Here is a 230686-nt window from a genome sequence, read left to right on the forward strand (position 1 = left end):
CGCCCCGCGTCCCTGTCAGGAAGTACCGGACTTGAACCCTGCGCCGCTTGCCGACACTCTTGGCAGCATGGTCGACATGCTCCCACTTCCCCATTGGACCGCGCTCGCCAGCCTGGACGACGATGCGGTGCCGTTGATGTCCACCGCGCTGCTGATCGCGCGCGACGAGTATCCGCAGCTGGATGCCGAGCTGTACGACACGCTGGTGCAAAGCCACGTCGAGCATCTGCGCCGCGAAGTGGACGCAATCGATCTATGGCCGCTGAAGATGGCCGCGGTCAATCGCTACCTGTTCGACGAGCTGGGCTATTCGGGCAATCACGACGAGTATTACGACCCGCGTAACAGCTACCTCAACCAGGTGTTCGAGCGCCGGCTGGGCAATCCGATTTCACTGGCGATGGTGCAGATCGAAGTGGCGCGCCGGCTGGGCATCCCGTTGGCGGGGGTGTCGTTTCCCGGCCATTTCCTGGTGCGTCTGCCGGTGGATGACGGCGTACTGGTGATGGACCCGTTCAACGGCGGCCGTCCGCTGGGCGTGGATGAGCTGCGCGAACGTGCCCGCCCGCACCTGGGCGGCGAAATTCCCGACGACCGCGCGCTCGCGCAGATTCTCGACCCCGCCCCGCACCGCGCGATCTTGATCCGCATCCTGCGCAACCTGCACGGCGTCTATGCCGATGCCGAGCACTGGGACCGCGCTGCCCGCAGCGCCGACCGCATCCTGAAGCTGGTGCCCGACCAACCCGAGGCCCTGCGCGACCGCGGCATGGCCTATCTGCATCTGGGCCACCGCAACGGCGCACGCCACGATTTATCGCGCTACCTGGTGCTCAACCCGGGCGCGCAGGACGCGGCCCATCTGCACGAACACCTGGTGGAATTGAATAGCCAGCGCGCGCGGGCGCATTGAGCGCGTAGACGCGCCGGCTGGCTAGGCCAGTCTGCCCGGATAGGCCACCGCCGCGTGGTTCTCGGCAACGCAGGCACTGGCCGGCCCGCATTGCAGCAGCATCGTGGTCGCCGACGCTGCCTGATTGCACGCCGTTGGCGGCGCTCAGTCGATCTCCACCATCTCGAAGTCCTCCTTGGTCACGCCGCAATCGGGGCAGGTCCAGGTGTCGGGGACGTCCTGCCAGCGGGTACCCGGGGCGATGCCTTCTTCGGGGATGCCGTCGGCCTCGTGGTAGAGAAACCCGCAGACGACGCACATCCAGGTGCGGTAGGTGGTCGTGGATGTCTCGCTCATCGGATAATCGCGGTCATGCAACAGTGGGCCTGCATTGTCCCATCCCATCCACCGCTTTCGGAAGCGTTGCCATGCCCAACCGTCTCGACGTTCGCGGCGTCTATCTGATCACCCCCGACGAGCCCAACACGCAGCGCCTGCTGCTGCGCACGGCGCCGTTGCTGGGGTCGATCACCTGGCTGCAATACCGCAACAAGCAGGCGGATGCGGCGCTGCGGCTGCGCCAGGCCGGCGCCTTGCGCGAGGCATGCGCGGCCCATGGCGTGCCGTTGATCATCAACGACGATGCGCAGCTGGCGGCGCAGGTCGGTGCGCAAGGCGTACATCTGGGCGAAGACGATGGCGATGTGGCGGCAGCGCGCGCACTGCTGGGCGAGCAGGCCATCATCGGGGTGTCGTGCTACGACGAAATCGAGCGCGCGCGCGCCGCAGCGGAAGCGGGCGCCAGTTACGTGGCCTTCGGTGCGTTTTTCCCGACCACCACCAAGCAGACCACCCGGCGCGCAACGCCTGCATTGCTGCAGCAGGCTGCCGAACTCAACCTGCCGCGCGTCGCGATCGGTGGCATTGCGCCTGCGCAGGTGCCTGCGCTGGTGACTGCCGGCGCCGATCTCATTGCGGTGGTCAGTGGCGTGTACGCGGCGCCGGATCCGGTCGCAGCGGTGCAGGGGTATCGCGCAGGGTTTGCGGCTCAGCGCGGCAAGCTTTGAAAGTTGTTCATCCAAGCGCTTCAATCGATTTGAAGACAGCGCGTTTTTCATTTCGCTGCATCGCTTGGGTGAAAAACCAGGTGCGTCGCGCGCGCGATGCCCTCGCCGCACCGGACAGTCGGCTGGCGGCCAACCGAGCGGGTCGTTGCGTGTTGCGTGGGCGGCCACGCTGCTGCCGATTGCTTCGTGATGGCACTTGCCAGGCACGACGAGAGAATCACCAGAGAAGCGGGGGATTGACCGATGTGGAAAGCGCCTCGAGCGCTGCTCCCACATGCACAGCAACCAACGCGACAGGCCCTTGCCCGCCTACCGTCGCCGGACCTTACGCGGCACGGATGCCGCGTAAGAGCTTACAGGGACGTACTTGCAGCGTGTCCGGCGATGGTAGGCGGGCAAGGGCCCTGCAGCCAAGAAGCAGATCTAAGGCTCCCAGGCTTGGCCATACAAACCGTCCAATCCACTTCAAGACCGCGACATGTATTTCACTGCATCGCGTTGCCTCGAACATCGCGTGCGCGGTGCCTTCGCCAGACGGTTTGCTGGCAGTTTTATTGAAAGCGATGCAGACACGCGATCATGACGTACCCCTGCTAGCCGAACGCCGAGATCAAGTGCACTGCGCTCAGCCAAGTCGTCGCTCAGGCGGCGTGTTCCCGCTCATCAGAATGATGTCGACTTGAGCGCCATCCCCAAAAAAAAACAGCGACGCGTGCCATCACGCGTCGCTGCCGGGACTGCCGTTATCGCGTGGCGCGATTAAAAGTCGTAGCTCAACGTCACCCGACCCGAGCGCGGCGCCTGATAGGCGACGACCTGGTCCCATAGCGGGTTGGTGGTGTTGTCGGGCAATTGCGAGAACGGGTAGATGTTGGTCGCGGTCTGCTCGTTGGTGATGTTGAATACGTCCAAGCGCAACGCCAGCTTGCCATCTGCAAATGCCGGCTTGTAGGTCACGCCCATGTCCAGCTGCGCGATCCAGCCCAAACGCCCCTGCGAGCCGGGAGGCGATGCCACGCCGGTGCCGGTCTCCGGGTTGTAGCAGTAGTGATACGGGCCGCCGGTAATTGCGCTGCCGCCGTAGCCGGCCGGATCGCGGCCGCTATATTCGGTCCCGTAGTAGTTGCCCAGGCAGTTGTGCGGAGCACCGGAAATCAGGCTGAAATTGGCCGATGCGCCCCATTGCGGAGTGAATTGGTAGAAGCCGAACAGCTTGAGCTGATGGCGATGATCGTTGGATTGATCGCCATTGAAGTGTTCCATCAACGCAGGGTGGTCCCAGCTTTGCGTGGTCGAGACCGAGGCCTGGCCCTGATAGCTGCCCAGCGCGCCGCCGGTGCGCCACAGATCCGAACGCACCTGGCCCTCGGTGGTGCCGTAGCTATGCGACCAGACGTAATTGACCTTGGCATACCACTTGCCGTCGAACGGACGCTCCAGATTGAACTCCACCGCCGAATAATTGCGCTTGAACTTCGGGAAACCTGCAGCCTCGCGGCTCACCGATATTTCGTGGAACTGGCCATCGGTGCCGATCACCCCCCAGGTATTGGTCTGGCCCGGATTGATCAACGATGCGCCCGCCACCTTGGAGAAATCGATGGTCACGCCTTGCGCCGCTGCCGCATCGATCAACGCGGTGTTGGAGACGTCGTAGTTCTGGTCGTCGATGCCGGCATTGAGACGGCGATGCGTGCCGCGCACGCCCAGCACCCAGCCGCTATCGAGTTGCTTGGTAAATCCGAGAATGAGTTCGTCCTGGTTTTCGCCTTCGATGTCCTTGGCCACCGCGGTGCGTACATCGGCGATGCGACCGAAGCGCGAATTGGCCGACACCGCCGAACCCAGCTGCTGCGCCAGGATCGGCGTGCCGTCGGCATTGATGCCGCTGTAGGTGAAGTAGGTATCGGTAGTCGTGGCTGGGGTGAACAGACTCACCGCCGATAGCGGCAGACCGAGGTAGTAACGGCCAAGGTTACCGAACACCTTCAAGCTGGAATCGCCATTGACGTCCCAGCTGAAGCCCAGGCGCGGCGCCCACGCGTTGTCGATTTCGATGTAGGGATCACCGAACGGGGTGTAGTTGGTGAACTCGTCCTTGCGCAGGCCCAGGCTCAGCAGCAGATTGTCGGTGACCTGCCACTTGTCTTCGATGTAGTAGGCGCGTTGCTTGGCCTCGTACGAATACAGGCTGGTGTTGATGTTGCGCACCACGTAGTAGCCACTGGATCCATTGACCGGATCCACCAAACCCGGGCTCGGCGCACCGATGCCGCCGGCTTCGTTGGCCGACTGGCTGACCAGGCCGCCGGTGGCCAGCCCGTACGGGTCATTGGTCTGTCCGTAGGTCCAGGCAAACCCGGGGCCAGAGAGGATCGAGCCGACATCGATGCCTTCTGACTTCTGGTTATCGAGACCGAAGTTGAGCGTGTGGTGGCCGATGCGCCATTCCAGATTCAGGCGCTGGTTGTCTTTTTTGTACTCGCGGTCCGGCGAGCTGACCGAGGTGACCAGCTGGTTGCCGATGCGCGGTGTGCCGCCGGTGTAGGCAGGGTTCTGCAATGCGGCGCTGTTGATCACCGGACCGCCAGCCGCGTCGTAGTTGAACGGCGTCAGTTCGTCCGGGGTTCTCATCTTGCCGTACAGGGCGGTCACGGTGAGGTTGTCGCTCAGATAGCCGGTGTACTTGCCGGTGAACAGCGTCGGCCCGGTTTTCCAGGTGGATTCGTCGGTGAAGTAGGCGCCACGCTGTCGCGTAACATAGTCGTAACGATAGATCGAGCCATTGGTTTCGGCGACGTCGCTGGCACCGGTCACCTCGATCAGGTGGTTGTCGGTGACGTTCCAGTCCACCTTGGCGTACCAGCGCTGCTGCGTGTAGTCGTAGTCGGTGAGGCCGCCGGTGCGGCCGTTGTCGGTGTCGCGATTGGTGCCCACGCGCAAGCCGTCGGAGTTCACCTGCTCGGCGGCCAGGAAGAAGAACAGCTTGTCCTGGATGATGGGTCCGCCGACATAGGCGCTGTAGGTGGTCTGGCTGGCCTCGGCCTCGCTGGCGGGCTGGTACAGGCCATTGGCCGCACGCGCATAGCGGTAGGCGGCGTTGTTGATGGTGCTGCCCTGGCTGTCCGGGCGCCAATAGATGTCGCGCTGCTTGGCCTTGAGGCCGTTCGGCTCCCAGATCACTGCAGCGCCGAACTTCCACTCATTGGTGCCGCGCTTGCCGATCTGGTTGATCACGCCGCCGTTGGCGCGGCCGTACTGCGCGCCGTAGCCGCCGGTAAAGATTTCCTGCTGGTCGATGGCGCCGTACGGCAGGGTCAGGCCGCCCAGGTTATTGCTGATGGTGGTGGTGTTGAAACCGTTGAGGTAGTACGCGTTTTCGCTGGCGGCCGAGCCGCCGAAGCTGGGGAGCGAGCCGCCGAGCGGGCCGTTGTCGAAGCCGCCGCTGTTGACCACCACCCCCGGTGCCAGCAGCGCGATCGCTTCGGCGGTGCGGCCCAGCGGCAGTTGCTGCAACTGTTCGGCGGTGACCACGGTGCGCGTATCCACGCTGCTGACGTCGATGGTGGTGAGGCTGGCGGCGCTGACGGTGACGCTGTCCAGCGTCTGCACGCCGCTCCCCGCGGCTGCGCTGGCAGCGAAGGACACGTCTGTATTGGCCCCGACGGTGATGGCGACGTTCTCGCGCGTCTCCACCACTGCGCCATCGCGCTTGACCGTCACCTTGTAGGTGCCCAGCGGCAGATTGCCGGCGGTGTAGCGGCTGCGTGCGTCCACCGGCACCTCGCGGCTGAAGCCGCTGTTGTTTTCCACGAGCACGCTCGTGCCACTGCCCTGCCCCACGCTGCCGACGATGCTGCCGGTGGTGGACTGCGCGTGGACGCTGCCCATGGCCACGACCAATGCCAATGCCAAGGCACGCTTCTGGATACTACGGTTCATGCTCTCTCCCCAGGTCTTGAACTGTCGGCAAGGCGACAAACGAACGGTGCCAATGGCTACCGAAATCACACTTTCTGAACATCTGCAGCGCGATGCCAATGACTGCGCGCCATCAGCTCATTCCAAACTGTCGATCACGTCGCGTTCGATCATAGGCAGCCAAGTTCCCCCATCCGCCCACTTCGACGGGTAGGCGGGTGTCCGACGGGTAGGCGCGCAAGGCCGCAGGCCTGACAATGGCGCACGCGATGCCCGCCGCCGGGCGTCGATGCCCCCAATCGGTATTCCTCAAGGATCTGCGCATGAACCATTCCCGCTCCCACGCCCTGTTCGCCCAGGCGCAGACCTTGCTACCCGGCGGCGTCAACTCGCCGGTGCGGGCGTTCAAGTCGGTCGGCGGCGAGCCGTTCTTCGTGGCGCGCGCCGATGGCCCGTATCTGTTCGATGTCGACGACAACCGCTACATCGACTACGTGGGCTCGTGGGGGCCGATGATTGCCGGACACAACCACCCGGCCGTGCGCGAAGCGGTCGAGCGGGCGATCGGCAACGGGCTGTCGTTCGGTGCGCCGTGCGCAGCCGAAGTGACGATGGCGCAGACCATTACCCGGCTGGTGCCCTCCTGCGAGATGGTGCGTATGGTCAACTCCGGCACCGAAGCCACGCTGTCGGCGGTACGCCTGGCGCGTGGCGCCACCGGGCGCAATCGCATCATCAAGTTCGAAGGCTGCTATCACGGCCACGGCGATTCGTTTCTGGTCAAGGCCGGCAGCGGCATGCTGACCCTGGGTGTACCGACCTCGCCCGGCGTACCCGCAGGGCTGAGCGAGCTGACCGCCACGCTGAGCTTCAACGACTTCGAAGGCGCCACCGCGCTGTTCGACGAGATCGGCGCGGAGGTGGCGGCGGTGATCATCGAGCCGGTGGTCGGCAACGCCAACTGCATTCCGCCGCAGGCCGGCTATCTGCAGCATCTGCGCACGCTGTGCACGCGGCACGGCGCGCTGCTGATCTTCGACGAAGTGATGACCGGCTTCCGCGTCGCGCTCGGTGGTGCGCAGGCACATTACGGCGTGACCCCGGACCTGACCACCTTCGGCAAGATCATCGGCGGCGGCATGCCGGTGGGCGCTTACGGCGGCCGCCGCGACTTGATGGAGCAGGTTGCTCCGGCCGGGCCGATCTACCAGGCCGGCACCTTGTCGGGCAACCCGGTAGCGATGGCCGCCGGCCTGGCGATGCTGGAGCTGGTGCAGGAGCCGGGCTTCCACACGCGCCTGAGCGAGGCCACCAGCATGCTGTGCGAAGGCCTGGAAGATGCCGCACGCGCGGCAGGCATTGCCGTCACCACCAATCAGGTCGGCGGCATGTTCGGATTGTTCTTCACCGACGACATCGTGGAAAGCTACGCACAGGCCACGGCATGTGATATCACCAGCTTCAACCGCTTCTTCCACGCGATGCTGCAGCGGGGCGTGTACCTGGCACCCTCGGCGTACGAAGCCGGCTTCATGTCCAGTGCGCACGACCAAGCGGTGATCGAAGCCACCTTGGCGGCGGCGCGCGAGGCGTTTGCGGACGTGGCGCGCTGATTGGTTGGGAATTGGGAATTGGGAATTGGGAATTGGGAATCGGTGAGCGCGGAGGCGTCGCTGGTTTGCTGCTTTGCGGTGCGGCGTGATCGTGCCGCACTGGCAGTGGCGCAGGACATTGGCGAGGTAGGCATCACCGGAACTGCTGGTGAGCCTGCGCGTGCGTGCAGCGGTTTCGTTCGTAGCAACGGCGACTGCACGGCGGTGCGCGTTGCCAGACTGCGCGCCATGCTCGCAGCGAACTGTGGATGGCGCTGTCTTTGCATAGGAGCGGCTGCCACAACCCAGCGGGGAGTCGTCAGCCGGGCCTGGGCGGGGCGCAGGACCGCGGTGCGTGGTCCACGCCGCATCGCGCATCGGCCGCGGCTGTGTGGTAGCGAGCGTAGTCGCTTTGGCAATTGCTTTTGGAGCGGCTAACAAAACTACTGCGCAGCCGCCAGGTGGGCGCGGCCGGTGCTCGGAATCCTCATGTACCACTCGTACACTCCGGTTCCTGCGCGCCGTCCGCGCCCACCTGACAGCTGCTCGCTACGTCTTGTTAGCCGCTCTTAGTCGCTGCTCTCTCACCACCGCGGCCACGAGCAGGCGACCTCTAGCGCTCCTTGACCGAGTGCACGGGCCGGCGCTTCGGCCGCAATGCCTCCTCGACTCGGCGCAACACGCTTTGCTTTTGTCGTGTGGCTGTCATACCTTTCTGAAAAAGGTGCTCAGGGACGGGCATGGGTGGGGACCCTCGAAGCAGCCGCTGCACCTGCGTCGCCGAATCCGGCGATGACGCTGCATTGCCGCTGTTTCACCCCGATCTGCAGCGTGTCGAGTCGGCACGCTGTCGACGCTCGATACGGCCGCCCTCGCCTCATGCTCAAGCCTGTTGCGCTGCTCACCCCGCGCCCGACACCGTCGCGCGACCCCGTGAATCCCGATTGGCTGCTTGCCGGCAAGCTGGAGCCTGCGTTGCCGCCCCCCGGCGCGGTGGTGCGTGGCGCACTGCTGGCTGCGCTGGATCAGGCGCAGGCACGTCCGCTGACGCTATTGCTCGCCCCGCCCGGATTCGGCAAGACCACGCTGCTGGCGCAGTGGCATGCGCACCTGAGTACGCGCGAGCAGAGCGCGGTGGCATGGCTGTCGCTGGACGAAGAAGATGCCGACGCCGGGCGTTTTCTCGGCCATCTTGCGTATGCGCTGCAGAACGCAGGCGCCGACCACGCGCTGTGCGCGGCCGTGCTGCACAACCGCGATCACGACCCGCGCGACGCGGCGGCATTGCTGATTCGCGCGCTACGCGCAGCGCCCCGGCGCATCAGCGTGATTCTCGACGACTACGACCGACTCGGCAGCAGCCCTGTCGATGAACTGGTGCTACGCCTGATCGAACACAGTGGCGGGCGTTTGCATCTGGCACTCGCGACCCGCCGCGTACCCAATCTACCCCTGGCGCGGCTGGATCTGCACGCGCAGCTCAGCCGCATCGGCAGCACGCAGCTGGCGCTCGACGACACCGAAGCGCAGGCGTTGCTGGGCCCGCACGTGACCGCACCGGTGGCGGACGAACTGCGGCGCTACACAGAAGGCTGGCCGGTGGCGCTGCAACTGGCACGGCTGTGGTTGGAAGGCGATACCCAGCGTCGGCAGGAAGTCACCGTACGTTTCTCCGGGCGCAGCGCGCAGATTGCCGCGTACCTGGCCGAACAAGTGGTCAACGATCTGGACCCAGACACCCGCGAACTCCTGTTGCGCACCAGCCCGCTGGAACGCTTCAACGCCGCGCTCGCCGACGCGGTGCGCCAACGCCAGGACAGCGGCCGCTTGCTGGCGCGGCTGGAGCATTTCCATGGTCTGCTGGTGCCGCTGGATGGCGAGCGCGAATGGTTCCGCTACCACCCGCTGTTTGCCGACTTTCTGCAGCAACTGCTCGACCGCGAACATCCAGGCCTGAGCGTGCAGCTGCATCAACGCGCAGCGCGCTGGTTCGGCGATCATCAGCAGCTTGCCGAAGCAGTGCGGCATGCTTGGCGCGGCGGCTGCGGCGATCTTGCCGCCAGCTACATCGCGCGCGCCGGCACCTGGCAGCTGCTGTTGACTCACGGCACGCATGAAGTACGCGCACTGCTGCGCCATTTCGACCACCGCACCATCCGCGACACACCCGCGCTCAATCTCACCCAGGCGCACCTGCACATCAAGCTGGGCGAATTCGCCCACGCACGCCTGTTGCTGGAGCGCTTCCGCGATTTTCCGGCTGCGTTACGCGAGCCGCTGCAGCGCGACTACACCGTGGTCGTGGCGCTGCTGCGCGACCGTCTGGATGAAATCTGCGGCAATCCGCATGGCCTGACCCAGATTGCCGCCCAGGCTGGCGCACTGGACGAAGACGACCATCTGGGCCGCGGCATGTTGCTCTGCATCTGCGCCACCACCGCGATTGCGCAGGGCGCGTTCGCGGTTGCCGAGCGCTACGCGCGCAACGCGCGCGACACCATGCAACGTGGCGGCAGCGAGGTCGGTGCCAGCCGGGCCATGTTGTCGCTGGGGCAGAGCCTGTTCTATCGCGGCCGGCTCAGCGATGCGGAAGCCTGCTATCAGCAGGCACTGAGCTGGTGCGCACGTACCCCGCAGCCGGATCGGGTGCTGGAAGCCGCCGCTCAGTGCCTGCTTGCGCAGTTGCACTACGAACGCGGCCATCACGACGACGCAGCCGACCTGCTGCATCCGGCGCTGGAATTGCTGGAGCAGCACGATGGCGGCGTGGACGTGCTGGCCGCCGGATACGGCACTGCGCTGGGGCTGGAACGCGTGCGCGACCATAGCGGACGCAGCGCGTTGCTGTTGCTGGAGCATATCGAACAGATCGCACACGGACGCAAATTGGCGCGCTTGTCGGAACTGGCTGCAGCATGGCGGCTGATGCTGTTACTGGAACATCCAGGCAACGCCGCCATCGATGTGCTGATCGCACGTACCGGCGGCGAATCCGGCCTGGCGCATACCTTGCGCTCGCCACACCGCTGGCACGATCGCGCGGCGATGGGCTTCGCACTGGCCCGCTGGCATCGCCTGGCCGGGCGCAGCAGCGCCGCGCTGAGCATCCTCGGACAGATCGAGCAAGCCTGCCTGGCCAACGACAATGTCTGCCATCTGGCGCGCGCCCGTGTACGCATCGCGCTGGTACTGCAGCAACGTGGCGAACTGGTTGCCGCCCTGCCGTATCTGTACAGCGCATTGGACCATGTCGCGCTCACGCAAAGCTGGCAGGCGATCGTGGAACTGGGCTTGCCGGCCAAGGCGATGCTGCGCTCGCTACGCCAGCACGACCCGCAGACCGTGGGCGGCACCACGCGTGCCTTGACCATCCAGGCCTTGCTCGAACGCCTTAGCGGCGACGACGACCCGGCCGGTGACATCTTCAGCGAGCGCGAACTGGAAGTGCTGGCGCAACTGGCGCGTGGCTATTCCAACAAGCAGATCGCACGCTGCCTGCACCTGTCGGAAAACACGGTCAAATTCCATCTGAAAAACCTGTACCGCAAGCTCGACGCGCGCAGCCGCGAAAGCGCGCTTGCGCAAGCATTGCAGCGCGGGTTGTTGCGTGGAAGCGGCCCGCATGCAGATCAGCCGCTGCGACCTGGCTGAGCCAGGTCGCATGCATCTTGCGTTCAACGCAGGTTTGCACGTGTGGCGGCCAGGCCTGACAGCGTTGGCCGCCCGCACGCATCACCCGAACGTCAGCGTGCCCTTCATCATCGCCCAATGGCCGGGGAACGAGCAGAAGAACGTGTAGTCGGCGCCCTTGCTCAGTTTGCTGGTGGGAAAACTCACCGTGGTGCTGTCGCCGCCGCCAATGACCTTGGTGTGCGCAATCACGCGTGCGTCGGCCTTGGGGAGATAGCTGTCGGCGATGGTCGAACGTACGCCGGCATTGGCCACCGCCTGGAAATCGGCAGACTTGGTCAACACCCAGTTGTGCCCCATCACGGTGGCAGCCATCTTGCCGGAATGCTTGAGCGTAAGCTCCACCTGCGTGCACTCGGGCGCTAGCTTGATCGCGCTCTGGTCGAACTTCATTTGATCGTTGCCGGTGATGGTCACCGCGCACGTCCGTGCCCATGCCGTCGGCGCCATCAGCGCCAGCGCACACACAGCAATCGTGGAAAACAGCTTCAAGAGAACACTCCTGCGTTGGGAAGGTGCAGCACATCGCACGCGGCGCACCGTTGCAACAGCGACGTGGTCAGAGGTGCTGATAGTGCCAGAGTAACGCGGAGTCGCAATCAACAGGGCATCACGCGCGAGCCCACTGCATGCGCTCGCGCATCGACCAACGATGCCAGGCGCCCTGCTGATTGCAAGCAGACCTTCCGTCGCATGCGTGCTTCACGCGTAACGGAAAAACGCATCCATCGGATCTGCTGCTGCGGACGCGATGGCCGGCACCGGCAACGGGCCGCGCTTACCGGCGATCACTTGTACGAACGCCTGCTTGAAACGCGCCATCTCCGCATCGGTGCCCACAGTGATCCGCGACCAGGTTGGCCACACCGGCCAGCTGCGGCCGATGAACACGCCATGGGTGGCCATGTCGTCCTTGAAACCGGCGGCAGGCCGCTTTACATCCACCATGAAGCAGTTGCTCTCCGAGGCAGTGCATGCATAGCCCTGCCTGGCGAGAAACTCCATCACATCCGTGCGCGTCGCGGCCGTACGTGCGCGCCGTTGCGGCACCAGTGCAGGATCACGCAGGCTGGCCAGCCCGGCAGCGGCGGCGGTGACCGGCAAGCTGTTGACGCTGTAGAACTTCAGCTTGGCCAGCAGGTCCGGACGCGCGGCCGCATAGCCCAGGCGGATGCCGGCCATGCCATAGAGTTTGGAGAAGGTGCGCAACACCACCACGTCTTCGCCTGCAGCCACCATGTCGACCATGCTGCGCGTGTTTTGCGCGAAGTGGATATACGCCTCATCCACCACCAACACGCTGCCTTTGGGCTTGTGCGCCAAAGCGTAGTCCAGATCCTTGCGTGCGGTGACCGAACCGGTGGGATTGTTGGGGTTGCAGATGTAGATCACGCCCGCGTTGGCGTCCGCCGCGCACATGGCCTGTACATCGTGCGAAAAGTCCTTGCGCAGCGGCACCTTGATCAGGCGCGCACCATTGCGGGTTGCCGCACGCCAACCGGATTCGTAGGTGGGGTCGGCCGTGACCAACGCGGCACTGGGCGAAGTGAATGCCAGCATCGTGTAGTCGAGCGGTTCGGTGGAGCCGGCATACGCCATCAGGTGATCGACCGGCAGCGTGAGCTCGGCAGCCAAGGTGGTCATCAATTCCATTTGTACCTGCCGCAAATACCGCCCGCCTTGCGGGGCGATCTGCGCGATGGCCTTTACTGCGGCTGCCGACGGTCCATCCGGAAATTCATTGGAGTCGATCATCACCGGTGCCAGCGCCGTTGCCGGTGCGGGCGCGATGGCAGTGGCGCGTTCGAAGCCGCTGGCCAGCAGCGGCAAGCTGCCGGCACTGGCGGCGCCGGCAAACAACGCAGACTCGCGTAGAAACGTGCGGCGCGAAAGAACAGTGTTCATGACAACCTCCAGCAGGATGACGACGCGGATTCAGGGACGCACGGCAACCACTTCGATCTCGACCCGGTACAGCGGGTTACCCAGCGCTGCGATCTGGAATGCCGAGCGCGCCGGCAGGTTGGGTTGCTCCTTGGTGCCGAAAAACTGGCGATAGCCTTCCATGAAGCCGCTGAAATCCATCTTGCCGCCCATCGCCGGATCGCCGACCAGAAACACCTGCATCTTCACCACATCGCCCATGCCCAACCCCAGCGTGGCCAGCTGCTGCTTGATCTGGTTCAACACGCTCACCGTCTGCGCCTTGGTGTCGCCATAGGCGGCCGCCGAATCCTTCGGCGCACTGGTATCGATCACCGCCGGCACCTTGCCACTGACATACACCGTGGCCTTGCCGGCCGGAATTTCCACCGCGGCAGCAATGGGAAAATCGCTGTTGGGAATCTTGTGGCGGATCACCTCGGCCGCGTGTGCGGCACCGAGACTGGAAGACCAAAGCACTGCGGCGGTGAGAACGGTCGTGATGGAACGGAGCATGGCAATTCCTTGTAGGAGAGAAGATCAGCGGCGGAGTGATCTGACATCGTCGATGGTCACGCGCTCGGCATAGTCGTTACCGAAGTGCGTGCGCACATAGCTCACCACTTCGGCCACCTGGCGGTCGTCGAGCATGTCGGCGAAACCCGGCATCCCCGCGTGGCCGTCGAGCACCATCATCGTCACGTACGGGCCGGCGGCCAGTTTCGGGTTGCTGGCAAGCGCAGGATAGTCGCCGGCACCTTGCGCGCCACGCCCGGCCGGCATATGGCAACCCTGGCAGATCGCCTGGTAAACGTCCTGGCCGGAGGCCTTGGCGAAGCCTTGCTGCGGAAACAGCTGGGTGGCATCGGAACTCTGCGCCTGCGCATCGCGCACGTTGGGCGGCAGCAACAAGGCGAGAATGGCGAGCGCAACAGTGGCGCCGCACGCTCTTGGCAGCAGACTCATGCGCGCGCTCCCTGGGCAATGACCTTGCGATGCAGGCGGCCAACGACATCGTGCGCCGACAGAATGGCACCCTCCTGCCAGGCCGGAATGTACGACACGTGCTCGCCGGCCAGTGCCAGCCGTCCGTCGATCTGGCACAGCGGTTGGTAATGCTCGGCGCGCGCCTGCTCGCTCCACATGCCGAAGCAGCCATGCGTGAACGGCACGCGGTGCCAGCCGACCGCAATGCCGTTTTCGAATTCGCGCGGATACTGCGGATGCAGCTGGGTGCCGTATTCCACTGCTTTACGCACGCGCTGCTCCGGGGACATCGCGGTGAACTGGTAGGCATCCAGCCCCCACACATAGGCGCCGAGCAGCACGCCTTTGCCAGGGCTGTGGTAGTTGGTGCTGGGGTAGCTGATCAAGGTGATCGGCAGATCGGTGTAACTGATGCCGCCGTAGATCGCTTCGTCTTCTTCCCAGAAACGGCGCTTGAATTGCAGCCCCACTTTCACCGAGGCCGCATACGGCACCTTGCCGATCGCCGTGGTCATCGCATCGCTGGCGGTGACCGGTATGCGGCTGAGCACCGACAACGGAATGGTGCAGATGCACCAATCCGCAGTGGCGAGACGTTCTTCGCCACCACGCGCCGCATCCTGCCAGGACACGCGCACGCCGCTGCCGTCTTGGTCGATCTTGGTGACCTTGGCGTTATAGGTGATGGCATTGCCCAGTTGACGCGCGAACGCCTTGCCGATCTGGTCCATGCCTCCCACCGGCTGGAACATGGTGGTCTGCATTTCATAGTTGTTGCCGGCTGCCAGTGTGGTCCACAGGCGCGAGCGCAGCACGTCCTGCACGCTGAAAGGATCGGAGAATTCCGGCTTGCCCGACAAGCCACCGCCGGGATAGCGCGCAAACCCGCGCCGCTCGCTGCTGTCCTTGCCTTTGACATATCCGAACTTCTGGTCGAGCGCGCCCCAGGTACGCAGTGATTCCAGCAGCAGTTCCTGATCCTCGCGGCTGACGGCCGTGTCCAGGGCGCGTTGCTGCGTGCACTTGGCCAGCAACTCGGACACATGGCCCTTGTAGTCGGCGTCGATGGCACGAAAGCGCTGCGGTTTGCCGCCGAAGCCGTTCTGGCTGTGCAGCAGCGCGTTGTAATTGACCTGATTGAACGCTTCCAGCGCCACGCCGAACTGCTTGCAGTAACTCAGCACCGCCTTGTGGTGATGCGGAATGCGCCACGGCCCGGGATTGAGATACAAACCCTCGTCGAACTGGCAATGCTGCCTGGCCCCGCCCAACTCGGCATAGCGGTCGCCGCCGCGCAGGGTCCAGTTACGCCCGCCGGGGCGGTCGTTGTATTCGAGCAGTTGCACGCGGTAACCGGCCTTGCGCAACTCGAACGCCGCGCTCATGCCGGCCAGCCCGGCACCGAGGATCAAGACCGATGCCCCCTTGGGGTCGCCATCCAGTTGCAGTGGGCCTTTGAAACTGGATTCGGCCGCCATGCCCAGGCTGCTCATCGCCTGATACATCATCGCGCCGCCGGCGGTCATACCGATGCGCGCCAGCAATTGCCGCCGCGTCATCGCTCCCGTGTGATTGCCTTGCATCAACGCACGTCCCCTGCATGTCATGGACAAACGCACGCGACCGGCAACCCTGCCGGCTGCGGCTGCACTTCAGAATGTGTAGGCCAGGCTGGCGAACAGCTGCCGTGGTGCGATCAACTGATACGAGCCCGAGCTTTCGTTGGGAAATACCGCCCCGATCGCATCGTCCTTGTCGAACAGGTTGTAGACCGACAACTGCAGCCGGCCACCGGCAAGAAACCCGCCGTCTTCGCCCTGATACCCGACGCTGCCGTTGACGATGAAGGTGGCATCTACCCGATCGGTATTGAGCGTATCGCCGTAGCGCTTGCCGGTGTATTTGGCATCGAGGTTGGCAAAAAAATGTGTGCCTTCCCAACCGCCGTTGACGCTGAACATCACCTTCGGCGCATCCGGCACCTCGTTGCCTTTCACCTGTACCAGGTTGCCGCTGACCGGGCCGAAATAATTGTCCTGGAACTCGGAGTTGTTCCAGGTCAGCGATGCGCCCAGCCGCCAGCCCGGCGCCGGCTTCCACATGCCGGACACTTCGGCCCCGTACGTCTGCACGTCGCCGACGTTGGCGTAGACGGTGGGCGCCACCACCAGCGGGTCCGGGTCGGTCAGCGCGATGATGCGGTTCTCGTAATCGATCTTGTAGGCGGCGATGTAGCCGCTCCACTGCGTGGATTCGGCGCGGATGCCGATATCGATGTTGGTGGACTCTTCCGGTGCGATATCCGGGTTGAACGCACCGGAGGTCAGCGCCAGCCGCGGCGCCGAGCTGAAGTTTTCCGCATAGTTGGCGAACACCTGCACGCCCTCGGCAAGCTGGAAGCTGGCGCCGACCTGGGGCTGGAACCAGTCGCTGTTCTTGATGGTGACATCGCGGCGCACGCCGACATTGAAATCATCCAGATTGGCGATGCCGTCGTAGTCGCGTTTGACATCCAGCCCCTTGGCACCGAACTCCATCGTCAAGCGGTCGTCGAGCAGGCGCAGCGTGTCCTTGATGTAGAGCTGCTTCACTTCGGTGGAGAAGTGGTTGTCGTAGTAGATGACGATCGGCAGCGCGCCCTTGAGCAGCGCGCCGGTGGCCGGGTCCAGGTTGTACAACGGACGCACCTGATCGAAATCGTAGTGCTCGTACCACGCGCCGACTTCGAGCTTGTTGTGCTCGGTCTCCCATGACACCGCCGTGGTGAGGCCATAGCGATCGCCCCCCATGATTTCTTCGCGCCGCGTCATCGCACCGACGTGGGTGACAGTGCCGGTGGCATCGACGATCTGCGGGTCGTTGATGGCGATGTCGGTGCGCCCCGGCGTGCCGGCGATGGCATCGTTGTACAGGCCTGTCGCCGTGCTCGGCGGAGTGCCGCCGACGCCATACCCATGCTTGTTCTCGTAATAGCCGGTAAAGGTGAAGCCGATTGCATCGTTGAACAGGAAATTGCCGTGCAGGCTGAGCAGCGAGTCGCGTCGCCCGTTCTGCCACTCGCTGTAATGCTCGGCATCCACTTCCGGGTTGCCGGTGATGCGCTCATGCAGGTCCCACGCCACCGAACCGTCGGAGTTGTACGACTGCACGTCGTAGTCCTTGCGGTTGTTGTAGATCCATCCCAGCGTCAGGCTGCCAGCGTCCCAGGCCTGGCGAATCTTGGCTTCGAAGTGATCGCTCTTCTGCGTGGCCGGCTCCATGTCCCACACCCCGCCTTGCGTGCGCGAGGCGGACAGATACGCGCTGGGGCCGCCTTTCCACCAGTCCGGCGTATCCAGGCGCACGAAGCTGCGCACCAGATCGTCCGAACCAATCGTCTGGGTGAGATTGCCGCTCCAGCTGTCGCCGCCCTTCGGTGGCAGGCTGGTGTAGCGGATCGCACCGCCCAATGCGTGGTACGACGGCTGGGTGACGTCGCCCGAACCGGCCGACACCGTCACATCGAGCAGGTTTTCGCTGGAGACGTAGCGCGTAATTGGCCCGCCTTCGCGGGTGTCGAAGGTTTCGATCGGAATGCCGTCCAAGGTCACGCCGATCTGGTTGGCGGAAAACCCGCGGATGGTCATCGAATCACCGAACTCATACAGCCCGAACGGGTCGGTGGTCTGCACATTCACGCCGGGCAGGCTGGCCAACAGCTGCTGCGGCGCTACCCCGGGCACCTGCGCCTGGATCTCGTCCGCCGAGATGGACGCGGTGGTGCGCGTGGAGCCGGTGCCCACCACGCTGACCGCATCCAGCGTGCGTGCGTCTTGCGCCAGCGCAGGCAAGCTCTGCGCGCCGGCCAGCAGCAAGGTCATTGATGCCAGCGCGCGGCGCGGGCGGGTGGTGGCGAGGATGTCGGCGACCGAGGCCGCCAATCGATCGGTGTTCGAGCACTTTGGCATGCAATCAACCCCTGGAGACGTGTGGCGTGCTGAGTGACCGGGCGCTCCCCCGAGACCGGCTGATACCGCGGATGCGTGCAGTGACCATAACCAGCGCGATTGCTGCCTAACCTGGGTGCGGCGGGTGGGCTCGGCGCAGGCGGGTAGGTCGCTACCGAATTCAAAACTCTGAATAGGTAGCGCAGCCACCTACCTGCGCGAATGCCCTGCATTGCAGCTCTTGCGCGCTTGCCATGCCGCGCCGAATCGACAACGCTGCGCAGCCGCCGTACGAGCACGGATATGTCGCCCGCACCACCATCGCTGCTGTTGCTGGATTTCGACGGCGTGCTCGCGCACTACGCGCGGCCACGGCGCATGGCCGCGCTTGCCGCAGCCGCGCAATGCTCACCGCAGCGCGTGCATGAGGTGTTGTTCGTGCAAGGTCTGGAGCGCGCCTACGATGCGGGTGCGATCGACACGCAGGCGTATCTGGCGCGTCTGAGCGAAGGGCTGGGGCAGCCGATCGATCGCACTACCTGGATCGATGCGCGCGTGGCGGCCTGCCGCGCCGACCCGTCGGTGGTGACACAGGTGCTGGCGGTGTCGACGACCACGGCGGTGGCGGTGCTCACCAATAATGGCCCGTTGATGGCAGAAGCGATCGAGCGGATCGTGCCCTCGCTATTTCCGTTGTTGCGGGGCCGCGTGCTGTGCAGCGGTGCACTGGGCGGCCGCAAACCGGATGTGCCGGTCTATCAGCGCGCGCTTGCGCAACTTGAGCAACGCGCCGAACGCACGTTGTTTGTCGACGACCTGTTCGTCAACGTGCGTGGCGCACGCGCGGCCGGCCTGCACGCCGACACCGTGCGCGATGCGCGTGCACTGCGGCGAGTGCTGAAGCGATACGGACTTGCATGAAACCAAGCCCCTCTCCCGTCGGGAGAGGAGTTGGGGGTGAGGGTACGGCGGAAGACAGCCATCCCCTCCGGGCAATGGAAAGACCGGGCACTGCGTCAGCGCGCTACATGCCACACACCACGCATCTCCAATGCCCTTCCAGCCGACATGGTGCCGGCCAGAGGGCGCGCAAGCACCGCCCGACATCACGCCTGGGCGACATACTCGGCAATGGCCAGACGCAAGCGCGCCAGGCCATCGGCCAGTTCGGCATCGGTGAGATTGAGTGCCGGCACGAAGCGCAATACATCTGGGCCGGCCTGCAGCAGCAGCAAGCCATGCGTGGCCGCCAGGTCGAGGATCGCCCCGGCCTGCCCCGCGTGCGCAGGAGCCAGTACCGCGCCCAGCATCAGGCCACGCCCACGAATCTGCGCAAACAGGCCAAAGTCGGCATTGAGCGCTTCCAGCCCGGCGCGCAATGCCGCAGATTGCCGCACCACGTTATCGGCAATCTGCGGCGAGGCCAGCTTGCGCAGCGCCACGCGCGCCACTGCCGCGGCCAGCGGGTTGCCGCCGAAGGTGGTGCCGTGCGCGCCGAACTGCATGGTTTCGGCGACCTTGGGCCCGGCCAGCATCGCGCCGATCGGGAAACCGCCACCCAAGGCCTTGGCCAGGGTCACGATGTCCGGCGTCACCTGCTCCTGCCAATGCGCAAACAGCGTGCCGGTGCGGCCCATGCCGCATTGAATTTCGTCCAGCACCAGCAGCGCATCATGCTGGTCGCACAGCGCGCGCACGCGGCTCAGAAAGCCCGGCGCGGCCGGCATCACGCCGCCCTCGCCCTGGATCGGCTCGACCATCACCGCCGCCACATCGCCGCCGGCCATCGCCGCTTCCAGCGCCGCGACATCGTTGAAATCCACATAGCGAAATCCACCCGGCAGCGGCTCGTAGCCTTCCTGGTACTTGGGCTGCGCAGTGGCGGTGACCGATGCCAGCGTACGGCCATGAAAACTGCCGCGGAAGGTGACGATGACACGCTTGTCGGCCGGACGGCCCTGGCTGCTGGCCCACTTGCGCACCAGCTTGATCGCCGCCTCGTTGGCCTCGGTGCCGGAATTGCACAGGAACACCTTGTGCGCGAAACGCGAGGCGCTCACCAGTTCTTCGGCCAGTTTCAGCGGCGGCGCGCTGAAAAACACGTTACTGGTGTGCCACAGCTTGCCGGCCTGCTCGGTGAGCGCAGCCACCAGATCGGGGTCGTTATGGCCGAGTCCGCTCACCGCGATGCCCGACGACAGATCCAGATATTCGCGCCCGGCATCGTCCCACACGCGACTGCCCTGGCCGCGCTCCAGCACCACCTGGCGCGGGCGATACACCGGCAGGTAGTAGTGCGCGAGGGACAGGGGCGAATCGGCAGCGGTGCTCATGAGGATGGGTCGCAGAAGCGGAGGGAGAAGCGGCATTCTCGCGCATTCGCCGGCCTGCGGCACAATGCGCGCATGCGCCCCTTCTCCGATCCGCAACTCACTGCCGCCACCGACGATGGCTGGCGCCGGCAGTGGTTCGACATCATCTACCGCCACGACACCCGCCCCTCGCGCAATTTCGACCTGATGCTGGTGGTCGCGATCCTGGCGAGCGTGGTGGTGATCATGATCGACAGCGTGCCGCGCATCCATTCGCATGCCGCGGACTGGCTGGTGCCGCTGGAATGGGCGTTCACGGTGATCTTCACCATCGAATACGCGCTGCGCCTGGCCGTGGTGCGGCGCCCGCTGCATTACGCGCTCAGCGTGTGGGGCGTGATCGACCTGCTGTCGATCCTGCCCAGTTATCTCTCGTTCTTCGTGCCCGGCGCACAGACGCTGTTGGTGGTGCGCGTGCTGCGCATCCTGCGGCTGTTCCGCATTCTCAAGCTCACCCGCTACATCGAAGAAAGCGGACAGTTGCTGGATGCGCTGTGGCGTAGCCGTCGCAAGGTGTTGGTGTTCCTGTTCACCGTGCTCACCATCACCGTGATCGCCGGCGCCACGATGTACATCATCGAAGGCCCGCAGCACGGCTTTACCAGCATCCCCACCAGCATGTACTGGGCCATCGTCACCATGGCCACGGTGGGCTTCGGCGATCTGGTACCGCAGACCACGCTGGGTCGCTTCGTCACCTCGGCCCTGATCCTGATCGGCTACAGCATCATCGCCGTGCCCACCGGCATCTATACCGCCGAACTGGCCAGCTCATTGCGCGAAGGAGGCCATACCGGCAAACGCGATGCGCGCAACTGCGCCCGCTGCGGGCTGGAAGGCCACGCGGCCGACGCACGTTATTGCCGGCAATGCGCCGAGCCACTGCCGGAGCTGGGCAACGGCTAAGGCGCCGAGCAGCCAACGCCACGGCGCCGCCGTCAGGCGGACGCGGCCGTTACTCGGCAGGGCGTGTGCCACGCGTACACTGCGGTTGCGCCGTGCCGTCCACGCTCACGACAAGTGCGTACCCTGTGGTTAGCCGCTCTCAGTCCAGAAACAGATCTGGCAACAGCGCGCGCGATGGATCCATTGCATAGCCGCTCAAGTCGGTGATGCCAGCCTGGGCGAGCACCTCGTCATCGATCAGGAACCGGCCGTAGAACCCGGCTGCGGCGCGCGTCAGCACCGCATGCGCGGCGTCGGCCATGATCTCCGGCCGACGGCAGGCCGCCGCGTCCACGCCGACAAGCATGTTGATGGCATCAGTGGCGATCACGGTACGCGGCCACAACGCATTGATCGCCACGCCTTGCGGGCCGAATTCCGCGGCCAGCCCCAGGGTGACCAGACTCATGCCCATCTTGGCCAGCGTGTAGCCGGTGTGCGCCCCCCACCACGCCGGGTTCAACGACGGCGGCGGGGCCAAGGTGAGGATGTGCGGATTGGCCGCCTGCAGCAGATGCGGCAGGCACGCCTGCGCGCACAGGAAACTGCCGCGCGCGTTGACCTGCTGCATCAGATCGAAGCGCTTCATCGGCGTGTCCAACGTACCGCGCAACCAGATCGCACTGGCGTTGTTGACCAGGATGTCGATCCCGCCGAACGCATCGACCGTTGCCGCCACTGCCGCACGCACCTGAACTTCGTCGCGGATGTCGCACTTGAGCGCCAGTGCCTGCCCACCGGCCGCCGTCACCGCCGTGGCCGCGCTATGGATGGTGCCAGGCAATTTGGGATTGGCCACCGCCGACTTGGCCGCAATCGCCACATTCGCCCCATCGCGCGCCGCCCGCAACGCAATCGCCAAGCCAATCCCACGCGAGGCACCGGTGGTGAACAGGGTTTTGCCCGATAACGTCATGGGATTAGAGAGTCGGGATTGGAGATTCGTAAGAGCTTATTCCTTCATTGCTACCACCAACCACCCACCGCTCAAGCAATACGCTCTTGCGAATCCCCAATCCCGAACAACCAATCCCAGCCCCTCAGGGCTTGGGCCCCTGCCCTTCGTTGTCTTCCCAGTGCAGTACGCGGCGGGTCACGAAGCGGTAGACCGGTTTGCCGGTGGCAAACCACAGCTCGCGGACCCAGGAGGTGCGCTTGAGCACGCGGCGTTCCACCGGGGTCAGTGCGGCCGGGCAGTACATGCGCTTGTGTTTAAGCAGGTGGCGCAGATCCTCGCGGGCAAGCAGACGCATCCAGCGCGCGCGCGGGTTGCCGCGCACCGCCAGCTGGAAGTCGATCACCGCCGGGCTGCCGTCCTCCTGCACCAGCCAGTTGGCTTCCTTGGCCAGATCGTTGTGGGCCACGCCGCGGCGATGCAGCTGTTGCAACAGCCGGCGCGCGCTGCGGAAGTAGGCCAGATCGCCGCGCGGCGGTCGCTGGTACATCGCAGCGCCGTCCAGATAGCTGCGGTCCAGGTGCCGCCCGTCCCAATGCAGCAGCCGCGGTGTGCGCGGCACGCCATCCAGCTGGCGCAAGGCCAGCGCTTCGCGGCGTGCCAGCCACCAGGCCACGCCGCGCAACAGCCACGGCGCCACGCTCAGGTCGCGACGCACGAACATGCGTTGGCCATCGCGGATCAGCAGAATGCGTCCGAACGTATCGGACTTCAGCGGCAGATTGGCTGCAGGGTCGTGAGTCATCCCCCATTGTAGGCGGCAGGTCTGTCTCGCTGCCCACCTTTGCGGCGCGCGCGCGTGCGGCAGCTGCATGGCCGCAACCTCAGGTGAAGCCGATCCCCCGATGTGAGGACGATGCAGGTCAGGCGCCGCCGCGCCCACCTATAATTCAGGTATGAACTCATGGATCGACGCCACGCTGGAGTGGATCGGACACCACCCCACCTTGGCTGGCGTGGTGATCTTTGGCATCGCATTTTGTGATGCGGTGATCGTGCTGGGCGCCATCGTGCCTGCGTTGCCGTTGCTGTTCGCCATTGGCGTGCTCATCGGGCTCGGGCAGATCAACGGCCCCTATGCGGTGGTGTGCGCCACCCTGGGCGCCTTCGTTGGCGATGCGCTGAGCTTCTGGGTCGGCCATCGCTGGGGCCATCAGCTGCACACCTACTGGCCATTCCGGCGTTACCCGCAACTGCTGGAACGCGGCGAGCTGCTGTTCCGCCGCAATGCCTTCAAAAGCATCCTGATTGCGCGCTACGTGGGGGCAGTGCGCCCGTTCGTGCCGGCGATTGCCGGCATGTCGCGCATGCCCTTCAAACGGTATCTGGTCGCCAGCGGCCTGGCCTGCGTGTCGTGGGCGTTGTTGTTCCTGGTGCCCGGCTGGGTGCTGGGCACGGCCTACGACGCAGTGGCCGCAGTGGCCGGGCGCCTATTTGTGGTGGTTGCCTTGCTGGCGGCCGTGATCGGGCTTGCCTGGGCGGTGGTGCTGTATTCGTATCGCTGGTCGGCCGGTCACCTGGATGCCTTGCTGGCGCGCCTGCTGGAGTGGTCGCACCGGCATCCGGTCCTGGGGAATTGGTCGGTCGGCGTCTTCGACCCACGCCGTCGCGAATCGGTGCCGCTGGCCATGATGGCCTTGATGCTCTTGCTGCTCGGCTGGGGCTGGTTTGTGCTGCTGATGGTGGTGCTGGCGCATGGCGAGCCGCTGCGCGTGGACCTGGCCGTGCACGACCTGATGCTGGCGCTGCGTAACCCGTTGGCCGACTACCCGATGGTGGCGCTGGCCTCGTTGGGCGACTGGCAGGTGCTGTTGCCGGCCATTGCCGCCGCGATGGGCTATCTGGCCTGGCGCCGTCGCTGGATGGCCGTGGCCCATTGGGTCATCGCGCTGGCGTTCGGCCTGGCGCTCACGCAGCTGCTTGGCGCCACCGTGCAGGTGGTGCGCCCGCCTGCGGCCAGCAGCGGTTTCGGCTTTCCGTCGGTTGCGGTCACCATGGCCACGATCGCCTTCGGCTTTTTCGCGCTGTTGATCGCGCGCGAGTTGCCTGGCCGCCGCCGCGTGTGGCCGTATCTGGTCAGCGGCGCCATCGTCTCGCTGATCGGTTTTGCGCGTTTGTACCTCGGTGCGCACTGGCTCAGCGACGTCGTCGGCGGCATGTTGTTCGGCATCTTCTGGCTGCTGGTGCTGGGCATTGCCTACCGTCGCCGTGCCACGCGCGCGTTCTGGGTCAAGCCGGTGTCGTGGATCTTCTACGGGGTGTTCGTGAGCTGCGCAATTTATTTTGCGCCGCGCAACCTCGACCTCAAGCTGGCCAAGTTCGAACCGCCGCCGCCGGCAGTGATGGAGTTACCCGCAAACGCGTGGTGGGAAGACCAATGGCGCCTGCTGCCGGCACGCCGCAACGAATTCGATGACGATCAGCGTTGGCCGCTGGACGTCCAGTTGGCCGGCCCGCTCGCCCCGTTGCAGCGCCAGCTTCAGGCGCGCGGCTGGCGGGTCCAGCCGCAGGCGGGCTGGGAACAGGCGCTGCACCTGCTCGACGTCAGCGGCCGCCCGGACGAAGTGCCGATTCTGCCGGCCACGCTGGATACCCAGGTCGAGGCCCTGTTGATGGTGCGCCACGCCGCGCCCGGCCACGTGCATGTACTGCGCCTGTGGCCGGCGGCCGCACGCCTGGAGCCGGATGCACAACCGCTGTGGGTGGGCAGTACCCAGACCTTGCGCTACAGCCGCCATTTCAGCCTGATCGGGCTGTGGTACCCGCTGCGCGGCGTCGATCCTGCACTGAGCGCGTTGCGCGAGGCACTCGGCCCGCTGCCCCATCGCATGGAACAGCGTCGTCGCTCGCAGGTGCCGGTGATCCTGATCGACAGCACCTCGGGCAGTGCAGTGCGTGGCGAGAACAAAGACAACGCCGCGCCGGGGACGGATACCGCTGCGTCCGATCCTGCTGCATCGGGTCCGCCACAACAACGCCGTTGATCGATTGGGCAACAGGCGATTGGCCGGCGCTCGCGCGATTGGGTCGAGATGGGGTGTCAGCAACAGCTGTTGAGCCCTGTCTCGATGGTGACGTGCTGGCGCCGTCTGGAGGCTGCTGAATTTTCAGGGTGAACGCTTAGTTCGTCGAGCGCGGCGCCCTCGCCGCTTGCGGGACACGCCGTGAACCCATCCGTGGGGCTCGATGGCGGCATGGATGCCGCGTAAGAGCTTACAAGGACGTGCTTGGCAGCGTGTCCCGCGATGGTGGGCGGGCAAGGGCCCTGCGGAAAACTCGCCGTTGGCTGCTCCACAACTGCTTGCACCGTTCAATCGCCTCTCAAGGCGAACGACAAGATGCGAATCAGTGCAGTTCGGCGATGCAAAGGCCGCATTGGCCTGGCGCGCGACACCTCACCACAACACGCCATCCACTGGCTGCATCGGCTCCGGCGCTTGCTCACCAATTGCCTGAAGCGCATCGATCTCCACCGTGCGGCACATGGTATCCAGCGGCAGGTCGTGGATGGTGTTGGCGAACGGGTCGACCAGTTCATCGCCGATCTTCAGCACCGCCAGAAACATCAGGCCGGCCACTGTCGATCCCACCGGCGTGGCGTACTGCAGCGTTTCCACCAAGCCGATTGGCAGCAGCACGCAGAACAGCCGCGTAAACAGGTTCGGATAGAAGCGATATTGATACGGCAGCGGCGTATTTTTCAGGCGCTCCATGCCGCCTTGCGCGTTGGCGATGTCCACCAGAATGCGTTCGACGCTGGCCTGCTGGATGCTGTCGATCCAGCCCTCACGACGCGCCTGCTCGACGCTGCGCCCGGTGGTATCGAGCAACCCGTTTGCCACGTTGGTGCGCACCACCACCGCCGCCGCTTCGTCGGCATCCACATGCGGGGACAACGCCATCGCCACCGGCAACCGGCGCAGTTGGCAGCGCAGCGCGTTGACATAGGCAATCTGGCGCAGCGCAATGGTGCGCCCAAGATCGCCGGCTTCCGGTGTGGACAGGATACTGACGCTCAAGCGCACCAGATTACGCGAGGCATTGATCATCTGGCCCCACAGCACCCGCCCCTCCCACCAGCGTTGATAGGTGGAATTGGCGCGAAAGCCCAGGAACAACGCCAGCGCAGAACCAAAGATGGTCAGCGGCAACGCCGGCGCACGGAACGGCAGCACGTAGTAAATGATGGTGATCAACACATCCCATACGAACAACACCGCCAGGGTCCGCCAGACCTGGCTGATCACATCTGCCACACGCGGCTTTACATCGACAATCAAAGGCACACTCCATCAAAAGAAACGAGTGACGCCATTGCGCGCATCCAGTGCATGGATGCGGTCGGTAGCGCACTCAAGCGTGCGCAGTGTGCCGTTGCCACGGTGCAAGCACGGTGATGGGGCCGATCGAAACCATTGCCCCACGCGACCGGCGTGATGGAAGGCGTCGCGAGCGGCCATCCGTTGGGTGTGCACGGCGTGCGGGAACACAGTGCACACGTGGCGCATGAAAGTTCGGAGCGCAGCCCGTACCCATGTGGCGGGCGCAAGCAGCCGCTCTTAAGGCATCCAGGCCAGCAATTGATCCAGCCGCCGATGCGGATCGTCCTGCTGCAACAGCGAGAGCCGCTGCTGCTCGGTCAATGGCAGCAGCTCGGCCAACCGCCAACCAACCCAGGCGGCCTGATCCATCAACCCCGGTCCCACCGATGCAAATTCACCACCCACCTGCTCCAGCATGCGCTCCAGCACCGTGGACAGCAGGCCGTGCTCGGGCCGCAATTCGTCGTCCGGATCCGGTTCGCGCCAGGCGACATCTCCCACCACCAGACCGTTATCGCGAATGCGCGAGCGCTGTACGTGGAAACGCCGCGTGCCACGCAAGCGCAGCACCAGCACGCCGTCGGCGCCCACATCGAAATCCTCGATGCGTACTTCGGTACCGAACGCGGCCGGCGTAGCCGGCACGCCGACTTCGTTGCCTTCCAGGATCAGGCACACGCCGAAGCTTGTGCCGTTACGGCCGCATTCGCGTACCAGATCCAGATAGCGGCGTTCAAACACGCGCAAGCCCATCGCCGCGCCAGGCAACAGCACGCTGTGCAAGGGGAACAGCGGCAACGCGCTGGTGTCTGCAGTGGCGGGGATCGGCACCATCAGGACAACTGCGCCAGGAAACGACGCGGCGCACCGTCGAAGCCACCGTTGGACATGAACACCACATGGTCTCCGGGCCGGGCAATGTCGCCCAGCGCGCGCAGCAAGGCATCCACGTCCTGCACCACGCGCGCCTCGCCGCGCACCTGCGCAATGATCGGTGCCGCGTCCCAGGCCAGTTCCGGCCGATGCAGAAACACCACTGCATCGGCATCGTGCAACGACGGCGCCAGCGCCTGGGCATGCGCGCCCAGCCGCATCGAATTGCTGCGCGGCTCCATTGCCACCACAACACGCGCCGCACCGACCTTCGCACGCAGACCCTGCAACGTCGTCGCGATGGCGGTGGGATGGTGCGCAAAGTCGTCGTACACGGTGATCGCGCGCGCGCTACCGATGACTTCCAGCCGCCGCTTGACGCTCTGGAACTGTGCCAATGCCGGCATCACCGTCGCCGGATCCACGCCTACCGCCTGTACTGCTGCCAGCGCCGCCAACCCGTTCAGGACGTTATGCCGCCCAACCAGGGGCCACTGCACCTGGCCAATTTCCACGCCACGGTGCAGCACCGCAAACGCGCTGCCATCGGCCGCGATCAACCGCGCGCTCCAGTCCAGCGACGCATCGAACCCGAACCGCTCCACCGGCGTCCAGCATCCCATCGCCAGCACCTCGGCCAGGTGCGCGTCTTCGCCGTTGACGATCAGGCGACCGCGCGCGGGCACCGTGCGCACCAGGTGGTGGAACTGGCGCTGGATGGCCGCCACGTCCGGGAAGATGTCGGCGTGGTCGTATTCCAGGTTATTGAGGATCGCCACCAACGGCCGGTAGTGCACGAACTTGCTGCGCTTGTCGAAAAACGCGGTGTCGTATTCGTCGGCTTCCACCACGAATTCGCGCCCCTGGCCCAGTCGCGCCGACACGCCGAAATCTTCGGCCACACCACCGATCAGAAACCCGGGCGCCCGCCCGGCCGCCTCCAGCAGGTAGCTCAGGATGGTGGTGGTGGTGGTCTTGCCGTGGGTGCCGGCCACGGCCAGCGTGTCGCGGCCGGGCAATACGTGCTCGGCCAGCCATTGCGCGCCGGAGGTATACCGGCGGCCGGCATCCAGCACCGCCTCCACCGCCGGATTGCCGCGCGAAAGCGCATTACCGACAACCACGTCGGTCGCATCCGGCGAAATATTGGACGGCGCATAGCCCTGCGCCAACGCAATGCCCAGCGTTTCCAGCTGTGTGGACATCGGCGGATAAATGGCCTGGTCGCTGCCTTCCACCTGCCAGCCCAGCTCACGCGCCAGGGCGGCCACACCGCCCATGAAAGTTCCGGCGATGCCGAGAATGTGGAGTTTGCTCATGCCGCCCATTGTCGCCGATCGCCGCAGTTGCCGGACATTCCATTCCAGCGCACGCCCAAGTGTCGGGGATTTCCTACCGTACTGTCGGGAATTTCCCGATGTGCGAACCCGGTCACATCCCTCACTATGCTGAACGCCAGTCGCGGCATCCCTTTGGTCCTACTCCCCAAGAGGCCAAATCCCCAGGGAGCTCATGCTGTTGGGGCTCTGAGCAAGCCTACTACTGGCGTTATTCTGCCCCGGGCGTCTTGTACGTCCGGGGTTTTTCTTTTGGCACCACTGCCCGGGCGATCACGGCGAGAACGCGGCGCGACCAGACGCCGCGCCTGCCAACGGCCGGGCCTTGCGCCCGGCCCATTGCCGACTCAGCGGCCGAGCGCCTTGCTGATGCGTTCCAGCACTTGGTCCAGCGAACCCACGCCGTCTACGCGCGCCAACTTGCCGCGCTGCTCGTAGAAGCCGATGACCGGTGCGGTGGAATCGGTATAGACCTGCAGCCGCTTGCGCACCGATTCGGGGTTGTCGTCTTCGCGGCCTTCGGCCTTGGCACGACCGGCGATGCGCTCGACCAGCAATTCGCTGGCCACATCCAGCTGCACCACGGCATCCAGCGGCTGGCCGATCTTGCCGAGCAGCTCGTCCAGCGCATTGGCCTGGGCCACGTTGCGCGGGTAGCCGTCCAGGATGAAACCCTTGGCAACATCGGCCTGGCCGAGGCGCGCCTCCAGCATGCCGAGCAGGATGTCGTCGGACACCAGGTCCCCGCGTGCCATCACTTCCTTGGCCTTCAACCCCAGCGGCGAGCCAGCGGCCACTTCGGCGCGCAACAGGTCGCCGGTGGAAATGTGCGGAATATCAAACGTGTCTTTGAGACGTGTCGCCTGGGTGCCCTTGCCCGAACCGGGCGGTCCCAATAGAACCAATCGCATCAGTGGACTCCACTTTCGAATAAAAACGCGTTGCGGTGGGCGGCGTTAGACTCACGTCTTCGCCGGCGCTGACCGTATGGTCGTGCAGCTTACCGCATCCGGGGAATGTCCCGGCACTGTCCCCTGCGCCATGTCCCCATGTGAGGAGTCTGTCCCCCTATGACCACTGGCAACCTGCTCTATGCCCAATCCGGCGGCGTCACCGCCGTCATCAACGCCACTGCAGCCGGCGTCATCGCCGAAGCGCGCGCACGCAAGATCAAGGTGCTGGCCGCACGCAACGGCATCCTGGGCGCCTTGCGCGAGGAGTTGATCGACACCTCCAAAGAGTCCGCTGCCGCCATTGCCGCCCTGGCGCAGACGCCCGGCGGTGCATTCGGCTCGTGCCGCTACAAGCTCAAATCGCTGGAAGAAGACAGCGCCAAGTACGAGCGTCTGCTCGACGTGCTGCGCGCGCACGACGTCCGCTGGTTCCTCTACAACGGCGGCAACGACTCGGCCGACACCGCGTGGAAGGTCTCGCAGCTCGCAAAGGCCTATGGGTACCCGCTGCACTGCATCGGCGTGCCAAAGACCATCGACAACGATCTGGCAGTGACCGACACCTGCCCCGGCTTCGGCTCGGCGGCCAAGTACACCGCCGTCTCGGTACGCGAGGCCGCACTGGATGTCGCCGCCATGGCCGACACCTCCACCAAGGTCTTCATCTATGAGGCGATGGGCCGCCATGCCGGCTGGCTGGCCGCAGCGGCAGGCCTGGCCGGGCAAGACCCGGACGACGCCCCGCAGATCATCCTGCTGCCCGAACGCGCCTACGACCAGGCTGCATTCCTGGCCAAGGTGAAACAGGTGGTGGACAAGGTGGGCTGGTGCGTGGTGGTGGCCAGCGAGGGCATCCAGGACGCACACGGCAAGTTCGTCGCCGATGCCGGCGGCGCGACCGACTCGTTCGGCCATGCACAGCTCGGCGGCGTGGCCTCGTTCCTGGCCGCACAGGTCAAGCAGGAGCTTGGCTACAAGGTGCACTGGACGCTACCCGATTACCTGCAGCGCTCCGCGCGCCATCTGGCATCGAAGACGGACTGGGAACAGGCGCAAGCAGTCGGCAAGGCCGCCGTGCAGTACGCGATCAAGGGCATGAACGCGGTGATCCCGGTGATCGAACGCGTCAGCGACGCACCATACCGCTGGAAGATCGTGCCTGCGCCCCTGCACAAGGTGGCCAATCACGAAAAGAAGATGCCGCCCAGCTTCCTGCGCAAGGACGGCTTCGGCATCACCGAACGCGCCCGCCGCTATTTCGCCCCGTTGATCAAGGGCGAAGCCCCGCTGGCCTACGGCAGCGATGGCTTGCCGAAGTATGTGAGTTTGAAGAATGTCGCGGTGGCGAAGAAGTTGCCGGCTTGGGAAGGGTGAGATCGAAGCCGCGTGGGATGCACAGCGATGATCAACTCTCCACTGAGGTGCAGCAAATCGGGCAACTTACGCGCGTGGCTTGCGCCCTAACGAAAGGTGGCGCTGGGGGCGTGTGTCATTTCGAGAGGATCATGAAAGCGAGTTGCATAGGCAATTGTCGAAGTAACTGATCCACCTGTGCATGCACTGAAAGCGAACCCCGGCCTGGCCGGGGTTCGTCGTTACGGATGAAGAGCAAATCTCGACTTACTGACACGCCTTGCCTTCCACCGTCATCTGCGCAGCGAACATGGGCACCTGCGGGATCTTGCCGGCAGCGGCTTGTTGCTTGGCGTCTTCCAGATAGATGCGCGACTGGCCCTGGCCATCGAGCTGCGGTTTGGCATCCACCGGCTTGCGCCATACGCGTACCACCGCTTGCTGTGACGGGCAGGCTGCGCTTGGCACGCGGATCACATCGTTGAAGATCCAGCCCGAGGCGACACTGGGCGCGGCCTTGGCGAAATCCACGAAGCGTGCGCGTGGTTGACAGGTGGGGCTGCTGCGGACCACCGACAATGTATACGGCTGTGCAGCATTTCCGGTAAACACGCCTTCCAGTCGTGCGCAGGCTTCCGGGATCTGACGCAAGGTGTGCACAGCGCCGACCGCTTGCGCGGTGCCGGGTGCGCGCGGCTTGAGTTCGGGCGTGGGATCGGCCGCAAACGCTTGGCTCGTCAGCAACAGCGTTGCGAGCATCGCGGCGTATTTTTGCGCAACATGGTGGGACATGGACACTCCTGGGTCGACCGAATCACGTTGGCCGCAGGCTGTCACGCCGCAACTGAACGACGCGCCAAAGCCATAACGCTGGTCGCCACGCAAGGCGCGGCGCATACTCGGTCGCGATCCGGCCACCTGAACATTCGCGACGCGCATTACGGCCCAGGCGGCCGTCGAGTCCGTATTCGTCAGTCCACTCGTTGTGTGCATCGCCCTTGGTTCGTCCCGACCGGACGACATCCATTCTCTTGGGAGGGGTCATGCTGGAACACTATGGGTTGTGGCTTGCGCTGGGTTGTGCTGTCTTGGCAATCGTCTATGGAATCGTGTCGGCGCGCTGGGTGGTCGCGCAGCCGAGCGGCAATGCACGCATGCAGGAGATCGCCGCCGCGATCCAGGAAGGCGCGCGTGCCTATCTCAACCGGCAATACCTCACCATTTCGGTTGCTGGGGCAGTGCTGTTCGTGTTGGTCGGGCTGTTCCTGAGTTGGTACACCGCGATCGGGTTTGCACTGGGTGCTGTGTTGTCCGGGTTAGCCGGCTATATCGGCATGAACGTCTCGGTGCGCGCCAATGTCCGCACCGCCGAGGCGGCGCGGCATGGCATCGGCAAGGCGATGGATGTGGCGTTCCGCGGCGGCGCGATCACCGGCATGCTGGTGGTCGGCCTCGGGCTGCTCGGCGTGGCCGGCTACTTTGCTGTGCTGCAGGGTATGGGGCTGCCACTGGAGCAGAACCTGCATGCGTTGGTGGGCTTGGCATTCGGGTCGTCGTTGATCTCGATCTTTGCGCGCCTGGGTGGCGGAATTTTCACCAAGGGCGCAGATGTGGGCGCCGATCTTGTCGGCAAGGTCGAGGCCGGCATTCCCGAGGACGATCCACGCAATCCGGCAGTGATTGCGGACAATGTCGGCGACAATGTGGGCGACTGTGCCGGCATGGCCGCCGATCTGTTCGAAACCTACGCAGTCACCGTGATCGCCACGATGCTGCTCGGCAGTCTGACGCTGGCCGAAACAGGTCCGCATGCCGTGCTCTATCCGTTGGTGCTCGGCGGAGTATCGATCATCGCTTCGATCGTGGGCGCGGCCTTCGTCAAGGTCAAAGATGGCGGTTCGATCATGGGTGCGCTTTACAAAGGCGTGATCGTGTCGGGCGTGCTGGCGGCGTTGGCTTACTGGCCCATCACCCAATCGCTGATGCGCGACAACACCCACGGCGCCGCGGCGTTGTACGCCTGCGCATTGATCGGCCTGGTGCTCACCGGCCTGATCGTGTGGATTACCGAGTACTACACCGGCACGCAGTACACCCCGGTGCAGCATGTTGCATCGGCCAGCACCACAGGGCACGGCACCAACATCATCGCAGGGCTCGGTATTTCGATGAAATCTACCGCGCTGCCGGTGATCGCGGTCTGCGCAGCAATCTGGGGTGCGTTCCACTTCGGCGGCTTGTACGGCATTGCGATTGCAGCAACGGCCATGCTGTCGATGGCCGGCATGATCGTTGCGCTGGATGCGTATGGACCGATTACCGATAACGCCGGCGGCATCGCCGAGATGGCCGAGCTCCCTCCCGAGGTCCGCAACATTACCGACCCGCTGGACGCGGTGGGCAACACCACCAAGGCAGTGACCAAGGGCTACGCGATCGGATCGGCGGCGCTGGCGGCGCTGGTGCTGTTTGCCGACTACACGCACAACCTGCAGGCGGCCAATCCCGACCAGGTGTACGCCTTCGATCTATCCGACCACACGGTGATCATCGGGCTGCTGATTGGCGGGCTGATTCCCTATCTCTTCGGCGCGATGGCGATGGAAGCGGTCGGCCGCGCCGCGGGCGCCGTGGTGGAAGAGGTGCGCCGCCAGTTCCGCGAACTTCCCGGCATCATGGCCGGCACCGCCAAGCCGCAGTACGACCGCGCCGTCGACATGCTGACCCGCTCGGCGATTGGCGAAATGATCGTGCCTTCGCTGCTGCCGGTGGTGGTTCCGATCATTGTCGGGTTGCTACTGGGTCCGCGTGCACTGGGGGGCTTGTTGATCGGCACGATTGTCACTGGTTTATTCCTGGCGATTTCGATGACCACTGGCGGCGGCGCGTGGGACAACGCCAAGAAATACATCGAGGACGGCCACTTCGGCGGGAAAGGCAGCGAGGCGCACAAGGCTGCGATCACCGGGGACACGGTCGGTGACCCGTACAAGGACACCGCGGGGCCGGCGATCAACCCGTTGATCAAGATCATCAACATCGTGGCCTTGTTGCTCGTGCCCCTGCTGTAACGCTGCGATGACCGCAGGTCACGTGACCTGCGGTCATGACGTCGGGAAGCAGCCGACCGACCGAACGCGTCGCGGCAAGTCCGAACCGGTCACTGCGGAAAGCGGCAACTGGGGCATAGGGACCGGGCCAATAAGGCGTCGCCGGGCCGGGGCATTTGCCCTTCCCAGCTCAGGATCGGCATCGCGCCGGGGCCCGCTGGCGGCCCCCATCGTCGACACGAAGATGGCGCCATCAGGCAGAAGGGGCTGGCCTGTGCCGGCAAGCACCGTCCCGCCCGGCCTACGATCACAGGCAGCCGATCAGGCCGTCATAGATCGGCGGCGCGCCGCCCGGCAGTGGCTTGAACAGCGGATTGGCCACCGCAAGCGTGCGATACATCTCATCCAGGCGGGTACCGGCCTTCAACGGTGCCGTGCAGCGCCACACCCGGCTGTCCGACCGCAAGTAACCGCTACGCGGGTCGACGCTGACCTCACTGGCGCCGAAGGTCCAGATGCAGCTCCGCACCACCCCGGTGACGCGATGCACCGAGCAGCGGAAGCGCAGCGGCTGGTAGTCGCTGAAGTCGCCGCCACAAAAGGTGTCGCCGCAGATATTGTCGAAATCGCGGTCCAGCCGCTGCTCCAGATCGATGAACGCCTCCCAGCCCTCGCCATTGGCGGGCCAGTCCACCGCATCCACGAAGGTGGGCGGAGGCGTCGCGGCGGCAGCGAACTGGGCGGTAAGGGACAGCAGCAGGAGAACCAGCAAACGCGCAAGCCTGGACATGGGCAATTCCTATGCGGTGGATGAGCCTGCAGCGTGCGCCTCCGGCCGGGCCGCAACGATCAGGCAGCCACCCGCGATGAACGCGGGCTATGCCGCACGCAGCGGTCAGGACATTGCCCATTCAGTGTCGCTGCAGCGCAACAGCCGAACGCGTAGAATCGCGCTCCACACACTGCTGACGCCTCGGAGCTACCCGCATGGGCCTTGAACTGGTCACCTCTGGCAAGAATCTGCCGGAAGAAATCAACGTCGTCATCGAGATCCCCAAGGATTCGGAGCCGGTCAAGTACGAAGTCGACAAGGCCAGCGGGGCGATCTTCGTCGACCGCATCCTGTCGACCCCGATGCGGTATCCCTGCAACTATGGCTACGTGCCCAACACCCTGTGCGGCGATGGCGACCCGGCCGACGTGCTGGTGGTGCTGCCCTTGCCATTGGTGCCGGGCTCGGTGGTGCGCTGCCGTCCGGTGGGCGTGCTGCGCATGAGCGACGAGGCCGGCAGCGACGAAAAGATCCTGGCTGTGCCGATCGAGAAGATCTTCTCCGGTTACGCGCACATCGAAGACATCAACCAGGTGTCCAGCCACTGGATGGAACGTATCGGCCACTTCTTCGAGCATTACAAGGACTTGGAGAAGGGCAAGTGGGTCAAGCTGGACGGCTGGGGCGGCGCGGCCGAGGCCAAGCGCATCCTGACCGAGTCGGTGGAACGCTACAATTCCGACGCACCCTGATCCATCGATCGTGATGCTGCCCTGCGTGTAGGGGGCGATCGGGATCACGCTTCTGGCGTGATCCCGGTGACCGCAGTCGGCAGATTGGGTACATTGCCGAAAGCGTTTGGCCGGTGTCTGTCACCGGTGACTTCTGGGGAAGTGTCTTGCGTATTCTGTTTGTTGGGGACGAAGCCAGTCTTCCGTCCGACCTTGTCGACTACGTCGCCGACCTGGGCGACCAGTGGCAGGCGCAGCAGGTGGCCGATGGCAATTCGGCGATCGAAGCTGCCGCGCTGTCGCCGTTCGACGCCGTCATCGTTGCCCCGGTCCTGCCGGACCTGACTGCCGCCACCTTGCTGGGGCAAATCCGCACGCTGCGCCCGGACACCATTCGTATTGCGTTGATCGATGCGCAAGGCGGCCAGCGCACGCCGCCGGCCCGCATCATCGGCGTGGCGCATCGCTTCTTGCCGATGCCGCTGGCGCCCGAAGTGCTGCTCGAGGCGGTCACCAGCCTGGAGGAACTGCGCGAGCTGCTCAGCAATCCTCGCCTGCGCGCGGCGATCGGGCGGATCGAAAAGCTGCCCTCGCCCCCGCATTTGTACCTGAGCCTGATGCATGCGCTGGAAGAGGACGACGGCGCCGACGCGGCCGATATCGCCAAGCTGATCGCCGGCGACCCGGCGATCGCGGCAAAAGTGCTGCAATTGTGCAATTCGGCGTTCTTTTCCGGTGGCCGCAGCATCACCGACCTGCGCACGGCGGTGACCCGCCTGGGCGTGGCGACGCTGCGCGACCTGGTGCTGGCCAGCGAAGTGTTTTCGGTCCAGACGCTCACGCCGGCCGAGCGCAACGCGATGCAGCGCCGCGCCCTGCTCTCTTCGCGCCTGGCGGCCAAGGTGCTTCCGCCGACCAGCGCAGAACTCGGTTCCACCGCCGCATTGCTGGCCGACATCGGCTTGCTGCTGCCGGGCGTACGCGACGAGCGCGAGGCGCCGGCCGAAGGTGGCGACGAACGCCTGGGTCACACCGAAGCCGGCGCCTACCTGCTCGGCCTGTGGGGCTTGCCGATGCCCATCATCGAAGCGGTGGCCTTCCATCGCCATCCGCTGCGTTCCAGCATGCGCAGCTTCTGGGTCACCGGCGCAGTGCATGTCGCCACGGCATTGGCCAGCGGCGAAAGCGTTGACGAAGAGTACCTGACCAAGGTCGGCGTCATCGCCCGCCTGCCGAGCTGGCGCGAACAGGCCGATACGTTGCTGGGGCTCGCCGAGGCGTAAGGCACTCGCTTGCGGCATCCCGAAAGAAGCGCGGCCAAGGCCGCGTTTTTTTATGCCGTTTCTTCGACCGCCCTGCCTGGGGCCGTTGCGCCAGGGCCGCGCATTGCAAGCCTTGGTCTGGGCGATGTGTCACGGCACTCACCCCAAGCGCACCGCACTACACGCTCAAGCGCTGTGGAAGCTGTCCGAGAAGAAAGACTGCAGTTCTTTGCGAGCGGAGTCGCTGAGCAACTTCCACATCCTGCGCGCGTTTTTCGCGGAACTGCCGCACCGCTTGAGTCGCGCAGCGCATCTAAATCACGCGCCGCATGCGCATTGCCTCATCGCAACAGGGCACTGCATAAAAAAAGACGGGCCTTGCGGCCCGTCTTTCATTTACTACGCGCGTCGATGGATCAGAAGCGCTGGGTGTACTTCATGTACATGAAACGACCGATTTCGAAGCCGCCGTAGTAGGCAAAGCTGCTGTTCGGTGCCGAGTACTGCAGCGGACCGCGGTGATCGAACACATTGTTCGCGCCGAGTGCGATCGTGGCGTCCCACGGCGCCTTCCAGTTGACCTGCAGGTCGTGGAAGGTGTTGGCGCCGGTGTGACGCAGCGGGTCGGACTCGCCGTTGGCGATATGGTCCGGCGCATCGCAATAGCCTTCGGCCAGCGTGATGCAGCTTTCCTTCATGCCCGAGTAGTAACGCAGGGTGTAGTTGACGCCGAAATCACCCAGCGACCAGTTCACGCCAACGTTCGAACGCACGCGGAAGATGCCCGGCTCGCCGACACGGCCAATCATGATGGCGTTGCCTGCGCTGTCCTGGCCGGCTTCGTCGTACTTGCTGACGTAGCTGGTCTGCCAGTCGAAGGTGAAGGAACCGATGGCCGTTTCCGGCAGGCGGTACTTCACACCAAGGTCGTAGCCTTCGGTTTCCATCTGACCGAGGTTGGCCACGCCGTAGCTCATCGCCGAGATGTGACCATCGGCTGCACGTGTGACATTGGCGCAACGTTCAGCGTCGCCGAGCACATAGCAGTCGCGCAGGATGCGGTCGACGCTATCGGCGATGATCATGTCGTTGATCTCGTAGCGGTACCAATCCAGCGAGATGTCCAGACCCTGCACCCAACGCGGGCTCCAGACCAGACCGGCGGTCTTGCTCGTGGAGGTTTCCGGCTTCAGGTTCGGATTGGCGCCGCTGATGAATTCATCAGGCGTCTGGCACGGATAGGTCGTGCAAGGCACGAAGCCCTGGCCGAGCTGGGTGTAGCCCAGCGGCACGCCAGCGTTGGTGCAGGCCGCGTTGCCGTTGACGCTGTTGGGGGCGCCGACGCCGCAAGGATCGATGTAATCCTCGAAGCTGCTGCTCAGGCCGCCGTACAGGTCGCTGATGGTGGGCGCACGGAAACCTTCCGCATACGTCGCACGCACCAGCAGGTCTTCCAGCGGACGCCAGGTCAGGCCGAACTTCGAGTTCAGCGTGTTACCGAAGTTGCTGTAGTCCGAGTAACGCGTTGCAGCGTTGAAGGTCAGTTCCTTGGCGAAGGCGACATCGCTCAGGAGCGGAACATTCAATTCGAGGTAGACCTCGTCCAGCGAGTACTGGCCCTGCGTGGTCTTGGCACCCAGACCGGTGCTTTCGCCCGACTGCGCAAACGCATCCGGAGAGAAGCGACCTTCTTCCTTACGGTGTTCGTAGCCCACCGCAACGCCCAGATCGCCAGCCGGCAGCTCAACCACCGAACCGGACAGGTTTGCGGTGAAGCTGGTGGTCTTGGTCAGGCCGGTATCGGTGAAGGTCGGGAACAGGAATTCCTGCAGCGCCGGGTCGGCAAGCGAGCCCTGACCTGCAACGTTGTACGGCAGCAGCGGATTCCACGGACGGCAGGCCGACAGCGAGATCGGGTCTGCAGCGGTACCGCACTGCGCAACGCCCTGGCCGTTGATGAAGGACGGGCCCAGTGCCTGACGCGACGCGATGAGGCTCATGTCGCCACGGCTACGCTTGGTGTTCTCGTTGCGGTTCCACAACGCACCCACATCCCAATCCCAGGTCTTGCCGCCGATGTCGAAGTAGCCACTCAAGGTCGGCGCGAAGCGCAGGGTCTTGAGCTGGTTTTCGCTGGCGCGCGGCACTTCCCACAGACGACGACGGAAGTCGACATCCTGGCCGATCGGATTGAACGCGCTGCTGCCTTCCAGCGGAGTGCCGAAGGAACCGGACTGATACGGGTAGCCCGCGATCTGCCCGTCGGTCGTGCGCTCGTTGTAGGCAATATCGGCGTTGAAGGTGATGGCATCGGCAACGTCGTAGTTGACGTTTGCAAATACCGACTTCCGCTCGATACCGGTCTGCACCATCATCTGCTGGTTCGAGTTGGCGTACTCGGCCGGCGTGATCGGGTGATAGTCGGCCGGGTTGTTCGGGTTGCCGCCGGCATTGAGCGTCTGCCACACCGCGGTGTCCGGATCATCGCAGTCCACCTGCAGCGGATTGCACCACGAACCGTTCTGGCTGATGGGGCTCCAGCTGTTCGGGGTCGAGTTGGGACCGCGCGAACCATCGCGGCTGAACCAGCGGTTCTTGGCGAACACCGGGTCCTGCTTGGAATATTCGGCAGACAGCGTCACGCCACCGCGCTCGCCCTGCGAGCCAACAGTGAAGGAGTACTGCGTGGTGTCGCCGTCGCCCTGGCCGAACTGGCCGAACTGCACGCTGGCTTCAGCGCCGTCGAAACGCTTACGCGTGATGACGTTGACCACACCGGCGATCGCGTCGGAGCCGTAGATGGACGAGGCGCCGTCCTTCAGCACTTCAATACGCTCGATTGCCGACATCGGAATCTGGCTGAGATCCTGCAGACCGGAGGTCGACGCACCCAGACGCTTACCGTTCACCAGCACCAACGTACGCTGCGCGCCGAGGTTGCGCAGGTCGACGTAGTAACCGCCAACGTCTTCGCCGGACGACAGCGCGTCGGCGCGCGAGATGGCCGGGGAGCCGGCGGAGGTCAGGTTCTGCAGCACATCGGCAACAGACGTCAGGCCCTGCTTTTCCAGCGCTTGACGATCAAGGGTCAAAATCGGCTGCTGCGTTTCGACGTCGGCGCTGCGGATGCGCGAGCCGGTGATCTCGATACGGTCAAGCGTGGTGGTCGACTCTTGTGCGGCGGCAAAAGCCGGCGTCAACGCGATCGCAATACCGGCGGGCAACAGGCCCAGCCGCACTGCGGAGGTGCGAAGGTTCATCAATCTCTCCAGGGTTCGTTAGTGGCGCGTTAAGCGCCCCTGTGCAAATTACGATTGCGTGAACGCCGTCGCTTTGCGCGTCACGTTACGTGGCTTTGCCGAATCTGGCGGATTTGCCGTTTGGTCGCGGTAGTGCGATGCGGAGACACCGAAGCGCGCACGAAACGCACGCGCGAAGCTGCAGCAATTGTCGAAGCCGCTTGCGGCTGCAACCTCGCCGATCATCATCGAGGTATCGCGCAACAAATCGGATGCACGTTCCAGACGCAAGCGTGCGGACAACGCCTGCGGGCTTTCTTCGTACAAACTCTGAAACGTCTTGGAGACGTACCAACTGGAAAAGTTGGTCAGCTGCGCCAGTTCGCTGATGCGCACCACGCGGTCGCTGTTGCCTTCCAGGTACAGCCGTGCACGCTGCATACGCCCGAACACCTGACGCCGACGGCTGCGCGAGCGGCCTGGGCAACGCTGTTCCTGCGCAATGAAATCGCGCTGCATCGCGGCCAGGTGCAACAGCAACGGCCGCGCGGACGCACTGCCGCTTTGTGCGGCGGCATTGCGCCACAGGCGCAAGGCAATGCGCAGATCGCTGCGCGACAACTGGGCGCGGCCGGGATACAGCGTGGCATCGGTCAGTTCGGCAAGCGACTGCAGGCTCTCGCCATCCAGACCGACGCCCACGCATAGCGCGCTGCGATCTGCCTGCACGGTGGGATGGGAATCCTTGTCGAAGGCGATCCAGTCGCCGGCACGCAGACGAAAGCGGCCCTCCTTGGATTCCACCCATGCGCGTCCGCGTAGCTGTATCCACAAGGTGAATGTCGCCGCGTTGATACGGATGCTGCCGAGCCGCGAGACCGCCAGACAGGTAGTCGATGTCGACTCGTTGGCGTTATCGAGCGCGAGCGCAAGCCCACGATCCGCGGTGATGACCTGTTGCATGTTGGCAGCCCCCTGTACAAAAGAGGGCGTAGTGTTTTGCCGACTGTGGCGTCAGTCAGGAAGTTTTGACGAAACTGCGCCGAAATTGCCACGAAGCCTTCCCGAAGAACTTACGAGGCGATTTTTCTCAATACCGACAATAAGTTAGCAATGACGCCAATAGGCGCCACGGAATGCTGTGGCAATGGCATATACGCGATGGCGCTGCCATCTTCTTCGGCCAGCGACACATACAGCGTCCCATCGCGCTGGTTCAGGCTGAAACCGTTGATGGTGGTGAACTTGACCGCATCCAGGCACTGGCCGCGGCCGCTGCGCAACTCGCGATCGTAGGCAGCGCAACTGTCGGTGGACGACAGGTAATGCAGCTGGCCATTCACGCCCGGCGCCCAACTGCGATACCGCCAGCGCGATGGCTGTTGCGGATCGACAGCATGCAAGGTGTCGGCGGCCAGCGATGGAGCGACCTGCCACACACCGCCCCCGCTGAGGCGGGTCAGCAAGACCTGTCCGCTGGCGCGGTCCAGTCGCAATTGCGAGACGTCCTGCAGCGTCGCCAGCGCACGCCATGGGCTGCTGCGCCGGTCGTACAGCGTTGCGAAGGTATGCCCGTCGTCGGCAGCAGCAAGGACAAGCAGCCGGTCCGGATCGGGAAGATGGATCGCCTGCAGCGGGCGCGGCTGCGGCACGGGTAGTCGCACTACCTGGCCGCTACTGGGGGTCACTTCGAATAGCGCCGCATGCCCGGCCGCATCGCTGCCGCTGACCAGCACGCGTTGCGAATCGGCTGACCAGTCGGCGGCCTGGCGCGAATCCGGGCGCAGCCCTTCGATCAAGCGCACCGAACCGGGCTTGCTGACATCGCCCCACCACAGTGCGTACGCACCGGATCGATTGGATGCAAAGATCAGCTGGCGCCCATCCGGCGCAATCATCGGCTGATCGTCGCGCCCGCTGGATGGAAACAGTCGGCGTCGAATGTAGCCACCGTTCATCGTGTCGCCAATGACCTGATAGACGCCAAACTGCGGTTTGCGTTGCACGAACACCAGATGCCCATGCGCCACGTCCGGTGCTTGCGCATCGTCCACGCCCACATCGTGCAAGCTGTGGTCCCGCAGATCGAGGCGATACAGCCGCGCCTCGCTGTCCACGCGACGCCCGAAGATCAAACCGCTGCCATCGGGCAGCCAACTCCATCCACGGATATCGGCGTTGTCATGAGTGAGCCGTTCGGCGACGCCGCCTTCGGCAGGAATCCGCCACAGGTCTCCGAGCTGCGGATTACGCAGGAACACGATCCAATTCCCATCGGGCGAATACCGCGGCGCGTAATCGAAATCACCCGCCTGCGCCGGATAGTCCAGCGTCTGCCACTGCCCGGTTGTCAGATCCAGGCGACGCATGCGGGCCGCACCGTGCGTGCCGGTCATGCTGCCGAACACCAGCGCGCGCCCATCCGGCGACCAGCTGAAACTCAGCATGTCGGCACCATCGCACCGCATTACCTCGCGCGACGCCGCAGGCCCGGTGGCTGCGGCAATCATGACCCGGCAGCTGCCATCGGGCGCCTGCCTGGAAAACGCGATCTGCCGGCCATCCGGCGACCACGCCGGCAAACGATCGGAGACGCCGGGCGCAGGCGTCTCCAGTACCCGTGGATAGGCGTTGTCGGTGGTCTTGACCAGGATCGAGGTGCCGGTGCGATCGCTGGTCAATGAGGCGTACGCCACCCTCGCGCCATCGGGCGACAGGCTTGGCGTGAGATCGAATCCACCGCCTGCGGTAATGACCTGATACGGCCGTTTGGGGCTGCCCAGCACCGCATGCGCTTGCGCGGTCTCAGGTGCCGGAGCAGGTCGCCATGAGGTCCATACCGCAAGGCTCAGCACGACCAGCAACGCCACGCTGGCGACTGCCAGCGCCATCGAGCGCCGGTGTCGTGGCGCGGCCGGCGCCGCAACGACGGGCGCTACAGGCTGGCCAGGCGCGGTGCGGACGGGCGATGCGGTAGCGTCGGACTCGTCGGGGACGGACGCCACGCCTTGGTCTGGCTGCGCCGGCTCGAGCGTATCCGGACCCAGTGCTTCACCAGGCAGCGTCGCCGATGCAGGTGCCTGCGCTTCCCACACAACCGCCGCCATCAAGCGATACCCGGTCTTGGCGATGGTCTCGATGTGCTCCGAGCGCTGCCCGCCGTGGCTGGCAAACGCCTTGCGCAGCTGCGTGACCGCCTGGGTCACCACATCGTTGGTCGGCAAGGTATCGGGCCAAACCTCGGCAAGCAGTTGCTCGCGCGTGACCACCTGGCCCGGCTGCCGCGCCAGGGTCAGCAACACCGCCAGGGATTTGGGCGCCAGCCGCAGCGGACGCTTTGCGCCAGGTGCGTGCACCTCGCGCGAGGCAATGTCGACCACGCACTGGCCGACACGCAGCCGGCCCGATGGCATTGCAATAGCGGGAGGAACACTCATCGGCAAAAACACGCGTCGGCATGCAAGAACAACAAAGAGCGCCCCGCGCCTTCCGCGAAACGCCAAATTCAGCAAAGGACGACGACCAACTGTGTCATGCATCCATTTGGTGCAAATTTTACGCTATGCCCCGTTGCTTCCTAAGACAGGCGGCAGCGTCAGGCTCTCTCTCTCTCGCCGACGAATTCGAATAATTACGACGTACCCTTCGCGCCTTCTGGCGCGATTTTTTTATCTGCGATTCAGCTAAATCAGCTGAAACCCTTATTTACTGGAATCGCTTGCAACCCTGCCATAGCGCGGCACTTGCGGACCGCGCCGTAATCTGTTCAGTACAAAACTGAACTTTTCCTAAGCAGGCGCTACATCACGTTTTATGAAACGCTGCCATGTAACGCGTCACGTGGCGCGATAGACCTGCGCGCCCTGCGCGACAAATTGCGCGGACTTTTCCTGCATGCCCGTCGACAGCGCTTGCGCCTCGCTCATGCCGTGCTCGGCCGCGTAATCACGCACGTCCTGGGTAATCTTCATCGAGCAGAAGTGTGGCCCGCACATCGAGCAGAAGTGCGCCAGCTTGTGCGCGTCCTTGGGCAGGGTTTGGTCATGGAACTCCTTGGCCTTTTCCGGATCCAGGCCAAGATGGAACTGGTCGTCCCAACGGAATTCGAAACGCGCCTTGCTCAAGGCGTTGTCGCGCACTTGCGCGCCCGGATGCCCCTTGGCCAGGTCGGCGGCATGCGCGGCGATCTTGTAGGCCATGATGCCGTCGCGCACGTCCTGCCGGTTGGGCAGGCCCAGGTGCTCTTTCGGAGTGACGTAGCAGAGCATGGCGGTGCCGAACCAGCCGATCATCGCCGCACCGATCGCGCTGGTGATGTGGTCGTAGCCCGGCGCGATGTCGGTAGTCAGCGGCCCCAGGGTGTAGAACGGCGCCTCGCCGCATTCGCGCAGCTGCTTGTCCATGTTTTCCTTGATCAATTGCATCGGCACATGGCCGGGGCCTTCAATCATGGTCTGCACATCGTGTTTCCAGGCGAGCTGGGTCAGCTCGCCCAGCGTTTCCAGCTCGCCGAATTGCGCCGCGTCGTTGGCGTCGGCGATGCAGCCGGGGCGTAGGCCATCGCCCAACGAAAACGCCACGTCGTAGGCCTTCATGATCTGGCAGATGTCTTCGAAGTGCGTGTAGAGAAAATTCTCCTTGTGATGCGCCAGGCACCACTTGGCCATGATCGAACCGCCACGCGAGACGATGCCGGTCACGCGCTGTGCGGTCAGCGGTACGTAACGCAGCAACACGCCGGCGTGGATGGTGAAGTAATCCACGCCCTGTTCGGCCTGCTCGATCAAGGTGTCGCGAAAAATTTCCCAGGTCAGCGCCTCGGCGCGTCCATCGACCTTCTCCAGCGCCTGATAGATCGGCACCGTGCCGATCGGGACCGGCGAGTTGCGGATGATCCATTCGCGCGTCTCATGGATGTGCTTGCCGGTGGACAGATCCATGACCGTGTCCCCGCCCCAGCGGATCGACCACACCAGCTTCTCGACCTCTTCGGCAATGCCTGAAGACACCGCGCTGTTGCCGATGTTGGCATTGATCTTGGTCAGGAAATTGCGGCCGATGATCATCGGCTCGCTCTCGGGGTGATTGATGTTGTTGGGCAAGATCGCGCGGCCCCGTGCGATCTCTTCGCGCACGAACTCCGGTGTAATGCGTTGCTGGATCGAAGCTCCGAACGCCTGGCCCGGGTGCTGCCTGCGCAAGCTTGCATCGGTCACCGCTTCCAGGCGCTGGTTTTCGCGGATCGCCACGTACTCCATTTCCGGCGTGATGATGCCGCGGCGCGCGTAATGCATCTGGGTGACGTTGGCGCCCTGTCGCGCTACCCGCGGCAGACGCCGCGCCGGAAAGCGCACTGCATCCAGACGCACATCGTGCTCGCGGCCACGCCCGAAGCTGGAGCTCAGCCCGTCCAGGGCGACGGTGTCGCCACGCTCGGCAATCCACTGCGCACGCAGCGGTGCCAGACCGGCTGCCAGATCGATCGCCACCCGCGGATCGGTGTAAGGCCCGGACGTGTCGTAGACGCTGAGCGGCGGATTCTCTTCGCCGCCGAACAAGGTGGGCGTGCGCGTCAAGGCGATCTCGCGCATCGGCACCTGCAGATCGGCGCGCGAGCCTTGCACGAAGATCTTGCGTGAACCGGGAATCGGCTGGGTGACAGCCTCCGACAACGACTGGGCTTGTTGTTGCAAAACGGTGGGCGCGGCATTCATGGCATTCGTCCTGTGTGCTGGCCCTGCGAAGGAGTCGCAGTGCGGACGAAGCGGCGGCGCTCGATACCGACTGCCCGTGCACGCACGAACCATCGCATCTAACGAAGCTTCCCTACGCCGGTATCAGCCGGATCAGGTTCGAAGGGACTATCTCAACCGCAGCACGCTGCGGTACCCCCACTTCGGCGGCGATTAAACCACATCGCACCTGCGCAGCTAAACAAAATCCGCCACAGACCCGCAGCGCGCACGGCCCGCGCTAAACCCGTAGGGCATACCGCACTGACGCAGCGGCCGCGCCGGCCTGCTGTTGCGCGTCGCAAGGTTGTCGCGTTCGGCGGCGACATATGTCCGCACAGGTCATCTCACGTCGCTGCAGCACACGCCCAGCGTCGCCCGGGCATTACATGGCGCGCCGATGCATTGCGCGCGTCGCCACGCAACAAGGCGCCGATTGACGAAAAACGGCGGCGAAACCCGCTCGTTAAATTCCCGCTAAGCCTGCGTGGCGTGCCGAAGACGCCGCACGCATGCAGGTGTCATTCACGGGGATCGCGCTGTCGCTCCTCCTCTACCGGGAACCGCCGTACATATGACTAAGACAACGCTCCACCCGACGATGCGTCGGGGCTCGCTCGCGATCGCCATCAGCCTGTGCGTCAGCACGAGCGCCATCGCCCAGGAACAAACCGACAAGAGTCCGACCAACCTGGACAAGATCGAAGTCACCGGCTCGCGCATCCGTTCGGTCGATGTGGAAAATTCGCAACCGGTACTGGTACTGACGCGCCAGGACATCGAAAAGCAGGGCCTGACCTCGGTTGCCGACGTTCTCAAGCGCATTCCCTCCAATGGCGCGACGATGAACAGCACCGTCAACAACGGCGGCGACGGCTCGGCCACGGTGAGCCTGCGCAACCTGGGCGCCTCACGCACGCTGGTGCTGGTCAATGGCCGGCGCTGGGTCTCGGGCCTGTCCGGTTCGGTGGATCTGAACACCATCCCCTCGGCCATCGTGGAGCGCGTGGAAGTCCTCAAGGATGGCGCCTCGTCGATCTATGGCTCCGATGCCATCGCGGGCGTGGTCAACATCATTACCCGTACCAATTTCGATGGCGCCGAAGTCAACGCCTATGTTGGCCAATACGGCCAGGGCGACGGTCAGCGCACCTCTTTCGACGCGACCGTGGGCGCCACCAGCGAGCGCGGCAATCTGGTCATCGGCTTGTCCAGCGTCAAGGAAGATGCGGTGATGGCAGGCGACCGGGAGATCTCCGCCGAGCCGGTGTACGGCGCGGGCTCGTCGGCCTACAGCAGCTACTCGGCAAGCGGCCGCCTCCGTGCAAATGGCACCAGCGGCGCCTGGACGGTATTGCCCGACAGCGCCACCGCGAGCGGCGACAGCAGGTATCCGCGCTATGGCCTGGACCAGTACACCGCCTTCAACACGTCCGAATATGGCTACAACTACGCCAAGGACAATTACCTGGTCACGCCACAGAAGCGCGACGCGTTGTACGTGCAGGGCAACTACGCACTCACCGACAACGTGCGCTTCAAGTTCGATGGACTGTATAACCGCCGCCAGTCGTCGCAGCAATTGGCAGGCTTTCCGCTGGCCTCCGTCAACACCGGCATCCTGTTGAGCGGCGAGAGCTACTACAACCCGTACAACACTGCCTACGGCGGCGACGGGCGCGATGTGGGTTGGTCGCACCGCTTGACCGAATTCGCACGCACCTATCAGCAGGACGTCAAGACCTCGCACGTGTACACCGGGCTGGAAGGCGACTTCCAGTTTGCCGACAGGCAGTTCAGTTGGGATGTGGGCTTTGCGCACAACCAGACCGACCAGACCGAAACCCAGTATGGCGATGTCAATCTGCTCAACCTGGGCAATGCGCTCGGTGCATCGGGCATCGTCAATGGCACCCTGGCGTGCCTGGACAGCGGCGGCGCCGTCATTGCCGGCTGCGTACCGTTCAACCCCTTGTCGCCGGCCGGTGGCGTGACCCAGGAAATGCTGGACTACATCCTGTTCACTGCGCACAACACATATCAATATAAAAACAGCAGCTTCACCGCCAACCTCACCGGCGAGCTGTTCGAGCTGCCCGCCGGCTGGATGAGTTTTGCCGCCGGTGTCGAACATCGCGAGGAAAGCGGATTCTCCTCACCGGATGCCTTGATTTCGGCCGGCTATACCTCGGGCAATTCGTTTACGCCCACCTCTGGCTCGTACACGCTCAACGACTACTACACCGAAGTGGCGATTCCGCTGCTGAAGGATGTGCCCGGTGCGCAGTTGCTGGAATTGAGCGCAGCAGTGCGTTATTCGGACTACAACACCTTCGGCAGCACCACCAATAGCAAGTTCGGCTTCAAGTGGAAGCCGGTCGCCGACCTGCTGATTCGCGGCAATTACGCCACCGGTTTCCGCGCGCCATCGATCGAAGATCTGTATCTGGGCGCCTCGGACAGTTTCGACACCTATTCCGATCCCTGCTCGACCAATAGCACCTCCTACACCAGCGCGATTGCGGCCGCATGCGCAGCCCGCGGCGTGCCTGCCAATTACGTTGCCGAATACAACAGCGCCAGCGGCAACTCCGGCCAGACCATCTATCCGTTCACCTACACCAGCAACGCCAACCTGCAACCGGAAAAATCCAAGAACACCACGCTTGGCTTTGTCTACAGCCCGGCTTCGGTGCAGGGCCTGGACGTGTCGCTGGACTGGTGGAAGATCGAAATCACCGACGCCATCACCGAATTCAGCGCCAATCAGATCCTGTCGCAGTGTTACCAGTTCAACGTCTCGGCGTTCTGCGATCTGGTGACCCGCGATGCGACAGGGACCATCACCGGCCTGGTGATCCAGCCGGTGAATGTCGGCGAGCAACGCATGCAAGGCTACGATTTCACCGCGCGTTACAAACTGCCGCAGACCGCAATCGGCCAGTTCATGCTCACGCTGGATTCGACCTACGTGGCCGTCAACGAGCAGAAGCAGGACGACAATTCTGCGTGGGAAAGCTACAACGGCATCTACCACACCAACAACCCGAACTGGCGCACCCGCGGCACGCTCACCCTGGACTGGAGCTACGGCAATCTGGCCGCCAACTGGGCCGTGCGGTACTACTCGGGCATGAAGGACTACGATTCGGAACTGGACGACAACGGAAACTATCGCCACGTTGCGGCGACTGCGTTCAACGACATGCAGGTGTCTTACCAGCTTCCATGGAATGCGACCGTGCGGTTGGGTCTGAACAACGTCTTCGACCGCGATCCGCCGGTCGCGCTCAGCGCCTCGGCCAACTCGTTCGATCCGGCCTACGCCATCCCGGGACGCTACAGCTACCTGCAGTACACGCAGCGCTTCTGAGCACGCTGTCCTGATCCACGTGTTGTCACAACGACCTCCTTCGGGAGGTCGTTGTCTGTGTGGCACGGCTAACACGCAATCAAGCGCTTGGCACACGGCACGGCGATGGCGACATGCACAGACATTTCCAGGGCACATCGCACCGCTAGCCTGCAGCCACTACAACAAGAAACCTGCTCTCTCTCCCTGCCGCCGATCTTCGGCGGCTTTTTTTTGTTGTCCGGGTGGAGGCGCAGCAGCCAAACCCCGGCCGGGCGACGCCATCACTCCAGCGTATAGCCCACCCGCAAGCCGCCCCAGTGCTTGCCGCCGACGAAGATCGGCGTGGACAGGTCGAACATGATCTGGCCGGTATCGCGGCGATAGACCTGCAGACGGTAAGGATCGGTATGCGCGCCCACGCTGCGCCCAACGCGGTCGGTGAACTTGCGCTTGGTGCGGTTGCCGACCAGATCGCGCTTGGCATCGCCGGTCAACGGTTGGGTGAAGCGCAGGTTGTGCGTGGGCACATACCCATCGGGGTTGGCGCAGATGGCGAAGACGATCCACGGGTGCGCGTCCAGCAGCGGCTCCTGCAAAGCGGGCAGTAGCTGGTCGCAGAGCGCATCGAAGTCGGTACTGAACTTGGGCGGCTCCACGCCGGCGATCGGCGTATAGGTGCGCGCGAACAATGCGGCTTGCTCGATCTGCCCGCGCGCAATGGCTTGCGCCAGCGCACTGCCGATCTTGCCGGCCGTGGCAACGGCCAGCTCCTTGACCCGCGCGTGCCTGGGCACCTGCAGCGGGTCCGGCGGCAACCGGAACAAGCCCACGCAATCGCGCAGGGTTTCGGTGCCGCGCTCCAGCGCTTCGCTGCGTTCGGCCACGTGCGCGGCATGCTGCAGATTGCTGCGGCCCAACGCCACCACGCCATCTACCGCACGCTCGATCCCGCGAATTTCCCCGTCCTGCGCCTGGATGCGCCCGGCCACGGTGGTCATCGCGCTGCTGGCCTGCCCGAGCACACGGGTGATGCCATCGAGCACCGCTTCTGTGCCACGTGCAGAGGCTGCGCCCTCCCCTACGGCGGCGCTGGTTTCGGCCAGGATCGCGCGTACGTCGCGTGCCGCCGCTGCGGCGCGTTCGGCCAGCCGCCGGATCTCGGTGGCCACCACCGCAAACCCGCGCCCGGCATCGCCGGCATGCGCGGCTTCGATGCTGGCATTGATCGACAGGATATTGGTCTGGAACGCCACCGAATCGATGACTTCGATGACTTCGCCCGCACGTGACGCTCGGCGCTCCACTTCGTGCATTGCTTGGCCCAGCGCATGCGCGGCAGCCACACCTTGCCGCGCACTGTCGTCGGCGCTGGCGGCCAGCGCAATCACCTGCGCCAGCTCGGCATTGACGTCCTGCAGGCTGGACGACAGCCGCTCCACCGCGGTGCGCGCACCGTCCAACGCCTCGTTCTGCGCCTGCGACTGGCGCACCATTTCATCGTTCTCGGCCACCAGCGGCGGCACTTCGGCAGCGATCTGCACCGACAAGGCCACTGCCTGGCGGATGGCCTCGGCCAGATTGCCGAACCCGGCTTGCAGGCGCCGGCCCATCTCGGTTTCCGCCAGTCCCGGCGGCAACAGGAGTTCGAGTTCGCAGCCGGCCAGCGCCTGGGCAGTGCGCTCGAGCACCGTGCGGTCTTCGTGCTCGGCCTGCAGGCGTGCAACCAGCGGCTGCAGCAGGGGCGAGATCGGCACCGGCCGGCTGCCGTCGGCCAGACGCGTGGCCTCGCGCAGCAGGATCGCCGTTTCCACATGCGGCAGCGACAGCATCCAGCCGCCATGCGCGCGGTCGCGCACATAGCGCACGCGCCGCGCCGGGTCGTCGCCCGGGGCAGCCCAGACGCCGTCTTCGCCAACCAGATCGGCCGCGCTCAAGCCCCACACCACCGAGGCCGGCGCGCCCTGCAGCTCGAGCGCCGTTTTGCCCAGCACATCCAGGCCGACGCGGTTGCAGGCCACCACACACGCCTCGGCGGACAACCGCAGCAAGGCCACGGGCGCATCCGGGAGCACGGCCGTCTGGGTCTGCGACGGCGGGTCGGGCTGTTGCATCGAATTCATGAGGGGCTCCTGCTCCATCCCGTGATTAGCGGCGTGCGGCGGCCGGAGTTGAGCGGCAACCTCAACCGTGTCGCGCGCTCAGTATCCGGCCGCCTGGCCGTCCTTGCGGCTCTCCGACGCACCGTAGTACACGCCGCTGGCCGCATCGCGGGCGATGGCCTGATACCCGCCGTACGGACCGTCGGCAAAGATCACCCGGTGGCCTTTGCGCATCAGCGCGCGGATGGTGTCGTAGGAGAAGCCGGTTTCCAGATTCACCTCGCCGCCATCGCGCATCGCGGTGGCCTGCCCGGTCGGTTCGGTGGAGCCCTCGTGCTGGATACGCGGCGCGTCGCCGGCTTCCTGCAGGTTCATGTGGAAGTCCACCAGGTTCATCACGATCTGCACGTGCCCCTGCGGCTGCATCGCCCCGCCCATCACGCCGAAGCTCAGCCAGGGCTTGCCGTCCTTGGTGACGAAGGCCGGGATGATGGTCTGGAACGGCCGCTTGCCCGGCGCGTAGCCGTTGGGATGATCCTTCTTCAGCACGAACATCTCGCCGCGGTCCTGCAGGATGAAACCCAGCCCCGGCGGCGCCATGCCGCTGCCCATGCCGCGGTAGTTGGACTGGATCAGCGAGACCATCATGCCGTCGGCATCGGCCACGGTCATATAGATGGTGTCGCCCTCTTCCAGTTGCCTGGGTGTCCCCGGCTGTACTTCCTTGAGCGCCTTGTCCATCGAAATCAGCGCGCGCCGCTGGTTGGCGTAGTCCTTGGAGATCAGCCTGGCCAGCGGTGCCGGCTGAAACGCCGGGTCGGCGTAGAAGCGCGCGCGGTCGGCGAAGGCCAGCTTCTTGGCCTCGGTGAACAAGTGCACGTGCTCGGCCGAGCCGAACGGAATCTTGGAGAAATCGTAACCCTCCAGGATATTGAGCATCTGCAACGCGGCGATGCCCTGGCTGTTGGGCGGCAGTTCCCACACATCAACGCCGCGATAATTGGTGGACACCGGTTCGACCCACTCGCCCGTATGGCTGGCCAGGTCCTCATAGCTGAGGTAGCCGCCGTTGGCCTTGAAGTAGGCACCGATGGTGCGGGCGATGTCGCCCTTGTAGAACGCGTCACGGCCGCCGTCGGCGATCTGCTGCAGCGTGTTGGCCAGGTTCGGGTTCTTCCACAGCTCGCCCTTGCGCGGGGCGTGGCCGTCGATGGTGAACTGCTCCTTGAACCCGGGGTATTGCGACAGGCGCGGCACCGAACGGTCCCAGTAATAGGCGATGGTCTCGGCGACCGGATGGCCTTCGCGCGCGTAGCGGATCGCCGGCGCCAGGTTCTGTGCCATCGGCTTGCGCCCGAAGCGCGCGTGCAGCGCGAACCAGCCGTCCACCGCACCCGGCACCGACACCGGCAACGGGCCGGTCGGCGGAATGTCCTTCAAGCCACGGCGCTGGAATTCGGCCAGGGTCAGCGATTTGGGCGAGCGGCCGGAGCCATTGTAGCCGTAGAGCTTGTGGGTCTTGGGGTCCCAAACGATCGCAAATAGATCCCCTCCCACGCCATTGCCGGTGGGCTCCATCAGGCCCAGCGCGGCATTGGCCGCGATCGCTGCATCCACCGCCGAGCCGCCATCCTTCATCACGTCCAGCGCGATCTGGGTGGCCAGCGGTTGCGAGGTCGCGGCCATGGCATTCGGCGCAATGACTTCCGAGCGGGTGGCAAACGGCTGCCCGGTGACGCGGTCGGCAGCGCCGAGGGGCGGCGCGAGCAACGCCAGAGCAGACACCAACAACACAGGTACGCGACGCATCACCGAGGGCCCCTGACACTGAGAATGAGGTGCCAACCATACCAGCGGGCCGCGTCCTGCCGTCCGATCGACACTTGGCAGCGCGCTCAATGCCGCGCAGATGGTGATCCCCGTCGGCGCTTGTCGTGCCGTCCCGATCAGGTTTCAGCAGTAACCATGCAGCTGCGACGGGGCTTTGCACGCGACTCGGCCCATCGATGCGGATGTTTCAAGCGCAAGGGTTGACACCCTGGTTGCCGCGGTGGTTATCTCAGGCCCATGCCGCACCACTTCACCACCTCGAACGCCCCACTGTCCGCGCCCTCCGGCGCGTTGGCTGCGTCGCTTCTCGTGCTCGTACTTATTACCTCGCCAACCGGTGCGGGACGAGACTTCGTGTAGGCAACAGACACACAAGGCTTCGATCAGACCCCGCACCGGCAACGGCGCGGGGTTTCGCGTTTCAGGGATCACCAAAAGTTTCGAATGACATGAACGACATCACTGCCACATCCGCAACATCGCCATGCGCCCAGCCGCGCATGAGTGCCTGTGGTTGCCTGCGCACTGTCATCGCGCGTCCCCGCCTTGCTCAGCCGGCCAGTGCACGCACTGCCGGCTGATCCATTTATCCACTGCCCATCTCCACTGCCAACCCCGCAAGGACATTCCATGAGCAACGACACCCAACCGAAAATCGCGATCATCGGCTACGGCAGCCAGGGCCGCGCACATGCGCTGAACCTGCGCGATTCCGGCTTCGACGTCACCGTCGGCCTGCGTGCCGGCGGCCCGACCGAAGCCAAGGCGCAGGCCGATGGCTTCACCGTCGTGGCGCCGTCCGAAGCGGTCAAGAGCGCGGACCTGGTCGCCATCCTGACCCCGGACATGGTGCAGAAGAAGCTCTACGAAGAGGTCATCGCCCCGAACATGAAGCAGGGCGCCTGCCTGCTGTTCGCGCATGGCCTGAACGTGCACTTCGACATGATCAAACCGCGCGCCGATCTGGACGTGGTGCTGGTCGCGCCCAAGGGCCCGGGCGCATTGGTGCGTCGCGAATATGAAATCGGCCGCGGCGTGCCGTGCATCTATGCGGTGTACCAGGACACCAGCGGCAAGGCCGAGCAGTTCGCGCTGACCTATGCCGGCGGCCTGGGTGGCGCGCGCGCCAACATCATCAAGACCACGTTCAAGGAAGAAACCGAAACCGATCTGTTCGGCGAGCAGGCCGTGCTGTGCGGCGGCGCCTCCTCACTGGTGCAGGCCGGTTTCGAAGTGCTGGTCGAGGCCGGGTATCAGCCCGAAATCGCATACTACGAAGTGCTGCACGAATTGAAGTTGATCGTGGACCTGTTCTACGAAGGCGGCATCACCCGCATGCTGGAATTCGTGTCCGAAACCGCACAATACGGCGATTATGTCAGCGGCCCGCGCGTGATCGATGCCGGCACCAAGGCGCGCATGAAGGACGTGCTGACCGACATCCAGAACGGCACCTTCACCAAGAACTGGGTGGCCGAATACGACGCCGGCCTGCCGAACTACAACAAGTTCAAGCAGGCCGATCTGGAACACCCGATCGAGGAAGTGGGCAAGAAGCTGCGCGCCAAGATGGTGTGGCTCAACGGGCAACAGCAAGCCGCTGCCGCACCTGCGAATCAACAGGCGGCATAACGCCGCCGCCTCCCCCACCGCTTAAACCGAAGGTCCGCAACGCATGAACACCTCCGCACACAGCACGCCCCGCAATGGCGCGCGCTGGCTGACGCAGGCCCTGGAAGCCGAAGGCGTGGAAACGCTGTTCGGCTATCCGGGCGGCACCATCATGCCGTTCTACGACGCCCTGGTGGATTCCAGGCTCAAGCACATCCTGGTCCGTCACGAACAGGGCGCTGCACTGGCTGCCAACGGCTATGCCCGTGCCAGCGGCCGGGTCGGCGTGTGCGTGGCCACCTCAGGCCCGGGCGCGTCCAACCTGGTCACCGGCATCGCCGACGCGATGCTGGACTCGGTGCCGATGATCTGCCTGACCGGCCAGGTCGCCACGCCGCTGCTGGGCACCGACGCCTTCCAGGAGCTGGACGTGTTCGGCATGACCATGCCGATCGTCAAGCACAGCTTTCTGGTGCGGCGTGTGGAGGAGCTTCCGGAGATGGTGCGCGAGGCATTCCGCATTGCGCGCGAAGGACGTCCCGGGCCGGTGCTGATCGACCTGCCCAAGGACGTGCAGGTGGCCGACGCCTCGCATCTGCCCCTGCATGTTCCGGCAGCGGTGCAGCCGCCGCCGGCGCCGGCGGACGCAAAGCTGGCCGAAGCACTGGCGGCGATCGCCAGTGCCGAGCGCCCGGTGGTGTACGGCGGGGGCGGAATCGCGCTGGCCGGCGCGGTGGAGGCGTTCCGCCGTTTCGTCGAAGCCACCGGCATCCCGACCGCGCTGACCTTGCGCGGCCTGGGTGCATTGCCGCATGCGCATCCGGACTACCTTGGCATGCTGGGCATGCACGGGACCCGTGCGGCCAATATGGCCATCCAGGAATGCGATCTGCTGGTGGTGGTCGGTGCGCGTTTCGACGACCGTGCCACCGGCAAGCTGAGCGAGTTCGCTCCGTTTGCGCGCGTCATCCATCTGGATGCCGACGCGTATGAAATCTCCAAGCTGCGCACTGCCGATATCGCGGTGCCCGGCGACGTGGCAGTCAGCTTGAAGGCCTTGAGTGCGGCGCGCGGCAACTGCCAGGCCTGGCGCACGCGTTGTTTTGCCAACCGCGAAAAGTTCGGCGCGCGTTACGACGCGCCCGGCACCGATATCTACGCACCGGCGCTGCTGAAGCGCCTGAGCGAAGTGGCTCCGGCCGACACCATCATCGCCTGCGATGTGGGTCAGCATCAGATGTGGGTGGCGCAGCATTGCCGCTTCAACGATCCGCGTAATCACCTCACCAGCGGCGCCCTCGGCACCATGGGCTTCGGCCTGCCGGCCGCGATGGGCGCACAGTTCGCCTGCCCTGACCGCACCGTGGTGCTGGTCTCCGGCGACGGCAGTTTCATGATGAACGTGCAGGAGCTGGTGACGATCGCACGCTGCAAGCTGCCGGTGAAGATCGTGCTGCTGGACAACAGCTCGCTGGGCATGGTGCGGCAGTGGCAGGAACTGTTCTTTGCCGAGCGTTACAGCGAAATCGACCTGTCCGACAACCCGGATTTTGCGGCGCTGGCGCAAGTGTTCGGCATTCCGGCCAAGCGCATCATCGCCCGCGGCGACGTGGATGCGGCACTGGCCGAGCTGCTGGCCCAGCCCGGTCCAGGCCTGCTGCATGTCGCGATCGACGCGCGTGCCAATGTGTGGCCGCTGGTGCCGCCCAACAACGCCAACAGCACCATGCTGGACAGCAATCCCGCACATGCGGCCAAGGAGACATCGCATGCGTTACCGGCTTGATCTGGTGCTGAAGCCGGCAGAAGGCGCGTTGGTGCGGGTGATCGGCATGACCGAACGCCGTGGCTTCCGCCCATGTGCGATCCAGGGCGCAGCAGCGCCGGACGATGCCGGGCGCTGGCATCTGCTGCTGGATGTGGACAGCAACCGTCCGCCGGAAACGCTGCGCCTGCAGCTGGAGAAGGTCTACGACTGCGAATCGGTGGTGATCACCGCACTGGAATCGGTCGAGGCTGCGGCATGAGCATGCAGACCTCGCGCGACCATCAGACTGCCGTCCGGAGGTGTCTTCTTCCGGATCGGCCGCGCGCGTGCCGCAATGCCTGATTCCGGCCGCCCTTCCGCACAGGAGCCAGAGGTAGGCGACGTGGCCGTCAGCGTGGCCGACGTGCTGGCCGCACAGGCGCGCCTGCGCAAGTACCTGTCGCCCACGCCGCTGCACTACGCCGAACGCTTCGGTGTGTGGTTGAAGCTGGAGAATTTGCAGCGTACCGGCTCCTACAAGGTGCGCGGCGCATTGAATGCGTTGCTGGCCGGGCTGGAACGCGGCGACGAGCGCCCGGTGATCTGCGCCTCGGCCGGCAACCACGCGCAAGGTGTGGCGTGGTCGGCGTACCGGCTGGGCGTGCAGGCCATCACGGTGATGCCCTACGGCGCGCCGCAGACCAAGATTGCCGGTGTCGCGCATTGGGGCGCCACCGTGCGCCAGCATGGCAACAGCTACGACGAAGCGTTCGCGTTTGCGCGCGAGCTGGCCGACCAGAACGGCTATCGCTTCCTGTCTGCCTTCGACGACCCGGACGTGATCGCCGGCCAGGGCACGGTGGGCATCGAGCTGGCGGCGCATGCGCCGGACGTGGTGATCGTGCCGATCGGCGGCGGCGGCCTGGCCTCCGGCGTGGCGCTGGCATTGAAGTCGCAAGGCGTGCGCGTGGTCGGGGCGCAGGTGGAAGGTGTGGATTCGATGGCGCGCGCCGTCCGTGGCGATCTGCGCGAGATCACCCCGGTGCCGACGCTCGCCGATGGCGTGAAGGTCAAGATTCCAGGCCTGCTCACGCGCCGCCTGTGCTCGAGCCTGCTCGATGACGTGGTGATCGTGCGCGAGGCCGAATTGCGCGAGACATTGGTGCGCCTGGCACTGGAAGAACACGTCATTGCCGAGGGCGCCGGCGCCCTCGCCCTGGCCGCCGGTCGCCGGGTTTCCGGCAAACGCAAATGTGCGGTGGTCTCTGGCGGTAATATCGACGCAACCGTGCTGGCCACACTCTTGTCCGAGGTGCGGCCGCGTCCGCCACGCAAGCCGCGCCGTCGCAATACCGAGCGGCTGCGCAACGAACGCAGCGCCAATCCGCCACCCGCCACACACGTTCATTCCCGCCCATCCGCAGTCGCTTCAACGCCTGTCACCGCCATCGCCGTAGAGGAGTCTTCCTGGTGAACACGACCGTATCCAACCAGACCCCGCGTATCCGAATTTTCGACACCACCCTGCGCGACGGCGAGCAATCCCCCGGCTGCAGCATGACGCCCCAGCAGAAGCTGGTCATGGCGCGCGCGCTGGACGAACTCGGCGTGGACATCATCGAAACCGGTTTTCCCGCCAGTTCGCATTCGGACCGGGAAGCGGTGGCGATGATGGGCCGCGAACTGCGTCGCCCCACCCTGGCGGTGTTGTCGCGCTGCCTGCAGGCCGACATCGAAACCTCGGCCAAGGCGCTGGAAACAGCCGCAAACCCGCGCCTGCATGTGTTCCTGTCCACCAGCCCGCTGCATCGCGAGCACAAACTGCGCATGAGCCGCGAGCAGGTGCTGGAATCGGTGCATAGGCACGTAACGCTGGCGCGCGGCTATATCGACGATGTGGAATTTTCTGCCGAGGATGCAACTCGCACCGAAGAAGATTTCCTGGCAGAGGTCACCCGCGTGGCGATCGCCGCCGGCGCCACCACGATCAATTTGCCCGACACGGTCGGCTTCACCACGCCGGAAGAAATCCGCGGCATGTTCTCGCGTCTGATCGCCAGCGTGGAAGGTGCCGACAAGGTCATCTTCAGCGCGCATTGCCACAACGATCTGGGCCTGGCGGTGGCCAACTCGCTGGCGGCCATCGAAGGCGGTGCGCGCCAGGTGGAATGCACCATCAATGGCATCGGCGAGCGCGCGGGTAATTGCGCGCTGGAAGAAATCACCATGGCGCTGAAGGTGCGCGGTGCGTTCTACAACATCGATTCGGCAATCAATACGCCGCGTATCGTCTCCACCTCGCAATTGTTGCAACGCCTGGTCGGCATGCCGGTGCAGCGCAACAAGGCGGTTGTGGGCGGCAACGCATTCGCGCACGAATCGGGCATTCATCAGCACGGCATGCTGCGCCATCGTGGCACCTACGAAATCATGCGCCCGGAAGATGTGGGCTGGGAATCCTCGCAAATGGTGCTGGGCCGCCACAGCGGCCGCGCCGCGGTCGAGCAGCGCCTGCGTGCGCTGGGTTATCTGCTGGAGGAGGAAGAGGTCAAGCTGGTGTTCGAACAGTTCAAGGCGCTGTGCGAGAAGCAGCGCGTGGTCACCGATGCCGATCTGCAGGCATTGATGCAGGACGCTACCGTGCAGGAAGGCTACCGCCTGGCGTCGATGACCATCAGCGATGTGGGCAGCCGCGCGAATGCATTGGTGGAGTTGTCCGACCCGGAAGGCAATCGCGTGGCAGAAACCGCACAGGGCAATGGCCCGGTGGATGCGCTCTTCGGTGCATTGGCCTCGGCCACTGGCGTGAAGCTGGAGCTGGACAGCTACCAGGTGCACAGCGTGGGCATCGGCGCGGATGCGCGCGGCGAAGCCAGCCTGAGCGTGCGCCACGACGGCGTGGAATACGAAGGCACCGGCACCAGCAAGGACATCATCGAAGCCAGCGCGCTGGCGTGGCTGGATGTGGCCAACCGCTTGTTGCGTCAGCGCGAACGTGGCGTGGTCGCCGGCAAGACGGCTGCGGTGGCGTAACGCTGCGCATTGGATCGATGATGCAAGCCTCACGGCCAGCAGAGTGATCTGCTGGCCGTTTCGGTTTTTTGCGTGCGAACATTTTTACAAGTGTGTCGGTTGGCTGCTGGCGCGCTTGCCGACGTGGCAAAGCTCCGGCCTGCTACAGGCACTTGCACGCATACCGGCCTGGGACACGCCGCAAGTACGTCCATGTAGGCTCTGCCGCGGCATCCATGCCGCTCAAGGTCCCATAGCGGTACGCGCTCAAGCACCAGCGATTGCTGTCGGCAGCTGAGGACACGGATGCGTTATTGCGCTGGCGACCATTCCCGCGCACTACAACGCTTCGGGACTGCGAGCGCTTTTACAGCGCAGCCACCACCGCATCGCCCATTGCCACGGTGCCCACCTTCGTGGTGCCTTCCGACCAGATGTCGGCGGTGCGCAGGCCTTGATCGAGGACCTTGCCCACGGCGCGCTCGATGGCGTCTGCGGCATCGGCCTGCGCGAAGGTGTAGCGCAACATCATCGCCACCGACAGGATCGTGGCCAGCGGATTGGCAATGCCCTTGCCGGCGATGTCCGGCGCCGAACCATGGCACGGCTCGTACATGCCTTTGCTGTTGGCATCCAGCGAGGCCGACGGCAGCATGCCGATGGAACCGGTGAGCATGGATGCCTGGTCGGAGAGAATGTCGCCGAACATGTTGTCGGTCACGATCACATCGAACTGCTTGGGCGCGCGCACCAATTGCATCGCCGCGTTGTCCACGTACATATGCGACAGCGCGATATCCGGGTAGTCCTTGGCCACTTCCTCGACCACTGCACGCCATAGCTGGCTCGATGCCAGCACGTTGGCCTTATCGACCGAACACAACTTCTTCCCGCGCAGGCGCGCCATCTCAAAACCTGCCTTGGCGATGCGACGAATCTCGCTCTCGCTATACGGCAAGGTGTCGTACGCCTGGCGTTCGCCGTTGTCCAAGGTGCGCGTACCGCGCGGCTGGCCGAAATAGATGCCGCCGGTGAGCTCGCGCAGGATCAGCAGATCCAGCCCGGCCACGACCTCGGGCTTGAGCGTGGACGCATCGGCCAGCTGCGGATACAGCAATGCCGGCCGCAGGTTGGCGAACAAGCCCAGCTGCGAGCGGATCTTGAGCAAACCGCGCTCCGGGCGCAGCGACGGGTCGATGGTGTCCCACTGCGGGCCACCCACCGCGCCCAGCAACACCGCATCGGCGGCGCGCGCGCGCTCCAGTGTTTCATCGGCCAACGGGCTGCCGTATTTGTCGTACGCAGCGCCGCCCAGCTCGTCATACGCCAGCTCGAAACCCAGACCGTGTTGCGCGTCGATGCGTTTCAACACCTTGACCGCTTCGGCCATGATCTCCGGGCCGATCCCGTCGCCGGGAAGAATCAGAATCTGCTTGCTCATGCCACCCTCGTGAAGTGACGCCGCAGCGTCATTGAATTCAATGCAATACACGCACGCGGCATGATCGACGCACGCGCGTGCGGCTCAACCTCACTGCAGCGCGCCAAACAACCACGGCTGGCGCGCGCGATGGTCTTGCTCGAAGCGCCCGATGGCATCGGCGTCCTGCAAGGTGAGGCCGATATCGTCCAGCCCGTTGAGCAGGCAGTGCTTGCGGAAGGCATCGATGTCGAAGCCGTACTCCACGCCATCGGGGCGGCGCACGCGTTGTGCGGCCAGATCCACGGTGAGCTGGTAGCCCTCGGTCGCCAGGCATTGTTCGAACAACGCATCGACCTGCGCTTCGGCCAGCACGATCGGCAGCAGGCCGTTCTTGAAACTGTTGTTGTAGAAGATGTCGGCAAAACTCGGCGCGATTACGGTGCGAAAGCCGTACTCGTCCAGCGCCCACGGCGCATGCTCGCGCGAGGAACCGCAGCCGAAGTTTTCCCGGGCCAGCAAGACGCTGGCGCCCTGATAGCGCGGGAAATTGAGCACGAATTCGGGATTGAGCGGGCGCGTACTGTTGTCGCGACCAGGCTCGCCAATATCCAGATAGCGCCACTCGTCGAACAGGTTCGGACCGAAACCGGTGCGCTTGATCGACTTCAGGAATTGCTTGGGAATGATCTGGTCGGTATCGACATTGGCGCGATCCAGCGGCGCCACCAGTCCGGTGTGTTGGGTGAAAGGGGTCATTGAGAGAGGCCGGGATTTGGGATTGGGGATTGGGGATTGGGGATTCGAAAAGGCTGCGGATGGGCGGAGCGCTTCTACGAATCCCGAATCCCCACTCCCGAATCTCCAAGTTCACGCACATCGACAAAATGCCCGCTCACCGCCGCAGCCGCCGCCATCGCCGGGCTGACCAGATGCGTGCGGCCGCCGGCGCCCTGGCGACCTTCGAAGTTGCGGTTGGAGGTGGACGCGCAATGCTCGCCGCTGCCCAGCTTGTCCGGGTTCATGGCCAGACACATCGAGCAGCCTGGCTCGCGCCATTCGAAGCCGGCGTCCAGAAACACCTTGTCCAGGCCTTCGGCTTCGGCCTGGGCCTTCACCAGGCCCGAGCCCGGCACCACCAACGCCTGCTTGATGGTGGAAGCGACCTTGCGGCCCTTGGCCACTGCGGCGGCCGCGCGCAGATCTTCGATCCGCGAATTGGTGCACGAGCCGATGAATACGCGATCCAGGCGGATGGCGGTGATCGGCTGGTTGGCGGTCAATCCCATGTATTTGAGCGCGCGCTCGATCGAATCGCGCTTGGTCGGGTCCTGCTCGGCGGCTGGATCGGGCACGTGCTGATCGATGGCCAGCACCATTTCCGGCGAAGTGCCCCAGCTGACCTGCGGCTTGATGTCTTCGGCACGCAACTCCACCACGGTGTCGAAGTGGGCGTCCGGGTCGGAGACCAGCGTGCTCCAGAGCGCCACCGCCGCATCCCAGTGGGCGCCCTTGGGGGCGAACGGCCGCCCTTTGACGTAGGCAATGGTCTTCTCGTCCACCGCCACCATGCCCACGCGGGCACCGGCTTCGATGGCCATGTTGCAGATGGTCATGCGGCCTTCCATCGACAGCGCGCGGATGGCGCTGCCGGCAAATTCCAGCGCATGCCCGTTGCCGCCGGCGGTACCGATCTTGCCGATCACCGCCAGCACGATGTCCTTGGCGGTCACCCCGAACGGCAGCGTGCCTTCCACGCGCACCTGCATGTTCTTCATCTTCTTGGCGATCAGGCACTGCGTGGCCAGCACGTGCTCGACTTCCGAGGTGCCGATGCCGTGGGCCAGCGCGCCGAATGCGCCGTGCGTGGAGGTGTGCGAATCGCCGCAGACCACGGTCATGCCCGGCAAGGTGGCGCCCTGCTCGGGTCCGACCACGTGCACGATGCCCTGGCGGGTATCGTTCATCTTGAACTCGAGGATGCCGAAGTCGTCGCAGTTCTCGTCCAGGGTCTGCACCTGCAGGCGCGAGACCTCGTCGGAAATCGACTCCAGACCGCCCTGGCGCTCGGCGCGCGTGGTCGGCACGTTGTGATCGGGCGTGGCGATATTGGCGTCGATGCGCCATGGCTTGCGCCCGGCCAGGCGCAGGCCTTCGAAGGCTTGCGGCGAGGTCACCTCGTGCAGGATGTGGCGGTCGATGTAGATCAGCGACGAACCATCGTCACGGCGTGTGACCTCATGCAGGTCCCACAGCTTGTCGTACAGGGTCTTGGCAGTCATCGCGGCAATCCGAGTGGCGGATGGTGGGTGCGCCCACCTGGCTGAGATCGATGCTAGGAGCTTGCCTTGGATTACGCAAATTCATATTGTTTATTCAAGAAATGAATTTTAGGAATAGCAATGGACCTGGCGAGCCTCAATGCATTCGTGGCGATCGCCGAGAGCGGCAGCTTTTCGGCAGCCGGCGAGGCCTTGCACCTGACCCAGCCTGCGGTAAGCAAACGCATTGCACTCCTGGAGGCGCAATTGTCGGCGCGGCTGTTCGATCGCCTGGGCCGGCAGGTGGTGCTGACCGAAGCCGGACAGGCGTTGCTGCCGCGCGCGCAACGCATCCTGGCCGAGCTGCAGGACACCCGCCGCGTGCTGGAGCATTTGGGTGCAGCCGTTGGCGGCCGCTTGAGCCTGGCCACCAGCCACCATGTGGGTCTGCACCGCCTGCCGGCCTTGTTGCGCGGTTTTGCCACGCAACATCCGCAGGCGGCGCTGGACATCCAGTTCCTGGATTCGGAGCTGGCGTACGCCGCGGTGCTGCGCGGCGAGGTGGAGCTGGCAGTGACCACCCTGGCACCGGACACGCGCGCTCCGCTGCGCGCGCAGCCGATCTGGCACGACCGCCTGCAGTTCGTCGTTGCGCCCGATCACCCGTTGGCGGCACTGCCTGCAGTGTCGCTGGACGATGTGGTGGCGCACCCGGCGGTGTTGCCCGATCCGGGCACATTCACCCATCGCATCGTTGCCAACCTGTTCGCCGAGCGCGGCCTGGTGCCGAGTTTGCGCATGACCACCAATTACCTGGAAACGATCAAGATGCTGGTGTCGGTGGGCCTGGCCTGGAGCGTGCTGCCCGAGCGCATGATCGACCACCAGATCGTGGCGCTGCCGCTGGCCGATGTCGCGTTAGCCCGCGAGCTGGGATGCGTCACCCATGGCGGGCGCACCTTGTCGCGTGCGGCGCGGGCATTTGTTGCGCTGTTGCATGCGCAGGCGGATCTGGCGCAGGCGTAGGCTGCCGGCGAGATGTCTGCAGCGTGCTGCACGTGTTGGCGAAAGATAACGTCAGCAGTTTGATCTCGGCACGAGCGCACGAGAGGTGCGATGCGTCCTGCGCACGCGGCTTGCTGACTCGGCGATGCCGCGGCCCGGCCGGCAACGCTGCGCTACTTCTTCGCCACACACCGCCCGTGCAATGTAACAACACCTGTCTTGCATCGGGCCCGCATGCAGCAGTTCATAGGCCTCAGCAACGTCTTACGGCCCGATCAAACGATCCCGCCCCTGCCGCTTGGCTTCGTACAGGCGATGGTCGGCCAACGCCAGCAATTCGCGCCGGCTGGGCGCCTCATCGCTCATCGCCATGCCCATGCTGGCGGTACAACGCACGGTCATGCCTTGCGCATCCACTTCGATGACGGCCAGTCGCTGTCGCATGCGCTCGAACAGCGCGCGCGCCTGTACCGCATCCAGCCCGGTGGCCGCCAGCAGGAATTCTTCGCCACCATGACGCGCGGCAAAGCAATGCGCCTGCTCCTGCTCGCCCAACACCTCGCCGATGGCCGACAGCACCGCATCGCCCACCTCATGGCCGTAGTCGTCGTTGATACGCTTGAAGTGATCGATATCCATCAACGCCAGCGCCAACGCCGCGCCACCAGCGTGCGCCTCATCGAACCATTGCTGCAGTACACGCTCGGCTTCGCGCCGGTTCGGCAGCGCCGTCAGCACGTCGTGGCTGGCGCGGTATTCCAGCTGGCGCATCAACGCTTCGCGCTCCTGGCTGGCCTGCTGCAGCGCCAGGTTCTTGTCGCTCAGTTCGCGCGTGCGCCGGTCGATGACGGTATTGAGCTGGCGCTGACGCAGGCGATAGCTGGCGGTACGCCACAGATACAACCCGTAGATCACGCTGGCCAGGCCGAGGATGCCCAGGCCGACCACTTCGCCGCGGCGCCACCACGGCGGCGCCAGTTCGATGACCAGGCTGGCTTCGCCCAGCAGGTCGTTCTGCCGCCAATCCACCGGCAGCGACATCGCTTGCACGCGGAAGCGGAAACGGCCCGGCGGCAAATTGGTGTAGACCGCTTCGCTGGCATTGTCGGCATCCACCCACTCCGGGTCGAAGCCCTCCAACCGGTAGCGATACCGCACCTTGTCCGGGCCGCGGAAATTCAGCCCGGCATACACGATCGCGATACGCCGGGTCTCGGCGCCGAACCGGTGCGGGCCACTGAGCGGCTGCACCATGCCATCGACCAGCAGGCGCTCGAAGACGATCGGCACCCGATGGCCTTGCAAGGTGCCCACGCGGGCCGGATCGATCACGCCCAGGCCTGCGGCGGTGGGGAACAGCAACTGCCCGGACTGGGTCAGCCAGCCAGCGGGCGCGCTGCTGCCGTTGCCCTGGTTGCTGGGCATGCCGTCGCTGCGGTCGACCACTTCCACGCTCAATTGCTCGCGCGTGCCCGCATCGAGCTGGTCGAAGTTATCGCGTGCGATGCGGAACACCCCGTGGTTGCTCGACAGCCAGAAATAGCCACGGCCGTCGTCGATCACGCGAAACACCTTGTCGCGCGGTAGTCCGACCCGGTGGTCGTAGACGCGGAAGCTGTCGCCGCGCAACCGCAGCAGGCCGCGATCGCTGGCAATCCACACATCGCCAGCGGCATCGCGCAGGAAATCGAAGGCGTTCTGCCCGGGGAAATCCTGCTCGCCCAGCCAGGCGCGGGTACTGCCGTCCGGCGACAGCGCGGTCACGCCGCGATCGGTGCCGATCCAGACGATGCCCTGCGCATCGCGGTACAACACCTGCACCGAGCCATCCGGTACGCCGTCGGCTGCGGTGTAGCGGCGTGCCTTGCCGTTGCGCCAGCGCACCAGCCCGGCGGTGGTGCCGATCCACAGATCGTCGCCGTCCGGCAACACCGCACGCACCGACATCGAGGGCAGGCCATCGGCCGCGCTGATGCGCACCAGCACGTGGCCTTGCGCGTCCAGACGCACCACGCCCTGGCTATAGGTACCGGCCCACACGCCGCCATCGCCAGCATCGGCCAGCGCCAGCACCGATTGCTCGAGCACGCGCCCTCCTTCGCTGGGCGACAGCGACACGCGGCTGATGGTGCCCTCGCGCCAACGATCCAGGCCGACGGCATTGCCCACCCACACCGTGCCCTCGCCGGTCTGCAGCACGCAGCGCACGTAGTCCGAACTCAGACCCTCGTCGTGGGTGACGCCGTGCGCGGCGCCCTCGGCGATGCGGAACAGCCCGTGGGTGCTGCCGACCCAGATCAGGCCTTCGGCGTCTTCCAGCAGCGCCGGGCTGGCGACGCCGGAAATGGCGATCTGCTCGTCCGGGTCGTTCGGCCCGCTGTGCACCACCAGCGTGCCCGAAGACAGGCTCATCCACAGGTGCCCGCGGCGGTCCAGCAACACCGAATCCACGCGTTGGCCCTGGCGGAAACGCTGCAGGCCACCGCCACGGCTCCACCACCACACGCCATCGTCGCCGGCGACCAACAGGCCGCCCTGACGGTCGCTGGCCAGCCGCCGCACCGGCGCATCGCGCATCCCGTGCCCCCTTCCCCAGGCCACCGCCTGGACGCCATCGTGCGGCAGCCGATACAGCCCGACCTCGGTACCAACCCACAGGTCGCCGCGTTCGTCCGCAGACAATGCCGTGACGCGCGCACGCGGCAAGCCGGTCTGGCGGCCGACGTCGACCACCCGCCCGTCGCCCTCGATGCGGTACAGCGTCTGCGGCGTGCCCACCCACAGCGCGCCATCGGCACGCCGCAGCAGGGCGCTGACCGCAAGATGCCGCGCCGACGCATCGCCCAGTTGCTGCCAATGACCGTCCTGATAGTGGTAGACGCCGTCGAACGCAGTGCCGAACAGCATGCCGCCGGTGCTGTCGCGAACCACCACAAATACCCCGCCCAGCTCGACGCCGGGAGTGTTCTGGCGGTCGTACACGGTGAAATCGCGCCCATTGAAGCGCGCCACGCCTTCCCAGGTACCCAGCCAGATCAGCCCGTCTTCGCCCTGGGCCACCGCGTGCACCAGGTTGTGCGGCAGGCCGTCGTCCATGTTCCAGCGCGTGACGGTGTGGTACGCGGCGTGCTTGAGCACCTGCGCGGCCGCGGGCCAGGCGTTGAGCAGTGCGCAACACAACAGCAGCCACAGCCACGCCAGCCCGATCCGCCGCACGCACGTGCTGCGAACGCAGCTTATGTGCGCCTGCGTACCGCCCCTTCCCACGCTCCCCGTCCCCTCGTCCGTGCTCGCTGGAGATACCTGCCCGTATGCACCGGCAGGCCTACGGCCAATTTATCACCGGGGTTTTTGTGCTGCCTTCGGTGGATCCCTGACAGCTGCCGGGAGCGGCACGACACCGGGAACCGGGCAGGCGGAACCGTTAACGTAGCGGTCGGGCGCCGAGTATAAATATAGAACCCGATGGTCTAGTATTGACGGCATGTCCAGCTCGTCCCCCCTCAATTCCAAGACCAAGAGCAATGGCCCTGGTCGTCCCAAGGATCTTGGAAAGCGTGCCGCCATCCTGGGTGCCGCCCGCACCATGTTCATGGAGCAGGGCTATGCAGGGGTCAGCATGGATGGGATCGCCGCGCAGGCCGGCGTCTCCAAACTGACCGTGTACAGCCACTTCGGCGACAAGGAGAGCCTGTTTTCCGAGGCGATCCGCGCCCAGTGCCAGCACATGATGCCGGACGACCTGTTCGATCACGCCCCCAAGGGCGCATTGCGCGACCAGCTCACCGAGATTGCCCATGCGTTCTTCGCCATGGTCAGCACCGAATCGGCCATCTCCACCCACCGCATGATGATGGCGCCCGGGACCGGCGACGTGCATATCCGCGAGATGTTCTGGGATGCAGGCCCCAAGCGCACGCAGCGGGCGCTGGCGGATTTCCTGTCTGCGCGGGTGGCCGACGGCCAGCTGGAGATCCCGGACGTGGCGCGCGCTGCCTCGCAATTCTTCTGCCTGCTCAAGGGCGAGCTCTACGCCTTGATGATGTGCGGCCTGCACGGCCAGCCCACCCGCGCCCAGGTCAATGAGCACATCGACACCAGCGTGGACTTCTTTTTGAGGGCCTATGCGCCGCGCTGAGCGCCCCCGGCCTTTGGTGGCGATGACTTCCGGCACTGCGCCGGATGGCAGCGCGCGGCGATGCTAGATGCGCCAGGTGCCTCGCGCACCGGTAAAATGTTCGCCCCACCGCGTTGGATACCCGCACCATGACGATCGATTTCACCCAGGCCCGCGAAAAGATGGTCGAGCAGCAGATCCGGCCGTGGGACGTGCTGGACCTGCGCGTACTCGACGTGCTGGCGCGCATGCCGCGCGAAGCCTTCGTGCCGGAGGCCTACAAGACGCTGGCCTATGTCGACGTGGAAATTCCGCTGTCGGCCGGTCACAAGATGATGAAGCCGGTGGTCGAAGGCCGCATGTTGCAGGCACTGGACCTGCAACCGGGCGAGGACGTACTGGAAATCGGCACCGGCAGTGGCTTTGCCACCGCCTGCCTGGCCGCACTGGCACGCGAAGTCCTCAGCCTGGAGATCGACCCGGCGCTGGCCGCGGCTGCGCGCGCCAATCTGGACCGCACCGGCCTGGGCAGCAACGTCCGTATCGAAACCGCCGATGTCTTCGGCTGGCAGAGCGAGCGTCGCTTCGACGCCATCTGCGTGACCGGCGCGGTCCACACGCTGCCCGTCCAGTGGCTGCAGTGGTTGCGCCCGAACGGCCGGTTGTTCGTCGTGCGCGGTCACGACCCGGTGATGGAAGCGGTCCTGGTCCGTGGCGAGGTCAACGCCCCGCGCATCGAATCGTTGTTCGAAACCGACCTCGCCTATCTCCAGGGCGCCGCACCGACGCCCCGATTCCAATTCTGATTCCCAAGGAAGCTCCCCCGATGATCCGCCGATCCCTCGTCCTGGCCCTGGCCGCCGCCCTGTCTCCGATGGCTGCGCACGCCACCGACCTGCTGCAGGTCTACGAAATGGCCCGCAACGGCGATCCGCAGCTGGCCGTGGCCGAGTCCACGCGCCTGGTCAATCGGGAGGGTCAGGTGCAGGCGCGTGCGGCGTTGTTGCCGCAGCTGGACGGTAGCGCCAGCTACACCCAGTCGCATCGTGAGCTGGAGGGCGTCGATGGCCGCTCCACGACCAAGCAGCGCCAGTACGCGATTCAAGGCAGCCAGACCATCTTCAATTGGGCGCAGTTTTCCAACCTGCGTGCGCAACGCGAAGTGGCCAAGGCTGCGGATTTCACCCTGGCATCGGCCAATAACGACCTGATCACCCGCACCTCGGCGGCATATTTCCAGGTGCTGGTGGGGATCGAGTCGCTGGCGGCAGCCGAGACCAACGAGGCGGCCGCAAAGAAGCAGTTCGACTACGCCGACAAGCGTCTGGAAGTGGGTCTTGCACCGATCACCGACGTGCACGAGGCCCGCGCCCAGTACGACCAGGCACGGGCAGACACCATCAACGCGCGCAATACGCTCAAGGACTACTACCAGGCACTGACCGAGCTCACCGGCCAGCCTGTGGTCGGCTTGCGCGCATTGCCAGATGAGTTCCGCCCCGAAGTACCGGCCGCCTACAGCAACGTGGATCAATTGGTTGCCACCGCGATCGCCGACAATCCGGCGCTGAGGGCGCAGCAGTTGCAGGTCAGTGCTGCCGAGGCGCAGGTCAGTGCCGCCCGTGCCGGCCATCTGCCCACGCTGAGCCTGGGTGCCAATGTCGGCCGCAGCAATAGCTGGGGTGGTCAGGGAACGGTGGATGAGGCGGCGGGCAACTTCACCACCGCAGGCCGCGACATCGACACCGATTCCGTCGGCATCACGCTGACGATTCCGATCTTTGCCGGCGGCGCGACCCAGTCGGCCGTGCGTCAGGCACTGTCGCAACGCGATATCCAGCAGGACACCTACGAGCAGCAGAAGCGCGCGCTGGATCGCAACACCCGCAATGCCTACCAGACCGTTGTTGCCGGTATCAGCGAAGTGGAAGCCCGCCGCCTGGCCGTGGTGTCGGCGCAAGCTGCCTACGACGCCTCGCAGGTGGGTCTGGAAGTGGGCACGCGCACCGTGCTGGACGTGGTGCAAAACCAGCGCACGCTGTTCCAGGCGCAACTGAACTACGCACAGTCGCGTTACAACTTCCTGCAGAACCGCCTGCTGCTGGGCCAGGCCATCGGCAAACTCGACATCACCGATCTGCAGGACGTCAACCGCCTGCTATCGCAGGACGCCGAATCCAAGCTGCAGGGCAGTGGGTCGCTGCAGTAAGGCGAGCTGGATGCACAAAAAAAGCGGGCCAAGGCCCGCTTTTTTTGTGCGCGATGCAACCGCATGCGCGCCTGTCGTGACGGCGGCTGCAAGTGCGCTAACCCGGCCACGCAGGCGTGCAGCATCCGGTGCAAGTGATCCCACCACGCGTCTCACTGCCCGGCGCAAGTTCTCACCGTTGAGCGCAACGAGGGCTGCACTCCGGCGCCAGGCTCGGCGGAGTGCGGCACGCCCATGCACGCAGCCACGCAGCCACGCAGCGAGCGACAAACCTCATGCCACAACGCCCGCGCTCGCCAGCGGCGGCAGATCGGCAGCGATCTGCACCAAGGTGCGGGCCACCGCGCCCTTGCCGTTGGCGACCAGCGCCAGGCCTGCAGCGGTCATCGCCTCGCGTTGTGCGGGGTCGGCGAGCAGGCGCGCCAACGCCTGGTAGACGCACTCGGCATCCTCGCAGATGGCAACCGCATCGGCTTGGCGCATGCGCCGCGAAATCTCAGAGAAGTTATGCAGATGCGGGCCAGTGATTGCCGGCGTTCCGACGGCGGCCGGCTCAAGCAGGTTATGCCCGCCGATCGGCTGCAGGCTGCCACCGACGAAAGCCACCTGCGCGCACGCATAGAAGCTCATCAGCTCGCCCAGGGTGTCGATGACGAATACCTTGTCGCCCGCCTGCGGCCATTGCTGCGCCTTGCGCGTGGCAACGCGCCAGCCGCGCTCGCGTGCCAACGTCTCGACCTTGGGAAAGCGCTCGGGATGGCGCGGTGCCCACAACAGCAGCAAATCCGGAAATAGCAGCAGTAACCGTGTGTGGATATCGGCAACGGCGGCCTCTTCGCCTTCGTGCGTACTGGCGGCGATCCACACCGGGCGCGTGGCCGGCACGTGCATGCGAAACTGCGCGACCAACGCCTGCAATTGCGTAGGCGCTGCGATATCGAACTTGAGATTGCCCAGCGCGATCACCTGATCCGGGCGCGCGCCCAGGGTGACGAACCGCTCGGCATCGTCCTGCGACTGCGCCGCCACGCAGGTGACGGTGCGCAGCGCGCGACTGATCAACGGCGCCAGCAACCGATAGCCGCGCAACGAGCGCGCCGACAACCGTGCGTTGAGGATGTACACCGGAATCTGGCGATCGCGGCAGCCGAACAACATGTTCGGCCACAGCTCGGTTTCCAGGATCAAGGCCAGACGCGGGCGGAAGTGTTCGAGAAACCGCCCCACGCTGCCCGGCACGTCGTAGGGCAGATACACATGGTCCACCGCATCGCCCCACAGCGCGCGCACGCGCTCGGAGCCGGTGGGGGTAATGGTGGTGATGACCCAACGGATATCCGGGCGCTGCGCTCGTAGCGCATTGACCAGCGGCGCGGACGCGTTGACCTCGCCCACCGACACCGCATGCACCCACACCCGTGGGCGCCCGCAGGCGTGCGTGTAGGACGCATAGCGCTCGTTCCAGCGATTGAAGTATTCGCGCACGCGGAAACCGCGCCACACCAGGTGGTACACCGTGACCGGCAACAACAGGTAGAGCAGCGCCGAGTACAGCCCGCGCAACAGCCATTCGATCGGATCTTTCCGCATCCGTGCAGGATACGGGAGCGTCCGTGCGTGCGCATGTGCACGCTGCCTGCTGGGCGCAATCCCTTGGAGCGTGTTATGTACGTTGAGGTGAGTGCGAAGCGTCCTGTGGCGCGTCGAGACACCGCGTGCGCCTTGCCCAGGCGGCCAGCCTGGGCAAGGCGCGCAACGCACTATCGGTGTGCCACAGGGCGCTCCCGGAGGGTTGGCCGTCAGCGGCGCGGAGCGGGCACCGCGCCGCTGACGGCCAACGCATCTCATCGCAAAGTGCATCACACGCTCTAGAATTGACGCATGTCCGAGCCCGCCAACGTCGCCGTCCGCCCTTCCCTGCGCAACCCCAAGCACTGGCCGATGTATCTGGGCCTGGCGGTGATGGTGGTGGCAGGGCGCCTGCCCTGGACGCTGCAACGTGCCGTGGGCCGCGGCGTGGGCTGGATTGCCATGCGCCTGGCGGGCACGCGTCGGCGCGCGGCCGAGGTCAACCTGAAACTGTGTTTCCCCGAGCAGGACGATGCCTGGCGGGCGCGGCTGTTGCGCGACAGTTTCGACGCGCTCGGCGTGGGCCTGTTCGAGTTCGCGCGCGCCTGGTGGGGCAGCATCGATGTCATTCGACCAGGCGTGCAGATCGAGGGCCTGGAGCATCTGCAGCAACTGCAACAGCAAAAACGTGGCGTGTTGCTGGTATCCGGCCACTTCATGACGCTGGAAATGTGCGGGCGCCTGCTATGCGACCACGTGCCGCTGGCCGGCATGTACCGCAGGCATCGCAACCCGGTGTTCGAGTGGGCGGTCAAGCGTGGGCGCTTGCGCTATGCCACGCACATGTTCGCCAACGAAGACCTGCGCGCCACCATCAAGCATCTCAAGCGCGGCGGTTTTCTGTGGTATGCGCCGGATCAGGACATGCGCGGCAAGGACACCGTGTTCGTGCCGTTCTTCGGACATCCGGCCTCCACCATTACCGCCACGCATCAGCTGGCACGGTTGACTGGCTGCGCGGTCGTGCCGTACTTCCATCGTCGCGAAGGTGGCCGTTACATCCTCAAGATCGCACCGCCATTGGCCGACATTCCGTCCGATGACGTCATCGCCGATACCACGCAGGTCAATGCCGCCATCGAAGACATGGTGCGCGAAGCGCCGGACCAATACCTGTGGATCCATCGGCGCTTCAAGCGCCAACCGGGCGGACGTAGCGATTTCTATCGCTGACGCCGGCTCGGCGAACGCCTGCAACGCATGTGTGGGCGTTGCCGCCGCAGCTCGCAAAAGGGAGGAAGTGCCGATCAACCGCGTGCGCCGCGCTACTGCGGCGCGCGGTCCGCATCGTCGTTGAGCAAGGCGCCGGCATACAGCCCGGCCAGCATCAGGCTCAGCCCGCCCCAGAAGCTGGAATAGAACGCCAGATGGGTGTTGAACGGAAACACCGTGGCCACCAACGCAATCATCGCCGGCCGCGCCTGCTCGCGTGCCACCACGCTTGAGTAGCGCCACGCACGCCATGCCTGCGCCGCGCCAGCCAGCCACAGCAGCAAGCCGATCACGCCGGTTTCGGCCAGGATCTCGAGCACGATCTGATGCGCATGAAAGGCCGGCCCACCGCCCCAGGCGGGCGCTTGGCCAGGTGCCGGATTGCAGGCCGGATAGGCCTGCCGGAACCCGCGCACGCCTACGCCGTTGAGCGGATGCGCGCGGATCATGCACAGCGACGCGCCCCAGATCTGGGCACGCCCGGACAAGGCCTGGTCTACGCCCTGTTCGCCATTGCCGAACGCCAGTGTAGTGCGCTGGATGCGCTCGCGCGCCTGTGGCGCCACCGCCACCACCGCCACGGCCAACAGTGCGCCGACCACCGCCGCGGCCAGCAAACGACGCCCGCCCAGCAGCTGCCAACCGGACAGCAGCATGATCACGCCATAGGTGATCCACGACGCGCGCGAGCCGGCCAGGACCAACACAATGCCGACCGCCGCCGCGCCGACAAGCCAGGCCAAGACATGACGCCGCCCCAACGCCAGCAACAGGAACGGCGACAGGCTGGCCAGGGTCTGCCCGAATTTCAGATTGCAGGGGCCCAGCACGCCGCTTAACCGGTCCACCAGCGCCAGTTCCTGGACCGTGCACAGGCCATGGCCGCTGATCAGCTGCTTGATCTGATCGATGCCAAAAAACAACGGGCTGGTGCCGAAGGCGGCCTGCAGCAACGCGTCCAGCGTCCACACCCCACCGATGACTGCCAGCCCGGTAAAGGTGCGACCCCGACGCTGTGCATTGGCCACGGCGATGGCGCATAACCACATGAACGGCAGGTAGCGCAGATCGGTGGCCGACTTGCGTAGTGCGCGGCCGGCATCCATCGCGTCGAACGCCGACAGCATCTGCGGCAACCAGTACGCCAGGAACAACACGCTGGTCAGTGCCCAGGCTGCGCCGCTGAGCAGGCGCGTGCCGCCGCGAAAGCGCGCATGCAACAGGCGGTACGCCGCGAACAACGCACCCAGCGACAACACCGTTTCGGCCAGGCCGGGCGTAGGCCATAGCGCCACGAACACGATCACCCACAGCGGCGCCCAGCGGCCGGCATCGGGCGTCAACACGGGCGCCCGCGGGAGGGCCTCAGCGGCGGAGTTCGTCATAGACCTTCAGGGTGGCCGTTTGCATGGCCTGCAACGTGTAGGGGATCACGGCCGGCGCTGCCGGGGCGTGCTGCAGCAACTGCAGCGCCTGCGTGCATAAGGCGCGGGCATCGAAAGCGGCGACCGCACCACCGGGCTGCAACTCGGCCAGCAATTCGCCAACGCCGCCGTGTGCCCAGCCCAGCACCGGACGGCCGACCGATAGCGCCTCCACCACGGTGCGGCCGAAGGCTTCCGGCTTGCGCGAAAGCTGCAGCACCAGATCGCTGGCCGCATAGGCCTCGGCGATGCGGGCAGTGGGCTCGGTCAAGGCGATTGCCTCGGCAATGCCCAGCCTCGACGCTTCTGTCTCCAGCTCCCGCACATATGCCTCGCGCCCGGGCTCGCGTGCGCCGGGCAACCACAAAAAGGCCGGCACGCCGGCTGCTCGGATGTCGGCGAGCAGCTGCAGGCCATCGGCATGCCCCTTCAGGCGCGTGCCGCGGCCCGGCAGCAATAGCAGCGGTGCATCGGCCGGCAGAGCGGGCAGCAGCGTCTGTGCCCATGCACGGGCACTGCGGTCCGGCTGCAGCCGGCGCGGGAACTGCGCGATATCCACCCCACGCGGAATGGTGCGCAGCCGCGCCGGATCGGTCTGCGGGTAATGCGTGCACACGTATTCGCGCACCGTCTTGGACACGCAGATCACGCGCTCGCCGTAGGTCATCACTGCGCTGTAGCGGCTAGGCGAATTAAGCCCGTGCACGGTGGTCACCAGGCGCGGCCGCGTTGCCTCGGGCATGCCGCGCAGCGCGTACCAACCCAGCCAGGCCGGCAGCCGCGAACGTGCATGCACGATGTCGGCCCCGAGTTCGGTGAACAAGCGACGCAAGCCGATCACATGCCGCAGCGTCAGCAACGATTTGCGGCCGATCTCCAGGGTGAGATGCTCGCCACCCACATCCAACAGCGGCTGCACCAGGCGTCCGCCGGCCGACACGACGACGGCGCGATGACCGGCGCGCACCAGCGCGGCAGCGATTTCCAGGGTGGAGCGCTCGACGCCGCCGGACTGCAGTGCCGGCAGCAGTTGCACCACGGTCAGGCGGTGCATCCGGCCAGTATCAGTCGGCGAGCACGAACAGCGCGCCGCAATACGGGCACTTGGCTTCGCCGTTGGGCTCGTCTTCGATCGGCAGGTACACGCGCGGATGCGAGTTCCACAGCGCCATCTGCGGCGTCGGGCAGCTCAGCGGCAGGTCGCCGCGGTGCACGGTGTAACGCTTTTCGGCATTGGCGGGCGCGGTGGCGGTCTGGCTCATGGCGGTGCGATCGGAAGGCAAAGGCAGAGTGCGGATTCTAGCAGCCTGCGTGGTGATCGGCCCATCGACCGGGCGGTACAGGCCCGCGCGGGGGTGAGTTGCAAGAGTTGCCAATCCAATCGCCGAGGCCGCTATGGAATCGGCGATTCTGCAGCACGCCCCCCAATCGGCAGCGCGACAGCGCAACGACACCGCACCACGCATGCCGCCTATCATCGGGAGCCGGCACTTAGCCAACCGGCGACGTGAACCATACCGGGCGCAACATCGGCCCAGCGCACGTGCCGTTACGTGCCCCAAGGAGACACTGCCCCGTGACCTTGCCTGTTGTCCTGCTGCATAAGCGTGGTCTGTCGCGCACCATCGCCATTGCCCTGTTCTGTCTCGCTGCGCTGCCGGCGATGGCCGCCACGCACTTTGCAAGCGCGTTCGAGGACGGTGACCCCTCACCGATGCCGGTGACCGACACTGCCGTGCAGGTTGCCGTCGGCGCCGGCCCGGCAGCGCCGTACGCCGCCAAGCCAAATGCCGGCTACAGCGGAGCGCATGCGCTGCGTTACGCGAGCAACGGCGCAGGTGGGCGACGCGCGTTGTTCACCACCGATCTGCTGATCCAGACGCAGACCACGCTGTCGTGGATGGTCTTGCCGGAAAGTGTCGGCAACGACCATGTGGCATCCACGTATGTCTCGCTGGACCTGCTGCTGGACGACGGCACACATGTCTCTGCCAGCGCAGCGCGCGATCAACATGGCGTGGCATTGGGTGCGCAGGCGCAGGGCGATTCGAAGACGCTGTACCCGCAACAGTGGGCGCGCAAGCAGGTGCGGTTGGGAGATGTGCCCGGGCTGCGTGGGCGGCGTGTGCGTGCGATCGAACTGGACGTGGCGCCGCCTGCGGGCGCGCGCGCTGCCGGGTGGATCGACGATATCGCCATTGCCGAGGTGCCGCTGGCAACGCCGGCGCGGCCCTCGGATCGGGTGCTGACCACGCGCGGCACGCAATCCAATGGCACGTTTTCGCGCGGCAATAATTTTCCCGCGACGGCCGTGCCGCACGGTTTCAACTTCTGGACGCCGGTCACCGATGCGGGAACGCTGACCTGGCTATATCGCTGGAACGAGCACAACGGTGCAGACAATCGCCCGCGTCTGCAGGCGCTGTCGCTGAGCCATCAACCGAGCCCGTGGATGGGCGACCGGCAGACGTTTCAGGTGATGCCCTCGCTCACTGCCGGCGTGCCGGACGCCGATCGCAGCAGGCGTGCACTGGGGTTTTCGCATGACGACGAACAGGCCCGCCCCTATCGCTACGCCGTGCAACTGGACAACGGCATCCATGCCGAGATCGCACCCACCGATCACGCGGCGCTGTTTCGTTTTCGCTTCCCGGCGCGGGGCGATGCCAATCTGCTGTTCGACAACGTGGACGCGCGCGGCAGGCTAAAGCTGGATGCGGCGACCCAGACACTGTCCGGTTACACCGATGTGCGCAGCGGTTTGTCGACGGGCGCAACGCGCATGTACGTCTATGCCAGCTTCGACAGGCCCTGGCACAGCAGCGGCCTGCTCGACACTGGCCGCCCGACCGGATGGATCAAGTTCGATGCCGGCAGCACGCGACAGGTGCAGATGCGCATTGCCACTTCGCTGATGTCGGTGGATCAGGCAAAGCACAATGCGGAACTAGAAATTGCCGCAGACGCGAGCTTCGAGCAGGTCGCCGCGCGCGCGCAGGAGGCCTGGGACGCATTGCTGGGGCGCTTCGAAGTGCCCGATGCCACTGCCGACCAGGCAACCACGCTGTATTCCAACCTGTACCGGTTGTACCTGTATCCGAACTCGGCGCATGAAAACGTGGGCACTGCGACTGCCCCGGATTGGCGCTACGCCAGCCAGAACAGCTGGTCGGACGACACTATCGACGGCAGCGCGGTGCGCAGCTTCGCACCGATCCGCGATGGCCGGGTGTACGTCAACAACGGGCTGTGGGATACGTTTCGCACGGCCTGGCCTGCGTATGCGCTATTTGCGCCCGATGATGCCGGCGCCCTGGTGCAGGGGTTTGTCGAACAATCGCGGGCGGGCGGCTGGATTGCGCGCTGGTCGTCGCCCGGTTATGCAGACCTGATGGTGGGCACCAGCTCGGATGTGGCGTTTGCTGATGCATGGCGAAAAGGCGTGCAAGGCTTCGACCCGGCCGAGGCCTACGCCGCTGCACTGAAGAACGCCACGGTCGTTGCGCCGGACCGGCATGTCGGGCGCAAGGGCATGGCGCGCTCGACCTTCCGCGGCTATACCGATACCGACACGCATGAAGGCATGTCGTGGTCGATGGAGGGCGCCCTCAACGACTTCGGCATTGCCAACATGGCCGAGGCGTTGTCCATCCAGGCCAACACTGCCGCAGCGCGCGAGCGCTATGCGACCGAAGCGCTGTATTTTCGCCACCGCGCAGCCGGGTATGCGGCGCTGTTCGACCCGGCGGTCGGCTTCTTCCAGGGGCGCAAACCCGACGGCACGTGGCGCGTGGATGCGGCGCAGTACGATCCACGCGTGTGGGGCAACGATTACACCGAATCCAGCGGGTGGACGTTTGCATTCACCGCGCCACACGATGGCGAAGGCCTGGCTACGCTCTACGGTGGCCGCGCGGCACTGGCCGCCAAGCTGGACATGTTTTTCGCCACGCCCGAGACTGCCCAAGCGCAGTTTGCAGGCTCGTATGGCAACACCATTCACGAGATGACCGAAGCACGCGATGTGCGCATGGGCATGTACGCGCACAGCAACCAGACTGCGCACCACATTCCATGGATGTATTTGTATGCAGGGCAACCGTGGAAGACACAGCGCATTACGCGCGAAGTCCTGGCGCGCCTGTACCTGGGTAGCGAGATCGGCCAGGGTTACCCTGGCGACGAAGACAATGGCGAGATGTCGGCGTGGTATCTGTTCGCTGCGCTGGGGTTGTATCCGTTGCGGATGGGAGCGCCGGAGTATGTGATCGGCTCGCCGCTGTTCAAGCAGGCGCGCGTGCGCTTGCCGGGCGGCGGTACGCTGACGGTCAATGCGCCGCAGAATTCGCCGGAAAATGTGTATGTGCAATCGCTCAGGCTCAACGGCAAGCCATGGCGCAAGACCTGGTTGCCGCATGCGGCGATCGCCAAGGGTGCGACGCTGGACTTCGAGATGGGGCCCACGCCCTCGCGCTGGGGCAGCGCACCAGAGGATGTGCCGCCGTCGTTGACCGCGCCAGGCAAGCGCCCTGCCCCGTTGCGTGACCTGCTGGGTGCCAGCGCACGCGTGACGCAGGCCGATGGTCGCGCGCTGACGGCTTTGCATGACGACGATGCGGGCAGCGCGAGCGCGGTGTCGCCCGCCACGGTGCTGACGTTGAGCGGTCTTGATCGCGGTGAGGCCATGCTTTACACCGTGACCAGCGGCGACGCTGCGATTGCGTCGGCCGCGTGGACGCTGGAAGCACGCACTGCAGGAGGCACGTGGCGCGTCGTCGATACGCGCCGCGAGGAGCGTTTTCAATGGCCGCTTCAAACGCGCCCGTTCCGGATCGCGACGCCCGGTTCGTATGCGGAGTATCGGCTGCATTGGACCGCGCCCGCGCGTGCACAGGTGGCGGAGATCGAGTTACTGGGTGCGGTGCCGGATGGGCGCTGAGGACTGAGGTTTTGGGCGTGATCGCTGGGATGATGACGCCCCGCGACGCCTGCTGTTTGCGTCGCTCGTCAACGTTTTGGATGGTCGACGCTGAGTCGCTGCCAAGGGTAGGCCGTACCCTCACCCCAACCCCTCTCCCGCGGGGAGAGGGGCTTGTGGGTTATTGCTGCAGACTGGGGACTAAGAGCAGCTAACAAAACTACTGCGCTACGTTTTGTTAGCCGCTCCAAGTGCCTGGGCGCCTTGCAACACCCTATCGAGGAAGACACTTCTCGGCCGTTGTCTTGCCGGCCGAGCGCTTGCTGCTTCAAATCAAGCAGCACTCGGCCAAGTCTTGGACACCTGGCAAGTCTGAACATCTCGAGTCAGTCGGTGCCCTTGTCGGCTGCCGCCTTTTCCGCATCGCGCTGCCTGCGGATCTGCGCATCCACCGCTGCGATGGCGGTCATGTTCATCACCCGGCGCGAGGTGGCGCTGGTGGTGAGGATATGCACCGGCTTGGAGATGCCCATCAGGATCGGGCCGATCGCCACGCCATCGGTGAACACGCGCACCAGGTTGTAGGCGATGTTGGCCGCTTCCAGGTTCGGCAACACGAACAGGTTGGCGCGGCCCTTCAAGGTGCTGTTGGGCATGATCTGCTTGCGTAGCGCCTCGTCCCAGGCGGTGTCGCCCTGCATTTCGCCGTCGATGTTGAGCTCGGGCTTGCGCTTGAGCAGTGCCTCGCGCACCTGGCGCATCTTCAGCGCATCGCGCGAGTCGTGGCTGCCGAAGTTGGAGTGCGACAGCAGCGCGATATTCGGCTCGATGCCGAACAGCTTGAGGCGGTACGCGGCCTGCAATGTGGCTTCCACCACCTGCTCCACCGTGGGGTCTTCCTGCACGTGGGTGTCCAGGAAGAAGAACACGCCGAGCTGGTTGATCACGCCGGTCATCGCCGAGGTGGAGCTCACCCGCGGTTCCAGCGGGATCACGCTGCGCGCGTAGCCCAGCTTCTTGTGGAAGCGGCCAACCACGCCGGACAGCATCGCGTCGGCTTCGCCGCGCGCCACCATCACTGCCGCGATCAGGGTCGGGCGCGAGCGCATCAACTCCTTGGCCGCGGTGACGGTCACGCCACGACGCTCGGTCAGCGCGTGGTAGTACTGCCAGTAATCGTTGAAGCGGGGGTCGTCGAGGATGTTGGTGATCTCGAAATCCACGCCGGCGGTCAGGCGCAGGCCCATGCGTTCGATGCGTGCTTCGATCACGTCCGGGCGGCCGATCAGGATCGGGAAGGCCAGGCCTTCGTCGACCACGTTCTGCACCGCGCGCAGCACCACTTCTTCTTCGCCTTCGGCATACACCACGCGCTGCTTGTCGGCGCGCGCGCGGTCGTAGACCGGCTTCATCATCAGGCTGGTGCGGTAGACGAACTGGCCGAGCTTGTCGCGGTAGGCCTCCATGTCGGTGATCGGGCGCGTGGCCACGCCCGAATCCATCGCCGCCTGCGCAACCGCAGACGACAGTTCCACCAGCAGGCGCGGGTCCAGCGGACGCGGAATCAGGTAGTCGGGGCCGAAGCTCGGGGTCTCGCCGCCATAGGCCGCACCCAGGTCGGAGGCCTCGCGCCGCGCCATCGCCGCGATCGCCTTGACGCAGGCGATCTTCATTTCCTCGTTGATGCCGGTGGCGCCCACATCCAGCGCGCCGCGGAACAGGTACGGGAAGCACAGCACGTTGTTGATCTGGTTCGGATAGTCCGACCGACCGGTGCCGATGATGCAATCCGGGCGCACCGCCTTGGCCACTTCCGGGGTGATTTCCGGATTGGGGTTGGCCAGCGCGAAGATCACCGGCTGGCGCGCCATGCTGGCGACCATCTCCGGCTTGAGGATGCCGGCGGCCGACAGGCCCAGGAAGATGTCCGCGCCTTCGACGATTTCGGCCAGGGTGCGCTTGTCGGTATCGCGGGCGTAGCGCTGCTTGTCCGGGTCCAGATCGGTGCGGCCGGTGTGGATCACGCCATCGCGGTCCAGCGCCAGGATGTTCTCCGGCTTCAGGCCCAGCGACACCAGCATGTTCACGCAGGAAATGCCGGCCGCGCCCATGCCGGTGGTGGCCAGCTTGACCTCTTCGATCTTCTTGCCGGTGACCACCAGCGCGTTGAGCACGGCGGCGCCAACGATGATCGCGGTGCCATGCTGGTCGTCATGGAACACCGGGATGTTCATGCGCTCGCGCAGCTTGCGCTCGACGATGAAGCATTCCGGCGCCTTGATGTCTTCCAGGTTGATGCCGCCGAAGGTCGGCTCCAGGCTGGCGATGATGTCCACCAGCTTGTCCGGGTCGTTCTCGTTGATTTCGATATCGAACACGTCGATGCCGGCGAACTTCTGAAACAGCACGCCCTTGCCTTCCATCACCGGCTTGGAGGCCAGCGGGCCGATGTTGCCCAGGCCCAGCACCGCCGTGCCGTTGGTGATGACCGCCACCAAATTGCCGCGCGCAGTAAGCTCGCTGGCCTGGGTGGCATCTTCGACGATGGCCTCGCAGGCGAACGCCACGCCCGGCGAATACGCTAGCGACAGATCGCGCTGGGTCAGCATCGGCTTGGTCGCGGTGACCTTGATCTTGCCGGCCGGCTGCTGGCGGTGGTAGTCGAGGGCGGCCTGTTTGAAGTCGTCGGTGGACATCGGTGGTGTGGTTCTCGAAGGCGCAGGAGGCTGAATTCTACCCTCCTGCCTGAACAAGGGCCTGTCGCGCAGCTGTCAGCGCGGCAGGGAAATCACGGATGCGGCGTGGTGGGCGGCGCAGCCGGCGTGGAAGCCAAACAAGAACGGCCCTGCATCCCGTCGCTAACACCGACGGAAGACAGGGCCGTAGGAAGCATCAACGCAGGCTGGCAGGTGCCACGCCGGGTTGGCCGACCGGGGCCAGCAGCGGCGGTTCGCCGCCGTCCAGCACCAGCTTGAGCCGGTCGCGGTCCAGGGCGTTTTCCCAGCGCGAGACCACCACGGTGGCCACCGCGTTGCCGATGAAGTTGGTCAGCGAGCGGCATTCGCTCATGAAACGGTCCACGCCCAGAATCAGCGCCATGCCGGCCACCGGCACTTCAGGCACCACGGCCAGCGTGGCGGCCAGGGTGATGAAGCCGGCACCGGTGACGCCGGCCGCTCCCTTGGAGCTGAGCATCGCCACGGCCAGCAGTGCGATCTGGTGGCCCAGGGTCAGTTCGGTATTGGTGGCCTGGGCGATGAACAGCGCCGCCAGCGTCATGTAGATGTTGGTGCCGTCCAGATTGAACGAGTACCCGGTTGGCACCACCAGGCCCACCACCGACTTCTCGCAGCCGGCCTTTTCCATTTTCTCCATCAGCGACGGCAACGCCGACTCCGACGAGGACGTGCCCAGCACCAGCAGCAGCTCGGCCTTCAGGTAGCGGATCAGCTTGAGGACCGAAAACCCGCACAGCCGGCTCACCAGCCCCAGGATCACCAGCACGAACAGCAGGGATGTCAGATAAAACGAACCCACCAGCCAGGCCAGGTTGACCAGCGACTCCACGCCGTACTTGCCGATGGTGAAGGCGATGGCGCCGAAGGCACCGATCGGGGCGGCACGCATCAGGATGTGTACCAGCTTGAACACCGGGGCGATCAGCGCTTCCAGCAGGTTCAGCACCGGCTTGCCGCGCTCGCCCACCAGCGCCAGCGACACGCCGAACAGCACCGCCACGAACAGCACCTGCAGGATGTTCGGCCCGGTCAGCTTGCCGTTGACGACCTGATCGCCGGTGAACGCGCCGATCAGCGAGTTGGGGATGATGTCCATCAGGAAGCCGACCAGGGTCAGGTCATGCGACTTCTCGACGTAGCTCTTGACCGCACTCTGGTCCAGATCGGCCGGATTGATGTTCATGCCGGCGCCGGGCTGCACCACATGAGCGACCACCAAACCGACCACCAGGGCCAAGGTGGAAAAGAACAGGAAGTAGGCCATCGCCTTGCCGAACACCCGGCCCACCGTCTTGAGATGAGTCATGCCGGCGATGCCGGTGACGATGGTCAGAAAGATCACCGGGGCGATGATCATCTTCACCAGCTTGATGAACGCGTCGCCCAGCGGCTTGAGGCTTTCGGCGAAGGCGGGCTCGAAATGGCCCAGCAGGGCACCGAGAACGATCGCCACCACCACCTGAAAATACAGTTGGCGATAGAAGGGGACGGATGCCGGCAGGGGGCCGGCAGGCTTGCTGATGTGCATGACACCACTCCGAGAGACGAGAGAGGGTGCCGAGCAGGCACCCGTTGCACGCATTCTGGCCGCACGTCACAGCCCCGGCCGATAGCCCATTGGTACTACCCCATGTCCAGCGGCTGAACGTGGGCTTACACTTCAGCCGCGCCGCCGCCGGCCGTTAATTCCGTTTAACGCAGACACCGTTTCTGTGCTGCCGTCGTCCGGACCCTGCGCGCTTGCTGAAGACATTCATTGCGACCGCCATGGCAGGACGCCCGGCCCCTTTTCATTGCCGAAGACCATACCTATGCGCCTCAATCTGCTTGTCCTGGCGTTGGCTGCTGCCATCGTCCCCGCCGCTGCCAATGCAGCCATCTCGATCGAAAACTGGCCGACCAAGTACACCTTCGGTGACGGCACCGAGCTTGGCCTGACCGGCAACTACGCCTACGACGACAACAACTTCTCCGGCGACGACCGCCTGGAAGACCGCAACGACTTCCGCCGCAAGGAATTCGGCGCCACCATCAAGAAGAAGGGCGTCTACGACGCCATGGTGTACTACGACTTCGAGTCCAAGCTGTGGCTGGACGTGTTCTACCGGTTCGAGACCAAGGCCCTGTTCGGCCAGGATTACGGCCGCGTGCGCCTGGGCTACATGAAGGTGCCGGTGGGCCTGGAAGCGGTGCAGAGCTCGCGTGCGGGCAGCTTCATGGAACTGGGCCTGCCGATCCAGGCGGTGTTCCAGGGGCGCCGTACCGGCGCGGAATGGACGCTGGAACGTCAGCAGTACCTGCTGCAGGCCGGCGCGTACGGCGGCAAGGATCTGCAGGGCGACAACCCGGGCACCACCCAGGCCGTGCACGCGGCATGGACCCCGATGAAGGCCGAAGGCGACGTGCTGCACCTGGGCATCGCCGGCTCGATCGAAAACCCGCGCGGTTACAGCGACGGCCGCGGCGTGTCGTTCAGCCCGCGTGTGCGCCTGCGTGCGCGCCCGGAAGCCGGCCTGACCGATGTGCGCCTGATCGATACCGGCACCATCCTCGATGTGGACCATGTGATCCGCACCGGCCTGGAAGCGGTCTGGATCCATGGCCCGTTCTCGCTGCAGAGCGAAGCCCTGCGTGCCGAAGTGGCGCGCAACGAGAACCAGCCGCACTTCATCGCCCAGGGCCAGTACGTCTACGGCACCTGGACGCTGACCGGCGAATCGCGCAGCTATGCCGGCGGCGTGCCGGGCAACATCAAGCCGTCGCACGACTACGGCGCGGTCGAGCTGACCGCCCGCTACAGCCGCCTGAACCTGGAAGACAACAATGTGCATGGCGGCCGTCAGCACGACACCACCATCGGCGCCAACTGGTACCTCACCAGCCACTTCAAGTTCCAGGCCAACTACAGCTGGGTGGATTCCTCGCGCAATGGCGTGCATGAAACCCCGCACGTGATGGAACTGCGTGCGCAGGTGCAGTTCTAAGCTGCACTGAGCAAAAGCAGCGCGCCGGCGATTCGCGCCGACGCGCCGCCGCATCGCACCGCCACAGGCATTCGACACGGCCGCATCCATCCCGGGTGCGGCCGTTGTCGTATTCGGCGCTTGCCCAGCGTGCGATCAGAGCGGCTGACACAGATCGCGAGCAGCCGCCAGGCACCTGCGGGCCGAGCGCCCGGAACCGTCGTCGACGCGTGGCACATGCGGCACCGAGCGCCGGCTGCGTCTGTCTGGAGGTGAGCGCAACCGTTTCTTGTTGGCCGTTACGCGCTGATGGCTACGCGATCCGGCAGCAGACCGCATACTTGCGCCCATGTACGCATCGCAACGCCGTCGCCTGCTGCTCACCTTGTCCATCGTGCTGGGCGGGATGGTGGTGGCCATGGTGGCGGCCGGGCACTTCGTCGAACAGAGCGCGCTGCACGATGAAAGCGCCACCGTGCGCCGCCAGCTGCGGCTCTACGCGCAGGCGCTGCAGCAGCGCGTGGACCGCTATCGCACGTTGCCGCAGATTCTGGCGCTGGACCCGGAGTTGCGCGCGGCCGTGTCCGGCCCGCTGTCGCCGGCACAGGTGGATGCGCTCAACCGCAAGCTCGAACGCGCCAACAATGTCACGCAGTCGTCCACGCTGACCTTGATCAACCATGACGGCGTGGCACTGGCCGCCAGCAACTGGCGGGCGCCACGGAGCAACGTGGGCGTGGATTACGCCTTCCGCCCGTATTACCAGCAGGCGCTGGCCACCGGCAGCGGCAGCTTCTACGGCATCGGCATGACCACCAGCGAGCCAGGCTATTTCCTGTCGCAGGCCATTGTCGATGGCGCCGGCCGGGTGCAGGGCGTGGTGGTGATCAAGATCGCGCTGGCTGCGCTGGAGCGCGAGTGGCTGCAGACCCCGGATATCGTGCTGGCGTCGGACGCGCACGACGTGGTGTTTCTGGCCAGCCAGCCGGAGTGGCGCTACCGCGTGCTGGCGCCGCTCAGCGACCGCGATCGCCGCGAACTGCAGAGCACCCGCCAGTACGCCGACCAGAAATTGCTGCCGCTGCGGCGCCGGCTGATCGAGCAGACCGGGTACGGCGGCGTGCTGGCCGACGTGCGCGACCCGCCGCTCGGTGCGCAGGTGCTGTGGCAGACCCTGGAAGTGCCCGAAAGCGGCTGGCGCCTGCATCTGCTGCACGACACCCGTGCCAGCGCCGCTGCCGGCCGCGCCGCGGCGATTGCCGCCGCCGGCGCGTGGCTGGCCTTGGCACTGCTGTGGTTGTTCGTGCAGCAACGGCGGCGGCTGTCGGCGTTACGCCAGCGCAGCCGGCACGAACTGGAAACCTTGCTGCAGCAACACGCCGAAGAACTGCGCACGGCCCAGGACGGCGTGGTGACCGCCGCGCAGCAGGCCAATGCCGGCCTGAGCCGCAGCCTGGAACATCTGCCGCAAGGCGTGGTGGTGATCGACGAGGCGCTCAACCTGGTGGCGTGGAATTCGCGCTATGTGGAGCTATTCCGGTTCCCGCCGGAACTGCTCAAGATCGGCCGCCCGATCGAAGACCTGTTCCGCTTCAATGCACGCCGCGGCCTGCTGGGGCCGGGGCCGATCGAGGCGGCGATCGAGCGGCGCCTGAATCATTTGCGCAGCGGCAAGCCGCATATGCGCGAGAGCGAAAAAGAAGACGGCACCGTGCTGGAAATCCGCGGCAATCCGCTGCCCGATGGCGGCTTTGTCACCAGTTACGCCGACATCACCAGCTACAAGAACGCCGCACGCGAACTGCGTTCGCTGGCCGACGCGCTGGAACACCGCGTGGCCGAGCGCACCCGCGACCTGGCGGCGGCCAAGCGCGAAGCCGAAAGCGCCAACCGCTACAAGACCCGCTTCGTCGCCTCGGCGGTGCACGACCTGCTGCAGCCCCTCAACGCCGCGCGCATGTTCGTCTCGGTGCTGCGCGGGCAAGTGCGCGAGGCTGGCAGCGCACGCGTGGTCGACAACATCGACGGTGCGCTGGCTGCGCAGGACGCCATCCTCAACAGCCTGCTCGACATCTCGCGCCTGGAAGCGGGCAGCCTGAAGACCCAGGTGCGCGACTTTGCGCTTGCGCCCTTGCTGGACACCCTGGCGCGCGACTTCGGCATCCTGGCCGAAGACCGCGGGCTGGTACTGGAATCGGTGCCGACCTCGGCGGTGGTATTGAGCGATGAAAACCTGCTGCGCCGCATCCTGCAGAACTTTCTGTCCAACGCCATCCGCTACACGCCGCGCGGGCGCGTGCTGATCGGCTGCCGTCGCCGTGGCGGCTGGCTGCGTATCGAAGTGCACGACCAGGGCCCCGGCATCCCCGACGCCTTGCAACACGAAATCTTCGAAGAATTCCGCCGCCTGGACGACGGCGTGGCCAACGATCGCGGCGCAGGCCTGGGCCTGGCCATCGTCGAGCGCATCGGCCGTCTGCTCGGCCATCGCATCGGGCTGCGTTCCACCCTGGGCGCCGGCAGCGTGTTTTCGGTGACTGTCCCGCTGGGCGATCGCACCGCCATCGCACGGCAACTGCCAGCGCCGGCCAGCACTGCCGAACACGGCAACGACCCCATCCTGCACGGCTGCCGGGTATGGTGCGTGGACGATGAGCCATTGGTGTGCGAAGCCACCCGCACGCTGCTGGAACGCTGGGAATGCCGGGTGGATTTCGCCGGCGGCCCGGATGAGGCATTGAGCGCGGCCAATGCCGAGGAGGTGCCGGAACTGCTGCTGCTGGATGTGCGCATGGGCGCACACCACGGCCCCATGCTGCTGTCGCAGTTGGTGGAACGCTGGCAACGCGAGCCACGGGTGATCCTGGTCACCGCAGAACCCGACCCTGTCCTGCGCGAGCATGCGCTGGATCTGGGTTGGGGATTTTTGTCCAAACCGGTCCGCCCGCCTGCCTTGCGTGCGCTGGTGACGCAGATGTTGATGCGGCGCGGGTAGCGCGCTGCCAGCGCTGCCTGCTTGCTCTCACGCGCCCAAGACCGGCAGTGCACGCACCAATCTAATTGGCGCATCGGCAGGCCGCCAGCGCCCCTGCGGCGACGGCATGGACGGATCGACCTTCAGGTCAGGCGGCAACGCCAGTGGCCGATGGCGAATGCGCATGGGCGTCGTGGCGAGGCCACTGCGCGTCGCGCACTGCAGCCGCGAGGGCCGATGTTCAACGCGCATCAATCGATGAGAAAGCAGCAATTATCAACATCGACCATCTGGACCAGAATCGAGTGCCTCAGGTGTCAGACGTCCATGCATACCTATCGTGGAGGGCGATTTATGCACAGTTCCAGCGGTGAGGCAACGCAACAGTCCAAACTCGGGATGGTGCTGAGGGTGACCTCGGGCAACTTCCTCGAGCAGTTCGACTTCTTCCTGTTCGGCTTTTATGCAACGCAGATCGCCGCGGCCTTCTTCCCGGCGAGCAACGAATTCGCGTCCCTGATGATGACCTTCGCCGTGTTTGGCGCGGGCTTTCTGATGCGGCCGCTGGGTGCGGTGATCCTGGGTGCCTACATCGACGATGTCGGGCGCCGCAAAGGCCTGATCGTCACCTTGGCGATCATGGCCAGCGGTACCGTGCTGATCGTGCTGGTGCCAGGCTACGCCAGCATCGGCTTGTGGGCCCCGGCCCTGGTGCTGCTCGGGCGCTTGCTGCAGGGCTTTTCGGCCGGCGCGGAAATGGGCGGCGTGTCGGTGTATCTGGCCGAGATGGCGACACCGGGCCGGCGCGGCTTCTATGCCAGTTGGCAATCGGCCAGCCAGCAGCTTGCCATCGTCGCGGCGGCCGCGATCGGGTTTGCGCTCAACCAGCTGATGGCGCCGCAGGATCTGGCGCAATGGGGCTGGCGGATTCCGTTCGGCATCGGTTGCGTCATCATCCCTTTCATCTTCTTGCTGCGGCGAAGCCTGGAAGAGACTGCCGAATTTGCGCAGCGCCGGCAGCCGGTCACGATGAAGCAGGTGATGCGTGGGCTGGCGAACAATGCCGGCATCGTGATTGCCGGCGGCTTGATGGTCGCGCTGACGACGACCGCGTTCTATCTGATCACCGTGTACGCACCGACGTTCGGCAAGACCGTGCTCAAACTCAGCACCGGCGATGCATTGATCGTGACGCTGCTGGTGGGCGTGTCCAATTTCATCTGGCTGCCGATCGGCGGCGCGCTCAGCGACCGCTTCGGCCGCAAGCCGCTGCTGGTGACCATGGCGGTGGTGTGCATCGCGACGGCCTATCCGGTGCTCGCGTTGCTTGCGGCCGCGCCGAGCTTTACGCATATGTTGCAGGCGCTGCTGTGGCTGTCCTTCATCTACGGCCTCTACAACGGCGCCATGATCCCGGCGCTCACCGAACGGATGCCAGCGCATGTGCGGGTAGCAGGATTTTCGCTCGCCTACAGCCTGGCAACCGCGGTGTTTGGCGGTTTTACGCCGGTGATCTCCACCTGGCTGATCCATGTCACCGGCGACAAGGCGGCGCCCGGCTATTGGCTGGTCTTCGCGTCGGCGTGCGCGCTGGGGGCCACGCTGTTTCTGTATCGCCGCCAAGGCAATCCAGCGACGGCGACCGGCCTGGATGCTGCGGCAGGAGCGACGAAATGATGCGGAGCAGGTGGAAAAAATGGTTGGCTGCGATCGTTGCAACGGTTCTGCTGTCCACAGCGGCGGGCGCACAGGAGTTGACCGTGATGACCTCCGGCGGTTTCACGGCCGCCTTCGATCGCCTGGCGCCGCAATACAGCAAGCAGACCGGGGTGAAGGTCACCACCCTGCTCGGTCCTTCGATGGGCGAAACGCCACAAGCCATTCCCAACCGGCTTGCACGCGGTGAGCATGCCGATGTGGTGATCATGGTCGGCAGCGCGCTGCAGAAGCTGATCGACACAGGCGTGGTCGACCCGGCATCGCGGGTGGAACTGGCCGATTCCAGGATCGGCATGGTGGTGCGCAGCGGTGCACCCAAACCCAAGATCGACAGCGTCGAGCACTTCAAACAGACGCTGCTGCACGCCGATTCGGTGGCCTATTCCGACAGCGCCAGCGGCGTCTACATCGAAACCACGCTATTCAAAAAGTTGCAGATCGAAGGCCCGATGATGGCCAAGAGCAAGAAGATTCCGCGCATCCCGGTGGGCACGGTGGTGGCCGATGGCAGCTATCAGCTCGGCTTTCAGCAGGTGGCCGAGTTGCTTCCGGTGGCAGGCGTGGAGTTTGTCGGCAAGATCCCCGAACCGCTGCAGTCGATCACGCGCTATGCGGCGGGCGTTCCGGTCAACGCGGAGCATCCCGAGGCGGCCAAGCGCCTGCTTGCGTACCTGCAGTCGGGTAATGCGCAGGCGGTGGCGCGCGCGACCGGCCTGGACCCGGTGTCACCCTGAACGTGCGGGCATCCGTCGCACCAGTTCCGCCAGTTCCAGCGCGGTCGGTGTCAGCGTGCGTCCGCGACGTTTCAGCAGCCCCACGTTGCGCGACACCTCCGGTTCGACCAGCGGCACCGCCGCCAGCACCGGATGCGGGCCGGACGGCATGGCAATCGACGGCACGGCGGCAATACCGACGCCGGCCTCCACCAACCCCAGCAACGTGGTGACATGCCTGGTCTCGCAGATGCTCGGCTTGTCCGGCGTGAATGCAGCCAGCGCCCGATCCAGCACCAGCCGGTTGCCCGATGTCTTGTCCAGCGTGATGTAGTCGTAACCGTAGGCCTCCTGCCAGCTGACCTGTGCGCGCCCGGACAGCGGATGGTCCTGGCGGCAGGCAATCACATAGCGCTCCTGCAACAACGGTTCGAACTCCACCTCCGGCGCCAGGTTGCCGCTGAAGCTGACCCCGAAATCCGCTTCGCCGGAGGCCACTGCCGCACTGACATGACTGGCGCTGCCGTCGAACAGCCGGATGCGGATCTTGGGAAACAACTGATGCAGCCCGTGGATCGCCTGCGGCATGAAGTAGTACGCCGCAGACGGCACGCAGGCCACGGTCACCGTGCCCATCCTGCTGGACCCTGCATCGCCGATGCTCATCAGCGCCATGTCCAGATCGTCGAGCATGCGCTCGACCTGCGGCATGAACGCCTGGCCGACGGTGGTGAGCGTGACCTTGCGCGTGGTGCGCTCGAACAGTTTGACGTTCAACGCCGACTCGAGCTTGTCGATCCTGCGGCTGAGTGCCGGTTGCGTGATGCGGATGCGTTCGGCAGCGCGGCGAAAGCTGCCGTTTTCGGCAACCGCACGGAATGCCTGCAGATCGTTGAGGTCGAATTTGATGGTCACGGTGCCGCGGCTTCAGTGTTCGATGGCGGTCGCCATAGCATAGACGCTTGCCTGCGGTGCTGCGTCTGACGCCAAGAGAGCCGCTGCATTCGGGCGCAGTGCATGCATCGGCAGGGGAACAGCCATGACTAGCCGCGGCGATTCGGACGATCAGGCAAGGATGCCGGATAACCAGGCTCACGCTCGCCCCCCGCGCCGCGGCACAGTGGCTGGCAACACGCACCACGTCGCTACCGGGAGACATCACGCATGCATCAGCCACGCTCACTGGACCACTACCGCCTGCTCGGCCGCTCCGGCCTGCGCGTCTCGCCCCTGTCGCTGGGCACCATGACCTTCGGCGAAGCCTGGGGCTGGGGCGCAGATGCAGGCGAAGCCAAACGCATCTTCGACGCCTATGCCGACCGCGGCGGCAACTTCATCGACACCGCAGTGAACTACACCAACGGCGGCTCCGAACGCATCCTCGGCGAGTTGATCAAGGACCGACGCGAACGCTTCGTGCTGGCCACCAAATTCACCATGGCGCGCGATGCGGACAACATCAATTCCGGCGGCAATCATCGCCTGAACCTGATTCGCTCGGTTGAAACCAGCCTGCGCCAACTTGCCACCGACCGGATCGACCTGCTGTACCTGCACGCCTGGGACTTCACCACCGCACCGGACGAGGTGATGCGCGGGCTGGAGCATCTGGTGCAATCGGGCAAGGTGCTTTATCTGGGCATCTGCAATACGCCGGCCTGGCGCGTGGCGCAATTGCAGACCCTGGCCGACCTGCGCGGCTGGTCGCCGTTGGTGGCGCTGCAGATCGAGTACAGCCTGGTCGAACGCAGCGTCGAACACGAGCTGCTGCCGATGGCGCGCGAACTCGGCCTGGGCGTGTTGCCGTGGTCGCCGCTGGGCGGTGGCATCCTCACCGGTAAATACAGCCGCGCCGATCTGACCGACGACAATGCGGCAGAGGTGTCGAGCAGCCGCAAGGGCGTGATCGCCTCGACCGGGCATCTCAATGCACGCGCGCTGGAGATCGCCGATGTGGTCGGTGCGGTCGCCGATGAACTGGGCGCATCGCGCTCGCAGGTGGCGCTGGCCTGGACCTTGCGCAACCCGGCCGTCGTGTCGCCGGTGATGGGCGCACGCACCTTGCAGCAGGCCGAAGACAACTTCGGCGCGCTGGAGATCGTGCTCAGCGACGCGCATGTCGCGCGCCTGGACGCGGTCAGCGCAGTGCCGCCGATCTTTCCCGAACGCTTCATCGGCAGGCCGATGGCGCAGCAGTTGATCTACGGCACCCATCACGTGCAGCTGCGCACCTAACCACCACGGAGCAGCCATGACCAGACTCCCAACCATCACGTCAGCAGCGCTGCTTGTCGCCGCAGCGTTCGCAGGCAATGCCGGCGCCACATCCAAGGATGCTGCATCCACAGACACCTGCGCAGAGCAACTCGTGCCCATCTGCAACAAGCGCATCGTCGAAGCGGCCTTTGCGCAGTGGCGAAACGGGGGCAGCGGTATCTTCGAGACGCTGCTGTCGCCCGAGGTGGTGTGGACCATCGAAGGCTCCGGTCCGAGCGCCGGCACCTTGCGTGGTCGCGAGGTGTTGGTCGACGCCGCGGTGCGTCCGCTGAGCGAGCGCCTGGCCTCGCCACTGCGGCCCGTGCAGCAACGCATCTGGGCCGATGGCGAGCACGTCATCGTGCAGTGGGAAGGCGTGGCCACGCTGCGCGATGGCGGCAGCTATCGCAATCGCTACGCATGGATCATGCGGATGGCCGGTGGCAAGGCGGTCGAGGTCAACGCGTTCCTGGACCTGCCCGCCTACGACGCCGTGCTGCAGCGCGGTCGCAGCCAAATGCAACGCAGGGCCAGCCCATGAGCGACAGGCCGATGAAAGCCGCCATCGCGGTGGCGCTGGGCGCCGGCTCGGCGCTCGCCTGCCCGTTCGCGGCAGCTGCGCAACCGCCTAAGGCGCCGACCACTATCGCGACCCAGCAACCAGGACATCCGATGCAAGCACACCCCTATCTCGGCATGTGGGTCACCGGCGACGGACGGATCCGGCAGGAACTCCTGCCGAACGGCCGCTACGACGAGGCCCGCGGCACGCGCCAAAGCGCCTACCAGGGCCGTTACGAAATCACCGGCACTCACATCGAATACTGGGACGACACCGGCTTCACCGCCGATGGCCGCTTCGTCACCGACGACGAGCTGCATCATGGCGGCATGGTGTTCTATCGGCAGCCGCCGGCCTAGAGCCAATAGACACTGCGGCAGTCGCCATGCGGCTGGTGCTCGCTGCCACATGTAGCTGTGCGTGCACTGAGGGTCTGAGTACGCAGTCCATGCTCACCTGACGACTGCTCGCTGCGTTTTGCCAGCCGCTCTTGATGCGCAGGCGCAATGCCTGCATGCGTTCTGCGGGATGTGTCATGTGGGCTGCAGACGGCAATGCGCGGCCACCCGTTGCGCAGGCTAGCTCAGCCCTCGCCTTCCGGCTCCAGCGCCTTGACCAACACCGCGGCCTGGGTGCGGCTGTAGCAGTCGAGCTTTTTCAGGATCGCGGTGACATGCACCTTGACGGTGTTCTCGGCCAGGCCCAGTTCGTGCGCGATCTGCTTGTTGAGCAGGCCATCGGCCAGGCTCAGCAGCACACGGAACTGTTGTGGCGTGAGCTGGGCGAGTTTGGAAGCCAGTTGTGCGTCGGCCTCCGAACGCTCGGCGGTCATCGGCGGGAACCAGGTGCCGCCTTCCAGCACGCTGGCCACCGCGGTGCCGATCGATTCGGCCGGCGTGGATTTGGGAATGAACCCGGCCGCGCCGAACTGCTGCGCACGCCGGATCACACGCGGATGATCGTTGGAGGAGATCACCACCACCGGAATGTCCGGGTGTTCGCCACGCACGTGCAACAACGCCGAAAAACCGCGTGCACCGGGCATGGCCAGATCCAGCAGCACCAGCTCGGCCTGCGGATGCGAACGCAGCATGGCACTCAGGGTGGCAGCGCTGGAGGCTTCCACCACGTTGGCCTGCGGCAGGGTCTGCTGCAGCACGTGGATGACGGCGGCGCGGAACAGCGGGTGGTCGTCGGCGACGAGAATGGTGAGATCAGCCATGCGCCAAGTCTGGCACAGCGCCGCCGCCGATGCCTTGCACTAGAGCGTGTCATGTACGTTGAGGTGAGTGCGAAGCGGAGGGTTGGCCGTCAGCGGCACGGAGCGGGTGCTGCGTGGCGCCGGCTTGGCTGGCGCGCCAAGACAAGCCAAGCGGTGGCCGCTCCACACCGCTGACGGCCAATGCATCTCATCTCAACGTGCATCACACGCTCTAACGCGGCGGCTGCGTGCTCGCCCGCCAGGCGTCCAGGAACTGGCGGCGTTTGAGCTTGTCCAGATACACCAGCAGACCGGGGCCGAGCGGGATCGGGCGGAACGGTGGCTGCGCCGAACCGCCGCGGCCACCGGCGGCCGGCAGGATCGGCATCAGCCGCGCCTCGCGCGACAGCACCTGCTGGCCGCGCGGCGAAAGCAGGTAGTCGAGAAACCGGCGCGCCTCCGGCGCATGCGGCGCCGTCTTGGGGATCACCGCCGTGCGCAGCGCCACCAGCGTGTAGTCCTGCGGCTGCACGATGCCCAGCGGCGCGCCCGCATCGATGCGGGCCTGCGCGTAGGAGCCAAGCACGTTGTAGGCCAGCAGGAGCTCGCCACGGCTGACCCGATCGAGCAGGCTGCCGGTGCGCTCCTCCAACACCACCCGGTTGGCCCCCAGCGCCGCGAGCAGCGCGCCGGCGATACTGCCCACCTGGCCGTCCTGGGTCGCGAACAGATACCCCACGCCGCTGCGTTCGACATCGTAGGTGCCGACCTTGCCGCGCAGCGGTGCATCGGGCGCGCGCAACAACGCCAGCAACTGCCGGCGCGTGCGCGGCACGCGGGCGGCATCCAGCTTGCGCGTGTTGTAGACGATGGCCACCGGCTCGTAGCTGATGCCGAACACTTCATGGCGCCATTGCGCCCATGCCGGCAAGGCTTCGGTCTGTGCGGAGCGATGCGCCAACGCGTGGCCGTCGTTCACCAGTTTGGTCTGCAGATCCATGCTGGCGCTGATCAGCATGTCTGCAGCAGGTGCGCCATGACTTGGGTGCAGATAACGGTCATAGATGTCCCAGGCAATCACGTCTTCGTAGATCACCTCGGTGCCCGGATGCAGCCGCTGGTAATCCCGGATGACTGCGCCGAACACTTCCAGGTCGGTGGAGCCCTGCACGCGCAGCTGCACACGCACCGGGCCCTGTGCAGGAAAGCGCCGCACATCGCCGGGCGCCGCGCAGGCGAGGCCATGGACCAGCAGCAACAGCAGCATCCACATCGCCCGCATCACGCGTCTCCTCCGGGAAAATGCAGCGAGGCGATCAAGCCGCCACCGATGCGGTTGGACAGATCGATGCGCCCGCCATGCGCTTCCACCACGCGCTTGACGATGGCCAACCCCAGCCCGGCGCCGCCGGCCGGGGCATCCGCCCCCCGCACGAAACGCTCGAACACACGCTCGGCTTCGGCCGCCGGAATGCCCGGGCCATGATCGGCAATGGTCAGCACGTGGTGGTTGCCGTCGCTGGTGAGCGCCACCTGCAGCGGGGCACCGGCACCGGCACCGTATTTGCAGGCGTTGTCGATCAGGTTTTTCAGCGCCTCGCGGAGCAGCAAGGCATCGCCGCGCAGCAGCGCCGGTTTCGGGTCGATCGCCAGCTGCACGCGCGGTGCGCCTGGGCTGCGCGGCAGCGCTTCGTGCAGGGCCTGATGCAGTACATCGGCCAGATCCACGGTGGCAAAGCGCTGCAGGTTGGCGCGGTGGATCACGCTGGCATCGCTGAGCAACTGATTGAGCAGCCGGCTCATATGGCTGGCGTTGCGCTCGATCGCCACCAGGCTGCGTTGCATCTCGTGCGGGTCGTCGTCGTCCATCGCCAGCTGCGCCTGCGCGCGCAAGGCCGCCAGTGGTGTGCGCATCTGGTGCGCGGCTTCGGCCATGAAGGCGCGCAGGGTTTCGTTGCTGGACGATAGCCGCGCCATGAACCGGTTGAGCGCGGTCACCATCAACTGCATTTCCTGCGGCGCCGGCACGTTCAGCGGCTTGAGGTCGGAGGGTTCGCGCCGCGACAGATCGCGCTCGATGCGCTGCAGCGGCCGCAACGCGCGGTAGACCCCCAGCCACACCAGGCCCAGCGCCAGCAGCGACAGCACGCCGATCGCCACCAAGGCGTTGAGCACCACATCGCGCGCCACCGCATCGCGTGCGCGCCGGGTCTGGCCCACCTGCACGCGCACCTCGCCCTGCCCCGAGGCCGACGCCACCCGATGCATCACCACCGCAAAGCGCACCGGCTCGCCGCTGTACTGCGCATCGAACAGCAGCGGCCGCTCGTCGCGGGGCGCACGCGGCGGCGGCGGCAGCGTGTCTTCGCCGGTGATGGTGCGGCCCTGCGCATCGAACACGCGATAGAACACGCGGTCTTCCGGCGCCATGCCGAGCAGATCCAGCGAGGCATACGGCAGATCCACCTGCCAGTCGCCGCCGACCAAGGCCACGCTGTCGATGATCGACAGCGCCGAGGACACCAGCAGGTGATCGTAGGACCGATTGGCCGCCCGCTCGCCGTAATCGCGTGCGGCAAAGAACAGCACCACCGCACCCAGCAGCGACAGGCTGCCCAGGTACAGCAGCAAGGTGCGCCGGATCGACGGTGCCACCACCAGCGGCTCAGCCATCGGCGCCCGGCTCCACCGGCGCATGCGGGTCGGCTTCTTCGAGTTTGTAACCGGCACCGCGCACGGTGACGATACGCAACGGCGCGGCGGCCAGCTTGCGCCGCAGCCGGCCGACATACAGCTCGATCGCATTGGGGCCGGCGTCGTCGTCGAAGCCGAACAAGCCGTTGCCGATCTCGTCCTTGCCAACCACCTGTCCGAGCCGTCCGATCAGGATCTCGAACAGGCGATATTCGCGATTGGGCAACTCGATCGGCACGCCATCCAGCAGCAGCGTGTGCGCGGCATTGTCGAAGACGAATCCGCCGATCTGCACCACCTCGCTGGCCTGGCCCCGGTTACGCCGCAGCAACACGCGGCAACGCGCTTCGAACTCACGAAAGTCGAACGGCTTGCCCAGGTAATCGTCCGCACCGACATCCAGTGCCTGCACGCGGTCTTCGATGCCATCGCGCGCAGTCAGCATCAGCACCGGCGTGGTATCGCCCCGCTCGCGCATGCCGGCCAGCACCCGCAGCCCATCGAGTTTGGGCAGACCGATGTCCAGCACCACCAGATCGAAGCTCTGATACCGCAGCACGCTGGCCGCCGCCAACCCATCGGCCTGCCAATCCACCGCATGCCCGCTACGGCGCATACGCCGCACGATGGCATCGGCGAGATCGGCATTGTCTTCCACTAGCAGAAGGCGCATGGGGCAGGGATTCGTGAATAGGGATTGGGGATTCGGAACAGCGGTTGGTCGCGGCCGGAAGGTAACAGGCCACGCGTACAAAAGCTCGCCGCTGTTGCAACTCTGCTTTTGCGAATCCCAAATCCCGACTCCCCAATCCCCGCCCCCAAACGACAGGTCCATGACAGCTTCGCCGGACTAGGCTGCTGCCAACGCGCCGCGGCGGTTGTGCGGTGCATTGCCAAACGTGATTCACACCTGTACCTGGGAGGGTCTGTGAGCAACGACACCTTGCGTTTGCGTGCCTTGGGCGCCTGCGCGGCGATCTGCCTGGCACCGGCGGCACATGCAGCCGACGAGGCCGGCCCGGTCACTGCCGAAGTGGGCGGGCGCGTGCATTGGGACTTCACCATGTTCGACAACGACGACCGTGGTGCACGCGAGCGCAACGACACCCAGTTCCGCCGCGTGTGGCTGGACGTGTCCGGCAAGTTCTACGGTTTCAACTACAAGGCCGAGGCGGATTTCGCCGGCCTGCAATACGAGGCGGGCAGCCGCGGCATCCTGGCGCGCGATGTCTATATCGCCAAGAAGTTCTCGGCCGGTACGTTGACCGTTGGCCAATTCAAGCAGTACTTCTCGCTCGACGATCGCACCGGCTCCAACTACGGCCCATTCCTGGAACGCGGCTACGCCTCGACCACGCTGGCGCCGATCTACCGCAAGGCCATTTCCTGGCAGACCAGTCGCCCGGATGCAACCTGGTCAACGTCCGCCTACAGCCTGGAAAGCATCGACAATTCTTCGACCAAGGGCGGTGCGCTCGGCACGCGCCTGACCTATGCGCCGGAGATGGGCCAGGCGCGCTTGCGCCACCTGGGTGTCTCGCTGGCGCACGAGCGCTATTCGCATCCGGGCAGTGGGGGCGCTTCATCGCTGCTGATCCGCCCACGTCCGGAAAACGATCTGGCCAACAATAGCCGCATCACTCTGGCGCGCTTTGCCGATGGCCGCGATACCGATTTCGACAAATGGTCGCTGGAATATGCCGAAGTGCTCGGCCCGTGGTCGTGGCAGAGCGAATTCAGCGGTGGCCTGCTCGACGATGGCGCGCAGCACGCCAAGGTGTTGGCCAGCTATGGGCTGGTCAGCTGGTTCGTCACCGGCGAATCGCGCGGGTACGACCGCAAGACCGGCCGCTTCAGCCGCATTGCCACGCCCAACCGCCCGTCCGGTGCGTTCGAGCTGGCATTGCGCTACGACTACATGCGTGGCGGCCAGCATCTGGACGGGCAACCGGACTTCATCAACGCCAGCACGCAGTCGTGGACGCTGGGCGGCAACTGGTATTTCAAGCCGAACCTGCGCGTGATGCTCAACGTGATCGATAGCCACAACCGCGACCGCATCGCCAACGCAGTGGTCGACCACACGCTGGCGGTAACCGGCCGCTTTCAGTACGACTTCTGATGCGCAACTGCATCGTGTCGGCAATCAGAAACACCGACGTGCGCACGCTGTTCGCGCATATCTGCGCAACGCGCCGCTACGTCGGTACGCCCGCGCGCAACGCCGCGCTTGCGTTACCCCGCGTGCGTCCAGCAGCAACCGCGCACCTGCATCGTCAGCGCTGCGCACCTTGCGCAACGCTGAGCTCCACTCTCCCCCTGTTGTACGCCTCAAAGGATTCGCCCGCATGCTGACCGCGCTCGGTTTCGGAATGGTGATCACCTTCATGTACCTGATCATGAGCAAGCGGCTATCGCCGTTGGTGGCTCTGATCACGGTACCGATCGTGTTCGCGTTGCTGGGCGGCTTCGGCACTGGCATCAACGAGATGATGCTCGAAGGCATCAAGAAGATCGCGCCCACCGGCGTGATGCTGATGTTCGCCATCCTGTACTTCGGGGTGATGATCGATGCCGGGCTGTTCGACCCGCTGGTCGGCCGCATCCTGCGCCTGGTCAAGGGCGACCCGCTGAAGATCGTGATGGGCACGGCGATCCTGGCGATGCTGATCTCGCTCGACGGCGACGGCTCCACCACCTACATGATCACCGTCTCTGCGATGTTGCCGCTGTACCAGCGCCTGGGCATGAACGCGCTCAACCTCACCTGCGTCACCATCCTTGCCAGCGGCGTGATGAACCTGACGCCGTGGGGCGGCCCCACTGCGCGTGCGGCCACCGCGCTGCATGTGGAACCGGGCGATGTTTTCGTGCCGCTGGTACCGGCCATGCTGCTGGCGATCGCCGGCATCCTTGCACTGGCATGGTATCTGGGCATGCGCGAACGTCGCCGCCTGGGCGTGGTGCGTCTGCCGGCGGACGGCAACTGGCTGGACACCAGCATCCCCGAAGACAACGACGCCCTGCCGCGCGTGGAAGACACCGAAGACATGAAGCGGCCCAAGCTGCTGTGGGTGAACCTGATCCTGACCCTGGCGTTGATGGGCGCGCTGGTGAAGGGCGTGCTGCCGATGCCGGTGCTGTTCATGATCGGCTTTGCGCTGGCGCTGATGATCAACTACCCGAACCTCGCCGAGCAGCGCCGCCGCCTGGTCAATCACGCCGGCAACGTGCTGTCGGTGGTGTCGCTGATTTTCGCTGCGGGCATCTTCACCGGCATCCTGTCCAACACCGGCATGGTCGAAGCGATGTCGCGCAGTTTTCTGGCCGTCATTCCCGACAGCTGGGGCCCGTATCTGGCGGTGATCACGGCGATCGTCAGCATGCCGTTCACGTTCTTCATGTCCAACGACGCCTTCTATTTCGGCGTGCTGCCGATCCTGTCCGAAGCCGCAGGCCATTACGGCATCACCCCGGTGGAAATGGCCCGCGCCTCGCTCGCCGGCCAGCCGGTGCACCTGCTCAGCCCCCTGGTGCCATCGACCTATCTGCTGGTCGGCCTGGCCAAGGTCGACTTCGCCGACCATCAACGCTTCACGCTCAAGTGGGCGGTGCTGATTTCGCTGTTGATGCTGGGCGGCGGGTTGTTGTTTGGTCTGTTCCCTTTGGCGCGCTAGCCGCGCGCCGGGATTCGGCATTCGGGATTGGGGATTCGCAAAAGCGAATACCGCTGCCCGCTATTGCGAATCCCGTCATCCCCAATCCCGAATCCCAACTCCGAAGGAGTGACACCCAATGACTCTCCGCATCGCATACGTCACCAGTGGCATGGGCAGTGTCGGTACCGCGATCTGCCAGAAACTGGCGCGCAGCGGGCACACCGTGGTTGCCGGTTGCGGGCCCAATTCGCCGCGCAAGGCGTCGTGGCTGCGCGAGCAGCGCGAGTTGGGCTTCGATTTCGTGGCATCCGAAGGCAATGCCGCCGATTGGGAATCCACCGTGGCTGCGTTCGCCAAGGTCAAGGCCGAAGTCGGCGAGATCGATGTGCTGGTCAACAATGCCGGCGGCAGCCGCGACACCTTGTTCCGGCAGATGAGCCGCGACGACTGGAATGCGGTGATCGCCAGCAACCTGCATTCGCTGTTCAACATCACCAAGCAGGTGGTCGATGGCATGACCTCGCGCGGCTGGGGGCGCATCGTCAATATCGGCTCGGTCAGCGCGCACAAGGGGCAGATCGGCCAGATCAATTTCGCCACCGCCAAGGCGGCGATGCATGGTTTCAGCCGTGCGTTGGCGCAAGAGGTCGCCTCGCGCGGGGTCACCGTCAACACCATCTCGCCCGGCTATATCGCCAGCGCCTCGATCAGCAGCTTTCCGCCGGATGTGCTCGATCGCCTGGCCACCTCGGTGCCGGTGCGCCGGCTCGGCAAACCGGCCGAAGTTGCCGGACTGTGCGCCTGGCTCGCCTCCGATGAGGCCGCCTATGTCACCGGCGCCGATTACGCGGTGAATGGCGGGCTCTACATGGGCTGAGCGAGCGCGCAAACGAGGCCCGTTGCGCTGTACGCACAACACGCTCTCGCCGCGCACCGCTACATGTCTCGCTGCCCACCTGCCCCGCACGTCCGGCGCCCGATCTGCGGCAGCGCCCACAAGGCCAGCAGATCCGTGCGCGTGCGCGCCGCGCCCGCGCGTACAAGCAGCCGCCACCGTGCGAACAACCCGCCTCTAGTGCGAACTGATTACACTCTGGCTTTTCCGCAGCGCGCTGCCATGGCCAAACCTTCAGACCGCACCACGCTCACTGCCCGTCCGCAGATGGCCGACATCGCGCGCATGGCGGGCGTGTCCGAATCCACCGTGTCGCGGGCCCTGGCCGGCAGCCCGGTCGTGGCCGAACGCACGCGCGCCTACATCAAGCAGATTGCGGCCGATGCCGGCTACCAGGTCGACCCGGTGGCACGCAGCCTGCGCGCCAAACGCTCCAACACCGTGAGCGTGGCAGTGCCGATGATGCATGCGCTGGATCAGCCGCTTTCGGACCCGTTCCTGATGACCATGCTGGCGCTGCTGGCCGAAGAACTCACCGGACGCGGCTACAGCATGCTGCTCTCCAAACTGGACCGGCATCAGGATGGCTGGGTGGAACAACTCGCGCGCGGCAGCCGCTCCGACGGCGTGATCGTGCTGGGGCAAAGTTCCGAACACGCCGCGCTGGATGCGGCCGCACGCGACGGCCTGCCGATGGCGGTATGGGGCAGCCGCATCGATGGGCAGTCGTACATCAGCGTGGGCAGCGACAATTTCCAGGGCGGCGTGCTCGCCACCGACCATCTCATCGCCAGCGGCCGCCAGCGCATCGCCTTTCTGGGCGACGACCAATTGCCCGAGGTGGCACCGCGGTTTGCCGGCTATCGCCACGCGCTGGAGCGACACGGGCTGGAATTCGATACGCGGCTGCACGCGCGCAGCCATTTCGTCAGCGAAGATGCCTACCGCCTTACCCGCGCGATGCTCAAGAAAGCCGACCCGCCCGATGGCCTGTTCGCCGCCTCCGATGTCATCGCCGTGGGTGCAATCCGCGCCCTGGTCGAGGCCGGCCATCGCGTGCCGCAGGACATTTCGCTGGTGGGCTTTGACGACATCCCGCTGGCCGCCTACAGCCAACCGCCGTTGACCACCGTGCAGCAGGATCTGGGCCTGGCCGCGCGGTTGTTGGTAGACCGGCTGCTGGCGTTGATTGCAGGCGAGCAGGTGCAATCGGTTGAAATGCCGGTGAAGCTGGTGGTGCGCGAGTCGGCGTGAGGCGGAGATTCGGGATTCGGGATTGGGAGATACCAGCCCGGCAACCCGCTTCCTTCTCCCGCCTGCGGGAGAAGGTGCCCGAAGGGCGAATGAGGGCCGGCGGCCAGCCGATCCACCGTACTCGCCACCCCAGGCAACCCGGCAGGCACTCGCGTCTGGCATCTGCGGCAGCCAGCGATGTCAGCCCCGCATTGCTACGCCCCTGCCGGGCTCGTCCCCTGCTTGCGGCCCCGTACGCACAGCATCGCCGCTGCCGCTGCCAGCATCAGCGCGCCGGCCAGACGGACCACGTTGCGCGGGTCGCCGTGCAGCACATGCTCGTAATACAGCGGCAAGGTGACGATCTGGATCAGCATCGGCAGTACGATGAACAGGTTGAACAAGCCCATGTACACGCCGGTGCGCTCGGGCGGGATGCTGTCGGCCAGCATCAGATACGGGTTGCCCATCATGCTGGCCCAGGCCAGGCCAATGCCGATCATCGGCAGCAGCATCAGCCAGCGATTTTCGATGCCAGGCAGCAGCCACATGCCGATACCGGCGGCGACCAGGCAGGCCGCATGCGTGTACTTGGGACCGAAGCGACGCACCACCGGCACCATCGCAAACGCCGCCAGAAACGCAACGAAGTTATAGAACCCGCCGATCTGCCCATTGACCAGGCCGGCCTCGCGGAAACCATGCGAGGTGGGGTCGGTGGTGCCGAACAACGTGGTCGACAGCGACAGCACGATGTATTGCCAGTAGCAAAAGATCGCGTACCACTGAAACAGCATCACCGGGGCCAACTGGCGCATGGTGGGCGGCATCTCGCGCAGCGCGCTGCCGATTTCGCGCACCGTCGCACCCAGCCCGGCGCCGCTCTGGCGGATGCGTGCGATCTCTGCCGGCGCGATCGCCGGCTCGCGCACGCTGCGTGCGGTGAGCAGGATCGAGCCTGCTGAAAAGCCCGCGCCGATCACGAACGCGGCAATGGTGACGTAAGGGATGTGGTGTGCGTTGGCAGCGTCCTGGTTCATGCCCATCCACACCAGCAACGGCGGCGTGAGGTAGGCCAGCGTCTGCGCAAGGCCGGTAAATGCGCTCTGGGTGAGATATCCCAACGGTCGCTGCGGCGGCGCCAGGACGTCGCTCACCAGCGCACGGTAGGGCTCCATCGCCACGTTGTTGGCCGCATCCAGCACCCACAGCAGGCATACCGCCATCCACAGCGCGGTACTGAACGGCATCGCCAGCAGGCACAGGCTGCACACCAGCGCGCCCAGCACCATGTACGGCATGCGCCGGCCCCACCGCGTCACCGAGCGGTCGCTCCACGCCCCTACGAACGGCTGCAGCACCAGGCCGGTGATCGGCCCGGCCAGCCACAGGTACGGCAGGTTGGCGTGGTCGGCGCCCAGATAATTGTAGATCGGGCTCATGTTGCTCTGCTGCAGCCCGAAGCTGTATTGCACGCCAAAAAACCCGGCGTTGAGCGCCAGGATGCGCGCGAAGGAGAGCTTAGGAACGGTCGACGACATGCAAGGCCCTGGGCATCGGTGCGGCTCCCGGTGGCCGCAGCGCACTGTACCCTGCCGTTGATGCAATCGATTGTAACGCTGCATCGCAGCACGTTTCCCCATCTGAAATAAATCAGATGCGAATTGCCATTTATGCTGCGACGCAAGATTGCAATCGATTGTATTACAGCGTATTACTGCGCTCGCACTGCAGGCCACATGGCCACTCCCTGGGAGGGGACGATGCAGGCGTCGGCACACCACCATCTGTGAGAGAGAGAATCGCAATGTCCACCTTGCACACCATGCGCCTGCATGCCCTGGCCTGCGCGGTCGTCTCCTGCCTGTGCGCGCCCGCCGCGCTGGCCCAGGACACAGCCGCCGCTGCGCCGGCCACGCCGCCGGCTGCCGACAGCGCCGCGGTCAATCTGGATTCGGTGTTCGTCACCGGCACCTCCACCGCCACCACCAAACTGAAATCCAGCGTCTCGGTCAGTACCGTCGGCGCCGAGGCGATCGAACAATCGGCGCCGCGCAGTACGGCAGAAATCTTCCGCAATATCCCCGGCATCCGCTCAGAATCCAGCGGTGGCGAAGGCAATGCCAATATCGCCGTGCGCGGTTTGCCAGTGGCCTCCGGCGGTGCGAAATTCCTGCAACTGCAGGAAGATGGCCTGCCGGTGATGGAGTTCGGCGATATCGCCTTCGGCAACTCGGACATCTTCCTGCGTTCGGATTTCACCCTGGACCGCATCGAAGCCATCCGCGGCGGTTCGGCGTCCACCTTCACCAGCAACGCGCCCGGCGGCATCATCAACTTCATCAGCAAGACCGGTGACACCGCAGGCGGCAGTGTCGGCGTCAGCCGCGGCCTGGACTACGACAACACCCGCATCGACTTCAATTACGGCGCACCGTTCGCCGAGCAATGGCAGTTCAACATCGGCGGCTTCTTCCGCCAGGGCGATGGCGTGCGCGATGCCGGCTACACCACCGACAAGGGTGGCCAGCTCAAGGCCAACCTCACCCGCCTGTTCGACAACGGCTACGTGCGCCTGTACGGCAAATACCTCAACGACCGCGCCGCCGGCTACCTGCCGGTGCCCACCTCGGTGCGCGGCCGCGATGGCTCACCAGACCTGGGCGGCTTTCCCGGTTTCGATCCCGGCAACGACACCTTGTACAGCCGCAACTTTCGCACCGACGTGGGCCTGGACGGCAACAACCAGCCGCGCCGCACCGATCTGGGCGACGGCATGCACCCCATCTCGCGCACCATCGGTGCCGAGGCCTGGTTCGACCTGGGCAATGGCTGGAACCTGAGCGAGAAGTTCCGCGTCGCCGACAACAGCGGCCGCTTCGTCAGCCCGTTCCCGGCCGAAGTCACCGACGCCGCGTCGCTGGCCGCTTCCATCGGCGGTGCCGGTGCGCAACTGGTGGAAGCCGGCGGACCCAATGCTGGCCAGGCCTACACCGGCAACGCGATTCGCACCCACCTGTTCAACGTGGCCATCAACGACCTGGGCAACGTCACTAACGACCTCAGCGTCTCGCGCGAGTTCGGCGGCGACGGGCGCACGCTGAACCTGCGCATGGGCTATTACAGCTCACGCCAGACCATCGACATGGACTGGACCTGGAACTCGTACGTGCAGAGCCTGGGCCGCAATTCGCGCTTGCTCAACGTGGTGGACGCGGCCGGCGTCTCACGCTCGCAGAACGGCCTGTACGCCTACGGCACGCCGTTCTGGGGCGACTGCTGCGTCACCCGCAGCTACGACGTGCGCTACGACGTCAACGCGCCCTACGTTGCGCTCACCTTCGACAGCGGCAAGTTCAGCGTCGACGGCAGCCTGCGCTACGACATGGGCGATGCGCGCGGCAGCTACAACGGCACTGCCATCGCACAGAACCTGGATGTCAACGGCGATGGCGTGATCCAACCGGTGGAACAGCGCGTGGCCACGGTGGACACCGCCAATTCGCGCCCGGTGGACTACGACTGGAATTACCTGTCGTACTCGCTGGGCGGCAACTATCTGATCACCGACGACCTGGGCGCGTTTGCGCGCATCAGCCGCGGCGCACGCGCCAACGCAGACCGGTTGTTGTTCGGCGTGGTGCGCGACGACGGTTCGGTGTCTTCCGAGGAAGGCGTCAACGTGGTGCGCCAGGCCGAAGCCGGCCTGAAGTGGCGCCGCGACGGGCTGAGCCTGTTCGCCACCGCGTTCTCGGCACGGACCCAGGAGCAGAATTTCGAAATCACCAGCCAGCGGTTCTTCAATCGCAGCTATGAAGCGCACGGCGTGGAACTGGAAGCCAGCTATCGCTACCAAGGCTTCACCCTCAACGGCGGCCTGACCTGGACCGATGCAGAGATCTCGCGCGATCAGATCACCCCGGAAAATACCGGCAACGTGCCGCGTCGTCAGGCCGATGTGGTGTGGCAGCTCACACCCAGCTACCGCGGCGACAGCTACCAGTTCGGCGTGAACCTGATCGGCACCACCGACGCCTACACGCAAGACGCCAATCAGTTGAAGATGCCCGGCTATACGCAGGTGAACCTGTTCGGCGACTACCGCGTCACCGACGCGCTCACCGTGGCGCTCAACGTCAACAACCTGTTCAACACCTTTGGCCTGACCGAAGCCGAAGAGGCGACCATCCCGGCCAATGGCATCATCCGCGCGCGCTCGATTGCCGGCCGTACCACCAGCATCAGCCTGCGTTACGACTTTTAAGGACCCCGCGCCGGGCCCTGCCCGGCGACCTCTGATGAGCACCTCCCCGATCGATTCCACCGCATTGCGCGCGGCCTTCGCCGCGCCGCTGGACCCGCAACGCGCCGACGTGCTGTTGTCGCGCTACGACCAGCACGCGTCGCGTTTGCTGGATGCCTTGCACGCGCTCTACGGCCAGCGTGCCGACTATGCATCGTGGCTGGCGCAGTGGCTGGGCGAGATAGGCACGATCGCCCGGCAACGCCCGCAAGCCTTGCAGACGCTCGACAGCACCCGGCACGCCGGTTGGTTCGGCGAACAGCACATGCTCGGCTACAGCGCCTACGCAGACCGCTTTGCCGGCACGCTGCAGGGCGTGGCCGAACGCGTGCCGTATCTGCAGGAACTGGGCGTGCGCTACCTGCATCTGCTGCCATTCCTGCGCGCACGCGCCGGCGACAACGACGGCGGCTTTGCGGTCAGCGACTACGGCCAGGTGGCACCCAGCCTGGGCACCAACGACGACTTGATCGCACTCACCACCCGCCTGCTCGAAGCGGGCATCAGCCTGTGCGCGGACTTCGTGCTCAATCACACCGCCGACGATCACGCCTGGGCACAGGCGGCCCGCGCCGGCGATGCACGTTATCTGGATTACTACCACCACTTTGCCGACCGCAGCCTGCCCGACCGGTACGAAGCCACGCTGGGGCAGGTGTTTCCGCACACAGCGCCTGGCAACTTCACCTGGGTGGACGACACCGCGCAATGGATGTGGACCACGTTCTATCCGTATCAATGGGATTTGAACTGGAGCAACCCGGCCGTATTCGGCGATATGGCCCTGGCGATGCTGCGGCTGGCCAACCTGGGCGTGGAAGCATTCCGCCTGGATTCCACGGCCTATCTGTGGAAGCGTATCGGCACCGATTGCATGAACCAGCCCGAAGCGCACACCTTGCTGGTGGCTCTGCGCGCGGTGACCGATATCGTCGCGCCGGCGGTGGTGATGAAGGCCGAAGCCATCGTGCCGATGACGCAACTGCCGCCATACTTCGGGAGCGGCACGGACCAGGGCCACGAATGCCATCTGGCCTATCACAGCAGCTTGATGGCAGCCGGCTGGTCGGCACTGGCGTTACAACGCGGCGACATCCTGCACAACGTGATCGCGCACAGCCCACCGCTGCCGCGCCACTGTGCATGGTTGAGTTATGTGCGTTGCCATGACGATATCGGCTGGAATGTGCTGCAGCACGAAGCCAGCGGCAATGCAGCGCAGCAGCCGTTTTCGCTACGCGATGTGGCGCGCTTCTATGCCAACGCGGTGCCTGGCAGTTACGCGCGCGGCGAGAGTTTCCAGAGCAGCGGCGACGGCGTGCATGGAACCAATGGCATGGCTGCTGCACTTACGGGCATCCAGGCCGCGCAGGAGGCAGGCGATGCGGCGGCGTTGGCGGTTGCAGTGGACCGGCTGGTGTTGCTGTATGCCATTGCGCTTGCCATGCCGGGTGTCCCGCTGATCTACATGGGCGACGAATTGGCGATGGTCAATGACCCCGGCTATCGCGACGATCCGCTCCGCCAGCATGAAGGCCGTTGGCTGCATCGGCCGGCGATGGATTGGCAGCTTGCCGCGCAGCGTCACGATGCCAACAGCCTGAGTGGCACGGTGTACCGACGTTTGCGTGGATTGATCCGGCAACGTACCGCACTCACCGCGTTGGCGGCGGATCAGGCACTGGGCAGCGTCGCGTTGAACGATGCTCGCGTGTTCGCATTGACGCGTGGCGAGAGCTTTATCGCCTTGCATAACTTCAGTGACCAGCCGCTCGACGTGGAGCTTGCGGCGGTCGGCGTCGATGGATGGACGCTGCTGGCCATCGACGACGCGGTTGATGCCGCGGCCATGAGCGACGATGTATCGATCGTGCTTCCGCCTTACGGCGTGCGTTGGTTGCAGCGTAAGGGCTGAACATGCACCCGATAAGCGTAAGCGGTGATTGGCCGCGCGTTTGGTGAGCCGCATCTTCGCCTAAGCGCGCTCCGCGCAATCACCTACTGATGCAAGCGCAGCATGGCCCGCGCACCAAGAGCGCGCGGGCCATGCCTTGAGCCCCGACGGGAACGGGGCTTTTTCAACACCCGTCAATTGCCAGGAATCAGCGCTTTGCCAGCGCCAGCAGCGTTTCTGCGGTTTTCTCCGAAGACGCCGGGTTCTGACCGGTGACCAGGGTGCCGTCGGTGACCACGTACACGCCCCAGTCGGCGCCCTTTTCGTACTTGCCGCCGAGTTCGGTCAGCACGTCTTCGACCAGGAACGGCACGATCTTGGTCAGGCCCACGCCCTCTTCTTCGCTGTTGGTGAAACCCGTGACGCGGCGACCATTGACCAGCGGCTTGCCGTCGCTGCCCTTGACCCGACGCAGCGCGCCTGGTGCGTGGCACACCAGACCATGCGGCTTGTTGGCCTTGGCAAACGTCTCGATCAGCGCGATGGAATCGGCGTCTTCAGCCAGATCCCAGAGCGGGCCGTGGCCGCCCGGGTAGAACAGCACATCGAAGTCCTCGGCCTTGATGTCGGCCAGACGGTGCGTGCTAGCAAGGGCCTTCTGCGCATCCTGGTCCTGCTTGAAGCGCTTGGTGGCGTCGGTTTGTGCGTCGGGCTCGTCGCTCTTGGGATCCAGCGGCGGCTGGCCACCCTTGGGCGAGACCAGGGTAATGTCCGCGCCTGCATCCTTGAACACGTAATACGGCGCGGCAAATTCTTCCAGCCAAAACCCGGTCTTCTTGCCGGTGTCACCAAGCTGGTCGTGGGACGTCAGTACCATCAAAACTTTCATCGCATTGCCTCGTGTCATGGCCCAACTGGGCAAGGCAGCCAGTGTGCAGTTCAGCCCGTTGCAGCCTCGTGTAGAGCGCGTGGTGCCCGCTGCATGTGTTCATGAATGTTGCGATCGCGTCCAACAAGCCAATGAGTTGACAGGCGCGCCGCCGGTGCTCCGGGCGCCGCACGTGTCTTTTTACATGCCGGCTCCTGCGCGCCATTCGCGCCCACCCAACAATGTCTCGCCAGCTGTGTCAGCAACTGTCGGGCGCTGCGATGCGCCGCAACGGCAGCAAACGCCTCGCCTCACACATTCATTGCCGGCGGCTGCAGCTGATCCATGCGGATGCGGTTGGCGAACAACGAAAACGCCAGCATGCCGGCCAGCCCGCTGACACGGCTCACCCACGGCGGCAGCCAGCGTGGCGCGACCAGCACGCCGCTGTCGAACAACGGCGCAAAGCGCGCCACATCGCCCAATGCCATCTTGCCGGCGAACAGGTAACGGCACAGCTGCAGCTGATCGCGCTGCAAGGAATGGCGGAAGAAGGTGTGCACCGCGACCAAACCACGCAGATACACGGTGTCCTTGGTGAACGCACCGCCGCCACTGGTCGGCACGCCGCGGAACACACGCTGCGCCGACGAAAAACTTTCTGCAGCGCTCTGCCCGCCTGCGGTGAAATAGCGAAATACCTCGATGAAATCCGCACCCGAGCGTGCCATCGCAATCGCTTCGATGCGCAGGCTGATGCGCTTCATGCGCTCGATATCGATGCTGCCGGTGATCTGCTCGGCAAACGTGGCCAGGCCCTCCTGCGTTGCGGTCGTGCGCGGGGACGAAATGCCCAGGCTGGGCAGATGCACCTGCGCGCGCCCGTTGAGCGCGGTCAGCGAATGCACCAGCGCTTCGTGATGGAACAGCTGCGCGCGGTCGTAATCGCTGAACGTGGCACCGGTGCGCAAGCGGATGCGATGCGCGCCGGCCGCCGCCTTGGCGAGCAGATCCGGATCGAGCGTGACAGTGATGACGCGCCCCTCGAAAAACCCGTCCAGATCGTTCTGCAACTGCATGCGCAAGGCGGTGGCCGAGACCGGCACCTGCTCTTCCGGCGCCATCAGTTCGCGATCCAGCTCCTGCGCGATCTGGATGAAATGCTGCGCCGCTTCGCGTGTGCTCGGCCCGTTGCCCGGCATCGGGTCCTCCGGCACGCCGAACAATTGCGCCGAGTACTCGCTCACCGCCGGGGTGCCCAACGACTCCAGCAAACCTGCTGCAAGACTCCAGCTATGCGCCGAATCGATGAGGTATTCACCCAGCGGATGATGCGGGTCGGCGTCCTTGGCGATGGCGGCCAATTCGCGCCGGGTGTCGCCGAAATCCAGCGATGGATACTCGACCTGCGGCAATTCCGGCTGCCCGCGCGCCACGCTGTTGAGAAACGGCTCCTGCAGCGAGCGCGGCCAGCTGGCCAGGGCCAGCAGACGCACACCGCGCACGGCCTTGACCAGGCGCGCATCCAGCCCCGCGTGATGGACGATGTCCGGCGGCCCCTTGCGCGAGGGCATCAGCGCCGTCCGGGACGATCGACGCTGGCCGGCCGCTTGCCCGACCCCTTGCCGCGATTGTTCTGCGCAACGCGGGTGGCGAGCTTCTCGGCGGCGCTGGCCACTTCCACCCGCAGCTTCATGTAGTTGGCAACACGCTCCGGGTCCAGCTCGCCTGCGTCGATCGCCGCACGCACCGCACAGCCCGGCTCGGCGATATGCGCGCAATCGTTGAAGCGGCACTGTGCCGCCAGGGCCTCCACGTCCGAAAAACCGCCTTCGGCCAGATCCTCTTCGCCGGTCGGCTTGAGCTCGCGCATACCAGGCGTGTCGATCAGGCACGCCCCGGACGGCAATGGAATCAACGCGCGATGCGTGGTGGTGTGGCGGCCGCGCGAATCGTTCTCGCGCACCGCATTGGTCTTCATCTTCTGCGTGCCGAGCAGCGTATTGGTCAGGGTCGATTTACCCGCACCGGACGAGCCCACTAGCACCGCCGTGCGGCCATCGCCCAGCCACGGCCGCAACGCGGCCACGCTGTCCGGATCCTTGGCATTGACCGCGCGTAACGGAATGTTCTGCGCCTCCAGCTCTTCCAGCACCGCCAACGCATCCTCGGCGTATTCGGTCTGATCGGCCTTGGTCAGCACCACCACCGGCTGCGCACCGCCGCCGCCCACCAGCAACAGATAGCGCTCGATGCGACGCGGGTTGAAGTCCGCATCCAGCCCGCACACGATGAACACCGTATCGATATTGGCCGCGATCACCTGCTGGTGGTAATGCTCGCCGGCCGCCCCACGCTTGATCGCAGTGCGCCGCGGCAGCAGCGCCACGATGCGCTTGCCCTCCATCAACACCCAGTCGCCCACCGCCGCCCGCTCATGGCTGGGAAAGCGCGGCCGCTGCCACTCCGGCAACGACTCGGCCTTGACGCTGGCCTGAGGCGTATCGGCCACCACATAGCCGGTGCGATGCTGCTCTACCACCCGCGCCGGCAACGCCTGCGGATGCGCGGCGAACACAGCCTGCCAGGCCGGCTCCTGCGGCGGCCCCGGCCAGGGCCAGCCGATGGATTGGAGGGTGGGGTAGTCGGGGGAGATGGGACTCATGGGGCGATTCTACGCCCACTGCTATTTGCGGCATCCACCACGCGCAATGCCACGTGGACTTTTGCCAGACCCCGCAAAAGCCGTGATGGCTTTTGCGGGGAAAGGTCAGCGATCGACTGACGGTCAGACCGCAGCAATCATCACATTCGGCTGATTGCCGCGTTCGCTCCATGCTTGCGCATAGAACTCTTGGCCTGTCTCGCCCTGGGACATCGCACCGATCAGCTGACTCAATTCCGCACCACCGACCAAGCTGTCCACCTGATCGGCATTGAGTCCCGTCCAGTTCTGGTCGTAGAGACGGTCGACACGGTTGGCCGTATCCGTATACCAGTCCTTGAACGTCAAACTACCGGATTGGTCGTTCAGTGTTGCAACCATGTCATCGCCCGCTCGAGCGAAGCTGAACTGGTCGAAGCCTGCCCCGTTCACCTGCAACATATCTTCGCCATAAACATCGATATTCACGATGGTGTCGTGGCCTTGGCCAGCGGTATAGACGTAAAGGTCATCGCCGTCGCCGCCAACCAGCGTGTCGTCTCCATCGTTGCCATCCAAATCATCACCACCATCGCCACCGTACAAAACGTCGCGGCCGGCACCGCCGGAGACCGTGTCAGAGCCCCCAAGACCGCTCAGCACGTTGTCTTGTGCATTCCCCTTCAGCCAATTGCGGAACTCATTCCCAGTACCATTTACGGCATTACCGACCAGAATCAGCGACTCCAGCTCATCAATCAAAGTGAAGTCGATGCTGGCAGCTACCGTGTCACCATTGCGATAAGGATGTTGGCCCATCGCGGGAATGCCGGGCGCTCCTGACATCCCGGTAGAGAATGTCGTTGCGTCGCTAGACAACTGCATCGCCATTGCCATGGGGATTGAAGGGGCCTCGCCCTCGGTTTCGACGATGACATCACCAAGACTATCAACATAATAAAGATCGTCACCTCCACCGCCCTCCATGCGATCATTGCCCGTACCGCCGATCAGCGTGTCGTCACCCCACGCACCGATCAACGTATCATTTCCTCCTCCACCGTCCATCCAGTCGGCATTAGAAGAGTAATCGTCCACAGCCGCCCCGGTCAGGATGTTAGCTCCACCGTTCCCCTGCAGGCTGTTGGATTCTGCATTGCCTGTTCCGTTGAGATCGGCAGTCCCATCAAGGATCAACTGCTGCAAGTTGATGCCCAGCGTGTAGTCAATACTGCTGATTACCGTATTGATATCTGTTCGCCAAAAGTCTTCCAATCCACTGTTGTATCCATTATCAAAGATCGAGTCACCAGCATCATCCACCACGTAAGTATCGCTTCCCATGCCGCCACGCATCACATCCGCGCCGGTTCCACCGTCGAGCAGATCGTCACCGCTTTCGCCTTCCAATAGGTCGTTACCATCCAGCCCAATTAGCTGATCATTGCCGATGCTTCCACGCAGGATGTCGCTGGACGCAGTTCCGTTCAAGGTCACGTTCGGGTTCACAGCATTGGCATGCAGCCATGCGGAATCCCAGACGGTTCCGTTGGCGAAGACCATCGATTCAATCGCTGCCACTCCGCTCTCATTGAAAAATCCAACGATGGTGAGCGGCGACTGCCCCTCCACATACATCTGCAAGTCATCGCCCAGCTTGTAGAGGGTAAAATCGCTAGGGGACAGGTCAGCGTTGAAAATTATCCGGTCCGTTCCGCCGTGGTCTTGTATTGCCTGGATTCCATAGCCCTTGCCGAACACGTAGGTATCCCCGGCTTTACCGCCAGAAATGTGTACATCACCTGGCCCGAGGTCGAACCAGGTGGCTCCTGCCGTTTCAAAATTATAATCGCGCGCAGTACTCTGAATGCCGATGACGTAGCCGCCAGTATCATAAAAATTGGTATAGCTCGAATCGCCAATTCTGACTTCGATAGGCTCGAGAGGTGCACCAAGTTTTTCCAGAATCTCATCTTGGCCCCAAATGCTGCCATCGGCGAAGTGCAACGCATCGATCGGGCCTCCACTGCCCCATTGCTCGGCCGTCAGAAAGTGGCCCAACACCATCAACCGGTCGGTGTAGCCCTCGATATCGATTACCAAGGCATCACCCGAACGCGCGAGGTGGATGTTTTCCGTGGTAATTCCTTCGCCAAGCTCAATCAAATCGTGATCGGGCTCATCTGTTCGCCAATTACTAATGAAGTCCAGTCCCGAGCCAACGCCGAAGCGATAAATATCGTTTCCAGCACCGCCGCTGAGAATATCCGAACCGCTGCCTCCCACCAAAATATCATTACCCGCACCACCCGACAAGCTGTCATTTCCGGCACCACCATAGATGGTGTCGTCGTTCTCCAACCCTTGGACAATATCGTTACCCAAACCGGAATCGATAAATTCATCCTTTGGATAAAAAATTATAATATTGTCGTTACGGTGCGACCCCCGCATGGATTGATATAATATTTCTTGCACATCCCAAACAGTGCCATCGGCGAATATGACCTGCTCGATAGGATCAAGCGTAGGGATCCCGGGGGATTGTATGTCGTAAAATCCTCCCAATGTAATTGAGTCACTGGCCCCCTCAATGATGAGTTGCAAAGAACCCCCATAAATATCATCGTTATAAACGACAATATCTTCCTTCAGTACACTGGCATCAAACCTAACACTCCCGTGCCAACCAGGCGATCCCAGGATGAAGTCGCTACCGCCACCACGGCCAAACTCGTAGATATCTGCCCCCGGACCTCCATAGAGCACGTCATTACCGGCTCCACCATTCAGAATATCCGCGCCTAGTCCTCCATAGAGTGAGTCATTGCCTGCACCACCTATCAGAATGTCATCACCGCCATTTCCGTAAATATAGTCATCACCTTCCCCGCCATCCAGATAATCGTTATACCACACCCCCATCTGCCAATAATAATAAATGTGGAGAAAATCCCCTATCAAAGTATCCTGGCCATTGCCACCATAAATTGTATCGTCCCCCAGCATTCCAACTAGAAGATCATCACCGTCATACCCATAAATTTCATCGTTCCACGAATTTCCTTCGATCTCATCCGCGCCGCGCCACAACATTTCTGGCAAAAGCTCGCTGCCGTCGGCCAGCAAGATACGTGCAGTCGCTCCATTGGCACCAGCGTACCCCTCAATGGTGAGGCTATGGCCAGTATCGTTATCTGTCATTATTAGCGCGCCATTCTTGAGCGCGTAATACATATCGGCGGGCCTGACGATATCGAGTAGCTGTACTTGCCGAACATCGGCAGCAGGATCGAACGCAATGATGTCATTGCCGTAGCCAGTGCCGTAGCGGAAAACGTCGGAGCCCGCTCCGCCGGACAGACGGTCGTCGCCGGCTCCGCCGTCGAGAAGATCGTTGCCATCGCCACCTTCGAGCAGGTCGTTTCCGCCCCCTCCGAATACAAGATCGTTGCCGATTCCGCCATTGAGCGAATCATTGCCTTCTTGGCCGTAAATTCTGTCGTTACCAGCCTCGCCATACAGTTCGTCGTCTTGGTCGCTGCCTTGCAACTCGTCATCACCCGCAGTACCACCACCAAGTAAGCTCAGAGCATTAGCCCGATCCATCGTCGAACCATCGCCAAAGACGATCCGGTGCCCGCCACTGTCGCGTGCAAGAAAGCCTTCCAGGCGAACCGACTGATCTGTACCAAATGTCATCACCAGCGCACTTCCGCTGCGCCGGAACGTCGCCTGACTCCTAGACAAGCCAGTTAGCGCGATGGTGTCGCTCCCTGCCCACTGATTACCCAAGCCGCTCACTACATCATGACCGTCGCCAGCCCTGATGACGTAGGTATCGTTTCCTTCTGCGCCGATGAGGATGTCGTTGCCAGTGCCGCCATCAAGTTGGTCGTCCCCCCGGCCACCGTCTAGGTAATCGTCGCCCGCGTTGCCGGAGAGCTTGTCGTTTCCGGCGAAATTGCCAACCTGATCGTCGCCGTAGAGGCCGTCATTGCCTTCGCCGCCGGCTAACTGATCGTTGCCGCCCATGCCGAGAATCGTGTCATCTCCCGAACCGCCTTCGATCGTATCGTTGCCCTGCTCGCTTTCCGGGGCATCGGAATCATCGCCGACAATCAGGTCATAGCCTGCGCCACCGTTGATGACGTCTGACCCAGCGCCCCCGAGCAAGGTATCGGCATCATCGCCACCATCGATGACATCATCGCCGCCTTGTCCATTGATCCAGTCCATGCCGGCACCGCCGCTGATGCGATCAGCACCGTGAAATTGCAGATCCAGCTGCCCAACCACGAAGTCGCCGTAGATGATGTCGTTGCCCGCATCGCCGGAAATGGTGTCGTTGCCGCCACCACCCCAGATCTGATCACTGCCCTCACCGCCATACAAGCTATCGTTGCCCTGGCGCGATGTGTCCATTCCCACGGTGTCCCCAAGAATGACGTCGTCATCCTCGCCCCCCAATATCTGGTCGCTACCACCGTCGCCCCGCAACTCGTCGTTACCGGCACCGCCATCGATGATGTCGTCGCCGTCCGCGCGCGCTACGGACGACAGATTGGCAACCTCTTCGCCTGCGAGGACACCGTTGATCTGGTCTCCGAAGATCAGGTCATCGCCGTCATTACCCAACAGAATGTCGTTATCATGCCCGCCGGAGATCACGTCGTTGCCGATGCCGCCGTCGACAACATCGTTACCTTCGCCGCTCATGATCAGATCCGAACCGCCACCGCCGTCGATGACGTCGCCACTATCGGCAAATAATTCCGGATCGGGATAGAACGACGGCCCACCGTCCCGAATGGTGCCGACCAATCCCAGAAAGATGTCTTCATAATAGGTACGCGCATCCTCTGCGTCGCCGCTACGCAGACCAACCATGAAACCCACACCACTGGCCAACATCCTGTCGGTAGGCGGAGCCCCAATCCAGCGGTCCAGATTGCGCGCCGTCCTGGCAACTTCGACGATGAAATCGTTGCCATCACCGCCGTTGATGATGTCGCTACCAGACCCACCGTTGATGACATCGATACCGCCACCACCGTCGATGGTATCGGTGCCGAAGCCGGTGTAGAACGCTTCGGCCTCGTCAGTTCCTTGAAAAACGCCGTTGATGTTGGCGACTTCAGGCGTCAGATCGCCGTCCCACTTTGTCCCCGACGGTGGGAGAACACCAATTTCCCCACCCAGAGAAATCCCCAACTGACCGTTCTGCCACCGCTCGACATGGATCGTGTCGCCGCTGACCAAATTGGTGATTATTAATCTATGGACCGGGTCCGCAATCATGGTCAATCGCAAGTTGCCGGTAGAATCGGCCCACGTGGTTTCCGTCAGGCGGGCACCTGCCGTCACGGCCACGTTGTCGACATACACAGCGCCATCGCCGCCGCTGTCGTAAATGCGATCTGTACTGACTAGAAGGGATTCGTTGGTAAGAAAGCGGTACGTGTCGAATCCTGCGCCACCGTACAGGAGATCATCGCCCGATCCACCACTGATATCGTCGTCGCCGTTGCCGCCCAGGACCAGATCGTCGCCGCCACCAACTGCGATGGTGTTGTTGCCGTGTAGAGCCACCACCACGTCCGAGCGCACGTCGAAATCGGAGCCGACATAGTGCATGGCAGCACCATCCTGAACGCCCCAGCGCGCGCGCTCCAGAAGATTCGTATCGAGGGCAAGGTTTTGTGTTCTTGCAGAGACATATTGGCTGAGTGAGTCGACGCCTCGCTTCCGTTCATCGCCAAGAGTCTCCGCATCGAAACCGAGATAGCCGTCAGCGCGGATCAGGACGTCGGCAAGCAGGCGAGTAAATCCTTGCTGCGGCCGCCTGCCATTGGCCTGTTGATAGAGCCCCGCCAACACGACATCGATGAGCGCAGCGGCCAGATTGAGCTGCTTGTCGTCTCCGTTTTCATTGACAAAAAACAAACTATCCGTGCCGCGCAGTTCGGTACCCACGATCTTCGCCACGTCGGCCGCGAGCGTGTCGAGCGCGCCTTCTCCTACGATCTGGCGCTGGACCAGCAATTCAAGCAAAGTACTAGCAGTACGATTTGTCGGCACAACATTTTGATATGCCCCCCGAAATACTCTTGGCAGCAACTCTTTGAAATTCTTGGAGGCCTCAAGAAATATTTCCGAATTCATGAACCCAGCAAGCAGTGTCATCGAATGCAGGTCGACTGCCTTGGCGAAGTCAGCCGCTACGCTTCCGCCCCAGCCAAAGATATCTTCCGCTTCCGGATCGAGCACAAGCGGATTTCCATCATTGATCTTGAACAAATTTTCAGTGCTATAGCTGAGTACCTCGCCCGCCACCACAATCTGTTGCACGTTCGATTTCCGCTCGTTGTAATGGAGCAGATCGTAGTCTTTAAATTCCTGAGGAAGGGTATAGCCTGCGTACTTCAATGGTTCCAGATACAGGTCGTATGTAGACGTTGCCGCCGACTTCTCGAAAGGCGCCTGATCGAAGACAGTCGCTTTTTTATCGAAATAAACCGCCATCAACGAAGCGAGCCCGCCACCTAGCGAATGACCGGTGAAACTAGTCTTCGCTGAGTCCACGACCGGCAAGCTCAGTACATTCAGATAGAACTCTATGGCTTCGAAGACCTGTTGGGAGAACCCGCCTACGCCTGCTGGTACATTTCCCGTGATCCAGTCATCGAGCGCTTGACCTTCTTCTAGCGTCGTCCCTGCATAAGCGACCACTACCTCCCCCGTGGCTGCATTGCGATAGGCCCTAGCCATGAATCCGCTCTGCGAGATCTTCTCGTCGATCTGGCTCCATCCTTCGGGGAGCTGAACAGTATTCAGTTCCGACCTCACACTGGACTTCGATCCATAGACATTCGCGGCCAGCTGCGCATAATCAAGAATTATATTACTGAATTCCATTTCCATTCACCATTTAGTTATTGATTAATTTATTTACAAACCGCATAGCCTTGTCTTTTCTTATAAAACTCGGAAAGAAGTTTTGGAGGCCCTGAGCTAGGTTGCCCTGTCACATAAGCAATGTCATCCCAAGAAAGATAGGTCACAGGTCTGTCCGCATGACGAAAGCCCCAATTCCCCGTTCCCGACAAATTTATACCCATGCGGGTGATGGGTGCTTCATGCTGATTTACCTCCTGCATTTCCCGATTGCGCCAACGATAGACACTCATCAAATAAGTTCCTTTCGGCTTGCCAACACAGAATTCTTCGAGGTCTTCATCAACAACGACCAAGTAGGCGTCACCATCCACGATATCGAAGGAAAGCATTTCCGGAACTCCCTTCACCCCGCTTTTGGCAGACCAGTGAACTCCTAAAGGCGCATAGTTGATTTCCTGATAAATAGGTGGCCCATCGGTCGAGTTGGGAAAGCCACTCTTCAGAGCTACTGAATATCGATCTACATCGATGCGCCGCCCATCGCTGAGCCACACCTGCTCCTTCCAGCGCATCGTGTCTTTGTTGCTGCAACCGCTCAACAAGGCAGCAGACATCAGTCCAGCAACCATCGCCCACCTACACATCTTCATCGCGTCGCACCTCGTTGATTACTTCTTTTTTGAAATTAACCAGCACTCACACCGGTCCAGCGAAAGTGCATTCACGCAATGCCCGCTGCATTGCGTGGATGCACTTCATTGGTTACAGCAGCCTAGCCAAATCACTTCGCCCCTCCTTAATTACAAGATAGGTTTGGTGTTCTAGTATAAAAATCAGAGACCGACCTTGGCGGCTGGTCGTCAAATTGCCCAGTGACTCTCGCAATTTCTTTCCATGACAAGTGTTGCGCCCCCCCGCCCAGCCATCCTTACGAAGGATCCAGTGCGCATTCCCGGAAAGATTCATCCGCATCTTATCTAGGGGTGCTTCGTGCTGGTCGATCTCTTGCACCTTCCCATTGCGCCAGCGCAAGACATTCAAAAGAAATTCGCCTTTACGTCTTCCCGTGCAGAAATTATCGCGACTTTTCCCGGCAGTTGTAACGAGATAAGCATCGCTGCCAGCGATGTAAAAAGACTTTACTTGCGCCGCTCCTTCTTTCTCCCAGAACACTTGCAAAGGGTCGTATCTAAATTCTTGATGCCGGGTGACGATTGACGAAGAATTTGGGAAATCAATTGTCCCTTCTGCCTGACGCTCCACCTCTACAAAGTGGCCCTCATCCAACCAGACCTGCTCCTCCCACTTCATCTTTTGCTTGCAGCCAGACATACACGTCATGACCAAGGCCAAACCGACGAGCATCAGCAGTTTCATAAATTCATCTCTCCCTCAAGGATTCCGAGCCATGCACTCGCAAGGGACTCAACAAATAATCAATCACCCGCCGCTTGCCCGTTTTCACTTCCGCACTCAAGCTCATCCCGGCACTCATCCGCACCTTGACCCCATCGATCGCCAGCGTGCTGCCGTTCAATTTGATGCGTGCGGGGAATACCAAACCCAGCTTTTCGTCCTGCGCGGCATCATGGGAGACGCTGGCGACCGTGCCGGTCAGATAGCCGTAGCGGGTATAGGGGAAGCTATCGACCTTGACGGTGACCGGCTGGCCCGGGCGCATGAAGCCGATGTCCTTGTTGAGGACGGTGACTTCGACCTCCAGTGCTTCTTCGGCCGGCACTACGACCAGTAACGGCTGTGCAGGCGTGACTACACCACCTACGGTGTGGACGGCTAACTGCTGGATGGTGCCGTCAACGGGTGCGTGCAGAGCCATCAGCTTGTCGCGCTGGCCGGTCTTGGCGACGTCCTGGGTCAGCTGGCCGGCTTGCTCGCCTGCCTGGCGCAAGGCATCCAGTGCCTGCTGGCGTGTGTCGGTGACAAGCACGCGCAACTCTTCCTGCGCCGCACTGATCGCCGAGCGGATTTCCTGCAGGCGGTTGCGCTGGGTGGCGAGCTGGCTTTCTGCGGCGATGCGTTCCTGTTCGCGCAACAGGTAGTCATGGCGGCCGACGTACTTGCCTTCGACCAGGCGGGCGTAGTCCTCTGCGCGCACTTTGGAGATGCGTGCGGATTCGGCCAGCGGTTGGATCGCGTCCTGAGTGGTCTGCAACTCGGCCTGGCGTTGGGCGATGCTGGCTTGCAGGTTATGCCGGCGCGCCTGGAATGCGTCGAACTGGCTGCTGACCAATTGCTGCTCGTTGGCCACGCGCTCGGCGGGGAGATCCGGAGCGGGATCCAGCTGCGGCGGCTGCCCGGTCGCAATGGCGGTCGCCAACGCTGCCTGGCGTAGCGCGGCCAGCCGTGCGTTGACCAATGCGTCGCCTGCCTGGGCGAACTCGGCGCCGGTGGCGGTGGCATCGAGTTCGACCAGCAGCTGGCCTTTCTTCACCGCCTGTCCGTCGCGTACCAGGATCCTGCGTACCACCGCGGTTTCTGCGGTCTGCACCACCTTGGTCCGCGAGTCGACCACGGTCTTGCCTGGTGCCACGGCGACGATATCGAGCTTGCCCAGGCACGCCCACAGCAGCGCGACACAGAAGAAGCCGATGATGATGCGCATGGTCCAGCGCGCGGTGGGCGAGACAGGCGTTTCGGTCAGCTCGAGATGGGCGGGGAGGAACGCGCGCTCGTCGGCGCTGCGCGCGGGCGGGTCGAGCTGGCGGCGCACCGCCCAGGCCGATTTGAAGATGTTGAAATAGCGGAGAAAGAAATCGCGCCATCCCTGGAGCAGGTGCTTCATGGTGTCCCCTGTTGCAGTCTGTACAGATGTGCGTATTGGCCTTCCGGGCGGTCGACCAGCTCGGCATGCGAGCCGCTCTCGACGATGCGTCCCTTCTCCACCACGACGATGCGATTGGCCTGCCGCACGGTAGAAAGGCGGTGCGCGATGATCAACACGGTGCGTCCCTTGCAAATGGCGCGCATATTGCTCATCACCGCATGCTCCGATTCGTAATCCAGGGCGCTGGTGGCCTCATCGAGAATCAGAATGCGCGGATCGCCGATCAGTGCGCGCGCGATCGCAATGCGCTGCCGCTGCCCACCGGACAGGCCGGTGCCGTGCTCGCCAACCTTGGTGTCGTAGCCTTCCGGCAATTCCAGAATGAAGTCGTGGGCACCTGCCAGCTTGGCCGCATGGATCACCCGCTCCAGCGGCATGCCGGGATCGGTCAACGCGATGTTCTCGCGCACGCTGCGGTTGAACAGGAAGTTTTCCTGCAGCACCACGCCCAACTGACGACGCAACCAGGCCGGATCGGCCAGCGCCAGGTCCTGGCCATCGATCAGCACCCGCCCGCGCTCGGGCGTGTAGAGCCGCTGCACCAGCTTGGTCAGCGTGCTCTTGCCGGAGCCGGAACGGCCGACGATGCCGATGATTTCGCCTGGGCGGATATCCAGCTCGATCCCGTTGAGCACCTCGGGCGCATCCGGCCGATAGCGGAACGTGACCCGCTCGAACGTCACCTGCCCGCGAATCGGCGGCAATGCCAGGCGACTGCCCGGCAACTCGGTGCGGGTATTGAGGATGTCGCCCAGCCGCTCGACCGAGATACCGACCTGCTGGAAGTCCTGCCACAACTGAGCCAACCGAATGATCGGCGCGGTGACCTGGCCGGACAACATGTTGAAGGCGATCAGCTGGCCAATCGACAGCTTGCCTTCCATCACCAGCTTTGCGCCCCAGAACAGCACCGCCACGGCGGTGAGCTTCTGCACCAGTTGCACGCCTTGCTGGCCCAGCGTGGCGATGCGGGTGACGTTGAACCCGGCGCTGACATAGCCGGCCAGCTGGTTGTCCCAGGTGCGGGTCACGCGCGGATCCACCGCCATCGCCTTGACCGTGCCGATGCCGCTGACCGTCTCCACCAGGAAGGATTGGTTGTCGGCGCCGCGCGCGAACTTGTCGTTCAGGCGTTTGCGCAGCACCGGGGTGACCAGGCCCGAGATGGTCGCGTACAACGGCAGCGACAGCACCACGATCAAGGTCAGCCAACCGCTGTACCAGAACATCACCGACAGAAAGACCACCGTAAAGAATAGGTCCAGCACCGAGGTCAGCGCCTGTCCGGTCAGGAAGTTGCGGATGTTCTCCAGCTCGCGGACGCGCGCGATGGTGTCGCCGACCCGCCGCGATTCAAAATACGCCAGCGGCAGCGACAACACATGCCGGAACAGCCGCGCACCCAGCTCCACATCGATCTTGCTGGTGGTGTGGGCGAAGACGTAGGTGCGCAATCCGGACAGCAGCACGTCGAACACCGCCATCGAGACCAGCCCGATCGCGATCACGTCCAGCGTGGTCAGGCCGTTGTGCACCAGCACCTTGTCCATCACCACCTGATAGAACAGTGGCGTGATCAGCGCGAACAGCTGGATGAAGAACGAGACGATAAAGACCTCGATCATCAACTTGCGGTACTTCACCACCGCAGGAATGAACCAGCTGAAGTCGAACTTGGCCAGGTCGCCGAGCACCGAAGCCCGCGAGGCCACCTGCAGCAACCGCCCCTGGTAACGTGCTTCGAACTCGGCGGGAGAGATGGAGCGTGGCCGCTTTTCGACCAGATCGTGGACCAGGATCTGGTCCGCACCCACCTTTGCGACGATAAAGGCATCACCATCCGGCACCAGGGCCAGCGCCGGTAACGCGGCCATGCCGATCCGCGCCGCCGGTTGGGCGACGACCTTGGCTTTCAGCCCCAATTGCTTGGCAGCCAGCAGCAGCGCGGTTTCGTCGAATGGCTCGCCCCCACGGCCAAAGCCGTGCGCAAGCTGCGTCGCATCGGCGGCAACGCCATGAAATTGCGCAAGAAGGACAAGTCCCTGCAGCCCCAAATCCGGTCGGTCTTGCACCGACGAGCCGCCCTCGACCAACGAGAGCGACGCACTTCCCCCTGACATACGCGTTCCTTGCTGTAGAGCCCAAGCCGGACTCGAGTGATGGAATAGAATCCGGAGATGTTAAGAAGCTGTCAATCAGCCCACCCCTCGCTGTCGATCTATTTTCTCAATCAGGCGTCTCTCAGGCTGAGACGCACTCACTGATGTCCGCTCGTGCCATTCCCCAATAGCCATACCTACTAATAGTAAGCCGGAGGGTGACGCCTCTTGACATCGTTGCCGATGCAAGCATGCCCGCCTGTCATATTTCCGCTACCATGCCAAGCCTCACGCCTACCACCGGCCCGTCGCATGTCCACTGCCCCGCAAAAGCCGCTCGCCATCCGCGAGCGTCTGTCCGAAGTCCGCTACGAGATCCGGGGCGAGCTGGCGCGACGAGCGCGGGAGTTGGAGGCGCAGGGACGCAAGCTGATCAAGCTCAATATCGGCAACCCCGGTGCGTTCGGATTCCGTGCGCCGGAGCATCTGCAGCGCGCCATTGCCGACGACATGGGCCGCACCGACCCATACACCCATCAGCAAGGCCTGCCGGAGGCGCGCGAGGCCATCGCCACCGCGTATGCGCGGCGTCAGCATCCGGACGCGCATCCGGACCGGATCTTCATCGGCAACGGCGTCAGCGAGCTGATCGATCTGTCGCTGCGGGCGCTGCTCAATCCCGGCGACGAAGTGCTGGTGCCCTCGCCCGACTATCCGCTGTGGTCGGCGGCGACCATCCTCAACGACGGCCGCCCGGTGTATTACCGCTGCGCACCGGAAAACGGCTTCCAGCCGGACCCGGTGGAGATCGAGACGCTGGTGTCCTCGCGTACCCGCGCCATCGTGCTGATCAATCCGAACAACCCCAGCGGCGCCAGTTATTCGCGCGAGCTGCTGGAGCGCATCGTGGCGATCGCCACCAAGCACAATCTGCTGCTGATGGTCGATGAGATCTACGACCAGGTGCTGTACGACGACGCGGCCTTCGTGCCGGTCGCACCGCTGGCCGGTGCGCACCCGTGCATCACCTTCAGCGGCCTGAGCAAGGTGCATCGCGCCTGCGGTTGGCGCGTGGGCTGGGCACTGCTGTCGGGCGACCAAGCGCGCATCAACGACCTGCGCAATGCGATGGACCTGCTCGGCGCGCTGCGCCTGTGCGCCAATGTGCCAGGCCAGTACGCCATCGATGCGGCCGTGAACGGGCCGGACACCATCTCGGCGCTGTGCGCGCCGGGCGGCCGCCTGTATGAAACCCGCCGCGCGGTGATCGAGGCCTGTGCGGCCAGCGAGCATCTGCAGCTGGTGGCACCGGCCGGGGCGCTGTATGCGTTCCCGGCGGTGGTGGGCGCAGCGGCGCGCAACTTCGACGATCATGCGTTCGCACTCGATCTGATGAACGAAGAAGGCGTGCTGGTGGTTCCCGGCTCCAGCTTCAACGTGCCGTATCGCCACCATTTCCGCGTGACCCTGATGCCGGAAGCCGGTGTGATGCGCGATGTGTTCGCCCGCATCGACCGTGCATTGGCACGCCGCGCCGAGGCCATTACCAAGGTGGTTCCACTCAAGCCACGCAGCGTGGCCTGATGACTGCGCCTGGCGCGCCGCTGCGCTATCTGGCGCTCGGCGATTCGTACACCATCGGCGAAGGCGTTGCGCCTGACCAGCGTTGGCCTTCGCAACTGGTCGATGGCTTACGTGCATACGGTTGGAACGTGGCGCCGCCGCAGATCATCGCCACCACCGGCTGGACCACCGACGAATTGCAGGCCGGGATCGACGCGGCAGCCCCGCAGGGGCCGTTCGACCTGGTGAGCTTGTTGATTGGCGTCAACAATCAGTATCGCGAGCGCCCGTTGGACGAGTACCGCCAGCAATTCGACGCCCTGCTGCTGCGTGCAATTGCATGCGCGAACGGCCACCCGGCACGCGTGTTCGTGCTGTCGATTCCCGATTGGGGCCTGACCCCGTTTGCGCGCGCGCGCAGTGGCGATGCCGCGTTGATCGGTGCGCAGATCGACGCGTTTAATGCAATCGCTGCCGACCGCTGCAGTGCGCATGCGGTGCGCTTTGTCGACATCACGGCCACCAGCCGCGATGGCGGCGATGCGGTGGACATGCTGGTGGACGACGGTTTGCATCCTTCCGGCGCAATGTATGCGCGTTGGACGGCACTGGCGCTACCGGCAGCGCGCGATGCGTTGGGCGCAACTGGGTCGTTGGACACGATCGTCTAAGCGTAGCTGGGCAACACAGACCGGGCTGCTGCCAGGTAGCTGCGGCCGGCGCCCGGAATCAGGATTCACCAACCGCACGCTGCAGTTCTTGCATGCGGCCCAAGCCCATCTGCTGGCTGCGCGCGACATCTTGGCAAGGCACCAAGTCACAGCGTTTTGCTGCGCTTCTCTGCGGCGGTTTTGCGCGCGTGGGTTGCACGTGCCTCCACAGCGCGAGATGTCGCACGCGATCCCTGCCAGCCCTCTTTACGTCGATGCGGTAGCAACAGGCGTTGCAGCCAGGCCTTTCGATCCGCGCAGGTCGGATACCAGCCACCGATGCATCCGTGGGCACGCATCGCAAACTGCCAACCCGCCCTACCCCAACCAGCCCGGCAGGCCCTAAGCTAGCCGCGCAGCACGCCTGATTGCCAAGGAACGACATTGCACACCACTGCCACCCAACCGATGAGCCGCGCGCAGGCGTTGACGATTGCACGCGCATTTCTGCCGGCGCATCCGCTGGGCAACCGCTACGACTACTACTACACGCAAGCCAAGCTGCGCACCGACCCGCTGTATCCGGGCGTGCTGGCCGAGCTGCGCACGACCACGGCGCCGGTGCTGGATCTGGGCTGCGGGCTCGGCCTGCTGGCCCATGCACTGCGCGCCGATGGCCAGGCCTTGGCCTATCACGGCGTGGATGTGGATGCGTCCAAGATTCGCCGCGCACAGCACATCGCGCAGCGCTCGAACCTGGGCGCTACCAAGTTCGAGGTGGTCGATCTGAGCGTGGCGTGGCCGCAGCATCGGGGCAGCGTCACCATCCTGGATGTGCTGCAGTATCTGCAAGCGGACATGCAGGCCAGTCTGCTGCGCAGCGTGGCGCAGATGCTCACGCCCGGCGCGAAGCTGGTGATTCGGAGCGCGCTGGGCGATGCCAGCAGCCGTGGCCGCACCAGCCGTGTCACCGACGTCCTGGCGCACCTGAGCGGCTGGATGCAGCGGATGCCGCGCAGCTATCCCACGCGCGAGAGCCTGCAGGCGCACCTGGACGCAGCCGGTCTGCGCGCCACGTTTGCGCCGTTGTATGGCAACACGCCCTTCAACAACTGGCTGATCGTTGCAGAGCCACGCTGAGCGCGGCAGGCGACGGGCACACGTTGCGAGCAATCGTCGACCAGACGTCGAAGCGGGGAAGGAACTGTCATGTCTGGGCGGCGCATGCCGCGCCAACACCGGCAGCGCCCGCCAGGCGGCGACTGCAATTGTTTTGTCCGTCGCGCTTAATCCGGCCGCCGCCCCACCAACCCGCGCGCCTGCATCGCCTCCAGCACGCCGCGCAGGATGGTGAGGTTGTGGCCGTGCGCAGCGCCTTCATGCAGCAGCACGATGGCGCCGGGTTGCAGGTCGCGCACGATGCGGGCGATGGTGGTGTCCGGCTCGCATTGCACGCCGTCGAAGCCGCGCGCGCTCCAGGCCACCCGGGTCAGCCCGTGCGCGCGCAGCGGCGAGGCGACGAAGGGGTTGGTCATGCCGACCACCGAGCGGTACAGCCGTGGCGCCTGGCCGGTAATGCACGCCAGCACGCGCTGCGCCTGGCCGATTTCCTGCGCCATCCGGCGCGGCCCCAGCGCCCAGAACCAGGCTTGGGGATGGGTGTGGCTGTGGTTGCCGATGCCATGCCCGCGCCGCACCATGTCGCGCACCAGCTCGGGCCGCTGCTCGGCACGCGCGCCGACCAGGAAGAACGTTGCCTTGGCGTCGTAGGCATCCAGCAGGTCGAGGATGGCTGGGGTGTCGTCGGACGGGCCATCGTCGATGGTCAGCCAGACATGCGGCGCGCGACCGGGTAACCGCGCCAGCACCGGCGCATACAGCCGCGCGCGCGGCAGGAACACCGGCACCACGAACAGCGCATGCGACAGCAGCAGCGCAGGCAGCCCCCAGGCCCAGCCCAGATGCCACCACAGCAGTGCCACCGCTGCCTGCGAGAGGGCCAACAGGCCCACCCAGCGGTAGGGGCGCGAAGGGGTGCGATACAGCGTTTCCGGCGTGGTCATGCCCAATGATGCCATGCGGCGTAGAATGCCCGGTCTCCACGCTGCCACCCAAGTGCTGCCATGTCTCTCGATCCCGCCCTGCGTTCCCGTATCGATACGCTGCTGCAATCCAGCCGCGTGGTGCTCTTCATGAAAGGCCAGCCCGGCATGCCGCAGTGCGGTTTTTCGGCCAAGGCGGTCGGCGTGCTGGACGGTCTGGGCATCGACTATGCCCACGTCAACGTGCTGGCCGACCAGGAAATCCGCGAGGGCATCAAGGCCTATGGCGACTGGCCGACCATCCCGCAGCTGTACGTGGACGGCGAGCTGATCGGCGGCAGCGACATCATCGTGCAGATGGCCGACAGCGGCGAGCTGAGCAGCATGCTCGGCCTGCAGGCGCCCGACCGCAGCCCGCCCAAGATCACCATCACCCCCGCCGCGGTCGAGATGCTCAAAAGTGCGCTGGCCGATGCGCCGGATGCCTCGCTGACGCTGGCCATCGATGCCAATTTCCAGCCCAATTTCCAGCTGGCGCCGACCAACCCGAACGCCATTGCGGCTGAATCCAACGGGCTGCGCGTGCAGTTCGACCTGGCCAGCGCGCGTCGTGCCGACGGCATCACCATCGACTGGGTCGACGACATCCGCGGCCGTGGCCTGGCCATCGATAACCCCAATGCGCCCAAGCCGGTGCAGGAGCTGTCGGTGCGCGATGCCGACGACCGTCTCAAGGCCGGCAGCCTGACCCTGGTGGACGTGCGCCCGGCCGACGAGCGCGCACTGGCCACGGTGGCCGCACCGTTCCGCACGCTGGATGCGCACGAGCGCGCCGCCATCGAACAGTTGCCCAAGGACACCCCGCTGGCGTTCCTGTGCCACCGCGGCGGCCGCAGCCTGCAGGCCGCCGAACATTTCCGTGGGCTGGGCTTCACCAATGTCTACAACGTCACCGGCGGCATCGATGCGTGGTCGGACGAGGTGGACAACGGCGTGGCGAAATACTGAGCAACACATCGGCGGTCGTCGCACGGTCGCGGCTGCCGCTCGCCGGTCATGCTTCCTGGGTAGACTGCCGCGCCTGCGACAACCACGCGACCGCGGTTCGCCCAGACGCAGCCTAGGCCGGCACACCGCAGACCGAAACGGGCGCTCCCTGGAGCGCCCGTTTTTCATGGATCACCCTGCACAAGGACATCGCTGCAATGCATACCCGCCTGCTCTCTGTCGCCCTGGCCGCGCTGCTGCCGTTGGCCACCCACGCCGCCGAACCGTCGCGCGCGGTGCTACTGGTCCAGACCTACGACAACCAGCCGACCGACGATCCGCTGGAATACATCCCGGTCTGGCTCGGCGAGGGTATCGCCAGGGAATCGACCCTGCCCAAGGTGCTGCTGGGCCAGCCGTTGCGGGTCTTCAACGCAGGCGTTTCCACCGGCAACGTGCGGCTTGCGGCACTGACGGTAGACGACAACAGCATGTGCGGCGGCACCGCGAAGCTGCGCATCAAGGGCAACCCCACGCTGTCCGACTCGCCGCTGCTGTCGACCGTGGATGTGAATCCCGGCAAGCGCTTTGCCGGCCGCGCAGCCACCGCCAGCGAACAGGCCGAGCTGTTTGCACAGGTCAACAACACCGCGCCGCTGCGCAAGCGCGTCAAGCCGGCAGCCCTGGCGCAGGCGCTGGCCGCGTTCGATGCCGATCGCGCGCAGGATCTGGCGGCGCTGCAGATCGTCACCGATACGCAGCAACCGCAGCGACGCGTGGCGATCCTGACCTCCAACCATCCCATCGAGACCGGCAACCCGGAAAACCCCACCGGCGTGCTCGTCGTCCTTGCGATCTTCGAGCATGACGGCAGCCGTTGGCAGTTCCGCAAGGGTCACGCTGCCAGCGGCTGCGACGATTGCGAAGACCTGCCGCTGCGCACGCATCTGCTGCAGTTCGGGATATCGACGGCAACGGCACGCTCGATTTCGTGCTGGCCGAAAGCGGCTACGAAAGTTACGGGTTTTCTCTGCTGCTCGGCGAAGGCGCCAGCTGGCGGTCGGAAGCATTGCCGGGCGGCTGCTGATCGGTGTTGACTGCTTGCACGCTGCCCGGTGCGGCATGCGCAGGGCGGCATCTTCTGCGTTGCGATGCCCACCTGTGCCCGGCTGCAGCAGCGTCGTTACCCACGCTGCACGGCAGACCTCGATCATCGGCATGCAGATCGCCGATGCAGGTCTTCAACCGGCAAATCCACCCTCATCCAAAAACTGCTGCTCTTCTGCCGTGGTCTCACGTCCCAGCACCGCATTGCGGTGCGGGAACCGGCCAAAGCGCTCAATGATGCGCTGATGCTCCAGCGCCCAGTGGGTGGTCTGTGCATCGCCCAGTGCAGTGATCAGCTGCACCGCGCGCGCCTGCTCATCGGCGTGTTCGGCATGCTCGAAGGGCAGATAGAAAAACAGACGCAGTTGCGCCGACACCTGTTGATCGAAGCCGCTGGCGAGCGCCTGTTTGGCGTACCGCAGTGCCAGGCCATCGGTGGCATAGGCATGCGCACTGCCGCGAAACGCATTGCGTGGAAATTGATCCAGCAGGATCAGCAAGGCCAGTGCATCTTCGGCGCGTGCCATCCACTGCGCGTACTCACCCCGTGCGGCGGCAAAATGCTGCTCGCTGAAGTGCTGGCGAAAATTGGCATCGAAGGCGTCGTTGTGCGTGAACCAGCGCGCCGCGCCAGCCAGCTCCCAGAAAGCCAACACCACATCGGCCTGCTTGTTGCGCTCTGTTTTGGCAATCATCGGCACATCCCCTGACGAATTCGGCATAGCATGCACGGGTGCATGTGATGAGCCCGCCGCTCTCGACCTCCAGCACTTGGCAAGCACGCCGCCGACGACTAGGTTGGCGGCTGACGTTTTGTGTTACCGGGGAAATCCATGCGTTCCATCCTGTTCGCCGCGCTGGGCGCGGCGGTGCTGTGCGGGCCTGCGTCTGCGGCATCGGCGGCATCGCGCTTCGTGCAAGATCCCTACCCCAGCACCTATCGCGCGCTCGCGTCCGCTCCGGTGCTGATCCAGCACGCCACCGTGCTCACCGGCACCGGCGAGCGGCTGGACGATGCCGACGTGTTGCTGCGCGACGGCAAGGTGGCTGCGGTGGGCAAGGCGCTCCAGGCGCCCGCTGACGTGCGCCGTATCGACGGCACCGGCAAGTGGGTGACGCCCGGCATCATCGATGTGCACTCGCATCTGGGCGTGTATCCCAGCCCGGGCGTCAGCGCGCATAGCGACGGCAACGAGATGACCGCACCGGTGACGCCCAACGTGTGGGCCGAGCATTCGATCTGGCCGCAGGATCCCGGCTTCGGCACTGCGCTGGCCGGCGGCATCACCTCGCTGCAGGTGTTGCCGGGCTCGGCCAATCTGATCGGCGGGCGCGGCGTCACGCTCAAGAACGTTGCTTCCACCACCTACCAGGGCATGAAATTCCCCGGTGCACCATGGGGCCTGAAGATGGCCTGCGGCGAAAACCCCAAACGCGTGTACGGCCAGAAAGGTGGCCCCGGCACGCGCATGGGCAACGTCGCCGGTTACCGCGCTGCGTTCATCGACGCGGCCGAGTATCTGCAGAAGAACGCGCCGAAAAAGAAAACCGCCAAAAAGCGCCATTGGTGGAGCCGCGGCGGCGACAACGACAGCAGTGGCGATGCCGGCGGCAAGCGCGATCTCAAGCTCGACACACTGGCCGGTGCCATCAACGGCGACATCCGTGTGCACATCCACTGCTACCGCGCCGATGAGATGGCGACGATGCTGGATCTGTCCAAGGAATTCGGCTTCCACATCGCCGCCTTCCATCACGGCGTGGAGGCCTACAAGCTGGCCGACCGCCTGGCGCAGGACAACGTCTGCGGCGCGCTGTGGGCCGACTGGTGGGGCTTCAAGATGGAAGCCTTCGACGGCATCCAGGAAAACATCGCACTGGTCGATCGCCCGGCCAACAGCTGCGCCATCGTGCATTCGGATTCGGAAGAAGGCATCCAGCGGCTCAACCAGGAGGCCGCCAAGGTGATCGCCAACGCGCGCCGCAGTGGCATGGAGATCCCGCCGGAGCGCGCCATCCGCTGGCTCACCAGCAATGCCGCCAAGGCGCTCGGGATCGAGCAGCAGACCGGCGCACTGGAGCCGGGCAAGATGGGCGATGTGGTGGTCTGGAACGGCAACCCTTTCAGTTCGTATGCGCTGGCCGAGCAGGTGTATATCGACGGCGCGCAGGTCTACGACCGGCATAACCGCGCACTGCAGCCGGTGTCGGACTTCATGCTCGGCCAGGAGGTGGCACGATGAGCCGCGTCACGCACATGCCCCCGCGGTTGCGCGCGATCGCGGCATTGGTGATGGCCACGCTGGCATTGCCGGCCTTCGCGCAGCAGGTGCTGATTCGCGGCGCCACCGTGCACACTGTCACCGCGCAAGGCACCCTGCAGAACACCGACGTGCTGGTGCAGGGCGGCGTGATTCGCGCCATCGGCCGCAACCTGGCAGTACCCACCGACGGCCGCGTGGTCGAAGCAAACGGCCGCCCACTGACGCCGGCCTTATTCGGCGGCATTACCGAAATCGGTATCGAAGAAGTCTCCGGCGAAGAAAGCACCGTGGACAGCGGCGTCAAGCTGGCCGATCAACCGATGCGCCCGGAATTCGACGTCACCCTGGCCTACAACCCCGATTCGGTGCTGGTGCCGGTGGCGCGCGTGGAGGGCATCGGCTTCACCGCGTTGGGGGCGACCGCCAGTGGCGCCTTCATTGCCGGCCAGGGCGGCATCGTGCGGCTGGATGGCAGCCCGGATCCGGTCGGCCCGCATGCCTTGTTTCTTCGCATCGGAGCGGCGGCGTCCGATCTCACCGGCAGCTCGCGCGCCGCGCAATGGATGTTGCTGGATCAACTGGTTGCCGAAGCACGCGGGCGTATCCCGGCCGATTCGCCGCATGCGCTACTGACCCCGGTTGGACGCGGTGTACTGGCAAACTACCTGGCCGGCCAGGGTCGCATCGTGGTGCAGGTGGAACGCGCAGCCGACATCCGCCAGCTGTTGCGCTGGGCGCAGCGCGAAAAGGTGCGCATTGCCATTGCCGGCGGCGCCGAAGCCTGGAAGCTTGCGCCGCAACTGGCGCAGGCCAAGGTCCCGGTGTTGGTCGACGCGCTGGCGGATCTGCCATCGACCTTCGACCAGATTGGCGCGACGCTGGAAAACGCCGCACGTCTGCGCGCTGCCGGCGTGGAGGTCAGCTTTACCCAAAACGGCGATGCCTCGCACAACGCACGCAAACTGCGCCAGCTGGCCGGCAATGCGGTCGCCAATGGCTTGCCATGGGAAGCCGGCCTGGCCGGTCTGACCCGTGTGCCGGCAGACATCTTCGGCGTGGGCGATCGCATCGGCAGCATTGCGATCGGCAAGCAGGCCGACCTGGTGCTGTGGGAAGGCGACCCGCTGGATGTGGCGCATTATGCCGAGCAGGTCTGGCTGGGCGGCCGCGACATGCCGATGCGATCGCGCCAGAGCGAGCTGCGCGACCGCTACATGCAGCAGGCCGGCCCGCTGCCGCGCGCCTATCTGAAGTAAGCGTGCGGTGGGTTGCTCAAGCGCCACCTGAGCATGGTCTTTCATCGTTGGTGTGCCGGCACAGCGGGTACCGGCGCACCGCTTCACCGCTTTGCTGCTGTGCACAGGTGATGTGCTGTCATGGCGTCCTGCCGCATCTTGCTGGCGGCCTTCGCTGTCGTGATGTTTCCCACTAGGCCTATCGCATGTTTTCGGTTTCGCTCTTGATAGCGCTTGGCCGCCTTGGCGTCTTGCTACGGCATATGCCGCGTGCCCACCTCGCCGTTGCACGACCGTGAGCTCGCTCTTCCACGGTAGCGGCTTGCGTTCGATCGATCGGGCGGTATTGCGCCAGGCACCTGCCAATCTGCAGCGCGGGATGGAAGCGGTGGGCGGGCGTCTGATTCTCACCGCCGATGCGCTGCTGTTTCAGCCGCACGCGTTCAATGTACAGCGCCAGACGCTGAGCCTGCCCTTGCCGCAGATCGTGGCGATTCAGTCCTGCTGGACACGCCTGTTCGGCCTGCTGCCGATCGCGCCGACATCGCTGGCAGTGCGGCTGGAGGACGGAAAGCGATACCGCTTCGTGATCGGCAAGCGCACGCAATGGATGGCGGACATCGCCTCGGCGCGGGATGCCCTGCGCTGAGCCGTGCAAGGACGCCGGTGCGTCGCAGAGGCAGCTGGCAAGGCGACTGCGTCACCGCCAAGCCGGAGGCGGCCGCCGATCCGTGCGGCATGTCCCCGCGCGTGCAGCGCGGTGGCCGTGCGCCGTCCACGACAACCGACAAAGGCTCTCGGGGTTTTGGTAGCCTCTCCATGGCCGATGCCGGAACTGCGTATTGCAGTTGCCCACTGCGGCGACAGTCAGCGATGCCCGCAGGTAACCAACGACGCCACCCTTGATCGCTGGAATTTCGAACAGTGCGTACATTCTCTGTCTTCGGTACTGGCCTAGCATCGCGCGCACGCATCGCCACCATGCCTTGCTTCCGACAGCTCACCCGCATGCCTCGCAATCTTCGACATTACTTCGCCTGCGCACTGCTGCTCTATGCCGGCATCAGCGCACCTGCACTGGCCGACTTCGGGATCAGCCGCAGCGGCAACCGCGTGATCGTCGACAGCGGCGCCGAGCTGGTGTTTGCGGTCGATGCCCGAAATGGCGACATCGTGTCGATGCGCTATCGCGACAACGAACTGCAGACCACCGAATCGAAGGGCTCGCACATCGCTTCGGGGTTGGGCAGTGCAAGCGTGGATGCACGCATCGTTGGCGGGACGATCGTGGTGTCGGCCAAGGCCGGCGACTTGGTCCAGTACTACATCGCACGCAAGGGCCGCAACGCGATCTACATGGCCACCGATGCGCCCACCTTGCTGCCAGTGGGCGAATTGCGCTTCGTCGCCCGCTTGAACGTGTCCAAGTTGCCCAATGCGCAGCAGGAGCCCGATTCCAATGTCGGCAGAGCGATCGAAAGTGAGGATGTCTTTCTATTGCCGGATGGGCGCACCAGCTCCAAGTTCTATTCTGCACGTCGAATGATGGACGACCAGGTGCATGGCGTCAGTGGCCCTGGCGTTGCCGTGTTCATGCTGATGGGCAACCGCGAGCGCAGCGCGGGCGGCCCGTTCTTCAAGGACATTGCGACGCAAAAAACCAGCCTGACGCATGAGCTCTATAACTACATGTATTCCGATCACACCCAGACCGAAGCCTTTCGCGGCGGCCTGCACGGGGTGTACGGGCTGCTGTTCACCGATGGAAGCTTGCCGTCGAGTGCGCAGCTGGACACCGCGTTCGTCGATGCCACGCTGGGCCTGAGCGGTTATTTGCCGGCAAGCGGGCGCGGCACCGTGAGTGGGCACGTCGGCGGCGTGCTGCCGGGCCAGCCGGCCGTCATCGGCCTGCGCAACGCGCAGGCGCAGTACTGGGCCACCGCCGACGGCAGCGGGAACTACCAGGTGACGGGTGTTCGCCCGGGCAGCTATCGCATGACGCTCTACCAAAACGAACTGGAGGTCGCACAACGCAACATCGAGGTTTCTGCCGATGCCACTGCGCACGCCGCACTGCAGGCGGTCGTTTTGCCGGGCACGGTGAAGTGGCAGATCGGCATTCCCGACGGCACGCCGGCGGGGTTCAGCGACGCGGACCTGCTGCCGCGGGCGCACCCTTCCGATGCGCGCATGCACTGGTCTGCGGTGACCTACATCGTGGGATCGAGCAGCGTGAGCAGTTTTCCGGCAGTGCAGTGGCGCGGCATCAACACCCCGAGCCGGATCGACTTCACCCTGCCCGCCAACGAGGTGCGCGGCTATCGCCTGCGTCTCTTCGTGCCGTTGGCACAGGGCGGCGCACGTCCGCAGATCAGCGTGAACGCACGCTGGAACGGCCCGCTGCCTGCCGCGCCCACGCAACCAAAGACACGCGGCATCACGCGCGGCACTGCGCGCGGCAACAATACCCTTTACGAAGTGGACATCCCCGCCTCGGCGTTGCAGGCCGGCAACAACCGCATCGAGATCGGCATCGCCTCCGGCTTCCCGGATAACGGCTACCTCAGCCCGGCAATCGTGTTCGACAGCATCCAGCTGGTGGCGTTATAGCAACGTCCGAACACACGATTGGCGCAGTGGCCAGGCATGTGCGGCTGGTGGGTGGCGTTGGCATGCAGCGCTCGGCCGTTCCGATGTTCATCGCGCCGGCACCGGCCGCGTAGCGGCGCGTTGTTCGCCGCTCCGGATCTGCGCGCAAGCGCGTTCGCGGCCACGCGCGGCGCAGGCGCAGTGATCCATGCACATCGCTCACGTGAGCTCATCCAAGATCCGATGCCGAGGCGACAGGCGCCACACACCGCACGTGGCTGTCACATGCGCAGCGCTGCGCCGCCAGTCGCTTGAACAATGCACAGGCGGCGACTTGTCCAACGTTGAAAAAACCCGCGTGCGTGCCGACCGATACCGCCGACACGCACGATACAGCGGGGCTGCGCTTACTTCGCATCCAAGGTCGCGCTGACCTTGGCCCATCCATTGCCGCGTACCACTTCAAAGCCCGCTTCGGCCGCATGCAGGTACATGCTGTTGCTGTAGCGGCCATCCTTGGCGCGGTTGTTCTGCAGCCAGGTCAGGAACGGCTTGGCATCCACGTTGAGGCTGCCGCTGGTCTTCAGCGTCGGCTGGCCGGCGGTCCCGGTCGGGATGAAGGTGTAGACGTAATAGCCCGCGCCGGAATTGAAGCCTTCCCACAGATCGAAAGTGCGCCCGCCCGCGGTGATGACCTTGGTCGCAGTCACGGTGCCGACCGGCCAGGAATTGTGGTCGCCCCAGATCATCACTTCCAGCTGCGGATTGCCCTTGGCGGTGTCCCAGCGAAAGAAGATGTCGTAAGCGAAATCACCGGCCAGATTGGTGCCGCCTGCGCTGTAATTGAATTTGAATGGCAGCGAGCTGATCGAGGAGATCTGCTTGGGGAACAGCGTGTCGGTGGTCGGATTCCAATTGTAATGCCAGCCGCGCACGATCGCCGGATAGCCGTAGAGGTTGTAGTCGGCGAAGTTGAAGGTGACCGTCAGCTCCGGCGTACTGCCGGTGCCGAACGTGCCCTGGATGATGTTGTTGGGATCGTTGAAATTGTTCACCCACGCATAGTGGTTGCCAAAGATCTTGTACGGGCCGGCGAGCGCCGCCGGGGCGAGTGCGACCAGACCGAAAGCAAGCGCCGCGGTCCACCAGCGCGAGGCGCGCCGCCGCGTGGTCGGCGCCTGGGCGCACGTCTGGACAAGGGAGCTGGATGGGCAGTTGTGCATGGTGACTCTCCGTATGATTCAGCGCGGCGGCGCTGGTGCAGCGTCGTCGGGACCTGCCGTGCGGCAGTCGGGTCGGACCGTAGCAGCGGCGCCACGCGGGGAGCTATAACGATTCCGGCGGCGCCACCCGGCCAAGCGCGATAGCGGGCGCCACCTTGCACTTGGAGCGTGCGCTGGCTAGCACTTAGGTCACCGTACACGGGCGTAGCGGCGGGTTTCGCGCCAAAGACGCCCGCGCGTGGGGCGGTAAATGGTGCACAGCCACATACGCATCGCCCGTGTCCGCACGTGCCGGCGGCGTCGCTTGCGCGTGCAATGCCTTTCAACGCAGTGCGGCGTCGCTGCCACCGGCCTGCATCAGTCCGGTCGCCATCCGCGCGATCGGCGCCCGCAACACGCTCCACCTCAGGCCTACGCGGCGGAGCCGTTTTGCGATAGCGTTCGCACTACAGACAACGCAACAGCCGGAGGGGGCGACGATGCGTATCGGAATCGTGGTGGACAGTGCGTGCGATCTGCCGCAGGACTTCATCCAACGTCACAACATCATCGTATTGCCGATCAGCGTGCGTATCGGCGAGGCCGTGCTGGCCGATCATCGCGACGAGGAAGCCACGCTGAGCTTTTTGCAGGCGCATGTGGCCGAGCGCGGGCACGAAGCGGAAACCACGCCGTTTTCGGTCAACCAGATCCGCGATCTGTTCCTGCAACAACTGGTCATCGACTACGACCATGTGTTCTGCCTGACCATTTCCAAACTCCGCAGCCAGATCTTCGACAATGCGATGCAGGCCAGCTTCGCGATCCTCAACGACTACAAGCCGATCCGGCAGGCCGCAGGCCACACCTCGCCGTTCGCGCTACGGGTGATCGACACGCTCAACCTGTTCGCCGGCCAGGGCATCACCGCCGTGGAAGCAGTCCGCCTGCGCGACCAGGGCCAGAGCGTGGCGGCCATCCGTACCCGCCTGGAACAGCTGGCCGAGCACACCTATGGCTACATGATTCCACGCGATCTCTATTACCTGCGCGCACGTGCACGCACCAAGGGCGATCGCAGCGTCGGCCTGATCGGCGCCGCGCTCGGCAGCGCGCTGGACATCAAGCCGGTGCTGCGCGCCTACCGCGGCGTTACCGAGCCAGTGGCCAAGCTCAAGGGTTTCGAACCTTCGGCCGAAAAGCTGTTCGGCTTCACCGTGCGCAAGATTCGCGACGGCCTGATGACGCCAACGGTGTGCGTGGGCTACGGCGGCGAGCTGGCCGAGCTGCATGCCCTGCCCGGCTATGCCGCACTGCAGGGCGCCTGCCAAACCCACGGCGTGGAACTGCTGGAAAGCGTGATGAGCCTGACCGGCATGGTCAACGTCGGCAAGGGCGCCTTGGCAGTCGGATTTGCTGCCGAGCCACACGCGTTTTCGGCCTGAGGCATGGGCGGGGGTGCGATGCGCTCACCAGACACGCCGTCATCCATCACGCGAGTCGATTGCTACGTTGATGCCGCCAACGGTGCCGCAATGCCGAGGCACCGCCAGGCAGCGTGCTGATGATTGCCTTGAATGCGGCGCAGTCCAGGACGTGGCTGCCGTCCATGGCGGCAGCCACGCCGCATTGGACACAACGAAGGACCTGCTACAGGTCGTAAGACAACACGTCTTCGAAACCGAATGTGTCGAAATTTTCGATGCGCGAGGGATACAGGCGACCGACCAGATGGTCGTATTCGTGTTGCACCACGCGTGCGTGGAAACCTTCGGCATCGCGCTCGATCGGAGTGCCGTCGGGTGCGAAGCCGCGGTAGCGAATGAAGCGATAGCGTGGAATGACTGCGCGCAGGCCGGGAATCGACAGGCAGCCTTCCCAGCCGTTTTCCATTTCTTCCGACAGCGGTTCGATCTGCGCGTTAGCCAGGGCCGTGCGCGGCACTGCGGGCGCTTCCGGATAGCGCTCGCTGGCGTCGAAACCGAACACCATCAATTGCAGATCCACCGCGATCTGCGGTGCTGCCAGACCGACGCCACGCGCAGCGTCCATGGTTTCGAACATATCGGCCACCAGCGTGTGCAACTCGGCGCTGCCCAGGTTGCTGACCGGTGGCGCCACGCGTAGCAGGCGCTTGTCGCCCATGCGGATAATTTCGCGAATCATGCGGGTGCTCCTGACGATCGTGGCGTGGATTCTAGGGCCACTGCCGCCCGGCAGCGAACAGGCGCCTGGCGGTGCAATGGTCCGCAGGCGCTGCAGTGTACGAGCGGTCGCTGCCGCGGGCTGTGCATGACGGCACCGGGCAACGCTCGCGCCAGCGCACGGTGCGCGCAGCAGGCTTGTTCATCGCGCCGTGAATAGGCGCACTGCGTCTATCGCCAGCGCTGCGGCCAGCGTGATGGCGCAACACCGGCTTGGCGCCGGTTGAACCGGCTCAAACATGTCAGCGGCCAATGCGTTGACCGGCCTCGTCCAGCACGCGTTCGCCGTCTTCCTTGATGAAGCCGTGCGTGGCCGGCGGCAACAGATCGAGCACCAATTCGGAGGGGCGGCACAGGCGCGTGCCGCGCGTGGTCTGGACGAATGGGCGGTTGATCAGGATCGGATGGGCGAGCATTGCGCTCAACAACGCCGCATCGTCCAGGGTGGGATCGTCCAGTCCCAGTTCCAGATAGGGCGTGCCTTTCTGGCGCATGGCCTGGCGGACCGTGATGCCGGCAGCGGCGATGAGCGCCTGCAGCGTCTGGCGGCTTGGCGGATGCTGCAGGTAATCGACAATCTGCGGTTCGATGCCGGTGTGGCGGATCAGGGCAAGGGTATTGCGGGAGGTTCCGCAACCGGGATTGTGGTAGATGACGGCGTGCATGGTGGCCTGGCGCTGGATTGGCTGGTGGCTGGCGGCGCCGGCAACGGATGACCGAACGACGCCCAGACCGGCCAGTGTACGAGTGGCGCCCGGGCGTGCCGAGCGCTGGCCACGACGTGCGCAGGCGCCTTGGCGACGATGCCTGGGGTGAACTCCCAGACTGCAACCCTGCCGATAACTTTTTCAGGTTGCCGCTTCGCATTCGACGGCGAATGTGTCAAAAGATTGACACGAATCACGGATTCATGATTCAGTCATGAACAGACTGAAATGGAAGGATTCTCCCGAGCGCCGGTGTCAGCACGGCGTTTTTTCCCCTGTTGGACCCAAGGAAACCCCAACGATGATGAGCTTTCGCAAGCCCGGATGGATGCTGTCCGGTGTGTTGTGTGTCGCATGCCTGCCGGCGATCGCTGCAGCGCAGGAAGCAGCTACCAGCAGTTCCAAGGTCGGTATCGACCCTGCCACCGGCAAATTGCGCCCGCTGACCGACGCCGAGAGCGCGGCACTGGATCAGCAGGCGGCTGCAGCGGCCTCCGCAGCACGCGGCAGCGCCGCACGCAGCTCGGTTCCGCAGACCGAAGCGGCCGCGCGCGCGACCGAGCGGCGCCTGCCCAATGGCACCGTGGCGCGCAAGTTGCCGGCCACCCAAATGAGTTCGCTGACGGCAACCCGCCAGGCCGATGGACGCATCGTCATCGAACACAGCGACGACGCCGACACCACCCAACCCACCCACGCCGAGCACGGAGCGCTGCCGCATGAATAAGCCCTTGTTGCTGTTGTCCCTGGCCGTGGCGGCCGCATTGGCACCGCTGCACGCCCGGGCAGCCAATGTCACGCTGATCAATGGCGATGCCGGCACCGTGGTCGGTTTGAACGACCCGACCGCTGCCGCACCACTGGGCGGCAACCCGGGCCGCACGATCGGCGAGCAACGCCGCATCGCCTACCAGTACGCCATGGACCTGTGGGGCGCGGTGCTGCAGAGCAATGTCGAGATCAAGGTGTATGCCTCGTTCGCACGGCTGACCTGTACCGCCACCGGCGGCACGCTGGGCCAGGCCGGCCCGAACTGGATCGTCAACAACTTCCCCGGCGCCAAGGCCGATACGCTGTATCCGTCCGCGCTGGGCGATGCGATCGCCGGGCAGGACCTGGTGCCGGATCCGGCCGATCCGGCCGACGTGTTTTCGCAGTTCAACGGCGACCTGGGCAAGGACGATTGCCTGGCCGGTTCGGGCTGGTATCTGGGCCTGGACGGCAAGACGCCCGAAGGCCAGATCAACTTCCTCAACGTGGTGATGCATGAGATCGGCCACGGTCTGGGCGCGGCGGGCTTTCTCAACAAGACCACCGGCGTGCTGGGCTCGGGCAGCGGCCTGACCGACGTCTACACCTCGCAGGCCTACGACAACGTCCAGAACAAGCGCTTCGACGACCCGACCATGACCAACGCCCTGCGTGCCGAAGCGATGCGCACGCCCGGCCGTACGGTTTGGGCCGGGACGCGCGTGAACCGCGAGGCGGCGCTGATCCTGGATCCACGCACGCTGCTGCGCGTCACCGCACCGGCCAGCGCTGCGGGCAAGTTCGAAGTGGGCTTTGCCAGCTTCGGTCCGCTGGCCACCGCGGCCAATTTCCCGGCGCGTTCGGTGGTAACGGTCAATGACGGCGTGGCGGCCGCATCGGCCAGCGATGGCTGCGAAACCCCGTTCGTCAATGCGGCCGATGTGGCCGGCAAGGTGGCGCTGATCGACCGCGGCACCTGCGCCTTCGCGATCAAGGTGAAGAATGCGCAGCTCAACGGCGCGGTGGGCGTGATCGTCGCCAACAACGCGGCCGGTGTACAGACGATGGGCAACGCAGCACCGCCGATCACCGACATCACCATCCCCGCCATCATGGTCTCGCAGGCCGACGGCGCGCGCCTGAAGGGCAGCACTGCGGTGGTTGCGTCGCTGTACGAAGATCCGCAACTGCTGCAGGGCACCGACAGCGCAGGCCGCACGCGGCTGTACTCGCCCAGCGTGGTGGCCGGTGGTTCGACGTTCTCGCACTTCGATACCGATCTGCAGCCCAATGCCTTGATGGAACCTTTCGACACGCCGGAAGTGCAGGCGCACGTGAACATCGACCTGACCCCGGCGCTGTTTGCCGACATCGGTTGGACCTTGAACACCGGGCCGGCCAAGTTGGGCACCTGCAACACCCTGGTCCCGACGGTGGAAACCGGCGGCCTGATTCCGGGTGCGAACGTGTCTGCCGAAAGCAGCCTGTGCAAGACGCAGAACGCCGGCAACCGCCTGGGTTACCTGACCTGCATGGACGAACACGCGCGCGAGCTGCAGAGCCAGGGCGTGATCAGCCGCGTACAACAGGCAGCGGTCTTCGTCTGCGCCACCAAGGTGCGTCCGTAAGCGCCGAACGCGTGATGGGATGCAATGCGAACGGCGCCGGAAGGCGCCGTTCGTTTATCTGCTGCCGCGTGGTGGCGCGCAGGCCAGGCGGTCCCTGCAGCGTGGCGGCGATGCACACCACGTCGCAGGCGAGCATGCGGACCCATGCACGCGCGGCATCCCGTCGCCTGCGCGCATCCGCTGCAGCCCCTGCTGCGCGCCTTCGGAGCGAGGCACCAGGTTTGCCGTCACCTCAATGCTCCGCCGCATACGGCGAGGTCAGCACCTGCGGCGCACGCCCCAGCGCAGCGCCCAGGCGATCCATCACGAAACGCAAGTAGAGGTTGCTGCTGAACTGGTTGTAGTCGCGTGCATTGTTGAAGGTCAGCCGCCCGCCCAGAAACAGCTGCGGGGCCACCTGCCATTCGGCCGCGCCACTGAGGTTGTAGGACACGCCGGTGCGGCTTTCGCCCGCATACACCGGGTCGGTGTAGCGATTGACCAGACCGAGCAGCGCGGCCAGCGACGCGGCGTCGTAGGCGGCCTGTTGCAAGGTCGGGTCGGTAGGGAAATACGGCGAGGCCTCGGTGCTGAAATGCTGCACACCGACGCTGGCGTCGACCTTCCAGTTCACCGTCTGCCCGGCCGTGCGCCCGCTCCAGTGCACCGGGAACCCCAGGTCGACATAGTCCTGCGGGCTGAAGTAGCCACCGTGCCCGTAAGTGAAGCCGCTGAGATTCTTGTCGTACTGCATGGTGGTCAGATTGACGCCAGCGGTGAGCGATTGATGCTCGGTCTCCAAGGCATGCACGTAGAAGCCCAGGTCGACCTGGCGATGGTCGTTGTCGGCCACGTGGTTGCCCTGCAGGCGGTGCGCGGCAAGGTTGGCGTAGCCGCCGAGCAGGCCGTTGTCGGCAGTGGCCGACAGCGAAAGACCGGTGCTGGTCACACCGCCCCATTCGCGCCCGCTGCGCGCGTCCTGCGCACCGGCAAACGACAGCACGCTATCGGTGACTGCACGCCGCGAGGCCTCGGCCGACCAGCTGACGGTGTCACCGAGCTCGCCGCGATAGCCCACGCCACCGATGAGGTTGTGCTCCTGGAACCCGATCGGCGTGCTGCCCACGTCGGCACTGAAACCGCCATTGCGATACCGCACGCCGACGCCCACGCCGGTGTCGTCCTGGCTGAGCCGGCGGCTGCCGTTGCCGCTGGCGGCCATGGCATTGAGCGTGTCGACCAGGCCGGTCGGCGTCTGCTGCGCGGCGGCCGTGCTGCCGGCCAACGCGCGCAATGCGGCCGCATCGCCTGCACCCAGCTGTTCGCTGAGCGCGGCATTGCCCAGGATGTCGCGAGCCAGCTGCGCAATCGGCGTGGTGGAGGCGTTGATGCTGAGCAGGTAGGCCGGCAGCGGCTCGTTGGCCAACGCCGCCAGCGCAGCGGCATTGCTGTTGTTGTGCTCCACCAGCAGTGCATTGAACAGGCCGGTATTCAAGCTGTAGCGGCGCAGGCGTTCGCGCGTGGCGGCGGTATCGCCTTCGGTGGCGAGCAGCTGATACACCGGCGAATCGACCAGCGTGTCGATCGGGCCACGGTTTGCGGCCAGCGCATCGCCGATGGCGCTTTGCGGTCCGGTGCCGAAGCGGCTTGCGGTGGCGTAGTCGGCGCCGAGCGTGCCGGCATCCACCACGGTCGGTGTCAGCGTGACGCCGAGCTTGCCCTCGCCGACTGCGAATTCGGCCTGCACCGGCATTTCGATGTCGTCCAGACGGCCCAGGCCGTCTTCGCCGTCGCGTGCGCGATACAGCGCGCCGCCGGCAAGGCCGCCGCTGTTTTCCGCCTGCACGGCGCGCAGTTCGTCGAGCACGCTGTTGCCGCTGCTGCGCGCAGGCAGTGCTTGCGCGAGGTTGCTGCGCGGCTGCAGATCGCTGCCCGACACAGGCGGCAGCGCGCCATGCGAGGAAGCGCGCAAGCGGCTGCCGGGCGCAGGCAACGTGGAAGGCACGGTGCTGGCGCGCACCGGTTGCGGCAACGCGTCGCTCCTGATGTCGGCGGCAGCATTGACGGGTGCGGCAGGCGCGACAGGTGCCGCGCTGGGCTGCATGGCGAGCGGCGCGATGGATGCGACAGGCGCGGTTGCGACATCGGTGTAGGCGCTGCCGGCGTCCATGCGTTCGGACAGCACCGCCGGCGCACGCGGCATGGCGCCGGTCATGCCGGAGAATGGGTTGAGCGGGCGACCGGATGCGGCGACGGCAGCCGGGCCACGTGCAGACGCCAGGCCATTGTCGAGCTGCCCGGCCTGACGTTGCTGCGCGGCCAGCGCTGCACGGAAATACTGCTCGGCCTTGCGGTTCTTGCCGGCACTGCGATACACGCGGCCGGCGGCCGCGAGCACCTCCGGCGACTCCGGTGCCTGCGCCAACGCGCGTTGCAGATAGCTCTCTGCATTGCGCAGGTCCGATTGCGCGGCGGCGCTGTTGGCGGCAGCGGTGAGCGTGTCCAGATCGCTGGGCTGACGTTGCAGGAGCTGCTGGTAGATCGCCAGCGCCTGGCGGTGCTCGCCGGCGGCCGCGTACAACCGCGCGAGCGCGGCCTGTGCATCGCGGTTGTCCGGCTGCTGGGCCAGTATTGGCGACAACGCGTCGTAGGCGCCTTCCAGATTGCCGAGCTCACGCAATGCATCCACCTGCCGCAGCGTGTAGGCGCTGCGCAGGCCTTGGTAGCGGCGCAGCTGCTCCGGGGTCAGGGTGGTGGCCTGCAGCTGACGCAACACCGCCGAGAGCTCGGCGTCCTGATGCGCGCGCAGCAGCACGCTGGCGTATTGCAGGCGGTCTTCGGTGCGCGGGTTGGCGCCGGTGACCAGCCGCTGGGCCAGCACCAGCGCGCGCTGGGTGTTGCCGGCGTCGGCATGCGCGCCGGCCAGGGCGGCCAGCAGTTGCGGATCGTCGAGCTGATTGCCCAGCGCCGTTTCGGTACGCGCCAGCAACTGCTGCGCCTCGCCCACCCGGCCCTGCGCAACCAGCTGCCGCGCCTGACGCGCCTGCAATTCGATCCAGGCGGTGGCGCGCAGCTGGGCCATCGCCGGCGTGCGTGCCGCAGCTGGAATGCGGTCCAGACTGTCGTAGGCGCCCTGCCAGTCGCCGCTTTCCTGCGCCAGCAGCGCATTGGCGTGCAGCGCCTCGGGTTGGTCGCCATGGACCGCGAGCAGGCCGTCCATCACGCTGCGCGCCTGATCCGGGCGGCCAGCCTGCTGGTACAGGCGCGCCAGGTCGAGACGGATCCAGGCATCGCCGGGGCGTTCGACCATGGCCGCTTCCAGTTCGGTTTGCGCGCTGACCGCATCGCCGCCATCCAGAAACTGACGCGCACGGGCGCGCTGCACGTTGGAGCGCAGCAGGGCTTGGCCACCGGACTTGGCGCGCTCGGCCGCCGGCAGCCGGTCGAACAAGGCGCTGGCTTCCTGCAGACGGCCCTGGCGGCTGTACAGCCCGACCAGGCCCTGCAACGCGCCGGCATTGTCGGCCTCGCGCGACAAGGCTTTGCGATAGCTGGCTTCGGCAGCAACCGGGTCGCCGGCGGCCTGCACGTCACCCAGCGCCACGTGTCCGGCCGGCTCGTTGGGCAGCAGCTGCACCGCCTGCTCTACCAGCTGGCGCGCCTGCGCCAGATCGCCGCGCGCGCGCGCCGCTTCGGCCTGCTGCAGCTGCTGCCAGTAACGGGCGCTCTCCAGCGCGCTTTTCCATTTGCCGTTGCTGGCCGCGGCCGGTCGCAGCAGTTCCTGGGCCTCGGCAAAACGCTGCTGACGCAGACGTACCGAGCCCAGGCCGCCGAGCGCTTCGGGGTCGCGCGCACGTGCACGCAAGACCTGGGTAAAGCGTTGTTCGGCGGCGCTCAGATTGTTGGCGCTCAACGCGCGAAAGCCTTCGCCCAGCAGCACGCCGTTGGGATCGGCCGGCGTGGCCGCGGCAGTGCGTTGCGCGCGCAGCTGGCCGAGTTTGGCGGCCACTTCGGCATCGTTCGGGGTACCGGCAAGAAACGCTTGGTACAGCGGCGCATCGGCCATGCCGGCGTTGAGCCACAGCAGCGCCTGGCGCCAGCTGCTGCGTGCCGGCCCACCCACGTCCGCGCGCTGGGCAAGCGTGCGCAATTGCGCAATGCCGTCGCGGCGGGTGGGTTCGCGGTAACTGAGGACCTGCGCCAGCGCCAGCTGCACGGACGGATTGCCCGGGTCGCTGGATTGCAGGCGTCGCAGGCCGTCGCGGGCGCGCTCCCAACCGGTGGGGGTGCCGGCCAGCGATTGGTAGTACTCCAGCGCCAGGTTCGGCGGCGGCGACTTGCCGGCGAAGGCGGCTTCGTAACTGCGCGCCGCTTCCACATAGCGCCCGGCAGAGGCGGCACGACGTGCATTGCGCAGATTGGAATCTTCGCCCGCGTTGCTGCTACCGCGCGCGCCGATCGCCACGCGCAGGCGCTGCGCCTGCGGCGATTGCGGATGCGCGCCTTCGAGTTGCTGCAGCCGCTTGCGCGCTTCGGACTGGCGCCCCTGCGCCAGATCGATCTGGGCCAGGCCGAGCAATGCGTCGGGTTGGTCCGGGTCGATGCCGAGCAGCTTCTTCCAGGTATCGGCGGCCAGATCGTCGCGACCCTGGTCGTGCCAGTAATTGCCCTGCTCCACCAGCTGCTGGGCGGCACTGGTCTGCGCGTGCGCTGCCGGTGCGGCGAGCAGGCACAGCGCGAGCATTCCGGCGAGGTAGAACGGCTTCAGGTCGTTGCGGCACATGCAGGGGTTCTCCAGGCGGGCAACAGGCGCCCGTCTGCGGCGAAGCGGTAGCGGTTCTCAAGCCATCCCTGTCCGAACAGGGCCAGCGTGCGTTCGAAATACGGCAATGCAGCGGCGGCCGGTTGCGCGGCGGCGGGCACCCGCTGCGCCTGCGCCTTGAGCAGCGCGGGCTTGCCCAGTGCGCTCAGGTACGGCAGCAACGCCGCAGAAAATCCTACCGGCAGGGCGCCGGTGCCCACACCGCGCGCGGTGTCGATCTTTTCGGCCGGCGTCTGCTGCGCGGCGAGCAGGTCGGCCGGTCCGGACAGGTCCTTCAGCAATCGCGCGCGCAGCGGCTCGCCAGCGTCCAGCATGCCGGCCCACAGGTACACGCGGATGGCGTCGTAACTGCCGACATTGCCGCGCTTGGGATCGGCATTGAAGGTCTTGCCGTCCCACACCGTCCAATCCGGGGCAAACCCCACCGGCGCGCTGTCACGCAGCAGGCGCGCGCTGTTGGCGGCAATGGCAGCCCATGGGCCATTGGGGTCGGCATTGGCGCAACGACGCAGCACCTGGATCGGCAGATAGCTGGGATTGAGCGTCCAGCGCCCGTTGTCGACGAAACCGGTGCGGCCCGGCAGCAGCATCGGGCCCAGCCCGGGCAGCGTGGCCACTTCCTGGGTGCGGATCAGCTGCAGCATCTGCTGGCCGGCCTTGAGGTAGCCCGGGCGGCTCCACAACCGTCCGGCTTCCAGCAGCGCATAGGCAATCCACAACTCGCCATCGCTGGCGGTGTTGGCGTCCAGCACGCGCCAGGCGCCGCTGCCATCGCGGCCCCACAGCCATGCCGGCAGGTTGAGATCCGGGCGGCCGCCGCACAGGTTGTGGCGGGTCCAGCTCAGCACCTTGTCGAACAGCACCTGGTCGTTGTTGACCAATGCGAAGAACAGCGCATACGACTGCCCTTCGGAGGTGGAGCGTTGATCGGGATTGAGAAAATCCACCACCCGCCCATCGGGCTGGATGTGCTTGTCGACGAAGGCGCTCCACAGCGGCCACGGCCCGCACTGGCTGGGCGCCGCCAGCGCGGCTGCCGGCAGCAGCGCGGCCACGCCGGCCAATGCGCCTGCATGCAGCAGGCGACGGCGCGTCATGCCACCGGTATGTGCGTGCGCGCTCATGCACCGCCACCGTCGTTGAGGCGCTCGGCGGTGTGCCTGCGCAGCAGCACGCGTGCGGCCAGGGCCAGCAACAACGCCAGCAGCACCACGGTAAGGGCCAGCCACACCGGGTGGTGCGAGAAATACCAGCGCAGCCAGGTCGGCAGCGGCAGATGCCCCACGTAATAGGTCTGGTTGCCGACCAGACTGGTGACTTTTTTCTGCTGCAGCACCACCACGCTGCCCTGGAAATCCTTGAGCAGGGTCGGGTCGAACCAAGCATCGAACAGGCGGCTCATGTTGGCCGGGTCTTCGGTCTGGAAGGCGACCACGCTGCGGCCGGCTGCCAGTGGCGACTCGAAGCCCATCAGCAGGACGTCGTCCGGCTGCGGCTGCAGGGCGATCTCGGCGGTGGTGGGCAGGTCGGTGCGGCGCGCATCGAAGGAGAGAAAGCGCGGCAATCGTTCGAACAGCCAGTCGGTCAGCGCAAAGCGGGTCGCCCGCCCGTCCTGGCCGATCGGCAAATGCGCGCGCCACTGCTTGAACAACGGTTGCGATTCGGCGCTACCGAGCAGCAACAGATCGCGGCCTGCATGCTGCTGCACTGCGCCGGCGCCGATGATCTGCGCATGCAGCGCCGGGTAACCAGTGGAAGCCCCGAAATGCCCGAGCAGGGTCAGCACATTGCTCAGGTCCTGATCGCCGGGATTGTTGGGCAGCACGATGGTGGATTCGGACAAGTCCGCCAGGCGCGTGAACGGGTAGCCGGCATTGGCGAACGCCGCCAGGTTCGGCATCGCCATGTAGTGGTGGAAGCCGCTCAGGTCGATGGTGGAATCGGCATCGATGGCACCGGACACATCCGGGAAGGTGTTCTTGCACGCTTCGCCCTGCGGGCGATCGAAGAAGAAATGGAAGCGCAGTTGGCTGTTGGCCGAAAACGCACCCACCGGCAGTGTCAGGTCCTGATGCACCGGCATGCTGCCGCGCGTCCCCAGGCTGTTCCACCAGCGCATCGGCGTGGATTGAGCGAATGGGCGACCGGTCAGCGGCAGCGTGGTCACGAACGATTCGTTGATGCTGACATTGAGCGCGGATTTGTTGTCCTGCTCCGGCAGCGTGTAGCGGTAGTTCAACGCAACCGGGATGCCGTCGCGTTCCCACACGAACAGGTCCGGCGGCAGTTGCAGGCCGACCCGGATCAGGTCGGGGTGATAGCCGGTGACGTTGAGCTGGCTGGGCTGGGTGACCAGATCGCCGAAGCGTACCGGACTCTCGCTCGACACCCAGTTGGGCGCGTCGTAGGGCCGCCGCGGCGCAGGCGCGCTGATGTCGCCGATGCGGGCCACCGCACCGGTCAACGGTGCGCGCAAGGCCAGCGCGGTGGCGGCACGCTGCAGGTCTTCGCTGTTGCGGCCGAGCACCAGCAGCAGCTTGCCGTTGCGATCGTTCGGGTTGGCCAGCACGGCCACGGTGGGGCCGCGGATGTCGGCCACGCCGCTGTCGGCGGTCGCAAATTGCGCGGGCAAGGTGCCGGGCGTGGCGAAGACGACCGCGTTCCCGGACGCCTGCAAGGCCTCGGTGGAGGCCGGGAACACCGCGCCACGGTAGCCGGCCAGGCTACCGAACCACGAGGCCACCGTGCCGGCCGCCTGCAACGTGGCCGTGTCCGGGCGCTGCGGGAAATAAAACGGCAATTCCAGCCGGCGCGTGTCGCGTACATCGAAGAACGGCACCGGCAGCAACGCCAGATTGTTGGCCAAGGCCAGCGGCGTGGTGGTCAGCGACAGGCTGGTGGCCGCATCCACATTCGCCCACAGGCTGCTGTGGTCGGGATCTTCGCAATCGCGCGTGTAGTGGCCGATCAACTGCAGGTTGAGCTGGTTGTAATCGGTGACCAGGCGCGGGTCGATCGGCAGATCGGCCGAGAGCAACTTGCCGGCGTTGGCCTTGTCGGTGGGCAGCGTAGCCACGGTGACGCCGTTGATGGTGACCTTGAGGTGCGACAGGTCGGGCAACAGCGAGGGCGAGTAGCTGTATTTGAGATTCAACGTGGCCGCGGTGACGATCTCATCGCTGCGCACGCTGAAGGGCACGCCGGCGCTGCCCTGCACCCCGCGCAAGGTGATTTCGTAATCGATGCCCAGCTCGCGCAGTGTTGCCGCACGCGTGCTGCCGCCTGGCAACGGTGCCGCTGCGAAGTCGACGGGCACCTGCGCTGGGGTGACTGCCTGCATCTGGCTGCCTGCCTGCGCAGATGGCGTTGCAGGCATGGGCTGCGCCTGGGCCAGGCCTGCCAGCAAGGTCAACGCACAGCTCAACACAGCCGGGAATATCCGCATCAGCGGCATCTTGGTAAAGGAAAGGGAAACACCACGCATCACACTCACGACTCCAGATCCACCGGGCGCCTCGGACGAAAGCCCTGCCGCGCGCTGTCCACGATATGCCCGCCCAGTCGCCCGAATCCGCGTGCACTGGCTTCCAACACCTGGCCCATCGAGCGCCAGAACGCATCGCGGTCGTGCTGGCCCCACTGCGACAGCCAGATGTCGGCGCGCGCGAAGGTCGACGCCACCAGCCAGCGCTCCTGTTCCATCGACATCTGCGTGAACTGGATGCTGACCTGTCCATCGCGATCCTGGCGCACCACCGCCGGCAAGGTCTGCTCCACGCCACGGTGGCTCAGGCCGATCTGCACCGGCAGACCCGGCTCGATCGGCTGTGGCTGCGCGAGCGTGATCGCCATGCCGCCCGTGGAAAAATTCACCGAGCGACTCGGCAGCACACCGCCGTCGGGCAGATACAGGGTGACCGGCACATCCAGCGGCACACGGTGTGCGCTGCGCACCTGGCGCGTTTCGCTGGCGGTGGCAATCGTGGCGCCCAGCAGCACCATGTTGTAGAGCGTCCAGGCCAGGTTGAACCAGATGGTCTGCTGCTCGCCGCTGCCACCCACATAGATCAACCGCAGCACCCCAGCCACCACGCCCACCACGTTGAGCAATAACAAGAACAGATACGGCTTGGCGATCTGCGCGTCGAAATAGCTGCGCGACACCAGCCCACCCTTGGGAGTGACGTTGAACTTGCCGAGTTTGGGATTGAGCAGGGCCACCAGCGTGGGACGGAAGATGTACCAGGCCAGCGTGGTTTCGTAGACCTCGTTCCACAGCAAATGGCGGAAGCGGCTCTGCACGCGCAGGTTGGTCAGGTTGGCCTGCAGGATGTGCGGCAAGGCGTAGGCCAGGATCATCAACGCCGAGGCCTGGATCACATGCGCGCCGAAGAACAGATAGGCCAGCGGCGCAGTCAGATAGATGATGCGCGGCAAACCATAGAAGAAGTGCAGCATCGCGTTGAGGTAGCACAGCCGCTGCGACAGTTTGAGCCCGCGCCCCAGCAAGGGGTTGTCGATGCGCGCGATCTGCGCCATGCCGCGCGCCCAGCGGATGCGCTGCGCCACGTGGCCGGACAGGCTTTCGGTGGCCAGACCCGCCGCCTGCGGCACGGCCAGGTAGGCGGTGCGGTAACCGCGGCGCTGCAGTTTGAGCGCGGTGTGCGCATCTTCGGTGACCGTTTCCACCGCCACGCCGCCCACTTCTTCCAGCGCGGTACGCTTGATCACCGCACACGAGCCACAGAAGAACGTGGCATTCCACTGGTCGTTGCCATCCTGCAGCAGGCCGTAGAACAACTCGCCTTCGTTGGGCACCTTGCCATGCGTGTCCAGGTTGCGTTCGAACGGGTCCGGCGAAAAGAAATAGTGCGGCATCTGCACCAGTGCCAGCTTGGTGTCGTGCAGGAACCAGCCCATCGCCACCTGCAGAAAACTGCGGGTGGGAATGTGGTCGCAATCGAAGATGGCCACATAATCGCCACTGCACTTCTTCAACGCGGCATTGATGTTGCCGGCCTTGGCATGCGCGTTGTTGGTGCGGGTGACGTAATTGATGCCGACCTCGGCGCAGAACGCGCGAAACTCGTCGCGACGGCCGTCGTCCAGCAAATGGATGGTGATCTTGCCGGCCGGCCAATCGATCACGCTGGCCGCCAGCACGGTGGTGCGCACCACCGACAGCGGCTCGTTGTAGGTCGGGATGAACACGTCCACGCTGGGCCACAGGCGCTGGTCGGCCGGCAGCGGCACCGGCTTGCGGTTGAGCGGCCACAGCACCTGGAAATAGCCCAGCACCAGGATCACGAAGGCATACAGCTCGGCGCCAAGCAGGCCCAGGCCGAGGATGAAATCCACCGCGCTGCCCACGCCCATGGTCTGGGTCATGCGCCACCAGATGTAGCGGCACGACACCGCCAGCGACATCCCCATCATCATCAGGATGACCACCCGCCCGCCGCGGTTGCGCACCGCCAGCGCCACCGCGAACAACACGCCGGAAAACACCAGCTGCTGCGTCACATCCATCGGCACGGCCACCACGAACACCAGCAGCAACGCACCCAGCAACCACAGCGCCCAGGTCGCCAGCGTCGGCAGCGGTGATGCGCAATGGCGGTTGGCAGCGGTCATCAATCGTCCTTCAGGCATGGCGGCGTGCGGCACAACAAGCGACAAGCGCACCGGCGCCTGCAGCGGGAAACAACGGGCAACAGCTCAACGCGAGCGCAGGCGCTTGAGCGGGCTTTGCGCGCAGCTGCGCGCATCGGCCTGCAACAGGCGCTGGAACAAGCGCTCCAACGGCGTCTGCGCCGGCCGATCGGCCGGCTGCACGCCGCGCGGCGCAGGTTCGTCGAGCTGACGCAATTTGCGCAGCGGGGCGAGCGCATCCGGCACCGGGTCTGCTGCCGTCACGACGGGTTGCAGCGAGCGCTCTGGCGCCGGTACGGCGGCCGGCATGCCCAAGTTCGGCGTCGGCGCGGCAACCGCCACCGGCGGCTGCACGGCATCGGGCGCAACGGTGACCGGTTCGACCGCTACAGGCGCACCGGCCTGCGGCAGGCTGCAGGTGCGCGGCGACAGCTGGGTATAGGCGAAATCGTGGTACCCCTGGCTCGCCGGCGTCCCCAAACGCGCGAACAGGCCCGACACATCGTCATGTTGGGGTGCGTCCTTGCCCTTCCTTGCTGTCATCACACTCTCCTTGCCCGATCAGACATGCTCATGCCGTGCGCGCCAACACCAGGCGGCGCAGATCGACGGTGTCGCTCGGCACGCTCTGCACCGCCAGACCCGCCAGCATCCCCAGTTGCTGAAACCACCCCTCGTAGACACCCTGCAAAAACCCATCGCTCCACGCGGCGCCATTCAGCGCGACGCTCAACGGCGCCCCCGCGTGCCGGATCTGCACATGGTCGGTGTACTCCTCCAACACGCACTGGCCCCAATCGCAGCGGTCCCAGACCGCATTTGCCGCGAGCTGCGCGTCGTCCAGCGTGGCGCACGGCGCAAGCCGCTGTTCGCGTGCGAAGCGGTGGCCGATTCGCGCCATCAACAGGGCCAGATCGTCCTCGGGCAACTCGGCGCCGAACTCCTCGGCCATCGCGCGCACAAACCCCAGCCATTGCCGGGAGCAACTGCGCGTACGGTATAGCGGCAGCGGGTCGAGTGCGCTCATTCAACAGACTTCGCAAGGAAAAAGGGCCGTCACATGCGACGCATGCACCCGATGTGATGCATGTGTGATGACATGTTAGCGGCCGCCATCCTCGAATCGAGATATGCGTCTCACTTTTTTCGGGCATTCCCCGACAGCGTGTAGGGAATTTCTGTAGCGGGTGGCGACGCCCGCCAGTCAGTCCCCGCCGGCATCGCCCCGAACAATCATCCCTCTGCCATCGGCGGCAGTCCGAACACGTCGCGCAGATAGCGCAGATACCCGATGTCCTCGCACATGCTCTTGCCGGGCGAGTCGCTGAGCTTGGCCACCGGCTGGCCATTGCAGCGGACCATCTTGATCACGATCTGCAGCGGCGTCGGCCCCAGATCGTTGGTCAGGCTGGTGCCCACCCCGAAGGCCAGCCGGCAGCGCGTGTGGAAGTGCTGGTACAGCCGCATCACCTTGTCGATATTGAGCCCGTCGCTGAACACCAGCACCTTGGTCCGGGGATCGACGCGGTGCGCTTCCAGATGCGCGATGACGCGCTCGCCCCATTCGAACGGGTCACCCGAATCGTGGCGCATGCCATCGAACAACTTGCAGAAATACAGATCGAAATCGCGCAGGAACGCATCCAGCCCAACCACGTCCGACAACGCAATGCCCAGATCGCCACGGTATTCGCGCGCCCACGATTCCAGCGCCGCCACCTGCGAATCGCGCAGCCGCGGCCCCAACGCCTGGAACGCCTGCAGATACTCGTGCGCCATCGTGCCCAGCGGGGTCAGCCCGTACTGCTTGGCGAAATACACGTTGCTGGTGCCGACGAACTGTTCGCCCAGGCCATCGCGCAGCAGCGGCAGCAACTCGCCATGCCATTGCCGCGAGTAGCGCCGCCGGGTGCCGTAGTCGGCGATCTTGCAGCCGGCCGGCATGCTGCGCAGGCTCGCCACCTTCTCGCGCAGGCGGCTGCGGCCCTCTTCGAAATCCGGCTCGGAGGTATTGCGAAACCACACCTCGTTGATGATCGCCAGCAGCGGCACCTCGAACAGGATGGTGTGCAGCCAGGGGCCGCGGATGGTCAGCTCGATCTCGCCCGGATGGGTGGCCGATGCGGTCAGGCTCAGATACTTGCGATCCAGATGGAACAGCGCCAGGAAGTCGGCGAAGTCCGGCTTGATGAAGCGCAGGCTGCGCAGGTAATCCACTTCGTCCTCGCGCAGCCGCAACCGGCACAGCGCATCGATCTCGCGCGAGATCTCATCGACGAACTGCGCCAGATCCACGCCGGGGGTGCGGCACTTGAAGCGGTAATCCACCTGCGCTGCCGGGTGCTGGTGCAGCACTGCCTGCATCATGGTGAATTTGTACAGGTCGGTGTCGAGCAGCGAATGGATGATCATGCCGCCGGATTATGCCCTTGGCGGCGATGACAGCGCGTGCAGTGCGCAAGCCGCGTGAGAACGCAGCGCACCTGTGTCGTCAGGTAGACAGCCGCGATTGCCAAGCTGGGCCAGCGCGTTCCAACCCGTTCTGCGCAGCGCAGCCGCTGGCGGAAGGAGCACGTCGGAAGGCATGCAACGTGACGCCAGCACGTGCAGCTGCGCCCGTCTGACGCACAGCGCAGGCGCACGCCATGCACGTGCAGCGCGATCTAGCGCGACCGGCGACCAGAGCGAGCCTGCATCACGTGACGTGGCCGGCGCCAGAAGCCCAAGCGTGCAAGCGGGTTCTGGCGATTCCGGGCACTAGCCGCACCCCGCCGCCGCGACGAACGCAGCTGTTCGCCAGTCGCCCTCAGCGCGCCAGCACCTGCTGCGCCGGCTTGCCCTGCACGGTGAAATCGCTGTCGCCCGGGCCGCCGGCCTTGGGGTCGGTATACCAGCACCACAGCGCAATGCCTTCCACGCCATGCGCCTGCAGTACCTTGCGCCACTGCTGCAACACCTGCAGCTGCAGACGCGTATCGACGGCGGCCGTGCGCTGCTCCGGGCTTTCCCACGGCGCCGCCAGACTACCGCGCGCCGAACGCAACCCCAGCTCGGCCACCCACACCGGCTTGCCCACGCGCTGACCCAACTGCTGCAGGCGTTGCGCCGCGGCGGTCATTTCAGCGCTGCGTGCGTCGGCAGCTTCGGACAGGCGCGGATACAGGCTGGTGCCCACCGCATCGAACAACGACCAGTAACGGAAGCTCTCGGCATGCTCCATGCCGTCGGCCACGTACAACAGTTTTCCGTGGTAGACCTTGCGCACTGCCGCGACCAACGCTGGCCATTGCGGCGCGTCCTGCAACTTGCGCAACTCGGTGCCGATCACCAACGCTTCGGCGTGTTCGTCCTGGGCCAACCTGGCCAATGGCAGCAATGCCTGCTGGTAGGCCGCAAACCACGCCGCCGGGTCGGTGGGCGCGGCATCGCCGGCCCAGTGTCCCGGAATCCAGACATGCACCTTGAGCGTCGGCTGCAATCCAGCCTGCAGGCTTTGCCGCAACGCAGCGCGCATGGCGTCCACACTGCTGTCGCTGCCCAGCACCGGGTCGTTGGACTGCGGGTTGGCCTGCCACACGAACGCGACCAGCAACGCCTTGCTGGCCCCCGTCTTGGCCAGTGCGTCCAGCGACTGCGCTGCAGCCTGACTTTCCCACGGGGCGTTGGCGGACACCTTGACGTTGGCGCCCATCCAGGTCGGCGCGGCGGCATTGCAGCCGTTTGCCAGCAGACACACGCCGATCAACGTTGCGACGCTTAGAACGCGCTTGAACATGCTGCAGACACCTCGGCATTCGGCGGCGCCGCGTGCCGGGAGCACGCCGTCGCACGCAAGGATGCACTGTTCTTGTCCTGCGGCACCGCCGTGACCGCTGCCGGGTTGGCCGGCTCGGCAGTGTCGGCAGATGCCGTTGCAGCCGGGGCCACCGCAGCGCTCTGGGCCATCGCCGGCTGCATCACCCCAGCCTCCTGCGTAGCGGGAGCGGCCGCCGCACGCACCGGCAACGATACCGGCGTCGTCATGACAACGGCCTCGCCCTGCATCAGGGCCTGTTCGTCGGGCGCTGCGGCACGCATCCAGCTACCCCAACCCTGCGGTTGTGCCCAGATCGCACCCACCAGGCCCAACACCAGCAATCCGGCCGCCTGGCCGCGCTGGTCGGCGTGCAGCGCACGCAGCAACAACGCCGCCGGCACCCACAACAGCAGCAGGGCATCGAAGCCAGCCCAGCCGAACGCGAACGACAACGCAGCCGCGCAGACCACGGTGCCGGCACTGGCCACCACGCCACGCGCCAACGCACCGCTGCGCGCACGCGCCACCAGCGCAAGCACCGGGAAGCACGCCACGGCCGCCACACCCCAGCGGACCGCCGGCAACCAGCCGTCGGCATGGCCGGCCAGTGGCAACGGCAACGGATGCGACGCCTGGGCAATGCTGGACAGCGTCGGCCACGGCGCATTGAACACGACCAGATTCACGTAGGCCCACATGCCGACCAGGAATGCGAACGGCAGATAGCACACCAGATAGAACGAGCCTGGTGCCTTGCGCAGCATCTGCGGCGGCATGACCAGCAGCAGCCACGGCGCGACCATTGTCGACAGCGCCAGCGTCTGCAGATCCAGGCACAGCAAAATGCACAACCAGCCCGCAATGCGCAGATAGGTGAAGGCTTCCACCGGCGCCTGCAAGCGGCGCAAGGTGCGGCACAAACCGTAGAAGGCCAGCAACCCCACTGCCTGGCTGCCGCCGGCAGCGATCGGCAGCAGGAACAGCGGGTTGCAGCCCACCAGCAGCGTCAGCGCGCTGGCCCAGCCGCGCCCGAACACGCCAGCCAGATCGCGCCACAGCAGCGACAGGAACAGCGCGTTCGCAGCCACCGCGACACATGGCCAGACCTGGAACGGCAGATTCCAGCGATGCAAGGTGAGATCGACCGCCCACGCCAGCAATCCGGTCGCCGGCACGCCGATGTCCGGCGCAAGCGCGGGCGTCGTGGCCACCGACTGCACCAGCAGCGGCTGGCTCAGCAGCGACAGCGCCACCACGGCGATGAGAAACGCCGGCAGCCCGCTCTCGCGACGCTGCGCAACCGGCTCACTCTTCGAGTGCGGCGCGGCGCTCGTTTTCCGAATGCTTGCTGATGCCATGCGTGGTCTTCTCCCAATAGAACGGATTGTGGATCAGCTGCCAGAGACCCTTGTAGGCGGCGATCGACTGCAACGCCCAGTAGAACGGCACCGTCAGTGCGTACGGCGCCAGCTTGAAGTAGTCGCGCTTGAACGCTGCAACCAGCGTGATGTAGATGAAGAACGCATTGGCCAGCAGCACATTGACCAGCGAGACCCCCGCCAGCCACGGCGGGAAGAAGCGCTCGAACATCGTGGTGCCGGTCAGCGCCCACGCCGCGTACAACGCCCAGAGCACCGGCACGCCCAATGCGGTGAAAAAACCGCCGCCGATGAAGAACTGGAACCCCCAAAATCCCTTGAAGCCGGTGCTGCGATACAGATGCACCGGGTCGCGCATGTGCACCAGCCAGGTCTGCATATAGCCCTTGAGCCAGCGCGACCGCTGCCGGATCCAGTTGGGAATGCTGACGTTGGCTTCTTCGAAGGTGGTGGAATTGACCACATTGACGCGGTATCCGTTCTGGATCAGCCGCACGCCCAGATCGGCGTCTTCGGTGACGTTGTACGGATCCCACGCGCGCACCTGGCGCAATACGTCCAGACGGAAGTGATTGGAGGTGCCACCCAACGGAATCGGAATGCGCAGGTATTCCAGCGCCGGCAGGTAGAAGTCGAACCAGAGCGTGTACTCCAGCGTGAACATCCGCGTCAGCCAGTTTTCGTCGGCGTTGTAGTAGTTCAGCCGCGCCTGGATGCACACCACATCCTTTTCGGCCTTGCGGAATGCCGCCACCACGCGCTTGAGCTGGTCCGGCTCGGGCTTGTCTTCGGCGTCGTAGATGGTAAGCAGCTGCCCACGCGCAAAATGCAGTGCGTAGTTGCAGGCCTTGGGCTTGGTCTTGGGCTGCGACGGCGGCACCCGGATGATTTCGAAGAACGCTTCCAGGCCGAGTTTCTTGGCCGCTTCGATGGTGTCCAGGTCGTCCGCTTCCAGCACCAGCTTGACGTCCAGCTTGCTGATCGGGTAATCCAGCTTGCGCAGCGCGTTGGCCAGGATCGGCAGGACTTCCGGCTCCTTGTACATCGGCACCAGCACGGTATAGACCGGCAGGTCGTCGTCGCGCAGCGCGGCCACCTCGTCTTCGGTGACCTTGATGTCGATGCGATGGCGCGAGCCGAACCACACCAGCAGCAACTTCAACCCGAAGGTGGCCAGAAAGCCCAGCGCCACCAGCACGTTGACGGCAATCAGGGCCGGCACCGGGAACAGCACCAACGTCGCCAGCATCACCGCCGCCAACGCCCACAACGCGAACTTCTGCCCGCGCGTGATGACCTGGCGTGCCGAATACGTCGGCGCATGCGCCGCAAGCAGGTTCAGCGCGTTGTCGGTGAGCTGCTCGTCGGCATAGCGCTGCAGGCTCCAGATGATGTCGAACTTGGCGGTACCGACAAAGCGCACGTCTTCGCCGTAATGGGCACGTGCCCAGGCGAACAAGGCCGGATCCGGATCGGCTACCGCCAGCACCAGCACACCGTCCTCGCGCCGCCACGGCAACACCAGGCGCTGCGCGTAGCTATCCAGATCGCCGGGGGTGAGCAGCGCAGGATCCGGCGGCTGCTGCACCAGATCGATGAATTGCAGCCCGAAGTGCGCGGCAACGATGGCGTAGAACCGCTGCGCCGGCACGCCGCGCTGGGCCAGGATCACATCGCCAAGGCGCGAATTCCAGCGTTGCTGCAAGGCCAGCGCCGAGCGCAGCTGTTCATCGGTGATGACGCCTGCCGACACCAGCGCACGACCCAGCAGACCGCGTTCGCGGCCGATGTCCGGTGTTCGTCCCAGCGCGTCCGTTTCGCAGGTGACCGTCATGTGCGGCCCCTCAGAAACGCCACCAGGCGGCCACGAATGGCCCGCCCGCGGCACCGGTGTTGCGCCCCATCACCGGCTGCTGATACCCCACCTGCCATTGGCTGCCACCCGGCGCCGTGTACAGCGTGGACAACTGCAACTTGGTGAGATCGTAGTTGGTGCCGGTGGCGACGAAGCCCACGCCGCCACCGCTACCGGCAACATCGAAGTTGCCACGCCCGTTGCCCAACCCCTGGATCACATTGAGTTCGCCCAACAGCAGCCAACTCGGGGTCAGACTCAGACCTGTGGACGCGTCCACCCGCAGTTCGTCGGACGCCGCGCTTCCGCGCAGGCGGATTGCGCCCCCCAGATCGACATAGCCGTTACGGTCGCCCAGCGTGTAGCCGCGGCCGCGGCTGTAGCGCAGCTCAAGGCCATAGTCGCCAAGGCCAAGCGCAGGGTCGGAATTGGCAGAAGGATTGTCCGGGTGGTAGGTCTTGCTGCGCCCATACGCGGGGATGCTCACCAAGGCCTGCACGGCACTGCGCCAGACATCGTTCTGTGCGCTCGGCAACGCATAGCGCAAGCCGATTTCCTGATCGGCAAAACCGGTCGTCGTGATTTGCTGACGGCCGTTGACGGCATCGTGGTTGCTGAAACCCACGTCGTTGAAATAGAAGTTGCCGATGAAGCTGAGCTTTTCGGTCAGACCATGCTCGACGTAGACGTTGAGCTGGTCCTGACGGCTGCGGCCATTGCCATCGAACTGCTGGCCGTCGCCGAAGGTCGTGCGGTGGTGGCTGTCGTCGAACCACCCGCGGCCATCGCTATGCAGCGCCTTGACGATCACCAGGGTGTCGCCCTGCGGCTGGGTCCACGCACCGGCCAATGCGGTGCCCGGCAATGCGGCCAGCACACAGCTCAGTGCAAGCGCCGATGCCAGGACCGACAGCGCACGCGGTTGGGCTGGATTGGGATGACACGGCGAGGCAATCGAACTGGACTGCAGCGGGGTAGCGCACGACCGACGTACCCGCCTTTGCGGGTCGTTCTGTAAAGACATTGCACGATTCCTGATGGGGGACCCGGAAGGGACAGGAAGCTAGGGTTGATCACACTTCGGGGCGAAACGTATCACAGTTGCGGCCGGCGCCCCATCACCGACTTATCACAAATTTAACGCGATCCAACTCATTTGTTCTGCAACAAACGCGGCACCTGGGCCACTGCGTGGATCCAGATCGCAAGCCACACGCCAAGCCGCGTCGGCAGCCCGCGTCGATCGGCCTCGAATTTACGAAAATAGCGCCACAATCCACGATGTTTGTGCCACTCCACAAAGAACGGCCGCGCGCGGCTGGAGACCCCGCGTACGTGGAGCACCTGCAGATCGTTGGCCACCGCCACCAGAGCACCTGCCTGGCGGGCGCGCCGGCACAGATCCAGGTCTTCAGCATGCAGCCGGTAACTGCCGTCCCAGCCGCCCAGCCGGTCGAACAGGCTGCGCTGCATCAGCATCAACGCCCCAGAAATGGCATCCACCGGCTGCAAGGCGCGCGACGGATCGGCCGGCACCGCCAGATTGGCGGCGGCGCGCGGCGCGCGCAGCATCGCGGCGAAGTCCGGGTCGCGGCGGCGCACGGCCGCATCCGGGCGCCCCTGCTCATCCACCTGCTCCACCCCCAGCAACACCGCCGGATGTCCCGCTGCCCGGTCGTACAGCTGCAGCAAGGTATCGCGCGCGACCATCAGGTCCGGGTTGATGAAGACCAGCCAGGGTGCCTGCGAATCGCGCGCGCCCTGGTTGCAGGCAGTCGCAAAACCAGGGTTGTCGGGATTGGCGATGAAATGCAGCCGCGCATCGGCCAGGGCATGACGCTGCACCACTTCCAGGGTGTCGTCGCTGGAAGCGTTGTCGACCACGCGGATCTCGCTGATGCCCTCGGCCGCGCGCAATCGCGACAGGCACGCATCGATGGTGCTGCTGCTTTCATAAGTGACGACGACGGCGGCGATCTGGACGGGAGTCATCCGGCCATTATCCGGTGCCGGAGCGGCGCAGCGCCATCTTGGGTTGACCGATGCTCGCTGCGCGACAGGCGCTGCCGCGGCCGCATCGCGCCGACGTCCGGACGCGATTGGAACGGCGCCACGCTTCCGCTTGCACGCAGTGACCGGGCGCGAACGCGCCTTGCAGCATGGCGACCCACCGCCGCAAGGCGCATACTGCGCGCCCGGAGCCGCACGCGGTTTCCGTTGCCACACTTTTGTGCAACCGGCAAACCGACTGCGCAGCCAGGCAAGCGCGGGCAGCACGCGATGCATGTACCAGGGGTACATCTGCGTCAGAGCGCGTCGCCCGCTGCACCTGATCGCCAGCCGGGTTGCAGGTTGCTTTTGGTGCACTCCCACACCTGATTGTTGAGATGACGGTTAGCGACCTTGCGGTTTCGCGCTGCCTTTTCATTGCTTGCATCGCCGCGACCTGATGGCGGATGCGATGCGACAACGGCCCGGCAGCGCCGTTCTTGTTCTTGCCGGCGCGCGCGCCGCGTCCGCCGCCTTATTCCCGATAACCTGGTCTATACCACTCACCGGCGCAGTACGGTTGCCGCGCCCGTCGGGAGTCAGGCCATGAACGTGCCGCATCAGGTGCATGGCATGAGCCTGGAACTGGCATTGCCGGACTGGCCAGTACTGACCACCGATGAAATCCATCGCGTGCTGCAGCGGTTTGCGGCGGTGGGCCGCCTCACTGCGGTGCGCTGGCATAGCGCGCGCCCGTTCTCGGCAGCGGCCTGCGTGGACACTGCAAGCGGCCCGGTCATCGTCAAACGCCACCACTGCAGTGTGCGCAGCGTAGCCGCGCTGCGCGAGGAACACAGCTTCATGGCCCATCTGCGCTGGGCCGGTGCGCCGGTGGTGGAGGTGCTGCACGACGCCCGGGGCCGCACTGCGCTGGCGCACGCCGATTGGGTGTACGAAGTGCAGCGGGTGGGTGCGGGGCACGACCTCTACCGCGATGCATTGTCGTGGACGCCGTTCTCCGATGTTGCGCATGCGCGGGCGGCCGGCGCCGCGTTGGCGCAACTGCATTGCGCGGCCCAGGGTTTCGATGCGCCGGCACGCTCCACCAGCGTGCTGGTCGCCAATCTGCGATTGTTTGCCCAGGCAGACCCCCTGCAGGCGTTGCACGATGCCTTGCCAACGCGGCCGCACCTTGCAGCAGCCCTGCAGGACCGCCCCTGGCCAGACGATCTGGCCACCCACCTGCTGCCCTGGCATGCGCAGGCGTGGCCGCTGCTGTCTGCGCCAGGCGCGCTACCGCCGCTGTGGACCCACGGCGATTGGCATGCGTCCAACCTGCTGTGGGACACCACCGACGGAGCCACCCGCGTCAGCGCCGTCTTCGATTTCGGATTGAGCGATTGCAGCAGCGCGCTATTCGATCTGGCCACCGCGATCGAACGCAACCTCATCCCCTGGTTGCGGCTGGACACCGGCGCACGCGCGCAGGCCGAGCTCGACCAGCTCGACGCGCTGCTGGAGGGCTACGCGCAGCATCGCCCACTGGACGCAAACCACTTGCACCGCCTGGCTGCACTGCTGCCGATCGTGCATGCCGACTTCGCCTTGAGCGAAATGGAATATTTCGCCGGCATCACGCGTTCGCCCGCCAATGTCGATATCGCCTATCACCGCTATCTGCTCGGCCACGCGGACTGGTTCGCCAGCGCCGATGGCCAGCACCTGCTCGCGCATCTGCACGCACGTGCGCGCCGGCTGCCGTGAGCAGCTTCCTTTCTCTGTCGAGTCCTGCCCAATGTCCGTTGCCTTCCCCCTGCTGTCCCGCTGCCCGCTCGCGCTTGCACTGGCATTGTGCTGCGCCCCCGCACTGGCGCAGCAACAACCCGGCGCCGATGCGGTCGAACTGGACGCGGTCAACGTGCGTGGCGAGCGCGCGCAGACCAGCACGGCATTGAGCGGATTTGGCGCCACCCGGCTGCTGGACGCCCCCGCCTCGATCGCGGTCATCGATCGTGCGCAATTGCTCGATCGCCAGGCACGCGTACTCAGCGAGGTCTTGCGCGCCGATGCCTCTGCCGGCGATGCGTATGCGCCGATCGGCTATTACGAAAACTTCGTGGTGCGCGGCTATTCGCTCAATGCCGCCAACAGTTACCGCATCAACGGCATGAGCGCGGTGGGCGAACAATCGATCGCACTGGAAAACAAACAGCAGGTGCAATTGCTCAAGGGCCTGGCCGGGCTGCAATCGGGCGTCAACGAACCGGCCGGACTGATCGACTACCGCACCAAGCGACCCGAGCACGTGCGCAGCGTCACCCTGGGCACCGACGAACAGGGCTCGCGCTATGTCGCCGCCGATCTGGGCGACTGGTTCGGTGCCGAACGCACGCTGGGCTTACGCGTCAACGCCGCACGCGAAGACATCGACAGCTATGTCGATCATGCCGACGGCTACCGCAATTTCCTGTCGCTGGCCGGCGACTGGAAGATCACCCCGCAGGCGCTGCTGCAGCTGGACGTGGAGTATCAGCACCGGCAACAGCGCTCGGTGCCCGGCTATCAACTGCTGGGCGGCACGCAGGTACCGCGCGACATCGATGTGCACCGCCTGCTCGGCTACCAGCCGTGGGCGCGGCCGGTGGAAATGGATGCGCTCAACGCGCAGCTGCGTTACGCCTACCAGTTCAACGACGACTGGCGCGCCACCGCCGAAGCATCGCGCAGTCGCTCGAAGATCAACGATTTCTCTGCATTCGCCTGGGGCTGTTATGGCGCGGCAAGTTGCGCCGACATCGCCACGCCGAACTTCTTCAGCGCGCAGGGCGAATACGACATCTACGATTACCGCAGCCCCGACGACACCCGCATGCACGATCAGCTGCGTGCCACGCTCGAAGGCCATGTCGCGACCGGCGCGCTGGAGCAACACCTGAGCATCGGCGGCGAGTGGCTGCGCCGCACCATCGACCGTTTTGGTTCGGTCAACGAATTCGTCGGCAGCAGCAGCATCGATCGCGACCCGGAGGTCTTTGCGCAGACGGATGTTGCGCTGGACCCCAAGCAGCGCCGTCTGGACAGCCGCCAACGCGCGCTGGTCATGGCCGACCGGATCGGCCTGGGCGCGCAGTGGGAACTGTCGCTTGGCGCGCGCTACGTGCAACTGGACGAACGCAGCTTCGATCGCGACGGCCTGCTGGAGCGACGCACGCGCAAAGACACGGTACTGCCGCAGGCGGCGCTGCTGTTCAAACCGCAGCAGAACATGTCGCTGTATGCCAGCTACGCCAAGAGCCTGGCGGCCGGCGGCACGGCGCCGTGGTTTGCCGACAACGCCGACCAGATCCTGCCGCCCACCAATGCGTACCAACTGGAAACCGGCGCAAAGATCGACCTGCAGGGCCTGCGTCTGGGCGCGGCACTGTTCGACATCCGCCAGGCCTATCAGTTCACCCAACCGCAGGCCGATGGCGGTCTGCTCTATGTGCAGCAGGGCCGCCTGCACAACCGCGGCCTGGAGCTATCTGCCGACGGTGCGGCGACCCGGCAGCTGCGTCTGTTCGCCAGCGTCGCGGCAATCCGCGCGCGTGCAGAGGACACCGACATTGCCGAGTACGAAGGCCATCAGGCGATCAACGTGCCCAAGCTGCGCGCCAGCGTGCAGGCCGATTACAGCGTGCCCGGTATCGATGGTCTGGCCCTGCTGGGCGGTGTGCAATACAGCGGGCGCAAGTTTGCCGACCGCCTCGGCAACGCCAGCGTGCCGGCCTACACCGTCGCCAACCTGGGTGCCCGCTACGCCACGGCGCTGGGCGGGCTGGCGACCACCTGGCGCGTGAACGTGGACAACGTGTTCGACAAGCGCTATTGGCGCGATTCCGGCGAATATCAGGGCGATGCGTATCTGTTCCCCGGTGCGCCGCGCACCGTACGGCTGACGGTGCAGGTGGATTTCTAACCTGCACTGTAGGCACACATTGTCGGGCAGCGTCGACAGCCGGTCACCGGCGCTGCCAGCTCGCCTGCGGATTGTGCTCGTGGACGACGAGGTGCCGTGTTCCAAGGCTGAACTGTATGCACCGTCGTCCCAACGCCTCCTACGCCGCAACACGTTGACCTATCACGCACCAGGTACCGCATGTCGCTGCTCGAATCCATCGCTGTCGTGATCAACCTGCTGGGCGTGTGGCTCACCGCGCGGCGCATTCGCTGGTGCTGGCCGGTGGGCATCGTGGCGGTGGCGTTGTATGCGTGGCTGTTCTACCAGTGGAAGCTGTACTCGGACATGCTGCTGCAAGGGGTCTACGTGCTGACCCAGCTCTACGGATGGTGGCACTGGCAACCCGGCAACGCTGCAGACACGCGGATACGCCCGCTGCCGATGCCGTCCGCCGAACGCTGGCTTTCGCTGGGCATCGGCGCGGCGTTCGCTGCGGCGCTCGGCGCCTATATGCATTACCGCACCGATGCGGTGCTGCCGTGGCTGGACGCGGCGCTGGCCAGTTTCAGCCTGGTGGCCAGCGTGTGGGCAGCACGCAAGCGCATCGCCAACTGGGTATTGTGGATCGTGCTCGACTGCGTCTACGTCGGCGTCTTCATCAGCAAGGGGCTGTACCCTACTGCCATGCTCTACGCAGGCTTCGTGGCGCTTGCGGTGTACGGCTGGCATAGCTGGAAAACCCAACAGAACCAGAATATGGCTATCGCACGCTAAGCCGGTCGCGGTTTGCGCGCGCGTTCTTCTTTACCATCGCAACATGCACGCCTGCCACCTCATTTCCTTGCTCACGCCCTGCGTCTTCCGCCTGCGGTTCGCCGCATGAGCGTGTCGCGCCAACACACCATCACCGAAGCGATCTCCGCACAAATCTCAGCCGGCGAATGGGGACCGGATCAGCGCCTGCCGGTGGAACGCGCGTTGGCCGAGCGATTTTCCTGCACCCGCATCACGCTGCGCGAAGCGCTGCAGCAGCTTGAAGCCGAAGGCCGCATCTATCGCGAAAACCGCCGCGGCTGGTTCGTCAGCGCGCCGCGCGTGCGCTACGACCCCACCAGCATCGCCGGCTTCATGCAGTATGTGGCGGCGCAAGGACGCAAGCCGCGCACTGAATTATTGAGCGCCACCCGGCAGGTCGCGGGCGCGGCTTACGCCGCGGCGTTGCGACTGGACAGCCCGTACGACGAGGTGTTCGTCCTGCAACGTCGGCGCTGGATCGACCGCCGCGCAGTGCTGCTGGAAACCAATGTGGTGCTTGCGGACTGGGCGCCGGGCCTGCTCGAACACGATCTGGCAGGGTCGCTGTCCAGCGTGTTCAACCAGCGGCTGGGACTGTTCCTGAGCCGCGCGCAGCTGTCGATGCATCCGGCCGGATTGGACGCGACACAGGCAATGCTGCTGCAGTCCACGCCCGGCACGCCGTGTTTTCGGCTGCAGCGGATCAGCTTTGCCGAAGACGGCCGCGCGGTGGAACTGGATATCGAATCCTGGCGCCACGACGCATTGGATGTGGTGGTGCGGACCGAGGCGCCGACGCGGTCTGCTTTTTAGGGCCGGGAATTGGGAATTGGGAATTGGGAATTGGGAATTGGGAATTGGGAATCGTTGAAGAGCGTGCCGCATTGCTGCGTTCGTGGTGTGTGCGGCTTTGCTGCCACCTCGGTGTCATCAACAGCAGATTCGAAGCTACTTGATAGGCCGGATGACGTTTCGGCCAGAACGCATCGGTGACGTGCCGGCGGCATCGACGGGGCACGGCTGCTGATTGGGCGGTGGTTCCGCCTTTCGCCTGATGCAGGCATCACGACATCGATCCGGTCATGCGACAAGTGCGATCGCGAGAGCAGCGAGTGCGGCAGCGGAGTGGAACCTGCAGTTGCGATGTGCGCATGATCGGATGACGAACGTCGTCGTGCCTGCGTGATCCATGTAGATTGCGGACGATCACCGTGCCTGGCGGTGGGCAGGTCGTTCCGGCGGCGACGCTAGGCGTCGAACAACGCGCGTTGCAGGTCCGGTGGCGGGAGGTGGGCCAGGAGTTGCGTCAGCTGGTCGCGCTGCGCGCGCAACGGGTCGTGCATGAGGAAATTGGCCAGACGCGCATGCCAGGCCGGCCAGCGGGTAGCCAGCGCGTCCATGTCGCCTTCGGCCGGGCGGCCCTCGTGCGGGGAGGCAACGAAGGCGGTGTCGCACAGCACGTTACGCCAGCCCAGCCCACCCATGCGCAGGCTGAGATCCACCAGCGCCGCGTACCAGGAGCCGTAACTGCTGGCGTCCAGGCCACCGCCCTTGCGCCGCGCCGTTCCGCGCAACAGCACCGCATGCCCGATCGCCGACGGCAGTTCCGGGTGCAGCGGCGGCATCGCGGCACAGGCAGCCGCAAGCCGCTCGGGTGAATCCGGCATCGGGTTGAGTTCGCCCAGCCGCGGCCAGCTGCAGGCCTCGCCCACATTGCTCCATGGCGTGGCGGTGGCGATCGCGGCGTCGCGTGCAAAACACGCGGTCAGCTGCCGCAACCACCCCGGCAACGGGCAAGCATCCAACCCCAGCACCACCACGTCGGCATCGCCGCAGGCGCTGAGCATTTCGTCCAGATGCGCCACCTCGCCCAGCATGCGCTGGCGACGGGTGTAATGCGCCTGCAATGGCGTGCGTGCCAGCCAATGTTCGATCACTGCGCGCCCGCGCGGGCCGGCCTGCGCATCATCGGCCAGCCACACGCGTGTTCCTGCAGGCGTGGCCGCATCCAATGCGCCCAGACACGCATCCAGCGCCTCGTCGTCGGTGCCCACCGGCACCAGCACGACCGGCAGCGCTGCACTCATTGCGGCTTCTGGTTGGGTTTCAGAGGTTCCATGGCCTTGAATTTCTGGCCATATTCGTCGGTGAGATTGCGCGCTTCCTGCGGGTTGCGCACGATCGACGGGGTGATCAGCACGATGACTTCGCGGCGGTTGCTGGTCTTGCCCTTGGTTCCGAACAGCGCACCCACTACCGGCAACTTGCTCAGGAAAGGCACACCGTCGCTTGTATCGGACGTGGTGTCGTCGATCAAACCGGCCAGCATGATGGTATCGCCACTTTGCACCGCCGCCTCGGTCTTGACACGGCGCGTATTGATGTCGACGTTACAGGCAGCGGCGTTGATGGTGGCGGTTGCCGATGTGCACGCCGCCGGCCGATCGCCCGGGCTGCTGACTTCCTGCACGATATCCAGGAACACCATGCCGTCCTTGGTCACGCGCGGACGCACCTTCAAGATGACGCCGGTGTCGATGTACTGCACAGACGAATAGCTGGTGTCGGTGCCGATGCCGGTATTGATGGACGTTGAGTTGATCGCGATACGCGAACCGACATTCAACGTTGCTTCGGCGTTGTTGCGGACGAACACCGAAGGGGTCTGCAACAACCGTACATTGGTGACCTTGTCCAAGGCGGTGATGATGGCGGCGGCATTCTTGCCGAGGAAGCTCCAGGCAAGGCCCTCGGTGCCGGTCACCTTGCCGGCGATATCACCCCAGATGTTGCGCCCTGCGGCACTGGGCAACCCCGCGCCGCCGAAACCGTAGGTGGTCGAATCGGAGGCAGCATTCACCGCATTTTCGAAATACCAATTGACGCCGTAACTCAGCGCGCCCGTCAAGTTCACCTCGGCTACCTGCGCTTCGATATGCACTTGCATCGGCATCACGTCGAGCTTCTCGATGACGTCGCGGATCGAGCTCCATGCCTGCGGCGTGGAGCGCACCAGCAAGGTATTGGTCTCGGCCACCGCCGAGACACCCACCTTGTCGCCGGCCACTTCCAGCGTCACTGCGCCGTTGCCATTGCTGCGCGGCGACAGCTGCAGGCTGCCGTTACCCAAACCACCACTGCTGCTACCGCTGGTGCCGAAACCGCTGCCCGACGAACTGCCATCGCTGCTGTCGCCGATGCTGCCGCCGGTCATGCCGGAGCTGCTGCCCAGGCTGCTGTCGCGGTTGCCGAGCGTGCCACCGAGCACGCTGGTTTCCGACCCCGGCGCCAGCGACGCATTGGAATCGCCACCGTTGCTGCGGCCACCGAACACTTCCGAAAGCCGATCGGCCAGGTCCTTGGCCTTGATGTACTTCAGCTCGTAGGAGAACAGCCGCACGCCGCCACCGGCGCTGTCGATACGGTCCAGCCATTGCTGGATCTGATCCAGATAACGCGGCTGCGGGGTGATCACCAGCACCGCGTTGGCGTTTTCCAGCGGCATGAAACGGAACATGCCGGCGCTGGGGGTCTTGCTCTGCTCGCCGAACACCTTTTCCAGATCCGCACTGACCTTTTCGGCCTTGCCGGACTGGATCGGAAACACGCCCACCGACATGCCCGACAACCAGTCCACGTCGAAGATCTGCACGGTGCGCAGGTAGTTTTCCAGCTCCGCGCGAGTGCCGCCCAGGGTGATCACATTGCGCGCCGGGTCGGTGCCGACGATGGCGTTCGGGCGCGCGTACGGCTCCAGCACCTTTTTCATTTCGCTGGCGGAAATGAACTTCAGCGGCACCACGCGCACCTCGAAACCGCGTGCGGCAGAGGGCGATGCGGTGCTGGGCGCCACGGTGCCGGCCAACGCCTGGTCGGCCGGCACGATGTTGTAGCGGCCACCGCTGAATACCATGCGGGCGTTGTTCCAGCCCAGCACCATCTCCAGCAGGTTCAGCGCCTGCGCGGGCGACACCGGATTGGGCGTGGCCAAGGTCACGGTGCCCTGCACGCCGGGCGCGATGACGTAGTTCTGGCCGAGCATGTCGCCCAGGATCGCCTTGACCACCGCCTGCACCGATTCGCCTTCGAAATTGAAGGTGGCACTGCCGCTGCTGGCCATGCCCAGCGTGGGCGCCGGCGCGGACGCGGCGCCCTGGTTGATCATGGTGCCGCTGCCGCGCCGGATCACCGGACTGGGCTTGGCACTGGCGTTGGCGTTGCCATCGGCAGCCTGCTCGGCGGCGGTCTGGGTGGCGCCGGCAGCACCGACTTGCGGATCCAGGCGCGCGTTGCGGCGCACGTCCGGCGGCGGAGTGGTGGCGCAACCGGCCAGCAGGCCAATCAGCAGGGACACGGGAAACAGGCGCGGCGTCATGCGTTCACTCATTGGGTCTGACCGGGGGTAGAGCCGCTCTGGCGCTGCTGTTGCAGCTGGCGGCGTCGGGCTTCGATGCGTTCGCGGATGGCACGCATCTGATCGTCGGAGGGGCGTGGGGCTTCCTGCGCGCCATCGCTGCGCTGCGGCGGCACGGTTGGCGGTGTCTGCCCGCCTGGCTGCTGCTGTTGCACCGGCGCGACCGGTTGCGGTTGCGGCGGCTGCGGCGGGGCAAGTGCGGCAGCGTCGGGGGACGGTACCGGCGGGGTGGCAGTGGCGGCACCCCGTGCGGCGGCATTGGCGGTGGGCGGCTGCCCGCCCTGGCCGTTGAACACATGCAATTCCAGGGTTTGCGTGCCGCTGGGGCCTTCGATGGTTGCGCTACGCGGCTGCAGGGCGAGCAGGCGCCAGCCTTTCACCGCTTCGCCGCCCAGCTGCACGCGCACCGAATCCTGCGGGTCCAGGGTCAACGTCGCCATCTTGAAGTTGTCCGTCAGCAGCACGCCGGTCAGGCGTACTGTCGAAGCGGCGCTGCTGCCATCGTTGCCGGACAGGAAGAACGGATGCGGCAGGCGGTCTTCGGCAAACGCCGGGTGCGCGGCGATTTCCGAATATTTCTCGAATGGGCCCAGGCGCTCCGGCGCCGGTGCCGGCAACGTGGGCAGACGCTGCACCAGCGCCGGGTCGTCGGGCAGCAGCTCGACGCGCTTGCCCAGGCCGGCGACGGCCAGCACGCACACCAACAGCGCCCAACCGACCACGGTGGCCAGCAGCCAGGTGCGCAGGCCGATCATGTCAAGGCGCATTGCTGGCCTCCGCCGCGTTGGGGGCAGCAGGTGCGGCCTCGTTGTTCAGCGGTGCGGCGCTGGCGCCCGGGCGCAGATAGCCGGCCAGCTCGAAGGCGATATCCAGGCCGTTGCCGCTTTCGTTGGGCGAGAGCTGGTAGCGCTGCGCCATCACGTTGAGGTTGTCCACGAACAAGCGCGGCGTGCCGTTTTCCAGGCTGTACAGCACCGAGGCCAGTTCCGGCGTGCCGCAGCGCAGACGCACCTGCACCGCCACGCGGGTGAAGCGGTTCTTGCTCTCCGGCTGCAACGGCGAGCGATTGCTGATGGCGCAGCTGCGGTTGCCAGGACTGGCCTCCACCACCGCGCGTTCCAGCCGCTGCACCAGCCCGGCGGAGGCGAGTTCGGCCGAGGTTTCCGGCAGGAAGCCCGGGCGGCTTTCCAGCGTCTGCCGCGCCTGCTGCAGCCGCTTGCTGACTTCCGGCGCCTGCTGCAATTGCACGCGCACGCGCAGCTCGCGTTCGCGCAGCGCCTGCAGGTCGTCCTGCACCGCGATCATCGGTTGGGTGAACCATGGGTGCACCAGCACCAGGTAGGCCACGCCGATCACCAGCAACAGCAGGCCCAAAGCGATCCAGCGATCGCGCTTAACGCTGCGTGGCATCGGCCGCCTCCTTCGCATCGGGGCCGGCAAGCTCGGCGGTGATGGTGAAACGGTCGACATTCCGGCCGGCATCGCTCTGCAGCACGCCGGTCAACGACGGCGTACGCCACAACGGCGAGCCTTCCAGACGACGCACCAGCGAAGAGGCTTCGTTGCTCAATCCGATCAACTGCAGTTGCCCGCCTTCGACCGAAAATTTTTCTAGATACGTGCCACCGGGCAGGCGCCGGCTCAGTTCGTCCCAGATTTCGACCGAGGTCGGGCGGGTGGCGCGTTGCTGCTGGAAGAACCGCGCGCCTTCGACCAGGTCCATCAATTGCTGCCGTTCGGCAGCGACCTTGCGCGCGCGCGCGGCGTTGGCCTGCACCTTGGCGCGCAGATCGTCGGCGGCCTGACGGCGGTTGTCGAGCAGCAGCCAGCCGGCAACGGCCAGCAGCACCAGCGCAGAGGCGGCCAGCAACAGGTTCCAGCGCTGCATCGGGTCGCTGCGGCGCAGGCGTCGCGTCGGCGGCAGCAGGTTCACGCCCAACGGCAGGCCATTGGCGTCGGTCACATCGATGCCCGACAGCGCGCTGTTCCATGCGTCCGGCACACCGGCCGGGCCATCGATCATGCGTCGCGGCACCACCACCAGTTCGGCATCGAGCTGGCCGTCTTCGCGCACATCGAGCACGCGCGCATCGAAATACACCTGGTCGGCAGTGAACGGGGTTTGTCGATCGATCTCGAAACGCGCCACGTCCTGCAGGCGCGCCGCTGCCGCTGCGGGCAGGCGCAATGGCCGGCGCAAGGCGTGCGCGGCCGGCAACAGCCAATGCCGCGGCAGGCCTTCAAGCGCTGTCGGCAGCAAGCCATTGACTTCCTGCGGATGCACCGGCCACGGCAGGCTGGCGACGGTGTCGCAGCTGTGATCGCGCTGGCGCAGCAACTGCAGCGTGTCGCCATCCTGTTGCAACAGCAGGCGTGCCTGCGACAGGCCCAACTGCCATTGCCACCGCTGCGGCAGCCAGGCCAGCAGCGATTGTTGCCACCAACGCCAGAAGCCTCCGGCTCCCGGCATGGCGCGTACGCCGATACGACCCAAGGTGTCCCGCCATGCGGTCATTGCACTGCTGCTCCCTCTTCCCAACGCAACACGGTATAGGCCGACCCTGGTAATGCGGACGCGCTGGTCGACACCACCGCCCGCAACACGGCCTCGCGTCCCTGACTCAGTCGCGCCCGGCTCTCGATACTATAAGTGTCAGACCCACCGACCGTCGCCTCGCTGCCCGGCAAACCCAGCGGCGCGTCACGCTGGGCCAGCAGTTGCTGCGCGTCCAGACCCATCGCGGTGAGCACCGGGGCGGGCGCAAAACGCGCTTCAGGCCGCGAACGACCGCTGTACAGCGTGACGTTGGGCAACAGCTTGCGATACAGCTCGCCGTCGATGCCCAACACCAGGCGCAGTTCGCCCAGGGTTTCGAACGGACTGTCTTTTGCGCCATACGGCAGCCCGGCATCGGCGTAATCGCGATCTTCCGCGCCACCGCCGGGCTGGCTCAATGAATCGCCATCGCGCCAATCGACGATGGCACCGGCGATGCGCCCGGCACTGGCCTGCTCGCCGCCCACCGCGCGCACCAGACCGGCGAGCAAGGTGGGCTCGGCCATGTTCAGATCCACCTTGCCGCTTTCATCGGTGATACGAATCTCCACGCTGGCATCGTCCATCTGCCAGCGATAACGTCGGCCGTCCGGGCGCCAGCGTGCCTGGGTGTCGGCATCTTGCAAGCGAAACAATGCGTATTCCAGGCCAGAACGTGCGTACTCCTGCGCCTGCGCGCCGTTGCGCAGCATGCTGCCCTGCAGCGCTTCCACGCGTGCGGTGAGCGCGAACGCACCGATCATCGCGGTAAGCAATGCGATCAACCACAACACCAGCACCAGCGCGGCACCGCGCGAACGACTCATTGCCCTGCCCCCGGGTTGCTGGATTGCGGCAACGCCACCACCATCGGCGGCCATGCGGCATCGTCGCTGCGGATGTCGATGCGCACCATCAGCGGCAGGCGGTCGTGCCATTCCCACTGCGGCAGCCACGCGCTCAGGCGCCCGGTTTGCGGATCCATGCCGCGATACCGAAAACTCACCTGTTGCACGCCTTGGGCAAGGATCTCCGGCGGCAGCGGGCTGCTTTCTTCGATCGACTTGCCGGACTGCAGCATGGTCAAGGCAATCAGCAGGTTGCGCCGATCGCCATCGCCGGCGACCGACAGGTCGTGCAGATACGGCCCGCCGCGGCCCAGGTAATCGGGCACGTCTGCGGCAAAGCGCAGGCGTTGCGGCTCGCCGATGAACAGGATCGGCTGCTGGCTTTGCGTATCGATGCCCATGGCGATCGGCAATGCGGCGGCCAGGCGCCGCCGCAGGAATTCTTCCACCGCACGTACGCGCTCGCTGCGCTGTGCGATCGCTTCGCCGCGCTGACTCACCGCACTGGCCGAGCGCAAGGTGGCAAACGCCAACGCCAACCCACCGACCAGCAACATCGTGGCCAGCAGCACTTCGATCAAGGTGAAGCCTGCGCTGCGCGAACGGCTCATGGCGGGCTGCCCTGCGTGTTGGCTGCCACCAGCCGCAACGTGCGCCATTGCAGCATCTGATTGGGCTGCTCGCCCCAGCGCACCACCAAGGTCAATTGCAGCAGCCGGTGCGCGCCGGGCGACATCGGCGCCTGCGGGTTGCGCCGTGGCTCGTCGTACGGGCGCACGTCCATCGACCAGCGAAAGTGGCCGTTTTCGAACGTGCCTTGTTGCTGCTCGGGCTGCAGCGGCTTGTCGATGCCCTGCACGGCCAGCAGCGACTGCGCGTGCAAGGTGGCGCGCGTGCTTTCATCGGCCGCGCGCACCTGGCGTGCGGCGCCGGACAACGACCCCAGCAACAGGGTCAATGCCAACGCCAGCAACGCGAAGGCAACGATCACTTCGATCAGGGTGTAACCGCGCTGACGCTTCATGGCGCCGGCGTCCGCAAGGGGCCAGAACGCACCTCACCGGTGATCCAGCCCACGTCCACGCGCCATCGGGCGTCCTTGACCTGCAGATCGATGCGCCCCCCGGTGGACGCACCATCCGGAAAAAACTGGATCGCGCCCTGATCCTGCCGCGATTGCACCTGGCGCGCGCCGGTGAAGCGCACTTCCAGCGACGGCGGCAGATCGCCGTGATGGCCGCCGGGTGCTTCCCAGCGCCGCTGCTGCGGGTCGATCAGAAACCGCTGCGGTGTGCCGGTGGCAATCGCCTGGGTGCGCGTGTAGCGCAGCTGCGAGGCGATGGCCTTGCCGGCAGTGCGCAGGCGCATGCCGTCGATGCCGCCGTTCAATGCTGCGGCAGCAAGCACGCCGGCTATTGCGATCAACGCGATCACCAGCAGCATCTCCAGCAACGAGGTGCCACGCGTGCGTGCCCGACCAGGGCCGACCACTCCATGCCGATGACGCAACGACTGACACGCAACGCGCATGGCGAGCGCTTATTGGTACTTGATGTCCGCGTCGTAACTGCTGCCACCGGGCTTGCCGTCCTTGCCCAGGCTGATCAGATCGAACGGCTGACCGTCGCCGGGCGCGCGGTATTCGATGGCGTGGCCCCATGGGTCGTTGAGTTCGGCCGGCTTGGCGTACGGGCCCAGCCAACCGCTGCTGTCGCCGGGCTGGGTGACCAGGTCATCGAGTTTGCTCGGCAGCTTGCCGGTGTCGAGCTGGAAATTCTCGATCTTGCCGGCCAGCGTCTGGATCTGCGACTTGGCCAGATTGGCCTTGCCGCGATCGGCACCGCCCAGCACGCGGCTGCCGACCAGCGTGAGCACCGCACCGATCAGCACGATGACGATGATGATTTCCAGCAAGCTCATACCGGCCTGGCCTGCGCGCGACGGACTGCGGGTGATGGAACGCTTGATCATGAACGATTTCCTTGCACGTCGATGAAGGATGCTGCCGCCAACACATGACACGGCGGGCATTGCAAAGGTTCCCGCATGGGTGTCGTGCGGTCACCGGAACGTTGTGGTGAATACGCTGCCCGGTCAAGCGCGTGGCTGACAGGGCATTGCGCGCGCTTGGCCGTTGGACGCGGCACACGCGCGGGATGTGCAGTGTACGAGCGCGCCATGCCGATTCCGAGCAGCGGCTGTGCTCGGGTGAAGACTGCACCGTTGCACAGAGCTCCGCTCTCAGCCGATTGCATTGGTGAGGTCATACAGCGGGACCAGGACCGAAATGATGACAAGCCCCACCACCGAGGCCAGTACCAGCGTGATGAACGGCACCAGCGCAGCCAGTGCGCGGTCGATGGCCTGCGCGGTTTCCAGCTCGAAGGTGTCGGCGGTCTTGAGCAGCATCGTGTCCAATGCGCCGGACTCTTCGCCCACCTGGATCATCTGCAGCGCCAGCCGCGGAAAGCGCTTGCCGCGTGCCAGCGACATCGACAGGCCATGGCCGTTCTTGACGTCGTCGGCCGCATTGGCAACATCCTCCACCAACGCCAGATTGGACATGACGTTGCGCGCGATGCCGATCGCCGCCAGCAACGGCACGCCATTGCGCAGCAAGGTGCCCAGGGTGCGCGTCAGGCGTGCGGTTTCCAGCCGGGCAATCAGGCTGCCGACCACCTTCTGGCGCAGCAGCCATTGGTCCAGCGATGCACGGAACGCGGCATTGCGACGCTTGCGATCCAGCCACAGCCCCAGCACGCCCGGCACGACGATCAGCACGATCCACCAGTCGCGCACCAGCAGGCCCACGCTCAACACCGCCTGGGTAAACCATGGCAGTGCCACATCCAGGCTTTCGTACATCTGCGCAAATTGCGGCACCACGTAACCGAGCAGGAACAGCAACGCACAGCCCACCACCGCCAGCAGGATGGCCGGGTAGATCAGCGCGTTGATCACCTTGCCCCTGAGCGCACGGCTGCGCTCCAGATAATCGGCCAGCCGCTGCAGCGTGTCCTGCATGCTGCCGCCAGCTTCGCCGGCGCGCACCATGTTGATGTACAGCTTGGAAAACAGCCCGTGCTGGCGCTCGAGTGCGGACGACAACGGCGCACCGCCGCGCACGGTATCGCGCACATCGCCGATCACCCGCCGGCTTTTTTCGTCTTCGGGCAGATCCATCAGAATCGACAGTGCACGGTCCAGCGGTTGCCCCGCGCCGATCAACGTGGCCAGTTGCTGGGTGAATTGCACCAGCGCCGCATTGTCGAACGGCTTCTTGCGCAGCAGCATGCGCAGCGACGGCGAATCGTTTTCGCCGGTGGCCAGGCGCGTTTCCACCGGCAGATGGCCCTGTTCCTGCAGACGCAACGCCACCTCGGCATCGCTGGCCGCTTCCATCTGGCCGTCGAGCATTTCGCCGTGGGCGTCCAGGGCCTTGTAGCGGTAGAGGGGCATCAGGCTGGGAGGCCGGGATTGGGGAATCGGGAATCGGGATTCGGGAAAAGCACATCGCTGCGTATTGGCGACATCGCGCACGCATCGCTGTGCACGCACAGCGGAGCCAGCGGGTGGCCGTGCTGGCGGTTCGTTGGTCCGGTGCCTGCCAGGCGTGTTTCTGTCGCGTTACCGATCACGCATCCTCCGTGACGCGCAGGACTTCTTCGATGGTGGTTTCGCCGCGCAGGGCCTTGGACAGCCCATCTTCGTACATGGTGCGCATGCCGGCCTGGCGGGCGAGTTGTTCGATTTCGCCCATGCCGGCACGGCGCATCACCGCACGGCGCAATTCGTCGTTCATCACCAGGAATTCGACGATGGTGGTGCGGCCCAGATAACCGGTGGGCGCGGTGGCCGAGGGTCGCGGGCGATACAGGAAGATCTCGCCCTCCGGTTGCAGGCGACGCAGGTCGAACCTGGCGATTTCTTCCGGCGAGGCGGCGTAGCGCTCGGCGTTGGCCAGGTCGAGTTTGCGCACCAGGCGCTGCGCCAGGATGCCGTTGATGGTGGAGGTGAGCAGATAATCCTCCACGCCCATGTCGAGCAGACGGGTGATGCCGCCGGCCGCGTTGTTGGTATGCAGCGTGGACAGCACCAGGTGGCCGGTGAGCGCGGACTGGATCGCGATGCGTGCGGTTTCCAGGTCGCGCATTTCGCCGATCATGATGATGTCCGGATCCTGACGCACGATGCTGCGCAATGCGTTGGCGAAATCCAGCCCGATCTGCGGCTTGGCCTGGATCTGGTTGATGCCTTCGATCTGGTATTCCACCGGGTCTTCGACAGTGATGATTTTCACATCCGAGGTGTTGAGCTGGCTCAGCGCGGTGTACAGCGTGGTGGTCTTGCCCGAGCCGGTGGGGCCGGTGACCAGCATGATGCCGTGCGGTTGCTCCAGCACCTTGCGGAACTGCGGCAAGAAGTCTTCGGTAAAGCCCAGCTTGTAGAAGTCGAACACCACCGTTTCGCGATCCAGCAGGCGCATCACCACGCTTTCGCCATGCGCGGTGGGCACGGTGCTGACGCGCAGGTCCAGCTCCTTGCCCTGCACGCGCAGCATGATGCGGCCGTCCTGCGGCAGGCGGCGCTCGGCGATGTTGAGCTTGGCCATGATCTTGATGCGGCTGATGACTGCAGCAGTGAGCTTGGCCGGCGGGCTTTCGCCTTCCACCAACACGCCGTCCACGCGGTAACGCACCTTGAGCCGGCTTTCGAACGGTTCGATATGGATGTCGGAGGCGCGCAGTTCCACCGCGTGCTGGATCACCAGGTTCACCAGCCGGATCACCGGCGCTTCGGAGGCCAGATCGCGCAGCGCTTCGATGTCGTCGCTGCTGTTGGCATCGCCATCGGCGGTTTCCACGATGGTGCCCATCGCACTGCGGCCCTGGCCGTACCAGCGCTCGATCAGGTCATCGATTTCCGAACGCAGGCCCACCTGCAACAGCAACGTGCAGCCGGTGGCAAGACGCACCGCATCAATGGCGTAATCGTCGTAAGGATCGGCGATCCACAGCTCCAGCCGGCCATCGCGTTCGCCGACCGGGCACAGATGAAATTGCTTGAGAAAGCGCAGCGACAACCCCTGTACTTCCGGCAGCATTTCCGGCGGCGTGTCGCCGAGCTGGCGTGCGTCCACCAACGGCAAGCCAAGCACATCGGCGCAGGTTTCTGCATGATCGCGTTCGGACACCAGACCCAAACGGCCGAGCAAGGCGAGCAGGCCCATGCCGGATTCGGCCTGCAATTGGCGCGCGCGCAGCAGATCGGTGTCTTTCAGACGACGGCGTTCAAGCAGCGCATCGACGATGCGCGTCTCCGCACTTCGATGCTCGATTGGATCGACGGCAACCGCGTTCACACTCGTCTCCACTGGTCCGGCGCCGACTGTAGCAGTTTGCCGCGACGATCAACCGCACGCATTTGAAACGCCCTGAAAAACAATGCCCCCGGCGATTGGCCGGGGGCATCGGTCACACTATTTCGCTACTTACTGTCGTGCAACGAGCGTCAGCTTCGCGTAGCTCGCCGCGCCGACCAACTTGATGTAGTAGGTGCCGGCCTTGGGGGCAGTGAAACGCACGGTTTCGCTGTTGCCCGGACGGGTCGACTTGGCGTCGTAGCTTGTGGCGCTGGGCTCGGCCTCGAAGCTGACGTACATCGACACATCGCCGGTGCCGCCGTAGGTCATGAAGCTGAGCACGGCGCCGGCCTTGGCCTCGAAGCTGTACAGCGTGGAGCTGCCGGCGGTACCGCTCAATCCAGCAACAGGCGCCTTGTTGGTGAGCGCAATGGCGCTCGGCGCGCAGCTCTCGGTGGCCGGGTCGCACGGCTCCTCCAGCACGGCTTCCAGCGCGGCCTTGGCGTCGACGATACCGCTGCCGATCGGGGTGCTGGCCGGCGGAGTCACCGGGAAGGGGCGACTGGTCTGCTTGAGCAGGGCTTCGACCGCAGCCGGGGTCAGCGGGCCATCGCCCAGACCGATGGCTGCGCTCTGCACCAGCGCCACGACGCCGGCCACGTGCGGCGAGGCCATCGAGGTGCCGCCTAGACCCATATAGGTATAGCTACCGGAGGTCGGCGTGGTCGCACCGGTGTACCCGGCCTGCCAGACGTAACCGCCCGGATTGCCGTCCACGCTACCGCCGCCGCCCGGACCAGAGAGGTCGACCTTGCTGCCGTAGTTGGAGTAGTAGGCGATGCCACCGGTGATGCGCGTGGCGCCAACGGTGATGGTGTTGTTGCAGCTGGCCGGCGAATGGTTGGCCGCATCTTCGCTGCTGTTGCCGGCCGCGACCACCACGGTGGTGCCGCGCGACACCGCGCCATTGATCGCCAGCTGGGTGGCCGAATCGCAGGGCTCGCCGCCCCCGAGGCTCATGTTGATCACTTCGGCCGGATTGGTGTTGGCCGGCACGCCGTCGACGCTGCCGCCGGAGGCCCACACGATCGCATCGGCGATGTCGGAGGTGTAGCCGCCGCAACGGCCGAGCACGCGCACCGGCAGGATGGTCGCCTTCGGCGCGACGCCCGCCATGCCCACGCCGTTATTGGTCGCCTCGGCCACGGTGCCCGAAACGTGGGTGCCGTGCCAAGAACTTTCCTGCGCCTGCGAGCCCGCGTAGCAGACGTTGTCGGCCTCTTCCCAGTCACCGTAATCGAGTGCGCCCGGCACGCGCGCATCGGTGGGACGACGCGAGACTTCGGCGTCGGTGATGAAGTCGTAGCCCTGCAGGAGATTGCCGGCAAAATCGGGGTGATCCGGCAGGATGCCGGTATCCAGCACCGCCACCACCACGCCTGCGCCCTGCGACAGATCCCAGGCGCCCGGTGCGTTGATGCCGCCGTTGGGGTTGCTCAGGTGCCACTGGTACTGGGCGTAGAACGGGTCGTTGGGAACCAGCTGCGGGCTCACGTCGGTGGCAGGAAGGCTTTTGCTGATATCGATCGGGCGCAGCATGCGGTCGATCTGCACGTCGGCCACGGATGGGTCGTTCTTGAGCTCGACCACCACTTTATCCACCTGCGCGGCGGTCAGCGTGCTGGACAGCTTGATCAGGTCCGAGCCGATGCCCAGCTTGCGCACATACGTCGCCTTGGCGGCGGCAGCGCTGCTGCGCGCGCCGGTACTGGCGCCAACGCGGCCCACCGCGGCCTGCACGGCGCTCAGCTTGCTGCTGCGATCGGTTGCAGCGGCGGTATTGTCCTTGTAGCGCACGATCAACCGGCTACCGAACGCTGCGCCGGCCGGGGCTGCCTGGGTCGGTTCCTTGACCAGCAGTTTGGGGGCGGCAGCGAGCGTGCCAGAGGCACCGAGGGCCATCATCAGGATGGCGCCGGTCAGCGGGTTGAGACGGAAATTCTTGTCGATCACGGTGAAGTCCTCTTCGTATTTTTCGTGAATCAGGCTTGGCGCAGCCGGCGCAATCGCTGCGTAGCCGCGGTGCGGTGCGCTGCGTCCTTGTCGGCCACCCCTGGTACGGCCATCACTCCATGCGAATCCGTTGGCCGGCCCAGCCACGGTCCTTGCCCGCCCCCTCAGGCCTTGCAGATCGCGACGGCACACCTGGCGCCGCCGCGCTTGATGCGAGAACGCCTTACCAGCCGAAACCGGCACCCACGCCGATCGAGCTGTCGTCGCCGCTGAGTGCGCCGCCCACGGTGAGGGTGGCGCGCGGGCTGATCGCACGCTGGTAGCCCACCGACAACGCCGACTCGCCGTTCTGGAAACCGACACCGGCACCGATGCGGTTCTGCGAGGCGATACCGGCCACGCTGGCGGACATGTTCAACATCGCCGAGCTCATCGCGCCCTGGCGGTCCAGGCGACGGTTCTGCCGGCGCAGGCGGTCTTCGATATCGCCCTGGTAGCTTTCGAAGCTGTCGGCCATCGCGTTGTAGCGGCTGTCGGTGTAGCTGTTGGCGGCGGCAACGCCGCTGTCCAGCTGGCCCTTGTTGACCGCATCGGTGGCACGCGTACCGGCCGCCACATTGGCCACCTGACGCTCGCCGCCCACGCTGCCCACCGACACCGTGTTGGCACGGTCGGCAACCGAACCCTGGCCCAGTGCCACGGCGCCTTGTGCCGTGGCGCGGGCGCCCTGGCCGATCGCCGTGCCCGACGCGGCCGTCACCTGCGCGCCTTCGCCCATCGCCACGGCATTGGTCGCCACCGCCGCGATCTGCGTGTTGGCACCCACCGCCGTACTGCCGTCGGCATTGACGCGGGCATTGCTGCCGATGGCGGTGTCGTTGGGACCATGCGCATACGCGCTGCCGCCAATTGCAGTACCGGTGACGTGGTTGGCCACTGCTGCCGTACCGACTGCCGTGGACGTGGCCGCCGGCGTGATGCTGCCGTCCATTGCGGCGGTGGGCGTGCCCTGCACCGCGGCCGTTGCATTGCCCGCAGTGCTGGCGACATTGCTGGACATATCGCTGACCGCAGTCGCCGCCACTGCCGGTACCGTTGCGGTGCGCAGCGATGCGGTGCGTGCGGCGGTGCTGGTCGGCGTGCTGCCACTGCGTGCATCCAGCTCGCTGACCTTGCTGTCCAACGCCGTCAATGCCGCACCGACATTGTTGTAGCTGGCCCCCTGAATCACGTAGGTCGGCGCAACAAATACGCCTTGCGCACCGATCGCCGCACCGCCGCCGAGGAAGCTGGCCGCATTGCTCAACGACTGGAACAACTGGCCGCCATTGATCGCATCGGTGCTGGCACTGGCAATCGTGCCCGCACCCACATTGACGATACGGCGCGTGGCCGGGCCGCCGCGGCCGTCGCCGCTGCCCACCGACACCGTATTGGCATCGTAGGTGCGCGAGCCCGAGCCCAATGCCACCGAATCGGCACCGCTGGCGCCAGCGTTGGCACCCAGTGCCACGGCATTGCTGCCGCTTTCGCGCACGAAGGAGTTGTAGCCCAGCGCAACGCCGTTTTCGCCGATGGAATTGGTCTGCCGGCCCATCGCGGTGCTGTTCACGCCGCTGGCGCTGCTATCCACACCCATTGCGCTGGCACCGGTGGCCGAGGCACGGCTGCCGGAGGCAACCGCCACGCTGCGTGCGCCACTGGCGGTGGCGCCGGCACCTGCCGCCGTGGCGCGATCGCCAGTGGCCGAGGCCACGCCGTCGCCGGTGGTCTTGAGCATGCCGCTGGTGGTCTGCACATCGGCCGCCAGCGCATCCAGTTGCCCCTTGTTGACCGCGTCGGTGGCCGCCTGGCCGGCGCTGACGTTGACGATGCGGCGCGTGGCCGGACCACCGCGGCCATTGCCGCTACCGATCGACACCGTGTCGGCTTCGTAGGTGCGCGAGCCAGACCCCAGTGCCACCGAATCGGCACCGGTCGCCCCCGCATTGGCACCCAGTGCCACGCCGTTGACCGCGCTTTGGCGCACGAACGAGTTGTAGCCCACCGAGACTGCATTTTCGCCGATGGCATTCACCTGACGACCGACGCCGGTGCTGTTGATGCCGGTCGCCGACGCATCCACGCCAACCGCACTGGCGCCGACCGCATCGGCGCGGCTGCCGCCGCCCAATGCCAGGGTGTTGTCTGCAAGCGCCGCTGCGCTCTGGCCCAAGGCGCTGGCATTGACGCCGTCGGCATAGGAATTCCAGCCGATGGCGGTGGTGTAGTCCGCGGTGGCCCAGGCACCGGCACCGAATGCCGCTGCGCCCGTGCCGGATGCACGTGCCGGGATGAACCCGAAGAACGTGCTGCCGCCCACGGCCACGCTCTCGTCGCCGGTAGCTTCGCTGAATTCGCCGACGGCGACGGCGCTGGCCCCGGAGGCCAACGCAACGGCGCCGACGGCGGTGCTGTAATCGCTCGACGCGACCGCGCCATAGCCCAGTGCCGACGACAGGCGGCCGGTCGATTCGCTGTAACCGCCGAAGGCGGCGCTACCGACATTGGATGCGGTACTGCGGAAACCCGCAGCGATGGCCTGATTGTCGGACGCCACCGCTTCGCTGCCCAGCGCTGTGGTGTAGGTCGAAATCGCCTGCGCGCCTGCACCATTTGCCGTGGCGCCGATATCGCTGGCCAACGCGTTGCTGCCGACCGCGCTGCTGTTTTCGCCCAGCGCCTGGGCATTGCTGCCCAGCGCTGCCGCGCCGGTGCCGCCAGCCAATGCGCCTACGCCCACGGCCGTGGCGTTCTCCACCACGGCCTGCGCGCCCGCACCCAATGCGGTGGTGCCGGTACCGGTGGCATTGGCACCCTCGCCTGCCGCCAGCGCGTTATCGCCCTCGACGTAGGCACCTGCATCGCTATCGGCGCTGCCGCTGGCCTGGAAGTATTTGCTCGTGGCTGCGCCGGCTTCGGCAACGGCGTTGAGCTGGTCCAGATTCACGGCGTCGGTGCCCTGCGTGCCGGCCGCCACGTTGGTGATCTGGCGCTCGTTGCCGGCACTGCCCACCGACACCGCGAAGTCGCGATCGGCCACCGAATCGGCGCCGAGCGCCACGCTGCTTTCGCCGGTTGACTCGGCAAAATTACCCAGCGCCGTGCTGTTGAGACCCGGCGCCCACGCCGCGCCACCGACGGCAGTGGAGTAATCGCCGGAGGCTTCGGTCGGCAACAGACCGAGCAAGGCGCCGCCGACCGACACGCTGTGGTAGCCGCTGGCCACACTGCCCTGGCCGGCGGCAACACTGTAGGCACCCGTGGCGGCCGCATCGCCGCCCACGGCGACGGTATTGGAGCCGCTGGCAGTGCTGAAATTACCCAGCGCGGTGCTGTTGAAACCGCTGGCGCTGGAATACCCGCCCAAGGCGGTGGAGTAGTTGGACGTCGCCTCGGCACCGAAGCCGAATGCCGCCGCGCTGGTGCCGTTGGCAACGCTCTCCGCGCCGACGGCAGTGGCCGATTCGCCGCTGGCGCTGGCGAAATAGCCCATCGCTGTGGATTCGCTGCCCTGCGCTTCGCTCAATGCACCGACCGCCAGCGCGCCATCGCCATACGCACCGGCGGCGGCGCCGAGTGCGGTGCTCTGCGCACCGGCCGCTTCGCTTTCGCCACCCACGGCCACGGCATAGTCGCCGCTGGCCTGGCTGAAGGCGCCATTGGACACGCTGCCAAAGCCGCTGGCCGCTGCGTTGTAACCGGCCGCATTGGCGTATTGCGCAGTGGCGCTGGCGCCGCTGCCGATGGCCACCGCACCGATGGCGGTGGCCTGGCTGCTGGACCCGAACGCACTGCTGTAATCGCCGTCGGCCGTGGCATTGGAGCCGGCGGCGGTCGCGTCTTCGCCCTGCGCATCGGCGGTGCCGGTGCCGGTGCCGGCGTACAGGCGCGCGGTGTTTTCAGCGGCGCCAGCCACGGCGTTGAGCTGATCCAGGTTCACCGCATCGGTGCCCTCGGTGCCGGCCGCAACATTGGCAATCTGCCGCTCGCTGCCGACTGTGCCAACCGACACCGTGTTGGCGCGATCGGCGAGCGAACCTGCACCCAGCGCAACGCTGTTGTCGGCAGGTGTATACGCACCGCTGCCGAGACTAATGCTCTGCTCGCCCGAAGCATTGGATTGCCAGCCCAGCGCGACACTCTCGGTACCAAGCGCAAAGGACTGGCTGCCAAGCGAAGTGGTGCTTGTCCCCACCGCGTTTGCGTAAGTGCCCAAGGCGGTTGACGAATAGTTGTTCGCCCGCGCACTCGCGCCCAGCGCTGTACTGTAGTAACCATCGGCCAAACTTTCGGTACCGATTGCGGTGCTGTTAAAACCCCGCGCAACACTGGCGGAGCCCAGCGCTGACGATGCGACACCGCTGCTGATACTTGCCTGGCCGATCGCCGTTGCATCACGCTCATTGGCGACACTGAAACCGCCGATGGCCGTACTGGAATCCCCCGACGCCATGCTGACGATACCCAGCGCGGTAGCGTTGTTAGCAACAGCACTGCTGTTGTTCCCCACTGCCGTGGCAGAAGAGGCACTGGCGCTGGCGTAGTTACCAATGGCCGTGCTCATCTCACCGGCTTGGCTGCGCGCGCCGAGCGCAATGCCCTGGTCGCCTTCAGCCTGCGCTTCCCAACCCAGCGCAATGCTCTCATCGCCGGTCGCCCTGGATTGGCCGCCGAGCGAAATGGCACGCGGACCATATGCATTTGCGTAGGTGCCCACCGCAATCGAGCCGGTATCGGCCGCAGCCGCATTCGCGCCCACTGCCGTGCTGTTGTCACCGTAGGCGAGACTTTCGGTACCGATGGCGGTACCACCGTCACCCCACGCCACACTGGCAAAACCAAGCGCGGTCGATGCAGTTCCATTGCCGATGGTTTCGTAGCCGATCGCCGTTGCACCGCGCCCATTGGCGATGCTGGTGCCGCCCACGGCGGTGCTGAAATATCCCGATGCGTTGCTGTCGCCGCCGAGTGCGGTGGCGTAGTCATCGCCGGCACTGCTGTTGAAACCGACTGCAGTGGCATTGGCGATGCTGGCGTTGGCATTGCTGCCGACGGCCGTGGTGCCCAGCGCAGAGGCCTGACTGCTCGCACCGAGCGCAATGCTGTCATCGCCCGACGCGTTGCTGGCGCCGCCCAGCGCAACGGTGCGCTCGCCGAAGGCGCTGCTGTTTGCGCCGATCGCCGTGGATGCAGTGCCGCCGGCCGCGGCATTGGCGCCGAAAGCAGCGCTGTCGGCACTGAAGGCCACGCTTGCACCACCCACGGCGGTACTGGTGTCGCCGAATGCCACGCTACCCACACCCAGTGCCGTGGCGTCCGCGCCATTGGCGATGCTCTCGTAACCCAGCGCCGTCGCGCCGCTGGCGGTGGCCTGGCTCGCGCCGCCCACTGCGGTGCTGGCATCGCCCGAGGCGCTGCTGTTGCCGCCAAGCGCCGTGGTGTTCTGCGCCACCGCAGTGCTGTTGAAGCCGACTGCCGTGGCGTTGTCGGTGGTGGCATTGGCGCCACTGCCAACGGCAGTTGCACCCTGCGCAGATGCCGCACTGCTGGAACCCAGCGCGGTGCTGTAGTCGCTGTCGGCCAATGCGTTGGAACCGGCAGCGACGCTGTCGGTGCCTTGTGCGATCGCAACGCCATCGCCGGTTGCGACGAAGGAGCGCGCAGTGGTGGACGCCACATCGGACACCGCAGTGAGCTGATCGAGATTCACCGCATCAGTGCCCTCGGTACCTGCCGCCACATGGGTGATCTGGCGCTCTGCGCCATCAGCACCCACCGACACGGTATTGGCGCGCGTGGCGACCGAGTTGGCGCCCAACGCCACCGAATTTGCGCCGCGGGCAGTGCTGTAATAGCCCAGCGCCGTGCTCAGTTCGCCGCTGGCCCACGATTCCGGACCCACGGCAGTTGCGCCTTCGCCCGGTGCATACGCGAAGTAGCCCACGGCGGTGGCTTCGGTGCCGGAGGCTTCGCTGAGCGTGCCCACTGCCGTGGTGTAGGTGCCTGATGCGATCGCACCGGCGCCGAGCGCGGTGGAGGCTTCGCCGCTGGCCTGGGTCTGCACGAAGAAGCCCAGACCCGGGATGTAATCGACCGGACCACCGACCGCGGTGCTGCTGGTGCCGCTGGCGCTGGTCTGCGTGCCCACGGCGGTGGCGTAATCGCCCGCCGCATTGGCCACCGCACCGAACGCGGAAGACTGCGTACCGGCCGCATAGGCACCGACGCCGAACGACGAGGCGGCGAAACCATCGGCATTGGCGCTGGCGCCGACTGCGGTGCCGCCGACGCCGGCACTGGTGGCGCCGGTGGTGACCGGCACGCCGCCGTTGGTGACCAACGGCTCGCCGTCTTCGTCCACGGCAGCGCCGCCCACCGCCACGCTCGCCGGACCATTGGCCTGTGCGTTGTGACCGAATGCTGCGCTGTTCTGCCCGGACGCGAGCGCGTTTGCGCCCACTGCAGTGGCGTTGTTGGCTACCGCATTGGCACCGGTTCCCAGCGCCGTGGTCGCCGTGCCGACGGCATTGGCGCCGTCGCCGGCAGCCAGGGCGCTGTCGCCTTCGACATACGCGCCCACGCTGTCTTCGCCCGAGGATGCCTTGAAGAACAACGCGGTGTCTTCGGCCACATCGGCCACGTCGCGCAACTGCGCCACGTTGACCGCATCGGTGGCATTGACGCCGGCAGTGACGTTGGTGATGCGGCGCGTGGCCGGGCCACCGCGGCCATTGCCGCTGCCCACCGACACCACGTCGTCTTCGTGGGTGCGCGAGCCTGCGCCCAGCGCCACCGAATTTGCGCCGGTCACGCCGGCATTGGCGCCGAGCGCCACGCCGTTTTCGCCGCTCTGGCGCACGAAACTGTTGTAGCCGATGGCCACGGCGTTTTCGCCGATCGCATTAGTCTGGCGACCGATCGCGCTGCTGTTGACGCCACTGGCGCTGCTGTCGGCGCCGGTGGCCACGGCACCGGTGGCGCTGGCATGGCTATTGGCGCCGATGGCGGTGGCCTTGCTGGCCGTCGCCGCGGCGCCGCGGCCCACTTCGACCGATTGCGCATTGGCAGGAAGCGGCGTGGCCAATCCGGCGCCACCCAGCGCAAGGGCGATGGCGGCGGCCAGTGCCAGGCTCTGGCGGCGATCGATGAATGCGGCTGAGGCCACCGCTCCGGGGCTGTCGCCGCTGGCCAATTCCGAGGCTACGGCCCACACGCCAAGCGATTTGTTCCAGACCTTGCGATAAATCCGATTCATCGACGCACGACTCCTGAGTTGTTGGACTGGTTTTTGTGGCGAACACCCGGCGGCAGAAGGCGTTCCAGCCTGCAGTGACCGCAGTGATTCGCGCCATGGGCCTTGCGGCGGAGCGGCTCGCGCCTGCTTCCTGGATAGTCAAAAAGTGAACGCTACCCAACCATAGAACTGAGCGGAGTGTTAACAGCCGTCATTTCGGGCGTCAAGTTTTTGACAGAAAGCGAAGAGAAGTGCGCGATTGATCACACTTCGGCTTGCTTTTATTAGATTTTTGATAAATCTTTGGAAAACAGCGACCTAGATCATGTCCTTCGAGACATTTCAGGGCTGAATAGGCGGAACTGGAAAAGACAAAAAAACCCGCTGGCAGGACGCCAGCGGGCTTGGTTGCGCAAAATGCAGGGGTGGCCGGTCAGATCTGCGGCCAACATGCCCCACAGCCAGCATGCGCGGTCGATCGGCGCGCGAGGTGGCCGTGTTTCAGGCGTTCACCGCCAAGGAAATGACGATTTCGCCGAACCGATGGCGACGTGTCGGATCATTGGCGCGCCAGCAGGCTCACCGCGTCGAAACCGCTGCCTTCCAGCTTAAGGATGTAGGTGCCGGCACGCGGCGCAGTGAAGCGCACCGTCTGGCTGGTGCCGCGACGCGTGGACGCGCCGTCGTTGTCGGTGGCGGTGGGCTCGCGCCCGAATGCCACGTACAACCCCGCCTGGCCGCTGCCACCGAAGCTGATGAAACTCAGCACCGCACCCGCCTGCGCTTGGAACGTGAACACCCCCGCATCGCCCGACAGATTGGAGATGCCGCTTTGGACCACGCCATTACGCAGAGGCTGCGCATCCACCTGACACCCCACATCGCCCCTATCGCAGCGACGTAACGCGCGCGCAACTGCGGCTCCGGCATCCACGATGCCGGCCCCGGCCGGCGTTGCCACCGGAATCGACACCGGGAATGCGCGCGCAGTGCGCTTGAGCAGGCTCTCCATTGCGGCCGGCGACAACGGCGGTTTGCCGTCGGCGATCAATGCGCTCTGCACCAATGCGGCGGTGCCGGCCACATGCGGCGACGCCATCGAGGTGCCGGCGTAACGCGTGCCGCCATAGGTGAACTGCCCGGAGGTTGGTGTGGTTTTGCCGGTGTAGAGGGTTTGCCAAACAAAGCTGCGGATCGGGCCATCGTTGGTGATGAAGGACATCGAGCTGCCGCCCGGGCCGGCCAGGTCGATCTGACGGCCGAAATTGCTGTAATCGGCAAGCGCACCGGTTGCGCGCGTGGCGGCAACGGCAATCACATTGGCGCAGTTGGCGGGAGTCGTCGTCGATACATCGGCCGTTGAATTACCCGCTGCCACCACCACGGTGGTGCCGCGCGCCACTGCGCCATCGATCGCGGCCTGCATCGCCGAACCGCATGCGCCGCCACCGCCCAGGCTCAGGTTGATCACTTCGGCCGGATCGCGGTTGTCCGGTACGCCATCGACGTGACCGCCGGACGCCCAGACGATGGCATCGGAGATGTCGGAGAGTCGCCCGCCGCAGTGCCCGAGCACGCGCACCGGCAGCACTTTCGCCCGGTAGGCGACGCCTGCCCCGCCAATGCCGTTGTTGGTGGCTTCGGCAACCGTGCCGGCCACGTGCGTGCCGTGCCAGCTGCTGTCGCTGGCCACCGAGAACAGCCCGCAGTCGCCGTCTTCGGCGATCCAATCGCCGAGGTCCAGTGCGCCGGGCACACGCTCGGCCGTGGCGCGACGCGAGAAGAACGGGTCGGTGATGAAGTCGTAGCCGGTGAGCAGATTGCCGGCCAGGTCTGGGTGGTCGGGCAGGACGCCGGTATCCAGTACCGCCACCACCACGCCTTCGCCCTGCGTGGTTTTCCAGGCTTGGGCGACGTCGATGCCACCCACCGGGTCGATGAGATGCCATTGATTGGTTTGCAGCAGCGGATCGTTCGGCAATGCGGCGCTGGTTTGCAGCGGATACATGCGCAGATCTACCTGCGCCGATTCGACCGCCGGGTCTGCGCTCAATTCCTGCACAAGCCGGTCGGCATCGGCACGACTGAGCTGGGCGGGCAATTTGATCAGTTCGCCGCCCGCGGCAAGCGTGCGCAGATAGGTTGGCGCTGCAGTGGCACTGGTGCGTGCGGCAGGCGCAAGACGGACGGATGCGCGCGAGGCGGCCGCACTGACTGCCGCCGAGGCACTGCGGCCGATATCGCGCGCGGTACCGACCTGCCCGCTGCGGTAGCGGACGATGATTCTGTCAACCGGCGCATTGGCCATGGCCTGTTGGCGTTGGGCACTGGCTGCTGCCGCATCGGCGTTGGCATCGGCGTTGGCGGCCAACGCTGTACTGCACGACGCCGCCAGGACACAGCAGGCAAGCACAAGGACCTGCGTAGAAGAACTCTGGATCACGATGGGATTCCTTCGAGGTGAGTGCGAAAGGGCATGACGAAGAAAGCGCGCCGCCCGGCAACGGGCGGCGGGAATGCATGCGACCGCGTGGCCGTGCTGCGGCTACCAGCCGAAACCGGCACCCACGCCGATCGAGCTGTCGTCGCCGCTGAGTGCGCCGCCCACGGTGAGGGTGGCGCGCGGGCTGATCGCACGCTGGTAGCCCACCGACAACGCCGACTCGCCGTTCTGGAAACCGACACCGGCACCGATGCGGTTCTGCGAGGCGATACCGGCCACGCTGGCGGACATGTTCAACATCGCCGAGCTCATCGCGCCCTGGCGATCCAGGCGACGGTTCTGCCGGCGCAGGCGGTCTTCGATATCGCCCTGGTAGCTTTCGAAGCTGTCGGCCATCGCGTTGTAGCGGCTGTCGGTGTAGCTGTTGGCGGCGGCAACGCCGCTGTCCAGCTGGCCCTTGTTGACCGCATCGGTGGCACGCGTACCGGCCGCCACATTGGCCACCTGACGCTCGCCGCCCACGCTGCCCACCGACACCGTGTTGGCACGGTCGGCAACCGAACCCTGGCCCAGTGCCACGGCGCCTTGTGCCGTGGCGCGGGCGCCCTGGCCGATCGCCGTGCCCGACGCGGCCGTCACCTGCGCGCCTTCGCCCATCGCCACGGCATTGGTCGCCACCGCCGCGATCTGCGTGTTGGCACCCACCGCCGTACTGCCGTCGGCATTGACGCGGGCATTGCTGCCGATGGCGGTGTCGTTGGGACCATGCGCATACGCGCTGCCGCCAATGGCCGTGCCGGTGACGTGGCTGGCCACTGCTGCCGTGCCCACTGCCGTGGACGTGGCCGCCGGCGTGATGCTGCCGTCCATTGCGGCGGTGGGCGTGCCCTGCACCGCCGTGCCTGCGGAAAGCCCAGTTGCAGTGGCCGTCGCTGCAGACGACAAGGCACTGTCGGCTGTGGCGTTGGTTGTCAGCGCTACCGGCTGCACGCCAGCGGCTGTTGCGTCGACCGCTGCACTGCGCGCCGTTGCCAGGCGTGCGACAGATGCACGTGAGGCAGCTGTTGCCGCGCCGCCTCGGGCATCCAGCTCGCTAACCTTGCTGTCCAACGCCGTCAGTGCCGCACCGACGTTGTTGTAGCTGGCCCCCTGGATCACGTAGGTCGGCGCAACAAATACGCCTTGCGCACCGATCGCCGCACCGCCGCCGAGGAAGCTGGCCGCATTGCTCAACGACTGGAACAACTGGCCGCCATTGATCGCATCGGTGCTGGCACTGGCAATCGTGCCGGCACCCACATTGACGATACGGCGCGTGGCCGGGCCGCCGCGGCCGTTGCCGCTGCCCACCGACACCGTATTGGCATCGTAGGTGCGCGAGCCCGAGCCCAGAGCCACCGAATCGGCGCCGTTGGCACCGGCATTCGCGCCCAGTGCCACGGCATTGCTGCCGCTTTCGCGGACGAAGGCGTTGTAGCCCAGCGCAACGCCGTTTTCGCCGATGGAATTGGTCTGCCGGCCCATCGCAGTGCTGTTCACGCCGCTGGCGCTGCTGTCCGCCCCTATCGCGCTGGCACCGGTGGCCGCGGCACGGCTGCCGGAGGCAACCGCCACGCTGCGCTCGCCGGCAGCAACCGCAAGGCTACCCAACGCAGCACTACCCTGGCCAACGCTGGTGGCATTGAAGCCCACCGCGGTGGCAGATGCGCCAAGCGCGCTGCTTGCGCCACCCAGCGCCATGGCGCCCTGTCCCTGCGCAGATGCCGCCGCTGCGTCCGTGGTGGCCGGCGTCACTGCCAGATAGCCATCGATGCGTGACGTGGCGGCGCGCACCGTATCGAGCTGGGCCACATTCACCGCATCGGTGGCTTCGCTACCGGCTGCAACGCTGGTGATCTGGCGCGTCAAGCCGGCTTGCACATCGCCGACCGACACCGTATTGCTGCGAAACGCATAGGAGTGCGCACCCAGCGCAACCGCGCTGGATGCCGAACGATTCCAGGCATCGTCGACCCAGGATCCCACCTTCGCGCCGTAACCGATCGCCACGGCATCCACGCCGTTGGCCTGCGCGTCCGCACCAATGACGGTGCTGTCGCCATTGAACTGCGAGGTCATCGCACGCGCGCCTAACGCCACGCTATTTTCGTTGTAAGCGGTGCTGCCATGTCCGATCGAAATGCCGCCATCGCCGGACGCCAGGGCAAAGCCGCCCAATGACACGGTGCGTGGTGCGAACGACCCGGCGCTGTGCCCGATCGCCACCGCATCGGTATTGCTGGGCGCATTCGGAAACACGTTGGAATCGTAGCCAATGGCAATCGCATAATCGGATTGGCTTTGCGCACCCGAGCCCAGCGCAATGCCGCCAAGACCGGTCGCTGCGGTAATCGAGCCGAAGTTGCTGACGCCGCCTACGACAACGCTCTGTGCTCCGCTGGCCAACGCGGTGTCGCCAACTGCGACGCTACTGGCACCGTCGCTTCGCGCCCTGTAACCGAATGCGGTCGAGGTGTCTGCGCTGGCGCGCGAGGAATAACCGCCGGCAGTGGAAAGAAAGCCACTGGCGCTGGAAAGCCCGCCCACGGCGGTGGCACCGTCGCTGGAAGTCTGTGCGCGATACCCCAGCGCCGTGCTCTGCACGCCACTGGCGCTGGCGCCGCTGCCGATGGCGCTGGCATACGGCGTTCCCGCTACCGCACCACCGCCCACAGCCGTGGCGCCCACACCTGAGGCCTGCGTGGCCTGTTCGCGTTGGCCAATGACGAAGCCGTTGGCATCGTAATCAAACACGGTCGTCACGCCGCCAATTGCAATCGCCGATTCTCCCGCGGCCGCAGCGTTATGACCGATCGCGGTCGCGTCGCGGTCAAAGGCCAGGCTTCCACCGCCCAATGCCATGGTTCCATCGCCCAGCGCATTGCTCGCATTGCCCAATGCCAGCGCGTCCTCACCGTCCGCGAATGCCGGGATCTGCGCATCGGCGGCGGATATTGCTGCCGCTTGCGTGGCGCTGTCGTTGGCTCCTGCAGTAGCGACCTGAGCCACCGTGCCGGCCTCGCCCGGGCAATGTCGCCTGCCATCGATCAGCTGGCACTGCGCGGCCGCTGCCGCCGGTGTGGTCGCGGCGCCGGCCGCCCCGGCCATGCCGAACAACACGATCACCACTGCCGTGGCCAGCACTCCGCCGGCATGGTCGCGCGGCAGTCTCCCCTGCGTATTTCCCACCGTGCGAGCACGCGTCACCGTTTGGTCGTGAGCACAAGACTCGCGACCAGCCTCCAGATAAATTCGCTTCATTAACGCCTAACTCCCCATTTTGGTCTGGTGTGTAAAAAACCGACCACCGCACGAACAGATCGCACGGTCCCCCTGAGGTTTTATATTCGCGCGCACTTGCTTCAGCGATGGAGTTTTCCACCGCGAAAGATTCAACACAGTAAATAAGAAGATGCGGAGATCGAAAGATCGATAACGCCGGATGAATTTATTGAAAAAACCAACTTTCAAATGCGATTGCCGTCACACATAACACGCAATCAGTCATGCGAAATAAATAACTAATACTTTTGTTAGTTATTTCAAAATGACCAGGTTCCGATTAATTATTTAGTCCCATCTTCGCTGCCACCACAAAAATAGTCTCGAAAGAATTCCGAGGCGTATGTGGGTAATCGCGCGACCATCGTCATCGAGCCGCTCCATCGCCTGATTCGAGCGCGCCACACGCGCCACCGGTAGCGTGTGCCCGATGCTGGCGAGGCCGGCAACCACGCATGGGTTTGCAATGGGCACCGCGCAATGGAGTGGTAGCGGCAGCGCGCGACGAGCCTGCAACCGATTCCAATTGCAGATTCAGCGCGCCTGCCAAAACGACAACGGCCGTGTGCATCGCTGCACACGGCCGTCGGATCATGCGTCAGCGGCTGCCGATCAGCCGCACGGCATCAACCGCACCACACCCGCGCGTTGCGGAACATCCGCAGCCACGGCGAGTCGTCGCCCCAGTCGGCCGGGTGCCAGCTGAGGTTTGCGCTGCGTGGCGTGCGCTCCGGGTGCGGCATCAGGATGGTGACGCGGCCGTCGCTGCTGGTCAGCCCGGTGATGCCGTCAGGGGAACCGTTCGGATTGAGCGGATACTGCGAGGCCACCCCACCATCGCCATCGATGTAACGCAGCGCCACGCGTGCAGCGGCCTGGTCCACGGCGCTATCGAACGCTGCGCGGCCTTCGCCGTGCGCCACCGCCACCGGAATCCGCGAGCCCGCCATGCCGCGCAGGAAGATCGACGGCGACTCCACCACTTCCAGCAGCGCGGTGCGCGCCTCGAACTGCTCGCTGCGATTGCGCAAAAAGCGCGGCCAATGCTCGGCACCGGGAATGATGTCCTTGAGCTGGCTGAGCATCTGGCACCCGTTGCACACACCCAGCGCGAACGTATCGCTGCGTGCAAAGAACGCGGCGAACGCATCGCGCAACGCCGAGCGTTCCAGGATGGATGTCGCCCAGCCGCGGCCGGCGCCCAGCACGTCGCCGTAGCTGAAACCGCCGCACGCCGCAAAGCCCACGAACTCGCCCAGGTTCACGCGGCCCTCGATCAGGTCGCTCATGTGCACGTCGTAGGGACGGAAACCGGCGCGCTCGAAGTTGTAGGCCATCTCGATCTGCCCGTTGACGCCCTGCTCGCGCAGGATCGCCACCTTGGGCCGCGTACCGGTAGCCACGAACGGCGCCGCCACATCGTCGGAAGGGTCGAACACCAGCTTCGGACGCAGGCCTGGCGCCTTGAAATCGCGTGCCAGCGCGCGCTCCTCATCGGCGCTGTCCGGGTTGTCGCGCAGCTTCTGCATCGCATGGGTCACCGACCACCAGGCGTCGAACAACTCTTCCCAGCGCCACTCGGCCAGCACGCGGCCCTGCCCGCTCACGCGGATGCGCGGCGCGCCGGTGGGGCGTGCGATGCGCTGCGCGCACTCGGTCAGCGCATGCCGCTCGACCAGATCGGCGAACGCGGCGCGGTCCTCGCTGGCGATCTGCACCACCGCACCCAGTTCTTCGTTGAACAGGCTGCGGAACGCATCGTCGCCCCAGGCATCGAGGGTGATGTCCAGGCCCTGCCGCGAGGCGAACGCCATCTCGCACAGCGCCGCAAACGCACCGCCATCGCTGCGGTCGTGGTACGCCAGCAACAGCCCGGCCTCGCGCGCGTCGCGGATCAACTCGAAGAAACTGCGCAGACGCTGCGCATCGTCCAGATCCGGCACCTCGCCACCGAATGCCGGCAGCGCGCTGTCGTCGGCATACACCTGCGCCAGCACCGACCCGCCCAGCCGCTGCTTGCCGCCCCCCAGCCCGATCAACCACAGCTCGCTGTCTTCACCGCTGCGCAGCAACGGGGTCAGCTGCGTGCGCACATCGGTCACCGGCGCGAACGCACTGATGATCAGCGAGACGGGGGAAACGCTTTTGTGAGAGACGGGATTGGAGATTGGAGATTGGGGATTCGCAACAGCGGCGGATTCCGGTGTGTTGCCAATCCCGAATGCCGAATCACCAATCCCGGCTTCAGCCCACTGCGCCTGCATCGACAGCGAATCCTTGCCCACCGGAATGCTCAGCTCCAGCGCCGGGCACAACTCCATGCCGATGGCGCGCACCGCGTCGTACAGCAACGCGTCTTCGCCGCTGTGGCCGGCGGCGGCCATCCAGTTCGCCGAGAGCTTGATGCTGTCCAGCCGCTGCACCGGTGCCGCGCACAGGTTGGTGATGGCTTCGCCCACGGCCATGCGCGCGGATGCGGCGGCATTCAACAGCGCCAGCGGCGTGCGTTCGCCGATCGACATCGCTTCGCCTTCGAAGGTGTCGAAACCGGCGAGTGTGATCGCGCAATCGGCCAGCGGCAGCTGCCACGGGCCGATCATCTGCTCGCGTGCGGTCAGCCCGCCCACGCTGCGGTCGCCGATGGTGACCAGAAAGCTCTTGGACGCCACGGTGGGATGCGCCAGCACGCGCAAACCGGCCTGCTGCAGGTCCAGCGACGCGGTCTGCAGCACCGGCCACCTGGGAGCGGCCGGATGCGCGGCATCGCGATGCATCTTCGGCGCCTTGCCGAAGAGCACGTCCATGGGCAGATCGATTGGAAGCTGGGATTCGGGATTCGGGATTGGGGATTGGTTAGAAGCGGCATCGGTTGCCGGCAATGCGCCGTTGCGAATCCCGAATCCCGACTCCCCGATCCCGTCACCAAGGACGCCATACCCCACCACCAGCCGCTCCTCTTCCGTGGCCACACCGACGGCGGCAAACGGGCAGCGTTCGCGGGCGCAGATGGCGGCGAACTCTTCCAGGCGCGCCTGCGGCACGCCGAGCACGTAGCGTTCCTGCGATTCGTTGCACCACAGTTCCAGCGGCGACAGCGACGGGTCGTCGGTGAGCACGCGGCCCAGGTCGATGATGCCGCCCACCCCCGAATCGTGCAGCAGCTCGGGAATGGCGTTGGACAAACCACCCGCGCCCACGTCGTGGAACCAGCGGATCGGGTTATCCACGCCCAGCGCCACGCAGCGGTCGATGACCTCCTGGCAGCGGCGTTCCATCTCCGGGTTTTCGCGCTGCACGCTGGCAAAATCCAGCGCCTCGGCGCTGTCGCCGGCCGCCACCGAACTGGCCGCACCGCCGCCCAGGCCGATCAGCATCGCCGGGCCGCCGAGCACGATCACCGCATCGCCCGGCTGCAGGCGCAGCTTTTCCACCTGGTTGCGATCGATCGCGCCCAGGCCACCGGCCAGCATGATCGGCTTGTCGTAGGCGCGGGTCAGGCCCTGGCCTTCGGCCAGCTCGAAGCTGCGGAAATAGCCGAGCAGGTTCGGGCGACCGAATTCGTTGTTGAACGCGGCGCCGCCCAGCGGGCCGTCGAGCATGATGTCCAGCGCCGGCGCCATGCGCGGGTTCAGCGCGCGCGGCGCTTCCCAAGGCTGCGGCAGGGTCGGAATGCGCAGATGCGAGACCGAAAACCCGGTCAGCCCGGCCTTGGGCTTGCCGCCGCGCCCGGTGGCGCCTTCGTCGCGAATTTCGCCGCCGGCACCGGTGGCCGCGCCGGGGAACGGTGCGATCGCGGTCGGGTGGTTATGCGTTTCCACCTTGATCGCAAACGCCGACGGCAGCACCGCTTCGCTGCGGTATTGGCCGGTGGCCGGATCCGGGCGATAGCGCGCGGCCGGCACGCCTTCCACCACCGCCGCGTTGTCGCTATAGGCCGACAAGGTGTGCTGCGGGGTCTGCTGATGGGTGTGCTTGATCATCCGGAACAGCGAGCGCTCCTGCGGCTTGCCGTCGATGGTCCAGCTGGCATTGAAGATCTTGTGCCGGCAATGCTCGGAGTTGGCCTGGGCAAACATCATCAGTTCGACGTCGGCCGGGTCGCGGCCCAGCGCGCCGAAACGTTCGCGCAGGTAGTCGATCTCGTCCTGCGCCAGCGCCAGGCCCAGGTCGCGGTTGGCCTGCTCCAGCCCATCCAGCGGCACGCGCTGCAACTGGCCCGGGTCGGGCACGTTGAACAGCGCTTCGGCGGCAGCGGCCGAACCGAGCAGCGATTGCGTCATCGGGTCGTGCAGCAGTTTGGCCACAGCGGCCTGGGCGGCCGCGTCGTCCGGCCAGCCGGCCAGGTCGATGCGGGTGCCGCGCTCCACGCGCTGGATCGGCTGCCCGGCCCCGCGCACCAGCTCGGTGGCCTTGCTCGACCACGGCGACAAGGTGCCCAGGCGCGGCACCACGTAGCGCGAGGAGGCATCGGCATCGCGCGCGGCGGGCGCGGCGTTGGCCTGCAGGATCCGCTGCAAGGTGGCCTGGTCGGGCGACTGCCCGGCCTCGGCACGGATGAAGTACACGTGCCAGGCGCCAGTGATACGCAGCGCGGGAACAAGGGTTTGCAGGCGGGTTTCGAGCCGAGCGCGGCGGAACGGCGAAAGGGCGGAAGCGCCCTCGAGGACCATCATGTCCGGGGAACCGTGTCAGAAACGGGGCTGCAGATTGTAACGGAGCTGATGGATCGACGCCGGACCGGGCGTGCGATGGCCGGGAATCGGGAATCGGGAATCGGGAATGGGGAATCGTCGGGCGGGAGCGTTGTCGCCGCTTCCGTGCCAGAGAGTGGCGCCGGCCAGCATGAAGGAGGCGGCCAGATGGCGGCTACCCCTCAGAAACGGCAAAGGCCCGGATGCAGTCGCACCTGGGCCCTTGTCGTTGCGCAAACGACCACCGCAACGTCGCCATCGGCGACGCCACGATGATCAGAGCCGAGACGGCCTCAGCGGCTGCCGCCTGCCGTGCTCACGGCACGCTTTTCCAGCGCCTCACGCAACTGCGCTGGCGGCAGGTAGCCACCGAGCTGGGTGCCGTCGGGCGCGAAGATCGCCGGCGTTCCGTTGACGCCCAGGCGCTGGCCCAGGTTGTATTCCATCGACACCGGGTTCTTGCAGTCCTTGGAGGCGACCGGCTGACCCGACTTGGCAGCGGTGAGCGCCTGCTTGCGATCGGCAGCGCACCACACCGCAATCATTTCCTTATGGTCCTGGCTGCCCAGGCCCATGCGCGGGAACGCGAGGTATTCCACCGCGATGCCCTGCTTGTTGAGCTCGCCGATCTCGCTATGCAACTTGCGGCAGTAGCCGCATTCCACATCGGTGAAGACGGTGACGGTGTACTTCGGGTTGGCCGGCGCGAACACGATGCGGTCGGCCTTGGGCACGGTGTCAAGCTGCTTGCGGCGGTAGGCCAGCAAGCCCGGGCTGGCGGCGAACTGCTTGTTCTGGATGTCGAACGGCTGCGCCTGGATCAGGTAACGGCCGTCGTCGCTGACGTATAGCACCTGCCCGCCGACGACCACTTCGCGGAAGCCGGGGAACGGCGCAGCACCGATGTAATCGGGCTTGAAATCCGGGTCCAGCGCCTTGAGCGCCGTGCTCACGCGCTGGTCCACCGTGCCGGTGGCGGCGGGCGCGGCGGCGGGCTTGGCGCCGGCAGTGCTTGCCGCAGGCTGCGAGGATTGTGCGCAGGCGGTAAGGCTGATCGCGCCCAGCAGCGCGGCGATGGCAAGACGATACATTCACGCATCCAGATGGAATGAGGTGCCCAGATTCTCGCACAGCGCAGATGAAGCCTGGCCGCGGCCGCGACAGATTGTGAACGCTACAGGCACCCCGTTGCTGCACCTGCTGGACAGACGCAATACGGAGCGTGGCTTGCCGGGTCTGGCGGCGGGCTGGGCACTTTCGCCGTCGCAAGGCGCCTTGAAGGTGCCCGTAAGCGTCGTCCCCCGCTCTGATTGTGTCCTGGAGTGCACCGCCGCGTGACGTCCGGCGCTGAGAGTCAGCTCGAGGTATGACAACCAGGAGGTCACGCCAGCCGATGCCAGCCTGACCGGCAACGCCGCCGGAGCCGCCGAGCGTGTCTGGCGAGCCCCCCAGCAACGTCGGCTGGCGTTGTTGGTGCGGCCGCCAGCGCGGCGATGACCTGTTGGCAGTTCTGCCGCAACCGCGACAGGTGCGTCGCCGGCACGCATGCGCCGACTAACCGCGCGGATGATGGCTGGCGTGCAGTTTCTGCAGATGCTGGCGCGCCACCAGCGTGTAGATCTGGGTGGTCGACAACGAGCTGTGGCCCAGCAGCATCTGCAACGCGCGCAAGTCGGCGCCGTGGTTGAGCAGATGGGTGGCAAAGCTGTGGCGCAGCCCGTGCGGGCTGACCGTGTCCGGGTCGATACCCGCGACCGCTGCATAGCGTTTGACCAACGCCCAGAACTGCTGTCGGCTGAGCGGCTGACGCGCGGCGTCGATGAACAATGGCACCTGCCCGTCCACCGCCGCCACCGGCGTGTTCGCGGCCAGCAGCGGGCGCGCCTCGCGCAGGTAACGCTCCAGCCAATGCTGGGACTCCTCGCCCAGCGGCACCAGCCGGTCCTTGCTGCCCTTGCCGGTCACCCGCAGCACGCCCTGGCGCAGGTTCACCCCCACTGCCGGCAGGTTGACCAGCTCGCTCACACGCAGGCCCGCGGCGTACATCAACTCCAGCATGGCGCGATCGCGCAGGCCTGCCGGGGTGTCAACGTCCGGCGCAGCCAGCAAGGCCTCGATCTGACTTTCGGTCAAGGCCTTGGGCAGCGAGCGTGGCAGTTGCGGCGGGTCGATCAGGGCGGTGGGGTCGTCGCTGCGCACGCCATCGCGCAGGCACAGCCCGTAGAACGCACGCAAGGTCGACAACAGCCGCGCCGTGCTGCGCGGGGAATAATTGGCCTGGGTACGCCAGCGCAGATAGTCGAACAGGGCGGCACGGTCGATGCCGAGCAAGCCACCATGTGCGCCGTCGCGCCAACGCGCCAGCCCTTCCAGGTCGCGCCGATAACTCTCCAGGGTCTGCCGCGCCACGCCTTGCTCGGCCCAGAACCGGTCGAGGAAACGCTCGATCACGCTGGCATCGGCCGCCTGCACCGGTGGCAGCTGGCGGGCAAGTTGGCGGCGTTCGGCGGGGCTGCTGGCAGACATCGCCACAGCATAAAACGCGGCGCGCGTTTTGAGCGCCAATGCGCGTGGGTTGCCGGTAGGTGTGTTGCCTGCGCGCGCGGGGCGGTAGATGTGCGCGTCATTGTTCTGCCTGATCAGCACGCGTCGGCCGCAGGCGCAAAGGCGACCCGGATCGCGACGCCAGCGCCGCCATGGCCGGTAGGTCCCGGCATGGGCATGCGCCCGATTGAACACGCCGAGTCTGCGCACCAGCCGTCGCGCCAGGATGCGGTTGATCGCCGTTCGATGCGTGGCGTGCGTCAGCGCGTGCAGGCACCAGAGCGCGGCTACTGCAGCGCGGCGTTGCGCCGTGCTTGGCGACCGTTATGCTCGCGCCATGACCTCGATCCCTTCGCCTCGCGTTGCGCGCCCCCCTGCCCTGGTGGGCTGGCGGCTGCTGGCGTTGTGCTACGACGCCTGGCCGGTGCTGGCGCTGTCGATGCTGATCTCCACCGTGTTCACGCTGGGCTTTACGCTCGCCGGGCACCCCGCGCGCGAAAACATCGCGCCTTTCAGCGGCTGGCAATGGCTGTTGTGGCTGTGCTGCTGGATCGCCGCAGGTATCTACGCCACCGTGAGTTGGCGGCGCGGCGGGCAGACGCTGGGCATGCGCCCCTGGCGGCTGCGCTTGATCGACCCACAGGTGTCATGGCGTGCGCTGTGGATCCGCTATGCCGTCGGCACCTTGTCGCTGGCGCTGGGCGGGCTGGGGTTCTGGTGGGCGTGGCTGGATCGCGACCGGCTGACCTGGCACGACCGTGCGAGTCACACACGGCTGGAACGGATTGCCAGGCCATTGAAGTAATCAGGTCGGCAGTCCATCACCCCCATATCCAGAGGCTCCGGCATGTTCCATGCATGCGACTTGCACCTGGAGTGGGATGGGGCCGGCGGCAGTGACCAAGCCAGGCTGCGGCTTATTTGGCGCCCAAGAAGACGCGCGCAATCAGCCACTGAAACGCATGCCCAACTGCATACAGCACTGCCAGAAATGGCGGAACCAACAACGCATAACTTGTCGCCCAAGGCATGTTGGTCAACCAGGCATCCGCGTGGAGAGCATCCAGTGCGATCAGCTGAGGCGTCAACGGCAGTTGCAGCAGAACGAAGTGGCCCTTGGGATCGCCCTGAGCGCTGAGCGCTCCCCACACGCAAAAAGCAGCCGCCGCCAGATATAGCAGGCAGAGCGCCACACCCAACACGCTTACCCGCCGCATGCGCTCAGCTACTACGCCTGCGGAACAACCACGCCGACACACCCAGCATCACCATGGGCGGCAGCGCATAGGCAATGCGGTAATCCAGCTTGAGGGCGCCGGCCATGCGGCCGAAGAACAGCTGCAGCAGCCAGAAACCCAGCGCGAACAGGATGCCCAGGAACAGGCGCTTGCCCAGGCCACCGCTGCGCAGCGAGCCGAACGAGAACGGGATTGCCGCCATGCACAGCGCCAGCACGTTGAGCGGATAGAACCACCGGCTCCAGTACTGATCTTCGTAATCGCGCGCGTCCAATCCATTGCGGCGACGGTATTCGATGCTCTGCTCCAGATCGTGCGCAGAAAGATTGCGCGGCTTGGCCAGGCCAGCGGCCAGCGCGGCAGGATTCAGTTGCGACTGCCACGGCAATTCGGGAAAGGTTTCGCGCTGCACCGAGCGTTCCTGGAAGGTGTCGCGACGGACCTGACGCAGGGTCCAGCGGCCGTCGCGGTGTTCGGCCACCGAGGCGTAGGTCAACTGCTGCATCCTGCCACTGGAATCAAGGTGGTAGAGCCGCACATCGTGTAGATCGAGTGCGGTGCCACCGCCATCGAGCAGCTTCTCTTCACCGCTCAATGCATTGAGGAACGTGTCGCCCTCGCGTGCCCACAGCCCGGCGTAGCGCGAAGACGCCATATCGCTGTTGAAGCGGGCACTGGCCTTGAGCGTGTCGGCCTGGTTCTGTGCCCACGGCCCGATGGTTTCGCCACTGATCACCATGCTGGCGGTCAGCAGCGCCATCGCTGCGACGACCAAGGCGGACATGCGCTTGCGCGACACGCCCAGCGCGCGCAGCGCCGTCAGCTCGGAGGTGGCGGCCAACTGGCCCAGGCCCATCAGCGCGCCAATCACCGCGGCAGTCGGGAACAAGGTATAGGCCCGGCGCGGCACGGTGTAGGCCACGTAAGCCACCGCGTGCCCGAAGGTGTAGCTGCCCTGCCCGATGTTCTTGGCTTCGCTGGCGAAGGCGTTGACCAGATCCAGCCCCAGCAGCACCGCCCAGGTCAGCAGCACGGTGAACAGCACCACGCGACCGACATACCAATCGTGGACCCGCGGCGTCAGCTTCATGCGCGCGCCCCCGGCCGACGCACGCGGCCATCGCGCGCATACGCCCACACCGCCACGGCCAGCAGCGGCAGCGTCAACCACCACAGGCCCAGCGCCGCCGGAGTCTTGCCATTGGCGATCCACTGGGTGCCGACGATCATCAGATTGGTGCCCACCATGTAGGCCAGAAACGCCAGCATGATCCGGCCATAACGCTGTTGCCGCGGCGCACTGCGCGACAACGGCAAGGTGAGCAAGGCAAACGCCAGTGCCAGCAACGGCGGCGCCAGGCGCTCATGCAGCTGGGCGCGCGCGGCAGGGCGCTCGTCGGACAGCAGCTGGGTGGTCCACATCACTTCGGGGTCGTTGGCATCGTGCACGCGGGTGCGATCTGGCAAGGCGATATCGCTGCTGGCGAACTTCATCAAGCGGTAGTCCAGGGTCGCGCCGCTCGCCGGGCCCTCGGTGCGGTAGCCATCGTCCAGGCGCAGGTAACGGTCGGTCTTGCCTTCGAAGAACATGGCGCCGCGGTCGGCGGTGACCACATCGATGCGGTCGTTCTGCTGGCGCTGCATGAAGACCTTGCCCAGGCCCTTGCCATCGGCAGAGATCGTTTGCAGGTAGACCACCCCGCCGCCGGACAACGGCGTGAACTGGCCCGACTCCAGGCCGGCCATCAGCACGCTGCGGTTGGCATCTTCCAGCATCGCCTCGGCGGTACGGCTCGCCCAGGGGCCCAGCCACAGCGAGCACAACCCGATGACCAACACCACCGGCACCACCAGCATCAGCATCGGCCGCAGCATGCGCCTGGGGCCCACGCCAATGGCGGTAATGACGGCCATTTCTGAATCGCGGTACAGCCGCGCCAGTGCCAGCAGCAGGCCCAGCATCAAGGCCAGCGGCAGGATGATGGGCAGATACGCCACGAATTGCAGCCCTACCTGCGACAGCAGCAAGCGCGCCGGGATGCGGCCGTCGGCGATATTGCCGAGGATATCCACCAGCACGCCGCCGACGCTGACGACCAGCAGCACGATCAAGGTGGCCAGGAAGCTCTGGGTGAAATCGCTAAGCAGGTATCGATCGAGCTTCGGCATGGGGTGGGCTTGTTTTAAACTCTCGGATTCGTTCGCGGCGCCGCCAGCCTAGTCCGGTTGGCGTAAACAGCCCGCGATTGTACGGATTTGCCTACGGAATCTGATCAATGGCCCTGCAATTCACCCTGAACCAAGACGCGCCGGCAAGCGCTGCCGTCGACTGCATCGTGGTTGGCGTGTTCGCCGACAAGACCCTTTCGCCCGCTGCCCAGGCGCTGGACAGCGCCAGTCAGGGTCGCTTGACGGCCTTGGTCGCGCGCGGCGACGTGGCCAGCAAGACCGGCAGCACCACGCTGCTGCACGACCTGCCCGGCGTCACCGCGCCGCGCGTGCTGGTGGTCGGCCTGGGCGAAGCCGGCAAGTTCGGCGTGGCGCCCTACCTCAAGGCCGTCGGCGATGCGACCCGCGCGCTGAAGACCGGCGCGGTCGGCACCGTCCTGCTCACCCTGACCGAACTCAGCGTCAAGGCCCGCGATGCGGCCTGGAACATCCGCCAGGCGGTGACCGTCAGCGACCATGCCGCCTACCGCTACACCGCCACACTGGGCAAGAAGAAGGTGGACGAGACCGGCCTGACCACCCTGGCGATTGCCGGCAACGACGCCCGCGCGCTCGCCGTGGGCGTGGCTACCGCCGAAGGCGTGGAATTCGCCCGCGAGCTGGGCAACCTGCCGCCGAACTACTGCACCCCGGCCTACCTGGCCGAGACCGCCGCGGCATTTGCCGGCAAGTTCCCGGGTGCCGAAGCCGAGATCCTGGACGAGGCGCAGATGGAAGCGCTGGGCATGGGCTCGCTGCTGTCGGTGGCACGCGGCTCGGCCAACCGCCCGCGCCTGATCGTGCTGAAGTGGAACGGCGGCGGCGACGCGCGCCCGTACGTGCTGGTCGGCAAGGGCATCACCTTCGATACCGGCGGCGTCAACCTCAAGACGCAGGGCGGCATCGAGGAAATGAAGTACGACATGTGCGGTGGCGCCAACGTCATCGGCACCTTCGTGGCCACGGTCAAGGCCGAGCTGCCGATCAATCTGGTGGTGGTGGTGCCGGCGGTCGAGAACGCCATCGACGGCAACGCGTATCGCCCGTCGGACGTGATCACCAGCATGTCCGGCAAGACCATCGAAGTCGGCAATACCGATGCCGAAGGCCGCCTGATCCTGTGCGATGCACTGACCTACGCCGAGCGCTTCAACCCTGAGGCGCTGGTGGACGTGGCCACGCTGACCGGCGCCTGCATGGTCGCGCTGGGTCACCAGACAGCCGGGCTGATGAGCAAGCACGACGACCTGGCCAACGAGCTGCTGGCCGCCGGCGAGCACGTGTTCGACCGCGCCTGGCGCCTGCCGCTGTGGGACGAATACCAGGGCCTGCTGGATTCCACCTTCGCCGACGTCTACAACATCGGCGGCCGCTGGGGCGGCGCGATCACCGCCGGCTGCTTCCTGTCGCGCTTCACCGAAAACCAGCGCTGGGCGCACCTGGACATCGCCGGCGTGGCCAGCGACGAAGGCAAGCGCGGCATGGCCACCGGTCGCCCGGTCGGCCTGCTGACCCAGTGGTTGCTGGATCGCGCCGCCTGATGTCGCCGCGCGCTGCACTGGCGCTCATCGCTGGCTTCTCCGTCGTGAACGGAGCCGCCAGCGTGGTGCCGGGCTGGACCAGCCCCGGCATCGATCTGCTCTGGATCGTCGTGCAGCTGTTGCTGTTGTTTGTGTGGCTGGCGGCCGACAGCCGCCGGCTTGGCTACCGCCGGCCGGCCTGGATGAATATCGGCATCGTGGCCTTGGCCGTGCTGTTCCTGCCGGTGTACCTGTACCGTTCTCGCCCGCCCGGGCGCCGCCTGCGCGCATTCGGCGGCCTGCTGTTGGCCGTGCTTGGCTGTGCGGCCCTGTTCGTGGCCGCCGGCATGACCACCGAATTGTTGCTCTCCTCCCGCTTTGTGACCGCCTGATGCCCCGTGCCGACTTCTACCTGATCGCCAAGCCGCGCTTCCTCAACGAACCGCTGCGGCTGGTCTGCGAGCTGGCGCGCAAGGCCAACGACGCCAACCTGCCCACCTTGATCCTGGCCCGCGATACGCAGCAGGCCGAGGCGCTGGACGACCTGCTGTGGGCGTTCGACGACGAGGCCTACGTGCCGCACCAGATTGCCGGCACCGATGAGGAAGACGAACTGGCCCCGGTGCTGATTGCCGCCCCGGAGTTCGCCGCCCCCTCGCGCCCGCTGGTGATCAACCTGCGCGACGACCCCTATCTGGGCGCCTGCGACCGCGTGCTCGAAGTGGTGCCGGCCGACCCCGCTGCCCGCGAACCGCTGCGCGAACGCTGGAAACAGTACAAGGCCCTGGGCCTGGAACTGACCAAGTACGACATGTGAGTGCGGCGGGGATTGGGGAGTTGGGATTGGGGATTCGTAAAGCAGATCTTGCGTCTCCAACGACTGCATCCAACCTCAGACAGCCGATCTTCGCTCCGCAGCACGAACACCGACGTTGACGAGTGGATTGCCGGTGACTCTCGCCGGCCCCATGACGCAACCAATCCCGAATCCCGAACAACGAATCCCGGCGCCCCTATGACCACCCTCGCCTCCAGCTACGACCCCTCTTCCTTCGAATCGCGCCTATACGCGCAGTGGGAGGCAGCCGGTTATTTCGTGCCGTCCGGCAAGGGTGAGCCGTACACCGTGTTGCTGCCGCCGCCCAATGTCACCGGCACGCTGCACATGGGCCATGCGTTTCAGCAGACGCTGATGGATGCGTTGGTGCGCTATCACCGCATGCGCGGGTACGACACCTTGTGGCAGGTGGGCACCGACCATGCCGGCATCGCCACTGAAATGGTGGTGTCGCGCAATCTGGCATTGGAAGGCAAAGGCGAAACGCGCGATTCGCTGGGGCGCGAGGGCTTCATTGCCAAAGTGTGGGAATGGAAGGCCGAATCCGGCGACACCATCGAGCGCCAGATGCGCCGGCTGGGCACCTCCAGCGATTGGTCGCGCAGCACCTTCACCATGGATCCGCAGCCGTCAGCGGCGGTCAACGAAGCGTTCGTGCGCTGGTACGAGCAGGGTCTGATCTACCGTGGCCAACGCCTGGTCAACTGGGACCCGGTACTGAAGACCGCAATCTCCGATCTGGAAGTGGAAAACGTCGAGGAAGACGGCTTCCTGTGGTCGATCCGTTACCCGCTGGCCGATGGCGTCAGCTACGAACACGTCGAGCACGATGCCGACGGCAACGAGACCCTGCGCGAAACCCGCGATTACCTGGTGGTGGCCACCACGCGCCCGGAGACCATGCTGGGCGATACCGCGGTGATGGTGCACCCGGAAGATGCGCGTTATCTCACGCTGCATGACGCCCGCATCGTGTTGCCGCTGACCGGCCGGCACGTGCCGGTGATCACCGACGATTACGTCGACCGCGCCTTCGGCACCGGCGTGGTCAAGGTCACGCCTGCGCATGACTTCAACGATTACCAGGTGGGCGTGCGACATGACCTGCCGCTGATCAATCTGTTCACCGTCACCGCCACCATCAACGAGAATGCGCCGGAGCGCTATCGCGGCCTGGATCGTTATGACGCACGCAAGCTGGTGCTGTCGGAACTGGAAGACCTGGGCGTATTGGTCGAAACCAAGCCACACAAGCTGCAGGTGCCGCGCGGCGATCGCACCGGCCAGGTCATCGAGCCCTACCTCACCGACCAGTGGTTCGTGAAGATGGACGCGCTGGCCAGGCGCGGCCTGGAGCTGGTCGAAAGCGGCCAGATCAAGTTCGTGCCGCCGAACTGGATCAACACCTATCGCCACTGGATGGAGAACATCCAGGATTGGTGCATCAGCCGCCAGCTGTGGTGGGGCCATCGCATTCCGGCGTGGTTCGACGAGGCCGGCAAGTGCTACGTGGGCCATGACGAAGCGCAGGTGCGCGCCAAACATGGCCTGGGTGCGGAGATTGCGCTGCACCAGGACAGCGACGTGCTGGAAACCTGGTTCTCCTCGCAGCTGTGGCCGTTCTCCACGCTGGGCTGGCCGGATGCGCAGGCGATGGCCGAGCGCGGCTTCGCGCGTTATCTGCCTTCAAGCGTGCTGGTGACCGGCTTCGACATCATCTTCTTCTGGGTGGCGCGCATGATCATGGCCACCGACAGCTTCACCGGCCAGGTGCCGTTCCGCGATGTCTACATCACCGGCCTGATTCGCGATGCGCAAGGCCAGAAGATGTCCAAGTCCAAGGGCAACGTGCTCGATCCGCTGGATATCATCGACGGCATCAGCATCGAGGATCTGGTCGCCAAGCGCACCCATGGCCTGATGCAGCCGCGCATGGCCGAGAAGATCGAAAAAGCCACGCGCAAGGAATTCCCGGACGGCATCATCGCCCACGGTGCCGATGCGCTGCGCTTCACCATCGCCGCGCTGGCCACGCATGGCCGCGACATCAAGTTCGATCTGGGCCGCGCCGAGGGCTACAAGAACTTCTGCAACAAGCTGTGGAACGCCACGCGCTTCGTGTTGATGAACACCGAAGGCGCACGCTTTACCGGCGTGCCGCAGCCGCGCACCGAAGCGGAAAAGTGGATTTTGGCGCGCCTGGACAAGGCCACCGCAGAAACCCACGCGCATTACGCCAACTATCGCTTCGACCTGCTCGCGCAGTCGTTGTACGAATTCGCCTGGAACGCGTTCTGCGACTGGTTCGTGGAGCTGGCCAAGCCGGCGCTCAACAACCAGGACGCCGACGCGGCCGCCAGCACGCGCCACACGCTGCTGTATGTGCTGGAGTCGTTGCTGCGCCTGTTGCACCCGCTCACCCCGTTCGTCACCGAAGAGTTGTGGCAGCAGGTCGCGCCGCGCCTGGGCATCACCACTGCGACGATCTCGTTGCAGAGCTTCCCGCAGCCCGGCGATGTCGACACCAGCAGCTATGCCACCGCTGAAGCCGATGTCGAATGGCTCAAGTCGATGGTGTCGGCGCTGCGTCGCGTGCGCAGCGAATTGAACGTGCCACCGTCCAAGCAGGTGCGCCTGCTGCTGCAGGCCGGCACTGCCGACGACCGCCCGCGCGTTGCCCGCTTCGCCTCGCAGCTGTCGTTCCTGCTCAAACTCGAACGCATCGACTGGCTGGACGCTGGCCAGGACACACCGCCGTCGGCCGCCGCCATCGTCGGCGAACTCACGCTGCTGGTGCCATTGGAAGGCCTGGTCGACATGGATGCCGAACGCACTCGCCTGGACAAGGAAATCAAGCGCGTGGAAGGCGAGATCGCCAAGTGCAACGGCAAACTCGGCAGCGCCACCTTCGTGCAGAACGCACCGGCCGCCGTGGTCGAACAAGAGCGTGCGCGCTTGAACGACTGGACCACGCAGCTCACCGGCCTGCGCGAGCAGCGCGCCAAGATCTGAAGCGGTTGATCAGCTGCTAGCGTATCGAGGGCGTAGTGCCCTCGCCGCTTGCGGGACCAGCCGTTACATCAGCATGTCCGTCATGTCTTGATTGCAGACATGCGCACCGACCAGCTCGACTGGTCCTTGCCCGCCCACCGTCGCGGGACCCTTGGCGGCATGGATGCTGCCAAGGAGCCTACAAGGACGTACTTGCGGCGTGTCCTGCGATGGTGGGCGGGCGAGGACCCTGCAGGAAAGCCGCAGCGCCAGTGCCGTTTTGCCAACGCATCGCACCAGCCAGGCACCGTTGGACTAGAACTTCAAATCCACACGCGCATACCAGAAGCGTCCGCCGGGAATATCGTAGGTGGATGCGTCGTAACCATTGAGGGAGCACGACAGGCAGATCGGCGGATCCTTGTCGAAGACGTTGTTCAGGCCGGCCGTGAGTTGCAGGCCCTTGAGCCAATCGATGCGATAGCCCACTTGCGCGTCGTGATAGGTGATCGCATCCAAGCGGTTGGTTCCCACCGACGGATCCGAACACACCGCAAACTCCACCGCGTCACCGCACTGCTCGGTGAGCTTGGAAATGTGCCGCGCAGTCCACGAAGCCGTCCAGTTACCCAGCGACCAATCCAATACCGCGTTGCTGGTCCACTCCGGAATTGCGCTGTCCACCACCTCGATGCCCGGCCCTTGCGGCTGTCGCTGACCCGCCGCACCCAGCGCCTCGTAGCGGCCTACCAAGGTGTTCTGCCACGATAGCTTGAAGCGCCCGAATGCGGTTTGCGGCAAGGTCCAGAATAGATCCACGTCCCAGCCGTCGGTCTTGATCGAGCCCAGGTTGGTCAAGCGGTTATTGAAGGCGTTGATGCCGCCGGTGGATGCCCGCCCGATGCCATCGCAGTACAACGCATCCAGCGTATCCACGCACAGATCCAGCTGCGTCTGCGCATTGATCGCCTGGATCGCGCCATCCACATGATGGCGATAGAAGGTCACCTCCAGGTCGAGGCGGTCGGACCAGCTGGCATCGCTCGCAAATCCCGGGCTGAAGACGAAGCCCGCACTGAAACTGCGCGAACGCTCCGGATCAAGTTGCGCGTTACCGCCGGTGGTGACCGAGATCTGCTGGTTGGCCTGCTGATAATCGGCAGGCACACCGAGTGCTGCGCAGTTGGCCGCACTGCCGCGCGGCGCCGTACCGCCCAGACCGATCGAGCACGGGTCCGACAACTGCAGGTCCGCACGCGCCGCAGAACCAAACAGCTCGCCGATGGTGGGCGCACGGAAGCCCTCGGCATAACTGGTGCGCAACACGAACTCATCGGTGACCTGCCAACGCAGGCCGTACTTGGGCGTGAATTCGCCACCGAATGTCGAATAGTCCGAATAGCGCCCGGCGATATTCAGATCCAGTTTGTCGCCCAATGCCGAGTTGGCGAAGATCGGAATATTGAGTTCGAGATAGGCTTCGTTGACGTCGTAGCTGCCTGCCGTGGGCAAGGAGGGCACGCCGTTGTAACGCCCGGCCACGGTGAGCGGATCGGGCCGATAAGAGCCTTCGTACTTGCGGTATTCATAACCGCTGGCGAACGACACCGCACCGCCCGGCAGCTGGAACAACTCGCTGCTGAGGTTGGCGGTGAACAGGCTCAATTCGTTCTGGCTGCGGTCGCGCACCACCGGTTGGATCCAGCGCAACATCTCCGGCGTGATGCTGCCGGCACCGCTGAAGATATCCAGCGGCACGCAGCCGGCCACGGCCGCGCAGGCAGCCGGGTCGCCCAGCGCCAGGTTGATGTTGTAGAGGTTGTAGCTGCCGTAGTTGGTCTGCTCGGCCTTGTTCTTGCTGTACATGCCGTTGACGTCCCAGAACCAGGTCCGCCCTGCGCCTTCGAACGTGCCGACCAGGCCGGTGCCGAAATATTGGGTATCGACCTGTTGCTCGTAACGCCGCGGCCCGCCTTCCACCGGCCTGCGACCGATCTGGATCAGATTGGTGGCCGAATCCAGATCGAATCCGAACGGGTTGAACGGATTGAGCGCGGAGATCACGATATTGTCGGCCAGCGGGTTGCCGGTACCGGCATCGGGTCCGAGGAAGATGGGCTCCGGTGCGGCCTGGTTGGTCGATTCGCGCCGGTTGCCCAACGCCTTGACGTACCACTGCACGTCGTCGTTGAAGTAATAGCGGAACTGTGCAAACACGCCCTTGCGCTCGGACGGCGTCAGCAACAGGTTCTGCTCGGCAAAGTTGTAGCGGTCTGCGGTGCCGAAGCAGTGATAGTCGTCGCTGCGCGTGCAACCGCCGCTGCCATCGTATTGCGGTGTGCCCACGCCGGCATTGGGCGTAAGGTTCTGGCGCACGCCGGTGTTGGGATCGACGAACTGGAAGCGGCCATCCGGCGTTGCCGAGCTGGCGAAGGTCAGCCCGGTGCCAGGAATCGGGAAGCCGGCCTGCGCACGATCGCGCGCATAGATCGGATCCTGTTTGACGTAGCTGGCGCCCAAAAACAGGCTGAAATCCTCTCCGCTTTTACCCCAGGCCAGATCCATGCCCTGGTTGGCGCCATCGCCCTTGCCGTACTGCCCGTAGTTGAGCGTGACCTGCGCACCGTCGAAGGTGCGACGGGTGATGATGTTGACCACACCGGCAATCGCATCCGAGCCGTACAGCGACGAGGCGCCGTCTTCGAGCACTTCGATGCGCTCGACGATCGCCAACGGAATGGTGTTGAGATCGGTCGACGAACCCACGCCGGAGGCGGAGGATTCGTTGACCCAACGAATACCATCCACCAACACCAGCACACGCTTGGAACCGAGATGGCGCAGATCCACCTGCGCCGAGCCTGCACCCACGCCACTGCCATCGGGCGGAAAGCCGAAGTTGCCGGACGAATTGAACTTGGCATTGAGCGCCGAACCGGACGCGGTGAGCTCCTGCAGCACTTCGCCGATGGAGGTCAGGCCGGTGCGTTCGATATCGGCACGATTGAGCGTCTGGATCGGTACCTGGCCCTGCAATTCCGCGGTCTTGATGCGCGTGCCGGTGACCTGCACGCTGTCGAGCGTGCGCGTGTTCGGTGCGGCCTCGGGCTGTTGCGCCCAGGCCAGTGTGGGAATCAGACACAACGACAACTGCACGGCCAGGCATGACCGACGGGGGCCAATCAGACGCTTCATCCTTTCTCTCTCCAGAAGGATTCTTGAGTGTCCGCACGCCCCCGTGCCCTGCGGTCCTTCCCAATTCTTAAATGAAACATTAACGCACCGCAACTGGCGGTGCAGCAGCGCACCGAGCGGCAGCGGTCGCAACAAGTTGTCATCTGCACGCACGCGCGTGCTCGACCCATAGCGCTTGCAAGCGAAGACTTTCCTCACCATCACGCGCAAGCGGCGCGCATTCACTCAGGCGCTCAGGCGTGCTTGGGTATCATCACCGCATGACTTATGCCCCCCGCCTTGCCACTGTTTTCATCGGCCTGCTGTGCCTTGGCAGCACCGCATTGCACGCGCAAACCCTCGACCCGCAGTTGACTGCCATGCGCGATGCCATCGCGGCCGCAGAGCGCGGCCAGACCGATGCCGGTCAGCTCGCTGCGCTGAGCCGCCATCCACTGTATGGATGGCTGGAATTTGCCGCGCTCAAGCGCACTATCGACACTGTCTCCAACGCGCAGGCGCAAGCATTCTTGCAGCGTTACGCCGGCCAGCCCGTGGCTGAAAGCTTCCGCAGCACGTGGTTGCCGGCAGTGGCGCGGCGGCAGGACTGGAACACGCTGCTGGCCAACTGGAAGTCCACCGACAACGTCGGCCTGCGCTGCGCGCAACTGACCGCGCGCCTGGCCACTGGCAAGGCCGATGCCCAATGGAGCCGCGATGCGCTGACGCTGTGGCGCAACGGCAAGGCGCTGCCCGATGCTTGCGATGCAGTGGTTGCCGGGCTGGAATCGCGCGGTGAACTCACGCCGGCGCTGCGCTGGGAACGTGTGGAAGCTGCTGCCGATGCACAACAGCCTGCGATCATGCGTACGGCCGCACGCGGGCTACCCGCCGCCGATCTGGCCCTGGCCACCGATTACGCTGCATTTCTCGACAAGGTCCACCCGCGTGCACTAGGTTGGCCCAAGACCGAGCGCAGCCGCCGCATCGCGGTGGACGGGCTGGCCAAGTTGGCCAAGAGCGATCCCGACGCTGCCGAGCAGCAGCTACCGCAACTTGCCGGTGCGCTCGGCTTCAGCCAGGCGCAGCGTGGGCAGGTGCTGTACCAGATCGCATTGTGGACCGTCGCCTCGTACCTGCCGGACTCGGCACGTCGGCTCAATGCCGTACCGGAGGCGTCCTACGACGAACGCCTGCACGAATGGCGTGCACGTGAGGCGATGTCGCGCGGCGATTGGCCGGCGGCATTGGCCGCGATTCGCAAGATGCCGGCGAGCCAGCGCAGCGACTCACGTTGGCAGTACTTCGAAGCCCGCCTGGCCGAAAAGACCGGCGCTGCTGCGGCGGCCCAGCCGCTGTATCGCGCCGCCGCGCAATCGCCGACCTTCCACGGATTCCTGGCCGCCGACCGCCTGCAGCAGCCTTACCGGCTGTGCCCCTGGGAGCCCAACGACAGCGCGCAGGCGAAGGCCGCTGTTGCGCGCGACCCGGCCCTGGTCCGCGCAATCGCGTTATTTCAGATCGACCGCCCCGGTTGGGCCGTGGCCGAATGGAACGATGCCGCCACCCGCTTCGACGACACCCAGCGCCGTCTGGCAGTGGAAGTTGCCGGCGACAACGGCTGGTTCGACCGTGCGGTGTTCGCGCTCGGCAAGCAGCCGGACGAACAACGGCTGTATGCGTTGCGTTTTCCGCTGCACCACGACGACAGCATTCGTCGCGAGGCCGCCAAGAATGCGATCGACCCAGCCTGGGTGGCTGCGGAAATTCGTGCCGAAAGCATCTTCAATCCGCGCGCGCGCTCGCCGGCCAACGCAATGGGCCTGATGCAGGTGTTGCCTGGCACTGGCGCGGCCGTCGCCAAGGGGATCGCCCTACCCGGCTATGCGGGTGCCACCAGCCTCTATGAGCCGGACACCAACATCGCCATCGGCACGGCGTATCTGCGCCAGTTGCTCAACACCTACGGACTGCCCTACCTCACCATTGCCGCCTACAACGCAGGTCCAGGCCCCACCGGGCGCTGGCAGTCGCAGCGGCCGAATTTCGAGCCGGACTTCTGGATCGAAACCATCAGCTACAAGGAAACCCGCGACTATGTCGCGCGCGTGTTGGCCTTCAGCGTGATCTACGACTGGCGCCTCAACGGCGACATGCTGCCGCTCAGCGACCGGCTCATGGGCAAGCTGGTGGACAAGCGCTTGAAGCCGGTCTGTACCCCGGGCCAGGCAGGCAATAACACCGCGCAGGATTGAGCGACGCCAGGCGCCCTGCACGGTTGCAGGGCCTTGGCGAGTGCGTAGCGCCGTCATTGCGTACGGCAGCTGACGCAGCAGGACGCCGCGCAGGGACGGGCAAGGATGTACCTGCAGCGTGTCCAGCGATCATGGATAGGCTTGGATAGGTAAGGGTGTTGCAAGCAGCTCCCGACTGCCCGTTGCAACGCCGCTACTTCCGTGAGACCCCACATCGCCACGCGGAACGCACAACGCCCGCATCACTGCGGGCGTTGTGCAACGACGTACGGCGCTGACTTTGCAACCCTGCAACCAGTGGCGGTTAGAGCTTGCCGGCGCCTGCCTTGGCCTTGACGTCTGCAGCGACCTTGTCGGCCGAGAGCAGGTTGTAGGTATAGGGCGGGGTCCAGCCGATGTTGGTATTCCACGAGCACGACAGCGCCTTGCCATTGAGCAGGGAACCCTGATCGCGATACGCGCTGCCACCATAGTCGGCGGCAATCTTGTCACAGCTGCTGACACCGCTGATCTCGAACACGTTGCGCTCGGAGAAGATCTTCGACTCCTTGCCCACGCCATGCGCGTAAGAGAACGGATAGACCTTATTGCTGGTGCTGCCGACGTGGTAGTTGTTGTACAGATGCACCTGACCGAAGCGCACACGCGGGGCGCGCGCGGAAATGTTTTCGAACAGGGTGTTGTGAATGGTGACCTTGAGCTTGCCGCTGTCGGTACTGGACGCGCTGTCGCTGGAGCCGATCAGGTTGTTCTTCTCGTGCGACTTGAAGGCCGAATACGAGACGGTGACGAAATTGGCGCCTTTCTTGATGTCCATTGCGCCGTCGTGGTGCTGCTTCGGACGGCCATTGGCGGTGCCGTTCTGATCGTCGGTCCTGCGGCCATCGGTGAAGGTGACATGGTCCACCCACACGTTACTGGCGCCTTCCACGGTCAGGCCGTCGTACTCCGCATTCCAGTTGCCGGCGCTGCCGTCATCCGGGTCCCAGACCGGTTCCGGGTCCCATGGATTTTCGATGGTGAGGTTGCGGATGATGACGTCGTTGGCCTTGACGTACATGTAGCCTTCGCGGATTTCCGCGTTGCTGGTGATGCCTATCAAGGTGGTCTTGGTCGGAATATCCAGGCGCGCACGTGACTTCATGTCCGAGGTCTTGGTGTACGGCTTGCCTTCGCTGATATCGATGATGCCGCTGACCTTGATGATGCGTCCGTTGCTACCGACGCTTGCGCTCAATGCAGCTTTCAACTCGGCGGCATTCTTGACGGTGTAGATATTGGCGGCAGCCGCTTTGGAGCCGCCCTTGGTGCCGCCGTTCTGGGTTGCCCAGCCCGTGGTTGCAACCTCCAACGCCGCATCGGCATAGGCAACGCCGGTGAGCAGCAACGACCCAACGAACAGCGACGCGGCGGCCGCCGTCGAAAATTTCGGCTTCATCTTGATCTCTCCCTCAGATGGGTTCGATGCGCCACGCAGCGGCGCACCCCTGGTCCAGCAGACTCGGAACGTATTATTCAGCTGTGGAATATTCCATTCCGCGGAACCGATACTAGGAGCATTGCAACCGCTTGTATCTAGACGTTTTTCGGATATGCATGCGTAATCACGCAAACGCTTGCGAGACACAAAAGAAGAGACAAAACGCTGCGATCAGGACACACGGAGACAGCGCAAGGACACTGCAACGCAGCAAGATTGGGTGTCACGCCATGCGGGGTGCCACGCGAGAAAGCGCGCCACCGTGCAAATACCTGTATTTTTCGGCGCGCTCGTCATTGCAATCCATTGCCGCGCTGCGGCATTGGACATAAACCGCAACGAAAAAAGCGCTTATCGGCCCATGGCGAAACATTCGCCACCTCGCAGACGGACGTATCTGCCAACGCCCTGCGCGAAGCGCAAACCCATCGCCGCAGTGTTGCCGGCATTCCACATGACCACGTTGGGATCGATTGCACAGGCGCAGTATTGTGTTGACCCCACGCGTTTTGATACTCATGGGTCAGCGCTGCCCTTAATCAATTGGGCTACCGTTTCGCTGCGGACCTCATCAAGCCGGGTGGTAGTGCGCAAGACCAGCCCGTTGGGCAAGCGTGATGCCGCACGGGCCATGCGCAGGTGCGTCACGCAACCGCTCAGCGCAAGCATCGAATCGAAAAACCATCAGCGCCGGCATCCAGCGCAGCAATCGCGCACCGCAGCGACGCCAACCAGCCGCATCCTCAACGACGAGTGCGTGCGCTCAGGAAAACCCTTCGAAGAACAATTCGATCGCCATCACCAACGCGTCTTCGCGCCCGGTGTGGGATGGGTAATAGCGCGGGCGCCGGCCGATTTCGTTGAAGCCTTCGGAGTGGTACAGCGCGATCGCCGATGGATTGGACGGGCGCACTTCCAGGAACGCGCGCCGCGCACCGCGATCGCAGGCGCCCTTGATCAGCGCGCGCAGCAACACGCGACCGTGTCCTTGCGATTGCGACTCCGGTGCGATGCAGACGTTGAGCACGTGCGCCTCGTCGGCGGCGATACTGATCACGCCATAGCCGATGACACGGCCGCCCTGCTCCATCACCCAGCCGGGGTAGCCGGCCTGCAGGCAGTCGCGAAAGATGTTGCGCGTCCACGGAAACGGATAAGCGCGCAGCTCGATCTCCATCACCGCATCCAGGTCGCTCTCGCGCATGGCGCGCAGCGAGGTGGGTTGCGGCGCGTTCAATGCGCTCACGCCGGGTCCCGGCGCCGACGCAGCGCGCGCAGCTGCGGCCACAGCGCGCGCTTGGCGGCCGGATTGCCGCGCAGTTCCGCCAGCGGCCAGGAGGCCATCAAGGCCTGGGTCGCAGGATCGCCCGGATTGCAGCCGGACGCGCGCAGCAAGGCCATCTGCAGGCGATCCGGCATGCCGACACGGCTGCGCCGCTGCGGCGCCGACGCTGGCGCAGTGCTGGGCGCGCGGGGCGCTTGGGCCGGTGCCGCCGGTGCATTCCGCCGCGCAACGGGCGCATTGGCCGTCGCAGGATACGGCGCACGCTCCATACGCGTCGGTGCAGCCGTGGGTGCGCGCTCGGCAACCTCGACAGGCGCCGGCAATGCGTCGACCGCAGCGCGGTCCAGATACACGGTGTGCCCCAACGCCTGCAGATACGACACCTGCAGATCGGACCACATCGGCTCGCTCATCGCCTCGCTCACAAAAACCGGCTCATGGCAGCTCGGGCACGCGCCGCCAGCGTCGCCACAACCACATCAACGGACCCGACAAGGCGTACAGAACCCCGATCACCAGCAACGAGCGCGCCAGATCGATCACCAACAGCGCAATCACCACCGTGGCGATCGCCAGCGCCAGGAACGGCACGCGGTCGGCACGCGGGCCGCGCGCGCCGCCCTTGAAGCTCCAGAACCGGATCCGGCTGACCATCAGCAACGCCGCCACCACCGTGACCGCCAGCGCCACATAGCGAAGCTGCTCGCCATCGAAGCCCAGGCTGTCGTCGGCGAAGGCCCAAACGAAGGACATCATCAGACCAGCCGCCGCCGGGCTGGCCAGGCCGATGAACCAGCGTTTGTCGACCACGCCGACCTGGGTGTTGAAGCGCGCCAGCCGCAGCGCCGCGCAGGCCGCATACAGGAAGGCAGCCGACCAACCGACCCGGCCCATCACGCTACTGTCGTACTTCAAAGCCGACAGCGACCAGTGGTACATCACCAGCGCGGGCGCCATGCCGAAGCTGACCAGATCGGCCAGCGAGTCGTACTGCACACCGAATTCGCTGCTGGTATTGGTCAGACGCGCCACCCTGCCATCCAGCCCGTCCATCACCGCAGCCACGAACACCGCCATGGCGGCCTGGACGAACTGTCCATTGGCGGCGGCGATGATGGCGTAGAAACCGGAAAACAGCCCGGCGGTGGTGAACAGGTTCGGCAGCAGGTAAATCGTGCGCGAGCGCGGGGGCGGTCTCATCTCATCCATCCGCCAAGTGTAGGGCCTGAGGTCTGTCCGGCGGTAGCGCGCTGGCTGGTTCAGCGCCCTGCGCGCCCATCACTTGCCAGCGCCCGCTGCGGATGCTGCAATCGCGGCGGGAATCATCCAGGGGAAGCCACATGCAGCTGTCGTCCGGGCTTTGCGCCCTGTTGATGCTGGTCAGCGCCGCCGCCGGCGCGACCGATCTTTATAAGTGGAAGGACGCCAAGGGCGTGACCCACTACACCGAAACCCCGCCACCGACCGGCCAGCGCTATGAAGCGCGCCGAATCGATGCGCGCAGCGGCACCGCCGCCATCGCTGCAGCAGAGACGGCCGCGCCCGAATCGGCCGACTGCCTCACCGCGCGCCGCAATCTGGAACTGCTCAGCGGCAAGGGCGAGGTCTCCATGGCGGCCGGCGCCGATGGCAAGCCTGGCGCCGTCCTGGACCAGGAAGCCCGTGCGACCCAGAGGAACCTGGCCGACGCCGCCGTCAAGGCCTATTGCAAGCCGGCAGCCCCAGGCGGCCCGGCCACCTGAGCCGGGAAAAGCTCCCAGGGGGACGGAGTTGCCGTCCCGCCGCAGGGCTGGGGTTCAACGCCTGGTGCCGCGACCACCTGCAGAGCCAGCGCGCCCGACCTGATGGCAACACATGCGTAGGTGGTAGAAAGCGCGCCCCCGGGGCCGCATGAGCGCCCGGCACCGGTGATGGATACGTGCGGACGACTGCGCGGTCTACGGCGCACGTGCGCCGGCAAGCCAGCCACTCGAGCCGCCCCGCAGGGGCCTGCCCTGCCAGCGACAACCGGCAACGCGCGCCTGGCGATGACCGGCAGGGCGCGAGACTGGCAAACTAGCGGCTTTCCGCCCAAGCGAAGCCCGATGCGTCTTTCCCAGTTCCACCTGCACACCACCAAGGAAACCCCGGCCGACGCCGAGTTGGTCAGCCACCGTCTGATGCTGCGCGCGGGCATGATCCGCAAGCTGGCCTCCGGGCTGTACACCTGGTCGCCGCTGGGCCTGCGCGTGTTGCGCAAGGTCGAAGCCATCGTGCGCGAAGAGATGAACCGCGCCGGCGCAGTGGAAGTGCTGTTTCCCACCATCCAGCCGCGCGAGCTGTGGGACGCTACCGGGCGTTGGGAGAAGTTCGGCGGGCAGCTGCTCAAGATCAAGGACCGCAAGGAACAGGAGTTCTGCTACAGCCCCACCGCCGAAGAGGCCGCGGCCGAATTCGCGCGCCAGGAAATCAACAGCTACAAGCAGCTGCCGCTGAATTTCTATCAGATCCAGACCAAATTCCGCGATGAGATCCGCCCGCGCTTCGGCGTGATGCGTGCGCGCGAGTTCCTGATGAAGGACGCGTATTCGTTCCATCTCACTGACGAGGACATGGCGCGCGAATACGACAACATGCGCGCCGCCTATACGCGTATCTTCACCCGCCTGGGACTGGATTTCCGCGCCGTGCAGGCCGATTCCGGCGCCATCGGCGGCGATGCATCGCAGGAATTCCACGTCATCGCCGACTCCGGCGAGGACTCGCTGGCGTTCTCCACCGGTTCCGATTACGCCGCCAACGTGGAAACCGCCAGTGCGGCACCGCCGGCCCCGCGCGCCGCGGCCAGCGAAGCAATGCAGCAGGTGGCAACGCCCACCCAGAAGACCTGCGAAGACGTGGCCCAGTTGCTCGGCATCGCGCTGCAGCGCACGGTCAAGTCGGTGGCGGTGATGACCCAGGCCGGCTTTGTGCTGGTACTGGTGCGTGGCGACCACGCGGTCAACGAGATCAAGCTGGCCAAGGTGCCCGGTCTGGCCGATTACCGCCTGGCCAACGAAAGCGAAATCCGCGAACACCTCGGCTGCGAGCCGGGCTTCCTGGGCCCGGTCAACACCGCGCGCCCGGTGCGCGTGGTGGCCGACCGCGATGTCGCCGCACTGGTCGATTTCGTGGTCGGCGCGAATGTGTCCGGCGCCCACCTGGTCGGCGTCAACTGGGGCCGCGACCTGCCCGAACCGGAAACCGTGGCCGATGTGCGCAACGTGGTCGAAGGCGAACGCGCGGCAGACGGCGGTGAACTGCGCCTGGCTCGCGGCATCGAGGTGGGCCATGTGTTCCAGCTTGGCAGCCAGTACGCGCAGGCGCTGCAAGCCACTGTCATCGACGAAGGCGGCAAGGCGGCGGTGATGAAGATGGGCTGCTACGGCATCGGCATTTCGCGCATCGTGGCCGCGGCGATCGAACAGAACCACGACGATGCCGGCATCATCTGGCCCGCGCCGATGGCGCCGTGGCAGGTAGTGGTCTGCGTGATCAATCCCAAGCAGGACCCACAGGTGCTCGCCGCCGCACAGGCCTTGCTGGACCAATTGCTTGCCGCCGGCCTGGATGCCGCCCTGGACGATCGCGGACTGCGCCCGGGCGCCATGTTCGCCGATATGGAACTGCTGGGCATTCCGCATCGGGTGGTGGTCTCGGAACGTGGATTGGCGGCTGGCACATTTGAATATCGCGCCCGTACCGCCGATGCAGCGGAAAGCCTGGATAAAGCAGCGTTATTCTCCCGCCTGGGGCATTGATCAAACCCCGGGTATCGGCTTCAAATGGATGAACACAAAGCGCCGAATTATTTCGGCGCATTTGTCACACCGGTTTTCTCACTTTATGATGGCCACCGCTGCCATGGACCGGCATTCTTTTTCTCTCATCTTCCGGAGCAGTGATGTCGATCGATCTTAGTGGCCTGTCGGCCAAGCAGTTGAGCGCCCTGATCAAAAATGCAAAGAAGCAGCAGACCGTGGTTGCCAAGCGCGCGCCGATCGCCAAGGTCCGCACGCAGCTGGTCCGCGCTGCAAAAGCCCAGGGTTATTCCATCGAAGAATTGTTTGGCGCTTCTGCCAGTGCCGGTCCGGGCCGTCCGGCGGGTGCCGGCAAGCCGGGTCCGCGTGCCGGCCGCAAGCTGGGCAAGGTGCCGCCGAAGTATCGCAACCCCGCCAACGCCCAGGAAACCTGGACCGGCCGTGGCAAGCAGCCGCGCTGGCTGGCCGAGTTGACCGCCGCCGGCAAGAAGGTGGAAGACTTCCTGATCAGCAAGGTCGGCGGTGCGAAAAAAGCAACCGCCAAGAAGGCCTCGCCGCGCAAGGCCGTCACCAAGCGCGCCGCCAAGAAGTCCAAGACTGCCTGATTCAAACCAATAAAAACGCCGGCCATGCCGGCGTTTTTATTGCGGGGTGTTTGCCCTTATAAATTCTTGCGGGCCGGAATGAGCAGATTGCCAAACAGCAATCCGGCCATCAATGCCATCACGATATTGGTCACCGCCAAGAGTGCGGCTTGTCCGACGCTGACATCCTGTTGCTGCACCAAGGTCAAAAAGCCACGCAAACTGACGCTCCCGGGAACCAGCATGATGATGCCGGGCAACCGGATCAGCGCACCGGGCTTGTGGACCACGCGCCCGAATAAATTGCCCGCAGCAGTCAATGCCATTGCCGAAGCGAATACCCCGGCCGGACCACCCCAGGCATGTCCTGCATAACGCGCGATGACATAACCTGACATGGCCGCCGCCATGATCCATAAATAATCGCGTCGATTGGCCTTGAACAGCACCGCGAACGCATAAGCGGCCACCACCAGCGAGGCCCATTCCACCCAGCCGGCCTGCGGCCGCAGGGCGGCCACCTGGGGATGCAGGCCAACCAGTTGGGTCAGGGTCACCGCAATGACCGCACCTACGGTCAGCTTGAGCACCGTGGTGACCGCACCGGCCAGACGCGCGGTGCCGGAGACCCAGTGCTGGCTGGCCAGCTCGTTGAACGCATTGGTCAATGACATGCCCGGCAGCAGCACCACCAGCGAAGCGATGATCACCGTGTTGAGGTTCAACGGCCCGATCAGCGAGGCCACCAGCGCGGCCACCACGCCCGCCAGCAGACCGGCCAGCGCCTCGCCGGCTTCCTTGGTGGCAGCGCGCTTGTCGGTGTACTGGGTGAGCAGGCCGATCGACATGCCGATCGCCCCGGCCGTGGCGATATCCAGCCATGGCAACTTCCACAGCCCGGCCACGCCGGCGGCGGCCAGCCCGAACGCCAGCACCTGCAGGGTCTTGCCGCGCCGGTCCACCTCGCGGTCCAGCCGGCGCAATGCGGTATGTCCTTGCGCGATGCTCATGCGGCCGTTGGCCACGCTGTCGGCCACATAATCGGCCACGCTGAGCTTGTAGAGATCGTTTTCGCCCGGCGCCAAGCGAATCACCCGGGTGATGTCGCTGGAACCGATCGCCTTGGTGGGGTCGCTGAAGCTCAGGATGATGCCGGTGGGGTTGGACCAGGGCTCGCAGTCCAGGCCCAGCTTCTGCGACAACCCCACCACCGCTGCTTCCAGCCGTTGCGCGGTGGTGCCATAGGAATGCAGGCGCCCGGCAATTTCGGACACGAATGCGACGCGCTGGGCGTAGGTGGCGCTGGCGGACGGGAGGACGACGGTGGCAGCGGACATGCGTGGCGGGTCGGATCGGAGAAACGCCGTGTCCGGCGAGGCCGCCAGTGTATGCCGCAGCGCGCGTACCCGGCGCCCTCATCGACGGCCATCGGCACACCGCTGCGGTTGCTTCCCCATCCGTCGCTCACATTGGCCCTGTATGCTGGCGCCACGGACAGGCCACCCATGATCAAACCGCAACCTCCACGCATCGAACAAGACTCGCAGGATCAGGCACAGGTCCGCCTCGCTGGCAGTTGGGTCCTGGCGACCGCCCTGCCTCAGGCAGAACTGCTGCAGGCCGTACCCGACGGGGTGCGCCGCATCGACGCGCGCGGCATCCAGCAGCTGGATTCGGCCGGCGTACTGCAGCTGCTGCGCTTTGCCGGCCGCATGGGCCTGAAGGAAGACGCGATCGATTTCCGCGATGAGCACCAGGCACTGGTGTGCACCATCGAGGAACTCAACGACGAGCGCCCCAAGCCCAAACGCGATTACGGCTTCGTCGCCGCGCTCGACCGCCTGGGCCGGGCCACGCATCGCGTCGGCCAGGACATCCTGGAGTTGAACAGTTTTCTGGGCGAAAACCTGGTCAAGATCATGCGGCTGATCCACGAGCCGCGGCGCTTCCGGCTAACCTCCACCGTGCATCACATGGAGCAGGTGGGCCTGGACGCGGTGCCGCTGGTGGTGCTGCTGTCGTATCTGGTGGGCGCGGTGATCGCCTTCCTGGGCTCGACCATCCTGCGCGACTTCGGTGCGGAAATTTACGTGGTGGAGCTGGTGTCCATCGCCTTCCTGCGCGAATTCGCGGTGCTGCTGACGGCAATTGTGTTGGCAGGCCGCACCGCCAGCGCCTTCACCGCGCAGATCGGCGCGATGAAATCGCGCGAGGAAGTGGACGCGATCCGCACCCTGGGCCTGGACCCGATCGACCTGCTGGTGATCCCGCGCCTGCTCGCGCTGATCTTCACCCTGCCGCTGCTGACCTTCATCGCGATGATCGCCGGCTTGGCCGGTGGCGTCACCGTGGGCGCGTTCGACCTGGATATTCCGCCGCAGATGTATCTGGCGCGCATGCACGAAACCATCCAGTTGCGGCATTTCCTGGTCGGGCTCTCGAAGGCGCCGCTGTTTGCGCTGGTGATCGGCCTGATCGGCTGCCTGGAAGGGCTCAAAGTCAGCGGCACCGCGCAATCGGTGGGCGAACGCACCACGTCCTCGGTGGTGCAGACGATTTCCCTGGTCATCATCCTCGACGCGATCGCGGCGTTGTGGTTCATGAAGATGGGGTGGTGATGAAGCCGGGATTGGACATGCGTGATTCGGGATTCGTACAAAGCCGCAGCGCGGCGCTTGCACTGGTATTGGAGAGGAAGGTGCTGTGACCAATCCCGAATCCCCACTCCCCAATCCCGGCCCACAGGCCGAGGCCGACGACGAACAGCTGGCGATTTCCGTGCGCGGGCTCACCAACCGTTTCGGTAGCCAGACCGTGCACGAAGACCTGGATCTGGACGTGCGGCGCGGCGAAATCCTCGGCGTGGTCGGCGGTTCGGGCACCGGCAAGTCGGTGCTGATGCGCAGCATCCTGGGCCTGCGCGAACCCGACGCCGGCAGCATCCAGGTGCTGGGCGCGGACGCGCGCTCGGGCCGGTTCGCCGACCGCCAGCACATCACCCGCAACACCGGCGTGCTGTTTCAGGACGGGGCGCTGTTTTCGTCGATGACCGTGGGCGAAAACGTGCAGGTGCCGCTGAAGGAACACCATGGCGAGTTTCCCGAGCGCTGGTATTTCGAACTGGCGCTGCTGAAGATCAAGCTCGCCGGCCTGCCGGCCGATGCGCTGGACAAGCTGCCTTCGCAATTGTCCGGCGGCATGCGCAAGCGTGCCGGACTGGCACGTGCGCTGGCGCTGGATCCACCGTTGCTGTTCCTGGACGAACCCACCGCCGGGCTGGACCCGATCGGTGCGGCCGCCTTCGACCGTCTGATCCGCACCTTGCAGCAGGCCCTGGGCCTGACCGTGTTCCTGATCACCCACGACCTGGATACGCTGTACGCCATCTGCGACCGCATCGCGGTACTGGCCGACCGCAAGGTGATCGCCAACGCGCCGCTGGCCGAGGTCGAGCAGATCGATCACCCCTGGATCCAGGACTATTTTCACGGTCCGCGCGCCCGCGCCGCGCGCGCGGCCAAGACCGACTCCACCGAGACCGCCTGAGCATGGAAACCAAAGCCAATTACGTCCTGATCGGCGCCTTCACCATCGTGGCCGGCCTGGCCCTGCTGCTGTTCGGGCTATGGGCCGCCAAGTACTCCTCCGACCGCACCTGGCAGCAATACCGGGTGGTGTTCCGCGAGGCAGTGACCGGCCTGTCGGTCGGCAGCCCGGTGCAGTACAACGGCATCGCGGTCGGCTCGATCACCGAGCTGACCCTGGCGCCGAACGACCCGCGGCAGGTGGTCGCGCATGTGCGCGTCAACTCCACCACGCCGATCAAGAGCGACACCCGCGCCAAGCTGGCGATCACCAGTCTGACCGGCCCGTCGATCATCCAGCTCTCCGGCGGCACGCCCGAAGCGCCGGCGCTGACCAGCATCGACAAGAGCGACGCGCCGATCATCCAGACCACCCCGTCGGCGCTGCAGAACATCACCGACACCGCCAATCGCATCGTCGAGCGCATGGACCAGATGCTCTCGGACAAGAATGTGGCCAGCATTTCGGCCACGCTGCAGAACCTGGAGAAGATCAGCGGTGGCATCGCCGATCGCGACGAAGGCATGCAGGCACTGATCGTCAGCGCGCGCGACGCCGCGCGCAATCTGGACACCACCCTGACCACCACCAACGGCACCATCAAGCGGCTGGACCAGAACCTGGTACAGCAGCTGCCGGGCATCCTGGAAAAACTCGATGCCACCCTGGTCAAGCTGGATTCGGCCGCCGGCAATGCCGACAACATCCTTGGCGAGAACCGCGCGGCCATCAATAGTTTTGCCAACGATGGGCTGGGCCAGCTCGGCCCCACACTGACCGAATTGCGCGGCCTGATCCGCGACCTGCGCCGGGTCAGCGACAAACTGGACAACAACCCTGCGCGCTACCTGCTCGGCCGCGACGCACCCAAGGAGTTCGAACCGAAATGACTGCCATGCGTGTGTTGCGTCCCCTGCTGTGCGCCTCGTTGCTGGCGCTGGGCGGCTGCTCGGTGCTGACCGGCGGCGACCAGAAGCCGGCCACCATCTACGCCCCGACGGTGCGCGTGACGCCCAATCCCACCTGGCCGCAGGTGACCTGGCAGCTGGTGGTGGCCAAGCCCAGCGCCGCACGCGTCATTGACAGCCCGCGCATCAATGTGCGCCCGACCCCTGGCGAACTGCAGGTCTACCACGGCGCTGGCTGGGCACAGCCAGCCACCGACATGCTGGAAGACAGCGTGGTGCGCGCGTTCGAAGACTCCGGCAAGATCGCCGCGGTGGCCCATATCGGCACCGGCATCCGCTCGGACTACAAGCTGGCGATCGATCTGCGCCGCTTCGAATCCGATTACGCCGGCCAGTCGCTGCCCTCGGCCACGATCGAGCTCAACGCCAAATTGCTGCATTCGACCGACCAACGCGTGGTCGCCTCGCGCACCTTCCTGGTCGCGCGCCCGTCCACCGGCACCGATACCGCCGCAGTCGCGGTGGCTTTCGAGCAGGCGCTGACCCAGATCACCACCGAGCTGGTCGGCTGGACGCTAACCGCCGGGCAACAGGACAGCCAGAACGTGCCGCGTTCGTTGTAAGCGCAAGCGACAGGCTTGAAGCGGCTGACAGGCGACGTCACGCCGGTCTCTTGCAGAGCGGCTGATCTGTGCCATGGCTGCAGGGCGCTTACCCGCCCACCATCGCCAGCCACGCTGCAAGTACGTCCCTGCATGCTTCCTGGCGGCATCCATGCCGCCAAGGGCTCGGCGAGGCTAGGCGGGCAAGGACCAGTTGAGATGCTCGGTGTGCACAGCTTTCAAAAAAGCACGTAGCGGCTTCTCGACGCGGTCTGCTCGTTCTTCAACACAGCAGCCAGTCGACTGTCTGGGCGGGGCGTCCTCGCTCTTCAATCACGTCATCAATGCACTTTCTGGTGCGGTGTCCTTGCCGCTTGCGGGACCGTTGGCGGCATGGATACCGCCATCGAGCCCGCATGGATGGGTTCACGGCGTGTTCCGCAAGCGGTGAGGGAACCGCGCACTCGATCCACTCATCGTTTGACCTGGATTGCTGGTTGCGCCCACGCAAGCTGCGGCCGACACGCCCACCGGGCTCACTGCCCAGGCGAGCGCGCTGCAAGTTGCTAGCCGCTCATGGCTGGGACACGCGCACCGCGATCTGACGAAAGGTCAGATTGATGCGCTCGTCGACCGGCTTGGCGGTGCGCGGCAAAGCGTGTTTGTAGTGGCGCTGGGTGTCGCCGCCCATCAGCAACAGGTCGCCGTGACCGAGCTCCAGCATTTGCTTCAGGGCCGCATCGTCGCGGTGCT

At 65.3% G+C, this 230686-nt stretch carries 157 protein-coding genes, 1 other RNA gene, 2 pseudogenes and 1 riboswitch (1 of these 161 only partly in view); of the genes and pseudogenes, 66 read left to right on the forward strand and 94 right to left on the reverse strand.

The genetic code is table 11. From position 1 onward, the window contains the following. Positions 1–31: 31 nt before the first annotated feature. On the forward strand, positions 32–913 hold the full coding sequence (locus tag ACCQ16_RS16265; protein WP_014090972.1) for a SirB1 family protein: 882 nt from the start codon (positions 32–34) through the stop codon (positions 911–913). Between the two features lie 144 nt (positions 914–1057). Here the strand turns inward: ACCQ16_RS16265 and ACCQ16_RS16270 are convergent, their stop codons facing one another. Beyond that, complete coding sequence (locus tag ACCQ16_RS16270; RefSeq protein ID WP_008575804.1) at positions 1058–1297, reverse strand: rubredoxin; 240 nt, start codon at positions 1295–1297, stop codon at positions 1058–1060. A gap of 23 nt (positions 1298–1320) precedes the next feature. On the opposite strand from ACCQ16_RS16270, the gene thiE reads away from it, so the two are divergent. Then, positions 1321–1959: a thiamine phosphate synthase gene (gene thiE / locus ACCQ16_RS16275; RefSeq protein ID WP_277572512.1), complete on the forward strand. Its 639-nt coding sequence runs from the start codon at positions 1321–1323 to the stop codon at positions 1957–1959. Positions 1960–2718: 759 nt separating this feature from the next. Here thiE and ACCQ16_RS16280 read toward each other — a convergent pair. Next, positions 2719–5901: a TonB-dependent receptor domain-containing protein gene (locus ACCQ16_RS16280; RefSeq protein WP_277572511.1), complete on the reverse strand. Its 3183-nt coding sequence runs from the start codon at positions 5899–5901 to the stop codon at positions 2719–2721. A 302-nt stretch (positions 5902–6203) separates the two neighbouring features. Between ACCQ16_RS16280 and hemL the strand changes: the two genes are divergently transcribed. From hemL to ACCQ16_RS16295, 3 genes are all read left to right on the forward strand, one after another. Then, positions 6204–7493, forward strand: coding sequence for a glutamate-1-semialdehyde 2,1-aminomutase (hemL, locus tag ACCQ16_RS16285; protein ID WP_011348479.1), 1290 nt, complete (start codon positions 6204–6206; stop codon positions 7491–7493). A gap of 468 nt (positions 7494–7961) precedes the next feature. Continuing rightward, a non-coding RNA gene (locus tag ACCQ16_RS16290) (sX9 sRNA) lies at positions 7962–8037 on the forward strand. A gap of 314 nt (positions 8038–8351) precedes the next feature. Further along, the gene (locus ACCQ16_RS16295; RefSeq protein ID WP_014090978.1) at positions 8352–11123 is read left to right on the forward strand and encodes a winged helix-turn-helix domain-containing protein; all 2772 of its coding nucleotides are present in this window, start codon (positions 8352–8354) and stop codon (positions 11121–11123) included. Positions 11124–11204: 81 nt separating this feature from the next. Here the strand turns inward: ACCQ16_RS16295 and azu are convergent, their stop codons facing one another. From azu to ACCQ16_RS16325, 6 genes are all read right to left on the reverse strand, one after another. Further along, on the reverse strand, positions 11205–11654 hold the full coding sequence (azu, locus tag ACCQ16_RS16300; RefSeq protein WP_005911961.1) for an azurin: 450 nt from the start codon (positions 11652–11654) through the stop codon (positions 11205–11207). Between the two features lie 210 nt (positions 11655–11864). Next, positions 11865–13067, reverse strand: a complete 1203-nt coding sequence (locus tag ACCQ16_RS16305) for a pyridoxal phosphate-dependent aminotransferase (RefSeq protein WP_277572509.1) — start codon at positions 13065–13067, stop codon at positions 11865–11867. A 30-nt stretch (positions 13068–13097) separates the two neighbouring features. After that, a complete protein-coding gene (locus tag ACCQ16_RS16310) occupies positions 13098–13601 on the reverse strand; it encodes a RidA family protein (RefSeq protein ID WP_109291033.1) in 504 nt (167 codons plus the stop codon). 24 nt (positions 13602–13625) lie between these two features. Next, positions 13626–14051 (reverse strand): c-type cytochrome, encoded by a 426-nt coding sequence (locus ACCQ16_RS16315; RefSeq protein WP_228996766.1) that lies wholly within the window; start codon positions 14049–14051, stop codon positions 13626–13628. Further along, positions 14048–15655 (reverse strand): flavin monoamine oxidase family protein, encoded by a 1608-nt coding sequence (locus ACCQ16_RS16320; protein ID WP_029820203.1) that lies wholly within the window; start codon positions 15653–15655, stop codon positions 14048–14050. The genes ACCQ16_RS16315 and ACCQ16_RS16320 overlap by 4 nt, the downstream gene beginning before the upstream one ends. A gap of 69 nt (positions 15656–15724) precedes the next feature. Continuing rightward, a complete protein-coding gene (locus ACCQ16_RS16325; protein WP_372380027.1) occupies positions 15725–18019 on the reverse strand; it encodes a TonB-dependent receptor in 2295 nt (764 codons plus the stop codon). Positions 18020–18301: 282 nt separating this feature from the next. Here ACCQ16_RS16325 and ACCQ16_RS16330 point away from each other — a divergent pair, with 282 nt between their 5' ends. Beyond that, entirely contained in the window at positions 18302–18919 is a 618-nt protein-coding gene (locus ACCQ16_RS16330) for an HAD-IA family hydrolase (protein WP_039418290.1), read from the forward strand. Between the two features lie 185 nt (positions 18920–19104). Here the strand turns inward: ACCQ16_RS16330 and ACCQ16_RS16335 are convergent, their stop codons facing one another. Then, positions 19105–20331: an acetylornithine transaminase gene (locus ACCQ16_RS16335; protein WP_008577885.1), complete on the reverse strand. Its 1227-nt coding sequence runs from the start codon at positions 20329–20331 to the stop codon at positions 19105–19107. A 72-nt stretch (positions 20332–20403) separates the two neighbouring features. On the opposite strand from ACCQ16_RS16335, the gene ACCQ16_RS16340 reads away from it, so the two are divergent. Then, positions 20404–21276 (forward strand): ion transporter, encoded by an 873-nt coding sequence (locus ACCQ16_RS16340; RefSeq protein ID WP_007967699.1) that lies wholly within the window; start codon positions 20404–20406, stop codon positions 21274–21276. Between the two features lie 139 nt (positions 21277–21415). Here ACCQ16_RS16340 and ACCQ16_RS16345 read toward each other — a convergent pair whose 3' ends face one another. Further along, complete coding sequence (locus tag ACCQ16_RS16345) at positions 21416–22231, reverse strand: SDR family oxidoreductase (protein ID WP_277572506.1); 816 nt, start codon at positions 22229–22231, stop codon at positions 21416–21418. 124 nt (positions 22232–22355) lie between these two features. Then, positions 22356–23015: a serine/threonine-protein kinase gene (locus tag ACCQ16_RS16350; RefSeq protein WP_008577881.1), complete on the reverse strand. Its 660-nt coding sequence runs from the start codon at positions 23013–23015 to the stop codon at positions 22356–22358. A gap of 151 nt (positions 23016–23166) precedes the next feature. Here ACCQ16_RS16350 and ACCQ16_RS16355 point away from each other — a divergent pair, with 151 nt between their 5' ends. Continuing rightward, the gene (locus ACCQ16_RS16355; RefSeq protein WP_277572505.1) at positions 23167–25254 is read left to right on the forward strand and encodes a bifunctional DedA family/phosphatase PAP2 family protein; all 2088 of its coding nucleotides are present in this window, start codon (positions 23167–23169) and stop codon (positions 25252–25254) included. A gap of 411 nt (positions 25255–25665) precedes the next feature. On the opposite strand, the gene ACCQ16_RS16360 is transcribed toward ACCQ16_RS16355, so the two are convergent. The 4 genes from ACCQ16_RS16360 to ACCQ16_RS16375 all read right to left on the reverse strand — a co-directional run bounded on the left by ACCQ16_RS16360 (position 25666) and on the right by ACCQ16_RS16375 (position 29713). Next, positions 25666–26550: a bestrophin family protein gene (locus tag ACCQ16_RS16360; protein WP_029820209.1), complete on the reverse strand. Its 885-nt coding sequence runs from the start codon at positions 26548–26550 to the stop codon at positions 25666–25668. 279 nt (positions 26551–26829) lie between these two features. Further along, the gene (locus tag ACCQ16_RS16365) at positions 26830–27426 is read right to left on the reverse strand and encodes an LON peptidase substrate-binding domain-containing protein (RefSeq protein ID WP_008577875.1); all 597 of its coding nucleotides are present in this window, start codon (positions 27424–27426) and stop codon (positions 26830–26832) included. Continuing rightward, positions 27426–28793, reverse strand: coding sequence for a UDP-N-acetylmuramate:L-alanyl-gamma-D-glutamyl-meso-diaminopimelate ligase (gene mpl / locus ACCQ16_RS16370; RefSeq protein WP_171309817.1), 1368 nt, complete (start codon positions 28791–28793; stop codon positions 27426–27428). The genes ACCQ16_RS16365 and mpl overlap by 1 nt, the downstream gene beginning before the upstream one ends. A gap of 356 nt (positions 28794–29149) precedes the next feature. After that, complete coding sequence (locus ACCQ16_RS16375; RefSeq protein WP_057681641.1) at positions 29150–29713, reverse strand: adenylate kinase; 564 nt, start codon at positions 29711–29713, stop codon at positions 29150–29152. Positions 29714–29872: 159 nt separating this feature from the next. Here ACCQ16_RS16375 and ACCQ16_RS16380 point away from each other — a divergent pair, with 159 nt between their 5' ends. Further along, positions 29873–31129: a 6-phosphofructokinase gene (locus tag ACCQ16_RS16380; protein WP_011348496.1), complete on the forward strand. Its 1257-nt coding sequence runs from the start codon at positions 29873–29875 to the stop codon at positions 31127–31129. Positions 31130–31375: 246 nt separating this feature from the next. Here the strand turns inward: ACCQ16_RS16380 and ACCQ16_RS16385 are convergent, their stop codons facing one another. Further along, the gene (locus tag ACCQ16_RS16385; RefSeq protein WP_343237580.1) at positions 31376–31900 is read right to left on the reverse strand and encodes a hypothetical protein; all 525 of its coding nucleotides are present in this window, start codon (positions 31898–31900) and stop codon (positions 31376–31378) included. A gap of 251 nt (positions 31901–32151) precedes the next feature. On the opposite strand from ACCQ16_RS16385, the gene ACCQ16_RS16390 reads away from it, so the two are divergent. After that, positions 32152–34179: a sodium-translocating pyrophosphatase gene (locus tag ACCQ16_RS16390; RefSeq protein ID WP_277572503.1), complete on the forward strand. Its 2028-nt coding sequence runs from the start codon at positions 32152–32154 to the stop codon at positions 34177–34179. Positions 34180–34465: 286 nt separating this feature from the next. On the opposite strand, the gene ACCQ16_RS16395 is transcribed toward ACCQ16_RS16390, so the two are convergent. Continuing rightward, a complete protein-coding gene (locus ACCQ16_RS16395) occupies positions 34466–34948 on the reverse strand; it encodes a hypothetical protein (protein WP_008573723.1) in 483 nt (160 codons plus the stop codon). 197 nt (positions 34949–35145) lie between these two features. Between ACCQ16_RS16395 and ppa the strand changes: the two genes are divergently transcribed. Both ppa and ACCQ16_RS16405 read left to right on the forward strand, forming a co-directional pair. Beyond that, complete coding sequence (gene ppa, locus ACCQ16_RS16400; RefSeq protein WP_005911986.1) at positions 35146–35682, forward strand: inorganic diphosphatase; 537 nt, start codon at positions 35146–35148, stop codon at positions 35680–35682. Positions 35683–35795: 113 nt separating this feature from the next. After that, positions 35796–36944 carry an HDOD domain-containing protein gene (locus ACCQ16_RS16405; RefSeq protein ID WP_029820216.1) on the forward strand — a complete coding sequence of 383 codons (1149 nt, stop codon included), beginning with the start codon at positions 35796–35798 and terminating at the stop codon, positions 36942–36944. Between the two features lie 395 nt (positions 36945–37339). On the opposite strand, the gene ACCQ16_RS16410 is transcribed toward ACCQ16_RS16405, so the two are convergent. The 4 genes from ACCQ16_RS16410 to thiC form a co-directional block, all read right to left on the reverse strand. Further along, a complete protein-coding gene (locus ACCQ16_RS16410) occupies positions 37340–40183 on the reverse strand; it encodes a TonB-dependent receptor plug domain-containing protein (protein WP_008573719.1) in 2844 nt (947 codons plus the stop codon). Between the two features lie 48 nt (positions 40184–40231). After that, positions 40232–41125 (reverse strand): helix-turn-helix domain-containing protein, encoded by an 894-nt coding sequence (locus ACCQ16_RS16415; protein WP_277572501.1) that lies wholly within the window; start codon positions 41123–41125, stop codon positions 40232–40234. A 110-nt stretch (positions 41126–41235) separates the two neighbouring features. Next, a complete protein-coding gene (locus ACCQ16_RS16420; RefSeq protein WP_277572500.1) occupies positions 41236–43575 on the reverse strand; it encodes a winged helix-turn-helix transcriptional regulator in 2340 nt (779 codons plus the stop codon). Between the two features lie 423 nt (positions 43576–43998). Further along, positions 43999–45876, reverse strand: a complete 1878-nt coding sequence (gene thiC, locus ACCQ16_RS16425) for a phosphomethylpyrimidine synthase ThiC (RefSeq protein WP_277572499.1) — start codon at positions 45874–45876, stop codon at positions 43999–44001. Positions 45877–45967: 91 nt separating this feature from the next. Continuing rightward, positions 45968–46065, reverse strand: a riboswitch (TPP riboswitch). A gap of 430 nt (positions 46066–46495) precedes the next feature. On the opposite strand from thiC, the gene ACCQ16_RS16430 reads away from it, so the two are divergent. Next, positions 46496–49267, forward strand: coding sequence for a TonB-dependent receptor (locus ACCQ16_RS16430; protein ID WP_008573711.1), 2772 nt, complete (start codon positions 46496–46498; stop codon positions 49265–49267). Positions 49268–49530: 263 nt separating this feature from the next. Here ACCQ16_RS16430 and ACCQ16_RS16435 read toward each other — a convergent pair whose 3' ends face one another. Next, on the reverse strand, positions 49531–51387 hold the full coding sequence (locus ACCQ16_RS16435) for a methyl-accepting chemotaxis protein (protein ID WP_170922851.1): 1857 nt from the start codon (positions 51385–51387) through the stop codon (positions 49531–49533). Between the two features lie 60 nt (positions 51388–51447). Continuing rightward, a complete protein-coding gene (gene ggt, locus ACCQ16_RS16440) occupies positions 51448–53157 on the reverse strand; it encodes a gamma-glutamyltransferase (protein ID WP_277572498.1) in 1710 nt (569 codons plus the stop codon). Between the two features lie 651 nt (positions 53158–53808). On the opposite strand from ggt, the gene ilvC reads away from it, so the two are divergent. From ilvC to ACCQ16_RS16465, 5 genes are all read left to right on the forward strand, one after another. Further along, positions 53809–54810: a ketol-acid reductoisomerase gene (ilvC, locus tag ACCQ16_RS16445; protein ID WP_008573705.1), complete on the forward strand. Its 1002-nt coding sequence runs from the start codon at positions 53809–53811 to the stop codon at positions 54808–54810. 43 nt (positions 54811–54853) lie between these two features. Continuing rightward, complete coding sequence (ilvG, locus tag ACCQ16_RS16450) at positions 54854–56575, forward strand: acetolactate synthase 2 catalytic subunit (protein ID WP_008573703.1); 1722 nt, start codon at positions 54854–54856, stop codon at positions 56573–56575. Beyond that, the gene (locus ACCQ16_RS16455; RefSeq protein WP_003483347.1) at positions 56559–56816 is read left to right on the forward strand and encodes an ACT domain-containing protein; all 258 of its coding nucleotides are present in this window, start codon (positions 56559–56561) and stop codon (positions 56814–56816) included. Before ilvG ends, ACCQ16_RS16455 begins: the two co-directional genes overlap by 17 nt. A 123-nt stretch (positions 56817–56939) precedes the next feature. Further along, the gene (locus ACCQ16_RS16460) at positions 56940–58010 is read left to right on the forward strand and encodes a threonine dehydratase (RefSeq protein WP_008573702.1); all 1071 of its coding nucleotides are present in this window, start codon (positions 56940–56942) and stop codon (positions 58008–58010) included. Next, entirely contained in the window at positions 58007–59569 is a 1563-nt protein-coding gene (locus ACCQ16_RS16465; protein WP_011348521.1) for a 2-isopropylmalate synthase, read from the forward strand. Before ACCQ16_RS16460 ends, ACCQ16_RS16465 begins: the two co-directional genes overlap by 4 nt. A 346-nt stretch (positions 59570–59915) precedes the next feature. Here ACCQ16_RS16465 and leuB read toward each other — a convergent pair whose 3' ends face one another. The 3 genes from leuB to leuC all read right to left on the reverse strand — a co-directional run bounded on the left by leuB (position 59916) and on the right by leuC (position 63250). Then, positions 59916–60989, reverse strand: coding sequence for a 3-isopropylmalate dehydrogenase (gene leuB / locus ACCQ16_RS16470; RefSeq protein ID WP_277572497.1), 1074 nt, complete (start codon positions 60987–60989; stop codon positions 59916–59918). A gap of 90 nt (positions 60990–61079) precedes the next feature. Continuing rightward, the gene (gene leuD, locus ACCQ16_RS16475; protein ID WP_014091004.1) at positions 61080–61727 is read right to left on the reverse strand and encodes a 3-isopropylmalate dehydratase small subunit; all 648 of its coding nucleotides are present in this window, start codon (positions 61725–61727) and stop codon (positions 61080–61082) included. A gap of 74 nt (positions 61728–61801) precedes the next feature. Then, positions 61802–63250 carry a 3-isopropylmalate dehydratase large subunit gene (gene leuC, locus ACCQ16_RS16480; RefSeq protein WP_014091005.1) on the reverse strand — a complete coding sequence of 483 codons (1449 nt, stop codon included), beginning with the start codon at positions 63248–63250 and terminating at the stop codon, positions 61802–61804. Positions 63251–63370: 120 nt separating this feature from the next. Between leuC and ACCQ16_RS16485 the strand changes: the two genes are divergently transcribed. Next, positions 63371–64255: a LysR family transcriptional regulator gene (locus ACCQ16_RS16485; RefSeq protein WP_127165982.1), complete on the forward strand. Its 885-nt coding sequence runs from the start codon at positions 63371–63373 to the stop codon at positions 64253–64255. A gap of 243 nt (positions 64256–64498) precedes the next feature. Here ACCQ16_RS16485 and ACCQ16_RS16490 read toward each other — a convergent pair whose 3' ends face one another. Beyond that, entirely contained in the window at positions 64499–67501 is a 3003-nt protein-coding gene (locus ACCQ16_RS16490) for a two-component regulator propeller domain-containing protein (protein WP_277572496.1), read from the reverse strand. 217 nt (positions 67502–67718) lie between these two features. Between ACCQ16_RS16490 and ACCQ16_RS16495 the strand changes: the two genes are divergently transcribed. From ACCQ16_RS16495 to ACCQ16_RS16505, 3 genes are all read left to right on the forward strand, one after another. Beyond that, positions 67719–68372 carry a TetR/AcrR family transcriptional regulator gene (locus tag ACCQ16_RS16495; RefSeq protein ID WP_003483364.1) on the forward strand — a complete coding sequence of 218 codons (654 nt, stop codon included), beginning with the start codon at positions 67719–67721 and terminating at the stop codon, positions 68370–68372. 128 nt (positions 68373–68500) lie between these two features. Continuing rightward, positions 68501–69157, forward strand: coding sequence for a protein-L-isoaspartate O-methyltransferase family protein (locus ACCQ16_RS16500; RefSeq protein WP_011348526.1), 657 nt, complete (start codon positions 68501–68503; stop codon positions 69155–69157). A gap of 20 nt (positions 69158–69177) precedes the next feature. Beyond that, a complete protein-coding gene (locus ACCQ16_RS16505) occupies positions 69178–70560 on the forward strand; it encodes a TolC family outer membrane protein (protein WP_008573685.1) in 1383 nt (460 codons plus the stop codon). Between the two features lie 273 nt (positions 70561–70833). Here the strand turns inward: ACCQ16_RS16505 and waaA are convergent, their stop codons facing one another. After that, entirely contained in the window at positions 70834–72150 is a 1317-nt protein-coding gene (waaA, locus tag ACCQ16_RS16510) for a lipid IV(A) 3-deoxy-D-manno-octulosonic acid transferase (RefSeq protein ID WP_277572495.1), read from the reverse strand. A gap of 291 nt (positions 72151–72441) precedes the next feature. Between waaA and ACCQ16_RS16515 the strand changes: the two genes are divergently transcribed. After that, positions 72442–73362 carry an LpxL/LpxP family Kdo(2)-lipid IV(A) lauroyl/palmitoleoyl acyltransferase gene (locus ACCQ16_RS16515; protein ID WP_008573681.1) on the forward strand — a complete coding sequence of 307 codons (921 nt, stop codon included), beginning with the start codon at positions 72442–72444 and terminating at the stop codon, positions 73360–73362. Between the two features lie 92 nt (positions 73363–73454). Here ACCQ16_RS16515 and ACCQ16_RS16520 read toward each other — a convergent pair whose 3' ends face one another. Genes ACCQ16_RS16520 through ACCQ16_RS16530 form a run of 3 tightly spaced genes read right to left on the reverse strand, consistent with a single transcriptional unit; the run spans position 73455 to position 76087 of the window. Then, a complete protein-coding gene (locus tag ACCQ16_RS16520; protein ID WP_277569889.1) occupies positions 73455–74786 on the reverse strand; it encodes an O-antigen ligase family protein in 1332 nt (443 codons plus the stop codon). After that, complete coding sequence (locus ACCQ16_RS16525) at positions 74767–75879, reverse strand: glycosyltransferase (RefSeq protein WP_122272360.1); 1113 nt, start codon at positions 75877–75879, stop codon at positions 74767–74769. The genes ACCQ16_RS16520 and ACCQ16_RS16525 overlap by 20 nt, the downstream gene beginning before the upstream one ends. Positions 75880–75889: 10 nt before the next feature. Next, positions 75890–76087, reverse strand: a complete 198-nt coding sequence (locus ACCQ16_RS16530; RefSeq protein ID WP_008573675.1) for a zinc-finger domain-containing protein — start codon at positions 76085–76087, stop codon at positions 75890–75892. A gap of 314 nt (positions 76088–76401) precedes the next feature. On the opposite strand from ACCQ16_RS16530, the gene ACCQ16_RS16535 reads away from it, so the two are divergent. Continuing rightward, positions 76402–79764 (forward strand): GH92 family glycosyl hydrolase, encoded by a 3363-nt coding sequence (locus ACCQ16_RS16535; protein WP_277572494.1) that lies wholly within the window; start codon positions 76402–76404, stop codon positions 79762–79764. A 365-nt stretch (positions 79765–80129) separates the two neighbouring features. On the opposite strand, the gene ACCQ16_RS16540 is transcribed toward ACCQ16_RS16535, so the two are convergent. Next, on the reverse strand, positions 80130–82439 hold the full coding sequence (locus ACCQ16_RS16540; protein WP_008573671.1) for an NADP-dependent malic enzyme: 2310 nt from the start codon (positions 82437–82439) through the stop codon (positions 80130–80132). A gap of 196 nt (positions 82440–82635) precedes the next feature. Then, positions 82636–84009: a dicarboxylate/amino acid:cation symporter gene (locus tag ACCQ16_RS16545; protein WP_003483384.1), complete on the reverse strand. Its 1374-nt coding sequence runs from the start codon at positions 84007–84009 to the stop codon at positions 82636–82638. A 283-nt stretch (positions 84010–84292) separates the two neighbouring features. Between ACCQ16_RS16545 and ACCQ16_RS16550 the strand changes: the two genes are divergently transcribed. From ACCQ16_RS16550 to ACCQ16_RS16565, 4 genes are all read left to right on the forward strand, one after another. Continuing rightward, positions 84293–85465 carry an OprO/OprP family phosphate-selective porin gene (locus ACCQ16_RS16550; RefSeq protein WP_372380028.1) on the forward strand — a complete coding sequence of 391 codons (1173 nt, stop codon included), beginning with the start codon at positions 84293–84295 and terminating at the stop codon, positions 85463–85465. A gap of 328 nt (positions 85466–85793) precedes the next feature. After that, positions 85794–88439 carry a hybrid sensor histidine kinase/response regulator gene (locus tag ACCQ16_RS16555; RefSeq protein ID WP_277569891.1) on the forward strand — a complete coding sequence of 882 codons (2646 nt, stop codon included), beginning with the start codon at positions 85794–85796 and terminating at the stop codon, positions 88437–88439. 306 nt (positions 88440–88745) lie between these two features. Beyond that, a complete protein-coding gene (locus ACCQ16_RS16560; RefSeq protein WP_014091012.1) occupies positions 88746–90095 on the forward strand; it encodes an MFS transporter in 1350 nt (449 codons plus the stop codon). Next, positions 90092–90871, forward strand: a complete 780-nt coding sequence (locus tag ACCQ16_RS16565) for a substrate-binding domain-containing protein (protein ID WP_277572492.1) — start codon at positions 90092–90094, stop codon at positions 90869–90871. The genes ACCQ16_RS16560 and ACCQ16_RS16565 overlap by 4 nt, the downstream gene beginning before the upstream one ends. On the opposite strand, the gene ACCQ16_RS16570 is transcribed toward ACCQ16_RS16565, so the two are convergent. After that, positions 90863–91765, reverse strand: a complete 903-nt coding sequence (locus tag ACCQ16_RS16570) for a LysR family transcriptional regulator (RefSeq protein WP_005912048.1) — start codon at positions 91763–91765, stop codon at positions 90863–90865. The genes ACCQ16_RS16565 and ACCQ16_RS16570 overlap by 9 nt on opposite strands. A gap of 249 nt (positions 91766–92014) precedes the next feature. Here ACCQ16_RS16570 and ACCQ16_RS16575 point away from each other — a divergent pair, with 249 nt between their 5' ends. Genes ACCQ16_RS16575 through ACCQ16_RS16585 form a run of 3 tightly spaced genes read left to right on the forward strand, consistent with a single transcriptional unit; the run spans position 92015 to position 94027 of the window. Beyond that, positions 92015–93085, forward strand: coding sequence for an aldo/keto reductase (locus ACCQ16_RS16575; protein WP_011348537.1), 1071 nt, complete (start codon positions 92015–92017; stop codon positions 93083–93085). A 16-nt stretch (positions 93086–93101) separates the two neighbouring features. Then, complete coding sequence (locus ACCQ16_RS16580) at positions 93102–93647, forward strand: nuclear transport factor 2 family protein (protein ID WP_014091015.1); 546 nt, start codon at positions 93102–93104, stop codon at positions 93645–93647. 11 nt (positions 93648–93658) lie between these two features. Beyond that, on the forward strand, positions 93659–94027 hold the full coding sequence (locus ACCQ16_RS16585) for an Atu4866 domain-containing protein (RefSeq protein ID WP_039419067.1): 369 nt from the start codon (positions 93659–93661) through the stop codon (positions 94025–94027). 224 nt (positions 94028–94251) lie between these two features. On the opposite strand, the gene ACCQ16_RS16590 is transcribed toward ACCQ16_RS16585, so the two are convergent. The 4 genes from ACCQ16_RS16590 to ACCQ16_RS16605 form a co-directional block, all read right to left on the reverse strand. Then, on the reverse strand, positions 94252–94890 hold the full coding sequence (locus tag ACCQ16_RS16590) for a response regulator (RefSeq protein ID WP_003483405.1): 639 nt from the start codon (positions 94888–94890) through the stop codon (positions 94252–94254). Positions 94891–95101: 211 nt separating this feature from the next. Then, positions 95102–96151: an ABC transporter substrate-binding protein gene (locus ACCQ16_RS16595; RefSeq protein ID WP_218492862.1), complete on the reverse strand. Its 1050-nt coding sequence runs from the start codon at positions 96149–96151 to the stop codon at positions 95102–95104. Continuing rightward, positions 96151–97542 carry a sensor histidine kinase gene (locus ACCQ16_RS16600; protein ID WP_029820232.1) on the reverse strand — a complete coding sequence of 464 codons (1392 nt, stop codon included), beginning with the start codon at positions 97540–97542 and terminating at the stop codon, positions 96151–96153. Before ACCQ16_RS16600 ends, ACCQ16_RS16595 begins: the two co-directional genes overlap by 1 nt. Then, positions 97535–98236 (reverse strand): response regulator transcription factor, encoded by a 702-nt coding sequence (locus ACCQ16_RS16605; protein ID WP_005912054.1) that lies wholly within the window; start codon positions 98234–98236, stop codon positions 97535–97537. Before ACCQ16_RS16605 ends, ACCQ16_RS16600 begins: the two co-directional genes overlap by 8 nt. A gap of 255 nt (positions 98237–98491) precedes the next feature. On the opposite strand from ACCQ16_RS16605, the gene ACCQ16_RS16610 reads away from it, so the two are divergent. The 4 genes from ACCQ16_RS16610 to ACCQ16_RS16625 all read left to right on the forward strand — a co-directional run bounded on the left by ACCQ16_RS16610 (position 98492) and on the right by ACCQ16_RS16625 (position 103371). Next, positions 98492–99685, forward strand: coding sequence for an OprO/OprP family phosphate-selective porin (locus tag ACCQ16_RS16610; protein WP_005912055.1), 1194 nt, complete (start codon positions 98492–98494; stop codon positions 99683–99685). Between the two features lie 226 nt (positions 99686–99911). Continuing rightward, entirely contained in the window at positions 99912–101240 is a 1329-nt protein-coding gene (locus ACCQ16_RS16615) for a CitMHS family transporter (protein WP_277572491.1), read from the forward strand. Between the two features lie 118 nt (positions 101241–101358). Next, the gene (gene phbB, locus ACCQ16_RS16620; RefSeq protein WP_005912059.1) at positions 101359–102099 is read left to right on the forward strand and encodes an acetoacetyl-CoA reductase; all 741 of its coding nucleotides are present in this window, start codon (positions 101359–101361) and stop codon (positions 102097–102099) included. Between the two features lie 240 nt (positions 102100–102339). Continuing rightward, entirely contained in the window at positions 102340–103371 is a 1032-nt protein-coding gene (locus ACCQ16_RS16625) for a LacI family DNA-binding transcriptional regulator (RefSeq protein WP_008573641.1), read from the forward strand. 194 nt (positions 103372–103565) lie between these two features. Here ACCQ16_RS16625 and ACCQ16_RS16630 read toward each other — a convergent pair whose 3' ends face one another. Next, the gene (locus ACCQ16_RS16630) at positions 103566–104891 is read right to left on the reverse strand and encodes an MFS transporter (protein ID WP_277572490.1); all 1326 of its coding nucleotides are present in this window, start codon (positions 104889–104891) and stop codon (positions 103566–103568) included. A gap of 266 nt (positions 104892–105157) precedes the next feature. On the opposite strand from ACCQ16_RS16630, the gene ACCQ16_RS16635 reads away from it, so the two are divergent. Together ACCQ16_RS16635 and ACCQ16_RS16640 are read left to right on the forward strand one after the other, a co-directional pair. Then, on the forward strand, positions 105158–107614 hold the full coding sequence (locus tag ACCQ16_RS16635) for a TonB-dependent receptor (RefSeq protein WP_008573638.1): 2457 nt from the start codon (positions 105158–105160) through the stop codon (positions 107612–107614). Positions 107615–107648: 34 nt separating this feature from the next. Beyond that, entirely contained in the window at positions 107649–109568 is a 1920-nt protein-coding gene (locus ACCQ16_RS16640) for an alpha-amylase family protein (protein WP_277572489.1), read from the forward strand. Between the two features lie 187 nt (positions 109569–109755). On the opposite strand, the gene ACCQ16_RS16645 is transcribed toward ACCQ16_RS16640, so the two are convergent. The 8 genes from ACCQ16_RS16645 to ACCQ16_RS16680 all read right to left on the reverse strand — a co-directional run bounded on the left by ACCQ16_RS16645 (position 109756) and on the right by ACCQ16_RS16680 (position 124924). After that, entirely contained in the window at positions 109756–110436 is a 681-nt protein-coding gene (locus tag ACCQ16_RS16645) for a type 1 glutamine amidotransferase domain-containing protein (protein WP_011348546.1), read from the reverse strand. A gap of 290 nt (positions 110437–110726) precedes the next feature. Beyond that, positions 110727–111989: a flavohemoglobin expression-modulating QEGLA motif protein gene (locus tag ACCQ16_RS16650; protein ID WP_008573634.1), complete on the reverse strand. Its 1263-nt coding sequence runs from the start codon at positions 111987–111989 to the stop codon at positions 110727–110729. Next, positions 111989–113080, reverse strand: coding sequence for a ribosome small subunit-dependent GTPase A (rsgA, locus tag ACCQ16_RS16655; RefSeq protein ID WP_218533171.1), 1092 nt, complete (start codon positions 113078–113080; stop codon positions 111989–111991). The genes ACCQ16_RS16650 and rsgA overlap by 1 nt, the downstream gene beginning before the upstream one ends. Before the next feature lie 123 nt (positions 113081–113203). Further along, on the reverse strand, positions 113204–119977 hold the full coding sequence (locus tag ACCQ16_RS16660; protein WP_277572488.1) for a calcium-binding protein: 6774 nt from the start codon (positions 119975–119977) through the stop codon (positions 113204–113206). Positions 119978–120006: 29 nt separating this feature from the next. Next, positions 120007–120609, reverse strand: a complete 603-nt coding sequence (locus ACCQ16_RS16665) for a hypothetical protein (RefSeq protein WP_014091026.1) — start codon at positions 120607–120609, stop codon at positions 120007–120009. Between the two features lie 112 nt (positions 120610–120721). Further along, positions 120722–121336 (reverse strand): Rossmann-fold NAD(P)-binding domain-containing protein, encoded by a 615-nt coding sequence (locus ACCQ16_RS16670; protein WP_372380029.1) that lies wholly within the window; start codon positions 121334–121336, stop codon positions 120722–120724. Between the two features lie 4 nt (positions 121337–121340). Continuing rightward, complete coding sequence (locus ACCQ16_RS16675) at positions 121341–122762, reverse strand: HlyD family type I secretion periplasmic adaptor subunit (RefSeq protein ID WP_218503387.1); 1422 nt, start codon at positions 122760–122762, stop codon at positions 121341–121343. Beyond that, positions 122759–124924 carry a type I secretion system permease/ATPase gene (locus tag ACCQ16_RS16680; protein WP_218504568.1) on the reverse strand — a complete coding sequence of 722 codons (2166 nt, stop codon included), beginning with the start codon at positions 124922–124924 and terminating at the stop codon, positions 122759–122761. The genes ACCQ16_RS16675 and ACCQ16_RS16680 overlap by 4 nt, the downstream gene beginning before the upstream one ends. Positions 124925–125215: 291 nt before the next feature. Here ACCQ16_RS16680 and ACCQ16_RS16685 point away from each other — a divergent pair, with 291 nt between their 5' ends. From ACCQ16_RS16685 to ACCQ16_RS16695, 3 genes are all read left to right on the forward strand, one after another. Next, positions 125216–126487: a pyridoxal phosphate-dependent aminotransferase gene (locus tag ACCQ16_RS16685; RefSeq protein WP_218498782.1), complete on the forward strand. Its 1272-nt coding sequence runs from the start codon at positions 125216–125218 to the stop codon at positions 126485–126487. After that, a complete protein-coding gene (locus ACCQ16_RS16690) occupies positions 126487–127137 on the forward strand; it encodes an SGNH/GDSL hydrolase family protein (protein ID WP_008573629.1) in 651 nt (216 codons plus the stop codon). The genes ACCQ16_RS16685 and ACCQ16_RS16690 overlap by 1 nt, the downstream gene beginning before the upstream one ends. A 447-nt stretch (positions 127138–127584) precedes the next feature. Beyond that, on the forward strand, positions 127585–128256 hold the full coding sequence (locus tag ACCQ16_RS16695; protein WP_008573627.1) for a methyltransferase: 672 nt from the start codon (positions 127585–127587) through the stop codon (positions 128254–128256). Positions 128257–128402: 146 nt separating this feature from the next. Here ACCQ16_RS16695 and ACCQ16_RS16700 read toward each other — a convergent pair whose 3' ends face one another. Continuing rightward, a complete protein-coding gene (locus ACCQ16_RS16700) occupies positions 128403–129194 on the reverse strand; it encodes a polysaccharide deacetylase family protein (RefSeq protein WP_011348552.1) in 792 nt (263 codons plus the stop codon). Positions 129195–129239: 45 nt separating this feature from the next. On the opposite strand from ACCQ16_RS16700, the gene grxD reads away from it, so the two are divergent. Together grxD and ACCQ16_RS16710 are read left to right on the forward strand one after the other, a co-directional pair. Beyond that, positions 129240–130166, forward strand: coding sequence for a Grx4 family monothiol glutaredoxin (grxD, locus tag ACCQ16_RS16705; RefSeq protein WP_008573624.1), 927 nt, complete (start codon positions 129240–129242; stop codon positions 130164–130166). 197 nt (positions 130167–130363) lie between these two features. Further along, positions 130364–131232, forward strand: a pseudogene (locus ACCQ16_RS16710) (hypothetical protein). Positions 131233–131386: 154 nt separating this feature from the next. On the opposite strand, the gene ACCQ16_RS16715 reads toward ACCQ16_RS16710, so the two are convergent. Further along, entirely contained in the window at positions 131387–131953 is a 567-nt protein-coding gene (locus tag ACCQ16_RS16715) for a DUF924 family protein (RefSeq protein ID WP_029820243.1), read from the reverse strand. A gap of 132 nt (positions 131954–132085) precedes the next feature. On the opposite strand from ACCQ16_RS16715, the gene ACCQ16_RS16720 reads away from it, so the two are divergent. The 4 genes from ACCQ16_RS16720 to ACCQ16_RS16735 all read left to right on the forward strand — a co-directional run bounded on the left by ACCQ16_RS16720 (position 132086) and on the right by ACCQ16_RS16735 (position 137361). Further along, complete coding sequence (locus tag ACCQ16_RS16720) at positions 132086–133495, forward strand: amidohydrolase (RefSeq protein ID WP_008573784.1); 1410 nt, start codon at positions 132086–132088, stop codon at positions 133493–133495. Beyond that, on the forward strand, positions 133492–134772 hold the full coding sequence (locus ACCQ16_RS16725) for an amidohydrolase family protein (protein ID WP_277572486.1): 1281 nt from the start codon (positions 133492–133494) through the stop codon (positions 134770–134772). Before ACCQ16_RS16720 ends, ACCQ16_RS16725 begins: the two co-directional genes overlap by 4 nt. A 301-nt stretch (positions 134773–135073) precedes the next feature. After that, positions 135074–135400 carry a hypothetical protein gene (locus tag ACCQ16_RS16730; protein ID WP_014091038.1) on the forward strand — a complete coding sequence of 109 codons (327 nt, stop codon included), beginning with the start codon at positions 135074–135076 and terminating at the stop codon, positions 135398–135400. Positions 135401–135759: 359 nt separating this feature from the next. Next, entirely contained in the window at positions 135760–137361 is a 1602-nt protein-coding gene (locus tag ACCQ16_RS16735) for a rhamnogalacturonan lyase B N-terminal domain-containing protein (RefSeq protein ID WP_277572485.1), read from the forward strand. 386 nt (positions 137362–137747) lie between these two features. Here the strand turns inward: ACCQ16_RS16735 and ACCQ16_RS16740 are convergent, their stop codons facing one another. Further along, the gene (locus ACCQ16_RS16740; protein ID WP_005920703.1) at positions 137748–138563 is read right to left on the reverse strand and encodes a GH12 family glycosyl hydrolase domain-containing protein; all 816 of its coding nucleotides are present in this window, start codon (positions 138561–138563) and stop codon (positions 137748–137750) included. A gap of 479 nt (positions 138564–139042) precedes the next feature. Here ACCQ16_RS16740 and ACCQ16_RS16745 point away from each other — a divergent pair, with 479 nt between their 5' ends. After that, positions 139043–139987, forward strand: coding sequence for a DegV family protein (locus tag ACCQ16_RS16745; RefSeq protein ID WP_011348559.1), 945 nt, complete (start codon positions 139043–139045; stop codon positions 139985–139987). Between the two features lie 205 nt (positions 139988–140192). Here the strand turns inward: ACCQ16_RS16745 and def are convergent, their stop codons facing one another. Continuing rightward, entirely contained in the window at positions 140193–140708 is a 516-nt protein-coding gene (gene def / locus ACCQ16_RS16750) for a peptide deformylase (protein WP_008573775.1), read from the reverse strand. A gap of 280 nt (positions 140709–140988) precedes the next feature. Next, the gene (arsC, locus tag ACCQ16_RS16755; protein WP_011348560.1) at positions 140989–141411 is read right to left on the reverse strand and encodes an arsenate reductase (glutaredoxin); all 423 of its coding nucleotides are present in this window, start codon (positions 141409–141411) and stop codon (positions 140989–140991) included. 343 nt (positions 141412–141754) lie between these two features. Between arsC and ACCQ16_RS16760 the strand changes: the two genes are divergently transcribed. Both ACCQ16_RS16760 and ACCQ16_RS16765 read left to right on the forward strand, forming a co-directional pair. Next, on the forward strand, positions 141755–142180 hold the full coding sequence (locus tag ACCQ16_RS16760) for a post-PEP-CTERM-1 domain-containing protein (RefSeq protein ID WP_109290715.1): 426 nt from the start codon (positions 141755–141757) through the stop codon (positions 142178–142180). Further along, positions 142173–143831 carry a PA domain-containing protein gene (locus ACCQ16_RS16765; RefSeq protein ID WP_109290714.1) on the forward strand — a complete coding sequence of 553 codons (1659 nt, stop codon included), beginning with the start codon at positions 142173–142175 and terminating at the stop codon, positions 143829–143831. The genes ACCQ16_RS16760 and ACCQ16_RS16765 overlap by 8 nt, the downstream gene beginning before the upstream one ends. A gap of 232 nt (positions 143832–144063) precedes the next feature. On the opposite strand, the gene ACCQ16_RS16770 is transcribed toward ACCQ16_RS16765, so the two are convergent. The 12 genes from ACCQ16_RS16770 to ACCQ16_RS16825 form a co-directional block, all read right to left on the reverse strand. Next, a complete protein-coding gene (locus ACCQ16_RS16770; RefSeq protein WP_277572484.1) occupies positions 144064–148593 on the reverse strand; it encodes a cellulose biosynthesis protein BcsC in 4530 nt (1509 codons plus the stop codon). Further along, positions 148575–149756, reverse strand: coding sequence for a cellulose synthase complex periplasmic endoglucanase BcsZ (gene bcsZ, locus ACCQ16_RS16775; protein ID WP_277572483.1), 1182 nt, complete (start codon positions 149754–149756; stop codon positions 148575–148577). The genes ACCQ16_RS16770 and bcsZ overlap by 19 nt, the downstream gene beginning before the upstream one ends. Next, the gene (bcsB, locus tag ACCQ16_RS16780; protein ID WP_277572776.1) at positions 149753–152077 is read right to left on the reverse strand and encodes a cellulose biosynthesis cyclic di-GMP-binding regulatory protein BcsB; all 2325 of its coding nucleotides are present in this window, start codon (positions 152075–152077) and stop codon (positions 149753–149755) included. Before bcsB ends, bcsZ begins: the two co-directional genes overlap by 4 nt. A gap of 44 nt (positions 152078–152121) precedes the next feature. Beyond that, entirely contained in the window at positions 152122–154266 is a 2145-nt protein-coding gene (gene bcsA, locus ACCQ16_RS16785; protein ID WP_055026843.1) for a UDP-forming cellulose synthase catalytic subunit, read from the reverse strand. An 84-nt stretch (positions 154267–154350) separates the two neighbouring features. Next, a complete protein-coding gene (locus ACCQ16_RS16790) occupies positions 154351–154827 on the reverse strand; it encodes a hypothetical protein (RefSeq protein WP_011348568.1) in 477 nt (158 codons plus the stop codon). 28 nt (positions 154828–154855) lie between these two features. Then, positions 154856–155311: a cellulose biosynthesis protein BcsD gene (bcsD, locus tag ACCQ16_RS16795; RefSeq protein ID WP_029820255.1), complete on the reverse strand. Its 456-nt coding sequence runs from the start codon at positions 155309–155311 to the stop codon at positions 154856–154858. 206 nt (positions 155312–155517) lie between these two features. Next, positions 155518–156696 carry a nicotinate phosphoribosyltransferase gene (pncB, locus tag ACCQ16_RS16800; RefSeq protein WP_008573756.1) on the reverse strand — a complete coding sequence of 393 codons (1179 nt, stop codon included), beginning with the start codon at positions 156694–156696 and terminating at the stop codon, positions 155518–155520. Between the two features lie 394 nt (positions 156697–157090). Beyond that, positions 157091–158059 (reverse strand): glycoside hydrolase family 113, encoded by a 969-nt coding sequence (locus ACCQ16_RS16805; RefSeq protein WP_008573755.1) that lies wholly within the window; start codon positions 158057–158059, stop codon positions 157091–157093. Continuing rightward, entirely contained in the window at positions 158041–159336 is a 1296-nt protein-coding gene (locus tag ACCQ16_RS16810; RefSeq protein WP_218553646.1) for a hypothetical protein, read from the reverse strand. Before ACCQ16_RS16810 ends, ACCQ16_RS16805 begins: the two co-directional genes overlap by 19 nt. 49 nt (positions 159337–159385) lie before the next feature. Continuing rightward, the gene (locus tag ACCQ16_RS16815) at positions 159386–161293 is read right to left on the reverse strand and encodes a glycosyltransferase family 2 protein (RefSeq protein WP_372380030.1); all 1908 of its coding nucleotides are present in this window, start codon (positions 161291–161293) and stop codon (positions 159386–159388) included. Between the two features lie 10 nt (positions 161294–161303). Further along, a complete protein-coding gene (locus tag ACCQ16_RS16820) occupies positions 161304–162338 on the reverse strand; it encodes a hypothetical protein (protein WP_372380031.1) in 1035 nt (344 codons plus the stop codon). A gap of 128 nt (positions 162339–162466) precedes the next feature. Then, a complete protein-coding gene (locus ACCQ16_RS16825; protein WP_008573749.1) occupies positions 162467–163306 on the reverse strand; it encodes a glycosyltransferase family 2 protein in 840 nt (279 codons plus the stop codon). A 603-nt stretch (positions 163307–163909) separates the two neighbouring features. Here ACCQ16_RS16825 and ACCQ16_RS16830 point away from each other — a divergent pair. The 4 genes from ACCQ16_RS16830 (at position 163910) to ACCQ16_RS16845 (ending at position 168851) form a co-directional block, all read left to right on the forward strand. Then, positions 163910–165067 carry a phosphotransferase enzyme family protein gene (locus tag ACCQ16_RS16830; protein WP_277572481.1) on the forward strand — a complete coding sequence of 386 codons (1158 nt, stop codon included), beginning with the start codon at positions 163910–163912 and terminating at the stop codon, positions 165065–165067. Between the two features lie 31 nt (positions 165068–165098). Continuing rightward, positions 165099–167261 (forward strand): TonB-dependent receptor, encoded by a 2163-nt coding sequence (locus tag ACCQ16_RS16835; protein ID WP_277572480.1) that lies wholly within the window; start codon positions 165099–165101, stop codon positions 167259–167261. Between the two features lie 180 nt (positions 167262–167441). After that, positions 167442–168017 carry a nicotinamide riboside transporter PnuC gene (gene pnuC, locus ACCQ16_RS16840; RefSeq protein WP_065627750.1) on the forward strand — a complete coding sequence of 192 codons (576 nt, stop codon included), beginning with the start codon at positions 167442–167444 and terminating at the stop codon, positions 168015–168017. Between the two features lie 105 nt (positions 168018–168122). Continuing rightward, complete coding sequence (locus tag ACCQ16_RS16845; protein ID WP_008573738.1) at positions 168123–168851, forward strand: UTRA domain-containing protein; 729 nt, start codon at positions 168123–168125, stop codon at positions 168849–168851. A 434-nt stretch (positions 168852–169285) separates the two neighbouring features. Here ACCQ16_RS16845 and ACCQ16_RS16850 read toward each other — a convergent pair whose 3' ends face one another. The 20 genes and pseudogenes from ACCQ16_RS16850 to xerD form a co-directional block, all read right to left on the reverse strand. Beyond that, positions 169286–170125 carry a glycosyltransferase family 2 protein gene (locus ACCQ16_RS16850; RefSeq protein ID WP_277572479.1) on the reverse strand — a complete coding sequence of 280 codons (840 nt, stop codon included), beginning with the start codon at positions 170123–170125 and terminating at the stop codon, positions 169286–169288. After that, a complete protein-coding gene (gspD, locus tag ACCQ16_RS16855) occupies positions 170122–172425 on the reverse strand; it encodes a type II secretion system secretin GspD (RefSeq protein ID WP_031424343.1) in 2304 nt (767 codons plus the stop codon). The genes ACCQ16_RS16850 and gspD overlap by 4 nt, the downstream gene beginning before the upstream one ends. Beyond that, positions 172422–173219, reverse strand: coding sequence for a type II secretion system protein XpsN (xpsN, locus tag ACCQ16_RS16860; RefSeq protein WP_011348579.1), 798 nt, complete (start codon positions 173217–173219; stop codon positions 172422–172424). Before xpsN ends, gspD begins: the two co-directional genes overlap by 4 nt. After that, entirely contained in the window at positions 173209–173862 is a 654-nt protein-coding gene (gene gspM, locus ACCQ16_RS16865) for a type II secretion system protein GspM (RefSeq protein ID WP_005913511.1), read from the reverse strand. Before gspM ends, xpsN begins: the two co-directional genes overlap by 11 nt. Then, complete coding sequence (locus ACCQ16_RS16870) at positions 173846–174967, reverse strand: PilN domain-containing protein (RefSeq protein ID WP_005913509.1); 1122 nt, start codon at positions 174965–174967, stop codon at positions 173846–173848. The genes gspM and ACCQ16_RS16870 overlap by 17 nt, the downstream gene beginning before the upstream one ends. Beyond that, positions 174964–175815, reverse strand: coding sequence for a type II secretion system minor pseudopilin (locus ACCQ16_RS16875; RefSeq protein ID WP_005913507.1), 852 nt, complete (start codon positions 175813–175815; stop codon positions 174964–174966). The genes ACCQ16_RS16870 and ACCQ16_RS16875 overlap by 4 nt, the downstream gene beginning before the upstream one ends. Then, positions 175812–176447, reverse strand: a complete 636-nt coding sequence (locus tag ACCQ16_RS16880; protein ID WP_008576217.1) for a type II secretion system protein J — start codon at positions 176445–176447, stop codon at positions 175812–175814. Before ACCQ16_RS16880 ends, ACCQ16_RS16875 begins: the two co-directional genes overlap by 4 nt. Next, complete coding sequence (xpsI, locus tag ACCQ16_RS16885; protein ID WP_008576216.1) at positions 176444–176860, reverse strand: type II secretion system protein XpsI; 417 nt, start codon at positions 176858–176860, stop codon at positions 176444–176446. The genes ACCQ16_RS16880 and xpsI overlap by 4 nt, the downstream gene beginning before the upstream one ends. Further along, entirely contained in the window at positions 176857–177366 is a 510-nt protein-coding gene (xpsH, locus tag ACCQ16_RS16890; protein ID WP_277572478.1) for a type II secretion system protein XpsH, read from the reverse strand. Before xpsH ends, xpsI begins: the two co-directional genes overlap by 4 nt. 9 nt (positions 177367–177375) lie before the next feature. Then, the gene (gene gspG / locus ACCQ16_RS16895) at positions 177376–177807 is read right to left on the reverse strand and encodes a type II secretion system major pseudopilin GspG (protein WP_003490502.1); all 432 of its coding nucleotides are present in this window, start codon (positions 177805–177807) and stop codon (positions 177376–177378) included. A 270-nt stretch (positions 177808–178077) separates the two neighbouring features. Continuing rightward, positions 178078–179295 (reverse strand): type II secretion system protein XpsF, encoded by a 1218-nt coding sequence (gene xpsF / locus ACCQ16_RS16900; RefSeq protein WP_003490504.1) that lies wholly within the window; start codon positions 179293–179295, stop codon positions 178078–178080. Positions 179296–179470: 175 nt separating this feature from the next. Continuing rightward, entirely contained in the window at positions 179471–181198 is a 1728-nt protein-coding gene (gene gspE / locus ACCQ16_RS16905) for a type II secretion system ATPase GspE (protein ID WP_014091052.1), read from the reverse strand. Between the two features lie 129 nt (positions 181199–181327). Further along, on the reverse strand, positions 181328–183211 hold the full coding sequence (locus ACCQ16_RS16910; protein ID WP_008576211.1) for a diffusible signal factor-regulated S8 family serine peptidase: 1884 nt from the start codon (positions 183209–183211) through the stop codon (positions 181328–181330). Positions 183212–183434: 223 nt separating this feature from the next. Further along, positions 183435–190508 carry an ESPR-type extended signal peptide-containing protein gene (locus ACCQ16_RS16915; protein ID WP_372380032.1) on the reverse strand — a complete coding sequence of 2358 codons (7074 nt, stop codon included), beginning with the start codon at positions 190506–190508 and terminating at the stop codon, positions 183435–183437. A 538-nt stretch (positions 190509–191046) separates the two neighbouring features. Beyond that, complete coding sequence (locus ACCQ16_RS16920) at positions 191047–192930, reverse strand: S8 family peptidase (protein ID WP_277573476.1); 1884 nt, start codon at positions 192928–192930, stop codon at positions 191047–191049. Between the two features lie 102 nt (positions 192931–193032). Continuing rightward, a complete protein-coding gene (locus tag ACCQ16_RS16925) occupies positions 193033–196230 on the reverse strand; it encodes a YadA-like family protein (protein ID WP_372380033.1) in 3198 nt (1065 codons plus the stop codon). 647 nt (positions 196231–196877) lie between these two features. Then, on the reverse strand, positions 196878–200924 hold the full coding sequence (gene purL / locus ACCQ16_RS16930; protein ID WP_277573442.1) for a phosphoribosylformylglycinamidine synthase: 4047 nt from the start codon (positions 200922–200924) through the stop codon (positions 196878–196880). A gap of 311 nt (positions 200925–201235) precedes the next feature. Beyond that, positions 201236–202033 (reverse strand): DsbC family protein, encoded by a 798-nt coding sequence (locus tag ACCQ16_RS16935; RefSeq protein WP_008571787.1) that lies wholly within the window; start codon positions 202031–202033, stop codon positions 201236–201238. A 226-nt stretch (positions 202034–202259) separates the two neighbouring features. After that, positions 202260–202489, reverse strand: a pseudogene (locus tag ACCQ16_RS16940) (hypothetical protein); the annotation flags it as partial. A 7-nt stretch (positions 202490–202496) separates the two neighbouring features. Then, positions 202497–203468 carry a site-specific tyrosine recombinase XerD gene (xerD, locus tag ACCQ16_RS16945; protein WP_057680834.1) on the reverse strand — a complete coding sequence of 324 codons (972 nt, stop codon included), beginning with the start codon at positions 203466–203468 and terminating at the stop codon, positions 202497–202499. 355 nt (positions 203469–203823) lie between these two features. Here xerD and ACCQ16_RS16950 point away from each other — a divergent pair, with 355 nt between their 5' ends. Then, positions 203824–204291 carry an RDD family protein gene (locus tag ACCQ16_RS16950; protein ID WP_057680831.1) on the forward strand — a complete coding sequence of 156 codons (468 nt, stop codon included), beginning with the start codon at positions 203824–203826 and terminating at the stop codon, positions 204289–204291. A 112-nt stretch (positions 204292–204403) separates the two neighbouring features. On the opposite strand, the gene ACCQ16_RS16955 is transcribed toward ACCQ16_RS16950, so the two are convergent. The 3 genes from ACCQ16_RS16955 to lptF are packed head-to-tail and all read right to left on the reverse strand — an operon-like array spanning position 204404 to position 206893. Continuing rightward, a complete protein-coding gene (locus ACCQ16_RS16955) occupies positions 204404–204703 on the reverse strand; it encodes a hypothetical protein (protein WP_014091062.1) in 300 nt (99 codons plus the stop codon). A 4-nt stretch (positions 204704–204707) separates the two neighbouring features. After that, positions 204708–205814, reverse strand: a complete 1107-nt coding sequence (gene lptG, locus ACCQ16_RS16960) for an LPS export ABC transporter permease LptG (protein ID WP_372380034.1) — start codon at positions 205812–205814, stop codon at positions 204708–204710. Then, complete coding sequence (gene lptF, locus ACCQ16_RS16965; protein ID WP_277573443.1) at positions 205811–206893, reverse strand: LPS export ABC transporter permease LptF; 1083 nt, start codon at positions 206891–206893, stop codon at positions 205811–205813. Before lptF ends, lptG begins: the two co-directional genes overlap by 4 nt. A gap of 107 nt (positions 206894–207000) precedes the next feature. On the opposite strand from lptF, the gene ACCQ16_RS16970 reads away from it, so the two are divergent. From ACCQ16_RS16970 to ACCQ16_RS16985, 4 genes are all read left to right on the forward strand, one after another. Continuing rightward, on the forward strand, positions 207001–208473 hold the full coding sequence (locus ACCQ16_RS16970) for a leucyl aminopeptidase (RefSeq protein ID WP_277573444.1): 1473 nt from the start codon (positions 207001–207003) through the stop codon (positions 208471–208473). Continuing rightward, positions 208473–208844 carry a hypothetical protein gene (locus ACCQ16_RS16975; protein ID WP_218555524.1) on the forward strand — a complete coding sequence of 124 codons (372 nt, stop codon included), beginning with the start codon at positions 208473–208475 and terminating at the stop codon, positions 208842–208844. The genes ACCQ16_RS16970 and ACCQ16_RS16975 overlap by 1 nt, the downstream gene beginning before the upstream one ends. Further along, positions 208844–209269, forward strand: coding sequence for a DNA polymerase III subunit chi (locus tag ACCQ16_RS16980; RefSeq protein ID WP_008571796.1), 426 nt, complete (start codon positions 208844–208846; stop codon positions 209267–209269). Before ACCQ16_RS16975 ends, ACCQ16_RS16980 begins: the two co-directional genes overlap by 1 nt. A 198-nt stretch (positions 209270–209467) precedes the next feature. Further along, positions 209468–212302 (forward strand): valine--tRNA ligase, encoded by a 2835-nt coding sequence (locus ACCQ16_RS16985; protein ID WP_277573446.1) that lies wholly within the window; start codon positions 209468–209470, stop codon positions 212300–212302. Between the two features lie 294 nt (positions 212303–212596). On the opposite strand, the gene ACCQ16_RS16990 is transcribed toward ACCQ16_RS16985, so the two are convergent. Beyond that, positions 212597–215476: a TonB-dependent receptor gene (locus tag ACCQ16_RS16990; RefSeq protein ID WP_277573447.1), complete on the reverse strand. Its 2880-nt coding sequence runs from the start codon at positions 215474–215476 to the stop codon at positions 212597–212599. A 260-nt stretch (positions 215477–215736) separates the two neighbouring features. On the opposite strand from ACCQ16_RS16990, the gene ACCQ16_RS16995 reads away from it, so the two are divergent. Next, the gene (locus ACCQ16_RS16995) at positions 215737–217710 is read left to right on the forward strand and encodes a transglycosylase SLT domain-containing protein (RefSeq protein ID WP_277573448.1); all 1974 of its coding nucleotides are present in this window, start codon (positions 215737–215739) and stop codon (positions 217708–217710) included. 304 nt (positions 217711–218014) lie between these two features. On the opposite strand, the gene ACCQ16_RS17000 is transcribed toward ACCQ16_RS16995, so the two are convergent. From ACCQ16_RS17000 to pssA, 4 genes are all read right to left on the reverse strand, one after another. Next, positions 218015–219148 (reverse strand): pectate lyase family protein, encoded by a 1134-nt coding sequence (locus tag ACCQ16_RS17000; protein WP_218505196.1) that lies wholly within the window; start codon positions 219146–219148, stop codon positions 218015–218017. Between the two features lie 805 nt (positions 219149–219953). Next, complete coding sequence (gene rimI / locus ACCQ16_RS17005) at positions 219954–220436, reverse strand: ribosomal protein S18-alanine N-acetyltransferase (RefSeq protein WP_033837455.1); 483 nt, start codon at positions 220434–220436, stop codon at positions 219954–219956. After that, positions 220433–220888, reverse strand: a complete 456-nt coding sequence (locus ACCQ16_RS17010; RefSeq protein ID WP_008576989.1) for an alanine acetyltransferase — start codon at positions 220886–220888, stop codon at positions 220433–220435. The genes rimI and ACCQ16_RS17010 overlap by 4 nt, the downstream gene beginning before the upstream one ends. A gap of 22 nt (positions 220889–220910) precedes the next feature. Then, entirely contained in the window at positions 220911–221684 is a 774-nt protein-coding gene (gene pssA, locus ACCQ16_RS17015; protein ID WP_008576987.1) for a CDP-diacylglycerol--serine O-phosphatidyltransferase, read from the reverse strand. Between the two features lie 131 nt (positions 221685–221815). Here pssA and ACCQ16_RS17020 point away from each other — a divergent pair, with 131 nt between their 5' ends. From ACCQ16_RS17020 to ACCQ16_RS17030, 3 genes are all read left to right on the forward strand, one after another. After that, a complete protein-coding gene (locus ACCQ16_RS17020; protein ID WP_008576986.1) occupies positions 221816–222217 on the forward strand; it encodes a DUF4124 domain-containing protein in 402 nt (133 codons plus the stop codon). A 342-nt stretch (positions 222218–222559) separates the two neighbouring features. After that, entirely contained in the window at positions 222560–224254 is a 1695-nt protein-coding gene (locus ACCQ16_RS17025) for a proline--tRNA ligase (protein ID WP_218488655.1), read from the forward strand. 143 nt (positions 224255–224397) lie between these two features. Further along, positions 224398–224859, forward strand: coding sequence for an H-NS histone family protein (locus tag ACCQ16_RS17030; RefSeq protein ID WP_065627720.1), 462 nt, complete (start codon positions 224398–224400; stop codon positions 224857–224859). A 56-nt stretch (positions 224860–224915) separates the two neighbouring features. Here the strand turns inward: ACCQ16_RS17030 and ACCQ16_RS17035 are convergent, their stop codons facing one another. Then, the gene (locus ACCQ16_RS17035) at positions 224916–226175 is read right to left on the reverse strand and encodes a threonine/serine exporter family protein (protein ID WP_008576981.1); all 1260 of its coding nucleotides are present in this window, start codon (positions 226173–226175) and stop codon (positions 224916–224918) included. Between the two features lie 51 nt (positions 226176–226226). Between ACCQ16_RS17035 and ACCQ16_RS17040 the strand changes: the two genes are divergently transcribed. The 4 genes from ACCQ16_RS17040 (at position 226227) to ACCQ16_RS17055 (ending at position 229954) form a co-directional block, all read left to right on the forward strand. Continuing rightward, positions 226227–227456 carry an MlaE family ABC transporter permease gene (locus ACCQ16_RS17040; protein WP_206516347.1) on the forward strand — a complete coding sequence of 410 codons (1230 nt, stop codon included), beginning with the start codon at positions 226227–226229 and terminating at the stop codon, positions 227454–227456. 85 nt (positions 227457–227541) lie between these two features. Then, on the forward strand, positions 227542–228384 hold the full coding sequence (locus tag ACCQ16_RS17045) for an ABC transporter ATP-binding protein (RefSeq protein WP_127166880.1): 843 nt from the start codon (positions 227542–227544) through the stop codon (positions 228382–228384). A 2-nt stretch (positions 228385–228386) separates the two neighbouring features. Beyond that, positions 228387–229313 carry an MlaD family protein gene (locus ACCQ16_RS17050; protein WP_008576973.1) on the forward strand — a complete coding sequence of 309 codons (927 nt, stop codon included), beginning with the start codon at positions 228387–228389 and terminating at the stop codon, positions 229311–229313. Further along, entirely contained in the window at positions 229310–229954 is a 645-nt protein-coding gene (locus ACCQ16_RS17055) for an ABC-type transport auxiliary lipoprotein family protein (RefSeq protein ID WP_031424419.1), read from the forward strand. Before ACCQ16_RS17050 ends, ACCQ16_RS17055 begins: the two co-directional genes overlap by 4 nt. A 553-nt stretch (positions 229955–230507) precedes the next feature. On the opposite strand, the gene ACCQ16_RS17060 is transcribed toward ACCQ16_RS17055, so the two are convergent. Next, on the reverse strand, positions 230508–230686 hold the 3' portion of the coding sequence (locus tag ACCQ16_RS17060) for an alpha-ketoglutarate-dependent dioxygenase AlkB family protein (RefSeq protein ID WP_277573449.1). Its footprint extends 421 nt past the window's final position; the window shows 179 of its 600 coding nt (coding positions 422–600); the start codon falls outside the window, past its right edge; it ends in the stop codon at positions 230508–230510.

This window comes from Xanthomonas sp. NCPPB 1062 (assembly GCF_041481705.2).
Classification (GTDB): domain Bacteria; phylum Pseudomonadota; class Gammaproteobacteria; order Xanthomonadales; family Xanthomonadaceae; genus Xanthomonas; species Xanthomonas euvesicatoria.

Excerpts from the sequence above, each read along its gene's own strand:
- xpsH (WP_277572478.1), bottom strand. The coding sequence starts at position 177,366 with ATGCGCGTTGCGTGTCAGTCGTTGCGTCATCGGCATGGAGTGGTCGGC.
- ACCQ16_RS16625 (WP_008573641.1), top strand. The coding sequence starts at position 102,340 with ATGGCCAAACCTTCAGACCGCACCACGCTCACTGCCCGTCCGCAGATG.
- lptG (WP_372380034.1), bottom strand. The coding sequence starts at position 205,814 with ATGAAGCTGACGCCGCGGGTCCACGATTGGTATGTCGGTCGCGTGGTG.
- ACCQ16_RS16545 (WP_003483384.1), bottom strand. The coding sequence starts at position 84,009 with ATGCACATCAGCAAGCCTGCCGGCCCCCTGCCGGCATCCGTCCCCTTC.
- ACCQ16_RS16700 (WP_011348552.1), bottom strand. The coding sequence starts at position 129,194 with ATGGCATCATTGGGCATGACCACGCCGGAAACGCTGTATCGCACCCCT.
- ACCQ16_RS17000 (WP_218505196.1), bottom strand. The coding sequence starts at position 219,148 with ATGAAGCCGAAATTTTCGACGGCGGCCGCCGCGTCGCTGTTCGTTGGG.
- ACCQ16_RS16980 (WP_008571796.1), top strand. The coding sequence starts at position 208,844 with ATGCCCCGTGCCGACTTCTACCTGATCGCCAAGCCGCGCTTCCTCAAC.
- ACCQ16_RS16915 (WP_372380032.1), bottom strand. The coding sequence starts at position 190,508 with ATGAATCGGATTTATCGCAAGGTCTGGAACAAATCGCTTGGCGTGTGG.
- ACCQ16_RS16735 (WP_277572485.1), top strand. The coding sequence starts at position 135,760 with ATGCCTCGCAATCTTCGACATTACTTCGCCTGCGCACTGCTGCTCTAT.
- ACCQ16_RS16595 (WP_218492862.1), bottom strand. The coding sequence starts at position 96,151 with ATGCGGGCGATGTGGATGCTGCTGTTGCTGCTGGTCCATGGCCTCGCC.
- pnuC (WP_065627750.1), top strand. The coding sequence starts at position 167,442 with ATGTCGCTGCTCGAATCCATCGCTGTCGTGATCAACCTGCTGGGCGTG.
- ACCQ16_RS16555 (WP_277569891.1), top strand. The coding sequence starts at position 85,794 with ATGTACGCATCGCAACGCCGTCGCCTGCTGCTCACCTTGTCCATCGTG.
- ACCQ16_RS16695 (WP_008573627.1), top strand. The coding sequence starts at position 127,585 with ATGAGCCGCGCGCAGGCGTTGACGATTGCACGCGCATTTCTGCCGGCG.
- leuB (WP_277572497.1), bottom strand. The coding sequence starts at position 60,989 with ATGAGCAAGCAGATTCTGATTCTTCCCGGCGACGGGATCGGCCCGGAG.
- ACCQ16_RS16485 (WP_127165982.1), top strand. The coding sequence starts at position 63,371 with ATGGACCTGGCGAGCCTCAATGCATTCGTGGCGATCGCCGAGAGCGGC.
- ilvC (WP_008573705.1), top strand. The coding sequence starts at position 53,809 with ATGAGCAACGACACCCAACCGAAAATCGCGATCATCGGCTACGGCAGC.
- ACCQ16_RS16880 (WP_008576217.1), bottom strand. The coding sequence starts at position 176,447 with ATGAGCCGTTCGCGCAGCGCAGGCTTCACCTTGATCGAAGTGCTGCTG.
- gspM (WP_005913511.1), bottom strand. The coding sequence starts at position 173,862 with ATGCCACGCAGCGTTAAGCGCGATCGCTGGATCGCTTTGGGCCTGCTG.
- ACCQ16_RS16805 (WP_008573755.1), bottom strand. The coding sequence starts at position 158,059 with ATGTTCAAGCGCGTTCTAAGCGTCGCAACGTTGATCGGCGTGTGTCTG.
- ACCQ16_RS16835 (WP_277572480.1), top strand. The coding sequence starts at position 165,099 with ATGTCCGTTGCCTTCCCCCTGCTGTCCCGCTGCCCGCTCGCGCTTGCA.
- ACCQ16_RS17055 (WP_031424419.1), top strand. The coding sequence starts at position 229,310 with ATGACTGCCATGCGTGTGTTGCGTCCCCTGCTGTGCGCCTCGTTGCTG.
- ACCQ16_RS16340 (WP_007967699.1), top strand. The coding sequence starts at position 20,404 with ATGCGCCCCTTCTCCGATCCGCAACTCACTGCCGCCACCGACGATGGC.
- ACCQ16_RS16505 (WP_008573685.1), top strand. The coding sequence starts at position 69,178 with ATGATCCGCCGATCCCTCGTCCTGGCCCTGGCCGCCGCCCTGTCTCCG.
- ACCQ16_RS17025 (WP_218488655.1), top strand. The coding sequence starts at position 222,560 with ATGCGTCTTTCCCAGTTCCACCTGCACACCACCAAGGAAACCCCGGCC.
- rsgA (WP_218533171.1), bottom strand. The coding sequence starts at position 113,080 with ATGAGTCCCATCTCCCCCGACTACCCCACCCTCCAATCCATCGGCTGG.
- ACCQ16_RS16575 (WP_011348537.1), top strand. The coding sequence starts at position 92,015 with ATGCATCAGCCACGCTCACTGGACCACTACCGCCTGCTCGGCCGCTCC.
- phbB (WP_005912059.1), top strand. The coding sequence starts at position 101,359 with ATGACTCTCCGCATCGCATACGTCACCAGTGGCATGGGCAGTGTCGGT.
- ACCQ16_RS16975 (WP_218555524.1), top strand. The coding sequence starts at position 208,473 with ATGTCGCCGCGCGCTGCACTGGCGCTCATCGCTGGCTTCTCCGTCGTG.
- leuC (WP_014091005.1), bottom strand. The coding sequence starts at position 63,250 with ATGACTGCCAAGACCCTGTACGACAAGCTGTGGGACCTGCATGAGGTC.
- ACCQ16_RS16325 (WP_372380027.1), bottom strand. The coding sequence starts at position 18,019 with ATGCCAAAGTGCTCGAACACCGATCGATTGGCGGCCTCGGTCGCCGAC.
- ACCQ16_RS16760 (WP_109290715.1), top strand. The coding sequence starts at position 141,755 with ATGATGAGCTTTCGCAAGCCCGGATGGATGCTGTCCGGTGTGTTGTGT.
- pncB (WP_008573756.1), bottom strand. The coding sequence starts at position 156,696 with ATGATCATCCATTCGCTGCTCGACACCGACCTGTACAAATTCACCATG.
- ACCQ16_RS16685 (WP_218498782.1), top strand. The coding sequence starts at position 125,216 with ATGTCCACTGCCCCGCAAAAGCCGCTCGCCATCCGCGAGCGTCTGTCC.
- ACCQ16_RS17020 (WP_008576986.1), top strand. The coding sequence starts at position 221,816 with ATGCAGCTGTCGTCCGGGCTTTGCGCCCTGTTGATGCTGGTCAGCGCC.
- ACCQ16_RS16765 (WP_109290714.1), top strand. The coding sequence starts at position 142,173 with ATGAATAAGCCCTTGTTGCTGTTGTCCCTGGCCGTGGCGGCCGCATTG.
- ACCQ16_RS16380 (WP_011348496.1), top strand. The coding sequence starts at position 29,873 with ATGACCACTGGCAACCTGCTCTATGCCCAATCCGGCGGCGTCACCGCC.
- xerD (WP_057680834.1), bottom strand. The coding sequence starts at position 203,468 with ATGTCTGCCAGCAGCCCCGCCGAACGCCGCCAACTTGCCCGCCAGCTG.
- ACCQ16_RS16990 (WP_277573447.1), bottom strand. The coding sequence starts at position 215,476 with ATGAAGCGTCTGATTGGCCCCCGTCGGTCATGCCTGGCCGTGCAGTTG.
- ACCQ16_RS16635 (WP_008573638.1), top strand. The coding sequence starts at position 105,158 with ATGTCCACCTTGCACACCATGCGCCTGCATGCCCTGGCCTGCGCGGTC.
- ACCQ16_RS16580 (WP_014091015.1), top strand. The coding sequence starts at position 93,102 with ATGACCAGACTCCCAACCATCACGTCAGCAGCGCTGCTTGTCGCCGCA.
- ACCQ16_RS16375 (WP_057681641.1), bottom strand. The coding sequence starts at position 29,713 with ATGCGATTGGTTCTATTGGGACCGCCCGGTTCGGGCAAGGGCACCCAG.
- ACCQ16_RS16305 (WP_277572509.1), bottom strand. The coding sequence starts at position 13,067 with ATGAACACTGTTCTTTCGCGCCGCACGTTTCTACGCGAGTCTGCGTTG.
- ACCQ16_RS16585 (WP_039419067.1), top strand. The coding sequence starts at position 93,659 with ATGAAAGCCGCCATCGCGGTGGCGCTGGGCGCCGGCTCGGCGCTCGCC.
- ACCQ16_RS17035 (WP_008576981.1), bottom strand. The coding sequence starts at position 226,175 with ATGTCCGCTGCCACCGTCGTCCTCCCGTCCGCCAGCGCCACCTACGCC.
- ilvG (WP_008573703.1), top strand. The coding sequence starts at position 54,854 with ATGAACACCTCCGCACACAGCACGCCCCGCAATGGCGCGCGCTGGCTG.
- ACCQ16_RS16830 (WP_277572481.1), top strand. The coding sequence starts at position 163,910 with ATGAACGTGCCGCATCAGGTGCATGGCATGAGCCTGGAACTGGCATTG.
- ACCQ16_RS16935 (WP_008571787.1), bottom strand. The coding sequence starts at position 202,033 with ATGTATCGTCTTGCCATCGCCGCGCTGCTGGGCGCGATCAGCCTTACC.
- ACCQ16_RS16995 (WP_277573448.1), top strand. The coding sequence starts at position 215,737 with ATGACTTATGCCCCCCGCCTTGCCACTGTTTTCATCGGCCTGCTGTGC.
- arsC (WP_011348560.1), bottom strand. The coding sequence starts at position 141,411 with ATGCACGCCGTCATCTACCACAATCCCGGTTGCGGAACCTCCCGCAAT.
- ACCQ16_RS16955 (WP_014091062.1), bottom strand. The coding sequence starts at position 204,703 with ATGCGGCGGGTAAGCGTGTTGGGTGTGGCGCTCTGCCTGCTATATCTG.
- ACCQ16_RS16740 (WP_005920703.1), bottom strand. The coding sequence starts at position 138,563 with ATGCACAACTGCCCATCCAGCTCCCTTGTCCAGACGTGCGCCCAGGCG.
- ACCQ16_RS16430 (WP_008573711.1), top strand. The coding sequence starts at position 46,496 with ATGCGTCGGGGCTCGCTCGCGATCGCCATCAGCCTGTGCGTCAGCACG.
- xpsN (WP_011348579.1), bottom strand. The coding sequence starts at position 173,219 with ATGCGCCTTGACATGATCGGCCTGCGCACCTGGCTGCTGGCCACCGTG.
- ACCQ16_RS16850 (WP_277572479.1), bottom strand. The coding sequence starts at position 170,125 with ATGAGTGCAGCGCTGCCGGTCGTGCTGGTGCCGGTGGGCACCGACGAC.
- ACCQ16_RS16385 (WP_343237580.1), bottom strand. The coding sequence starts at position 31,900 with ATGTCCCACCATGTTGCGCAAAAATACGCCGCGATGCTCGCAACGCTG.
- ACCQ16_RS16565 (WP_277572492.1), top strand. The coding sequence starts at position 90,092 with ATGATGCGGAGCAGGTGGAAAAAATGGTTGGCTGCGATCGTTGCAACG.
- lptF (WP_277573443.1), bottom strand. The coding sequence starts at position 206,893 with ATGCCGAAGCTCGATCGATACCTGCTTAGCGATTTCACCCAGAGCTTC.
- ACCQ16_RS16410 (WP_008573719.1), bottom strand. The coding sequence starts at position 40,183 with ATGAACCTTCGCACCTCCGCAGTGCGGCTGGGCCTGTTGCCCGCCGGT.
- ACCQ16_RS16330 (WP_039418290.1), top strand. The coding sequence starts at position 18,302 with ATGTCGCCCGCACCACCATCGCTGCTGTTGCTGGATTTCGACGGCGTG.
- ACCQ16_RS16870 (WP_005913509.1), bottom strand. The coding sequence starts at position 174,967 with ATGACCGCATGGCGGGACACCTTGGGTCGTATCGGCGTACGCGCCATG.
- grxD (WP_008573624.1), top strand. The coding sequence starts at position 129,240 with ATGTCTCTCGATCCCGCCCTGCGTTCCCGTATCGATACGCTGCTGCAA.
- ACCQ16_RS16530 (WP_008573675.1), bottom strand. The coding sequence starts at position 76,087 with ATGAGCCAGACCGCCACCGCGCCCGCCAATGCCGAAAAGCGTTACACC.
- bcsD (WP_029820255.1), bottom strand. The coding sequence starts at position 155,311 with ATGAGCGCACTCGACCCGCTGCCGCTATACCGTACGCGCAGTTGCTCC.
- ACCQ16_RS16365 (WP_008577875.1), bottom strand. The coding sequence starts at position 27,426 with ATGGTGCCGATCCCCGCCACTGCAGACACCAGCGCGTTGCCGCTGTTC.
- ACCQ16_RS16725 (WP_277572486.1), top strand. The coding sequence starts at position 133,492 with ATGAGCCGCGTCACGCACATGCCCCCGCGGTTGCGCGCGATCGCGGCA.
- ACCQ16_RS16315 (WP_228996766.1), bottom strand. The coding sequence starts at position 14,051 with ATGAGTCTGCTGCCAAGAGCGTGCGGCGCCACTGTTGCGCTCGCCATT.
- ACCQ16_RS16640 (WP_277572489.1), top strand. The coding sequence starts at position 107,649 with ATGAGCACCTCCCCGATCGATTCCACCGCATTGCGCGCGGCCTTCGCC.
- purL (WP_277573442.1), bottom strand. The coding sequence starts at position 200,924 with ATGATGGTCCTCGAGGGCGCTTCCGCCCTTTCGCCGTTCCGCCGCGCT.
- ACCQ16_RS16820 (WP_372380031.1), bottom strand. The coding sequence starts at position 162,338 with ATGTCTTTACAGAACGACCCGCAAAGGCGGGTACGTCGGTCGTGCGCT.
- ACCQ16_RS16390 (WP_277572503.1), top strand. The coding sequence starts at position 32,152 with ATGCTGGAACACTATGGGTTGTGGCTTGCGCTGGGTTGTGCTGTCTTG.
- hemL (WP_011348479.1), top strand. The coding sequence starts at position 6,204 with ATGAACCATTCCCGCTCCCACGCCCTGTTCGCCCAGGCGCAGACCTTG.
- ACCQ16_RS16660 (WP_277572488.1), bottom strand. The coding sequence starts at position 119,977 with ATGGAATTCAGTAATATAATTCTTGATTATGCGCAGCTGGCCGCGAAT.
- def (WP_008573775.1), bottom strand. The coding sequence starts at position 140,708 with ATGATTCGCGAAATTATCCGCATGGGCGACAAGCGCCTGCTACGCGTG.
- ggt (WP_277572498.1), bottom strand. The coding sequence starts at position 53,157 with ATGCGTCGCGTACCTGTGTTGTTGGTGTCTGCTCTGGCGTTGCTCGCG.
- ACCQ16_RS16270 (WP_008575804.1), bottom strand. The coding sequence starts at position 1,297 with ATGGGATGGGACAATGCAGGCCCACTGTTGCATGACCGCGATTATCCG.
- ACCQ16_RS16650 (WP_008573634.1), bottom strand. The coding sequence starts at position 111,989 with ATGCCCTCGCGCAAGGGGCCGCCGGACATCGTCCATCACGCGGGGCTG.
- ACCQ16_RS16495 (WP_003483364.1), top strand. The coding sequence starts at position 67,719 with ATGTCCAGCTCGTCCCCCCTCAATTCCAAGACCAAGAGCAATGGCCCT.
- ACCQ16_RS16825 (WP_008573749.1), bottom strand. The coding sequence starts at position 163,306 with ATGACTCCCGTCCAGATCGCCGCCGTCGTCGTCACTTATGAAAGCAGC.
- ACCQ16_RS16645 (WP_011348546.1), bottom strand. The coding sequence starts at position 110,436 with ATGAAAGTTTTGATGGTACTGACGTCCCACGACCAGCTTGGTGACACC.
- ACCQ16_RS16395 (WP_008573723.1), bottom strand. The coding sequence starts at position 34,948 with ATGTCCAGGCTTGCGCGTTTGCTGGTTCTCCTGCTGCTGTCCCTTACC.
- leuD (WP_014091004.1), bottom strand. The coding sequence starts at position 61,727 with ATGACCCCTTTCACCCAACACACCGGACTGGTGGCGCCGCTGGATCGC.
- ACCQ16_RS16525 (WP_122272360.1), bottom strand. The coding sequence starts at position 75,879 with ATGCACCGCCTGACCGTGGTGCAACTGCTGCCGGCACTGCAGTCCGGC.
- ACCQ16_RS16515 (WP_008573681.1), top strand. The coding sequence starts at position 72,442 with ATGTCCGAGCCCGCCAACGTCGCCGTCCGCCCTTCCCTGCGCAACCCC.
- ACCQ16_RS16950 (WP_057680831.1), top strand. The coding sequence starts at position 203,824 with ATGACCTCGATCCCTTCGCCTCGCGTTGCGCGCCCCCCTGCCCTGGTG.
- ACCQ16_RS16605 (WP_005912054.1), bottom strand. The coding sequence starts at position 98,236 with ATGCGCCTTCTGCTAGTGGAAGACAATGCCGATCTCGCCGATGCCATC.
- ACCQ16_RS16590 (WP_003483405.1), bottom strand. The coding sequence starts at position 94,890 with ATGGCTGATCTCACCATTCTCGTCGCCGACGACCACCCGCTGTTCCGC.
- thiE (WP_277572512.1), top strand. The coding sequence starts at position 1,321 with ATGCCCAACCGTCTCGACGTTCGCGGCGTCTATCTGATCACCCCCGAC.
- ppa (WP_005911986.1), top strand. The coding sequence starts at position 35,146 with ATGGGCCTTGAACTGGTCACCTCTGGCAAGAATCTGCCGGAAGAAATC.
- ACCQ16_RS16520 (WP_277569889.1), bottom strand. The coding sequence starts at position 74,786 with ATGACGAACTCCGCCGCTGAGGCCCTCCCGCGGGCGCCCGTGTTGACG.
- ACCQ16_RS16355 (WP_277572505.1), top strand. The coding sequence starts at position 23,167 with ATGAACTCATGGATCGACGCCACGCTGGAGTGGATCGGACACCACCCC.
- ACCQ16_RS16345 (WP_277572506.1), bottom strand. The coding sequence starts at position 22,231 with ATGACGTTATCGGGCAAAACCCTGTTCACCACCGGTGCCTCGCGTGGG.
- ACCQ16_RS16320 (WP_029820203.1), bottom strand. The coding sequence starts at position 15,655 with ATGCAAGGCAATCACACGGGAGCGATGACGCGGCGGCAATTGCTGGCG.
- ACCQ16_RS16600 (WP_029820232.1), bottom strand. The coding sequence starts at position 97,542 with ATGGCTGAGCCGCTGGTGGTGGCACCGTCGATCCGGCGCACCTTGCTG.
- ACCQ16_RS16790 (WP_011348568.1), bottom strand. The coding sequence starts at position 154,827 with ATGACAGCAAGGAAGGGCAAGGACGCACCCCAACATGACGATGTGTCG.
- ACCQ16_RS16690 (WP_008573629.1), top strand. The coding sequence starts at position 126,487 with ATGACTGCGCCTGGCGCGCCGCTGCGCTATCTGGCGCTCGGCGATTCG.
- ACCQ16_RS16280 (WP_277572511.1), bottom strand. The coding sequence starts at position 5,901 with ATGAACCGTAGTATCCAGAAGCGTGCCTTGGCATTGGCATTGGTCGTG.
- mpl (WP_171309817.1), bottom strand. The coding sequence starts at position 28,793 with ATGGGCGGCATGAGCAAACTCCACATTCTCGGCATCGCCGGAACTTTC.
- ACCQ16_RS16680 (WP_218504568.1), bottom strand. The coding sequence starts at position 124,924 with ATGTCAGGGGGAAGTGCGTCGCTCTCGTTGGTCGAGGGCGGCTCGTCG.
- ACCQ16_RS16770 (WP_277572484.1), bottom strand. The coding sequence starts at position 148,593 with ATGTGCCGCAACGACCTGAAGCCGTTCTACCTCGCCGGAATGCTCGCG.
- bcsA (WP_055026843.1), bottom strand. The coding sequence starts at position 154,266 with ATGACCGCTGCCAACCGCCATTGCGCATCACCGCTGCCGACGCTGGCG.
- ACCQ16_RS16845 (WP_008573738.1), top strand. The coding sequence starts at position 168,123 with ATGAGCGTGTCGCGCCAACACACCATCACCGAAGCGATCTCCGCACAA.
- ACCQ16_RS17030 (WP_065627720.1), top strand. The coding sequence starts at position 224,398 with ATGTCGATCGATCTTAGTGGCCTGTCGGCCAAGCAGTTGAGCGCCCTG.
- ACCQ16_RS16925 (WP_372380033.1), bottom strand. The coding sequence starts at position 196,230 with ATGAAGCGAATTTATCTGGAGGCTGGTCGCGAGTCTTGTGCTCACGAC.
- thiC (WP_277572499.1), bottom strand. The coding sequence starts at position 45,876 with ATGAATGCCGCGCCCACCGTTTTGCAACAACAAGCCCAGTCGTTGTCG.
- ACCQ16_RS16310 (WP_109291033.1), bottom strand. The coding sequence starts at position 13,601 with ATGCTCCGTTCCATCACGACCGTTCTCACCGCCGCAGTGCTTTGGTCT.
- ACCQ16_RS16615 (WP_277572491.1), top strand. The coding sequence starts at position 99,912 with ATGCTGACCGCGCTCGGTTTCGGAATGGTGATCACCTTCATGTACCTG.
- xpsF (WP_003490504.1), bottom strand. The coding sequence starts at position 179,295 with ATGCCCCTCTACCGCTACAAGGCCCTGGACGCCCACGGCGAAATGCTC.
- ACCQ16_RS16745 (WP_011348559.1), top strand. The coding sequence starts at position 139,043 with ATGCGTATCGGAATCGTGGTGGACAGTGCGTGCGATCTGCCGCAGGAC.
- ACCQ16_RS17010 (WP_008576989.1), bottom strand. The coding sequence starts at position 220,888 with ATGAGCGAGCCGATGTGGTCCGATCTGCAGGTGTCGTATCTGCAGGCG.
- ACCQ16_RS16540 (WP_008573671.1), bottom strand. The coding sequence starts at position 82,439 with ATGTCCACCGACGACTTCAAACAGGCCGCCCTCGACTACCACCGCCAG.
- xpsI (WP_008576216.1), bottom strand. The coding sequence starts at position 176,860 with ATGAAGCGTCAGCGCGGTTACACCCTGATCGAAGTGATCGTTGCCTTC.
- ACCQ16_RS16550 (WP_372380028.1), top strand. The coding sequence starts at position 84,293 with ATGCGCCTCAATCTGCTTGTCCTGGCGTTGGCTGCTGCCATCGTCCCC.
- pssA (WP_008576987.1), bottom strand. The coding sequence starts at position 221,684 with ATGGATGAGATGAGACCGCCCCCGCGCTCGCGCACGATTTACCTGCTG.
- gspG (WP_003490502.1), bottom strand. The coding sequence starts at position 177,807 with ATGATCAAGCGTTCCATCACCCGCAGTCCGTCGCGCGCAGGCCAGGCC.
- ACCQ16_RS16665 (WP_014091026.1), bottom strand. The coding sequence starts at position 120,609 with ATGAAGATGTGTAGGTGGGCGATGGTTGCTGGACTGATGTCTGCTGCC.
- ACCQ16_RS16970 (WP_277573444.1), top strand. The coding sequence starts at position 207,001 with ATGGCCCTGCAATTCACCCTGAACCAAGACGCGCCGGCAAGCGCTGCC.
- ACCQ16_RS16350 (WP_008577881.1), bottom strand. The coding sequence starts at position 23,015 with ATGACTCACGACCCTGCAGCCAATCTGCCGCTGAAGTCCGATACGTTC.
- bcsZ (WP_277572483.1), bottom strand. The coding sequence starts at position 149,756 with ATGAGCGCGCACGCACATACCGGTGGCATGACGCGCCGTCGCCTGCTG.
- ACCQ16_RS17050 (WP_008576973.1), top strand. The coding sequence starts at position 228,387 with ATGGAAACCAAAGCCAATTACGTCCTGATCGGCGCCTTCACCATCGTG.
- ACCQ16_RS16985 (WP_277573446.1), top strand. The coding sequence starts at position 209,468 with ATGACCACCCTCGCCTCCAGCTACGACCCCTCTTCCTTCGAATCGCGC.
- bcsB (WP_277572776.1), bottom strand. The coding sequence starts at position 152,077 with ATGCGGATATTCCCGGCTGTGTTGAGCTGTGCGTTGACCTTGCTGGCA.
- ACCQ16_RS16675 (WP_218503387.1), bottom strand. The coding sequence starts at position 122,762 with ATGAAGCACCTGCTCCAGGGATGGCGCGATTTCTTTCTCCGCTATTTC.
- ACCQ16_RS16435 (WP_170922851.1), bottom strand. The coding sequence starts at position 51,387 with ATGGAGCAGGAGCCCCTCATGAATTCGATGCAACAGCCCGACCCGCCG.
- ACCQ16_RS16420 (WP_277572500.1), bottom strand. The coding sequence starts at position 43,575 with ATGCCATCGGGCCGGCTGCGTGTCGGCCAGTGCGTGGTCGACATTGCC.
- waaA (WP_277572495.1), bottom strand. The coding sequence starts at position 72,150 with ATGCGGAAAGATCCGATCGAATGGCTGTTGCGCGGGCTGTACTCGGCG.
- ACCQ16_RS16500 (WP_011348526.1), top strand. The coding sequence starts at position 68,501 with ATGACGATCGATTTCACCCAGGCCCGCGAAAAGATGGTCGAGCAGCAG.
- ACCQ16_RS16630 (WP_277572490.1), bottom strand. The coding sequence starts at position 104,891 with ATGTCGTCGACCGTTCCTAAGCTCTCCTTCGCGCGCATCCTGGCGCTC.
- ACCQ16_RS16335 (WP_008577885.1), bottom strand. The coding sequence starts at position 20,331 with ATGAGCACCGCTGCCGATTCGCCCCTGTCCCTCGCGCACTACTACCTG.
- ACCQ16_RS16815 (WP_372380030.1), bottom strand. The coding sequence starts at position 161,293 with ATGACGGTCACCTGCGAAACGGACGCGCTGGGACGAACACCGGACATC.
- ACCQ16_RS16560 (WP_014091012.1), top strand. The coding sequence starts at position 88,746 with ATGCATACCTATCGTGGAGGGCGATTTATGCACAGTTCCAGCGGTGAG.
- ACCQ16_RS16455 (WP_003483347.1), top strand. The coding sequence starts at position 56,559 with ATGCGTTACCGGCTTGATCTGGTGCTGAAGCCGGCAGAAGGCGCGTTG.
- ACCQ16_RS17040 (WP_206516347.1), top strand. The coding sequence starts at position 226,227 with ATGCCGCAGCGCGCGTACCCGGCGCCCTCATCGACGGCCATCGGCACA.
- ACCQ16_RS16670 (WP_372380029.1), bottom strand. The coding sequence starts at position 121,336 with ATGAAACTGCTGATGCTCGTCGGTTTGGCCTTGGTCATGACGTGTATG.
- ACCQ16_RS16415 (WP_277572501.1), bottom strand. The coding sequence starts at position 41,125 with ATGCAACAGGTCATCACCGCGGATCGTGGGCTTGCGCTCGCGCTCGAT.
- ACCQ16_RS16295 (WP_014090978.1), top strand. The coding sequence starts at position 8,352 with ATGCTCAAGCCTGTTGCGCTGCTCACCCCGCGCCCGACACCGTCGCGC.
- ACCQ16_RS16720 (WP_008573784.1), top strand. The coding sequence starts at position 132,086 with ATGCGTTCCATCCTGTTCGCCGCGCTGGGCGCGGCGGTGCTGTGCGGG.
- ACCQ16_RS16875 (WP_005913507.1), bottom strand. The coding sequence starts at position 175,815 with ATGAGTCGTTCGCGCGGTGCCGCGCTGGTGCTGGTGTTGTGGTTGATC.
- gspD (WP_031424343.1), bottom strand. The coding sequence starts at position 172,425 with ATGAGTGAACGCATGACGCCGCGCCTGTTTCCCGTGTCCCTGCTGATT.